General features: G+C 73.9%; 165 protein-coding genes and 4 pseudogenes (1 of these 169 only partly in view). 89 read left to right on the top strand and 80 right to left on the bottom strand.

The window, feature by feature from the left end:
- Both CHR28_RS15360 and CHR28_RS15355 read right to left on the bottom strand, forming a co-directional pair.
- A partial coding sequence (locus tag CHR28_RS15360) for a maltotransferase domain-containing protein (RefSeq protein WP_143655841.1) occupies positions 1–956 on the bottom strand: 956 nt, incomplete at its 3' end.
- Positions 957–1026: 70 nt separating this feature from the next.
- Positions 1027–1347: a DUF5133 domain-containing protein gene (locus CHR28_RS15355; RefSeq protein WP_094054179.1), complete on the bottom strand. Its 321-nt coding sequence runs from the start codon at positions 1345–1347 to the stop codon at positions 1027–1029.
- A 363-nt stretch (positions 1348–1710) separates the two neighbouring features.
- Between CHR28_RS15355 and CHR28_RS15350 the strand changes: the two genes are divergently transcribed.
- Both CHR28_RS15350 and glgX read left to right on the top strand, forming a co-directional pair.
- A complete protein-coding gene (locus tag CHR28_RS15350; protein WP_094054178.1) occupies positions 1711–2223 on the top strand; it encodes a pep a2 in 513 nt (170 codons plus the stop codon).
- On the top strand, positions 2220–4379 hold the full coding sequence (gene glgX, locus CHR28_RS15345; protein ID WP_094054177.1) for a glycogen debranching protein GlgX: 2160 nt from the start codon (positions 2220–2222) through the stop codon (positions 4377–4379). Before CHR28_RS15350 ends, glgX begins: the two co-directional genes overlap by 4 nt.
- Positions 4380–4478: 99 nt before the next feature.
- Here glgX and CHR28_RS15340 read toward each other — a convergent pair whose 3' ends face one another.
- Positions 4479–5282: a VOC family protein gene (locus CHR28_RS15340; RefSeq protein ID WP_179272449.1), complete on the bottom strand. Its 804-nt coding sequence runs from the start codon at positions 5280–5282 to the stop codon at positions 4479–4481.
- A gap of 250 nt (positions 5283–5532) precedes the next feature.
- Here CHR28_RS15340 and CHR28_RS15335 point away from each other — a divergent pair, with 250 nt between their 5' ends.
- Positions 5533–5871, top strand: a complete 339-nt coding sequence (locus CHR28_RS15335) for an ANTAR domain-containing protein (protein ID WP_094054175.1) — start codon at positions 5533–5535, stop codon at positions 5869–5871.
- Positions 5872–5904: 33 nt separating this feature from the next.
- Here the strand turns inward: CHR28_RS15335 and CHR28_RS15330 are convergent, their stop codons facing one another.
- Entirely contained in the window at positions 5905–6696 is a 792-nt protein-coding gene (locus tag CHR28_RS15330) for an RNA polymerase sigma factor SigF (RefSeq protein ID WP_094054174.1), read from the bottom strand.
- Positions 6697–7153: 457 nt separating this feature from the next.
- Between CHR28_RS15330 and CHR28_RS15325 the strand changes: the two genes are divergently transcribed.
- Entirely contained in the window at positions 7154–7675 is a 522-nt protein-coding gene (locus CHR28_RS15325) for a hypothetical protein (RefSeq protein WP_094054173.1), read from the top strand.
- A gap of 30 nt (positions 7676–7705) precedes the next feature.
- On the opposite strand, the gene hemC is transcribed toward CHR28_RS15325, so the two are convergent.
- The 3 genes from hemC to ligD form a co-directional block, all read right to left on the bottom strand.
- On the bottom strand, positions 7706–8641 hold the full coding sequence (gene hemC / locus CHR28_RS15320; protein ID WP_094054172.1) for a hydroxymethylbilane synthase: 936 nt from the start codon (positions 8639–8641) through the stop codon (positions 7706–7708).
- Positions 8642–8847: 206 nt separating this feature from the next.
- Entirely contained in the window at positions 8848–9621 is a 774-nt protein-coding gene (locus CHR28_RS15315) for an NPP1 family protein (protein ID WP_256984259.1), read from the bottom strand.
- Between the two features lie 140 nt (positions 9622–9761).
- Positions 9762–10742: a non-homologous end-joining DNA ligase gene (gene ligD / locus CHR28_RS15310; protein WP_094054170.1), complete on the bottom strand. Its 981-nt coding sequence runs from the start codon at positions 10740–10742 to the stop codon at positions 9762–9764.
- Positions 10743–10890: 148 nt separating this feature from the next.
- Between ligD and CHR28_RS15305 the strand changes: the two genes are divergently transcribed.
- On the top strand, positions 10891–11412 hold the full coding sequence (locus CHR28_RS15305; RefSeq protein WP_094054169.1) for a MarR family winged helix-turn-helix transcriptional regulator: 522 nt from the start codon (positions 10891–10893) through the stop codon (positions 11410–11412).
- A gap of 103 nt (positions 11413–11515) precedes the next feature.
- On the opposite strand, the gene CHR28_RS15300 is transcribed toward CHR28_RS15305, so the two are convergent.
- Positions 11516–12673, bottom strand: coding sequence for an MFS transporter (locus CHR28_RS15300; RefSeq protein ID WP_094054168.1), 1158 nt, complete (start codon positions 12671–12673; stop codon positions 11516–11518).
- Positions 12674–12799: 126 nt separating this feature from the next.
- Between CHR28_RS15300 and CHR28_RS15295 the strand changes: the two genes are divergently transcribed.
- From CHR28_RS15295 to CHR28_RS15280, 4 genes are all read left to right on the top strand, one after another.
- Entirely contained in the window at positions 12800–13561 is a 762-nt protein-coding gene (locus CHR28_RS15295; RefSeq protein ID WP_094054167.1) for an AraC family transcriptional regulator, read from the top strand.
- A 50-nt stretch (positions 13562–13611) separates the two neighbouring features.
- Entirely contained in the window at positions 13612–13992 is a 381-nt protein-coding gene (locus tag CHR28_RS15290; RefSeq protein WP_094054166.1) for a DoxX family protein, read from the top strand.
- Entirely contained in the window at positions 13989–14456 is a 468-nt protein-coding gene (locus CHR28_RS15285) for a peroxiredoxin (RefSeq protein ID WP_094054165.1), read from the top strand. Before CHR28_RS15290 ends, CHR28_RS15285 begins: the two co-directional genes overlap by 4 nt.
- A gap of 61 nt (positions 14457–14517) precedes the next feature.
- The gene (locus tag CHR28_RS15280; RefSeq protein ID WP_094054164.1) at positions 14518–16860 is read left to right on the top strand and encodes a SpoIIE family protein phosphatase; all 2343 of its coding nucleotides are present in this window, start codon (positions 14518–14520) and stop codon (positions 16858–16860) included.
- A gap of 155 nt (positions 16861–17015) precedes the next feature.
- Here CHR28_RS15280 and CHR28_RS15275 read toward each other — a convergent pair whose 3' ends face one another.
- A complete protein-coding gene (locus CHR28_RS15275; protein WP_094054163.1) occupies positions 17016–17846 on the bottom strand; it encodes an aldo/keto reductase in 831 nt (276 codons plus the stop codon).
- A 97-nt stretch (positions 17847–17943) separates the two neighbouring features.
- Between CHR28_RS15275 and CHR28_RS15270 the strand changes: the two genes are divergently transcribed.
- On the top strand, positions 17944–19008 hold the full coding sequence (locus CHR28_RS15270) for a LacI family DNA-binding transcriptional regulator (RefSeq protein ID WP_094054162.1): 1065 nt from the start codon (positions 17944–17946) through the stop codon (positions 19006–19008).
- Here the strand turns inward: CHR28_RS15270 and CHR28_RS15265 are convergent.
- From CHR28_RS15265 to CHR28_RS15250, 4 genes are read right to left on the bottom strand one after another with little or no spacing between them, the layout of a single operon-like run.
- Entirely contained in the window at positions 18971–20350 is a 1380-nt protein-coding gene (locus CHR28_RS15265; RefSeq protein ID WP_094054161.1) for a glycoside hydrolase family 32 protein, read from the bottom strand. The two genes, CHR28_RS15270 and CHR28_RS15265, sit on opposite strands and share 38 nt — an antisense overlap.
- Positions 20347–21201: a carbohydrate ABC transporter permease gene (locus CHR28_RS15260; RefSeq protein WP_094054160.1), complete on the bottom strand. Its 855-nt coding sequence runs from the start codon at positions 21199–21201 to the stop codon at positions 20347–20349. The genes CHR28_RS15265 and CHR28_RS15260 overlap by 4 nt, the downstream gene beginning before the upstream one ends.
- A gap of 17 nt (positions 21202–21218) precedes the next feature.
- Complete coding sequence (locus tag CHR28_RS15255) at positions 21219–22175, bottom strand: carbohydrate ABC transporter permease (protein ID WP_094054159.1); 957 nt, start codon at positions 22173–22175, stop codon at positions 21219–21221.
- Positions 22172–23581 (bottom strand): extracellular solute-binding protein, encoded by a 1410-nt coding sequence (locus CHR28_RS15250; RefSeq protein ID WP_094054158.1) that lies wholly within the window; start codon positions 23579–23581, stop codon positions 22172–22174. The genes CHR28_RS15255 and CHR28_RS15250 overlap by 4 nt, the downstream gene beginning before the upstream one ends.
- Positions 23582–23744: 163 nt before the next feature.
- Here CHR28_RS15250 and CHR28_RS15245 point away from each other — a divergent pair, with 163 nt between their 5' ends.
- Together CHR28_RS15245 and CHR28_RS15240 are read left to right on the top strand one after the other, a co-directional pair.
- Positions 23745–25286, top strand: coding sequence for a glycoside hydrolase family 32 protein (locus tag CHR28_RS15245; RefSeq protein WP_094054157.1), 1542 nt, complete (start codon positions 23745–23747; stop codon positions 25284–25286).
- A gap of 74 nt (positions 25287–25360) precedes the next feature.
- The gene (locus CHR28_RS15240) at positions 25361–26335 is read left to right on the top strand and encodes a TauD/TfdA dioxygenase family protein (protein WP_094054156.1); all 975 of its coding nucleotides are present in this window, start codon (positions 25361–25363) and stop codon (positions 26333–26335) included.
- Positions 26336–26356: 21 nt separating this feature from the next.
- Here CHR28_RS15240 and CHR28_RS15235 read toward each other — a convergent pair whose 3' ends face one another.
- From CHR28_RS15235 to CHR28_RS15215, 5 genes are all read right to left on the bottom strand, one after another.
- Positions 26357–27385, bottom strand: a complete 1029-nt coding sequence (locus tag CHR28_RS15235; protein ID WP_094054155.1) for an LLM class flavin-dependent oxidoreductase — start codon at positions 27383–27385, stop codon at positions 26357–26359.
- A 79-nt stretch (positions 27386–27464) separates the two neighbouring features.
- Positions 27465–28970, bottom strand: a complete 1506-nt coding sequence (locus tag CHR28_RS15230) for a metallophosphoesterase family protein (RefSeq protein WP_094054154.1) — start codon at positions 28968–28970, stop codon at positions 27465–27467.
- 45 nt (positions 28971–29015) lie between these two features.
- Entirely contained in the window at positions 29016–29849 is an 834-nt protein-coding gene (locus CHR28_RS15225) for an MHYT domain-containing protein (protein ID WP_094054153.1), read from the bottom strand.
- A gap of 121 nt (positions 29850–29970) precedes the next feature.
- Complete coding sequence (locus CHR28_RS15220; protein ID WP_094054152.1) at positions 29971–30726, bottom strand: dienelactone hydrolase family protein; 756 nt, start codon at positions 30724–30726, stop codon at positions 29971–29973.
- A 150-nt stretch (positions 30727–30876) separates the two neighbouring features.
- Positions 30877–31497 (bottom strand): L-threonylcarbamoyladenylate synthase, encoded by a 621-nt coding sequence (locus CHR28_RS15215; protein WP_179272448.1) that lies wholly within the window; start codon positions 31495–31497, stop codon positions 30877–30879.
- 139 nt (positions 31498–31636) lie between these two features.
- Between CHR28_RS15215 and CHR28_RS15210 the strand changes: the two genes are divergently transcribed.
- A complete protein-coding gene (locus CHR28_RS15210; RefSeq protein WP_094054151.1) occupies positions 31637–33130 on the top strand; it encodes a helix-turn-helix domain-containing protein in 1494 nt (497 codons plus the stop codon).
- 219 nt (positions 33131–33349) lie between these two features.
- Here the strand turns inward: CHR28_RS15210 and CHR28_RS15205 are convergent, their stop codons facing one another.
- Genes CHR28_RS15205 through CHR28_RS15180 form a run of 6 tightly spaced genes read right to left on the bottom strand, consistent with a single transcriptional unit; the run spans position 33350 to position 38941 of the window.
- A complete protein-coding gene (locus tag CHR28_RS15205; protein WP_179272447.1) occupies positions 33350–34564 on the bottom strand; it encodes a cytochrome P450 family protein in 1215 nt (404 codons plus the stop codon).
- On the bottom strand, positions 34561–35799 hold the full coding sequence (locus tag CHR28_RS15200; protein WP_094054149.1) for a cytochrome P450: 1239 nt from the start codon (positions 35797–35799) through the stop codon (positions 34561–34563). Before CHR28_RS15200 ends, CHR28_RS15205 begins: the two co-directional genes overlap by 4 nt.
- Positions 35796–36422 carry a GTP-binding protein gene (locus CHR28_RS15195; RefSeq protein WP_094054148.1) on the bottom strand — a complete coding sequence of 209 codons (627 nt, stop codon included), beginning with the start codon at positions 36420–36422 and terminating at the stop codon, positions 35796–35798. Before CHR28_RS15195 ends, CHR28_RS15200 begins: the two co-directional genes overlap by 4 nt.
- Positions 36394–36756, bottom strand: coding sequence for a DUF742 domain-containing protein (locus CHR28_RS15190; protein WP_094054147.1), 363 nt, complete (start codon positions 36754–36756; stop codon positions 36394–36396). Before CHR28_RS15190 ends, CHR28_RS15195 begins: the two co-directional genes overlap by 29 nt.
- Positions 36753–37175: a roadblock/LC7 domain-containing protein gene (locus tag CHR28_RS15185; protein WP_094054146.1), complete on the bottom strand. Its 423-nt coding sequence runs from the start codon at positions 37173–37175 to the stop codon at positions 36753–36755. The genes CHR28_RS15190 and CHR28_RS15185 overlap by 4 nt, the downstream gene beginning before the upstream one ends.
- Positions 37172–38941: an ATP-binding protein gene (locus tag CHR28_RS15180; protein WP_256984258.1), complete on the bottom strand. Its 1770-nt coding sequence runs from the start codon at positions 38939–38941 to the stop codon at positions 37172–37174. Before CHR28_RS15180 ends, CHR28_RS15185 begins: the two co-directional genes overlap by 4 nt.
- 323 nt (positions 38942–39264) lie before the next feature.
- Here CHR28_RS15180 and CHR28_RS15175 point away from each other — a divergent pair, with 323 nt between their 5' ends.
- Positions 39265–39501, top strand: a complete 237-nt coding sequence (locus CHR28_RS15175; RefSeq protein WP_094054145.1) for a hypothetical protein — start codon at positions 39265–39267, stop codon at positions 39499–39501.
- Between the two features lie 64 nt (positions 39502–39565).
- Here the strand turns inward: CHR28_RS15175 and CHR28_RS15170 are convergent, their stop codons facing one another.
- Together CHR28_RS15170 and CHR28_RS15165 are read right to left on the bottom strand one after the other, a co-directional pair.
- Positions 39566–40015: a hypothetical protein gene (locus CHR28_RS15170; RefSeq protein WP_094054144.1), complete on the bottom strand. Its 450-nt coding sequence runs from the start codon at positions 40013–40015 to the stop codon at positions 39566–39568.
- A gap of 82 nt (positions 40016–40097) precedes the next feature.
- Positions 40098–40712 (bottom strand): hypothetical protein, encoded by a 615-nt coding sequence (locus CHR28_RS15165; RefSeq protein ID WP_094054143.1) that lies wholly within the window; start codon positions 40710–40712, stop codon positions 40098–40100.
- A 159-nt stretch (positions 40713–40871) separates the two neighbouring features.
- Here CHR28_RS15165 and CHR28_RS15160 point away from each other — a divergent pair, with 159 nt between their 5' ends.
- Entirely contained in the window at positions 40872–42530 is a 1659-nt protein-coding gene (locus CHR28_RS15160; RefSeq protein WP_094054142.1) for a catalase, read from the top strand.
- Positions 42531–42534: 4 nt separating this feature from the next.
- Here the strand turns inward: CHR28_RS15160 and CHR28_RS15155 are convergent.
- A pseudogene (locus tag CHR28_RS15155) lies at positions 42535–43390 on the bottom strand (fructosamine kinase family protein).
- A 142-nt stretch (positions 43391–43532) separates the two neighbouring features.
- Between CHR28_RS15155 and CHR28_RS15150 the strand changes: the two are divergent.
- Complete coding sequence (locus CHR28_RS15150; RefSeq protein WP_094054141.1) at positions 43533–43856, top strand: hypothetical protein; 324 nt, start codon at positions 43533–43535, stop codon at positions 43854–43856.
- A 30-nt stretch (positions 43857–43886) separates the two neighbouring features.
- On the opposite strand, the gene CHR28_RS15145 is transcribed toward CHR28_RS15150, so the two are convergent.
- Entirely contained in the window at positions 43887–44498 is a 612-nt protein-coding gene (locus CHR28_RS15145) for a hypothetical protein (RefSeq protein WP_094054195.1), read from the bottom strand.
- A gap of 442 nt (positions 44499–44940) precedes the next feature.
- Between CHR28_RS15145 and CHR28_RS15140 the strand changes: the two genes are divergently transcribed.
- From CHR28_RS15140 to rfaE2, 9 genes are all read left to right on the top strand, one after another.
- Positions 44941–45468: a hypothetical protein gene (locus tag CHR28_RS15140; RefSeq protein ID WP_094054140.1), complete on the top strand. Its 528-nt coding sequence runs from the start codon at positions 44941–44943 to the stop codon at positions 45466–45468.
- 203 nt (positions 45469–45671) lie between these two features.
- Positions 45672–46637, top strand: a complete 966-nt coding sequence (locus CHR28_RS15135) for an NAD-dependent epimerase/dehydratase family protein (protein WP_094054139.1) — start codon at positions 45672–45674, stop codon at positions 46635–46637.
- Positions 46638–46706: 69 nt separating this feature from the next.
- Positions 46707–48404 carry a carbamoyltransferase family protein gene (locus CHR28_RS15130; RefSeq protein ID WP_094054138.1) on the top strand — a complete coding sequence of 566 codons (1698 nt, stop codon included), beginning with the start codon at positions 46707–46709 and terminating at the stop codon, positions 48402–48404.
- On the top strand, positions 48401–49474 hold the full coding sequence (locus CHR28_RS15125; protein WP_094054137.1) for a glycosyltransferase family 2 protein: 1074 nt from the start codon (positions 48401–48403) through the stop codon (positions 49472–49474). The genes CHR28_RS15130 and CHR28_RS15125 overlap by 4 nt, the downstream gene beginning before the upstream one ends.
- Positions 49475–49595: 121 nt before the next feature.
- Positions 49596–50669, top strand: coding sequence for a glycosyltransferase family 9 protein (locus CHR28_RS15120; protein WP_094054194.1), 1074 nt, complete (start codon positions 49596–49598; stop codon positions 50667–50669).
- Positions 50666–51631 (top strand): glycosyltransferase, encoded by a 966-nt coding sequence (locus tag CHR28_RS15115; protein ID WP_094054136.1) that lies wholly within the window; start codon positions 50666–50668, stop codon positions 51629–51631. The genes CHR28_RS15120 and CHR28_RS15115 overlap by 4 nt, the downstream gene beginning before the upstream one ends.
- The gene (locus CHR28_RS15110) at positions 51628–52905 is read left to right on the top strand and encodes a glycosyltransferase (RefSeq protein ID WP_094054135.1); all 1278 of its coding nucleotides are present in this window, start codon (positions 51628–51630) and stop codon (positions 52903–52905) included. Before CHR28_RS15115 ends, CHR28_RS15110 begins: the two co-directional genes overlap by 4 nt.
- A 70-nt stretch (positions 52906–52975) precedes the next feature.
- Complete coding sequence (locus CHR28_RS15105) at positions 52976–53611, top strand: D-sedoheptulose-7-phosphate isomerase (protein WP_094054134.1); 636 nt, start codon at positions 52976–52978, stop codon at positions 53609–53611.
- Positions 53608–55014 carry a D-glycero-beta-D-manno-heptose 1-phosphate adenylyltransferase gene (gene rfaE2, locus CHR28_RS15100; protein ID WP_094054133.1) on the top strand — a complete coding sequence of 469 codons (1407 nt, stop codon included), beginning with the start codon at positions 53608–53610 and terminating at the stop codon, positions 55012–55014. The genes CHR28_RS15105 and rfaE2 overlap by 4 nt, the downstream gene beginning before the upstream one ends.
- A 73-nt stretch (positions 55015–55087) precedes the next feature.
- Here the strand turns inward: rfaE2 and CHR28_RS15095 are convergent, their stop codons facing one another.
- The 4 genes from CHR28_RS15095 to CHR28_RS15080 form a co-directional block, all read right to left on the bottom strand.
- Positions 55088–56335, bottom strand: a complete 1248-nt coding sequence (locus CHR28_RS15095; RefSeq protein ID WP_256984257.1) for an MFS transporter — start codon at positions 56333–56335, stop codon at positions 55088–55090.
- Positions 56336–56756: 421 nt separating this feature from the next.
- Complete coding sequence (locus CHR28_RS15090; RefSeq protein ID WP_094054131.1) at positions 56757–57320, bottom strand: hemerythrin domain-containing protein; 564 nt, start codon at positions 57318–57320, stop codon at positions 56757–56759.
- A gap of 74 nt (positions 57321–57394) precedes the next feature.
- A complete protein-coding gene (locus tag CHR28_RS15085) occupies positions 57395–57928 on the bottom strand; it encodes a DoxX family protein (protein WP_094054130.1) in 534 nt (177 codons plus the stop codon).
- A gap of 62 nt (positions 57929–57990) precedes the next feature.
- Positions 57991–59166 (bottom strand): amidohydrolase, encoded by a 1176-nt coding sequence (locus CHR28_RS15080; RefSeq protein WP_094054129.1) that lies wholly within the window; start codon positions 59164–59166, stop codon positions 57991–57993.
- A gap of 255 nt (positions 59167–59421) precedes the next feature.
- Here CHR28_RS15080 and CHR28_RS15075 point away from each other — a divergent pair, with 255 nt between their 5' ends.
- From CHR28_RS15075 to CHR28_RS15050, 6 genes are all read left to right on the top strand, one after another.
- Entirely contained in the window at positions 59422–60900 is a 1479-nt protein-coding gene (locus tag CHR28_RS15075; protein ID WP_094054128.1) for an aminotransferase class I/II-fold pyridoxal phosphate-dependent enzyme, read from the top strand.
- 108 nt (positions 60901–61008) lie between these two features.
- Complete coding sequence (locus CHR28_RS15070; RefSeq protein ID WP_094054127.1) at positions 61009–61197, top strand: hypothetical protein; 189 nt, start codon at positions 61009–61011, stop codon at positions 61195–61197.
- Positions 61198–61216: 19 nt separating this feature from the next.
- Complete coding sequence (locus CHR28_RS15065) at positions 61217–61909, top strand: hypothetical protein (RefSeq protein ID WP_094054126.1); 693 nt, start codon at positions 61217–61219, stop codon at positions 61907–61909.
- Entirely contained in the window at positions 61906–62814 is a 909-nt protein-coding gene (locus tag CHR28_RS15060; protein ID WP_256984256.1) for a DUF6895 family protein, read from the top strand. The genes CHR28_RS15065 and CHR28_RS15060 overlap by 4 nt, the downstream gene beginning before the upstream one ends.
- Positions 62811–63728 carry a DUF6895 family protein gene (locus tag CHR28_RS15055; protein ID WP_094054125.1) on the top strand — a complete coding sequence of 306 codons (918 nt, stop codon included), beginning with the start codon at positions 62811–62813 and terminating at the stop codon, positions 63726–63728. Before CHR28_RS15060 ends, CHR28_RS15055 begins: the two co-directional genes overlap by 4 nt.
- Positions 63725–64897: a serine hydrolase domain-containing protein gene (locus tag CHR28_RS15050; RefSeq protein ID WP_373453356.1), complete on the top strand. Its 1173-nt coding sequence runs from the start codon at positions 63725–63727 to the stop codon at positions 64895–64897. The genes CHR28_RS15055 and CHR28_RS15050 overlap by 4 nt, the downstream gene beginning before the upstream one ends.
- Before the next feature lie 7 nt (positions 64898–64904).
- Here CHR28_RS15050 and CHR28_RS15045 read toward each other — a convergent pair whose 3' ends face one another.
- The 5 genes from CHR28_RS15045 to CHR28_RS15025 all read right to left on the bottom strand — a co-directional run bounded on the left by CHR28_RS15045 (position 64905) and on the right by CHR28_RS15025 (position 70051).
- Positions 64905–66272, bottom strand: a complete 1368-nt coding sequence (locus tag CHR28_RS15045; RefSeq protein WP_094054124.1) for an alpha-lytic protease prodomain-containing protein — start codon at positions 66270–66272, stop codon at positions 64905–64907.
- A 159-nt stretch (positions 66273–66431) separates the two neighbouring features.
- On the bottom strand, positions 66432–68096 hold the full coding sequence (locus tag CHR28_RS15040; RefSeq protein ID WP_094054123.1) for an alkaline phosphatase D family protein: 1665 nt from the start codon (positions 68094–68096) through the stop codon (positions 66432–66434).
- Positions 68097–68317: 221 nt separating this feature from the next.
- Entirely contained in the window at positions 68318–69082 is a 765-nt protein-coding gene (locus CHR28_RS15035; protein ID WP_094054122.1) for a metallophosphoesterase family protein, read from the bottom strand.
- Complete coding sequence (locus CHR28_RS15030; protein WP_094054121.1) at positions 69079–69363, bottom strand: BON domain-containing protein; 285 nt, start codon at positions 69361–69363, stop codon at positions 69079–69081. Before CHR28_RS15030 ends, CHR28_RS15035 begins: the two co-directional genes overlap by 4 nt.
- A 10-nt stretch (positions 69364–69373) precedes the next feature.
- Positions 69374–70051: a nucleotidyltransferase family protein gene (locus CHR28_RS15025; protein WP_094054120.1), complete on the bottom strand. Its 678-nt coding sequence runs from the start codon at positions 70049–70051 to the stop codon at positions 69374–69376.
- 326 nt (positions 70052–70377) lie between these two features.
- Between CHR28_RS15025 and CHR28_RS15020 the strand changes: the two genes are divergently transcribed.
- The 3 genes from CHR28_RS15020 to CHR28_RS15010 all read left to right on the top strand — a co-directional run bounded on the left by CHR28_RS15020 (position 70378) and on the right by CHR28_RS15010 (position 75614).
- A complete protein-coding gene (locus CHR28_RS15020) occupies positions 70378–70584 on the top strand; it encodes a hypothetical protein (RefSeq protein WP_094054119.1) in 207 nt (68 codons plus the stop codon).
- Positions 70585–70700: 116 nt separating this feature from the next.
- Positions 70701–71279, top strand: coding sequence for a hypothetical protein (locus tag CHR28_RS37790; protein WP_179272446.1), 579 nt, complete (start codon positions 70701–70703; stop codon positions 71277–71279).
- Between the two features lie 15 nt (positions 71280–71294).
- Entirely contained in the window at positions 71295–75614 is a 4320-nt protein-coding gene (locus tag CHR28_RS15010; RefSeq protein ID WP_094054117.1) for a cation-translocating P-type ATPase, read from the top strand.
- An 87-nt stretch (positions 75615–75701) separates the two neighbouring features.
- Here CHR28_RS15010 and CHR28_RS15005 read toward each other — a convergent pair whose 3' ends face one another.
- Positions 75702–76151, bottom strand: coding sequence for an SRPBCC family protein (locus CHR28_RS15005; RefSeq protein WP_094054116.1), 450 nt, complete (start codon positions 76149–76151; stop codon positions 75702–75704).
- A gap of 152 nt (positions 76152–76303) precedes the next feature.
- On the opposite strand from CHR28_RS15005, the gene CHR28_RS15000 reads away from it, so the two are divergent.
- The 3 genes from CHR28_RS15000 (at position 76304) to CHR28_RS14990 (ending at position 77851) form a co-directional block, all read left to right on the top strand.
- On the top strand, positions 76304–76747 hold the full coding sequence (locus CHR28_RS15000) for a phage holin family protein (RefSeq protein WP_179272445.1): 444 nt from the start codon (positions 76304–76306) through the stop codon (positions 76745–76747).
- Positions 76744–77175: a DUF3618 domain-containing protein gene (locus tag CHR28_RS14995; RefSeq protein WP_094054115.1), complete on the top strand. Its 432-nt coding sequence runs from the start codon at positions 76744–76746 to the stop codon at positions 77173–77175. Before CHR28_RS15000 ends, CHR28_RS14995 begins: the two co-directional genes overlap by 4 nt.
- Before the next feature lie 223 nt (positions 77176–77398).
- Positions 77399–77851 (top strand): flavodoxin family protein, encoded by a 453-nt coding sequence (locus CHR28_RS14990; RefSeq protein WP_094054114.1) that lies wholly within the window; start codon positions 77399–77401, stop codon positions 77849–77851.
- A 10-nt stretch (positions 77852–77861) separates the two neighbouring features.
- Here the strand turns inward: CHR28_RS14990 and CHR28_RS14985 are convergent, their stop codons facing one another.
- On the bottom strand, positions 77862–79004 hold the full coding sequence (locus tag CHR28_RS14985) for a YhjD/YihY/BrkB family envelope integrity protein (protein ID WP_373453355.1): 1143 nt from the start codon (positions 79002–79004) through the stop codon (positions 77862–77864).
- 177 nt (positions 79005–79181) lie between these two features.
- Between CHR28_RS14985 and CHR28_RS14980 the strand changes: the two genes are divergently transcribed.
- The 3 genes from CHR28_RS14980 (at position 79182) to CHR28_RS14970 (ending at position 83152) form a co-directional block, all read left to right on the top strand.
- Positions 79182–79814 carry a GNAT family N-acetyltransferase gene (locus tag CHR28_RS14980; protein ID WP_094054112.1) on the top strand — a complete coding sequence of 211 codons (633 nt, stop codon included), beginning with the start codon at positions 79182–79184 and terminating at the stop codon, positions 79812–79814.
- 153 nt (positions 79815–79967) lie between these two features.
- Positions 79968–82058 (top strand): DUF1996 domain-containing protein, encoded by a 2091-nt coding sequence (locus CHR28_RS14975; RefSeq protein WP_373453354.1) that lies wholly within the window; start codon positions 79968–79970, stop codon positions 82056–82058.
- A 332-nt stretch (positions 82059–82390) separates the two neighbouring features.
- Positions 82391–83152 (top strand): sulfite exporter TauE/SafE family protein, encoded by a 762-nt coding sequence (locus tag CHR28_RS14970; RefSeq protein WP_094054110.1) that lies wholly within the window; start codon positions 82391–82393, stop codon positions 83150–83152.
- A gap of 9 nt (positions 83153–83161) precedes the next feature.
- Here the strand turns inward: CHR28_RS14970 and CHR28_RS14965 are convergent, their stop codons facing one another.
- The 3 genes from CHR28_RS14965 to CHR28_RS14955 all read right to left on the bottom strand — a co-directional run bounded on the left by CHR28_RS14965 (position 83162) and on the right by CHR28_RS14955 (position 87432).
- On the bottom strand, positions 83162–85423 hold the full coding sequence (locus CHR28_RS14965; RefSeq protein ID WP_094054109.1) for an MMPL family transporter: 2262 nt from the start codon (positions 85421–85423) through the stop codon (positions 83162–83164).
- A 58-nt stretch (positions 85424–85481) separates the two neighbouring features.
- Complete coding sequence (locus CHR28_RS14960; RefSeq protein WP_094054108.1) at positions 85482–86459, bottom strand: DMT family transporter; 978 nt, start codon at positions 86457–86459, stop codon at positions 85482–85484.
- A gap of 151 nt (positions 86460–86610) precedes the next feature.
- Positions 86611–87432 (bottom strand): chitosanase, encoded by an 822-nt coding sequence (locus CHR28_RS14955; RefSeq protein ID WP_094054107.1) that lies wholly within the window; start codon positions 87430–87432, stop codon positions 86611–86613.
- Positions 87433–87659: 227 nt separating this feature from the next.
- Between CHR28_RS14955 and CHR28_RS14950 the strand changes: the two genes are divergently transcribed.
- The gene (locus tag CHR28_RS14950; protein WP_094054106.1) at positions 87660–88625 is read left to right on the top strand and encodes an aldo/keto reductase; all 966 of its coding nucleotides are present in this window, start codon (positions 87660–87662) and stop codon (positions 88623–88625) included.
- Positions 88626–88741: 116 nt separating this feature from the next.
- On the top strand, positions 88742–88924 hold the full coding sequence (locus CHR28_RS14945; protein ID WP_094054105.1) for a hypothetical protein: 183 nt from the start codon (positions 88742–88744) through the stop codon (positions 88922–88924).
- Here the strand turns inward: CHR28_RS14945 and CHR28_RS14940 are convergent.
- On the bottom strand, positions 88912–89175 hold the full coding sequence (locus tag CHR28_RS14940; RefSeq protein WP_094054104.1) for an ankyrin repeat domain-containing protein: 264 nt from the start codon (positions 89173–89175) through the stop codon (positions 88912–88914). The genes CHR28_RS14945 and CHR28_RS14940 overlap by 13 nt on opposite strands.
- Positions 89176–89474: 299 nt before the next feature.
- On the opposite strand from CHR28_RS14940, the gene CHR28_RS14935 reads away from it, so the two are divergent.
- On the top strand, positions 89475–91613 hold the full coding sequence (locus CHR28_RS14935; RefSeq protein ID WP_094054103.1) for a SpoIIE family protein phosphatase: 2139 nt from the start codon (positions 89475–89477) through the stop codon (positions 91611–91613).
- On the opposite strand, the gene CHR28_RS14930 is transcribed toward CHR28_RS14935, so the two are convergent.
- Both CHR28_RS14930 and CHR28_RS14925 read right to left on the bottom strand, forming a co-directional pair.
- Complete coding sequence (locus CHR28_RS14930) at positions 91604–92299, bottom strand: GAF and ANTAR domain-containing protein (RefSeq protein ID WP_256984255.1); 696 nt, start codon at positions 92297–92299, stop codon at positions 91604–91606. The two genes, CHR28_RS14935 and CHR28_RS14930, sit on opposite strands and share 10 nt — an antisense overlap.
- A 103-nt stretch (positions 92300–92402) precedes the next feature.
- Positions 92403–94946 (bottom strand): SpoIIE family protein phosphatase, encoded by a 2544-nt coding sequence (locus tag CHR28_RS14925; RefSeq protein ID WP_094054102.1) that lies wholly within the window; start codon positions 94944–94946, stop codon positions 92403–92405.
- Positions 94947–95094: 148 nt separating this feature from the next.
- On the opposite strand from CHR28_RS14925, the gene CHR28_RS14920 reads away from it, so the two are divergent.
- On the top strand, positions 95095–95691 hold the full coding sequence (locus CHR28_RS14920) for an AMIN-like domain-containing (lipo)protein (protein ID WP_094054101.1): 597 nt from the start codon (positions 95095–95097) through the stop codon (positions 95689–95691).
- A gap of 70 nt (positions 95692–95761) precedes the next feature.
- Here the strand turns inward: CHR28_RS14920 and CHR28_RS14915 are convergent, their stop codons facing one another.
- The 3 genes from CHR28_RS14915 to CHR28_RS14900 all read right to left on the bottom strand — a co-directional run bounded on the left by CHR28_RS14915 (position 95762) and on the right by CHR28_RS14900 (position 99085).
- Entirely contained in the window at positions 95762–96865 is a 1104-nt protein-coding gene (locus CHR28_RS14915; protein ID WP_094054100.1) for a GNAT family N-acetyltransferase, read from the bottom strand.
- Between the two features lie 655 nt (positions 96866–97520).
- Positions 97521–98579, bottom strand: a complete 1059-nt coding sequence (locus CHR28_RS14905; RefSeq protein ID WP_094054099.1) for an LLM class flavin-dependent oxidoreductase — start codon at positions 98577–98579, stop codon at positions 97521–97523.
- The gene (locus CHR28_RS14900; protein ID WP_094054098.1) at positions 98579–99085 is read right to left on the bottom strand and encodes an SRPBCC family protein; all 507 of its coding nucleotides are present in this window, start codon (positions 99083–99085) and stop codon (positions 98579–98581) included. The genes CHR28_RS14905 and CHR28_RS14900 overlap by 1 nt, the downstream gene beginning before the upstream one ends.
- A 309-nt stretch (positions 99086–99394) precedes the next feature.
- Between CHR28_RS14900 and CHR28_RS14895 the strand changes: the two genes are divergently transcribed.
- Positions 99395–100747, top strand: a complete 1353-nt coding sequence (locus tag CHR28_RS14895; RefSeq protein WP_094054097.1) for a diacylglycerol/lipid kinase family protein — start codon at positions 99395–99397, stop codon at positions 100745–100747.
- A gap of 77 nt (positions 100748–100824) precedes the next feature.
- Here CHR28_RS14895 and CHR28_RS14890 read toward each other — a convergent pair whose 3' ends face one another.
- Positions 100825–101151, bottom strand: a complete 327-nt coding sequence (locus CHR28_RS14890; protein WP_094054096.1) for an antibiotic biosynthesis monooxygenase family protein — start codon at positions 101149–101151, stop codon at positions 100825–100827.
- A gap of 117 nt (positions 101152–101268) precedes the next feature.
- Between CHR28_RS14890 and CHR28_RS14885 the strand changes: the two genes are divergently transcribed.
- Positions 101269–102219 (top strand): epimerase, encoded by a 951-nt coding sequence (locus tag CHR28_RS14885; protein ID WP_094054188.1) that lies wholly within the window; start codon positions 101269–101271, stop codon positions 102217–102219.
- A 7-nt stretch (positions 102220–102226) separates the two neighbouring features.
- Here CHR28_RS14885 and CHR28_RS14880 read toward each other — a convergent pair whose 3' ends face one another.
- Together CHR28_RS14880 and CHR28_RS37785 are read right to left on the bottom strand one after the other, a co-directional pair.
- Positions 102227–103105, bottom strand: a complete 879-nt coding sequence (locus tag CHR28_RS14880) for a hypothetical protein (RefSeq protein ID WP_094054095.1) — start codon at positions 103103–103105, stop codon at positions 102227–102229.
- Positions 103106–103210: 105 nt separating this feature from the next.
- Positions 103211–103360, bottom strand: a complete 150-nt coding sequence (locus CHR28_RS37785; RefSeq protein WP_179272443.1) for a hypothetical protein — start codon at positions 103358–103360, stop codon at positions 103211–103213.
- Positions 103361–103498: 138 nt separating this feature from the next.
- On the opposite strand from CHR28_RS37785, the gene CHR28_RS14875 reads away from it, so the two are divergent.
- A complete protein-coding gene (locus tag CHR28_RS14875) occupies positions 103499–103927 on the top strand; it encodes a hypothetical protein (protein ID WP_094054094.1) in 429 nt (142 codons plus the stop codon).
- A gap of 229 nt (positions 103928–104156) precedes the next feature.
- Complete coding sequence (gene pgm, locus CHR28_RS14870) at positions 104157–105797, top strand: phosphoglucomutase (alpha-D-glucose-1,6-bisphosphate-dependent) (protein WP_094054093.1); 1641 nt, start codon at positions 104157–104159, stop codon at positions 105795–105797.
- Between the two features lie 56 nt (positions 105798–105853).
- Here the strand turns inward: pgm and CHR28_RS14865 are convergent, their stop codons facing one another.
- The gene (locus CHR28_RS14865; protein ID WP_094054092.1) at positions 105854–106348 is read right to left on the bottom strand and encodes a DUF5949 family protein; all 495 of its coding nucleotides are present in this window, start codon (positions 106346–106348) and stop codon (positions 105854–105856) included.
- Positions 106349–106504: 156 nt separating this feature from the next.
- On the opposite strand from CHR28_RS14865, the gene CHR28_RS14860 reads away from it, so the two are divergent.
- The 4 genes from CHR28_RS14860 (at position 106505) to CHR28_RS14845 (ending at position 109941) form a co-directional block, all read left to right on the top strand.
- The gene (locus tag CHR28_RS14860; protein WP_094054091.1) at positions 106505–106789 is read left to right on the top strand and encodes a zinc-ribbon domain-containing protein; all 285 of its coding nucleotides are present in this window, start codon (positions 106505–106507) and stop codon (positions 106787–106789) included.
- A gap of 152 nt (positions 106790–106941) precedes the next feature.
- Complete coding sequence (locus tag CHR28_RS14855) at positions 106942–107421, top strand: SRPBCC family protein (RefSeq protein WP_094054090.1); 480 nt, start codon at positions 106942–106944, stop codon at positions 107419–107421.
- Between the two features lie 271 nt (positions 107422–107692).
- On the top strand, positions 107693–108697 hold the full coding sequence (locus tag CHR28_RS14850; protein ID WP_094054089.1) for a trypsin-like serine peptidase: 1005 nt from the start codon (positions 107693–107695) through the stop codon (positions 108695–108697).
- A 125-nt stretch (positions 108698–108822) separates the two neighbouring features.
- Entirely contained in the window at positions 108823–109941 is a 1119-nt protein-coding gene (locus CHR28_RS14845) for an NADAR family protein (protein WP_094054088.1), read from the top strand.
- A 13-nt stretch (positions 109942–109954) separates the two neighbouring features.
- Here CHR28_RS14845 and CHR28_RS14840 read toward each other — a convergent pair whose 3' ends face one another.
- Positions 109955–110818, bottom strand: coding sequence for an LLM class flavin-dependent oxidoreductase (locus tag CHR28_RS14840; RefSeq protein ID WP_094054087.1), 864 nt, complete (start codon positions 110816–110818; stop codon positions 109955–109957).
- Here CHR28_RS14840 and CHR28_RS38975 point away from each other — a divergent pair.
- The 3 genes and pseudogenes from CHR28_RS38975 to CHR28_RS14830 form a co-directional block, all read left to right on the top strand.
- Positions 110805–111134: pseudogene (locus CHR28_RS38975) on the top strand (HEAT repeat domain-containing protein); the annotation flags it as partial. The gene CHR28_RS14840 and the pseudogene CHR28_RS38975 sit on opposite strands and share 14 nt — an antisense overlap.
- A gap of 36 nt (positions 111135–111170) precedes the next feature.
- Positions 111171–112442: a HEAT repeat domain-containing protein gene (locus tag CHR28_RS14835; protein ID WP_256984254.1), complete on the top strand. Its 1272-nt coding sequence runs from the start codon at positions 111171–111173 to the stop codon at positions 112440–112442.
- Positions 112443–112612: 170 nt separating this feature from the next.
- Complete coding sequence (locus CHR28_RS14830) at positions 112613–113854, top strand: glycosyltransferase (protein WP_094054085.1); 1242 nt, start codon at positions 112613–112615, stop codon at positions 113852–113854.
- 46 nt (positions 113855–113900) lie between these two features.
- Here the strand turns inward: CHR28_RS14830 and CHR28_RS14825 are convergent, their stop codons facing one another.
- From CHR28_RS14825 to CHR28_RS14805, 5 genes are read right to left on the bottom strand one after another with little or no spacing between them, the layout of a single operon-like run.
- Positions 113901–114569, bottom strand: coding sequence for an acetoacetate decarboxylase family protein (locus tag CHR28_RS14825; RefSeq protein ID WP_094054084.1), 669 nt, complete (start codon positions 114567–114569; stop codon positions 113901–113903).
- A gap of 32 nt (positions 114570–114601) precedes the next feature.
- A complete protein-coding gene (gene secD, locus CHR28_RS14820) occupies positions 114602–116833 on the bottom strand; it encodes a protein translocase subunit SecD (RefSeq protein WP_094054083.1) in 2232 nt (743 codons plus the stop codon).
- A 51-nt stretch (positions 116834–116884) separates the two neighbouring features.
- A complete protein-coding gene (locus CHR28_RS14815) occupies positions 116885–117388 on the bottom strand; it encodes a hypothetical protein (RefSeq protein WP_094054082.1) in 504 nt (167 codons plus the stop codon).
- Between the two features lie 2 nt (positions 117389–117390).
- Entirely contained in the window at positions 117391–118074 is a 684-nt protein-coding gene (locus CHR28_RS14810) for a response regulator (protein WP_094054081.1), read from the bottom strand.
- 2 nt (positions 118075–118076) lie between these two features.
- Positions 118077–119030: a HAMP domain-containing sensor histidine kinase gene (locus CHR28_RS14805; RefSeq protein ID WP_179272441.1), complete on the bottom strand. Its 954-nt coding sequence runs from the start codon at positions 119028–119030 to the stop codon at positions 118077–118079.
- Positions 119031–119323: 293 nt separating this feature from the next.
- Between CHR28_RS14805 and CHR28_RS14800 the strand changes: the two genes are divergently transcribed.
- The 3 genes from CHR28_RS14800 to CHR28_RS14790 all read left to right on the top strand — a co-directional run bounded on the left by CHR28_RS14800 (position 119324) and on the right by CHR28_RS14790 (position 120602).
- A complete protein-coding gene (locus tag CHR28_RS14800) occupies positions 119324–119635 on the top strand; it encodes a TraR/DksA family transcriptional regulator (protein WP_094054080.1) in 312 nt (103 codons plus the stop codon).
- Between the two features lie 50 nt (positions 119636–119685).
- Positions 119686–120078: a TraR/DksA family transcriptional regulator gene (locus CHR28_RS14795; RefSeq protein WP_373453353.1), complete on the top strand. Its 393-nt coding sequence runs from the start codon at positions 119686–119688 to the stop codon at positions 120076–120078.
- Between the two features lie 143 nt (positions 120079–120221).
- Complete coding sequence (locus CHR28_RS14790; protein WP_094054079.1) at positions 120222–120602, top strand: hypothetical protein; 381 nt, start codon at positions 120222–120224, stop codon at positions 120600–120602.
- A 40-nt stretch (positions 120603–120642) separates the two neighbouring features.
- Here the strand turns inward: CHR28_RS14790 and CHR28_RS14785 are convergent, their stop codons facing one another.
- Complete coding sequence (locus tag CHR28_RS14785; RefSeq protein WP_256984253.1) at positions 120643–121533, bottom strand: restriction endonuclease; 891 nt, start codon at positions 121531–121533, stop codon at positions 120643–120645.
- A 234-nt stretch (positions 121534–121767) separates the two neighbouring features.
- Between CHR28_RS14785 and CHR28_RS14780 the strand changes: the two genes are divergently transcribed.
- From CHR28_RS14780 to CHR28_RS14745, 6 genes are all read left to right on the top strand, one after another.
- Positions 121768–123042, top strand: coding sequence for an MFS transporter (locus CHR28_RS14780; RefSeq protein WP_094054077.1), 1275 nt, complete (start codon positions 121768–121770; stop codon positions 123040–123042).
- Complete coding sequence (locus tag CHR28_RS14775) at positions 123039–126686, top strand: type I polyketide synthase (RefSeq protein ID WP_094054076.1); 3648 nt, start codon at positions 123039–123041, stop codon at positions 126684–126686. Before CHR28_RS14780 ends, CHR28_RS14775 begins: the two co-directional genes overlap by 4 nt.
- A 50-nt stretch (positions 126687–126736) precedes the next feature.
- On the top strand, positions 126737–134413 hold the full coding sequence (locus tag CHR28_RS14770) for a MupA/Atu3671 family FMN-dependent luciferase-like monooxygenase (protein ID WP_306437566.1): 7677 nt from the start codon (positions 126737–126739) through the stop codon (positions 134411–134413).
- A gap of 193 nt (positions 134414–134606) precedes the next feature.
- Positions 134607–135779, top strand: coding sequence for a glycoside hydrolase family 64 protein (locus tag CHR28_RS14755; protein ID WP_094054075.1), 1173 nt, complete (start codon positions 134607–134609; stop codon positions 135777–135779).
- Between the two features lie 184 nt (positions 135780–135963).
- On the top strand, positions 135964–136635 hold the full coding sequence (locus tag CHR28_RS14750) for a hypothetical protein (protein ID WP_094054074.1): 672 nt from the start codon (positions 135964–135966) through the stop codon (positions 136633–136635).
- A gap of 183 nt (positions 136636–136818) precedes the next feature.
- Positions 136819–137784 carry a YihY/virulence factor BrkB family protein gene (locus tag CHR28_RS14745; protein ID WP_094054073.1) on the top strand — a complete coding sequence of 322 codons (966 nt, stop codon included), beginning with the start codon at positions 136819–136821 and terminating at the stop codon, positions 137782–137784.
- A 40-nt stretch (positions 137785–137824) separates the two neighbouring features.
- Here CHR28_RS14745 and CHR28_RS14740 read toward each other — a convergent pair whose 3' ends face one another.
- Positions 137825–138250, bottom strand: coding sequence for a DUF6003 family protein (locus CHR28_RS14740; RefSeq protein WP_094054072.1), 426 nt, complete (start codon positions 138248–138250; stop codon positions 137825–137827).
- 68 nt (positions 138251–138318) lie between these two features.
- Positions 138319–138969 (bottom strand): LysE family translocator, encoded by a 651-nt coding sequence (locus CHR28_RS14735; protein ID WP_094054071.1) that lies wholly within the window; start codon positions 138967–138969, stop codon positions 138319–138321.
- Positions 138970–139058: 89 nt separating this feature from the next.
- Between CHR28_RS14735 and CHR28_RS14730 the strand changes: the two genes are divergently transcribed.
- Together CHR28_RS14730 and CHR28_RS14725 are read left to right on the top strand one after the other, a co-directional pair.
- Positions 139059–139850, top strand: coding sequence for an SDR family NAD(P)-dependent oxidoreductase (locus tag CHR28_RS14730; RefSeq protein ID WP_094054070.1), 792 nt, complete (start codon positions 139059–139061; stop codon positions 139848–139850).
- 30 nt (positions 139851–139880) lie between these two features.
- Positions 139881–140495: a dihydrofolate reductase family protein gene (locus CHR28_RS14725; RefSeq protein ID WP_094054069.1), complete on the top strand. Its 615-nt coding sequence runs from the start codon at positions 139881–139883 to the stop codon at positions 140493–140495.
- 53 nt (positions 140496–140548) lie between these two features.
- Here CHR28_RS14725 and CHR28_RS14720 read toward each other — a convergent pair whose 3' ends face one another.
- Together CHR28_RS14720 and CHR28_RS14715 are read right to left on the bottom strand one after the other, a co-directional pair.
- Positions 140549–141259, bottom strand: a complete 711-nt coding sequence (locus tag CHR28_RS14720) for a GAF and ANTAR domain-containing protein (protein WP_094054068.1) — start codon at positions 141257–141259, stop codon at positions 140549–140551.
- 165 nt (positions 141260–141424) lie between these two features.
- Positions 141425–142825: a hypothetical protein gene (locus CHR28_RS14715; RefSeq protein WP_094054067.1), complete on the bottom strand. Its 1401-nt coding sequence runs from the start codon at positions 142823–142825 to the stop codon at positions 141425–141427.
- Between the two features lie 183 nt (positions 142826–143008).
- Here CHR28_RS14715 and CHR28_RS14710 point away from each other — a divergent pair, with 183 nt between their 5' ends.
- The 4 genes from CHR28_RS14710 to CHR28_RS14700 all read left to right on the top strand — a co-directional run bounded on the left by CHR28_RS14710 (position 143009) and on the right by CHR28_RS14700 (position 147209).
- Positions 143009–144094 carry an ABC transporter substrate-binding protein gene (locus CHR28_RS14710; RefSeq protein ID WP_094054066.1) on the top strand — a complete coding sequence of 362 codons (1086 nt, stop codon included), beginning with the start codon at positions 143009–143011 and terminating at the stop codon, positions 144092–144094.
- A gap of 16 nt (positions 144095–144110) precedes the next feature.
- Positions 144111–144278: a nucleoporin Nup84/Nup107 family protein gene (locus tag CHR28_RS37190; RefSeq protein ID WP_256984251.1), complete on the top strand. Its 168-nt coding sequence runs from the start codon at positions 144111–144113 to the stop codon at positions 144276–144278.
- A gap of 180 nt (positions 144279–144458) precedes the next feature.
- Complete coding sequence (locus CHR28_RS14705; RefSeq protein WP_094054065.1) at positions 144459–146516, top strand: glycosyltransferase family 2 protein; 2058 nt, start codon at positions 144459–144461, stop codon at positions 146514–146516.
- 129 nt (positions 146517–146645) lie between these two features.
- Positions 146646–147209 (top strand): snapalysin family zinc-dependent metalloprotease, encoded by a 564-nt coding sequence (locus CHR28_RS14700; protein WP_094054064.1) that lies wholly within the window; start codon positions 146646–146648, stop codon positions 147207–147209.
- Between the two features lie 39 nt (positions 147210–147248).
- Here the strand turns inward: CHR28_RS14700 and CHR28_RS14695 are convergent, their stop codons facing one another.
- Positions 147249–148775, bottom strand: a complete 1527-nt coding sequence (locus tag CHR28_RS14695) for an extracellular catalytic domain type 1 short-chain-length polyhydroxyalkanoate depolymerase (RefSeq protein WP_094054063.1) — start codon at positions 148773–148775, stop codon at positions 147249–147251.
- 350 nt (positions 148776–149125) lie between these two features.
- On the opposite strand from CHR28_RS14695, the gene CHR28_RS14690 reads away from it, so the two are divergent.
- On the top strand, positions 149126–150532 hold the full coding sequence (locus CHR28_RS14690; RefSeq protein ID WP_094054062.1) for a tannase/feruloyl esterase family alpha/beta hydrolase: 1407 nt from the start codon (positions 149126–149128) through the stop codon (positions 150530–150532).
- An 18-nt stretch (positions 150533–150550) separates the two neighbouring features.
- On the opposite strand, the gene CHR28_RS14685 is transcribed toward CHR28_RS14690, so the two are convergent.
- The gene (locus CHR28_RS14685) at positions 150551–150880 is read right to left on the bottom strand and encodes a helix-turn-helix transcriptional regulator (RefSeq protein WP_179272439.1); all 330 of its coding nucleotides are present in this window, start codon (positions 150878–150880) and stop codon (positions 150551–150553) included.
- A gap of 107 nt (positions 150881–150987) precedes the next feature.
- On the opposite strand from CHR28_RS14685, the gene CHR28_RS14680 reads away from it, so the two are divergent.
- Positions 150988–151392 (top strand): STAS domain-containing protein, encoded by a 405-nt coding sequence (locus tag CHR28_RS14680; protein ID WP_094054060.1) that lies wholly within the window; start codon positions 150988–150990, stop codon positions 151390–151392.
- A gap of 68 nt (positions 151393–151460) precedes the next feature.
- Here CHR28_RS14680 and CHR28_RS14675 read toward each other — a convergent pair whose 3' ends face one another.
- The 4 genes from CHR28_RS14675 to CHR28_RS14660 all read right to left on the bottom strand — a co-directional run bounded on the left by CHR28_RS14675 (position 151461) and on the right by CHR28_RS14660 (position 156518).
- The gene (locus CHR28_RS14675) at positions 151461–152615 is read right to left on the bottom strand and encodes a serine hydrolase domain-containing protein (RefSeq protein WP_094054059.1); all 1155 of its coding nucleotides are present in this window, start codon (positions 152613–152615) and stop codon (positions 151461–151463) included.
- A gap of 174 nt (positions 152616–152789) precedes the next feature.
- Positions 152790–154772, bottom strand: coding sequence for a protein-arginine deiminase domain-containing protein (locus tag CHR28_RS14670; protein ID WP_256984250.1), 1983 nt, complete (start codon positions 154770–154772; stop codon positions 152790–152792).
- Between the two features lie 160 nt (positions 154773–154932).
- Positions 154933–155838, bottom strand: coding sequence for an NAD-dependent protein deacetylase (locus CHR28_RS14665; protein WP_094054057.1), 906 nt, complete (start codon positions 155836–155838; stop codon positions 154933–154935).
- Between the two features lie 251 nt (positions 155839–156089).
- Positions 156090–156518 carry a hypothetical protein gene (locus CHR28_RS14660; RefSeq protein WP_094054056.1) on the bottom strand — a complete coding sequence of 143 codons (429 nt, stop codon included), beginning with the start codon at positions 156516–156518 and terminating at the stop codon, positions 156090–156092.
- 84 nt (positions 156519–156602) lie between these two features.
- Here CHR28_RS14660 and CHR28_RS14655 point away from each other — a divergent pair, with 84 nt between their 5' ends.
- The 4 genes from CHR28_RS14655 to CHR28_RS14640 all read left to right on the top strand — a co-directional run bounded on the left by CHR28_RS14655 (position 156603) and on the right by CHR28_RS14640 (position 159892).
- Positions 156603–157313, top strand: a complete 711-nt coding sequence (locus CHR28_RS14655; RefSeq protein ID WP_256984261.1) for a helix-turn-helix transcriptional regulator — start codon at positions 156603–156605, stop codon at positions 157311–157313.
- A gap of 142 nt (positions 157314–157455) precedes the next feature.
- The gene (locus CHR28_RS14650) at positions 157456–158502 is read left to right on the top strand and encodes a glucose 1-dehydrogenase (RefSeq protein ID WP_094054054.1); all 1047 of its coding nucleotides are present in this window, start codon (positions 157456–157458) and stop codon (positions 158500–158502) included.
- 60 nt (positions 158503–158562) lie between these two features.
- Complete coding sequence (locus tag CHR28_RS14645; protein ID WP_094054053.1) at positions 158563–159102, top strand: gluconokinase; 540 nt, start codon at positions 158563–158565, stop codon at positions 159100–159102.
- 28 nt (positions 159103–159130) lie between these two features.
- Positions 159131–159892, top strand: a complete 762-nt coding sequence (locus tag CHR28_RS14640) for an alpha/beta fold hydrolase (RefSeq protein WP_094054052.1) — start codon at positions 159131–159133, stop codon at positions 159890–159892.
- A gap of 163 nt (positions 159893–160055) precedes the next feature.
- On the opposite strand, the gene CHR28_RS14635 is transcribed toward CHR28_RS14640, so the two are convergent.
- The gene (locus CHR28_RS14635) at positions 160056–160997 is read right to left on the bottom strand and encodes an AraC family transcriptional regulator (protein ID WP_094054051.1); all 942 of its coding nucleotides are present in this window, start codon (positions 160995–160997) and stop codon (positions 160056–160058) included.
- 80 nt (positions 160998–161077) lie between these two features.
- Between CHR28_RS14635 and CHR28_RS14630 the strand changes: the two genes are divergently transcribed.
- Positions 161078–161911, top strand: coding sequence for an NAD(P)H-binding protein (locus tag CHR28_RS14630; RefSeq protein ID WP_094054050.1), 834 nt, complete (start codon positions 161078–161080; stop codon positions 161909–161911).
- A gap of 24 nt (positions 161912–161935) precedes the next feature.
- Here the strand turns inward: CHR28_RS14630 and CHR28_RS14625 are convergent, their stop codons facing one another.
- A complete protein-coding gene (locus tag CHR28_RS14625) occupies positions 161936–162697 on the bottom strand; it encodes a DeoR/GlpR family DNA-binding transcription regulator (protein ID WP_094054049.1) in 762 nt (253 codons plus the stop codon).
- A gap of 89 nt (positions 162698–162786) precedes the next feature.
- On the opposite strand from CHR28_RS14625, the gene CHR28_RS14620 reads away from it, so the two are divergent.
- Positions 162787–163986, top strand: coding sequence for an MFS transporter (locus CHR28_RS14620; RefSeq protein WP_094054184.1), 1200 nt, complete (start codon positions 162787–162789; stop codon positions 163984–163986).
- Between the two features lie 230 nt (positions 163987–164216).
- Complete coding sequence (gene rph, locus CHR28_RS14615) at positions 164217–166814, top strand: rifamycin-inactivating phosphotransferase (protein ID WP_094054048.1); 2598 nt, start codon at positions 164217–164219, stop codon at positions 166812–166814.
- A gap of 98 nt (positions 166815–166912) precedes the next feature.
- Here the strand turns inward: rph and CHR28_RS14610 are convergent, their stop codons facing one another.
- Complete coding sequence (locus CHR28_RS14610; RefSeq protein ID WP_094054047.1) at positions 166913–167743, bottom strand: hypothetical protein; 831 nt, start codon at positions 167741–167743, stop codon at positions 166913–166915.
- Positions 167744–168097: 354 nt separating this feature from the next.
- On the opposite strand from CHR28_RS14610, the gene CHR28_RS14605 reads away from it, so the two are divergent.
- Complete coding sequence (locus CHR28_RS14605; protein ID WP_094054046.1) at positions 168098–169177, top strand: enoyl-CoA hydratase/isomerase family protein; 1080 nt, start codon at positions 168098–168100, stop codon at positions 169175–169177.
- 65 nt (positions 169178–169242) lie between these two features.
- Here CHR28_RS14605 and CHR28_RS14600 read toward each other — a convergent pair whose 3' ends face one another.
- On the bottom strand, positions 169243–170223 hold the full coding sequence (locus CHR28_RS14600) for a VWA domain-containing protein (RefSeq protein ID WP_094054183.1): 981 nt from the start codon (positions 170221–170223) through the stop codon (positions 169243–169245).
- 228 nt (positions 170224–170451) lie between these two features.
- Between CHR28_RS14600 and CHR28_RS14595 the strand changes: the two genes are divergently transcribed.
- On the top strand, positions 170452–170730 hold the full coding sequence (locus CHR28_RS14595; protein ID WP_094054045.1) for a GlsB/YeaQ/YmgE family stress response membrane protein: 279 nt from the start codon (positions 170452–170454) through the stop codon (positions 170728–170730).
- Between the two features lie 115 nt (positions 170731–170845).
- A pseudogene (locus CHR28_RS14590) lies at positions 170846–171805 on the top strand (threonine ammonia-lyase); the annotation flags it as partial.
- A 644-nt stretch (positions 171806–172449) separates the two neighbouring features.
- On the opposite strand, the gene CHR28_RS14585 reads toward CHR28_RS14590, so the two are convergent.
- Positions 172450–173115: a CBS domain-containing protein gene (locus CHR28_RS14585; RefSeq protein WP_094054182.1), complete on the bottom strand. Its 666-nt coding sequence runs from the start codon at positions 173113–173115 to the stop codon at positions 172450–172452.
- Between the two features lie 380 nt (positions 173116–173495).
- On the opposite strand from CHR28_RS14585, the gene CHR28_RS14580 reads away from it, so the two are divergent.
- Positions 173496–174521, top strand: coding sequence for a 6-phosphofructokinase (locus tag CHR28_RS14580; RefSeq protein WP_094054044.1), 1026 nt, complete (start codon positions 173496–173498; stop codon positions 174519–174521).
- Positions 174522–174525: 4 nt separating this feature from the next.
- Here CHR28_RS14580 and CHR28_RS14575 read toward each other — a convergent pair whose 3' ends face one another.
- Positions 174526–175428 carry a universal stress protein gene (locus tag CHR28_RS14575; RefSeq protein WP_094054043.1) on the bottom strand — a complete coding sequence of 301 codons (903 nt, stop codon included), beginning with the start codon at positions 175426–175428 and terminating at the stop codon, positions 174526–174528.
- Positions 175429–175648: 220 nt separating this feature from the next.
- Between CHR28_RS14575 and CHR28_RS14570 the strand changes: the two genes are divergently transcribed.
- Positions 175649–175936: a DUF1876 domain-containing protein gene (locus CHR28_RS14570; RefSeq protein ID WP_094054042.1), complete on the top strand. Its 288-nt coding sequence runs from the start codon at positions 175649–175651 to the stop codon at positions 175934–175936.
- A gap of 99 nt (positions 175937–176035) precedes the next feature.
- On the opposite strand, the gene CHR28_RS14565 is transcribed toward CHR28_RS14570, so the two are convergent.
- Positions 176036–176917 carry a universal stress protein gene (locus CHR28_RS14565; protein WP_256984249.1) on the bottom strand — a complete coding sequence of 294 codons (882 nt, stop codon included), beginning with the start codon at positions 176915–176917 and terminating at the stop codon, positions 176036–176038.
- A gap of 325 nt (positions 176918–177242) precedes the next feature.
- On the opposite strand from CHR28_RS14565, the gene CHR28_RS14560 reads away from it, so the two are divergent.
- From CHR28_RS14560 to CHR28_RS14545, 4 genes are all read left to right on the top strand, one after another.
- Positions 177243–179627 (top strand): phosphoketolase family protein, encoded by a 2385-nt coding sequence (locus CHR28_RS14560; RefSeq protein WP_094054181.1) that lies wholly within the window; start codon positions 177243–177245, stop codon positions 179625–179627.
- Positions 179628–179774: 147 nt separating this feature from the next.
- The gene (locus CHR28_RS14555) at positions 179775–181508 is read left to right on the top strand and encodes a sensor histidine kinase (RefSeq protein ID WP_094054040.1); all 1734 of its coding nucleotides are present in this window, start codon (positions 179775–179777) and stop codon (positions 181506–181508) included.
- A gap of 249 nt (positions 181509–181757) precedes the next feature.
- Entirely contained in the window at positions 181758–182669 is a 912-nt protein-coding gene (locus CHR28_RS14550) for a universal stress protein (RefSeq protein ID WP_094054039.1), read from the top strand.
- Positions 182670–182763: 94 nt separating this feature from the next.
- On the top strand, positions 182764–183447 hold the full coding sequence (locus tag CHR28_RS14545; protein ID WP_179272438.1) for an adenosylcobinamide amidohydrolase: 684 nt from the start codon (positions 182764–182766) through the stop codon (positions 183445–183447).
- A 57-nt stretch (positions 183448–183504) separates the two neighbouring features.
- Here the strand turns inward: CHR28_RS14545 and CHR28_RS14540 are convergent, their stop codons facing one another.
- The gene (locus CHR28_RS14540; RefSeq protein ID WP_094054038.1) at positions 183505–185442 is read right to left on the bottom strand and encodes a BTAD domain-containing putative transcriptional regulator; all 1938 of its coding nucleotides are present in this window, start codon (positions 185440–185442) and stop codon (positions 183505–183507) included.
- Between the two features lie 110 nt (positions 185443–185552).
- Here CHR28_RS14540 and CHR28_RS14535 point away from each other — a divergent pair, with 110 nt between their 5' ends.
- The gene (locus CHR28_RS14535) at positions 185553–186431 is read left to right on the top strand and encodes an alpha/beta fold hydrolase (protein WP_094054037.1); all 879 of its coding nucleotides are present in this window, start codon (positions 185553–185555) and stop codon (positions 186429–186431) included.
- On the opposite strand, the gene CHR28_RS38330 is transcribed toward CHR28_RS14535, so the two are convergent.
- The 3 genes and pseudogenes from CHR28_RS38330 to CHR28_RS14525 form a co-directional block, all read right to left on the bottom strand.
- A complete protein-coding gene (locus tag CHR28_RS38330; RefSeq protein ID WP_256984248.1) occupies positions 186397–186753 on the bottom strand; it encodes a response regulator transcription factor in 357 nt (118 codons plus the stop codon). The two genes, CHR28_RS14535 and CHR28_RS38330, sit on opposite strands and share 35 nt — an antisense overlap.
- Positions 186754–186820: 67 nt before the next feature.
- A pseudogene (locus CHR28_RS38325) lies at positions 186821–187054 on the bottom strand (response regulator); the annotation flags it as partial.
- A gap of 141 nt (positions 187055–187195) precedes the next feature.
- Positions 187196–188504: the 3' portion of a sensor histidine kinase gene (locus CHR28_RS14525; protein WP_094054036.1), read on the bottom strand. It continues 617 nt past the right edge of the window; the window shows 1309 of its 1926 coding nt (coding positions 618–1926); the start codon falls outside the window, past its right edge; the stop codon is at positions 187196–187198.

Below are 188504 nucleotides of genomic sequence, written 5' to 3'. Positions count from 1 at the left end.
GGGTGGTCCGGGGAGCACTGCAGGGCGAAGTCCAGGGCGATCTCCATGCCCAGCCCGCGGGCCTGCCGCACGAACCAGGTGAAGTCCTCCAGGGTCCCCAGCTCGGGGTGGACGGCGTCGTGGCCGCCCTCGGGCGAACCGATCGCCCAGGGCACCCCCACATCGTCAGGGCCGGGGCTCAGGGTGTTGTTCCTGCCCTTGCGGAACGTCGTGCCGATCGGATGGATCGGCGGCAGGTACACCACGTCGAAGCCCATCGCCGCGATCGCCGGCAACCGCCGCGCGGCGGTCCGGAACGTCCCGTGCGGCTGCTCCGGGGTGCCCTCCGAACGCGGGAAGAACTCGTACCAGGACCCGTACAACGCCCGCTCCCGCTCGACGAGAAGCGGCAGCGGTTCGGAGGTGGTGACCAGGTCCCGCAGCGGGTAGCGGTCCAGCACCGCGTCGACCTCGGGCGTCAGCGCCGCCGCCAGTCGCGCGGCCGGGGGAAGCGTGTCGTCGCGCAGGGTGCGCGCCGCGCCGAGCAGCACCTTGCGGCCGGCGTCCTTCGGCACGCCGGCCGCCGCCCGCTCGTGGAGGTCGGCACCCTCCTCCAGGACCAGGCCCGGGTCGATGCCCGCCGGAACCTTTATCCCCGCCGTGTGGCGCCAGGTGGCCACCGGGTCGCTCCAGGCCTCCACGCGGTACGTCCAGCGGCCCTCGGTGCCCGCGGTGACCTCGGCACCCCAGCGGTCGCTGCCGGGGGCGAGCTCGCGCATGGGCGTCCACGGTCCCGGGCGGCCCTCGGGGTCCTTCAGGACGACATTGGCGGCGACCGCGTCGTGCCCCTCCCGGAACACGGTGGCGGTGACCTGGAACGTCTCGCCCACGACCGCCTTGGCAGGCCGGTTGCCGTTCTCCACCGCAGGCCGGACGTCCCGTACCGGGATACGGCCGATGGGCCGGGTCTTGCTCATGGTCCTCACCTCCACCGTGCTCGACAGCCGGGCCGGGGCCCGGTCGGGGGACAGCTGTGCGGGAAGGCTGTCACCTTCCCGCCGGGGAACGCCGCTCGACCGCCGGCGTGCGGCACTCGACGGCCTGCGGTCTTCGTCCCACCGCGGCGGCCGGACGGGACCGTTCGGTCAGCTCCTGGACGGGGGCGGCCTGGTGCGCGCGCAGGTACCGCTCGGCCGCGTCCGCCGCCTCCCGCGCACAGCGCTTGCCCATCAGCACGCACAGGGTGTAGCCCGAGTCCTCGAACGTGGCCCGTACCGTGCGGTCGTCGGGCGCCGCGAGCATCACGCGTTCCCAGGCCCGGTAACGCCGCAACTGCCGGGCGACTTCGGCTTTGGCGGGTAGCAGCATGGCGCCGATCACCTTTCGGGCTCGAGGGGCACGGTCTCCCGACGGTCGGACGGCGTGCCGTGCGCACAGCGGCACGGACCCGTAACGGCGATCGAGTTCTTCACACATGGTGCACGCGCGACGACGCAGCGTCTTGTTGGAGCTTCAACCAGTGGCGGTTCCGCTGCGCTGTTCAGGGCATCCCCGCCCGCTCACTTGTGGGCTCAGCCGACTCAAAGGTGCGCTCGTGTTGCACGAACGGGCTAGCACCCTCAGGCTGAGGGTGACTCAGAAGCGATACGCGCTCACGTTCCGTGTTCGGGGCTCGTCCCGCAGGACCGCGGGAACGAGGAGGAGCTGAGCTTCGCGGTGAGGAGCCGACCGATGAAGACCGCAGTGCCCTGCTACTACCACCTCGACGTGGAAGTCAGCCCGGACCGGGTGGGACAGGTCAGCCGTATTCTGGCCGCTCACCTGAAGTTCTGGGATCTGGACAACCTGGTCCAGCCCGTCTGCGGCGGTGCCGAGATGCTGCTCAAGGCCATCGACGAACACGCCACGGACAAGAAGACGTCGATCGAGATGTGGTGGAACGGGCAGCACCTGATCACCGCCATCGGGGACAACGACCGGGCGCTGCGCCCGGACCAGGAGCTGCGCGGCTGCCTGGAGCACCTCGCCGCCATGAGCGACGGCTGGGGCTGCTGCGCCACCGAGACCGGCAGCAAGGTCATCTGGTTCTCGCAGCGCGCCCGGGCCGGCGAGCGCGTCCCGCTGGTGCCGACCGCGCCCGCCCCGCAGGAGAGCGAAGGCCTCGACGTGCCCCGGGAAGTGCGCATCACCCAGCTGGCCGCCCCCGCGGTCCTTCCGGACGAGGTCCTGGAGGACGCCCGGTGACCCGGCGGCAGACACGGAAAGGGGTGTCCGCGTGGAGCGGGCGCCCCTACCCGCTGGGTGCGGCCTACGACGGAGAGGGCACCAACTTCGCGCTCTTCAGCGAGGTCGCCGAACGGGTCGAGCTGGTCCTCGTCGACGACGACGGCACCCACACCCGAGTGCCGCTGAACGAGGTCGACGGCTTCGTCTGGCACGGGTACCTGCCCGGCGTGGGCCCCGGCCAGCGCTACGGCTACCGCGTGCACGGGCCGTGGGCCCCGGCCGCGGGCCACCGCTGCAACCCGGCCAAGCTGCTGCTGGACCCGTACGCCCAGGCGGTGGACGGGCAGATCGACAACCACCCCTCGCTCTACGAGCGCAACCCGGACGGCCCCGACCCGGCCGACAGCGCCGGGCACACCATGCTGGGCGTGGTGACCGACCCCGCCTTCGACTGGGGCGACGACAGCCGGCCGTGCCGGGCCTACGCCGACACGGTGATCTACGAGGCGCACGTCAAGGGCCTGACCCGCACCCACCCCGAGGTGCCCGGGGAACTGCGCGGCACCTACGCCGGGCTGGCCCATCCCGCCGTGATCGAGCACCTCACCTCGCTGGGCGTCACGGCGGTGGAACTGATGCCGGTCCACCAGTTCGTCCACGACGGCATCCTGCACGACCGGGGCCTGGCGAACTACTGGGGCTACAACACCATCGGCTTCTTCGCGCCGCACAACGGCTACGCCGCCCACGGCACCAGGGGCCAGCAGGTCACCGAGTTCAAGCAGATGGTGAAGACCCTGCACGCGGCCGGGCTCGAAGTGATCCTCGACGTGGTCTACAACCACACCGCCGAGGGCAACGAACTGGGCCCCACGCTGTCCTTCCGCGGCATCGACAACTCCTCGTACTACCGCCTGGTCGACGGTGACTGGGAGCACTACTACGACACCACCGGCACCGGCAACAGCCTGCTGATGCGCCACCCCTACGTGCTGCAGCTGATCATGGACTCGCTGCGGTACTGGGTCACCGAGATGCACGTCGACGGCTTCCGCTTCGACCTGGCGGCCACCCTGGCCCGGCAGTTCCACGAGGTGGACCGGCTGTCGGCGTTCTTCGACCTCATCCAGCAGGACCCGGTGATCAGCCGCGTCAAGCTGATCGCCGAGCCGTGGGACGTCGGCGAGGGCGGCTACCAGGTGGGCAACTTCCCGCCGCTGTGGTCGGAGTGGAACGGCATGTACCGCGACGCGGTCCGGGACTTCTGGCGCGGCGAGGACCACACGCTCGGCGAGTTCGCCTCCCGGCTGACCGGATCCTCCGACCTGTACCAGCACAGCCGGCGCCGCCCGCGCGCCAGCGTCAACTTCGTCACCGCGCACGACGGCTTCACGCTGCGCGACCTGGTCTCCTACAACGACAAGCACAACGAGGACAACGGCGAGGACAACCAGGACGGCGAGAGCACCAACCGGTCCTGGAACTGCGGCGCCGAGGGCCCGACCCGCGACCCGGCCGTCCTCGAACTGCGCGGCCGCCAGCAGCGCAACTTCCTCGCCACGCTCCTGCTGTCCCAGGGCATCCCGATGCTCTGCCACGGCGACGAACTCGGGCGCACCCAGGGCGGCAACAACAACGCCTACTGCCAGGACAACGAGATCTCCTGGGTCGACTGGCGGCTCACCGAGGAACAGCGCGACCTGCTGGAGTTCACCCGGTACGTCATCCGGCTGCGCACCGGCCACCCCGTGCTGCGCCGGCGCCGCTTCTTCCTCGGGGAGACCCTCACCCGCGCCGACCAGCCGCTGCCCGACCTGGTGTGGCTGGCGCCGGACGCCTCCGAGATGACCGACGACGACTGGCAGCGCGGCGACGCGCACTCCGTCGGCGTCTTCCTCAACGGCGACGCCATCGCCGAACCCGACCCGCGCGGGCGCCCGGTGGTCGACGACTCCTTCCTGCTGCTGCTCAACAGCCACTGGGAGCCGGTCGACTTCCGCCTCCCGGACGCCGCCTACGGCGAACGCTGGACGGCCCTGATCGACACCGCCGACCCCGGGGGCACGCCCGACGAGTCGGAGCACAAGGCGGGCACCGGCCTGACCGTCGGGGCCCGCAGCCTGGTCCTGCTGTCCCGTCCGTCCCGGGCCACGGGCGGAGGCCCGACCGGCTGACGACCGGCCCGGCAGCCCAGGAACATGAGAGGGCCCCGCGCACCGCCCGGTGCGCGGGGCCCCCTCCTCGGCTGCCGGGCCTTCCCGGCTCGCGCGGGATCAGCCGTCGCGGCGTGCCGTCACGGTGAACTGGGCGCCGTCGTGGTCGCGCAGCACCGCCTCGTCACCGCCCTTGGACAGCACGCTGCCGCCGTGCAGTTCCGCGGCCCGGGCGCAGGCCTCCACGTCGTCGACGGTGAAGTGGACCTGCCAGTGCGGTCTGATCGTCGGATCGGGGGCCGTCTCCAGCGCGCCCGACTCGATCCGCGCCACCACGTCACCGCGGCTGCGCAGCACGACCTCGCCGCCCTCGTAGTGGACCTCGCAGCAGCCGGGACGCCCCGAGGCCCAGTCGAGGACCTCGCCGTAGAAGATGGCCGCGTCGAAGGCGTCCCGGGTGTGCAGCGTGATGAAGGCCGGCTGTGCGTTGCGCCAGGTCTCCCAGTCGGTGAACAGGTCGCCCTCCCAGATCCCGAAGGTGGCCCCGTCCCGGTCGGCGAGCAGGGCCGCCCGGCCCGGCGGCAGCGAGATCGGGCCGACGGCGGTCGTGCCCATGCGCTCCTGCACCCGGGCCACCGCCTCGTCCGCGCTGCGCACGGCGAAGTAGGGCGTCCACGCCACCGCCATCTGCCACATGGTCGCCACCCCGGCGATGCCGGCCACCGGAGAGCCGTCCACCAGTGCGATCCGGAACCGGTCCCCGAGCTTGGCGGGCCGCCACTGCCAGCCCAGCACGGCCCCGTAGAACTCCTCGGTCGCCTGGACGTCGCGGCTGGTCAGACTCACCCAGCAGGGTGCCCCGAACACGGAGTGCGAGGAGAGCACGTCCTTGGTGCCGGAGGAGGTGGGCATGTCGTGGTTCATGGCAGTCGCGTCCTGATCTCGTCGCCTGGCAGCCACCGGAGGAATGACACCAGTGTCCAACCGGAACCGCGGTGGGCGCCTGCCGAGTACCCCGGCGACAGTGCCGAAACGGTGTCCGGAACCGGCTGCTCCGCCCCGGTGGCACCGGGCGGGCCGAGTGACGACCATGGAGGGGTCGGACACTGCGTCATGGCACTCAAGCACTCTGTGAGGCCGACGGGACAGCGGCACACCGGACCGGGAGGTGACCATGCCCACGGACGGGGGCTCGGAGCGGATCCTCGCACTGCAGGAGGAGGTCCAGCAGCTGAAGGAGGCGGTCGTCTCGCACGCTGTCGTCGACCAGGCGATCGGGATGATCGTGGCGCTCGGCCGGGTCTCGCCCGACCGGGGGTGGGACGTGCTGAAGGAGGTCTCCCAGCACACCAACATCAAGCTGCGCAACGTCGCGGAGCTGATCCTCGTCTGGGGCCGCACCGGCCTGATGCCCGAGGAGATACGGGCCGCGCTGGAGGACGCCCTGGACCGCGCCGGACCGACCCAGATCCCGGGGGCGCCCCAGGCGCCGGGAACGCCGCCGGAGGCATGACCCCCGGCGGCACCGGCCCACCCGGTCACCCCCTCAGCGGTTCTCGGCGAGCAGCTCCTCGCGCAGATGGGCGAAGCAGCTGCTGAGCAGCCGGGAGACGTGCATCTGCGAGATCCCGAGCTGCTCGGCGATGCGGCTCTGGGTCATGCCCTTGAAGAACCGCAGGTAGAGGATGACCCGCTCACGCTCCGGCAGCGCCTGCAGGCAGGGCTTGACGGCCACGCGGTTGACGACGGTGTCGAAGGCCGGGTCGGGCCCGCCGATCGCGTCCCCGAGGGCGTAGCCGTCGGTGCCGGGCATCTCCGCCTCCAGCGACAGTGCGGAGAAGCACTCCAGCGCCTCCATGCCGGTGCGCACCTCGCCCTCGGTGAGCTGGGCGTACTCGGCGATCTCGGCGACCGTGGGGGAGCGGCCGGAGGTGGTCTGGGACAGTTCCTTGACGGCGTGCCGCACCCGGTTGCGCAGGTCCTGGACCCGGCGCGGGACGTGCAGGGTCCACATGTGGTCGCGGAAGTGGCGTTTGATCTCGCCGGTGACCGTCGGCACGGCGTAGGCCTCGAAGGCGTTGCCGCGCGCCGGGTCGTAGTGGTCGACGGCCTTGACCAGACCGAGGGCCGCGACCTGGTAGAGGTCCTCCAGGGCCTCGCCGCGGCCGCGGAAGCGGACGGCGATCCGTTCGGCCATCGGGAGCCAGGCCTCGACCAGCTCGTCGCGCAGTGCCTTGCGCTCGGGCCCGTCGGGCAGCCGCACGAGGCGGGCGAAGGCCTCGGCGGTGTCGGGTGCGTCGTCGTGGGGGTGCGTTCGGGTGCTGCCGGCGATACGCATGGTGCGCACCTCCCTGAGCAGGTGCGGAAGGGACGGTCACCATGGGAGGCGCGGACGCGGACCTCACGGGGCACCCGGGGCCCGGCAGGCCGGCTCCCACGGACGTGCCTCCTGTCCGAAGCACTTCACTCCCCATCCCTGGGCAGTGACATAAGAATCAATTCCGACAATACGGCATTCGAGACTCCTTGGCGCCGTCGAGGCGACCGGAAACCTCCGCGCCCCCCTCGGCCGGACCCGGAGATCCGGGCCGGCCGGCCCGGTGATCTTCACTCCTGGAAGTGATGTGCGGCACGCCCGGGCAAGCGCTTTCTCCGTTTGTTTCCGGATAACCGCTGGGCACGGCTTGATCACCGATCAAATGGGATGAACTGCCTGGCCACAGCGCATTCTGCTCATTTGACAGTGCGCTGAGACCACAGATAGGAAGCAGCTTCCAGAGGTCGAGAGGTGCAGTGTGTACGAGCCGAACGTGGTCGGGGACTGGCAGGAGTACGACGAACATGCCGGCCTGCGCGTCCGCGTCCACCGTCTGGAACTGTCCGAGCCGCCCCGCGGCCGGGACGACGCCGCCGACGGGCTGACGTATTTCAGTCTGCGCGTCACGGTCGAGAACCGGGGCAGCCGGCATCTCGGCATCCATCTGGAGGACGGTCAGATCGACGTCCGGGTCGGTCCCGACGGCGAGAGTGCCTTCCTCGACTGGCGCAACTCCCAGTTCATCGAGGGCTTCGACGTCTATCCGCTGCGCCGGGTCACCGCCGTGCTGTACGCCGCCGGTCCCGAGGCCTCCCTGGGGCTGGTGGACGTCCAGGTCCAGCTGCGGGTCGAGGACGAGTGGACCGGCCGGCGGCTGTGGTCGGGCTCCATCGGCGGTCCCGCGGGGACCGCGGAGGCCCAGCAGGGCGCGGTGCGGGACAGCCTGGCGCACCAGGTGAGCGTGTTCCTGCGGGACCAGGCGGAGGAAGGCACCGCCTGATCCGGCGTCAGCGGCCGGGCGCCGCGGAGATCAGTGCGGGATGCCGTCGATGATCTCGCGGGCGCCCTGACGCAGCAGGGCCACGGCGACCGAGGTGCCGAGCGTGGCCGGATCGAGCCGGCCCGCCCACTCGTGGGCGTTCAGCCGGGTCTTGCCGTCCGGGGTGAACACGCAGGCCCGCAGGGAGAGTTCACCGCCGCGGTCCACCCGCGCGAACCCGGCGATCGGGCTGTTGCAGTGCCCCTGCAGCACATGCAGGAACATGCGCTCGGCGGTGGTCTCCCGGTAGGTGTCCGGGTCGCCCAGACCGCTGACCGCGTCGATCAGGTCGGCGTCGTCCTCGCGGCACTGCAGCGCCAGCACGCCCGCGCCGATGGGCGGCATCATCGTCTCGGTCGAGAGGATCTCGCTGATGACGTCCGTCCGTCCGATGCGCTCCAGCCCGGAGACGGCGAGCAGCAGGGCGTCGGCCTCTCCCGCCGCCAGCTTCGCCAGCCGCCGGTTGGCGTTGCCCCGGAACGGCACGCACTCCAGATGCGGGTGCGTGGCGGCCAGTTGCGCGACCCGGCGCACCGACGAGGTGCCGATCCGGGTCCCGGCCGGCAGCTCGTCCAGGGTCAGCCCGCCGGGGTGGATCAGGGCGTCGCGGATGTCGTCCCGCTTGAGGAACGCGGCGAACACCGTGCCCGCCGGGAGCGGCCGGTCGGCGGGGACGTCCTTCACGCAGTGCACGGCGAGGTCGGCCTCGCCGGCCAGCAGCGCCGCGTCGACCTCCTTGGTGAACGCGCCCTTGCCCTCGACCTGGGACAGATCACCCAGCCACTTGTCGCCGGTGGTCTTCACCGGGACGACCTCGGTGCGCACTCCGGGATGGGCGGCGGCCAGCTCGGTCCGGACGCGCTCCACCTGAGCCAGGGCCATGGGGGAGTCGCGGGAGACGATGCGGATCAGTTCGGGGACGGACATGCCGACACGATAGACCCTCATGCGGGTGAGTCCGTGCCGTACCTCCCCCACCCGCCCGCCGGCGAGCGTCAGTTCGGGGCGAGCGGCTCGCTCGGCTCCCCTACGGACACGGGGACGCCACGGCGCCGTCCGGGGCGGCCAATCGGACGCGGGGCGGGTACCGGACCCGGCCGGGGGAGCTTGGCCCCCGGCCGGGCGGGGCGGGATCAGGCGTTCGGGTCGAAGGCGATGCCCGACGGCTTGGCCGAGGCCAGATGGCTCGCGAAACTCGCGTCCTTCAGGCCGAAGTTGGCGCTGCCGAAGTTGTACGACGTGAGCTTGTCGCGCACACCGGCCGGATAGCCGTTCCAGCCGACCAGCGGCGGGTACTGCCAGGTGCCCTTGTGGTTCTCCGGCGGCTCGTCGTTGGAGTTGGCCGCCCGGAAGCAGTGCGTGCTGATGCCGTCCTTGTGGTACACGATCTTCGGGTGCGTGCCCTCGAAGCGGACCGAGGACGCGGCGTGCACGGTGAACGAGCCGTGGTTGGACGTCGAGACGTACTTGACCTGGTTGTCCTGCACCCACACGGCGACGTGCTCGAAGTCGTGCCGGTGGCCGCCGATGCTGCTGCCCGGCAGGGCCTGGTCCTTCTCGAAGTACAGGGCGTACAGGATCGCGCACCAGCCGTTGTTGCACTTGTAGCGCGAGTAGCCGTTGGTGTTGTCCAGGTCGGAGGCGTCCCGGCAGTTGCCGTTCAGGGCGCCGGTCGGGTTGAGCCCGCCGTTGACGGCCCCGTCGGGGCCGATCGCGGCCGAGGAGTAGCAGCCGTCGGTGTCGTAGTCGTAGGCGGGCTGGTAGGTCCGCTCCAGCGCCTCCGCGTTGGCGGGCAGGGCCGGCGGCGGGGCGGCGAAGGCCGTGGCGGGGAAGGCGAGGACCAGGACGGCGGCACCGGCTGCCCCGGTGAGCCATCTCCTGCGCGATGCGAACGGGCGTGACGACACTGCGTCCTCCTCTTGGGCGCAGCCCAACGGCTGTGGGGGAAAGGGAGGTTCAGCTTCCAGGCTGAACGCGTCCATGCCAAGAGGGGCGGGAGGTCCCAACGGTGAATCGCAGCCCAATAGTTGGCGCCCGGAGCGCCGGTTCAGACCAGGTCGTCCGGGATGTCTGCCGCGGCCTCCTCGGGTGCGAGGTCCGGCCGCAGCCGCAGCCAGGACGGCTGGCGCAGCAGCCCCTCCCGGGTGCGGGTGCTGTAGCGGACCTCGCCGACCAGCCGGGGGACGACCCAGTGCGCGCCCGGGGCGCGCGGGGCCGGGTCGAAGGGGCAGGCGTCCGTCGCGGCGGCCGCCAGCAGCCCGGCCAGCTCGGTGCGCTCGGCCTCGCTCCAGCCGGTGCCCACGCTGCCGACGTAGCGCAGCCGTCCCGCGGCGCGCTGCCCGACCAGCACCGCGCCCGGCAGCCCGGTGAGCCGGCCCTTGCCCGGCTGCCAGCCGCCGACCAGGACGTCCTCGGTGAGCATGTTGCGGATCTTGATCCAGGCCCGGGAGCGCACGCCCGGCTCGTACACCGAGTCCAGCCGCTTGCAGACCAGGCCCTCCATGCCGTGCTCCCGGGTGGCGCGCAGGGCCTCCGCGCCGTGGCCGACGATCGCTGCCGGGGTCGACCAGGAGGGCCCGGCCAGGCCGAGGTCCTCCAGTGCCGCGCGGCGCCGCGCGTAGGGGAGCCGGAGCAGTGACCGGCCGGCCAGGTGCATCACGTCGAACAGCACGAGATGGACCGGCACCTCCGCCGCCCGTCGCGCGGCCCTCGCCGGGGCGTGGGCCAGGCCCATCCGGGACTGCAGCAACTGGAAGTTCGCACGGCCCTGGGCGTCCAGGGCCAGGATCTCGCCGTCCAGCACGGCGGGCGTGGCCCCGAGGGCGGTGCCCAGCGGGCCCAGCTCCGGGTAGGCGGCGGTGATCTCGTCCCCCGAGCGGGCCCGCAGCAGCACAGTGCCGTCACCGGGGAGGTACGCCACCACGCGCTGGCCGTCCTGCTTGGTCTCGTAGGCCCAGCGGGTGTCCTGCGCGGCGGGCGGCAGGGAGCCGGACGTGGCGAGCATGGGCGGGATCAGCGGCAGGTCCACGCGTTGAGTTCTCGACGGACCGGGGCGGGGTCACGCCCGGATGGCGCGTCTTTCCCCTGAACGGCGCTGACCGAAGCGGCGCGTCCCGGCGGCGAGGACCGGCGCCCCATTTACTTGAGTTAGGCAACGAGATGGTAAAGTCGGGCGTATGCCCACACCACCGCTGCCCGACCGTCCGTCGGCCGAAGTCGTCGAGATCGAGCGCGCGCTGACCAGGATCACCTACCTCAGCACGCGTGCCCGTCAGCACGACCGGCTGATGGCCCTGGCGGGCGTCCCGCTGGACCGGGCCGCGGTGGCGCTGCTGCGGCAGGTCGCCGACTCCGAGCCGCTGCGGCCGGGGGAGCTCGCGGCACGGCTGGGCGTGGAGGCCTCGCACGTCACGCGCACGGTGCAGCAGTTGCAGAAGTCCGGATACGTCACCCGCGTCCCCGACCCGGACGACCGCCGCGCCCAGCGCATCGAACTCACCGACGCCGGCCGGCAGGCCATCACCAAGGTCCGTGAGGCCGGCGTGCGCGGCATGCAGGTGGCCCTGTCGGACTGGTCGCCCGAGGAGCTGCGGCACCTCGCCACGCTGTTCCACCGCATGGTGGACGACTTCCTGGCACACGCGGTGGAGGAGGAGCCGGAGCCGCGGCCGGCCGGGACGAGCCCCCGACCGGAGTGAGGCGGCTTCGGTGTGAGCCGACTGTGGTGTGAGCCGACTGTGGTGTGAGGCGCGTTCGGTGTGAGCCGACTACGGTGTGAGCCGAGGTCGGCTCCGGCCTCCGTCACCGTGGCGCCGGGTCACGGGGGTCCGTCCGCTGCGCGGCCACGGCTCCCGGGGCGGCGGGTTCGCGCAGCCCGCACAGCAGCAGCCCTCCCACCGCGGGCAGGGCGATCAACGGCAGCAGCGCCGTCCGCAGGGAGGTCGCGTCGGCCAGCGCCCCGATCGCGGGCGCCGCGAGACCGCCCACGCTCACCGTCAGGCCCAGCGTCACCCCGCTCGCGGTGCCCGTCCGCCGGGGCAGGAAGTCCTGGCCCAGGGTGAGGTGCAGCGAGAACGGCACGTACAGGCCCGCGGACGTCAGCGCGGCGAACAGGTACACCGCCGGCCCGGGCACCAGGACCAGCCCGGCCACGGCCGGGACCGTCAGGGCGTACGACCTTCGGACCACGGCCAGCCGCCCGTACCGCTCGGCCAGCCTGCCCCCGGCGAGCGTCCCCACCGCGCCTCCGGCGTAGAGGACGAACAGCGCCGCCGTACCGGCCGCCTCCCCGCCGCCGGTGCGCTGCCGCACGTACAGCGAGACGAACGCCCCGAGGCCCACGAACACCACCGACCGGCAGACCACGGCCCCCGACAGCCGCAGGAAGGACGCCCAGTCGTCCCGGCCCGCGGCCACCGGCAGACCCGCACCCCTGATGCCGGAGCCGGCCGAGCGCACCGCCGTCGCGCACAGCACGGCGCCGAGCACGGCCGGGATCGCCAGCAGGGGAGAGGCGGGCAGGCCGCCCGCCGCCATGACGGCGAAGACCAGCAGGGGCGCCAGGGCGAAACCGGCGTTGCCGCCGAAGGAGAACCAGCTCATCCCCGTGTGCCGGCCGCCCGCCACCACCCGTGCCAACCGGGCGGCCTCCGGATGGTAGGCCGCCACGCCCAGGCCCGACAGCGCGACCACCGCCAGCGTCAGCGGGTAGGAGCCGGTCACCCCGCTCAGCGCGACGCCCGCGCCGGCCGTCAGCGCGCTCAGCGGCAGCAGCCACGGCATCGCCCACCGGTCGGTGAGCACCCCGAACAGCGGCTGCACGAGGGACGACAGCAGGGACGCCGCCAGGACGACACCCGACGCGGCGGCGTAGGAGTAGGCGCGCTCGGCGACGAAGTACGGCACCAGGGCCGCCACGGCCCCCTGGTAGACGTCCACGCAGGCGTGCCCGACGGACATCCGGGCGACGGGTCGGGTCGGTCGGCGGGGGTGGCGCCGGCCGCGGCCGGGGCTCAGGGGTGAGGTGGTCACCCGGGAATCGTCGTCCGCGCGCCGCCTGGCCCGCTTCCGATAATCTGCCGGACTGTGCCGAACATCCGCCACACCCCGACGGCGCCGACCCGGGCCCAGCGGCTCATGGCCGGCGACCGCATGGACGCCCACCGGCACGACGACCACCAGATCGTCTACGCGGGCTCCGGAGTCGTGGAGGTCAGCACCGAGGCCGGCACCTGGTTCGCCCCCGGCACCCGCGCCCTGTGGGTGCCGGCCGGTACCGTGCACGCCCACCGCGCCCACGGCCGTCTCGACCTGCACCTGGTGGGCCTGCCCGCACGCGACAACCCCCTCGGGCTGGACCACCCGGCCGTCCTCGCCGTCAGCCCCCTGCTGCGCGAGCTGATCCTCGCCTACACCCGGGACCCCGGCGACGACAGCCCAGAGCGGCGGCGGCTGCGGGCCGTGCTGTGCGACCAGTTGCGCCTCTCGCCCCAGCTGCCGCTGCGGCTGCCCACCCCCACCGACCCCCGGCTCGCCGCCGTCTGCGCGCTCGTGCACGCCGACCCGGCCGACGCGCGCACTCTCGCCGCGCTCGGTGCCGCCACCGGGGCCGGGGAGCGCACCCTCAGCCGCCTCTTCCGCGCCGAGTTCGGCATGACCTTCCCGCAGTGGCGCACCCAGTCGCGGCTCTACCACGCCCTGCGGATGCTGGCCGACGGCCTGCCCGTCACCACCGTCGCCCACCGTTGCGGCTGGTCCTCCGCCAGCGCGTTCATCGATGTCTTCCGCCGCTCGTTCGGCTACACGCCCGGCACCCATCACCGGCGTTCGCGGGGGCGGGGCGACTGACCTGACTACCGTCCAGTAATATCGCGCGGCAGGCCCCCCAAGGAGGAACCGTGCCCCGGTCCGACCGCTCGCCCCTGCTGCTCGCCGGCCTGCTGGCCACCGCGGGCGTCGCCCACTTCGCCGCCCCGCGCCCCTTCGACGCGATCGTCCCGGACGCTCTGCCGGGCAAGCCCCGGACCTGGACCTACGCCAGCGGCGCCGTGGAACTCGCCCTGGCCGCCGGTCTCGCGCTGCCCCGGACCCGCAGGACGGCCGCGCTGGCCACGGCCGCGTTCTTCGTCGGCGTGTTCCCCGCCAACGCGAAGATGGCCGCCGACTGGCGCCACCGCCCCACCCCGCAGAAGGCCGCCGCCTTCGGCCGGCTGCCCCTGCAGGTGCCCCTGGTGCTCTGGGCGCGCGGTGTCGCCCGGAACGCGCAGGGCCGGTCGTGAGCGCGCGCGTGGAGGCCGGGGACAAGGTCGACGACTTCACCCTGCCCGACGAGACCGGCACCGAACGCAGCCTGTCCGCACTGCTCGCCGAAGGGCCGGTCGTGCTCTTCTTCTACCCGGCCGCCCTCACCGCCGGCTGCACCGCCCAGGCCTGCCACTTCCGCGACCTCGCCGCCGAGTTCGCCGCCGCCGGCGCGCGGCCCGTCGGCATCAGCGGCGACGCCGTCGAACGGCAGCGCGAGTTCGCCGGACGGCACGCCCTCGGCATGCCGCTGCTCTCCGACGCCGACGGCACGGTCCGGGAACGGTTCGGTGTGAAGCGCGGCTTCTCCCTGGCCCCCACCAAGCGCACCACGTTCGTCATAGCGCAGGACTTCACCGTCCTGGACGTCATCCGCAGCGAGCTGCGGATGAACGCGCACGCCGACCGGGCGCTCGCCGCTCTCCAGCCCAACCGGAGCTGACCCCCTTCGCGCAGGCGGCGGCGCGGTTGATAGCGGACGGCAAAGGGACAATCCTGGACGGATGGAGGACGCCTCCGCCGCTGCGATCATCGACGCCCGCGGCATTGTGACGGGGTGGAGCGAGGGTGCCCGGCAGCTGACGGGCTATCCGCCCGCGGAAGCCGTGGGCCGGCCCGTACGGGAACTGCTCGCCGGGGACGTGCCGCCCGAGGCGGTGGCGGCCCGCTCGGGCACCGTCATGGTGCGCCACCGCGACGGCCACCCGGTCGCAGTCCGGGTCAGCGCGTGCGTCGTGACGGGGCGGGACGGCGAACCCGACGGCTACGTCGTCACCGCCGCGCGGCCCGGCCGGGCGGAGACCTCGCTGGCGGGTCGCGCGTTCCAGCAGGCGTCCCTGTCGATGTCCGTCTTCGACACCGGCCAGCGCTACCTGCGGCTGAACGAGGCCGCCTGCCAGGTCATGGGCGTATCGGAGGAGACCCTGCTCGGCCGGCACTTCCCCGAGACGGTGGAGGACGCGGAGCACAACCGGGGCTTCGACCGGCATCTGCGCCACGTCGTCGAGACGGGCCGGCCGCTGCGCTACGAGAGCTACGCCGGCGCACCCGCCCTGAACCGCGAGCACGCCTGGGTCACCGAGATGTGGCCGGTCCGGGACGCCGCCGGGGAACTCGTCGGCACCGCGCTGGCCGCGTTCGACAGCACCGAGCAGTACTGGGCCCGGCGGCGGCTGGCCCTGCTGAACGAGGCCGCGGCCGCCATCGGCACCACCCTGGACGTGGTGCGCACCGCCGAGGAAGTGGTCGGGGTCGTCGTGCCCCGGTTCGCCGACTTCGCGAGCGTGGACCTGTCCGACTGGGTCCTCGGCGCGGACGAGCCGCCGGCCGTGCCCGCCGAGGAGGTCTCCCTGCGCCGTGTCGCCCACGGCTCGGTCGTCGAGGGCACCCCGGAGGCCGCCGTCCACCTGGGTGACGCCGACGTCTACCCCTCCTTCTCACCCATCGCCCGGGCCATGCGGGAGGGCCGGGCCGTCGTCAGCCAGGCGGGGGAGCCGTCCTTCATGCGCTGGGTCGCCGAGCGCAACACGCGCGCCCCCGGCGGACGCCCCTACCGGGTGGGCGCGCACTCGATGATGGCGGTGCCGCTGCGGGCCCGCGGCACCACCCTCGGCGTCGCCGTCGCCGTGCGCATCCACCAGCCGGACGCCTACGGCGAGGACGACGCCGTCTTCGCCGAGGAACTCGCCAGCCGGGCCGCCGTCTGCGTCGACAACGCCCGCCGCTTCGCCCGCGAACGCACCACCGCCCTGACCCTCCAGCACAGCCTGCTCCCGAAGGGCCTGCCGGGCCAGGCCGCCGTCGAGGTCGCCCACCGCTATCTGCCCTCCGGCTCCGCGGCGGGCATCGGCGGCGACTGGTTCGACGTGATCCCGCTGTCCGGCAGCCGGGTGGCACTGGTCGTCGGTGACGTCGTCGGCCACGGCATCCCCTCCACGGCGACCATGGGCCGGCTGGTCACCGCCGTGCGCACCCTCGCCGACGTGGACCTGCCGCCGGACGAACTCCTCACCCACCTCGACGACCTGGTCACCCACCTCGCCTCCGGCGACCAGAGCGACGAGGTCCCCGAGCTCGGCGCCACCTGCCTCTACGCCGTCTACGACCCCGTCACACGCCGGCTGAGCCTGGCTGCCGCCGGGCACCCCGCCCCCGCCCTGGTGCTGCCCGACGGCTCCGCCCGGCTGATCCCCATGAGCGCGGGGCCCCCGCTGGGCGTCGGAGGGCTGCCGTTCGAGGCGACGGAGCTCCAGCTGCCCGAGGGCTCCGTCGTCGCCCTCTACACCGACGGGCTCGTCGAGGACCGCGACCGCGATGTCGACCACGCCACCGCCGAGCTGTGCCGCGCCCTGACCGTCCCCGCCGACTCGCTCGACGCGCTGTGCGACAGCGTGCTGAAGTCCGTCCTGCCGGAGGAGCCCGGCGACGACGTGGCGCTGCTGCTGGCCCGCACCCGGGCGCTCGGCACCGGGGAGGTCGCCACCTGGGACGTGGCACCGGATCCCGCGCAGGTGGCCGCCGCCCGGCAGGCCGCGACCGAACAGCTCACCGCGTGGGGCCTGGACGAGACGGCCTTCGTCACCGAGCTCGTCGTCAGCGAACTGGTCACCAACGCCATCCGGTACGGCGCACCGCCCATCCAGCTCCGGCTGATCCGCGACCGGACCCTCATCTGCGAGGTCTCCGACGGCAGTTCGACCTCTCCGCACCTGCGGCGGGCCCACCAGGACGACGAGGGCGGGCGCGGACTGCTGCTGGTCGCCCAGCTCACGCAGCGCTGGGGCAGCCGGCAGACCACGCGCGGCAAGACCATCTGGTGCGAACAGCCGCTCACCCCGCACTTCTGACCGCTCACCCCGCCGTGCCCGCCTCCGAGGCGACCTGGGCGAGGGTGCGGCCGGACGTCGCGGACCGGCCCCGGCGCGGATCGGGTGCACCGCGCCCGCCGCCGTCCCCGGCGCGCTCCTTCCTGCCTCGCGTGCCCAGGTGCCCGTCGGAATTCTCAGAACTCCTCGTGCACCTCGGGGTCACCGCCCACCCGCCGCCGCTCCCGGTCCGCGATCGCGGTCATCTCCTCGTCGCTCAGCTCGAAACCGAACACGTCGAGGTTGGCGCGCTGCCGCTCGGGGCTCGCCGACTTCGGGATGGGCACCGCGCCGAGCTGGGTGTGCCAGCGCAGCACGACCTGCCCGGCACTCACCCCGTGTGCCTCGGCGACGCGCGTCACGGCCGGGTCCTCCAGCAGGGGCGTGCCCCGGCCCAGCGGGCTCCAGCTCTCCGTGACGATGCCCTTGCCCGCGTGGAAGGCGCGCAGCTCCTCCTGCGGCAGGAACGGGTGCAGCTCGATCTGGTTGACGGAGGGCAGCACCCCGGTCTCCTTCTCCAGCCGCTCGATGTGCGCGGCCGTGAAGTTCGAGACGCCGATCGACCGCACGAGCCCGTCCTCGCGCAGCTTGATCATGGCCTTCCAGGAGTCGACGTACCGGTCCACGCGGGGCAGCGGCCAGTGGATCAGGTACAGGTCGACGTACTCCAGGCCGAGGCGGGCCCGGGACTCCTCGAAGGACGCCAGGGTCTCCGCGTAGCCGTGGTGGCGGCCCGGGAGCTTCGTCGTCACGACGATCTCCTCGCGCGGCACCACACCGGCGGCCACGGCCCGGCCGACCCCCGTCTCGTTGCGGTAGTTCGTCGCCGTGTCGATCAGGCGGTAGCCCGCCTCCAGAGCCGAGAGGACGGCCTGCTGTGCCTCGTCGTCGCCGAGCGGCCAGGTGCCCAGGCCCAGGGCGGGGAGCGTCGTACCGTCGTTCAGGGTGTGTGTCGGGATGCTGATCACCGTCGGACCTTCCCGTTGACTGTGTCGTCCCTCCAGCGTCACGGATAGGGTGAGCAATGATCAACCGGACGGCTGGGGGACGAGGGCGGCGGACGGCATGGGCGGTGCCGAGGAGAAGACGGCGGCGGGACCGGGACGACCCACCTCACGGGACGTCGCCCGGCTCGCCGGTGTGTCGCACACCGCGGTGTCGTTCGTGTTCAACGGCCGGGCCGACGGCAACCTCTCGCCCGCCACGCAGGAGCGCATCCGCCAGGCCGCCGCCCGGCTCGGCTACCGGCCCGACCCCGTCGCGCGCGGCCTGCGCAGCCGCCGTACGGCCGTGATCGGACTGGTCACCGACGAGATCGCCTCCTCGCCCTTCGCCGGGCGGCTGCTGCGCGGCGCCATGGACACCGCCTGGGCCGGCGAGCACCTGGTCCTCACCGTCGACTCCGGCGGCGACCCGGCCAAGGAGGACGCGGCGGTCGCCGAACTCCTCGACCGGCGGGTCGACGGCATCATCTACGCGGCCATGTCCCTGCGCCGCGTCCGCGTCCCCGAGGGCCTGCACCGCACCCACTCCGTGCTGGCCAACTGCCTGCCCGAGGACGACTCGCTGCCCGCCGTGGTCCCCGCCGAACGGGCCGGCGGCCGGACGGCGGCCCGGCTGCTGCTGGAACAGGGGCACCGGCGGGTCGCGCTCGTCGGCGGGCAGGACGACATCGCCTCCGTGGAACGGCTGCGCGGCTTCCGTGACGCGCTGCGCGCCGAGGGCATCACCGTGCCGAGGGACTGGGTCGTGCGCACGGGCGGGGAGATCTCCGGCGGGTACGAGGGCGCCACGCGGCTGCTCGACGGGACACCGGCCGAGCGCCGCCCCACCGGGATCTTCGCGTACAACGACCGGGTCGCGGCGGGCGTCCTGCACGCCGCGACCCGGCTCGGGATCTCCGTCCCCGGTGACCTGTCGGTCGTGGGCTACGACGACCAGGAGCACATGGCCGCGCATCTCGCGCCGCCCCTGACCACCGTCGCCCTGCCCCACCGGGCGATGGGGGAGACCGCGGCGCGGCTGCTGCTGGACGCGATCGCCACCGGCCGGACGCCGCCCGCCACCGTGCGGCGCCTGGCCTGCCCGGTGATCAGCCGCGCGTCGGTGGGACCAGCTCCCATCCGGTGACGGCCGCGCCTGATCCGGTCACGTCCAACTGCCTGACGTCGTCGGCTCGTTCGTAGACGCGCTCGGTGACCATGGCCCGGTCGCCGAGAAACAGCTCGTACAGGGAGCCGTCGACCAGGACGCGTACCGCCAGCTCCGCCCCCCGCGGCACGGGCACGACGACCGGCGCTGCGGCCGCCTGGCGCGGCCAGGCGTCCCGGTCCAGCGTCACCGTGCCCTCCTGCGGATCCAGCACGACCGTCAGCTCGGCGCCCGAGGCCGAGCGCAGCAGGCTCACGGTGGTCCGTGCGCGTGCGGAGACGGTCAGGTCGTAGGCCGCGGGCAGCGGGGTTGGGCCGGGCACGGTGACGAACGGCTCGTCGGCGCGCAGCCGGTCCAGCTCCGGGGCCGGGCTCACCCGCAGCGCCCCGTCCGGGTGGACGCCGACGACGCGGGGAGCGGTGAGGACACCGGCCCAGTCGGCGTCGCGCTGCTCCCGGGCCTCCCAGGACCAGCCCCACATCAGGGCGCGGTCCGGTTCCTGGAGCACGGCCGGGGCGTAGAAGTCGCGGCCGTGGTCGAGCCGGCCGCCCGCGCGCGCCGAGAAGCGCGGACCCGCCTCCAGACGGCCCGTCAGATACCCGGTGGTCCACGGACGCCCGTCCCACAGCGACACGACCAGCACCCACTCGCCCCCGCCGGCCGCGTACAGCTGCGGGCACTCCCAGCCGGTGGCCCGGTCCCCGAACGCCGCCCGGGCGGCCGGGTCGTGGCCGTCCAGGAGCACCCCGGCGAACCGCCAGTCGGTCAGGTCGTCGCAGTCGTACAGCAGCACCGACGGGGTGCCGTCGGCGTGCCCCGCGCCCACCAGCGCCCGGCGCCGCCCCTCGTGCCGGAAGACGAACGGGTCGCGGAACATCACCACGTCCAGGCCCTCCGGCGGACCGGCGACCACCGGCGCGGGCAGCGGGACCCACTCGGTCAGCAGCGGGTCGTCCGGGTCGGCCGCCCGGGCCAGGCAGATCGTGCCGAGCCCGGCGTGGTGCCGGTCGACGCCGGTGTAGACGGCCGTCGGCACGCCCCTGTCGTCGACCGTGCAGCCGGACCAGCAGCCCGCCTCGTCCGGCCCGCCCGGGGTCGGGGTGAGCGCGACCGGGTGGTGTTCCCAGTGGGCGAGGTCGGGGCTGGAGGCGTGGCCCCAGTGGACGTTGGCGTGCACCGGGGCGTCGGGGTTGTGCTGGTAGAAGAGGTGGTAGCGGCCGCGCCAGCGGAACGGCCCGTTGGGGTCGTTCATCCAGTGGGCGGGCGGGCGGACCCGGAAGCGCGGGGCGTGCGGGTCCTGCGGGGGAGCGGCGAGGCTCAACGGTTGACTCCAGCGGAGGTGATGCCCTCACGCAGAGGGCGCTGGCCGACGACGAACACGGCGACGGCGGGGATCATGGACAGCACGACACCGGCGAGCACCACCGAGATGGAGCCGGTGCCGAGGTTGCCCTGGAGGGAGACCAGCCCCAGCGGCAACGTGTAGTTCTGGCCCGACGTCTCCAGGATCAGCGGCCGGAAGAACTCGTTCCAGTGGTAGTTGAAGGCCAGGACGCCGACGATCGCGAGGCCGGGCGCGGCCAGCGGGGCGTACACGGACCGGAAGGTCCGCCACGGCCCGGCCCCGTCCAGCATCGCCGCCTCGCCCAGGTCCTTGGGCATGCCCAGGAAGTACTGCCGCATCAGGAACGTGCCGAAGGCGGTGGGGAACGCCGGGATGATCAGACCGAGCAGGGTGTCGGTCAGGCTCATCGACTTCAGCACCAGGAACACCGGCACGATGGTGACCTGCAACGGCACCATCATCGTCGCCAGGACCAGGCCGAACAGCGGCTTCTTGAAGCGGAACTCCAGCCGGGCGAAGGCGTATCCGGCCAGGCCCGCCGTGATCATCTGGCCGGCCGCGATCAGGCCCGTGACCAGCGTGGAGTTCAGCGCCAGCAGCCAGACGTCGATCTGGTCGAACACCCCGCGGTACGCCTCCGTGGAGGGGTTCGCCGGGATCAGGCTCGGCGGCAGGTCGAACGCCTCGGCGGGCGTGCGCAGCGAGGTGGAGACCGTCCACACCACCGGGCCGAGGGTGAGCAGCGCGCACACGGCCAGCCCGGCGATGCGCGCCCAGGGCGCCAGCCCGTGCCGCAGGCGGCCGGAGGACAGGGTTGCTTGACTCATGACAGGACTCACCCGGCTCACTGGTAGTGGACGAAACGCCGGCTGAGCCGGAACTGCAGGGCGGTGACCGCCATGATCAGGACGAACAGCAGCACGCCCACCGCGGACGCCTCACCGAAGCGCAGCTGCTCGAAGGCGGTCTCGTAGATCACCATCACGACCGTGCGTGTGGAGTCGCCCGGGCCGCCGTTGGTGAGGACGTAGGGCTGCTCGAAGACCTGGAGCGCGTTGATGATGCCGACGACGGAGGCGACCAGCAGGGTCGGCGACAGCAGCGGCAGGGTGACGGTCAGGTGCTTGCGCAGACCCGTCGCGCCGTCCAGGGCGGCGGCCTCGTGGATCTCCTTCGGGATGTTGTTCAGGCCGCCGACGAACAGCAGGAACGAGAAGCCGAACTGCTGCCAGACGTAGACCAGGACGACCGTCGCCATGGCCGCGTTCTCCGACGTCAGCCAGGGCACGGGGGCGACGCCGACGAGGCCGAGCAGCCAGTTGATCACCCCGAAGTCCTGGTTGAACAGGTACTTCATCACCACCGAGATCGACGCGGCGGACAGCACCAGCGGGAAGAAGAACGCCGAGCGGAACACCGACCGCAGCCACACCGGCATGCGCCCGTTCACGGCCAGCGCGAGGGTGAGCGCGACGAGCAGTTGCAGCGCCACCGCGAACACCATGAACACCAGCGTGTTGCGGAAGGACACCAGCACGGTCTCGTCGCCCAGCACCTCGCCGTAGGCGGAGAGTCCCGCGTACGACGGGGAGTCGATCACGTTCCAGTGGAAGAGGCTCAAGCCCACCGAGCCGGCGATCGGGACGACCGTGAAGACGACGATGCCGACGATCGTCGGGGCCAGGAACAGCGTGGCGAGCAGCCGGGTGCCGCGGTCACGGGCCGGGGGACGCCTCGGCGCGGGGGGCGGGGACGGCTCGGGGCGCGCGGCCCGGGCGGGCGGGATCCGGGTGTTCGTCATACCTCACGCTCCATGGCCTTCTCCAGATCGCCCTGCATCCGGCGCAGCGCGGGACGCACCGAGCGCGGCGAGGCCAGCGCCGTGCCCGTGTGCTTCAGCAGCACCTGCTCGACCTCGGCGACCTGCGGCGGTGCCGGGATCGGCCCGGTGTCGGGGAAGCGGTCGAGGGTGTCGTAGAAGACCGGCCAGTGCGCCGGTCCGGTCTTCGCGTAGCGGTCGGCGGTGAGCAGTGAGCGGCGGGCCGGGGTCGTCTGGTTCGTGGCGAACAGCCGCTCCAGGGTGTCCCTGCGGGCGGCGTACTTGATGAACTCCCACGCCTCGTCCTGCATCGCCGAGGTGCGCAGCAGCGCGTAGCCCGCCGCGCCGTACTGCATGCGCTGGGTGCGCCAGCGCGGGAAGTACTGGACGTCGAAGCCGTCGCGCTCCATGCCGGCCAGATGCAGGCCGCCCGCCCAGAAGCCGCCGGCCGGGGTGACCCCGACCCGGCCCGTGGAGAACACGCCGATGAGGTTCTGGCCGTTGCCGCCCTCGGGGCGGGTGCACAGGCCGTCCTGGATGAGGGAGGCCAGATAGTCGTAGACCTCCTCCACCCGGTCGTGCGTGGCCTGGGGCGTCGTCCAGCGGAAGCCGCCGCCGCGGCCCGCGCGCTGCCCGGCCGGGTAGAAGCCGTCCCACAGCCACTGTCCGCCGGGCGCCTTGGACTCGGCGAGCAGATTGGTGTCGTTGGCGAACAGCCAGGGCACGACGCCGCCCCAGAGCCGGTTGGTCCAGAAGTACGGCGTGAAGCGCGCGCCGCCCGTCCTCTTCATGTCCCGCAGCAGCGCCGTGAAGTCGTCGCGGGTCCAGTCGGCCGGCGGGAACGCGGCGCCCGCCCGCGTCAGCACCTGCCGGTTGAAGTACATGTCGGCCGCGTTGAACTCCACCGGGAGCTGGTACAGGCTGCCCTCGTACATCATCGACTCCACCAGCGAGGGGTGGACGTCCGCGAAGTACTCCTTCAGCTCGGCGGCGTCCCGCTTCACCCACCTGTCCAGGGCCACACCGAGGCGTTGGGCGAACAGCTGCACGCCCTCGGTGGCGACGTAGACGAGGTCGGGGGCGGTACCGGCGGCGACCTGGGTGAGGATCTTCGCGAAGAAGTCCGACCAGTCGACGGCCTGGACCGCGTTGATCCGCAGCTTGATGTCGGGGTGCAGCTCGGCGAAGCCCTCCTGGAGCGTGCGGATGGCCTCCGGCCCGTAGGCGGGGCCCAGCGTGGCGACGACGAGGGAGCCGTCGTCCCGGCCGGGGATGTCGGCTCCGGTGAGCCGGTCCCAGCTCGCGGCGGTGCCGGCCAGGGCGGCGGCCCCCGCGCCGTAGGCTCCGTACCGCAGCAGGGCCCGGCGGGTGAGGTGCGAGTCGGTCATCGTGTCAGGGGCCTAACTCGTGTTAGCCGTGGGTTGATGCCCCAGATGATGTGAGCGCGGCGGAGACCTGTCAAGGCGTGCGACCGCTTGACCTTTAACGAGTTAGGTCCGAAAGTCCTGATCCCATGAGCCACCGTTTCCGACGAGAGGGACGAGGTCTGTGATGGGCGGGATCACCAGGAGAGCGCTGTTCGCCGGGCCGGCCGCGGGAGCCGCCGGAGCCCTGCTGCCCGCGGCGGGCCCGGCCGCGGCCAAGCCCCGCACGGTGGGCGCGAGCTACCGCGCCGCGTACCACTTCACCGTGCCCGGGCAGTGGAAGAACGATCCGCAGCGCCCGGTCTGGATCGACGGGCGGTATCACTACTACTACCTGCACAACGCCGACTACCTCGCCGGTGAGATCGGCACCGCCTGGCGGCTGGCCACGAGCCGTGACCTGGTCTCCTTCACCGACCGGGGGATCGCCGTGCCCAAGGACACGACCCCCAACGGCGACGTCTGGTCGGGCTCGGCGGTGGTCGACAGCGGGAACACGGCGGGCTTCGGGGCGGGCGCCGTGGTGGTCCTGGCGACGATGTCCCCGCAGGACGGCCCGGCCGACCAGGCGCAGTACCTGTACTACTCCACCGACGGCGGCCGCACGTTCGCCCCGTACGGCACCGACCCGGTGCTGCCCAACCCCGGCGTGCGCGACTTCCGCGATCCGAAGGTGATCCGCGACGAGGAACGCGGCCGGTGGGTGATGACCCTCGCCGAGCACGACAAGGTCGGCTTCTACACCTCCGCCGACCTCAAGTCCTGGACCTACACGAGCGGTTTCGTGCGCGGCGGCATCGGGGTGCTGGAGTGCCCCGACCTGTTCCGGATCCGGGCCGCGGACGGCACGGTGAAGTGGGTGCTGGGCGTGAGCGCCAACGGCAAGGGCGCCGGGCTGCCGAACACCTACGCGTACTGGACGGGCACCTTCGACGGCACCGCCTTCACCGCCGACGCGGCCGCTCCGCAGTGGCTCGACCACGGCTGGGACTGGTACGGGGCCGTCACCTTCGACCGGCACGCCGCCGACGGCACGGTCGACGACAGCACCCGGTACGCGATCGGCTGGCTCAACAACTGGGACTACGCCCACATCACGCCCACCATCGACAGCGACGGCTTCAACGGCACGGACTCGATCGTCCGGGAGGTGACCCTGAAGCGTGGGGGCGACGGCGCGTACCACCTGTCGTCCCGGCCGGTCGCCGCGCTCGAGAGGTACGTCTCGCGCACGGTGCGGCTCGGCGACCTGGCGGTGGAGGGCACCCGGATCCTCGGCCACCGCGGCACCGCCTACGAAGTGAGCTGCGAGATCACCTGGGAGCAGCTCGCGGGCGCCGGACTGCAGCTCAGGCGCTCCCCGGACGGGGTGCGGCACATCGACGCGGGGTTCCACCGGGACTACGCGTTCCTCAACCGCGGACCCTCGGTGTCGCCCGACATGACCGGCCGCTTCCAGGAGAGCCGCAGCCCCTTCGACCCGGCCCGGCGCACGGTACGGCTGCGGATCCTGGTGGACCGCACGTCCGTGGAGATGTTCGTGGACGACGGCCGGTACACGCACTCGTCCGCGGCCTTCCCCTACCTGGTGGACACCGGGCTCGCGCTGTTCACCATGGAGGGCAGGGCGGTGTTCCGGGACGTGGTGATCCGGGAGTTCACCGTGTGAGGCGGTGTCGCCACCGGCGGGGATCGCTGTCACGATCTTCGGGACGGACCTGGCCCACGACCAGCGGAGTGCGCATGACGACGGACAGCCGGACGACGGACGAGGCGGTGCCGGACGCGGGGCTGGAGGTGAAGCCGGTCGCCGGGTACATCGGCGCCGAAATCCACGGCGTCGACCTGGCCGGCGACCTCGACGACACCGTCGTCGCCGCGATCAGGGCGGCGGTGCTGCGGTGGAAGGTCGTGTTCTTCCGCGGCCAGCGGCTGGACCACGCCGGGCACGTGGCGTTCGCGCGGCGGTTCGGGGAGCCGGTGGTGCTGCCGCGCCGCGGCAGGGCCTCACCGCCGGACTTCCCGGAGATCGAGACGACCGCCGACCGGCTGGAGCTGGGCGGACGGTTCGGCATGGAGCACGACGAGTGGCTGCGGCGGCGCCGCCACACCCTGCTGCGCGGCTGGCACTGCGACCACGGCGCCCGCGTCGACCCGCCCGCCGCGACGATCCTGCGCGCCGAGACCGTCCCGCCCTACGGGGGCGACACCACCTGGGCGAACCTGGCGGCCGCCTACGCCGGGCTCTCGGCGCCGCTGCGGGCGTTCGCCGACGGGATGCGTGCCGAGCACCGGCTCGGCGTCGGCTACCAGCCCCGGCCCGGCGACGACGCCTACGTCCGACACCTGCTGGACCGCCAGGTCGCCTCGCTGCACCCGCTGGTGCGTGTCCACCCCGAGACGGGCGAGCGGATCCTGTACGTCAACGGCTACTACGTCGAGCAGATCGCCGGCCTCTCCCGGCCCGAGAGCGGCGCGATCCTGGAGCTGCTGCTGGAGCAGGCGGTCCGGCCCGAGTACACCGTCCGGTTCCGCTGGGAGCCGGGCAGCGTGGCGTTCTGGGACAACCGCGCCACCATGCACCTGGCCCCGGGCGACACCGGCCACCTCGACCATCCGCGGATCATGCACCGCGTGATGCTCGCCGGGGACGTGCCGGCCGGGGTGGACGGCACGCCGTCGGAGGCGATCACCGGGAGCGAGCCCGGGCGCTGGTGACGCCTCGGACGGCAGGGCGCGTCAGCCGGCAGGGCGCCAGCCCAGCGCCGGGGCGAGCTTCGTCGCCATGTCGGTGAGGATCTGCACATAGTCCTCGTGCTCGAAGGTGAACGGCAGCGCGAACGCCACCTCCTCCACCTCCCGGAACCCGGCGTGCGCCTGCAGCCGCTCGGCGAGCTCCGCCGAGGTGCCCACCAGGTCCGGCGCGAACAGCAGCCGCGCCGGGCCCTGTGGCTCCGCGGTGCGCGGGGTGCGCCGCTCGGCGTACTCCGCGTACGGGGCCCGCTGTCCGGGCGAGGCGGAGTCCGTCGGGATCACCACCAGGCCCTGCGAGACCCGGGCGGCCTCGCCGTCGGGGTGGGCGGCCCGGAAGGCGCGGATCTGGGCCGCCTGAATCTCCGCGAAGTCCCAGGGCCCCTCGGGCTTCTCCGCCTTCACGACGCTGCTGGTGAGGAGGTTCATGCCGTGCTCGCCCGCCCACCGGGCCGAGCGCAGGCTGCCGCCGCCGTACCACAGGCGCCGGCCGAGACCGGCGGAGTGCGGCTGCACCCGGTCCGAAAAGGTCTCGAAACCCTCCACACCGCTGAAGTCCGTCGCCGGCTCGCCCCGCACGAAGCGCAGCAGCCGCTCCACCCGCCCGTACCCGAAGTCCTCGGCGTCGGCCGTGTCCGGGTAGAGGGCGCCCCTGACCTCGTCGAAATGCATCGGCGGGCCCACGCTCACACCGGGGTTGAGACGCCCGCCGGACAGCAGGTCGACGGTGGCCAGGTCCTCCGCCAGCCGCAGCGGGTTCTCCCAGCCGAGCGGGGTGACGGCCGTGCCGAGCTCGATGCGGCGGGTGCGCTGCGTGGCCGCGGCCAGGACGGCGACGGGGGAGGAGATGCCGTACTGGAGGTGGCGGTGGCGCACCCACGCGCTGTCGAAGCCGAGCCGCTCGCCCAGCTCGATGATCTCCAGCGTCGACTCGTGCCCCCGGCGCGGATCCCGCTCGTCGAACAGGCCGATGGTCAGGAAACCCAGCTTGCGCAGCGGTCGCGGAGTCGGTGGCACGGGCCCTCCCTCATCGAACCTTCCATGTGTCCGGCTGTGCCAACCCGGCGGTGGCTCTCCCTGTTCCCGTCCGGCGAGGTCAGCGCAGCGGGATCGTCACCTCGTCCTCGACCGGCGGGTCGAGTTCCTGGGCGCGGTTGCCGGTGGCCGCGTAGCAGCGCAGCCGGACCGACTCCGGCGAGACGTCCAGCCGCAGGAAGCACTTGAAGAACGGCGGGCTGTACGTGGCCGAGCTCGGCGAGAACAACGACGTGTAGATCTTCCGCACCGGCAGCCGGAACCGTCTGGCCTTGTCGGGGCGGCTGCCGGTGCCGAGCAGCCCCGCGACCAGCCGGGCCCGCCGGGTGACGCGGGCCGGTGTTCCCGGGGTGCGCGCGGGCCGGATGCCGAGCCGCTCGGCGATCAAGGCCGTCGCCTCCGCCTCGGTGAGCGTGAAGAAGCGGCGCAGCCGCAGCCGGCGGCCGTAGAGCCGGCTGTAGAACGCCAGGGAGTCGCCGCGCAGCGGATAGCAGCGGAAGTCGTCCTCGGTGACGCCGGCGACGTCGACGCGCGGGATGGTGTGGGTGGCGTGCATGAACGCCCCGCCGCCGCCCGCCACGACGTACTGGAGCGTGCGCCCGTCGTCCAGCCGGACGGGATAGCGCTGGTAGTTGTGGATGTCGCCGCCGATCGCCGCCACGTAGTGGTGCGCCGGATCGCGGACGATGTCGTCGACGGTGCCGCCGCCCTCGATCGCGCACGGCTCGTGCCGGCCGTCCACGTACAGCGGCGAACCGGTGACCAGGATCTTCGGGCGGGGCCCCGCGGAGACCTCGCGCAGCCAGGCGCCCTGCGCGGCGTCGACGGTGCCGAGCAGACCGGTGTCGATGCCGACGATCCGGACCGGCCCGGCGTCGATCGCCCAGTACGGCCCCGGCTGGACGGCCTGCTGGGCGGGGGCCGGACGCAGCGCGCGGGCCTCGGCCAGGTGCTCGCCGTCGCCCGGACGCGGCCGGTGCCACAGCAGCGACCGCAGCCAGGCCCGGGTCAGCGGGCGCGGCCGGTCCTCGGGCGGCAGGGGCGGGGCGTCGCCGCAGAAGACCCGCATGAACCCGCCGAGGTCCTCGTACCAGTCGTGGTTGCCCGGAATCGCGTAGATCGGCGCCGGGTAGTCGCGGTACGGGCGGAAGAACTTGGGGCCGTAGTCGTCCGCGCTGCCCACCGGGTAGATCACGTCACTGGCGAGGACCGCGAAGCGGGTGTCCCCGCCGGCTTTCAGCAGGCCCGGCACGACGGCGTACTGGGGATCGTCGCCCTCGCCGGTGTCGCCGATGACCAGGAAGGAGAACCGGTCCGGGTCGTCGCGGCGGACGACCTTGTCGGCCGGTGCCCCGGCGGCCTCGCGCTGCGCCACCCAGCGGGCCCGCATCCGGCCGGTGGGGTCCCCGAACCAGGAGGCCAGCACGCCGTTGCGGGCCGCCCACAGCATGCGCGGGTCCAGCCAGGAGATCTTCTCGGTGCGCTGCGGCAACAGCCGCTGATACGCGCCGCGTTGGGCGGAGCCCCAGCCGGCGCCTTCGGGGGTGTCACGTGAGGAGTCGGGCACCGGTGCACCGTAACAACCGGGCGGGACAAGGCAGTCGGGGGGTTCTCACCGCCCGCGCGGCGGCGGGGCCGGCCGGTGCCACGAAGGGCGCGAGGGCGCGGCGGAGGCGGCGGCCGGAGTGCCGGGGCCGGGTGCGGCCGGGCGCTCGCCCAGCACCAGCAGCGGATCGAACATCACCACGGCGGCGGCCAGCAGCAGGAAGACGACCGGCCCCAGCAGCATCGGCAGCAGCAACGACATCGGCGACTCGCCGGCCCACGTCCCGCCCGTGGTGTCGTGCACATGGACCCGGACGGCGGCCATGCCCGTGTAGTGCATCCCGGACACCGCGATGCCCATCACCAGGCTCGCGCCGAGACTCGTGCCCATGCCCCGGACCGTGACGGCCGACCAGAGGGCGGCGGTCGCGGCGGCGATCGCGATCAGCACCGACAGCGTGACGCCCCACGGGTCGTAGCGGACGTCGCCGTTCAGCCGCATCGCCGCCATGCCCAGGTAGTGCATCCCGGCGATCCCGAGGCCGGTGACGCTCCCCGCCACCGCCAGGGTGCGCGCGCCCGGGCCGCGGTGGCCGACGGTGAACACCCCGGCGCCGACCACGACGACGGCCACGACGAGACTGAGCACCGTCGTGGCCGTGTCGTACCGGACCCGGGTCTCCTCCACGTGGAAGCCGATCATGGCGATGAAGTGCATCGTCCAGATGCCGCACCCGATGGCGGCGGATCCCAGGGCCAGCCAGCCCGCCTTCCACGACCGCGCGCCGAGCAGCGAGCGCACGATGCACCGCAGGCCCAGCGCCCCTCCCAGACAGGCCATCAGATAGGCCGCGACCGGGGTCACCGCACCGTAGCGGAACCCCTCGACCGTGCCGTCCATGCGCCAACTCCCCCCAGAGTCACGGCTGCTGTCCCGCAAGGTCTACGCGCAGGGACCCCGCGGAGCAAGCCCTTGCCGCCGGCCGGGCGCTCGATCCCGGGCTCTCACACGGCGAAAGGGGTCAGAAGGTGCGCTTCAGCAGGTCCAGCAGCGCCGCCCAGTGCCGCCGGTCGCCCTCCTCGTGGTAGGCCGCCGTGTCGGCCTGGGTGAAACCGTGCGGCGCGCCGGTGTACACCTCGCAGCGGTGCCGCACGCCCGCCGCGGTCAGGGCCTCCTCCAGACGCTCGATCTGCTCCGGCGGCAGCGACGGGTCCTGGTCGGCATGGCCGAAGTACAGCTCGGCGGTGACCTTGCCGGCCACCAGGTGCGGGCTGTCGGGCGTGTCCGTCGCCAGCCGCCCGCCGTGGAAACCGGCCGCCGCCGCGACCCGCTCCGGGTAGGTGCCCGCGGTCAGCAGCGACAGCCGGGCGCCCATGCAGTAGCCGGTCAGCGCCACCGGACCGCCGGCCGCCACGGGCGACTCGGCCAGCCAGCGCAGATACGCACCGGTGTCCCGCATCGCCAGCTCGTCCGTCAGGGTCCGCATGACCGGCGTGATCCGCTCGAACACCCCCGGACGTGCTCCGGGATCGATGAACTCGGGCAGGTCGAACAGCGGGGCGCGTCCGGCGCGGTGGAACAGGTTGGGCACCAGCACCGTGTACCCCTCGCCGGCCAGCCGGTCCGCCATGGACCGCAGGTTCGGACGCAGGCCGAAGGCGTCCATGAAGACCAGGACGGCCGGGTGGGCGGCCCCGTCGTCCGGGTGGGCCAGGTAGGCGTCGGCGGTGCCGTCCCCGGTGGGGATGTCGACGTCGGTTCCCTGTACGGCGGTCATGACTGCGCTGCCTCTCTGCGGGGTGGGGTGGGGGCCGGGAACCCGTCCGCGTGACCGGGCGGATCCCCGCCATCGTGGCACGGCGTTCCCGGGGCCTTCCCCCCGCCCCCGGCCCGACTGCCCGCGCCTGAACGGCCCTTGGGGCGCCCTTTACTCGAACCGTGAGGTGTCGCCCGCGCCCCGCCGCACGATCTCGGCCTCCCCGCCGGAGAAGTCGACGACCGTCGTCGGCTCGGTGCCGCACTCACCGGAGTCGACCACCGCGTCCAGGACGTGGTCGAGCTCGTCCTTGATCTCCCAGCCCTGCGTCATCGGCTCGTCCTGGCCGGGCAGCAGCAGGGTGCTGGACAGCAGCGGCTCGCCGAGCTCGGCCAGCAGGGCCTGGGTGACGACGTGGTCGGGGATCCGCACCCCGACGGTCTTCTTCTTGGGGTGCTGCAGCATGCGCGGCACCTCCCGGGTCGCGGGCAGGATGAACGTGTAGCTGCCGGGCGTCGACGCCTTGATCGCGCGGAACACGTCGTTGTCGATGCGCACGAACTGGCCGAGCTGCGCGAAGTCCTGGCACACGAGAGTGAAGTGGTGCCGGTCGTCGAGCTTGCGGATCGCGCGGATGCGGTCGATGCCGTCCCGGCTGCCCAGGCGGCAGCCCAGTGCGTAACAGGAGTCCGTGGGGTAGGCGACAAGGGCGTCCGCGCGGATGCTGTCGGCGATCTGGCCGATGGTGCGCGGCTGGGGGTTGTCGGGGTGCACGTCGTAGTACTTCGCCATCCGCCGAGCTTATGCCGCCCGGGCGGGCCGGTGACGCAGCGCGGGGTGCCGGGCCCGCGGACGAGGACCGGGGGACGGCTGAGGTAACGTCCCCGACCGGTGCGCCGGAGGCGGTGCGAGGAGGGAGGGGAAGGCCGAAATGGCTGGCCGAGAGGACACAGACCGGCAGCGGGGGACGCGGCCCGGGGCGAATCCGGCGTGGGCGCGGGAACTGCTGGAGCACCTGCGGCCGGCCGGACGCGACGTGCACCGGGTCGTCGCGTGGCTCGCCGGCGCCGTGGAGGGGTCGGTGGCCCTGCGGGACGCCGCCGGGAACCTCGTCGCCGGAACCCGGCTCCCCCTCGACGAGGACCTGGTCACGGAGATTGCCGCCGGCCGGATCGCCTCCGCCGCCTGGCAGACCGGGGAGGAGCACCTGCGCCTGGTGCGGGTGGAACACCCCACGGACGCCTGCGTGCTGGCCGTCTCCCGGCCCGCCCCGTTCGACCGGCGGGCCTCCGACGTCGTCACGCACACCGCCCAGGTGATCGAGCTGCTGCTGACGGCCCACGACTCGGCCGCCGCCGGGCACCGGCTCCGGCGCGCCACCTCCGACCTGCGCCTGGCCATCCTGCAGCTGCTGATGGTCGAGGACACCGTCGCCGCCCGCCGCGTCGCGGCCGGACTGTGGCCCGGACTCCTCGACGCCGACACCGCGTGCGTGTACGTCGTCGAGTCCGACCCCGCCGCCCGCGACCGCATCGTCGAGGACTGCCTCGACCACACCAGGGAGAACGCCCTGGTGGTGCGGTGCCCGGCGATGGACGGGCACGTGATCGTCGTCGGCCCCCGCGAGACCACCGGCGACGCGCTGAAGGCGCTGGTCGGACGGCACCGGGACACCTATCTCGGCGGCAGCGTCCGGCAGAGCCTGGCCCGGACCGCCACCGCCTACGGGCAGGCCGTCAGCGCCCTCGCCGTCGCGCACGTCCGGCCCGACAAGACGGCCGTGTACACCGAGCGCACCCATCCCGAACGCCTGATGGACCCGGCGGCGCTGCGCACCTGGACGGCCCGCCTGCTCCGCCCGCTCGACACCCTGCCGCACCACACGCGGGCCGAGCTTCTCGCCACCAGCCGCCTCGGCCTGGAGTTCACCGCGGTCGCCGCCGCCAAGGTCCTCGGCGTCAGCCGCAACACCGTCCGCGCCCGCATGGAACGCGTCGAGAGCCTGCTCGGCACCGACTTCACCGACCTCACCGTCCGGGCCGTGGTCCTGCTGGCCCTCAACACGCAGATCGGGCTGGCCGACGTGCCGCCCGCGAGCGACACCCGCGCCGCCGGCCCGCACCTCGCCGACCTGCTGTCCGGGCCCGCCCTGCGCACCTGGGCCCAGGACCTGCTGGGCCGCCTGGACGCGGACGCCAGGAATCCGCGCCGGACGCTGCGCGCCTGGATCGCCGCCGGCGGCAACGCCGAACGGGCGGCGCAGACGCTGGGCGTGCACGCCCAGACCGTGCGCGAACACGTCCGCAGCGCCGAACCGCTCCTGGAGCGCCAGTTGCTGGCCGCCGGGAGCGACCTGTACGAGGTGGTGCTGGCGCACCTCGCCGTGGGCGACCTCGAACTGCCGCACCTGCAGCCTCGTACCTGAGCGGTTTGCCTCCCTGGCAACCGGTCGGCCTGGTTCCGTCGGGACGAAACGGGGCCATCCGGACTCAGCTGTGCACGGGTGAGCCCTGCTGAGCGCACAACGGGCATCAACGCGGTTCCCAAGGCATCGGACGTGCACGTAGGTTCGAGGCATCGCGGGGGCACGACCGGAACGGGGGACCGGTCGCGCTCCCGCGCGTCGCCCGTGCGTCCGGCTGCCTCAGCCGCGCAGCCGGACCGGGATCTCCTGCCAGCCGAAGGCGATGAACGACGGCACCTGCCGCAGCCCCGCGTCGCCGGTCTCCAGTCGCAGGTCCGGGAAGCGGTCGAAGAGCGCGGGCAGCGCGGTGAGGGCCTCCAGACGGGCCAGCGGCGCCCCGATGCAGCGATGGACGCCGATCCCGAAGGAGAGGTGGTCGTCGGCGGCGCGCGTGGCGTCGAAGGTGTCGGCGTCCGGCCCGTAGTGGTCGGGATCGAGCCCGGCGGCGGCGTACGTGGTGATGATGGCGTCGCCGGCCGGAATCCGCACGTCGCCCACGGTGAGGTCGTCGACCGCGAACCGCAGTGGCAGCGAGGCGATCGACGGGTGGGCGCGCAGCGTCTCGTCGACGACCGCGTCCCAGCCGATCTTCCCGGACCGCACGGCCGCCAGCTGCTCCGGGCGCCGCAGCAGGGCGACGACGGCGTTGCCGATCAGATTCACGGTGGTCTCGAAACCGGCCCCGATCACCAGCAGCAGCGTGTACAGCAGTTCCTCCTCGCTGAGCCGGTCGCCGTCCTCGTCCCGGACCCGGATCAGCTCGGTCGTCATGTCGTCGCCGGGATGCGCGCTCTTGTGCGCGATCAGCGCGGGCAGCACCGTGCCGATCTGCCGCTGCACGGACGCCGCGTGCTCCGGCGTCGGGTCGGAGGTGTCCATGATGGCCGCGACCAGCCGGACCGTGTCCTCCCGCAACGCGTCCGGCACACCGAACAGTTCGCAGATGATCCGCATCGGCAGCGGATGGGCGAACCTCTCCTTCAAGTCCACGGCCTCGTCACCGCCGAGCGCGTCCAGCAGCTCCGCCGTGACGGCCTCGACCCGGGGCCGCATCGCCTCGGTGCGCCGGTGGGTGAAGCTCGGTGCCACGAGCCGGCGCAGCCGGGCGTGGTCGGCGCCGTAGGTGGAGAGCATGTTGACCACCCCGACCCAGCCCAGGATCCACGCCCAGGACGGATGGGCGCCGAGCTCGGGCCACAGCCGCCAGTGCAGCCGCGGGTCCCTGCTGACCCGCGGGTCGAGGATGAGCTCCTTGAGGGTGTCGTAGCGCGTGGGCGCCCAGGCGGGGATGCCGCCCGGCAGCTCCACGGGCACGATCGGGCCGAGGGTGCGCAGCCGGGCGCTCTCGGCGGCGATGTCGGCGCCCAAGGGGTCGAGAGCGATGCGGTCGGTCACGGTCGTCCTCCAGGCTGGTCGGGGGAGCGGGGGCTGAAACGGACGGGGAGCGCCGTCAGCGAACGGTGGAACGGCCCGGGCCGCCAGCTCAGGCGCTCACGGGGCAGCACCGGTTCGAGGTCGGGCAGCCACTGCGTGAGCCGCTCGATCGCCTCGGTGGCGATGAGCAGGGTGTGCTGCTTGACCGGGCAGGCGTGCGGTCCGGCCGACCAGGACAGGTGGGACGCGTCGGACGGATGCCGGTCCGTGCCGCGGTCCTGCTCGGCCGCGTGCGCGAGCGCCCCGTAGGAGATCACCACCGGCACCGCCGCCCGGATCCACACGCCGTGGAAGGTGACCGGCGTACGGGCGTAGTGGATGCCGTAGTTGGCGAGGGGCGTCTCGTGGCGCAGGACCTCCAGCACCGCGTCCGTCACGGGGCGGGCGCCGCTGGTGAGCGTCGAGTAGTACTCCGGGTTGCCGAGGATCCGCGACAGCGCGTTGGACACCAGGTTCGCCGTCGGCTCGTGGCCCGCGCCGAGGGTGAGGAACACCTGCCAGGTGACCTCCTCGGGGGTGAGGCCCGCCGGGTGGTCCAGCAGCCAGCTCGTCAGGTCGTCGCCGCGCCGTTCGGTCTTGGCCGCGATCAGCTCCAGCACGTACCCGCCGTACTCGGCCTCGCCCTCGGCCGCCTGGGCGCCGCCCTCGATGAGTTTGCCGAGGGCGGCGTCGAGCCGGTCGCCGGCGCTGTCCGGCAGCCCGAACAGGCTGTTGAACACCAGCGCCATCAGCGGCCGCGTGAAGTCGGCCACCAGGTCGGCCTCGCCGCGCGGCCCGAACCGGCTCACCAGCAGGTGCACCGCGCGGTGCACCCGGGCCCGCAGGTCGTGCGGCTCCACCAGGTCGAAGGCGTCGATCAGCGAGGTGCGGTAGCGCAGGTGGGCGGCGCCGTCGGCGAACAGGGTGTTGGGCCGCCAGCGCATCATGCCGAGCACCGGCGAGTCGTCCGGGACGGTCGCCTCCCAGGGCCGCGGATCGTGCGAGAACGTCTCCGTGTCGTGCAGCAGGTCCAGCGCCGCCCGCCGGTCCGTGACGACGTACGCCGGTACGCCGGGCGCGAGTTCGGCCCAGCCGACCGGGCCCTGGGCGCGCAGGGCGGCGTAGGAGGAGTAGGGGTCGCGGGCGAAGCCCTCCTCCCAGAGACGGACGGGTGCCGCGAGGGAGAAGGCCTGCTCGGCGGGGGACGGGTGGGTCACCGGGGCTCCGGGGGGTGGTGGTCGATCAGGTGCTGCACCAGCGCGAGCAGGGCGTCGATCGAGGAGTCCGCCTCCCGCGCGTCGCAGGTCACCATGGGGGTCGTGGGCTCCAGGTCCAGGGCGGCGCGCAGCTGCTCGGGCGTGTGGTGCCGGGGCGCGTCCGGGAACGTGTTGAAGGCGACCGCGTACGGCAGTCCCGACTCCTCCACCAGTCCCAGCACGTCGAAGGAGGCGTCGATGCGGCGGGCGTCGACCAGGACGAGCGCGCCGAGCGCGCCGTAGGCGATGTCGTCCCACAGCTCCCGGAACCGCTCCTGGCCGGGTGTGCCGAACAGGTACAGCACGATGCCGCCGGGGAGGCTGATCCGGCCGAAGTCGATGGCGACCGTGGTGGTCGACTTCTCGCGCACCCCGGCGAGATCGTCCACCTGCGCCGACGCCTCGGTGAGCAGCTCCTCCGTGTGCAGCGGGCGGATCTCGGACACGGAGCGGATCAGGGTGGTCTTGCCCACCCCGAAGGGCCCGGTGACCAGGATCTTCACCAAGTCCCGGGCGGTGTCGGGGAGATGGACGTCCGCCCCGGCGGGCCGGTCGTCAACGGTGCTTGAGGTCGCGGAGGCCATCGGCCACTCTCTTCAGCAGGTCGGGGTCGAAGCGCCGGGCGGGCGGGATCGGCGCGCGGGCCAGTACCAGGTCGCGGTCGAGGAGATCGGCGGCCAGCACCAGCACCGCGGAGACGGGCAGCCGCAGCAGGGCCGCGGCCTCCACCACCGTCAGCGAGCCGTGCCCCAGCTCCTCCAGGAGGGCCGCCTGGGCGGCGGGCAGATCGGTGGGGGCCCGCCCGCCGCTGCAGGTGAGGACCGACAGCCGTTCCAGATGGGTACGGCTGGGCCGCGCCACCCCGCCGGTGGACAGGTACGCGGGAACCAGGGGACGGCCGCCTCGGCGGCCGGTCATGCCGGCGCGTCGCCGTCGGCACCTCGGGGCCCGGCGGCCATCGCCTTCTCGCCGAGGCGCGCCACCTGCGAGTGGACCCGGTGGGCGAGCAGGTCCAGGCGCACCTCGGGATCGCCGTACGCGGCCACGCAGGTGCCGTGGTCCGTCGGCACGATGAGGACATAGCCGTGGTCCGACTCGACGACGACCTGCCGGATGTCGGCCCGGTCGGTGTCGGCGAAGGCCGCCGCCGCGGTGCGGCAGGCGCCCTGCACCGTGCTGGTGATGGCCGCGACCCGCTCGGCCGACGGCTGCGACAGGGCGTCGGTCCAGCCCGTCACGAGCCCGTCCCGGGTGAGCAGGACGGCGGCCACGACGTGCGGCACCTCCAGAACCGGTTCGAGCACCCATGCCGTGTCCCCCGTTGCGCGGCTGCTCATCGAGCCGTTCCCCCTTTGTGGTCGGTTTTGTCGGTTTTCTCGGCTTGGTCGGCCTGGCCGGTCTGGTCGGTCCGGCCGGTCTGGCCGGTCCGGGCGGCCTGGCCGGTCTGGTCGTGCCGGTCGGTCGGGCCGGTGCCTTCGTGGCCGGTGCCTTCGTGATCCGTGTCGTCGTGGCCGGTGTTGTCGGCCGGTGCGTCGGCCGGTGCGTCGGCCGTGGCCGTTGCCGGGTCGCGCTCGGGTACGGGCGGGACGGCTCCGGTGTTCGGCCGGGCGGCGGACCGTCGCGCGGCCGCCGTGCCGGACTGGAGGGCGCCGAGGGCCGCCGCGGCCTCCTCGGGGCGCTGCGGCCTGCGCTGCGGCGCGCCGGTGGAGGCCTCCGCGGCGGGCCCGGCCGCTACCGCCGCCGCCCGTCTGCGGCGACGCCGCTGGGGCAGGCTTCCGCCGTCCTCGCGCGGGGCGGCGTGGTGACCGCCGGGGCGGCCGTCGTCGGGGCCGTCGTGATGGCCCGGGACGGGCTCGTCGGGTGCGGTGCCGTGGGCGTGGTCGGGGGTGGCCCCCCGGGGCTCCGGCGCTGTGGCCCGGGCCGGTGCGGCGGCGGCCGTTGCGGCGCCGGCGGGTGTGGCCGGGGCCGGTGTGGCAGGGGTCGGTGCCGCCGGGGCCGCGGGGCGCGCACTGCCCCCGGTGCCTCGCGCGGCGCGGGTCGAGCGGGGGGCGCCGGCCGCGGGCGGCCGTTCCTCGGGGTCGATCCGGGTCAGCAGGTGGCTGTCGATCCGCAGCACCGCCCGCACCCCGCCGTACGGCGACGGTGACGACAGGTCCACGCTCAGGTCGAACTGCCGGGTGAGCTGGCCGACGGCGGCGAGCCCCATGCGCGGCGGGTCGCCCAGGTCGGTCAGCAGGATCGGCTCGTCACCGGCCACCATCCGCTGCGCGCGGGCCCGTTCGTCCTGCGACATGCCGAGGCCGGCGTCGTCGACGGTGACGCAGACCCCGTGGTGGACGGCCTCCAGGTTGACCACGACCTCGGTGTCGGGCGCGGAGTGCCGCAGCGCGTTGTCGAGGAGTTCGGCGACGATGATGGCGACGGGCTCGACGGCGTGGGACACCAGGGCCGTCCCCGTCTCCAAGTGGTTGTGGACCCGGACGCGCCGGTAGCCCGCGAGCCGGGCCTGACCACCCGTCACCGCGTCCACGAGGTGGGACTCCTCGCGGGCGAGCCCGACCCAGGCGCCGCACACCACCGCGGCGACCTGCGCCCGGCGCAGCGACTGCTCGTTCTCGTGGTCCAGTTCGAACAGCGTCTGCGCCAACTCGGGGTCGTCGTAGCGCTGTTGGAGTCCGCGCAGGGCGTCCTGCAGCCGGTACAGCGCCGCCTGGATCTCCCGGGTCGCGCCCCGCATCCCGGCCTGGGCGGCCGCGTCGATCCGGGTGCGCTGCGCGGCGAGTTCGGTGTGCACCCCCTTGAGCACCTGCTCCAGCGCGAGCCCCAGGGGCGTATCGGTCAGCTGCGGGTTCAGCGGGCCGGGCACGGTGACGTGCGGATGGGCCGCCTGCCGGGCCGCCGCCGGCACGCGGCGTGCCGCCAGGTGTTCCACTTCCGCCGTGAACGCGCGTGAGGTGCCGTCGAGCCGGGCACGCAGCGCGGCCGTCTGCGTCCGCTGCAGGGCCAGTTGCCGCCGTGCGCGCAGCAGTCCGCCGCCGAGGGCGAACGCGGACAGTGTGCCGAAGGCGAGACCGCCGACGGCCAGGTCCGGTATGTCGATCATCGAGTCGATTCCAGTAGGGAGCCGGGCAGGGCGGCGCCCATGGCGCTCTGGCGAACCACCCGCAGCACAGTACACACCGTCATCGACCGGTCTCGCATCGTGGGAGGCCACTTCTCCACGAAAGTGATCGGTGACTGTTCGCATCTGTGGCAACTGTCGGAATTGCCGTACGGAGGAGGGGAGTTGGTGGTGCGTGCCGGTCTGCCCGGCCGGTCTTGGCCGGAAAATCACCGAACGTGGTGACTACGGGCTGTGTGTCCCGTCGGAGGCCGGGTACCCGTCCGGCGCCTGAAGAGGTCCGCTCCACGGAGAAGGAGGTCCGCATGACCAGCGAGACGGAGACCGGTGGCGCAACCGGCACGCCGGACAAGGACTACAACCTGATCTGGTACGTCGAGGCATGCCTGAGCAACGCCCTGCGCCTGGAGACGTACATCCAGGACGCGGAGCGCGCGAAGGACACCGAGGTCGCGGATCTGTTCCGCAAGGCCCAGGCGGACAGCCGCAAGGGTGCCGAGCTGGGCAAGAACCTCCTGCGCGCACGCCTCAGCGAGGGCTGAGGCACCGTCGCGCGAGCGGCCCGGACCCCGCCGGGGTCCGGGCCGCTCGGTGCGCCTGGGGCGGTCAGCCGGCGTACACCCTGCCTTCCCTCACCGTGTAGTGCGCCGGCTCGGAGCAGCCCAGGGACGGGGTGAGCAGCAGGCTCACCGTCAGCGGGGCCGGCTCGGTGTTCGCGGTGGAGAACGCGCAGACGGCGCCCTTGCCGGTGAGCGGGTACCAGAACCAGCCGTCCACGTCGCCCACGGTCACGCGGTCCGTCTCCTTCCAGGCGCCGCCGGACTGCGTGAACACCTGCAGACGCACGGAGGCGGCGTACTCGTCCTCCGGGGAGCGCAGCGCGGTCAGCGTGATCCTGTAGTCGGATCCGAGGGTGGACGAGGCGATCTGGCGGGTCTGCGGCGCGGCGGTGCCGGCGCTCGACGCGCCGGCGCCGGCGGCGCCCAGGGCGGCCGCCACGGCGACGGTGAGGGCCGCGGTCACACCGCGGCGGGTCGGCTTGCGGGTCAGGCTCATGTGTTCCCCCGTCGGAACGAGTTGAAGGGGTTTGTCCCCACGGGGGAGAAGACACACCACGGCGGACGGGGGTTGTACGGGCTCACAGCCCGAACACGTCACCGACCCGTCCGGTGAGATCGTCCTCCGTCAGCGAGCCGTCGACAGTGAGGGAGGGCAGCCCCAGCCGCGCGGTCTCCTCGCGCAGCCGCCGCGTGAACAAATCGTCCCGCGCCGCGAGGTTGCGGACCGCCCGTTCCGGATCGCCGGTCCGCTCCGTGAAGCTCACCCCGGCCGCCGCCCGGCTCCGGAACACCGCCCGGCGGAATTCCGGTGTCGGAAGCAGCCAGACCGCGCGCCCCGGCGCCGGGAGCAGGGGTTTCACGAGGTGCGGCAGCAGCCGGAACCCCTCGACGACCACACACGGCTCGCTCGGCATGCGCCGCAGGTCCTCGACGATCAGGCCGAACCCCTCGCCCCGGAACCAGTGGAACGTCTCCAGCATGTCCTCGGGGGAGCGGTGCACCCACCGCTCGTCCATGCCCATGGCGAGGAACGCGTGCAGCAGCGGCGCCTCCCCGGCGGTGGTGCGGCGCGCGTGGTCCGCCATGGCGTCGTCGGTCGAGTACAGCCGCCAGCCGTGCCGCTCGGCCAGGCGACGGGCGACCGTGGACTTGCCCGCGCCGCTGCCGCCCCCGATCCAGTGGACGTGCCGCACGCTCTCCCCTTTCCGCTCCCGCGAGCCGCTTGCCGGTGCCGGATGCGTGAGTGATCCCCGGTCGGCGGGTACCCGGGCGTTCCGCCATCACCGGCGGGGCGGCCGCTCGCGATGCCGCCCCGGCCGGACGCCGGCCCAGAGCCGAAGGAGCCCCTGCTTATGACGGACGTATCCGGCACCGGACCCGCTCCGGGCGACGACCGCAAGGTCCTCACCAATCGCCAGGGCCATCCGGTCTACGACAACCAGAACCAGCGCACGGTCGGCGCCCGCGGTCCGGCCACCCTGGAGAACTACCAGTTCCTGGAGAAGATCAGCCACTTCGACCGGGAGCGCATCCCCGAGCGCGTCGTGCACGCCCGCGGCGTCACCGCCTACGGCCACTTCGAGGCCTACGGCGCCTGGGGCGACGAGCCGATCAGCCGCTACACCCGGGCCAAACTGTTCCAGGAGCGCGGCAAGCGCACCGACGTGGCCGTCCGCTTCTCCACCGTCATCGGCGGCCGGGACTCGTCCGAGGCCGCCCGCGACCCGCGTGGTTTCGCCGTCAAGTTCTACACCGAGGACGGCAACTGGGACCTGGTCGGCAACAACCTCGGCGTCTTCTTCATCCGCGACGCCATCAAGTTCCCGGACGTCATCCACTCCCTCAAGCCCGACCCGGTGACCTTCGAGCAGCAGCCGAACCGCATCTTCGACTTCATGTCGCAGACGCCCGAGGCCATGCACATGCTGGTCAACCTGTTCAGCCCGCGCGGCATCCCCGCCGACTACCGCCACATGCAGGGCTTCGGCGTCAACACCTACAAGTGGGTCAACGCCGAGGGCGAGACCAAGCTGGTCAAGTACCACTGGATGCCCAGGCAGGGCGTGCGCAGCATGACCGAGGAGGACGCGGCCAACATCCAGGCCGACACCCTCGGCCACGCCACGAAGGACCTGTACGAGGCGGTCGCCCGCGGTGACCACCCGGAGTGGGAGCTGCTCGTCCAGATGATGGACGACCACGACCACCCGGAGCTCGACTTCGACCCGCTGGACGACACCAAGACCTGGCCCGAGCAGGACTTCCCGCCCAAGCCGGTGGGCCGTATGGTCCTCGACCGGATGCCGGAGAACTTCTTCGCCGAGAACGAGCAGATCTCCTTCGGCACCGGCGTCCTCGTCGACGGCCTGGACTTCTCCGACGACAAGATGCTCGTCGGCCGGACCTTCTCCTACAGCGACACCCAGCGCTACCGGGTCGGCCCGAACTACCTCCAGCTCCCCGTCAACCAGGCCAAGAACGCCGAGGTGCGCACCAACCAGCGCGACGGCCAGATGGCGTACCACCAGGACGGCGGCGGCGAGAACCCGCACGTCAACTACGAGCCGTCGATCACCGGCGGCCTGCGCGAGGCCCAGTACCCGACCCACGACGAGCAGGGCCCCGAGATCACCGGCCGCCTCACCCGCAAGCGCATCCCCCGCACCAACGACTATCTGCAGGCCGGCCAGCGGTATCTGCTGATGGAGGACTGGGAGCGCGACGACCTGGTGAAGAACTTCATCGGGCAGCTGTCCCAGTGCGACCGGGCCATCCAGGAGCGCATGGTCTGGCACTTCCTGCTGGTCGAGAACGACCTGGGCCTCAGGGTCGGCGAAGGGCTCGGCATCGGCCCGGAGGACGTGAACGGCCTGGAGCCGCTGGCGAGCCAGGACCTGACGGACGAGGACCGGGAACGCCTGTCCCGGCTGGGCAAGAACCAGCCGCGCGACGTCGAGGGCCTCACCATGACCCACTGCGTCCCCGACGAGCGGCATGTGGTGACGCGCTGACCGGTCAGCCCGTCAAGGCCGAGCGGGCCACGGACAGGGCCTGCTCGGCGTAGCCCCGTCCGAACAGCACGGCGTGCACCAGCAGCGGGAACAGCTGGTGCACGCCGACGCGTTCCGTCCACCCTTCGGCGAGCGGCGCCACCCGCTGGTAGCCGTCCAGCACCGCCTCCAGGTGGGGGCAGCCGAACAGCCGGAGCATCGCCAGGTCGGTCTCCCGGTGCCCGCCGTGCGCGGCCGGGTCGATGAGCCGGACGTCCCCGTCCGCCGCCCACAGCACGTTGCCGCTCCACAGGTCGCCGTGCAGCCGGGCGGGCGGCTCGGCCGGCCCGGCCAGTTCGGGCAGCCGCTCGCACAGGCGTTCCACGACGGCCGCCTCGCCCCGGGCGCAGCGTGCCCTGGTCGACCGCCCGCCGCAGATACGGCAGCACGCGCTGCCCGGCGTACCACTCCGGCCAGTCGGTGCCGGGCTCGTTGCGCATCGGGGCGAGCCCGATGTACGCGTCGGCGGGACCGCCCGGCGGGGGCGCCCCGAACGCGGGCGCCCCTGCGGCGTGCAGCCCGGCCAGGTCCCGCCCGAACCGCAGTGCCGCCTCCCGCCCCGGCCGCCCCTGCGGAACCCGGTCGATGACCAGCCAGGCTCCCTCGTCGCCGTGCACGGCCGGTACCCGTACGGTCCCGGCCGCGGCAAGCCACCGCAGCCCGGCGGCCTCGGCCCGAGCCGCTCCCGGCGCGTCGGACCGTTTGACGACCACGACCCGCCCGTCGTCGAGCGTGACCTCGGCGAGCGCCCCGGAGATGTCCCGCTCGCCGCTGACCGCACGCCCGGTGAGCCGGGCCACGACATCCGAACGGGCGGTCATACATCTTCCTTTCGCGGGCCTCACGCGATGGCCCTTCAGGCTACGACCACGCGGCTGCCCGCCCGGCCCCGGCGTCACGCGGGACGGTGAAATCCCCTTCCGCGTCGACAGAACCGGCCGCCGCCGGGGGAGCAGTCGGGGCATGACGACTTCACCGTTCCAGCGCACCATCGCCCTGCCCGCCCCGGTGTGCGAACAGGCCGCACAGCATCTGGAGCAGGCCGCGCACCGGGCCATCGACGGGGCCGCCGTCCCCCTGAAGGCGTTCCGTTCGGCCGCCGACAGCGACTTCACCCTGCCGCTGTCCGTGGTCGAGCAGGCCGCGGCCTGCCTGCTGGTGCTCGCCACCGAGACGGCCCAGACCGTCCGTCCCTCCGCGCTGCGCGCCACCATCAGCGTCGCCCTGCGGCTGCGCGACGCCGTGGAGCTGGCACACCAGCCCGCCCTCAGCAGCCGCTTCTGGTGAGGAGCCGCCGGGCCATGACCCGGCGGAAGGTCAGCTGCCGTGCCGGTCCGGGACGACGGCCACACGGGTGGTGATGCGCACGAGGCTCGGCCGGCGGGGGGTCGAACCGGAACCGAACCGCACGGGGGGCTCGACGGGGCCGAGAGCGCCGAGGTCGCGGCCCGCGCGGGCGACGGTGGCCGAGACGACCGGGTGCAGGTCCCGCGCGCCGTACCACTGGTGCCGGCCCGGCCGGACACTGCCGTGCGTGCCGGCCCCCAGCAGCAGCCGGGCGGGCCGGTCCCACAGCGCGAGCCACCCCGGGCTGGTGGCGACCGGGCCGGGCACGGCCCGCAGCGCGAGACCGGGCAGAGCCCTCGGGCCGGTGCTGAACCGCAGGTCGAGGGGTGGGGCGCACACGGTCCAGTGGCGGCGGCCGGTGATCCGCACCCGGATGGGTACGACCCGTACCTCGTCGAAGAGGTAGGTACGTGCGACGAAGTCCGCCGTCTCCCGCGAGGGCGCCAGCAGCAGGCGATGCCCGTCGGCCTCCTCGACCATCAGGTCACTGAACGGGCCGAACGGCGACCGGGGCCAGTGCCCGAGCACGACACGAGTACCGGATGCCGTGCCAAGCCCCGCGATCCACCCGTCGAAACGCAGGGCGCACCCCGGCGAACGAAACCCCGCAGGCCGGCCGGGCCCGACGCGTCCGGCTCCATACCCCAGCACGCCGGCCGGGTGCCCGCCCGGCCGGGCCGGAAACGGCCGGGGCGGTGGGCCGCCCGGCCGGAAACGGTTGGGGCAGCCGGCGCGAGCAAGGCCCGCGGCGTGCCGCCCTCCACCGGCCGGGTCGCCCACGACCGCACGGGCGCGCCCCCCTGACGGCTCGGCTCGCTGCTCCCTGCCCGTCCAGTCGCCCGCGATCGCACGCGCAGGCGGCTCTCGGAGCGGCCGTCGGTCCGGAGTGGTGCGGGATGTGCCGGAGCGGTGCGGGATGTGGGCGAGGCCACGTCCGGGACGAGGTCCCGGTCACGTCCGGGCTCGGGGGGCGGCCGTTACCGTCTACGACCAGACCCGCCCCCTCCCCTCGGACGGTCCGGCAGTGCAAGCAGATCTCTCTCCTGTCATAGCGGCGACCGCCCAGTGGCTGACGCGCGCCTTCCCCGCCACCGGCGGTGCCCTCGCGTCCGCCCTGTGCGAGGTGCAGGCCCGGCAGGCCGCGACGGTCGCCGCGTGGCTGCGCTATCCGACGGCGATGGACGCCGCCCTGCTCGGTCTGGCGGGTCCCGGCGGATCCGCGCGGCTCGACTGGATCACCGGCGCCGACGCGGCCCCGGACGAGGACGAGGACGCGTACGCCTGGCGCACCTGGGTGGACGAGGTCGTGGCCAGCTGGGCGGCCGGCCTGCTCAGCGATCCGGACCTGGCCGCCCGGGCCGTGGCGGCGCTCGCCGAGGGCGGGCACGGCACCGGCTCGCCGGCCGAGTTCCGCCGGCTCGTCGCACCCGACGCCGGTGACCGCGGCGCCGCGGCCCTCCTGCGCCACCCGGACCTGCTCGCCCCCGTCGCGGAACTGCACCGGCCCCAGCTCCTCGACCGCCTCGGCCCGGGCCACACCCTCACCGCCTGACCTGCGGGCCTCTCTCGCGCGGACCCCCGCCGCGCGTTGTCTCACTCTCCGTGACTCACCGGTTTGCCGTAAGCGACCGTGCCCCGTCTCCCCCCTCGGCGGACGCTGAGCGTGGGCTCGACGGCCTCCGGCCACCTTCGGCGGCCCGGGTGTGCCACTCCGTCGTCCCCTGCCGTGCCGCCGCTGACGGAGGAGAGACCGACATGACCACCGACTTCTCACGGAGCTGGGAACACGCCGTCGTCACCGGTGGCGCCGGGTTCGTCGGCTCCCATCTGTGCACCGCCCTGCTGGACGCGGGCGCCGCCGTCACCTGCGTGGACGACTTCAGCACCGGCCGGCCGGAGAACATCGCGCCCCTGCTGGAACGGCCCGGGTTCACGCTCGTGCAGGCCAACGTCGCCGAAGGACTGCGGATCAAGCGCCCGCCGGACCTCGTCCTGCACTTCGCCTCCCCGGCCTCCCCGGCGGACTACCTGCGCCTGCCGCTGCACACCATGGAGGCCGGCAGCCTCGGCACCCGCAACGCCCTGGAACTCGCGCACTCCGCCCGGGCCCGCTTCGTCCTGGCCTCGACGTCCGAGGTCTACGGCGACCCGCAGCAGAACCCCCAGGACGAGCGCTACTGGGGCAACGTCAACCCCGTCGGACCGCGCAGCGTCTACGACGAGGCCAAACGCTTCGGTGAGGCCCTGACCACCGCCCACGCCGAGACCCACGGCACCGACACCTGCATCGTGCGGCTGTTCAACACCTACGGTCCCCGGATGCGCGGCCACGACGGGCGCGCCGTGCCGACCTTCGTCCGGCAGGCCCTGGACGGCGAACCCCTCACCGTCACCGGCGACGGCCGCCAGACCCGGTCGCTGTGCTACGTCGACGACACCGTGCGCGGCGTCCTCGCCGCCGCCGCCCACGGCATGCGCGGCCCGGTCAACATCGGCAACCCGGCCGAGATCACCATGCTCGACCTGGCCCGTCTCGTCGTCGAACTCGCCGGATCCCCCTCGGACATCCGCTTCATCGAACGCCCGGTGGACGACCCGGCCGTGCGCTGCCCGGACATCACCCTGGCCCGCGACAAGCTCGGCTGGGAGCCGCAGGTGCGCGCCGAGGAAGGGCTGCGGCGCACGATCGCCTGGTTCCGCGAGGACGGCACCGACGACTGACCCGCCACCGCCCTCCCGCGCAGCGCCTCGCCCGGTCCCGTCCCCACCGCCGAAAGGCCCGCCACGCCCATGCGCATCCTCGGAATCAACGCCCTCTTCCACGACCCCGCCGCCGCCCTCGTCGTCGACGGACGGACCGTCGCCGCCGCCGAGGAGGAACGGTTCTCACGGCGCAAGCACGGCAAGCGGCCGCTGCCCTTCTCCGCCTGGGAGCTGCCCGAGAAGGCCGCCGCCTGGTGCCTGAAGCGGGCCGGGCTGCGACCGCAGGACCTCGACGCGGTCACCTACTCCTTCGACCCGGCGCTCGCCCGGCCCGCCGACGCCATGGGCCTGGACGACCCGTGGGACCACCTGCGGCTCACCTACGCCCGCGAGGCCCCCGGCTTCCTGGCCGCGGCCCTGCCCGGCCTCGACCCCGGCCTCGTCCGGTTCGTGCCGCACCACATGGCGCACGCCGCCTCCGGCGCCTTCGCCGCACCGGACGCCGGCGACTCCTCCGTGCTGGTGCTGGACGGCCGTGGCGAACGCGCCTCCCATCTGGCCGCCCGCCGCGTCGGCGACCGGCTGGAGGCCCTGCACTCCCAGGAACTGCCGCACTCGCTGGGCCTGGTCTACGAGGAACTCACCGCCCACCTCGGCTTCCTGCGCTCCTCCGACGAGTTCAAGGTGATGGCCCTCGCCTCCCACGGCACCCCGCGCATGCTCGCGGAACTGCACCGCCACGTGTACCCCACCGGCGACGGCGGCTTCCACGCCGACGCGGTGCCCTGGCACGAGCTGTGCGCGCCGCGCGGGGCCGACGAGCCGTGGACGCAGGACCACGCCGACGTCGCCGCCAGCGCCCAGGCCGTCCTGGAGGAGACCCTGCTGGACCTGGTGCGCTGGCTGCACGGCCGCACCCACGACAGCGTGCTCACCCTGGCCGGCGGCGTCGCCCTCAACTGCGTCGCCAACTCCCGCATCGCCCGCGAGGGCCCCTTCTCCCGAGTGTGGGTGCAGCCCGCCGCCGGAGACGCCGGAACCGCCCTCGGCGGCGCCCTGCTGCTGTCCGCGGCGCAGGGCGACCGGCCCGAACCCATGACCGGCGCCGACCTCGGCCGGGACTGGTCCGACGCGGAGCTCGGCGCCTGGCTCAAGACGGCGGCCGTCCCCTTCGAGAGGCCCCCGGACATCGCCGAGACCGTCGCCCGGGCCCTCGCCGACAACGGGATCGTCGCCTGGTTCCAGGGCCGCTCCGAGTACGGTCCGCGCGCCCTCGGCCACCGCTCCCTGCTCGCCCACCCCGGGCACGCGGGCAACCTGGAACGGCTCAACGACGTCAAGGGACGCGAGCAGTTCCGGCCCGTCGCGCCCATGGTGCTGGCCGACCGCGCCGCCGAGATCTTCGACGGGCCGATGCCCAGCCCGTACATGCTGTTCGTGCACGACGTGGCCCCGGCCTGGCGGGAGCGGATCCCCGCCGTCGTGCACGTCGACGGCACCGCCCGCATCCAGACCGTCGACCCCGGCCGCGAACCCCTGGTCGCCCGCATGCTCGGCGCGTTCGAGCAGTTCACGGGGCTGCCCGTGGTGGTCAACACCAGCCTCAACACGGCCGGGCGGCCCATGGTCGACGACCCGCGCGACGCCCTGGAATGCTTCGGCTCCTCGCCCGTCGACCTGCTGGCCATCGGCCCGTACGCCATCCGCCGCGGCGACCTCTTCCGCACCGGCGGCCACGACGGCCTGCGCTCCGACGCCGCCGACGCCGCGGGAGGCCCCCGATGACCGCCCCGGGCGGCACGGCGCGGGACGCCGAGTACGCCGTCGTGATCCCGACCCTCGGCCGGCCCAGTCTGCGCGCCTGCCTGCACGCCCTGGCCGAGGCGGCCGGACCCGGGCCGGCCCGGGTGGTGCTCGTCGACGACCGGCCCGAGACGGCCCGGGTCGCCCTCACCGCCGACGTCCCGCCCTCCCTGCGCGCCCGCACCGTCGTCGTACCGGGCGGGGCCCGCGGACCCGCCGCCGCACGCAACCTCGGCTGGCGCGCCGCCGGTGACGTCCCCTGGATCGTCTTCCTGGACGACGACGTCGTACCCGGGTCCACCTGGGGCGACGACCTCACCCTCGACCTGACCGCGGCGTCGGACCGGACGGCCGGCATCACCGCCCGCATCGAGGTGCCCCTGCCGCCCGACCGCCGCCCGACCGACTGGGAGCGCAACACGGCCGGACTCGCCGGTGCCCACTGGATCACCGCCGACATGGCCTATCGCCGGGCCGCGCTCCTGGCCGTCGGCGGCTTCGACGAACGCTTCCGGCGGGCCTTCCGGGAGGACGCCGACCTCGCCCTGCGGATGCTCGACGCCGGCTGGACGCTCACCGGGGGCCGGCGCACCACCACCCACCCCGTCCGGCCCGCCGGGCGCTGGATCTCCGTCCGGCTCCAGGCCGGCAACGCCGACGACGTCCTGATGACCCGGCTGCACGGCCGCCACTGGTGGCGCCGGGCCGGCACGCCGCGCGGACGCCTGCCCGCGCACCTCGCCGTCACGGGCGCCGCGGTGACGGCCGTCGGCTGCGCCCTGCTCGGCCGGCACCGCCTCGCCGGGGCCTGCGCCGCCGCGTGGCTGGCCGGCACCGCCGAGTTCGCCCTGGCCCGCATCCTGCCGGGGCCCCGCACCCGCGAGGAGGTGCTCACCATGGCCGCCACCAGCGCCCTCGTCCCGCCCGCCGCGACCTGGCACTGGCTGCGCGGCCGTGTGGCACACCGCACGGCCCGCCCGCTCACGACGCCCGAGACCGCGGAGCGGGCCACCACGCCCCGCGCGCCGGTCAGGGAACGGCTGCGGTCATGAACGAAGCCACCGGCCCCCGTCGGCTCCCCGGGACGACGCGGTGCCCGCCGGCGGCATGCGCGTCCGGGACGGCGGGCTCGGCGACCGCCGCTCGACGGCACCGGCCCGCGGGAGGCGCGCGATGAATCCGTTCCGGTCCCGGCGCCGCCCGCCCCGCACCCTCGTCGTGCGTCTCGACAGTGCCGGAGACGTGCTGCTCGCGGGCCCCGCCGTACGGGCCGTCGCGGCCGGGTCGTCCTACACCGCGCTGCTGTGCGGGCCGCAGGGCGCGGCGGCCGGACGGATGCTGCCCGGCGTGGACGACGTGCTGACGTACGACGCCCCCTGGGTCGGTCTGGAGCCCGCGCCGGTGACCCGGGCGGCCACCCGGCGGCTGATGGCGACCCTCGCCGCGGGCCGCTTCGACCGGGCGCTGGTGCTCGTGTCGTACCACCAGAGCCCGCTGCCGGTCGCCCTGCTGCTGAAGCTGGCCGGTGTCTCCCGCGTCGCCGCCGACAGCGAGGACTACCCGGGCGCGCTGCTGGACCTGCGCCACCGCAGGCTCCCGCACCGCCACGAGGCACGGGCGGCCCTCGACCTGGCCCGTGCCGCGGGCTTCGCCCTGGCGCCCGGCGACGACGGCCGGCTGCGCGTCACGCCGCCGCCCCGCACGGCCCACCTCACCGGCCCCGGCCCCTACGTCGTCGTCCACCCGGGCGCCGCCGTGCCCGCCCGGGCCTGGAGCCCCGCCCGGGCGGCCCGGGCCGTGGCCGCGCTGTCCGCCGAGGGCTACCGGGTGGTCGTCACCGGCGGGCGCGCCGAACGCGAGCTGACCGCCCAGGTCGCCGGCCGTCACGCCCTCGACCTCGGCGGCGCGACCGACCTGCCGCAGCTGGCGGGAGTCCTCGCCGGGGCGCAGGCGGTGGTGGCCGGGAACACCGGCCCGGCGCATCTCGCCGCCGCGGTCGGCACCCCCGTCGTCAGCCTCTTCGCACCGGTCGTACCGGCCGAGCGGTGGGCCCCCTACGGCGTCCCGCACCTCCTGCTCGGCGACCCGCACGCCGCGTGCGCGGACACCAGGGCACGGCACTGCCCGGTGCCGGGACACCCCTGCCTGGACGGCATCGGCGACGCCGAGGTCCTCGCCGCCGTGGCGGCCCTCACCGGCGACCCGGCGGACCAGGGAGAACAGACGGAGCGAGGAGCGACCGTATGAACATCCTGCTGTGGCACGTGCACGGCTCCTGGACGACCGCGTTCGTCCAGGGCCCGCACACCTACCTCGTGCCGGTCACCCCGGGCCGCGACTTGGACGGCCTCGGCCGGGCCCGCACCTTCTCCTGGCCCGCCTCGGTCCGTGAGGTCACGCCCGAGGAACTCCGCGACACGCCCGTCGACCTGGTGCTCCTGCAGCGCCCGCACGAGCTGGAGCTGGCCGGGCGCTGGCTCGGCGGGCGCCGCCCGGGCCGTGACGTGCCGGCCGTGTACCTGGAGCACAACGCACCCGACGGCGACGTGCCGGACACCCGGCACCCGTGCGCCGACCGCGCCGATCTGACCCTGGTGCACGTCACGCACTTCAACCGGCTGTTCTGGGACTGCGGAACCACCCGGACCACGGTGATCGAACACGGCATCGTCGACCCGGGCCACCGCTACACCGGCCGCCTCGCCCGGGCCGCCGTCGTCGTCAACGAACCCGTGCGCCGCGCCCGGTACACCGGCACCGACCTGCTGCCGGCCCTGGCCGAGGCCGTGCCGCTCGACGTGTTCGGCATGGGCACCGAGGGCCTGGCCGGACACCTCGGCCTGCCGCCCGACCGGTGCCACACGGCCGACCTGCCGCAGAGCGAGCTGCACCCGGCCCTGGCCGAACGCCGCGTGTACCTGCACCCGGTGCGCTGGACCTCCCTCGGCCTGTCCCTGCTGGAGGCCATGCACCTGGGCATGCCCGTGCTGGCGCTCGCCACCACCGAGGCGGTCGAGGCCGTCCCGCCGGGCGCGGGCACCCTCTCCACCCGCCCCGACGTCCTGGCCCGCGCTGCCCGCCGCTACCTCCACGAACCCGAGGCGGCGGCAGCGGACGGCGCCCGGGCCCGGCAGGCGGCCCTCGACCGCTACGGGCTCAAGCGCTTCCTGGCCGACTGGGAGCGCCTGATCACGGAGGTGCGCTCATGACCCCGTCCCTCAGCCCCTTCCCGGCCGGGCCGCTCGGCGGCGGCCCACGGGATCCCGGCGTCCTCGACATCGCGCTCGTCTCCGAGCACGCCAGCCCCCTCGCCACCCTCGGCGGCGTCGACGCCGGCGGGCAGAACGTGCACGTCGCCTGCCTCGCCGGCGCCCTCGCCGACCGCGGCCACCGCGTCACCGTCTACACCCGGCGCGACGCGCCCGACCTGCCCGCCCGCGTGGCGCTGCGCGACGGCGTCGAGGTGCACCACGTGCCCGCCGGGCCGGCCGAGCCGCTCCCCAAGGACGCCCTCCTGCCGTACATGGGCGATTTCGGCCGCCACCTCACCCGCGCCTGGCGCACCCGCGCCCCCGACCTGGTCCACTCGCACTACTGGATGTCGGGCCTGGCCGCGCTGCGCGCGACCCGTGCGCGGGGGCTGCCCCTGCTGCACACGTACCACGCCCTCGGCACGGTGAAGAAACGGCATCAGCGGCTCGCCGACACCAGCCCGCGCGAGCGGATACCCGGCGAGATCGAGGTCGGCCTGGGGTGCGACCGTGTCGTCGCCACCTGCCGGGACGAGGCCGTCGAACTGGCCCGCATGGGCATACCCGCGCACAAGGTCGCCATCGTGCCGTGCGGCGTCGACCCCGGCCGGTTCACCCCGCAGGGCCCGGCCGCGCCCCGCGGCCCCCACCCGCACCGGCTGCTCCAGCTGGGCCGGCTCGTGCCCCGCAAGGGCGCCGCCGTCACCGTCGCTGCCCTGGCCGCACTGCCCGGCACCGAGCTCCTCGTCGTCGGCGGGCCGCCCGCGGACCGGCTCGACGAGGACCCGGAGGTCCGCCGCCTGCGCGGCATCGCCCGGGACGCGGGCGTCGCCGACCGGGTCCGCTTCACCGGCGCCGTGGCCGGTGACGAGGTCCCGGCGCTGCTGCGCTCCGCCGACGTGGTGGTGTGCCCCGCCGACTACGAGCCCTTCGGCATCGTGCCGCTGGAGGCCATGGCCTGCGGCGTACCGGTCGTGGCCAGCGCCGTCGGCGGGCAGCTCGACACCGTCGCCGACCCCGGCACCGGACGGCTGGTCCCGCCCCGCGACCCGCGGGCGCTGGCCCGAGCCGTGGCCGGGCTGCTCGCCGACCCGGCGGCCCGCGCGGCGTGCGGCGCGGCCGGCCGCCGCCGGGTGCTGAGCCGGTACGGCTGGGACCGGGTCGCCGCCGCCACCGAGGCGGCCTACTGCGAGGTCCTCGACGCCGAGCCCGCCGCGACCGGCGCCGGCTGAACCGGACCGCCCGACCGAAGCCCGAAGGAGGTGTGGGCCCGCCGTCCCCACGACGGCACGCCCGAACCGCATGAGCGAACTCCCCGCGCACCCCGCCCTCGACGCCGCGCGTCTGCACTGCGAGTCACTGCAGGAGGCTCTCGGCCGGTTCCGCCGGGACGGTCTCGACCGGATCGCGGACTGGGGCGCCCGGCTCGCCGGCGTCCTCACCGACGGCGGCCGGCTGCTCGCCGCGGGCAACGGCGGCAGCGCCGCCCAGGCCCAGCACCTCACCGCCGAGCTCGTCGGCCGCTACCGCCGCGAACGCCGCGCCTACTCGGCGATCGCCCTGCACGCCGAGACCTCCAGCGTGACCGCCATCGGCAACGACTACGGCTTCGACCACGTCTACGCCCGCCAGGTCACCGCCCACGGCCGCCCGGGCGACGTCCTCGTGCTGCTGTCCACCTCCGGCCGCAGCGCCAACCTCGTCGCGGCGGCCGTCACCGCCCGGCAGGCGGGCCTGCACGTCTGGGCCCTCACCGGGCGCGGCCCGAACCCCCTGGCGGAGGCCGCCCACGAGGCCCTGTGCGTGGACGCGGACAGCACCGCCAACGTCCAGGAGACCCACCTCGTCGCCGTCCACCTGCTGTGCGAGTGCTTCGACACGGCCGTGGCCACGCCCCTCGCACGGCGCACCGTCCTGACCCGGGGGAGCACCTCGTGAACGGCCCACAGCCGATCGCCGTCGTCGGGGACGTCCTCCTCGACGAGGACATCGAAGGCGTGTCCACCCGGCTCGCGCCGGACGCCCCCGCCCCCGTCGTCGACGTGACCGCCGGCCGGCGGCACCCGGGCGGAGCCGGACTGGCCGCCGCCCTCGCGGCCCGGGGCGGCCGGGACGTGGTCCTGGTGACCGCGCTCGGCGACGACGACGCCAGCGAGGCCGTACGGCGCGACCTGCGCGGCCGGGTCCGGCTGCTGGAGATCCCGCTGAACGGCACGCTGCCCGTGAAGACCCGCGTCCTCGCCGGCGGCCGGCCCGTCGTCCGCATCGACCGGGGCGGCGGCACCCCCGGCGAACCCGACGACGAGGTCCGCAGGGCCCTCGCCGGAGCCGCCGCGATCCTCGTGGCCGACTACGGCCGCCACACCGCGGGCGCCCTGCGGCCGTACCTGGAGGACGCCGCCCGGCGCACCCCGCTGGTGTGGGACCCGCACCCCGAGGGCGACCCGCCCGTACCCGGAGCCCGCCTGGTCACGCCCAACGCGGCGGAGGCCCGGGCGCTGCACCCCGGAGCGGGGGAGACGTCCCTGGGCGCGTACGCCGAGCGGGCCGCGCGGCTGGCGGAGCGCTGGCGCGCGGCGGGCGTCGCCGTCACGCTCGGCGAGCGCGGGGTGCTGCTGGCCCGGCCCGGAACGGGCACACCGATGCTGGTGCCGGTGCCCTACCGGGCCGCCGGTGACCCGTGCGGCGCGGGGGACTGCTTCGCCGCGACGGCGACGGCCGCCCTCGCCGACGGACTGCTGCCCGAGGAGGCGCTGCAGCGGGCCGTGGCCGAGGCGGCCGCGTTCGTCGCCGCGGGCGGCGCCGGCAATCCGGACCTGTGGCGCACCGAGCCGCCGCCCGGGCCCGCGGACGACCCGGCGACCGACGCGTTCGCCCTCGCGGAGAGCGTCCGGGCCCGGGGCGGCACGGTGGTCGCCACCGGCGGCTGCTTCGACCTGGTGCACGCGGGCCACGTCGGGCTGCTGGAGAGCGCCCGGCGGATCGGCGACTGCCTGATCGTGTGCCTGAACTCCGACGCGTCCGTGACCCGCCGCAAGGGCCCGGGCCGCCCCCTCAACCCGGCGGCGGACCGCGCCCGCGTCCTCGCCGCGCTCGGCAGCGTCGACGCGGTCGTGGTCTTCGACGAGGACACCCCCGAGGCGGTCCTGGACCGGCTGCGGCCCGACGTCTGGGTCAAGGGCGGCGACTACTCCGTCCAGGACCTGCCGGAGGCCGAGGCCCTGCGCACCTGGGGCGGCCAGGCCGTGGTCCTCCCGTACCTGGACGGCCGCTCCACGACGCTGCTGACGCGCAGGGCGGCGAAGGCGGCGGTGGGAGCCCTGCGCCGCCCGGGCTCCTGACGGAGGACAGCGAGGCGGGCCCGGGGTGGAGGCAGGTTCCTGACCCCCTCGGCCGGCTTCACGGGGAACCCGCTCAGGCCGCTGTGCTCAGGGCCGGGCGGCCCGGGGTCTCCGTGTCGCCCGTGCGGAGCAGGACCGGGGCCGGGACGCGGCGGCTGTGCAGCAGGTGGCCCGTGCCGATCGCGGCCGCGATCAGCAGGCCGCCCGTGACCAGGGCGCCGCGCGCCCCGGCCAGTTCCATCAGGAGGCCGAGCGCGGGCGGGCCGCCCAGGCTCCACACCGTGCCGACGCTGCCCCACACCCCGAGCACGCGCCCCCGCAGGTGCGCGGGCGGGTCGGTCTGCAGGACGGCCGTGCCGGCGGTGTCCGAGACGGACTCCACCACGGCCATGGGCAGCACCAGCGCGATCAGCACGACCAGCGACGGCGACAGGCCCGCCAGCACCTGGAGCAGTCCGCCGGCCGCCGCCAGCGCGCCCACGAGCCGCACCGACGGGCGGCGCAGCCGGGCACCGAGCACCGCGCCGAGGATGCCGCCGATCGCCAGCACGGTCGACACCGTGCCGAAGGAACCGGCGCCGCCCGCCAGCGGCCCCGTGACGAGCACCGCCAGCGTCAGGCCGTAGTTGCGGCCGAAGACCGCGCTGATGCCGGTCACCCCGGCGAGCGCCATCAGCCGCGGCCGGCGCGCGAAGAAGGCCAGCCCCTCCCGCACGGTCAGCTCCCCGCCGGAGGCGCGCGGCCCGGGCTTCGCCACCTCGTGCCGCACCGCCCCGGCCGCGGGCCGCAGGAACGGGATGACCGACGCCACGAACAGGAACGACAGCCCGTTCGCGAAGTACGCGGCGGAAGTGCCGAGGAATCCGACGGCCACTCCCGCGAGTGCCGCTCCCACGAGCCGGCCCGCCTGGTGCACCAGCGCCCCGACCCCGATGGCCGAGGGGACGTCCTCCGCCGGGACGAGATCGTTGCCCAGCAGCGCGCACGCCGGGTTGTCCACGGTCGCGACGACACCCGTGACGGCGGCCAGCACCAGCAAGGAGGTCATGTCCAGCCGGTCCAGCGCGACCAGCACGGCCGTGGTGAAGGCGATCATGCCGAGCAGCGCCTGGCTCACGGCTGCCGTCAGCTTGCGGGGCCACCGGTCCACGGCGGCCCCGCCCAGCACACTGATCAGCAGGGCGGGCGCCGCCTGCACGGACATGGACAGCCCCGTCGCCGCGGCGGACCCGGTGATCTGCAGCACCAGCAGGTTCTGCACGGTGAGCTGCATCCACGTGCCGGCGTTCGACACGAAGTTGGCGACGGACCACCAGCGCATGCTGCGGTACCTCAGCGCACGCCAGGGCGAGCGCGAGGCGGGCTGGGCAGGGGAGGACGCGGAAGACACAGTGCGGTACTCGCAAGACGAGAGTCGGAGGACTCGACAGGGGGGCGAGGAGAGCGAGAGGCACCGGCTGCGCTGCGCGGTGGCTCCCCTCGCCGGGTCACGGCGCCGCCCATCGTGACAGAGGGGCTCCCGGTGTCGGCTCCGTCCGCCTCTCCCGCACGGCCCCGGCCCGTGCCAAAGCTCGTCACGGGCCGGGCATTTGGGCCTGGGAGTGTGGTTGATCACAGCTGCCGATCATGGCCCGGGGCAGGCCCGGGGCAGGTGACGGCGGCCACAGCAGCCGTCCCGGACGACGCGGAAGGGCCCGTCGCCGGGGCGACGGGCCCTTCTCTCTCGCGCGGTGGCGGCCGCGTCACTCGAACTTGCCGCGTCCGGACAGCGCGTCACGCAGCCGGTCGACCATGCCGGTGCCCGGAGCCAGCAGCTTGTTCGCCGGAGGCTTGTCGGGGGCCGCCGGGTGCGGCCGGGTCGGGGCGGTCTTCTTCGCCTTGCGGACCTTGTCGCCGAGCTCGTTCAGCGTGTCCATCGGGCAGGCCTGGCGCAGCCGCGGGAAGAGGTTGCCCTCCTCGTCGGCGATGTGCGAGCGGATCTCGCTCATCAGCATGCCCACGAGCCGGTCGAACTCGGCGTCGCCCGCGTCGCAGCCCTCCAGATCCTTCATGATCTGCTCGGCCGTGGCGTGGTCCCGCAGTTCCTGGTCGGCGAGGGCGTCCCCGCCCGCGACGTGCTCGCGCACGGCCGGGTAGAGGTAGGCCTCCTCGGCCACCGAGTGCCTCACGAGCTCCATGGTGACCTGGTCGGCGTACACCTTGCGGTCCTGGTGACCGGACGGCAGCGCCTCGATCCTGCCGAACATCTCCTCGACCTCGCGGTGATCGGTCACCGGCTCGTCGATGACGTTTCCTCCGTGTCCCATGTCCTTCACCTCCAGGCCCCGGGTCCCCCCGGCCCTCTTGCGCTAACGCGTGGTCGTGGCGGCCCGCCCGCGGCTCAGGCGGGCAGCTTGGCGCGGACCCGCCCGGCCGCTGCGGCCGGCCGCGCGGTGGCGCGCACCGAGCGCCGCACCAGGCCCGCGTCCCGGCGCACGGAGCGGGCGGCGTGGGAGCCGCGCCACAGCAGGGAGGGGCGGGAGCCGGTGTCGTCGGCGGCGATCAGCAGCCCGCCGAGCATGGACATGTTCTTGAGGAAGTGGATGCGCTGCTGGGCCCGCTCCTCGGGGTCCTCCGCCTCCCAGAAGCGGTGCCCGGCGAGCGTCGTGGGCACCAGGGTGGCGGCGATGGCCAGCGCGGCCGGGCGGGGCATGCGTCCCGTGGCCAGCATCAGTCCGGCCACGACCTGTACGGCGCCGTTGAGCCGTACGATCTGCTCGGTGCGGTCGGGCAGGGCCGGGACGCGATCGGTGACGGGTTGGACGACAGGCTCGGCGGCGTCGGCGACCTGTTTCGGATCGCGGACGGAGTTCATGCCGCCCGTGAGGAACATCGAGGCGAGCATGGGGCGGCCGAGCACACGCAACAGACTCATGGCCCTCTCCAGGTGTCGGTGGGTCCGGTGTCCGCCGGGTTCCCCCGCAGCGGCCGAACCAGTCACGCCGCCCGGTGCCCTGCCCACGCCTCCTCGCGCAGCTCCTCCGACAGCAGGACGTCGGCGGCGGTGCAGGCGAGGGCCTGGGCGGCGGCGACCAGCACCGCGCGGGCCCGGGGCGAGGCGGCCGCCGCGGCGAACTCCGGGGTGTGGTCCGAGCCGTCCTCGCCGGTGATCGCCACGAAGGGGTGGATGGCGGGCACGCGCGTGCTGACGTTGCCGATGTCGGACGAGCCCAGGTAGACGCCCGGCGCGGGCGGGGACAGCGGGATCCCGGCCCGGGCCAGGTGCGCGGCGAACCGCCCGGAGAGCACCTCGCTGTCCCGGAAGTGCTCGTAGCGCACGGTCGCCCGCTCCACCTCGGTGGTGGTGCCGGTGGCCCGGGCCACGCCGTCCGCGCAGACCCGCAGCCGCTCGGTGAGGTCCTCCAGCGCCTCGGTCGTCGCCGCACGCAGCCCGAACCGGCCCTCCGCGAACTCGGGCACGATGTTCGTCGCCGTCCCGCCGTGGGTGACGATGCCCTGCACGTGCGAGCCCTCCGGCAGCCGCCGCCCCAGCGCGGACAGCACGTTGAACAGCTCCACCAGGGCCGCGAGCGCGTCGATGCCCTCGGTCGGGTTGCCCGTGGGGTGCGCGGCCCGGCCGTGGAAGGCCACCCGGTACTGCACCTGCGCCGTCAGCGGCGCCCGGGCCCAGCTGTGCACGCCCGGGTGGAACATCAGCGCCGCGTCGACGTCGTCGAAGACACCGGCCTCCACCTCCAGGGCCTTGCCGCCGCCGCCCTCCTCGGCGGGCGTGCCCACGGCCAGCACCGAACCGGCGGACAGCCCGGGCACGGCGCCCAGGGCCAGGGCGGCCCCGAGCCCCGCCGCCGCGATCAGGTTGTGCCCGCACGCGTGGCCGAGGCCGGGCAGGGCGTCGTACTCCATCAGCAGCGCCACGGTGGGCCGGCCCCGGCCCGAGCGGCCGGTGAACGCGGTCGGCATCCCGGCCACGCCGCGCTCCACGGCGAACCCGGCGCGCTCCAGTTCGCCCGAGAGCAGGGCCGCGGCCCGGTGCTCGGCGAAGGCATACTCGGGGTCGGCGTGCAGCCGCAGGGCCACGTCCCACAGCGCGTCGGCCCGCGCGGCCACCTCCTCACGGAGGGCGAGGTGTACGTCGTCGCGGATCAGGGCCACGGGGCCTCCTCGGTGTCAGGGGCGGCGTGCGGCACACGCTTCCCGGGCCGGCCGACCGGGCTCCCGGCCGGTCCGGGAACGCGGGACCGGCAGGCGCCGCCGCCGCGGTCCGTCCCCGACGGGTTTCACCGACCGCAGCGGTGACACCACCCGGCGCGTTTCGAGCGGTGCCCCGGTGCAACACGGTCGGTGTACCCGCCGGTCACGACAGCGTGGACGCCGCGGCGGCGGGGCGGGCCGGATCCGGGAGGAACCATGGACCACTCGCGCGTGCCCGTCCTGGAGGCGCTGGAGGACTTCCGGCGCCGCGGTGACATCGCCTACGGCCCGCCGGGCCACAAGCAGGGCAGGGGAGTGGACCCCCGGGTCGCCGCGATCGTCGGGCTGGACGTGTTCCGCTCCGACGTGCTCTCGCTCAACGGCCTGGACGACCGCCGCCAGTCGCAGGGCGTCCTCAGCCGGGCCCAGGAACTCATGGCGGACGCGGTCGGCGCCGAGCACGCGTTCTTCTCCACCTGCGGCAGCTCGCTGTCCGTGAAGACCGCCATGCTCGCCGCGGCCGGCCCGGGGGAGAAGCTGCTGCTGTCGCGCAACGCGCACAAGGCCGTCGTCGCGGCCGTCGTCGTCAACGGCGTCGAACCGATCTGGGTCCACCCCACGTTCGACACCGAACGGCACCTGGCCCACCCGCCCGAGCCGGACGACGTGCGCCGGCGCCTTGAGGAGCACCCCGACGCCAAGGGCATGCCGCTCATCACGCCCACCGACTGGGGCTCCTGCGCGGACGTCCGGGGAGTGGCCCGGGTGTGCCACGAGTTCGACGTGCCCGTCATCCTCGACGAGGCCTGGGGCGCCCATCTGCCCTTCCACCCGGCCCTGCCCGCCTGGGGCATGGACGCCGAGGCCGACCTGGTGGTCACCAGCGTGCACAAGATGGGCGGGGCGGTGGAGCAGAGCTCCGTCTTCCACCTCCAGTACGACCGCATCTCACCCGAGGCCCTCAAACAGCGGGAGGACCTGCTGGGCACCACCAGCGCCTCCTCGCTCGTGTACGCCACGCTCGACGGCTGGCGGCGCCAGATGGTCGAGCAGGGGCACGAGCTCCTGGAGGCGGCCCTCCGCCGCGCCGAACGCGTCCGGACGGCGGTCGCGGAGCTGCCCGGTCTGCGGCCCATGGGCCGGGAGGTCGTGCACGAGGGGCTCGCCGCCGACCTGGACCCGCTCAAGCTCGTGATCGACGTACGCGAGCTCGGCATGAGCGGCATGCAGGCCGCGGAGTGGCTGCGCGCCCACCGCCACGTGGACGTCGGCGGTTCGGACAGCTGCCGCATCAGCGCCTCGATCACGTACGCGGACGACGACGAGACCGAGCAGGTGCTGGTGGACGCCCTGCGGGCGCTCGTGGAGCACGCCGGCGAGGTCGAGCGGCGGCCGCCGGTGCGGCTGCCCGAGCCCTCGGTGCTGGAGCTGGAGCAGGCCATGCTGCCCCGGGCGGCGTTCTTCGCCCCTGCCGAGCACGTGCCCGCCGAGCGGGCCGCGGGACGGATCGCCGCGGAGATGATCAGCCCCTACCCGCCGGGCGTGCCGGTGGTGGCACCCGGCGAGGTGATCACCGACGCGGTCCTGGACTACCTGCGCAGCGGCGCCGACCACGGCGTCCTCATCCCGGACGCGGCCGACCCCTCGGTCCGCACCGTACGGGTGGTGGCGCGCGACGCGGTGCCTCATGGGTGAGAAGTTGAAAATGTTATTGAAGTGAATTCTGAGAAATTTGGCATGCTTTGTCCGATTCCGGAGATCCGGAAGGTGAAGGTACTCGCTTCAGCTCAAGGAGATGGTGCTATGCCTTCCAACGAAAAGGTCATCGAGGAACTCACGGGTGTTCCGAGCGTCGACATCGAGGCGGCACTCGACCCGGCCGAACTGGACGGCGTCTACCGCGACAGCCGCGAGTGCGCAGCGCTGGCGCTGTCCTCCGGCAACACCAAGCTGCTGCTGTCGCCGCCGACCCCGCGTCCGAAGAAGGGCTAGTGATCGACGGGAGTAGTCAATGGAGCAGTCAGGCACTTCGACCCTCTTGCAGGGCGCGGTGCAGGACCTCGCCTCCAGTGTGGTCTCCGCCCTCCGGGGCGGAGACCACGCGCGAGCGGCCACCCCCGGGGTGGTCGACTCGGACGCCGGAGGCATCGCACTCGCGGCCGTACGCGTGCTCGGATCCGACGCGCTGCTGCCGTCCGTCCTGCTGGGCACCCCACCCGACCCCGACGAACTCGCCGTGTTCCGCAAGGCCGTGGAGTCCTTCCCGCCCCGCGCCGACGCGGCCCCGGCCGTGCTGTGGAGCCACTGGGCCATGGCACGCACCCTGCGACGGCTCGACCCGTCCTCCGCCGCCGGCGAGGCCGAACCCGGCGCCGACTGGCTGGACGGCGCGAGCTGGCAGGTCCTGACCCACCAACTGGCCGTGCTGGCCCCCCTCGCCCTGCCCGGCGAGGAGTGCGCCGTGACCCGCGCCGCCGGACGCCGTCCCGTGGACGTCGCCCGCGGTTTCGTCCGCGCCGTGCGCCGCCGCGACTGGCGGCAGGCGGCCGGAGCGGGCCGCTGGCTCACCCTGCTGGACGGCGTCCCCACCACCCTCGGCCTCGAAGCGGGCCTGGACTTCGTGGAACTGATGGGCGGCCAGGACCCGCAGGTGGAACTCCAGGTGCGGGCGGCACGCCTGCTGCGCGCCGGAGCACCGGTGTGAGCGCACCGGCCCGGGAGGTCCGCGACGTGGCACGCGCCGCGCTGGCCTGGGCGTCCGGCCGCCGCGCGGACTTCGCGCTCGGCGAGGACGCGCTGGCCGCCGACGGCCAGGTCGACCGCAGCTGGAAGCCGCTCGGCGAACTGGCCCAGGTCTGCGCGACCGTCACCCGGCACACACCCCCCGGCGACCCCCTGCACGCCCGAGCCGCCGACCTGCTCGCCTTCGCCTGGCGGCAGACCGGCGAGGGTGAGCTGTTCCTCCGGCTGCAACGGCTCGAGCCGTTCGCCACCTACCCGCTGGAGGTCTACGCCGCCCTGGCCGCGGCCGGCTTCCGCCACCCCGCCTACGAGGCCGCCACCGCCACGGTCGCCCGCACCCGCGGCTGGCGGCTGACCGAGCAGGAACCGACCCGCCGGCTCGGTGTCCTCCACGCCGAGGAACGCGGCGGGATCCACCGGGACGAGCCCCGCGAACCGGCGCTGCGCCGCACCTGGCTGGGCGGACTGCCGGAACCCTGGACCTTCGAACGCTCCGCCGGATACGCGCTCACCCATGTGGTCTTCCACCTCACCGACTGGGGACGCGCCGCCGGAGGAGTCCCCGGCGACCTCACGGACTACCTGGCCCACTGGCTGCCGCCCTGGATCGACACCTGCCTGGACGCGCGGATGTGGGACCTCGCCTGCGAACTGCTGGCCGTGGCCGCGAGCGTGCCCGGACTGCCGGGCGACACCGTCCCGGACGACGCCTGGGCGCGCGTCGCCGCGGCGCAGGACGCCTCCGGCGCGCTGCCCGAGGAGGGCGACGCCGGCGATCCCGCCGCGTACTTCGCGCACCACTACCACTCCACTCTCATGGCGGCCTTCGCGGCGGCGCTGACCGCCGGACAAGGAGTACCGGTATGACCGACACGCGCCTGATCCACACCGTCGGGGTGGGCGCCATCGAATGGCTGTGGGCCCACCGGGACGGCTTCCGCCTGCAGCCAGACGTGGACCCCGAGATCGGCTTCCTGGAGCGCTTCAAGCCCGTCGGCGAACTGGCCCTGATCTGCAAGGTGCTCTTCCGCGAGGGCGTGGCCGGCTCACGCCAGGCCGAGCTGGCCCGCCGACTGCTCGACCACGCCTGGCGCGAGACCCTCGACGGCGGCGCCATGCTGGTGCGCGGACAGCGCACGGAGCCGATCTCGCCCATCCCCTTCGAGGTGTACCTGCCCTTCAAGGAACTGGGCTACAGCCACCCCGAGGTGGAGCGGGCCGCCGTCCTGAACCACCGGCTGGACAGCTGGGTCGCCTTCGAGGTCACCCCGACCCGGCGCCTGGGCCTGTCCGCCTTCCAGCGCCGCTACGGCCTCACTCCCCGCCCGCCCGAGGCCGACCTGGTGGGCGGGACCTGGCTGGCCCGCACCCCCGAACCCTGGACCGTCGAGGGCCACATCGCCTACGACGTCACCCACACGGTGTTCCACCTCACCGACTGGGGCGAGAACCCGGGCGGCCTGCCGCCGGACATCGCCGACTACCTCGCCACCTGGCTGCCGGTGTGGATCGACGACTGGCTGGACCTGGAGCGCTGGGACCTGCTCGGCGAACTGCTGGTCGTCGACGCCTGCCTGCCCCGCCCCACCCTGGACGAGCGCGCCTGGCGCGCCTTCGCGGCCGCGCAGCAGCCGGACGGAGCCATGCCGGCGATCCGCACCATGCCCGAGGGCGAGCCCGACGAGGTCTTCGACATCGTCTACCACCCCACCCTGGTCGCAGCGTTCGCCTCGGTCCTGGCCACGTCCCGGGCCCTGTCCGAACTGGCGGAGGCCTCGTGACGGCACTGTGGCCCGCCCCGTGGCCGGGAGCCCGGCCCGACGCCGAGGAACGGCCCGCGCCCGGCCCGCCGCCGCGACCGGACGCCCGGCCCGCCGGCGAACCCGGCCTGCCGCCGGACGGCGACCTGCTCGCGGACGCGGTCGCCGCCGCCGACGCGCCCGACGCCGTCTTCGCCCTCTCGCGCCACGGCCGCCGCACCCTGCGCGCCGGCGGCACCGCCCCGGCACCGCGGCTGCCCCGCGAGGACCTGCGCTACGAGATCGGCTCCGCCACCAAGACATTCACCGGGCTGCTGCTGGCCGAACTCATCCACACCGGCCGGCTGACCGGCGGCGAACCGGCCGCCGCCCTCCTGGACGGGACACGGCCCCGCGGAGCGGACCCGGTCACGCTCGCCCACCTGATCACGCACACCTCCGGACTGCCCGCCCTGCCGGCCGGCTTCCACCTCCGGGGCCTGCCCGCCTGGCACACCAACCCCTACGCCCGCTTCCCGGCCGACCGGGTCGTCGACGCCTTCCTGCGCCACCGGCCCCGCCACCGCCCCGGCACCCGCTGGTGCTACTCCAACTACGGCGTCGCCGTGCTCGGCCACGCTCTCGCCGCCGCGGCCGGCACCCCCTGGGAGGACCTGCTCACCGAGCGGGTCCTGCGCCCGCTCGGCCTGACCGGCACGAGCCTGCACCCGCACGAGCCGGGCCACGACGCCACCGGGCACGCCAAGGACGGAGCGTCCCCCGTTCCCGCCTTCGACGCCGGCGGCTTCCAGGCCGCGGGCGCCGTACGCGCCACACCGCACGACCTGCTCACCTTCCTGGAAGCCCACCTGGACCCGGCCGCGGCGCCCCCGGCGCTGGCCCCGGCCCTGCGCGCGGTGCGCGTCCCCGTGCTGCGCCGGGGCCTCACGCACCGGCACGTGCACACCATCGCCTGGTTCCGTCACCCCACCGACGGCGGGCCGATGTACTTCCACAGCGGCGCGACCCTCGGCCAGCAGGCGTTCCTCGGCTTCCGCCCCGACACCGGCACGGCCCTGGCCGCCGTGTGCACCCGCCGCTTCCGCGCCCACGACCCGTTCGTCGCCACCGCGTACGGGCTGCTCGCCGAGGAGCCGCCGGGCCCGCCCGGCACCGACGGCACGGGCCGCGCCGGCGCCGGACAGCCCTGACCCCTCGTCACACCCGGTGCCAGAGGGCCGGTGTGCGGGTGGGCGCCCAGGGGCCCTGCGCCTGGTGCGTCTGCAGGCACTGGTAGCGCGCACCCGCGTGGACCACCGTGGCGCCGGCCTCGTACACCCGGCCCGCGGCCCAGGCCTGCGCCACGTTGCCCTGCGGCTGCGGGTCCTCGGCCTCCGCCGTCTTCAGTGTCAGGCCGAAGTCGCCGAGCAGCGGATTGATCGGCTGGTAGAACGTCGTGCCGCCGTTCTTGCAGTCACCGGTGCCGCCGGACGTCACGCCCTGCGCCTGCACACCCGAGACGTACGGGCCGCCCGAGTCGCCCGGCTCGGCGCACACCGTCGTCTGGGTCAGCCCGTCCACCTTGCCCTCGGCGTAACTGACGCTGGTGTCGTGCTGCTCGACCTTCCCGCAGTGCCAGCCCGTGGTGGAACCGGAGCGGCACACGGCGGCCCCCACGAGCGCCTGGACCGAGCCGGTGATCTGCACCTTCTGCTCGCCCTCGCCCTTCACGTTCGCCGTGGCCGTCCACTTGTCGTTGACGGCCACCCAGGACATGTCCTTGCCGGGGAACGTGGACGCCTGGAACGTGCCCTGCTCGGCCTTGTCGAACCCGGTCGTCTTCGCGCCCTGCTTGCCGCAGTGACCCGCCGAGGCGAAGCCCTGCTGGTCGCCCTTGGTGACGGAGAAACCGACGGAGCAGCGGGCGGTGCCCTCGATGTAGTAGGCGTCGCCGCCCGTGACCTCCGCAAAGAGGCGCGGCCGGTTCGCCGTCACCTTCACGGCCACGCTCTTGGCGTCCAGACCCGCCGCCTTGACGAACGCGGCCGCGGCGGCCTTGTTCCCGGCCTCCACCACGACCCGGTTCGCCGGGATGTCGACGTACCACAGCGGCGTCTCACGCGTGTCGGCCTTCGCCGCCGCCGCGTCCAGCTTCTCCTTCGCGGCCCGCAGGTCGCGCAGCGGCTTCTTCACCACGGCCGCCTTCGCGCCCTGTGCCTTGATCGCGGGCACGTCCGCGGCCTTCGTGGTCGCCACCACGAGCTCCTGCGACGTCGTGCCGCGCAGCCAGGCACCGGCGAAGCGGTCGCCCAGGGCGTTGCGCAGCAGCCCCGCCCGGGTGCCCGCCTCCGCCTCGTTGACCAGCCGCCGGGACGCCTGCGCCGGGGTCAGTCCGAGATCGCGCTGCAGGGCGCGCAGCACGGGAGCCGACGGCCGGTCGGCGCCCAGGGTCTGCGCGGCCGTGGGCAGGGGACCGGCCGCGGGCGTCGGCTCGGCCGCCGCCGAGGCGGGGAGCCCGGTGGCGACGAGGGCGCCGAGCGCGGTGAGGGCCGCCCGGCGGCCGGTCAGGGCGTGTCTGTGGACCATTCGCTGTGTCTCCTTCGGTCACGGTGTCCGATGGGGTTCTCGATCACGTGCAGCTCCCGCACAGGCCTTGCCGCAACGGCCCGGCGTGATGTCCCCGGCCGTCCCGGTTCGCGCTCTGGTGCCGCGAAGGGCGCCATGTGCAGTACCGGGCGCCGGGCGTCACGCGGACTTCAGCCCGGGCGAGCCCACCTCCGTGACGAAGGACGCGGTCGTCGAGATGGTGCCGCCGGGCTTCGTGATGCCCGAGACGGTGCGGAAGTCCACCTGGGCGTTCTCCTCGCCGAGCTCGACCCGGACGTAGCCGCGCCGGCCGTCGAAGTACTTCATGTGCGGGTTGGCCTTCATGTAGGTCTCCCAGTCGGACGGCTTCTCGGTCCCGTCGCCGCCGCTGGCGATGGAGGTGCAGGTGAACTCCGTGCCGACCGTCTTCGACGCCGGGTCGTCGAAGTTCTCCTTGATGTCGAAGGCGTACCCGACGTGGACGTCGCCGGTGAGGACCATCCAGTTGGCGACGCCCGCGGCCTTCGCGCCGGCCATCACGCGAGCGCGGGAGGCGCGGTAACCGTCCCAGGCGTCCATGGAGACCCGGGCCGGCTCGGTCAGGTCGAACTTGCGCTGCGAGAAACACACCTGCTGGGGCATCACCTTCCACAGCGCGCCGGAGGACCGCCAGCCGTCCAGCAGCCAGCGCTCCTGGGCGTCGCCCGTGAGGGTGCGCGCCGGATCGTCCGACTCGGCGCCCGGGGCGTGCGGCCGGTCGTTGTAGGCCTGGTCCGAGCGGTACTGGCGGGTGTCGAGGATGTCGAACTGGGCGAGCGAGCCCCAGGCCAGCCGGCGGTACAGCCGGGCGTCCGGGCCCTGCGGCAACTGCTCGGCGCGCAGCGGCTGGTTCTCCCAGTAGGCCCGGTAGGCGGCGGCCCGGCGCACCAGGAACTGGTCCTGCGGGCCGCCCTTCTCGTCGACGGCGCCGGCGTAGTTGTTCTCCGTCTCGTGGTCGTCCCAGGTGACCACGAAGGGATGCCGGGCGTGCGCCGCCTGCAGGTCCGGGTCCGTCTTGTAGAGCGCGTAGCGCAGCCGGTAGTCGGCCAGGGTGGTCGTCTCGCGGTTGAACACGTCGGGCAGCTTGCGGTCGGTGTAGCGGCGGGCCCCGCCGGCGGAGTCCACGGCGTACTCGTAGAGGTAGTCGCCGAGATGGAAGACGACGTCGACGTCCTCCTGCGCCAGGTGGCGGTAGGCGGTGTAATAGCCGTCCTGGTAGGCCTGGCAGGCGACCGCGGCCAGGCGCATGCCGTCGGCGTCGCTGCCCGCGGCCGGTGCCGTCCGGGTCCGGCCGGTGGGACTGATCCAGGCGCCCACCCGGAACCGGTAGTAGTACTCGCTGTCCGGCATCAGGCCCTTGACGTCGACGTGCACGCTGTGCGCGTACTCCGGGTGGGCCGTGGCCACGCCCCGGTGCTCGACGAAGCCGAACCACTCGTCCAGGGCCACCTCCCAGTACACGACGACCCGTTGCTGCCCCAGGCCGCCGTCCTCCGCGAACGGCTGGGGGGCCAGCCGCGTCCACAGGAGCACCGAGTCGGGCAGCGGGTCCCCGGAGGCCACCCCGAGCGTGAACGGGTCGTCGGTGATCCGGGCGGCGTCCAGTTCGCGGGCGGCGGTGGCGCCGCGGGCCGGCCGGTTGGTGGAGAAGGCGAGCAGCGCGGCCGCCGCGGTGACGGTCAGGAAGCGACGGCGGGCGACGTGCGGGGCAGCGGAGCGCAGTACGGCGTCGTGCGGGGAGAAGGCATGCTCGGACGGTGGTCTTTGACGGCCCGTCAGCGCCATCTGAGGTCCTCTCGTACGGGGCAGTTGCGCCCCGGGCGGACGCGTGGGGACATCGCCGACGTGCGGAGCGCGGAGCTCGCATGCTAAGCAGACAAAATGCCTGAAACGGGCACGACGTGCGGGGGGTTCACACCACAGGCGGTACGAGAGGGATCACGGCCGCGGGCACACGAAAGCGCCGCCGGCCCGGGGCCGGCGGCGCGAGGGGAGGGGAGTCGGTTCTAGTGGGCCGCGTGCGCGGCGGCCGTGGAGGCCGCACGGTCGCGGACCGGCAGGTGGTAGACGTGGAAGGCCCGCCCGATGACCGGCTGGGCGACGTTGCGCACCTTCACGCCGCCGCTCGTCATGCCGTGCTCGGTACCGGCGTGCGCGTGCCCGTGCACCGCGAGATCGGCGCCGGCCGTGTCGATGGCCTCCGCCAGCAGATAGCTGCCCAGGAACGGGTAGATCTCCAGCGGCTCGCCCGCCAGCGTCTCCGCGACGGGGGAGTAGTGGGTCAGCGCGATCCGCGCGTCGCAGTCCGCCTCGCCGAGCTGTTCCAGCGCCGTGCGCAGGCCGTCGGCGGACCGGCGCGAGTAGCGGACGAACTCCTTCATCACCGGCTCGCCGAACTCCCCGGCGCAGCGGCCGACGAACCCGCCGCCGAACCCCTTGGTGCCGGCCACGCCGATCCGGGCCCCGCCGCTCTCCACGACCGTGTGCTCACCCTCCAGGACGTGGGTGCCGGCGTCCCGGAGGATGGCCGTGACCTCGTCGGGGCGGTCGTCGTGATGGTCGTGATTGCCCAGGACGGCGACCACCGGAACACCGAGGCCCTGCACCTCCCGGGCGACCACCCGCATCTCCTCGGGCGTGCCGTGCCGGGTCAGGTCGCCGGCCAGCAGCAGGAGGTCCGCGCACTCGGGCAGGGTCTCGAAGGCCGGGCGCAGCACGCCCTGGCTGTCGGGCCCCATGTGGATGTCTCCGACGGCTGCGATGCGGATCATGCCAGTTCCTCCGCGTGGTCGGGGGAGGACGCCTCGGTCACCACGAGGTCGCTGTGCACCGGGATCCCGGCCAGTTCCTCGTGGACGGTGCGCAGGATCTCCTCGCGGCAGGGGGACGAGGGCACGGTGCCGGTGAGCAGCACCGCCTGGCCGCGGGCCTCGACCCGCACGCCGAGTTCGCCGAGCTCACCCGAGGCGAGGCGGTCCTGCAGATGGGCGATGCGGTAGTCCAGGTTCTCCGCCGGCCCACCGCCGGCGTCCTGGGAACCGTGGGTGCTCATGGGTGCTCCTTCAGATGACGTTCAGGCGCTCCAGCAGGAAGAAGAAGGCTGCGGGCATGGGCTCGTCGCCGCACTCGCGCCGCACCCGGTCCCAGTCGACCTTCTCGCGCAGGGCCCGGGCGATCGGCAGGGCGGCGCCGAAGTCGCAGTGGTGCTCGGAGAACGCGGCGGTCAGGCTCCACAGCAGGTCGGTCGGGGCCAGCACGGGCATGCGCACCGAGTCGACCGACAGCTCCTCCGCCCGCTCCAGCATGTCGGCGCCGACCGGCCGGTGCGCCAGCTCGAAGATGATGTCCACCGGCTGGCCGAAACACGTGGCCTTGATCAGCCAGTCCTCCGGCGGCGTGTAGACCGTCAGCCCGGCGTCGCGCAGCGTGGCCGCCACCGCGTCGGCGTCCTCGGGGCGGATGGCGAAGTCGACGTCGTGCTGGAGGTTCTTCTCGCCGCCGTGGGCGTAGGCGGCCACGCTGCCGGCCAGCGCGAAGAGATGCCCCTTGCGCTTCAGCAGCGCCCCCACCTGCTTGGCCGCCTCCAGGATCGCCTGGTTGCGGTCCAGGGGGAGTTCGTGCGGCGGCTCGTCCGCCGACGGGTCCTGCCGCGGCGCGGGCTCGCCCCCCTGCACTGCCGTCCCGAGGTCGGAAACCCCCGGTCGCCGGACGAGCGTCGCGTCATCCCCGTTCTGCGTCATGACCACTCCCCTTCACCGAACCGGACCAGCCGCTCCCGCGCGGCGTCCGGACCCAAAACGGCCTGCGTGTCTGCCAGCAGCGAGTACCCGGCGCGCCCGCGCCGACACGGAAGGCTCCGGCCGTCCTCGCCGGGCCCGGCCCGCGTCCCGCCCGGCCCGGCTGCCGTCCCCCCCCCGGATTCCCGGCCACCCGGTTGCCGTGCCGCGAATGCCCGGTCCCACCCGGCTGCCGGACCCCTGACCCCCGTCCGGCTGGCGGCCCCGGCACCTCCTGGCGACGCTGGGACGGCGTCGCCGTCCGGCCCGCCCGCTACGAAGGAGCCCCCATGCGCACCCTGCCGTACGCCCTGCTCACCGCCCTGGCCCTGGTCGCTCTCGCCGCCCCCGCCCGCGCCGCGGCGCTCCCGGCGGACGTCACCGCGGGCCAGTGCATCGCCGGTGGAGGCATGATCATCATTTCCGCCGTGGGGGACGGATCGCCCTGGAGCAAGCGCTGCATGGGCGGCATCCACGACGGCCAGAGCGTCGTCTGACGCCCGGGTCGCAGCCTCGGGCGAACAAGACAAGCGCATACCCTACCGAAGACGGAATATGGGGCGAAAGGATGGGAAACCGGAAGCAGCCCATCCATGCGCTCGCGGAGGTCGCCATGAACCAGGACACCCCCCGTTCGTCCGATCTTCCGCAGCCGCTGCGGGCCGTCGCCTCGGGTCTGCGCCACCTGCCCGGCGCGGAACAGGTCGGCAAGGTCGCCACCGGCGCCCTCGACAGGATCGGCGCGGTCTCGCCGCGCGGACGCCGGATGGCCGTCTACGCCGGTGCCGGCGTGCTCGGTGTGGCCGGAGTGGTCGAGTGGCCCGTGGCCCTGACCGGCGCCGCCGTCGCCTGGCTCACCCGGCCGCGGCCCGGACACGCCGACACCTCACCCGACGGCGCCACCGGCACCACCCGGCCGGGCAGGACGTCCACGGCCGGGGCAGAGGACGAGCCGGACACCTCCGCGTACGGACCCGGCGCCCGGCTCGCCTCGTCGCACTACCGGCACGACCGGCCGGAACCGCACGTGCACGAGCAGCCCGCCAAGGTGGGCGACACCGCCACCGCCTCCGCCCTGAAGCAGGTCGCCGAAGCCACCGCCCACCACGGCGAGGACCCGCATCACGGCGAGGACCCGCATCACGGCGACCGCGCCCACCGGCGCGGGCACGACGGTCACCCCACCGGCTGAATCGGGAAGCAGAAGATGCTCACACGCTTCGACGTCGCCCCGCTCGTCGGGGCCGTGGCCGGGGCGGCCGCCGGGGCCGCCCGCGGCACCGCCCAGGGAGTGACGTCCGTCTACGACACCACGCGCCGAGTCCGCAACGTCGCGCGCAACGCCCTCACGGGCGGCCGGCACTGGACGGCGGGGCAGCACCTGCACCTCGCCCTGCGCCGCCCGGGCGGCGACGCCGGCGCCCTCGCCCGTCAGGTGGCCGAGGAACTCGTCGACCACCCGGACGTGCTCGCCGCCTTCTGGGACGAGGGCCTGGGCCGGCTGGTGATCACGCTCGCTGAGGACGCCGTCACCGACCGCGTCACCGAACGGGCCACCGAGCTCGCCGCGCGTTTCGGCCTCAGCGAGGACGCCGATCCGGAGGCGCCCGAGACCGCGCACCCCGGCGACCCCGGCGAGGTGCGCGTCAGCGCCGCGGCGATCCTGCTGGACGCCGCCGGAGCGGCCGGTGCCCTGGCCGGCCGCTCCCTGCGGCTGCCGCCCACCTCACGCATCGTCACCGCCACCGTCACCCTGCTGCGCGAGAATCCCCGCTTCCGGGCCGTGCTCCGCCGCCGCTTCGGCCCCTCCGGCATGGAGCTCGTCCTCGCCGCCGCCAACGCCGCCGCGCACAGCGTCGGACAGACCCCGCTGGCGCTCCTGCTCGACGGGCTCCTGCGCGGCACCCAGCTCACCGAAGCCGTGGCCAGGGCCGCGGCCTTCGAAGCCCTGCACGACGACCTCAGCCACCCGGGACGCACCAGCCTGCCCGGCCCCGCGGACGCCCGGCCGCCCCTGAAGGTGACTCCCGCCCAGGAGTACGCCTCGCACGCCAGCACCGGAAGCCTCGCCGGCGCCGCCGCCACCCTCCTCGTCACCCACAACGCGACCGACGCGGCCGAAGCGGTCCTCGCCGGCTCCCCGAAGGCGGCCCGGTACGGACCGGCCGCCTTCAGCGCGACCCTCGGCACCTTCCTCGCGCACGCCGGGATCCTCGTGCGCAGCGGCGAACGGCTGCGCCAGCTGGAGATCGCCGACGCCCTCGTCCTGCACGCCGACGCCCTGCGCACCGGCCCCGAGGACGACAGCGATCCCGACGACCCCGTGCACCCCTTCGCCGAGGCCGTCCTCGACGCCGCCCGCCGCGCGCGACTGCACGTCGTCATCGCCGGCGGCTCCGACCTCAAGGACATCACCCGGCTCGCCGACGAGGTCGCCCCGGGCAGCCGGCCGTTCGGGGACGTCGTACGGGCCCTGCAGGACGACGGCCACGTCGTGGTCACCGTCGCCCGCCTGCACGAGTCCGGTGACGGGCCCGTGGTGGCCGGGCTGCCCGCGGGCGACGTGGCCATCGCCCTCACCGACGGCCGCGCCGCCGTCTCCTGGGGCGCCGACGCGCTCGTCCCGGGCGGCCTCGCCGACGTCTGGCGGCTGCTGACGGCCATCCCCGCCGCCCGGCGCGTCGGACGCCGCTCCCAGACGCTCGCCCGCGCGGGCGCCGCCCTGTCCGGGCTCCTGGTCGCCCGCGGCGGACAGCCTCCGGGCCGGCACCTGCTGTGGCCCCTCACCCGGCACGCCCCCGTCAACATCGCCGCCGCCAACGCCCTGCTCACCGGCTGGCTCGAAGCCACCCGGGTGGCCCGGGCCACCCCGCCGCCACCCCGGCTGCACATCCCCTGGCACGCCCTGGAACCCCACGAGGCCCGCGAGCGGCTGGGCCGTGCCCACCGCGACGAGGAGCCCCGCGGACTCGCCCTGCTGGCCGACCGCTCCCGCCGGCGGGCGGCCCGGGTGGTCCGCCACCCCGCCGTCACCCCGGCCCGCTGGACGTGGCAGGCGGCCGGCGCGGTCCGCCGCGAACTCGACGACCCGCTCACCCCCGTCCTGGCCACCGGCGCCGTCGCCTCGGCGCTGCTCGGCTCGCTCGTCGACGCGATGCTGGTCGTCGGCGCGATGGACCTCAACGCCGTCACGGGCGGGCTCCAGCGGATGCGCGCCGAACAGGCCCTCGCGCGGCTCGCGGCCCGCCAGCAGCCCAAGGCCCGCAAGCAGGACAGCCGCAAGCGCACCGTCACCGTCGACGCCGCCCGGCTGCGCCCCGGGGACGAGATCAGCCTCGGCGCCGGCGACGTCGTACCCGCCGACGCACGGCTGCTGGACGTCGACGGCCTGGAGGTGGACGAGTCGGCGCTCACCGGCGAGTCCCTGCCCGTGACCAAGTCCGTCGAGGCCACCCCCGGCTTGCCGGTGGCACAGCGCACCTGCATGGTGTTCGAGGGCACCACCGTCGTCGCCGGTCGGGCCACCGGGCTCGTCGTCGACACCGGCGAGCAGACCGAGGCCGGCCGTGCCGTCACGCTCGCCGCCCGCACCCCGCCGCCCGCCGGCGTCCAGGCCCGTCTCCAGGAACTCACCCGCAAGGCACTGCCGGTGACCTTCACCGGCGGCGCCGCCGTGACCGGCCTGTCCCTGCTGCGCGGCAGCCCCGTCCGGCGCGCCGTCAGCGGCGGTGTCGCCGTCGCCGTCGCCGCCGTGCCCGAGGGATTGCCGCTGGTCGCGACCGTCGCACAGATGGCGGCCGCCCGCCGGCTGTCCCGGCGCGGCGTCCTGGTCCGCACCCCGCGCACCCTGGAGGCGCTCGGCCGCGTCGACACCGTCTGCTTCGACAAGACCGGCACCCTCACCGAGAACAAGCTGCGGCTGGTCCGCGTGGCCACCGCCGACGGCACCGTCCTCGCCACCGACGCCGAACAGGCCGTCCCGGTCGTACGGCTGGCCGCGCGCGCCTGCCCGCAGGAGGAGACCGGGCAGGGCCGCCGGGTCGCGCACGCCACCGACGAGGCCGTCCTCGACGTCGCCCCGCCCGACGAGGGCTGGACCCCCACCGGCGAGCTGCCCTTCGAGACCCGGCGCGGCTACGCCGCCGCGATCGGCCGCGACGGCGACCCCGGCGTCGGTGAACTCCTCGTCGTCAAGGGCGCCCCCGAGACGATCCTGCCCGCCTGCCGGGACCTGCCCGCCCACGCCACCGACACCGCCCACGAACTGGCCGGCAAGGGCCTGCGGGTCCTCGCCGTCGCCCGCCGCCCCTGCCGTGCCGACGATCCGGACGCCGAACTCGAAGCGCCCCTCGCCGACCTGGAGTTCAGCGGCCTGGTCGCTCTCGCCGACGTCCCCCGCGACACCTCGCACGGCCTGCTCGTGGAGCTGCGCCGCTCCGGCATCCTGCCCGTCATGCTCACCGGCGACCACCCGGAGACCGCCCGCGCCATCGCCCTGCAACTGGGCTGGCCGGAGGAGACCGAGGTCGTCACCGGTGACGAGCTGGTCGCCATGGAACGCCGCGAGCGCGTCCGCGTCCTGCACGGCGCGGGCGTCGTCGCCCGGGTCGCACCCGAGCAGAAGCTGCACGTCGTCGAGGCCCTGCAACAGGCGGGCCGGGTCGTGGCGATGGCGGGCGACGGCGCCAACGACGCCGCCGCCATCCGCGCCGCCGACGTCGGGGTCGGCGTGGAGTCCCGCGGCTCCGCCGCCGCCCGCAACGCCGCCGACCTGGTCCTGACCACCGGCGACCTCTCCGTGCTGGTCGACGCCGTCGCCGAGGGACGCGCCCTGTGGCGCAGCGTCGCCGACGCCGTCAGCATCCTCATCGGCGGCAACGCCGGCGAGGTCGGCTTCAGCGTCCTCGGCACCCTCCTCGCCGGCGCCTCACCTCTGTCGACCCGTCAACTGCTGCTGGTCAACCTGCTCACCGACATGTTCCCGGCCATGGCCGTCGCGGTCACCCCCAGCGACGACCCCTCCACCGCGGAACACGCCGACGACGGGCCGATGGGCCTCAAGGTCCTCGGCGCGCCCCTGCTGCGCTCCATCCGCCGCCGCGGCATCACCACCTGCCTCGGGGCGGTCACGGCGTACCTCATCGGCCGCCTCACGCCCGGCACCGAACGCCGGGCCACCACCATGGCCCTGTGCGGTGTGGTCGGTGCCCAGCTGGTGCAGACCCTCTCCGGACGGCGCCGCAGCCCGCTGGTGTGGGTCACCGCCCTCGGCTCGGCCGCCGTGCTCGCCGCGCTCGTCCAGACGCCCGGCGTGAGCCACTTCTTCGGCTGCACCCCGCTCGGCCCCGTCGCCTGGGCCGGCGTGGCCCTCGCCATCGCCCTGTCGGCGCTGGCCCCGCGCCTGGAACGCCTCCCGGCCGTCCACGCCCTGTACGACGGCGCCGCCCGGCTGGCCCTGCACCTGAACGACCTCGTCCGCCGGGGCCGGCACCTGCTGCAGAGCGGCATCGCCAGCCCGGTGGCCTGACGGACCGGCACGCGAGGCGGCGGCCGACCCCTGCCGGGGTGGCCGCCGCCTCGTACGCTCGCCGGGCTCGAATGCTCGCCGGGCCGGTCAGACCTCGCCGCGCCAGGCGCCCGTCTCCGTCCCGCGCGCCTCCATGAACTCCTTGAAGCGCCGCAGGTCTCCGGAGACCTGCCGCTTGACGAACCCGAGCTTGTCGCCCACCGTCTCGGCCACGCCACTGGGGTCGAAGTCCATCTGCAGCATGACCTTGGTCGTGTCGTCCTGGATGCGGTGGAACGTCACCACACCGGCCTGCTTGGCTTCACCGTTGACGGTGGTCCACGCGACGCGCTCGTCCGGGATCTGCTCGGTGATCTCCGCGTCGAACTCCCGCTCCTGGCCGCCGACCTTCGTCACCCAGTGCGTCAGGGTGTCGGTGCGCTGCTCGATGCGCTCCACGCCGTCCATGAACTGCGGGAACGTCTCGAACTGCGTCCACTGGTTGTAGGCCGTGTGGACCGGGACGCGGACCTCGATGGATTCCTCTACCTGCGACAAGGCGGTACCTCCCTTTCTCGTTCGGTGAGCGAGGCGTCGGGTACCGGATTCCGCGCCGCTCACTCATGATCGGCACGACTTCTGTGACCAGGTGTCCTTTCCGCCTCGTCCGGGGTACCCGGCCCGGGACAACAGACCGGGAGGTGATCGCCATGACGGACACGGACCGCACGGCATCCGCCGCCACGCGCCCGAGCTCCGCGCCGACGGCCGGGGACGAGCCCGTGAGCGAGCTGGTGCAGCGCGCGACGGCACAGCTCACCGAGCTGGTGCGGGGCGAGATGCGCCTCGCCCAGGCGGAGATGACCGAGAAGGGCAAACGCTTCGGGAAGGGCGGCGGCCTGTTCGGCGGGGCCGGCGTACTGGGTTTCGTCACCCTGCAGGCCCTGGTGGCCACGGTGATCGCCGCCCTGGCGGTACCGCTCCCGGTGTGGGCGGCGGCCCTGATCGTCACGGCCGTCCTCGCCGTCGCCACCGGTGTGACGGCCCTGGCCGGCCGCAAGCAGGTGCGCCAGGCCTCCCCGCCCGCCCCGCAGCGGACCATCGACAGCGTCAAGGCCGACGTGGCCGAGATCAAGGAGAGTGCACAGCGATGACCCAGCCCCCGCACGACGAGCCGACCGCCGGCAGCCCCGAGGAGCTGCGCGAGCAGGTCGAGCGCACCCGCCACGAACTGGGCGACACCGTCCAGGAGCTCGCCGACCGCGCCGATGTGAAGGCCCGCGCCCGCGAGAAGGCCGTGGCCGTCAAGGAGCAGGCCGGGCAGAAGGCGCAGGCCTGGCGCGGGCAGGCCATGGCCAAGGCGTCGGACGTGGCCCACGCGGTGGAGGAGAAGCTGCCCGAGCCGGTGAAGCAGAAGGGTGCCGCCGCCGCTCAGGGCGCGAAGGAGAAGGCCGCGCAGGCGGAGCAGGTCTGGCAGGACAAGGCTCCGGAGCAGGTGCGCGACCACCGGGCCGCCCTGCTGGCGGGCGCCGGCGCCCTGATCGTCGCCGTCCTGCTGATACGCCGCCGCAGGAACGGCTGACCTCCGGCCCGAAGGCACGGCTGCCCTCGGGCCCGACGGCCTCGGCCCCCGTCACTGCGCATGGTGACGGGGGCCGAGGCCTGTCTGAGGGGGGGGCAGCCTGCGGTGACGCGGGCCGCAGCCCACGATGACGGGCCGCGGCTTGCGGTGGCGGGGCCTGCGAATTTCGGCGACGCGGGCCGCGGCTTGCGGTGGCGGAGCCCGCACGGCAAGGTCGGGAGGCGTGGCCACCTTGCTGATCGTCCAACACACGCCCTCGCCCCACTGCCAGGCGATGTTCGAAGCCGTCCTCTCCGGGGCGACGGACCCCGAGATCGAGGACGTCCGGGTCGTGCGCGTGCCCGCGCTGTCGGCCACGGCCTCCGACGTCCTCGCCGCCGACGGCTATCTGCTGGGCACCCCCGCCAACCTCGGCTACATGTCCGGCGCCCTCAAGCACTTCTTCGACCAGGTCTACTACCCCTGCCTGGATGCCACGCGGGGGCGTCCGTTCGGCTACTGGGTGCACGGCGGCAACGACGTCACCGGAGCGGTCCGCGGAATCGAGTCGATCACCACGGGCCTCGGCTGGCGCCGCGCCGCCGAGGCCGTCACCGTGACCGGCGAGCCGGACAAGGGCGACACCGAACGCTGCTGGGAACTCGGCGCGACGGTCGCCGCCGGGCTCATGGGCTGAGCGGGCCGGGTCAGGTCCCCTCCAGCCGTCGCCGGTCCTGCTCGTCCCACTTCCGGGTGTCGCGCGGCTGCGTGTACGGCTCGGCCTCCGGCGGATGCCCACCGGCGATCGCCCGCTGCCGCACCGTCTCCGCGTCGAACTCCAGGCCGAGCAGGATCGCCAGATTGGTGATCCAGAGCCAGATGAGGAAGACGATGACACCGGCCATCGTCCCGTAGGTCTTGTTGTACGAGGCGAAGTTGGCCACGTAGAGGGCGAAACCGGCGGACGCGATCAGCCAGATGCCCAGGGCCAGCAGACTGCCCGGGGTGATCCAGCGGAAGCCCTTCACCTTGGCGTTCGGGGTCGCCCAGTAGAGAATCGCGATCATGGTCGTCACCAGGATGACCAGCACGGGCCACTTCGCGATCGACCACACCGTCAGCGCGGTGTCGCCGATGCCCAGGGCCGTCCCCACCTGCCGGGCCAGTCCGCCGGTGAAGACGACGATCAGCGCGCTGATCACGGCCAGCACCATCAGCACGACGGTCACGCCCACCCGCACCGGCAGCAGCTTCCACGCCGGCCGGCCCTCGGGCATGTCGTAGACGGCGTTGGCGGAGCGGGTGAAGGCCGCCACGTAGCCGGAGGCCGACCAGATCGCGAGGACGATACCGACGATCGCCATGAGCGAGCCGATGCCGGCGTTGCCCTGCAGCTGCTCCACGGCCCGGGTGATGATGTCGCGCGCCGAGCCGGGGGCGAGCTGCTGGATGTTGTCGATCACCTTGTCGGTGGTCGACCTGCCGGTCAGGCCCAGTATCGACACGAGCACCAGCAGCGCCGGGAACAGCGCCAGCACGCCGTAGTAGGTCAGCGCCGCCGCGCGGTCGGTCAGCTCGTCGTCCTTGAACTCGCGCAGGCTGCCCTTGAGCACCGCACCCCAGGAAGCCTTGGGCAGCTCGGTCGGCGAGTCCGGTGCCGCGCGTTCCACCTCGGGCCCGGGCCCGGGCTCGTCGGTGCGGGCGGCCGCCTCCCGGCGTTCCGCCCCGGATGCCGGGCGTGAGTCCCCGGGCCCTGGGCGTGAGTCCCCGGGCCCTGGGCGCGCGTCCTCCGGCTGCGGGGCCTCGGCCGCCTCGTGGTCTTTTCGTCCTGGTATGTGCAGTTTCACCATAGGGGCCGGGTAACCCCGGACCGTGGCCTTAAGCCGAGCGCGCCGAGGCCGTCACCGGGCGGCTTCGTCCCGCAGGCCCAGCCCCGGTCCACGGTGGTCACGGCGGGAGTCCGGCGCAAGCACCGCACCCGCGCACAGGGCTTGAGGGAGCGCTCCCACGGCGGGCACGATGCCGCCATGACCACCTCTTGGATCATCCGTCCGTACCGCCCCGAGGACCGCCCGGCCCTCAACGACATCTGCGTCCGCACCGCCCACAACGGCGGGGACAGCCGCCCCCACTACACGGACCCGGACATCTTCCCGGCCACCTTCGCTGCTCCCTACGTCCATCTGGAGCCGGAGCTGGCCTTCGTGCTGGACGACGGCCGGGGGCAGGCCGTCGGGTACATCGTCGGCACCGCCGACACCGCGCGCTTCGCCGAGGCCTTCCGCGTCACCTGGCTGCCCCTGGTCGCCGGGCGCCACCCGGAGCCGGCGGGGCGGCCGCGCACCCCGGACGAGGAGATCGCCCACCTGCTGCACCACCCGGAGCGGATGGTCGTGCCGGAACTGGCGGCCTACCCTGCGCACCTCCACATCGACCTGCTGCCCGCCTGGCAGGGCCGCGGTCACGGGCGGCGGCTGATGCGGACCTTCCTCGCGACGCTGCAGGACAAGGGCGTACCGGCCGTGCACCTGGCCATGGCCGCGGCCAACACACGGGCCAGGGCCTTCTACGACCGCATGGGGTTCCACGAGCTGCGCGTCGCCGAGCCGGGTGCGGCCACCTTCCTGGGGCGCGGCACCAAGGAACTCGACCGGCTCTGACGGGCCTTGTTGGGCCTTGTTGGGCCCGGGTGTTTGCCGGGTTCATGAGAGTTCCCCGAAAATTCTCGGGACGCCTGAACACACCGGTGCTCCCGTACGTATGGGGCGAGGGGATTTTCATGCCCGGCACGCCACAAGCGCAGGAGAGCACCCTTGGCACGCAATTCGCGAAGACGCCCTACAGGCAAACGACGCGCGACCTTCGCCGCGTTCGCGCTGATCCTGGGCGGAGGCGGCCTGATGGCCGCGAACGTCTACGCCTCGGCCACGGACGGCGGTTGGGACGGTGAGGCCGCCGAGACGCGGTCCGGCACGGGGGCCCCGGCCGGGGGCGCGACGATCGACTGCCCGGACGTCGGCACCAAGCTGACCTCGGTCCCCGAGCAGGCCAGAGCGGAGGTCGACAAGGAACTCGCCCTGCTGGACGAGCAGATCGCCCAGGCCTACCAGCGGCTGAGCGCTTCCGCCCAGCAGATCCAGCAGGACTCCGGCTTCGCCGACAGCGCGATCGTGAACCCGCTGAAGGACAAGCGGGCCGCGACCCTGGAGCGCATCGCCATCGCCATCGACCGCGTCGGGGACCGGCCCGAGGGGCTCGACGACCTCGCCGCGTGCACCCTGCGCGACTCCGGCAACCAGCCGTCCGCCGGGGCCGAGGGCCAGGACGGCGGCGAACAGCCCGGACAGGACCAGGGCGAGGGCCAGGACAACGAGCAGGACCAGGGCCAGGGCCAGGGCGCGAACGGGGGACAGGCGGGCAACGGCCCCGTCGCCGCCGACTTCGTGGACATCAAGAACGTCCAGCCGAACGTCAACACCCCCCGCGCGGAAGGGAACGCCTCCCGCGGCTCGTTCGCGACGAGCTGCGGTGTGAACGAGAACGGCCTGTTCAACTCGGACAACGTCATCGTCGCCCCGGGTGTGAGCAACGGCGCCCACCACTTCCACGACTACGTGGGCAACCAGTCCAACGACGCCTTCGCCAGCGACCAGGACCTCGCGAACGCCGAGACCAGCTGTGTCGACCAGGGCGACAAGTCCTCCTACTACTGGCCGGTGCTGCGCCTGCAGAACGGCACGCAGGAGCAGGACGCCCAGAAGCCGGGCGGTGGCATCGAGGGCAACGCCGGCGAGATCGTCACGCCCAAGCAGGTCACGCTGAACTTCGTGGGCAGCCCGCGCGACAAGGTCACCGCCATGCCGCGGCTGCTGCGCATCATCACCGGCGACGCCAAGTCGTTCGTGAACGGCCCGGCCAACGCCAACGCCTCCTGGAGCTGCACCGGCTTCGAGGACCGGCAGCTGAAGGACAAGTACCCGCTGTGCCCGCAGGGCAGTGACGTGGTGCGCACCTTCAAGTTCCAGAGCTGCTGGGACGGCCGCAACATCGACAGCGCCAACCACCGCACGCACGTGGCGTTCGCGGACGCCGCCGGGGCGTGCCCGTCCGGCTTCCGCGCCATCCCGCAGCTGGTGCAGCGCATCGTCTACGACGTCGACGCGCCGAGCCTTCAGGACGGGGGCCGTACGACACCCCTGTTCGCGGTCGACTCCTTCCCCGAGCAGCTGCACAAGCCGGTGACGGACCACGGCGACTTCATCAACGTCTTCGACGAGAACCTGATGAAGAAGATGGTCGACTGCATCAACGAGGGCCGCACGTGCGGCGCCGGTGCGGGCGAGGAACCGGGCCAGGGCGAGGAGCCGGGCCAGGGTGAAGACCCGGGTCAGGGTGAGGAGCCGGGCCAGGGTGAGGAGCCCTCGCAGACTCCGGAAGCCCCGCAGGAGGAGCCCACGCGCACCCCGGAAGCGCCGCAGGACGGGAACGCCGGCGGCAAGCCCGGTGACGCCGGCGGCGACGACGGCAAGGGCGAGGACGGCAAGGGCGACGGCGGCAAGGGCGAGTCCGAGCCCCCGGCCGCCGAGAAGCCGACCGCCGCGCCGAAGCCCGGCGACGGCTCCAAGGCCCCCGGCACCACCGCACCGGAGGTGCTCGCGACGCCCTCGTCCGGCGGCGGCACCGGGGACAAGGGCGGTGAGGACGCCGACGGTCTCGGCGAGTCGCAGGCCGTCGGCACGGCCACCAGCGCCGCGCCGACGCCGTCCGCCCCGTCCCAGGCCGAGCCGCAGGCGGTCGGCCAGGGCGGTCTCGCCGACACCGGCGCCCAGCTCTGGCCCGCCGCGGCGGGCGCGGTCCTGGTCCTCGCCGGTTTCGTGGTCCTGCGCCGCGTGAGGCGGAGCTGACCGACCGCGACGCTCGAGCCTGACAGGTGAAACGGCGGCGGGACCCCACCAGGGCCCCGCCGCCGTTCCGCGTCCGGGCCGGCCGCCGTTCCGCGTCCGGGCCGGCCGCCGTTCCGCGTCCGGGCCGGCCGCCGTTCCGCGTCCGGGCCGGCCGCCGTTCCGCGTCCGGGCCGGCCGCCGTTCCGCGTCCGGGTCCGCCGTGTTCGCACCAGCCGGTCGCGGCCCGACGTCCGCGTCCGGCACCCTTCGGCGACCGCCGAAGGACACACGCTCTAGCGTGATCCCATGAACCTCATCGTCACCAGGGGCGGTACACCCGGCGGAGCGGCGGCGTGACGCCGTGGGAGATGGCGGCCGTGCTGGCCGCCGGCACAGGCGCGGGCGCCGTCAACGCCGTCGTCGGCTCCGGCACGCTGATCACCTTCCCCGTCCTGCTCGCCACCGGACTGCCCCCGGTCACCGCCACCGTCTCCAACGGGCTCGGCCTGGTCCCCGGTTCGATCAGCGCGATCATCGGCTACCGCGAGGAGCTCCGCGGCCAGGGCCGGCGCGCCCTCCTGCTCGGCATCGGCGCCGTTCTCGGCGGCCTCGCGGGCGCCGTCCTGCTGCTCACCCTGCCCGCCTCGGCGTTCGAGCGGATCGTGCCGGTCCTGGTGGGCCTCGCCCTGGTCCTGGTCGCCTGCCAGCCGCTGATCGCCCGGCGGTTGCGCCGCCGTCCGGCCGGGAGCCGCACCCGCCGCGACGGCGGCCCGCTGCTGTTCACCGGCATGACCCTGGCCAGCGTCTACGGCGGCTACTTCTCCGCGGCCCAGGGCATCATCTACGTCTCGCTGATGGGCATGCTCCTCGACGACACGCTCCAGCGGCTCAACGCCGTCAAGAACGTACTGGCAGCCGTCGTCAGCACCGTCGCCGCCGTGGTGTTCCTGTTCTTCGCGGAGTTCGACTGGACGGCCGTCGTGCTCATCGCCGCGGGCTCCGCCCTGGGCGGCCTGATCGGAGCCCGGGTCGGACGCCGTTTCAGCCCGGCCGTCCTGCGCACCCTCATCGTCTCGGTCGGCACCCTCGCCCTCGTCCACCTGGTGACGCACTGAGCCGGGCGCCTACGACGCCGCCCGGCCCGCCGCCGACGCCTCCTCGCCCTCGGCGTCGATGTGCGGCAGCACCCGGTCCAGCCACCGCGGCGTCCACCAGGCGTGCCGCCCGAGCAGGGTCATCACCGCCGGCACCATGAGCAGGCGCACCACCGTCGCGTCGATGAGGACGCTGACGGCCAGGCCGAGCCCGAGCATCTTGACCACGATGTTGTCGCTGACGATGAACGCCGCGAAGACGCTCACCATGATCAGGGCGGCGCAGGTGATGACCCGGGCCGTGATCTCCAGCGCGTGCGCGACCGAGGCCTTGGCGTCCCCCGTGCGCCGCCACGCCTCGTGGACGCGGGACAGCAGGAAGATCTCGTAGTCCATGCTGAGGCCGAAGATGATCGCGAACATCATCATGGGCACGTAACTCTCGATCGGGACCGTGCCGTTGACGCCGAGCGCGGGCCCGCCCCAGCCCCACTGGAACACGGCGACGACCACCCCGTACGAGGCGGTGATCGACAGGACGTTCAGCACCGCCGCCTTCACCGCGACGAGCAGGCCGCGGAAGACGGCCAGGATGATCAGGAACGCCAGGGCCACCACCACGGCGATGATCAGGGGCAGCCGGGAGGCGACGATGTCGCGGAAGTCGACCTGAGCCGCCGTCGTGCCCGTGACGTAGCCCTTGGCGTCCGTGCCCTGGACGGCGTCCGGGAGGGTGTCGTCGACCAGCCGGTTGACCAGGTCCGTGGTGATGCCGTTCTGGGGCGACACGGACGAGTAGACCGTGCCGACGAGGACGTCCCCGTCCTGGGTGGGCGTCAGGGGGGTGACGACGGCGGCCCCCTGGACCTTGTCGAGCGTCTGCTGTGCGTTCGAGGCCAGGGCGGAACGCTGCGAGTCGGGTACGCCGCTCTGGTCGATGACGACGGTGAGCGGGCCGTTGGATCCGGGCCCGAACGCGTCCGCCATCAGGTCGTAGGCCCGCCGGTCGGTGAAGGACGTCGGATCTGCGCCGTCGCCGATGTGGCCGAGCTGGATCGACAGCACCGGGATCGCGAGCACCACGACCACTCCCACCCCCGCCGACAGGAACCACAGCGGCCTGCGCTCCACGCGCTGCGCGTAGCGGTGCCAGGTGCCCTGCGGCGTCTCGCCCGCCGCGGCGTCCGTCTCGGCCACGGGACGGCGCACGTGGTAGCGGTCGATGCGGCGGCCGATGAGCCCGAGCAGGGCGGGGACCAGCGTGAGCGCGCCGACGACGGCCGAGACGACGGTGACGGCGGCGGCCAGCCCGAGCAGGCCGATGAAGGAGACCCCGGACGTCGACAGGCCCGCCAGCGCGATGATCACCGTGCAGCCGGAGACGAGGACCGCGTGGCCGCTGGTGGCGGCGGCCTGCCCGGCGGCCCGCACCGGGTCGGCACCGTCCATGAGGTTCTGCCGGTGGCGGGTGATCATGAACAGGGCGTAGTCGATCCCGACGCCGAGCCCGATCATCGTGGCCAGGGTCGGGGAGACGGTCGCGAAGGTGAACGCCGCGGCCAGCAGCCCGAGGATGGCCAGACCGCCGACGACGCTGATGAGCGCGGTGAGCAGCGGGATGCAGGCGGCGATCACGCTGCCGAAGCCGACCAGCAGCACGACGATGGCCACCGCGAAACCGATCAGCTCGCTCACCCGGTCGTCGGCGGAGGGCCGGGCGAGCTCGCCGAGCGGTCCGCCGTACTCCACCTCCGCTCCGGCCGACCGCAGCGGCTGCACGGCGTCGTCCACCCCGTTGAGGTACGAGTCGCCGAGCGTCGAGGGCTGCACGTCGAAACGGACGGTGATGTAGGCCGTCTTCTGGTCGTCGGACAGAGGTCCGACGTTCTGCTGCGACTGTCCCGAGGAGGAGCCCTGCGCGGACAGCGGGTTCTGGGCCGACAGGACGTGCGGCAGTTTCTCCAGGTCGGCGACCGCGGTGGAGACCTGCGAGCTCAGCGCGGTCAGCGGCTGCCCGTCGTCGTGCAGCACGATCTGGCTGCTGTAGCCGCCCGCCTGGGGATCGTGCTGCTTGAGGACGTTCAGGCCCTTCTGGGACTGCGCCTGGGGCAGCGAGAAGTTGTCGGAGTACTCGCCGCCGAAGGCCCGGCTGAGGACCTGCAGCGCCACCAGGGCGATCAGCCAGGCGATGATGACGAGCACGAAGTGGCGCGCGCACCACTCGCCCAGCCGCCGCAGCAGACCCGGACGCGCGGCCTTGTTGTCCCGTTCACCACTGCGAAGGTGCGGCATGGAGCGGTCTCCCGTGTCGGCTGAGACGTCGGATCCCGCCCATTAGATGCGCCCGGCTTCACTCCGCCGCGGACTCCACGCCCCCGCGTGCGGCCGTTCCCCCGAAAGGTGGCTGCCGGGGCTGCTCCGCGTGCCGGTCCCCGAGCGGTGCCGACGGCCTGACCGGCGGCTTCGGCGCCCCGGATCCCAGCGCCACCCCGAGCCCGACCAGCGCACTGCCCACGCCCTGGGCGATGCCGTAGGAACCCGTGCCCACGAGCGGCGCGGTGCAGGCCGCGGCGACCGGGATGAGGCCGGAGAACAGCGTGGCGCGCTCCGCGCCGATCCGCTGCATGCCCATGTACCAGCACACGAACCCGACCACGGTGACCACCACCGCCTGCCACAGCAGCGCGCCCGCCTCGACGGCGTCCGGACGCCGCAGCCATCCGGTCCCGTCGGCCAGGAGGCCGGCCGCCGCGGACTCCAGCGCGGCGATCGCGCACAGGACCGCGGACAGCAGCCGGGGTCCGAGGGGCCGCAGCACGGGCACGGCGAGGACGGCGAATCCGACCTCGCCGGCCAGGGCGCACACCGAGAAGGCGAGGCCCGCGCCGTCCGTGCGTCCCCAGCCCTGCACGACGCAGGCGCCGACCGCCACGAGCAACGCCCCCTGGATCACGGTGCGTTGGGGCCTGCGCCCGTCCAGGAGCGGCACGAGCACGGCGACGACCACGGGGGCGCAGCCCACGAACACGCCTGGAACGGCCGGTTCCGCGGTGCGCTCGGCGGCGAGCACGGCCAGGTTGAACCCCACCATGCCGACCGCCGCGAGCAGGGCGAGACGGACCCACTGACGGGACGTCAACGCCCTCAGGCGGGGGAGCGCGCCCCGCCCGGCGAGCGGGAACAGCAGCACACAGGCCAGCCCGTAGCGCAGGAACTGGCCGCCCGCGTACGGGTAGGCGCCCAGGACGCTGTTGGCGGTGAAGGACCCTCCGACGAGGACACAGGCGAGCGCGGCGAGCAGGGCTCCGCGCGAGGTGGTGGCGTTCATGCGGCCGACGCTAGGCAGCCGGGCGGCCCGGGAGGAGGTCCACTTCCCCGCCCTTTTGACGGACCAATCCGAGGAGCCGTCGGTGAGGGACCGGTGCGCGGGCCCGCCGCCTCCCGGGCCGCCCGGAGCGATGCGGCGGGCCCCCGGCGGATCAGCCGATGTGGTAGCTGTCGCCGTAGACCTGCCAGTCCAGCGGCGGGTCGAGGTCCAGGTTCCGGCGGCGCAGGAAGACCCGCTGGGCCGTGTCGACCCGGCTCGTGTCGCTGTGGGCCTCCTCCTGCTTCATGGCCCACACGCGCGCGTCCAGGAAGGCGTCGAGGTACGTCACCTCGTCGCCGCCCTGCGCCGGCGGCTTCGCCGAACGCAGCGCTCGCTTGCGGATGTTGCGGAAGCTGAGCGGGTCGGTGCCGTCGCCGTGCATGACGATGGCGTCGTAGTACGCGAACTGGCCCAGCACGCGCAGCCCGTCCGCCTTGCCCTGGCGGACCGCCGGGTCGAAGTAGACCCGGTCGCGCTCGTCGTCCTGCGCCGTGCGGAAGGCGCTGTCGCGGGCGGCCCTGCGCCAGTCGCCGGGGAAGCCGGGGTCGAGCCCGTCGTGGGAGTCGGAGCCGTCCACCCGGCGCAGCGCCGGCAGGTACTTGGCGAGGACGTTGCCGGGGGAGCGGTCGGTGTAGAGCTCGACGAGGTCGAGCATGTCGCCGGTGCCGGAGCAGAACCCGATGATGCCGGCGGTGTAGCCGCGGCCGTCGCCGATGTCCTCGATGTACGGGTACTGCGCCTTCCAGTCGAGGGAGGAGTTCTCCGCGCTCGAAACGAGCTGCATGGCGATCTCCTTCTTCGCCGGATCGTCGAGCCCGGTCGCGCGGACGTCCGCCGCGGCCTGCGCGGAGTACGGCAGAGCGGGGGCGGCGAGAGCCGCGCCGAACAGCGCCAGCACGGTGCGGCGCGCCGGGGGCGTGGACGGGTTTCTCACGGGGCCTCCAAGCAAGGGTGGGGGGTGGGGAGAGCTGGCCGTGCGGAAGTGATAGGAAGGTTTCCTATCACTCAAAGAGGCGCAGAAGAAGCACACAGGCGAAAGTTCGTACGCTCGAACAAGGGAGGCGGTCCGTTGATCCGCGGCCTCTCGGGCGGATGATCGCCTAGGGTCGGCGCAGCCGGCGGCAGGGGCCGCCGCGGGACCACGTGCCGTGGAGGTGCATCGTGCGCTATCGGGAACTGGGACGCAGCGGACTGTCCGTGTCGGAGATCGGCTACGGAGCCTGGGGCATCGGCGAGTCCGCCTGGGTCGGCGCCACCGAGGACGAGTCCGTACGCGCCCTGCACCGGGCCCTCGACCTCGGCGTGAACCTCGTCGACACCGCACGCGGCTACGGCGAGAGCGAGCGCATCGTCGGCCGGGTGGTCCGGGAACGGGCCGGCGACGAGATCCTCGTCGCCACCAAGGTGCCGCCGCTGAACCGGCTGTGGCCCGCGCCCGACGGGATCGACCCGGCCGAGGCGTTTCCCGGCGAGCACATCCGCCACAGCCTGGAGACCAGCCTGCGCGCGAGCGGACTCGACCACTTCGACATCGTGCAGTTCCACGTGTGGAACGACGAGTGGGTCGGCCGCGGCGACTGGCTGGAGACGGTCGAGGCCCTGAAGCGGGAGGGCAGGATCCGGCTCTTCGGGGTCTCGATCAACGACCACCAGCCCGACAACGCCCTGCGGCTGGTGCGCAGCGGCACGGTCGACACCGTCCAGGTCATCTACAACATCTTCGACCAGGCCCCGGCCGAGCGGCTGTTCCCCGCCTGCGTGGAGCACGGCGTGGGCGTCATCGTGCGGGTCGCCCTGGACGAGGGCGGCCTGACCGGGCGGATCACGGCCGGTTCGACGTTCCCCGAGGGCGACTTCCGCAACCGTTACTTCCGGGACGACCGGCCCGCCGAGGTCGAGCGGCGGGTCGCGGCGATCCGTGCCGACCTCGGCATCGAGGCCGACGACATGGCCGGGACGGCGCTGCGGTTCGTCCTGAGCGCCCCCGCCGTCTCGACCGTCATCCCCGGCATGCGCAGCGTCCGCAACGTCGAGCGCAACACAGCCGTGAGCGACGGACGCCTCCTGGACGACGACCGGCTGGCGGTCCTCGCCGGGCACCGCTGGCAGCGCAACTTCTACGGCTGAGCGGCGGCGACGTCCCGGGCCGGAGCGGCGGCGGGAACCAAGAACGCGTCTCACACGTCCACTCTGTGCCCAGGCAGGGCCGATCGGCCGGCAGACCAGCGGAGAGGGGAATCGCCATGGACGAGGCGACGTCGCAGCAGGGGAGCGAGCCGGAGGCCGCAGCGCGCCGGGCCCGCTTCGGGGCGCTCCCGGAACCGGTGCGCGTGGAGGACATGGTCGAGGAGCGCGCGGCCGGCCTCCCGGACCCGGCGCGCACGGCGTACAACCAGGACGAGTGGCTGGTCCGCTACTGCCTGTGAGACGCCGGCGGGCGTCCGGAGGTGGTCTCCTCCGCCGCGCCCGCCGCCCCCGGCCCGCGCAGCCACCGCACCACGTCCCCGGCGCCCTGGCCGCGGGCGACGTCCAGCGGCGTCAGGCCGTCGTAGCCGCGCCAGTGCGGGTCGGCGCCGTGGGCGTGGAGGTACTGCGCGGTGGCCAGGTGCCCGCCGTGGCAGGCGCCCCGGAACGCGCCGGTGACGTCCGCGGGCGACGGCGACTCGCCGGACTCCACGTACGCCCTGACCCGGTCACCCGCCGCACGGCCACGACCTCGGGGCCACGGTCGGCCGGCAGCCGCCGCAGTCCGGGCAGGTCCCCGGTCCGGATCGCCTCCGTGACGGTGACGGCCAGGGGGTCCTCGGAAGTCAGTGTCAGCAAGGCCGGCCTCCCAGTCGCCGCCAGGGCCCCGATTCTGTCAGGACGAACCCGCGGCCGGGCCCCGTTCGGCCCGCTTCCGCCCGCCGCAGCGGCGGACGACATGCCTCAGGGCGCCGTGAGGCGTAGCGTCCGGGTAAGAGCGGGAGGCAAACGATGTCCGGGAGCAACGAGCCACCTGCGGACACCGGTCCGGTGGAGGACGCTCTGGGGGCGGCCCTGGCCGACACCGTGCGCGGCACCGGCGCCTCGGCCGGGATGCTGTACCTGATCGAGGACGCGGAACCGGTGCTGCGCATGGTGGCCCTGTGCGGCCTGCCCGTGGCGTTCACCGCTCCCTGGCAGCGGCTGCCCCTCACCGCGCCGGTGCCCGTCGCCGACGCCATCCGCGACGACCGACTGGTCCGGATCGCGAGCCAGGACGAGATGGCCCGCCGCTACCCCCGGGCCGCCGCCGTCCTGCCCTACCCGTTCGCCCTCACCGCCGCCCCCCTGACCGGCGTCCGGCGCCCCTGGGGCGGTCTGGTGCTGATGTGGCCCGCGCTGCGCCCACGCCCGCTGACGCCTCGCGAACGCGACCACATCACCGCCATCGCCCGCCGCATGGCCCGCCTGCTCGACGACGCCACCCGGCTGCCCGCTCTGCCCGACCAGCCGCGCACCTTCCCCGTGGAGGTGGTGCGCCACCCGGTGCAGACCGGCCTGGCCGCCGCCGACTACCTCGAACGCCTCCCCGAGGGCGCCCTCGCCCTCGATCTGGAGGGCCGGATCGTCTTCGCCACCGCCACCGCGGCGCGCCTGCTCGGCCGCAGCGCCGACCGGCTGCTCGGCACCCGCCCCTGGCAGTCGCTGCCCTGGCTGGACGACCCCGCCTACGAGGACCAGTACCGCACCGCCGTCGTCAGCCGAGCCCCCCTGTCCTTCACCGCGCTCCGCCCGCCGGACCAGCCGCTCACCTTCCACCTCTACCCGGACACCAGCGGCATCAGCGTCCGCGTCGTGCCGGGCGGGGAGCGGGCCGACGCCCCGCCGCCGGCGTCCGCCGCCGCACGCCCCGAGCGGGCGGCGCCGACGGGACGGCTCTACCAGCTGGTGCACCTGGCCGCCGCGCTCACCGAGACGGTCACCGTGCGCGACCTCGTCTCCCTGATCACCCATCAGATCCTGCCCGCCTTCGGCGCCCAGGGACTCGTGCTGTCCTCGGCGGAGGCCGGCCGGCTGAAGATCACCGGCTACCACGGCTATCCGGACGACGTCATCGAACGGCTCGACGCGCTGTCCGTGGACACCGACCTCACCCCCGCCGGGCAGGTCATCGCCAGCGGCACCCCCGCCTTCTTCGCCCATCCGGCCGAGATGACCGCCAACTACCCCGGGGCACCCCGGATCAGCGGCAAACAGGCCTGGGCGTTCCTCCCGCTGATCATCTCCGGCCGCCCGGTGGGCTGCTGCATCCTCTCCTACGACCACCCGCACCCCTTCACCGCCGACGAACGCGCCGTCCTCACCTCGCTGTCCGGCCTGATCGCCCAGGCCCTCGACCGCGCCCGCCTCTACGACGCCCAGCACCGCCTCGTCGGCGAACTGCAGCGCGCCCTGCTGCCCCGGGCTCTGCCCCACCTGCCCGGCCTGGACGTCGCCGCCCGCTACATGCCCGCCGGCCACGGCATCGAGGTCGGCGGGGACTTCTTCGACCTGCTGCGGCTGGACGACACGACCGCGGCCGCCGTCATCGGCGACGTGGAGGGCCACAGCGTCGCCGCGGCCGCCCTGATGGGCCAGGTGCGCATCGCCGTCCACGCCCACGCCACCGCCGGCGCCACCCCCGACGAGGTCCTCGCCCGCACCGACCGGCTGCTGGCCGACCTCGACTCCGAACTGCTCGTCTCCTGCCTCTACGCCCATCTCGACCTCGCCCGCCACGAGGTGTCCTTCGCCAGCGCAGGGCACGTGCCCCCGCTGCTGCGCCACGCCGGTCTCCCGGGCGGCATCCTGGACGTCGAGCCGGGCCCCCTGCTGGGCATCGCCACCGGCACCCGCTACCCGGTCACCACCGCGCCCCTGCTGCCCGGCACCACCCTCGCCCTCTACACCGACGGCCTGGTCGAACTCCCGGGCACGGACGCCGGCCGGACGACGGCCGACCTCGCCCGGCACCTGGACGGCGCCGACGGCGGTGACCTGGACCGGCTCATCGACCGGCTGGTCCGCCACACGGCAGCCACCGGCCGGAACGCCGACGACATCACCGTGCTGCTGCTGCGCGCCCAACACGGCGCGGACGGTCAGCCCTGACCGGAGGGGTCCGCCTCCTGCACGCGCCGCGCCACGTCCCGCAGCTTGAGATTGTGCTCCTGGGACAGGCGCCGCAGCACGCCGAACGCCTCGTCCTCGCTGAGCCGGTGGCGCTCCATGAGGATGCCCATGGCCTCGCCGATGGCGTGCCGGGTCTCCAGGGCGTGTTCGAGCTGGTCGACCGTGCGGGCCGTGGCCAGCGCCACCGCCGCGTGCGAGGCGAGCAGCCAGCCCGCCGTCTCGATGTCCCGGCCGAAGGCCCCGGGGCGGCGGGAGTAGAGGTTCAGCGCGCCGAAGTCCTGCCCGTCGGCGTAGAGCAGCACGCCGGTCATGCTGCCGATGCCCAGGTCGCGGGCCGCCCGGCTGAACTTCGGCCAGGCGGGCTGCGGCCCGGTCATGTCGGCGATGCGGAACAGCCGCTCGCCGTCCACCCGGCGGGCGGCGTCGAAGCACGGGCCCTCGCCCAGCTCGCCCTGCAGCCGGTCGGACTCCTCGACCATGTCACCGCAGACGGCCAGCGTCACGGCCTTGCCCTTGGACACCGTCAGGATCCCGGCCGCGTCACATCCCTCGACCAGCTTCACCGCCGAGGCGGCGATCTCGTCCAGGGTCGCCTGCACGGAGTCCTGCGCCACCAGATCACGGGCGAGCGTCGCCATCTGCTCGGCGTACCGCTGCCATTCCACCGCCCACCACCGCCTCGCTCGCCGTCCCGCCCCACCGTACTCCCCGCCGCCGACCCCGTCCGTTCCCCGGCACCGGCGGCGAAATCGCCGGCGGACGCGGCGGTCAGCGGTACGCCGTCAGCAGCAGCGCCACGTCGTCCGGCCGCTCCCGGGCCCGCCGGGCCGTGCCGACGAGCCGGTCGGCCAGCAGCTCCACCGAGTCCACCGGGGTGTCGGCCAGGCAGGCGCGCACCCGGTCGATCCCCGTCTCGATGTCGCTCCCCGGCCGCTCCACGAGCCCGTCGGTGTAGAGCACCAGGACACTGCCCGGATCCAGCGTCAGCTCGGTGACGGGGTAGACCGAGTCGGGCTGCACGCCCAGCATCACGCCGCCCGCGAGGTCCAGCGTCTCGGCCCGCCCGTCGGGATGGCGCAGCAGCGGCGGCGGATGGCCCGCCCGTACCGCCAGGGCCCGTCCGGTGCGCGGGTCCAGTTCGATGTAGCAGCAGGTGGCGAAGGCGTCCGCCTCCAGCTCGGTGAGCAGCCGGTTGGTGTGCGTGATGACCTCCTGCGGCGGGCGCTCGCTCGCCGCGAAGGCGTGCACGGCACTGCGCAGCTGGCCCATCACCGCGGCGGCCCCGACGCTGTGGCCCTCGACGTCCCCGATGACCAGGGCCACACCGCGCCCCGTCGTGATCACGTCGTACCAGTCGCCGCCGATGGCCATGCCCTGCGTACCGGGCAGATACCGGCCGGTGGTGCGCAGCCCCTCCACCGCGGGCAGCCGGTGGGGCAGCAGACCCTCCTGGAGGCCGCGGGCGACGGCGGACTCCGAGTCGTACAGCCGGGCCCGCTCCAGAGCCTGTGCGGCCAGTCCGCTGAGGGCGGTGAGGGCCGAGCGCTCGTCGGCCGTGAAGCGGTGCGGGGTGTCCCAGCCGAGGATGCAGGAGCCGACGGGATGGCCGGAGGCGATCAGCGGCAGGAACGACCAGGCGCTCATCCGGTCCAGGGTGATGCCCGGATAGGCCGCCGAGAGGTCCTCGGGGGACTCGAAGAACAGGGGCAGCCGCGTGGTCAGCGCATGGACGCCGGGAAGCTGCGTGTCGAGGGTGATGCCCTCGAACGGGGCGAGGAACCCCTCGGGGTAGCCCGACTCCCACAGCAGGTACATCCGGCCTTCGCGGACGGTGTACAGGGCGAGTTCCCGCACGCCGAACGCGGGCAGCAGCTGCTCCGACACGGCCCGGCACACGTCCCGCACGGTGACCGCCTCGGTGAGCACGCTCGCCATCTGCACGACGTGGTAGAGCGCCCCGGCCCGGGCCTCCGCCACCGGCGTGGGCGGCGGCGCCGCCCCGGAGCCGTCCGGTACGGCCGCGAGGACGGGTCCGTCCCCGCGCGCCGGCTCGTCCCCGGGCGGCGGCCCGGCCGGGGACACGCGGCCGGTCAGCCCGTGCACGTCCGGGTACAGCACGAAGCTCAGCCGGGCCCCGGCCGGGTGCCGGACGAGGAAGGACACCTGCTCCTGCGACAGCATCGCCGCCCGGTAGCGGTCCTCGTACGCGGGATCCCGCAGCCAGGTGATCACCTCCCACGGATAGCGGCCCAGCAGCTCCTCCCGGCCGCAGCCCAGCAGCTCCTCGCTGCGCCGGTTGAGGTAGGTCAGCCGGCCGTCCTGGTCCAGGGAGAACAGCGCGTCGGGCAGCCGCTCGGCGGCCTCGGCCGCGGTGAGCCCGACGACCGCGTCGACCAGGGCGCACACCAGCATCCGGCCGGAGCCGTCGGGACCCCGCACGAGATGGCCCCACAGCTCGACGGGCCGGTAGCCGGTCTCGCCGCCCGCCGACTCGTGCAGCACCCGGAAGTGCCGGGACCTGACCCGGCCGTGGACGAGCGCGTCGCTCCGGCTCGCCCGCAGCTCGTGCAGGTCGTCGGGGCTGACCCGGACCTCGATGTCCGCGAGGGTGCCGCCGAAGCCGGTCCGGTCGATGCCGAGCAGCGCGAGAGCGTCGTCGTCCGCCGTGCACCGGTCGGTGTCCAGGTCCCAGTCGAGCAGCCCGACCCGGATCGGGTGGACGGCGGGCGTGGGCAGCCGCACGCTGACCGGTTCGTCGTCGTACTCGACCGCGACGTCGAGGCGGCCGAGACGCTCCGCCAGCCGCTCCTGCGCCGGGCGCAGGGCACGTCCCACCGCCTCCGCGTCCATCGGGGCCCGGGCGGCCGAGCGCAGCACCACCAGGACGCCGACGGCCTCGCCCCGGGCCCGCACGGGCTGGTAGGCGGAGCCGAACGAGTAGGGCAGCCCGGCGGTGAAGTGGGGGAAGCGCACCACGGTCGCGCGCTCGTCCGGCAGCCACACGGTCTCGTCGCGCCGGTAGGTCTCCGCCATCGGCAGGGCACCGCCCACCGGCACCCGCCACCAGCTCTTCAGCAGCGACCGGGGCACGCCGGTGACCATCGCGAGCACCAGGGAGCGCCGGTCGGGGGAGCGCAGGTACACCAGTCCGCCGTAGCCGTCGAGGTCCCGGACCGCCTCGACCAGCGGGGTCGTCAGGGCGTCCTCGATCCAGCCCGTGTCCCCGGTCCGGCCCCGGCCGGCACCCCCGCCGCCCTGTTTCCGGCCACCGGGGGACCCGGGCCCGTCCGGTACAGCGGTCGCCTCATCCATGTCGCGTCCTCCCGGTACGGACGCACCGGCCACGCATCGCTCCCCACCAGGATGTGCCATGGTCGGCCCTCCGGCGCGGCAAGTGCAACCTTTCGGCCAAGCCGGCCGTCTCACCCGTCATCACCCGCACGCAGCCTCGGGGGCGGCAATGGCAGGAATACGCATCAGAAGAGCATGGGCGACGCTCGCGGTCGTGGGCGCCGTGGTGGGCGTGGCGGCGGTCCCGGCCGGTGCCGCACCGGCTGGGGGACAGCGCGCCGCGACCCAGGTCACGGCGTGTCCGACCGGCTGGGGAAGCCTCGCCAAGACCGGCAGCGGCGCCACGCAGGCACCGCTGACGAACATCCGCACCGGCCGGCACGCCTGCTTCGACCGGATGGTCGTCGACGTGCCCGGCGCGGGCAGCGGCGTCGGCTACACCGTCGGGTACGTCGACCGCCTGTACCAGGACGGCTCCGGCCGTCACATCCCGGTGGCCGGCGGCGCGGTCCTGGAGGTCCGCGTGGCCGCGCCCTCCTACGACCCGGAGACGGGCGCCCCCACGTACCCCGGCCGGGTGGCGCGTCCGCTGCCGGGCGTCGACCTGACCGGCTACCGCACGTTCCGGGACACCCGGTTCGCCGGCAGCTTCGAGGGCGACACCCAGATCGGCCTCGGCGTGCGCGCCCGGCTGCCCTTCCGCGTCCTGCGCCTGGACGACCGCGTCATCGTGGACGTCGCCCACAGCTGGACGGCGACCCGCTGACACCACCACGCGCCCGGCTCCCCGGAGCCGGGCGCACCCATGCCTCCTCCCCCCCGCCGCCCCGCGCGGCTCAGCGCTCGCGCAGCCGGCCCAGTTCCTCCAGGGTCCGGGACGCCGCGCCGGCCAGCCGGGGGCGGTGGCGCACGAAGCGGCGGGCGGCGCGGGCGGGCTCGCGGGCCAGCCAGTGGGCGGCCCCGCCCGGCACCGCCCGGACCACCACCCCCTCGTAGACCCGCAGATCGCGGGTCTTCAGCGACTCCTTGTAGCGGGCCGGGCCGCTGCCCAGGTCGACCGTCTCGATCCCGTCGGCCGCCGCGGCCTGCAGCATCCGCAACTGCAGCACCAGCCCGGGGGAGTACTTGGCGCAGGCGCGGTCGTACGCCGGGAACCACCAGGACAGCACCGTGCGCGAGCGCGGACCGAAGTGCGCGGCGACGGGCCGGCCCCCGGCGTACAGCACGGACAGCACGCCCCGGCACTCCGGGTCCTCGCTCTCGCCGAGCAGACCCACCAGCCGGGTGATCCACTCCTGCGCGAACCGGTCCCGCCGGCCGGTGCGCCGGTACTGCGCCGACTTCCACTCCATGAGCGCCCGCAGCGCCGCGGGATCCCGGGCGTCGTACACGAACCGCACCTCGCCGACCTGCCGGGCCAGCCTGCGCTCCTTGGCCAGGGTCTGTCTGAGGAAACCCGCCGACTTCGCCCGCAGCCGCTCCGTGTACCGCGCGAAGCCCTCGCCGATGTCGACGACGGGCGAGGCGAGTTCCTCGGCGGCGTGTGCCGCGAACGCCTCCTGACCGGCTTCGAGATTGTCGAACTCCCAGGACGACAGCCCGCAGACCCGCAACAACCGCCGGGCGTCCAGGCGGATCCCGGGCCGCAGCACGGCCCCCTGACTGTCCGACACCCCGAGCCCGACGGCCCGGCCCTGCCCCAGACGGCCCCTCTCGAACGGGAAGTACCCGACCGGTGAGCCGTCCTCCTGCAAAACCGCCACTCTCGTGCCCGGCCGCACCCGCCCCACAGCCGCGGTGAACTCCGGGTCGAGAAAGGGATTCGCCGGTGCTCCGGACTCCGTCCGGATCTCCCGCCACATCTTCCGGTCGTCCGGGCTCAGTTCGTCCGGCCGCAGAACGAGAACGCGCTTTCCTGGCACCTCTGCCTCCTGTGTCATGGCATGGGGACACACGAAGACCCGCACCACACCGCGTCAGGGCACCAGGCAGTACGCAGGCCGCACGGCGCAGGCCTTGCTCGGTACTGCCGTACTCAGCAGCGGAACGCCCGCAGCTCCACGGCGTTGGGGACCGCTCCACCAGGCGCCGGGCACCGCCCGGCAGCAGCCGCCGGCCCGCCCGCACCCCGTTCCGTCCGGGGTGCTCCGGCCACCACCGCACTCACTCCGGCCGCTCCCGCGGCCCGCGGCGTGCGCGCCGCGAGCCGCCGGGCCGACGGCTCGTCCTCACACGGGCACGGCTCCTGGGCCCCTTCGGCCCTTTCGGCCGCGGCACCGGAAGGCGCCCCCGGCTCCACGAGGTGCCCCGCCGCGACGGTGACGGACGCGGACCCGTCGCCCGCCGGGCCCGGCACGAGCAGGGGCAGCATCAGCAGGCAGGCCAGAAGCCCCACCACCGCCGCCGCTCGTCGCCGCACCATCAGACCCCCCGTCAGGGCCGGCTCCGCCTTCCAGTAGGCCGAGCGCATCCCGCGCCAGTCAACCCCCGGTGAGCCTTTTCGCCCCACTCGGTCGGTTGCAGCGGGAATGCAACGGAAAGCGCTGCCGTCACGGCACACCGACGGCGGCCGAGGAGATGCCCGCTCTCCTCGCCCTACGTGCCGTCACCGGCCTCCCGCACCAGTTCGATCGCCCTGCCGAGGGTGGCGAGCCGCTCGTCGAGGGTGTGCCCGGCCGGGTACAGGCGCACGGTGGTCACCCCGGCGTCCCGCCAGACGCGCAGCCGCCCGCGCACCATCTCCTCCGTGCCGATGAGGGTCGTCGCCAGCACCATCTCGTCGGTGACCCGGGCGGCCGCGCCGTCCCGGTCACCCGCCTGCCAGCGCTCCCGTACCTCCGCCGCGGCCTCGGCCCAGCCCTGGCGGCTGTAGGCGCGGTTGTAGAAGTTGGTCGACGCCGATCCCATCCCGCCCAGGCTGAAGGCCAGTTCCTTCTTCCGGTCCGCGACCATGGCGGCCAGCGCCTCCTCGTCGGGGGCGAACGCGACCTCGGCGCCCTGGCAGACGTCGAAGCCGTCGCGTCCGCGGCCCGCGGCGGCCAGCCCCTCGTCCAGTGGCGCGAAGTAGGCCTCCGCCGCGCCCTCCGGGACGAAGCTGGTGCCGAGCCAGCCGTCGGCGACCCGGCCGGTCAGCCGCAGCATGGCGGGCGACAGCGCGGCCAGGTACACGGGGACGGGATGCTCGGCGCGCAGGGACAGCCGCATCGGCACCGCGTCCCCGCCCGGCAGCGGAATCGTGAACTCCGTGCCCGCGTAGGAGATTTTGCCGCCCGCGACGGCCTGCCGCACGATCTCCACCGTCTCGCGCACCCGCGCCAGGGGACGGGCGAACGGCACGCCGTGCAGGCCCTCCATCACCTGCGGCCCGGACGGACCCAGCCCCAGCAGGAAGCGGCCGCCGGACAGATTGGACAGCGTGATCGCCGTCTGGGCGAGCGCCACCGGTGTGCGCGTGCCGACCTGCATCACCGCGGAGCCGAGCAGCATCCGCTCGGTGCGGGCCGCGTAGAACCCCAGCGCGGACGGGGCGTCGGACCCCCAGGCCTCGGCCACCCAGCACACGTCGAGCCCGAGTTTCTCGGCCTCGACGACGAAGTCGGCCTGCCGGGACCAGTTGCCCAGAGCCGCCGCCTCGACGGTCGTCGCCGTCCGCATCACGCCTCCGCCCCCTGCCTGATGCGCTCCAGCGTGGCGGTCATGCCGCGCTCGAACTCCCGCAACCTCACGAACACGATCTTCTGCTCCTTCTCCGGCATGGCGTCGATCGCGAAGGAGAGACCCGAGCGTCCCGGCCCCATCCGCATCCACTGCGACAGCGTGGTCCCGCCGTCCCCGGGCTCCAGCGCGAAGCGCCAGACGGCACTGGGCTCCGCCGGGTCACCGACGGCCCAGGAGAACACCCGCCCGGGGTCGCACGCGACGACCGTGCAGGTCGTCTCCCACTCGCCCAGGGCGTCGTGCCGGCTCCGGCCGACGAACCGGGCACCGACGGCGGGCCCGCGGGCTCCGTCGACCCAGCACGCCGACTGCAACTCCTCGCTGAACTCCGGCATCCGTGTCACGTCCGACACCAGTGGCCACACCTTCTCCGGCGTCGCGGCGACCCAGGTCGTCACCTCGACCGTCGGCTGGTCCGCATAGCGCGCGCCCGTCCACTCCATCGCGTGTCGGCCTCCTCGTCGACAAGGGCTGTGCCAGCAGAGTTGCGTAATGAGACTCACCGGGTCAAGGGGGTGGGACATCCGGGGAGGCGGGGCCGGCGACCGGCGTGCCCCGGTGCGCCCCGCGGGGCCGCGCGAGCCGCGTACGCTACCGATGGCTCCGCCCCGGAGGATCTTGGCGTCTGACGTGCCCGTCGGCGGGGGAGCCATCAGGACGGCAGTGGCCGGGCCGAGCCGTCGGCGGGCACCATGTTCACGGCCGGGCGTGGTCCCGAAGGCCCGCCCGGGCGGTTCGAGCGGAGGAGCGAGATGGGATCGGCGATGAGCGAACGGCACCACGGCCGCCAGCGATGGGCCGCCAGGGGGGCCCTGGCCGCGGCCGCGTCGGCGCTGCTGCTGCCCCTCGTCACCGGCGGCCTGCGGGGACTGCTGCTGCTCGTCGCCACGCTGGCGGGCCTGGCGCTGACCGCGGCCGCCCTGTGGTGGGTGCTCTCCCGGCGCGGAGCCGTCCGCATGGCCGCCGCCGCACTGGCCCTGTTCGCCCCCGTCGCCCTCATCAGCCTCTTCGCCACCGCCAACCTGCTCTGGGTGGTCTTCCTGTCGCTGCTGCTGTGGTGCGCGGCGGTGTGGAGCGGCCGGTACGCGCTGCGCAGCACGGGACTGCGGCCGGTACGGGCCAAGGAGTACCGCACCCCGCCGCCGCAGCGCCCCTTCCTGCTGCTCAACCCGCGTTCCGGCGGCGGCAAGGTCGGGAAGTTCCAGCTGAAGGAGAAGGCCGAGGCGCTGGGGGCCCGGGTCGTGCTGCTCGACCCCGACCGGCACCAGGACGTCTCCGCGCTCGCCCGGGCCGCCGTGGCCGACGGGGCCGATCTCCTCGGAGTGGCGGGCGGGGACGGCACCCAGGCACTGGTCGCCGCTGTCGCGGCCGAGCACGGCCTGCCGTTCCTCGTCATCGCGGCCGGCACCCGCAACCACTTCGCCATGGACCTGGGTCTGGACCGGGACGACCCGGCCGCCTCCCTCGACGCCCTCACGGACGGCGTCGAACTCCGCGTCGACCTCGGCTTCGCCGCCGACCGGCCGTTCGTCAACAACGCCTCGTTCGGGGTGTACGGCGCCGTCGTCCAGAGCCCCGGCTACCGCGAGGACAAGGTCGGCGCGGCGCTGGAGCGGCTGCCCGAGCTGCTCACCCGGCAGAGCGGCCCGCGGCTGACGGCCGTCGCCGACGGCACCGCCATCGCCGATCCGCAGGCCGTCCTGGTCAGCAACAACGCGTACCGCATGGACGACCCGTTCGGCTTCGGCCGTCGCGAGCGGCTGAACTCCGGGCGGCTGGGCGTCCTCGCCGTCCGCGTCGACAGCGCCGTCGAAGCCGCCGAACTGCTGCTCTCGCCGCGGCCCGAGGGGCTCACGGTGCTCACCGCCCAGCGCGTCGTCGTGCAGGCCGACGCACCGCAGCTGGAGGTCGGCCTCGACGGTGAGGCGCTCACCCTGCCCGCCCCCGTCCACTGCCGTATCGCCCGGCGCGCCCTGCGGGTCCGGGTGCCCCGCGACCGGCCCGGGGTCCCCGAGGCGCCACCCCGGCTGGACTGGCGCCGGCTGCGCAAGCTGGCGGCCGCGGTCGGCCGCACGGCGGCTCCCAGCCGCTCGCGCCACGGCTGAACACCGCCACGGCCCCGCACGCAGCAGGTCCCCCGCACCGCCGGTGCGGGGGACCTCCTGTCGTACGTCGCCGCCGGCTAGGCGTTCTTCGGCCCGGCCTGCTGCACGACCTCGAAGGACCACAGGGTCGAGCCGCTCGCCGCGGGCCTGGACCGCTCGCCGCCCTCGCCGCCGCCCTGGTGCGCGGTCTTCATCGGCCCCTCCATCCAGGCCTGGAAGGACTCCTCGTCACGCCAGCGCGTGTAGACGAGGTAGGTGTCGGTGCCCTCCACCGGGCGGAGCAGCTCGAACCACTCGAAGCCGTCGGAGCTCTCCACGGCGTGCGCGCGGGAGGCGAAGCGCTTCTCCAGCGTCTCCCGCTGCTCGGCGGGCACGGTCAGCACGTTGATCTTGACTACGCTCATGGGCCCCATCTTGCCCGACGGCACTTCCACGCGGACCGAGCCCCGCACCCCACCGTGTTTTGAACGCGTTCAAATGTCGGCTAGAGTCGCTTCCACACGTCGATGGGGGAGGCCCGCGTGAAGTTCGTGATGCCCGGTGGGACCGGACAGGTGGGAACAGTCCTCAGGCGCGCGCTGAGCGCGGCCGGACACGAGGTCGTGGTGCTGAGCCGGCGCCCGGCGGGCGAGGGCGAGGTGTACTGGGACGGCGCGAGCCCGGGTCCCTGGGCCGAGGAGATCGACGGCAGCGACGTCGTGGTCAACCTGGCCGGGCGCAGCGTGAACTGCCGGTACACGCCCGGCAACCTCCGTCTGATGATGGACTCGCGCGTGGACTCCACCCGGGCCGTGGGCGAGGCGATCGCGTCCGCCGCCCGGCCGCCCCGGCTCTGGCTGCAGATGAGCACCGCGACCGTCTACGCCCACCGCTTCGACGCCCCGAACGACGAGACCACCGGCCTGATCGGCGGCGGCGAACCCGGCGCCCCGGGCTACTGGTCCTACAGCGTCGACATCGCCAAGGCCTGGGAACGGGCCCAGGAGGAGGCGGCCACCCCGCACACCCGCAAGGTGGCCCTGCGCGCCGCCATGGTGATGAGCCCCGACCGCGGCGGCGTCCTCGACATGCTGCTGCGGATGGCCCGCCTCGGCCTCGGCGGCCCGGTCGCCGGGGGAGCGCAGTACGTGTCCTGGATCCACGACCGGGACTTCGTCCGGGCGGTCGAGTTCCTCGTGGCCCGCGACGACCTCACCGGGCCGGTCAACCTCGCCGCCCCCGGGCCCCTGCCGCAGCGCGCCTTCATGCGGGCCCTGCGCGCCGCGTGGGGCGTCCCGGTGGGCCTGCCCGCGACGCGCCGGATGGCCGAGGCCGGGGCGTTCGTCCTGCGCTCGGACACCGAACTGCTGCTCAAGAGCCGCCGTGTCGTCCCGGGCCGCCTCCTCGAAGCGGGCTTCCACTTCGACCGGCCGGAGTGGCCGGCGGCCGCGGACGACCTCGTACGGCGCATCCGCGGCCGCGACGTGCGCTGAGCCGCGGTCAGCTCTGCCGCTTGCCCTGTTCGAGAGCCTTGCCGGTCATGTCGGTGACCTGCCCGGCCGGCGGCTTCTCCGCCTCGATCTCCGTGCCGAAGCCGGTGAAGTCCATGACCGTGCGCACGGTGACCTTCCCCGGCGCGGACGAGGCGGCCCCGGAGGATCGTTCCGCCGACTGCGACGGCGCCTTGACGGTCATGTCCAGCTGCTGCCGGCGCAGCCGGCCCTCGTCGTCCAGCCACACGTCCATCGGCAGGGTGGGCCCGACCTGCTTGCGCAGGGTGTCGCCGTTCGGCAGCTCGGCGACGTCGACGTTGACGCGGTACTGCGTGGTCCGCACGCCGCCGATCGTCGCCGTGCCCTTCCTCGTCACGTCCTTGTCGGTGATCGCCCTGGCGTACGCCGCGGACTGGGCCGGGTCGTTCACCCCCTGTCCGCCCGCGCCCTGCTGCCCGGCGACCTTGCCCAGGTCGATCCGGATCCAGGGCTTGCCGCCCGGTGCCTGCCCCTTCGGCAGCTTCTGGTAGAGCACCTGGTCGATCACGCGTTGCTCGATGCGCTGCCCCTGCGCCGTGAGCGTCATGACACTGTCGCCGTCCTCCAGGTCGACGACGCCCTGCCCGTGCGCGGTCTCCGAGCGCCCCTCGGTCGAGGTCCGCACCCGCAGGGCGACCTTCGCGGTGTCCTCCTCGGCCGTCCTGTCGTAGGCCGAGCGCACCGCGCGCGTGCCCTGCTCCTCGGCCTCCGGGCTCGCCTTCGCCGAGGAGGCGTCCGCCGCCTCCTTCGGGCCGCCCCCGTCGCCGCAGCCGACCAGCACGGTCCCCGCCAGGACTCCGGCGACTCCTAAGGCACCCAGCCTCCTGCCGTTGCCTGCGCTGCCCATCGAACCATCTCCTCTCCGGTGTCTCATGCGGCCCAGGTGCCCAAGAAGGACACGAACACACCTACCAGTACGAGGAGTTGGGTAACGGGACGCATCGCCCGCCGGTCAGTGGCGGCGGCCGCGGAGCTTGCCGAGCAGACGCTGCGCCTGAGCCCGCTTGCGGGGGTCGGCCGCCGCCCGCCGGGCCTGTTCCACGGCCCGCCGTCCCTGCGGGCTCCGGGCGAACTCCTTGATGCGGTTGAGCACTCCGGCCATGACGCACTTCCTTCCTGATCGACGTGAGGAATGTCTGTAGCTCGCCTACCCCCTCGACCCCGTGCTCAGGCACGAGCCGCCCGGCCGGCGCGCGACCGAACGTGTTTGGCGCCGCACTCCGAGGCAAAGCGGTGTCACATGACTGAAGAGAACAAGCGCACGAACCAGAAGCAGGCCACCGTCCGCGCGACGCAGTCCAAGGCACGCGCCACGGCGGACAAGGCGACCGCCCCGGCGTCCGAGGCCGCCAAGGGCGCCGCCGACAAGGCCGGTGACGCGGCGTCGGCCGCCAAGTCGGGCGCGGAGCGGTCCGCCCAGACGGCCAAGGCGGCCGCGCAGACCGCGGCCAAGGGCGTCGAGGCGGGCCGCCAGGCGGTCGTCACGGCGTCGGGCCACGTCGCCACCACCGCGAAGACGGCCTGGACGGTCATCGCCCACCGCAAGCTCGTCGCCGCGGGCGTCGGTGCCGGTCTGACCGCCCTGAGCGCCGCCTCGTACGCCGTGGGCCGCCGCGCGGAACGCGGCGCGCACGGTCCGCTCACCCGGCTCACCGGCGGGCGGATCTGACCCCGGCCGGCACGCACGGCGTGCCGGCCACGAGGGAGCAGGCGGCGCGGCGCATCACCGGACCTCCCGGTGATCCGTAGCGCCGCCCTCTCACGTGCGGGCACCGCCGCCTGGCACGTGGCATGGCGCACATCCGGCCGCCACGGGGCGCCCCTGGTGCGCGCCACCGCCCTGACGGGGAAGGATGGGTGCGCACACGAAGGATCGACCCATGTGGAGGAGCGGACCCATGCAGCACGAGCGAGCGGGCAGTCCGGCCGGACCCGAGGATCTCGTCGACGTCGCTCGGCTGGTGACCGCGTACTACGCGCTCCACCCCGACCTCGACGACCCGGGGCAGCGCGTCGCGTTCGGAACCTCCGGACACCGCGGATCGTCACTGGCGAGCGCGTTCAACGACGACCACATCGCCGCCACCAGCCAGGCCATCTGCGAGTACCGCGCCGAACAGGGCATCGACGGCCCCCTGTTCCTGGGCGCCGACACCCACGCCCTGTCCGAGCCGGCGCGGGTCACGGCCCTGGAGGTGTTCGCCGCCAACGAGGTCACGGTGCTGATCGACGCCGCGGACGGCTACACGCCGACCCCGGCCGTCTCGCACGCCATCCTCACCCACAACCGCGGCCGCACCACCGGCCTCGCGGACGGCGTCGTGGTCACGCCCTCGCACAACCCGCCCGCCGACGGCGGCTTCAAGTACAACCCGCCCAGTGGCGGCCCCGCCGCCTCCGACGCGACCTCCTGGATCCAGGACCGGGCGAACGAGATCATCCGCGCCGGTCTGAAGGACGTACGCCGCGTCCCGTACGCCCGCGCCCTCGCCGCCGCCACCACGAGCCGCTACGACTTCCTGGGCACCTACGTCGCCGACCTGCCCGCCGTCCTCGACCTGGACGCGATCCGCTCGGCCGGCGTGCGCATCGGCGCCGACCCGCTCGGCGGAGCCTCGGTCGCCTACTGGGGCCGCATCGCCGAACAGCACGGCCTCGACCTCACCGTGGTCAACCCGCACACCGACCCCACCTGGCGTTTCATGACGCTGGACTGGGACGGCAAGATCCGCATGGACTGCTCGTCGCCGTACGCCATGGCGTCCCTGATCGAGCAGCGCGACCGGTTCCGGATCGCCACGGGCAACGACGCCGACGCCGACCGGCACGGCATCGTCACCCCGGACGCGGGCCTGATGAACCCGAACCACTACCTCGCGGTCGCCATCTCCTACCTGTACGCCCACCGCGAGAGCTGGCCGGCCGCCACCGGCGTCGGCAAGACGCTGGTGTCCTCCGCCATGATCGACCGGGTGGCCGCCGACCTCGGCCGTGAACTGGTCGAGGTGCCGGTCGGGTTCAAGTGGTTCGTCGACGGGCTCGCCGGCGGCACCATCGGCTTCGGCGGCGAGGAGTCGGCCGGGGCGTCCTTCCTGCGCCGCGACGGCTCGGTGTGGACCACCGACAAGGACGGCATCCTGCTCGCGCTGCTCGCCTCCGAGATCACCGCCGTCACCGGCAAGACCCCCTCCCAGCACTACGCGGACCTGACCGCCCGCTTCGGCGAGCCGGCGTACGCGCGCATCGACGCCCCGGCGACCCGCGAGGAGAAGGCCCTGCTCGCCAAGCTCTCCCCGGCCCAGGTCAGCGCGGACACCCTGGCCGGTGACGCGGTCACCGCGGTGCTCACCGAGGCCCCCGGCAACGGCGCCCCCATCGGCGGGATCAAGGTCACGACGGACAACGCCTGGTTCGCCGCCCGCCCGTCCGGCACCGAGGACGTCTACAAGATCTACGCCGAGTCCTTCCTCGGCCCCGACCACCTGCGCCGGGTCCAGGAAGAGGCCAAGAGCGTGGTGCTCGCCGCCCTGTCGGCCTGACCCCCGGCACGCCGCTGCCCGGGTCATCCGCGGGTGACCCGGGCAGCGGTGAGGGCTCAGCCGCGCAGGCTGCGGGCGGGCAGCAAAACGTGCACCGCCGAGGTGAGGACGTCCTCGTCGGAGGTGAAGGCGGCCAGCGTCTCGACGTCGCCGGGCTCGGCACCCTCCGGCCACGGGCGCGTGGCGAAGATCAGGTAGGCGGAACCGAGCCCGGCCACCGCCTCCAGCCAGGTCTCCGGCGGGACGAACTGCGACTTGAGGTGCTGCACGGTCAGGACGGCCGACCCGGGCACGACGAGCAGGCTCACCGGCATGCTGGGCCGCTGCGTCGCGTCGACGAGCCCCTCGCCCAGGGGCAGCCCGGCGCTCTCAAGCAGCTGCTCGATGGCCTTCGCCGTCGCCTCGGGACCGTTCGCGCCGTCTCCGAGGGGGCAGGCCAGGAGGTAGGGGACGTCGACACCCTCGGGGGTGGTGCCCCGCCAGGACTGGACGACGAGGGAGCCCAGGTCGTCGGTCGGCACGGACTGCGGTTCTGCTGAGATCGAGGTCACCGCGGCACCGTACCGGCGTCCCCCGGCGCGCCCGGCCCGCCGTCACCCGCTTGGACCACACCCCGCCGGGCCCTCCACACGAACGAGGGGCCCGGACGCCGCACAGGCCCGCGATGCAGGACACTGGATGAAGATCCGACCCGGGAGGACCGACACGTGATCATCTTTGGCACCAAGGGATACCTGTACCAGCTGGCGATACTGACGCTGGTGTGCGGCCAGTGCGGCAACCCCGCCGCGCACACGCTCCGCAAGCGCGTCACGAAGTTCACCCTGTTCTTCGTGCCGCTGTTCCCCGTCTCGACGAAGTACCTGACGCAGTGCACGTTCTGCGGCGCGGAACAGAAGGTGACCAAGGAGCAGGCGGAGCAGCTGCAGGCCCAGGAGGCGGGCGGCCCCGGTCAGCCGTACGGGCAGCCGCAGCAGCAGAACCGGTTCTGAACCACGGCCCGGCCTCCGAACCCGCTCACGGCCGCCGATCATCCGCGAGGTGGCAAGTGCGGCATCCCGGGTACCCGACCGCCACGAGCCCGGACCCTTGTGTGGGCCGATGGGCCTCCCGCAGTCGATCAGTGGAAAACGGAGGCGTACAGATGAGCACCGTCAAGGAAACCGTGGAAGTCGACGTCCCCCTGCACACCGCCTACAACCAGTGGACGCAGTTCGAGGAGTTCCCGAACTTCATGGAGGGCGTCGAGGAGGTCAGGCAGGTCGACGACCGGCACAACCACTGGACCACGAAGGTCGCCGGCGTGCGGCGCGAGTTCGACACCGAGATCGTCGACCAGCTGCCCGACGAGCGCGTGACCTGGCGCACCACCAGCGGAGACATCAACCAGCGCGGATCCGTGCGCTTCGAGCGCGTGGACGACACCCACACGCGGGTGGAGCTGGTGATGGAGGTCGAGCCCAGCGGGATGGCCGAGAAGGCCGCGGACATGATGGGCACCATCGACCGCCGGGTCAAGGGCGACATGAAGCGCTTCAAGCAGTACATCGAGGAGCGCGGCGCCGAGTCCGGCAGCTGGCGCGGCCGCATCCAGCCGGGCGGGGGCACCGGCCCCGCTCTCTGACCCCACGGCCGCAGCACGGACCCGGTCTCCACGAGGAGGCCGGGTCCTTCCGTGTCCGCCCGCCGTCCGCCCCGCCGGTGTCCGCCCGCCGTCCGCCCCGCCCGTGTGCGCTTCGCGCGGAGCCCGCGTGACGTTTCGGCCATCGTTATGACATGCACCTGTCCATTTCGGTCTCCCGGTGGCACGCTGCCCTCTGACTGTCCGCAGTGACACCCCTGCCTGACCGGGCGACGGTTGCCGCCGCCCGGCCCCCACAGCAGAAGGAGACCGCGTGATAGGCAGACCCCGTAGCCCTCGCCCGTCCGGCGCCGCCTCGGTGCGCCGCGGCGTCCTCGGCGCACTCGCCGGCGTCGCCGCGCTGCTCGCGACCGGCGTCACCGCCGCACCGGCCGGCGCCGCACCGGAACCGGGCGTGGCGGCCCCCGCCGCGCAGCAACGCGCCCTGGCCTTCTGGACCCCGGAACGGATGCGCGCGGCCACCCCGCTCGACGTCCTGACCGTCGACCGCTCCGAGGTGCGGACCGCGGCGCCGCGCAAGGGCAAGCCGGCCGTCGTGGCACCCAGCGCACCCGCGTCCGCCGTCGGGCCCCTCGCCTTCCCGCACGGAGGCGGCCCCTGGTCCGGCGGGGGAGCGGTGACCAGGACGGCGGGACGGGTGTTCTTCACCTACCAGGGACGCACCGCCTCCTGCTCCGGCAACGCCGTCACCAGCGCCAACAAGAGCACGGTGCTGACCGCCGGCCACTGCGTGAAGATGCAGGGCGCCTGGCACACCAACTGGGTGTTCGTGCCCGGCTACCACGACGGGCAGCGGCCGTACGGCACCTGGGCGGCGGCCAAGACCCTCTCCACGCCGCAGTGGACGGCGAGCGAGGACATCAACCACGACATCGGCGCGGCCGTCGTCGCCCCGCTCGACGGCAAGCGCCTGACCGACGTGGTCGGCGGCCAGGGCCTGGCCTTCAACACCGGCTACAACAAGGCCATGTACTCCTTCGGCTTCCCGGCCGCCGCTCCCTACGACGGCGAGAAGTTCATCTACTGCAGCGGCACCACCTTCCGCGACTTCCTGCTGTCCAGCGACCACGGCCTGACCTGCAACATGACCGGCGGCTCCAGCGGCGGCCCGTGGTTCACCCAGTTCGACGAGGCCACCGGCACCGGCCTGCAGTCGTCGGTGAACAGCTTCAAGTACAACTTCCTGCCCAACGCGATGTACGGCCCGTACTTCGGGGCCGACGCCCAGAACCTGTACCAGAGCGCCCAGTCCTCCTGAGCCACCGCGCACCGGGAGCCGGGTCCTCCGCCGAGCCGTGACGGAGGACCCGGCTCTCCAGGTGTGCGCAGTCCCGGGGCGACAATTCCCTTGCGGTGATCGCCGGTACGGACACAATGGCCTGAATGATCGGCAACCGCATCACCTCCCGCATGGCGGACGGCGTCCGCGTCCCCGGAACCTGGCGTCACGCCTTCATCCGCAACGGCGACTACTTCCTCACCGACCTGTTCATCTACGCGGACGGGCTGATCGACTGCTGGGGCCTGGTCACCCTGGAGGAGTTCGAGCGGAAGCTGCGCAGCGGCTGGGTCGCCACCGAACTCCCGGACGGCGCCCGGGTCTCCGCCCACGACCTCGCCGTGTGGAAGTTCAGCGAGCCCCACTCCTGGCACACCCCCGAGCTGCTGCTGGCCGAGGTCCGCGACACCATCGACCAGCTCAACGGCCGGCCGGACTCCACGGACCGCTGCCTCGCCGCCGTCGACGTGTTCCTCGCCGAGCGGACCGAGGAGAACCGGGCCGCCGCCCGCGCCGCCTACTACGCCATCCCCGAGACCCAACGGCACTACGCGCTCGGCGACATGGACCGCAAGGACGAGCCGCTCCTCGTCCTGGTGACCGGCCCCGGCGGCGAACTGGAAGCGCTGCCCGGGGAAACCGTCGACCAAGAGGAGTACGACGAGGCGGTCGCCTACTTCGAGGAGCGGGCCAGGTGGCTGGCCGAACGCCCCGCACGCGTCCCGGCGGACGGGCCGGCGACCCCGATGGCGCCCGCGATCCACCTCCCCCAGAGCTATCCGCTCAAGCCTTCGGACGACCCCGGCAAGCAGGCTTTGCGCAACGACTACCCCGCGCCCGTCCGGGTCGACGGCGACACCTACCCCTCGGTCGCCCACGCGTACTGGGCCCTGTCCACCGCCGACCCCGTGGCCCGGGCCGCCGCCCGGGACGCGGACACGGCGTTCGCCGCACGCAACACGGCGGTCGGCGCACCCCGGCGCGAGGGGTGGGAACAGGCCCGGACCGCGGTCATGACCGCTCTGCTGAGGGCCAAGTTCACCCAGCACCCGGCCCTCGCGCGCGTCCTGCTGGACACGGCCGACGCGACCCTCGTCTACGACGACGACTCCGGCCACTGGGGCGACAACGGCGGCCGGGGCCGCAACTGGACCGGCCGCCTCCTTGAGGTCGTCCGCTCCGAACTCCACGCCGAGCAGGCGGGGATCACACCGTCCGTCTAGAACGGCCGGCGGCTCAGCGCGTCGCCTCGGCGAGCCACTCGACCTGCCGCGGATCCGACGCAGCCGGGACGAAGATCAGCTCGTCGCAGCCGGCTTCGGCGAACGCCTCGGCGTAGGACGCGGCCATCTCCGCGGTCACCGCCGCACCGGCCGCGACCTGCGCCGCGGCATCACCGAGGAACCCGTAGTAGTCCCCGAGGTAGCCGTCCGCGTGGGCCCGGGCGTCCGGGCCCAGCGCGAAGTAGGCCAGCGCCAGCTTGCGGGGCGTACCCGTACGTCCCGCTTCCTGCCACGCGGTGTCGACGCCGGCCGCGGCCCGGGCGAACGTGTCCGGCGTGCCGCCGCCCATGATCCAGCCGTCGCCCAGCCGGGCCACCCGCCGGAAACTCGCCTCGGTCGCGCCGCCCAGAATGAGCTCGGGCCCTCCCTCACGCACGGGCTCGGGCCCGATCGCACCGGCGAACCCTCGCTCCTCGCCCGCCCAGACCCGCTTCAGCTCCACCAGCTGCTCCTCCAGCCGGCGCCCCCGGGCCCCGGTCGGCAGGCCGCTCGCCGCGAAGTCGTCGTCGCGTCCGCCCAGTCCCACGCCGAGCACGAAACGTCCCCCGGACAGCCGGTCGACGGAGGCCGCCTGCTTCGCCAGCAGCGCGGCGTTCGTGTACAGCGGCCCCAGCAGCACACTCGTCGTCAGCCGGATCCTGCTGGTCACGGCCGCGGCCGCACTCAGCGCGACCAGCTCCTCGTAGCCCGGGTAGACCAGCCGTCCGATCGTCCCGAGCGTGCTGAACCCGGCCTCCTCGGCCCGCCGCGCCCACTCCACGAGCACCCGGCCTTCGGTGCCGGGAACCGTGTTGGGAAGACCAATGCCGATGTCCATCCGTACCTCCGGTCACACGAGGGAACCTGTATCCACTCCCTGCCCAACAGGCGCGGTCCGACGCGTGGTTGACCCGTCGGGGGGGCAACCTTCCCCGGGCTCGGCGGTCTTCCTAGCCGGGAGGTGTCCATGGGGGTGGACCATCAGATCGCTTTCTTCGTGCGGGAGTCGGCGGCGCCGGAGCCGGAGCGGCGCCGCGCTGAAGGGTCTGGGGAGAAGGGGCGGGGCGGTACACGCTCCCGTCCTCACCGGGGCGGCCGCCGACCCCGAGCCCTCCGTACGCGCGGCCGCCGCCCGTGCCCTGGGCCGGCTCGGCGTCCCGGAGGCCGGCCGCGAGGTCCTGCCGTCCCTCATGGGCGACGCCGATCCCGGCGTGCGGAGCAGGGCCTGTGTGGCCGCGACCCGGCTCGGGCTCGACGACCCGCCGGTCGTCGAGGCCTTCGCCCGGCTGCTGTCCGACCCGGACCGCCACGTGCGGATCGTCGCCCTGGAGGCACTGGCCGCCCTGGGCGTCCCGGGGGACGCCACGGCCCTCACGGCTCTGCTCGGCGACCCGGACCCTTCCGTGTGGGGACGGGCCCGGACTCTGCTGTACGTCTGCAAGGACGACGAGGCGGTGCGCACGGAGGTGATCCGTACGGCCCGCGAGGGCGCCGGTGCCGCCCGCGCCCGCGCGCTGGAGGAACTGCCGCGGCAGTGCACCGAGCGGCTTGTCGACGCGCTGCTCGACGGCCTGCGCGATCCGCACCCGCGGGTGCGCCTCCAGGCCGCCCGGCGCTTGCTCCGCGTGGAACAGCCCCAGGTGCAGGACCGACTGGCGGAAGCGCTGCGGACCGAGCGGGACCCCGAGGCCGCCGCCGTCCTGCTGCGCGGCCTCGGCGATCGGGCCGACGGGCGCCTGTGCGACGCGGCGGTGCCGTGGCTGCGCGACCCGATCGCCGGGCCTCCGGCCGCGCGGCTGCTGGGCGTTCTGGGCACGAACGCCGCCGCCACGCACCTGCGCACCGCCCTGGCCGACCGGACGGTCCCCGGCCGCGCCCGGGCCGCCTGCGCCACGGCGATCGGGGCCGGCGGCCGGTGGGACGCGGTGTGGCTGCTGCTGCCCCTCCTGGACGACCCCGACGACGACCTGCGTGCCGGCGTCCTCGACGGACTGGAGCATCTCGTCGAGAACGGCCTGCGCCTGTGGGAGCGCCACCCGGTGGCCCGGGCCCTCGCGGCCCACCTGGCGGTCGACCCCCGGCACGTCTGGCGCACCCGCAACGCGCTCTGGGGCCTCACCCAGGCCCTCCCCGCCGTACGGCACCTGGCGGACACGACCGACTCCGGTGAGGTCCGGGCCGCCGCGCTGTCGCTCCTCGACGGCGACGACGCCACCGACGAACACGCCCGGCAGGACGTACGGCGATTCCTGCGGTTCCTGGACGACCCGCACGAGCCGGTCCGGTACGAAGCCGTGCTCGGACTGAGGCGCTGGGTGGACGCCAACGGATCCTGGCCACCGGGCCCCGAGCACCACAGGGACCGGCTGACGGCCCTCACCGGCGACCCCTCACCCCGCCTGCGCGCAGCGGCCACGGACCTGCTCGCCGCCTCCGGCACGGGCCGGTCCGGCCCGGGGTGAGCGCCGCCTGCGGCACGCACCGGTCCGGCCCGGGGTGAGCGCCGCCTGCGGCACCGGCCGGTCCGGCCCGGGGTGAACGGCGCGTCCGGGCCGTCACCTGCACCGGCGATTTTCGTCCACGTACCGGCAGGGACCGCGTGTCGTCCGGTCCGCCGGTCCAGACTGGGACCATGCGAGTGGTGATCATGACGGCGGGATCGCGCGGCGACGTGGCCCCGTACACCGGGCTGGGCGCGGGGCTGGTGCGGGGCGGTCACGAGGTCACGCTCGCCACCCACGCCCGTTTCGCTCCCCTGACCGAGGGATCGGGGGTGCGGTTCCACCCGACGCCGGTCGACCCGCACGCCCTGTCCCACTCCGGTCGCGGCCGCGGTCTGCACGCCAGCACCACCGGGCTCGGCAAGCTGCTGCGCGCGGCGGCGATGGCCCGGTCGGCGGCGGAGGAGATGACCGACGCCCTCGTCGAGGCGGCCCGGGGCGCCGACGTCGTCCTGGCCGCGGGCGCCGTGGCCCCCCTGGGCAGCGCCATCGCCGACGGGCTCCGGCTGCCCAGCCTCGGCCTGTTCCTGCAACCCCAGCACCCGACACGGGAGTTCGGCGCCCCCATGCTGGGCGGGCGCTCGCTCGGCACCGTGGCCAACCACCTGGGCGGACGGGCCGTCACCGCCGCCGTCGACCGCGTCTACACCCGGGCCGTGGGCCGGCTGCGCACCCGGCACGGCATGCGCCTGCGCGGCCCGGCCGCGCTCCGCCGGACCCATGAGCGGGCCCACTGGCCCGTGCTGCACGGGTTCAGCGAACTGGTCGTGCCCCGCCCCCGGGACTGGCGGCCCGGACTGGACATGGCCGGGTACTGGTGGCCGCACGACACCCGCCGACTGCCCGCGGAACTGGAGGAGTTCCTCGCCGCCGGGCCCCCGCCGGTGTTCATCGGGCTGGGCAGCGCCACGGTGCCGGACCCCGAGAAGGTCAGCGCCGAACTCGTGCGTGCCCTGCGCACGGCGGGGCTGCGCGGGGTGATCCAGCGGGGCTGGGCCGGTCTCGCCGCCCGGACCGACGACGTGCTCACCGTCGGGGACGTGCCGCACAACCTGCTGTTTCCCCGCACGGCCGCTGTGGTGCACCACGCGGGCGCCGGCACCACGGCCGCCGTCCTGCGCGCGGGCGTCCCGACCGTGCCGGTGCCGGTGCAGTTCGACGGCGGCTTCTGGGCGGCGCGTCTGGTGGCCCTGGGCACCGCGCCGTGCGCGGTCCCGCTGCGGCGCCTCGGCGCCGGCGCCCTCCCCTCCGCCCTGCGCCGCGCCACGGACGACCCGCACCACCGCGCCCGCGCCCGCGAGCTGTCCCGGCGGCTGGCCGAGGAGGACGGCGTGGCACCGGTCCTGGCAGCGCTGGACCGGCCGGTGCCGTGAACCCGCCCCCGGGACACCGCACACCAGCCGTCCACGGCCGCCGCCCTCACGCGCTCCCCACGGTCATGCGGAAGTCGCGGATCGAGGCCGCCAGCAGCGCGCTCCGGCCGTCGAGACACGAGAGCGGTCCACCGGGCCCGGCCGTCATACGCGCCCGCCCCAGCCGGGTACGCCCCGACAGCCTCAGCGGCACTTCGCACCGCCCGTGCACGGGGTGCGGCTGCAGCAGCCGGCCGCGCACGGGCAGGCGCCCCGGCAGGGGCAGCAGATCCCGGTGCAGCCCCGTCACCACCGGATCGAGCCCCTCCCCGCCGCGCTCCACCACCACGCGGGTGCGCACGGGCGCCCGCCCGGGGCGCGCCGACGGCAGGGGCGCGGGGCCGAAGGCGAAGGAGCCGAGCTCCTTCGGGATGCCCCACAGCGTCCGGCCGCCGGCCCGGGAGCGTGCGTCGTCCACCCAGGCCTCGACCGCACACGCCGCGGGGCCGCGCCGGTCCCGCACCGCCAGGGCCACCAGCAGCTCCCGGTAGGCCAGCGTCCCGCCCGGCCGGTAGTCCACCCAGAACGTGACCACCAGGCCGGACCCGCCCAGCCGGAGCGGACGGATCCCGGCGGGCAGCCGCCAGCCGGGCATCTCACGCCGGGGCACCCGCCAGAGCGCCGCGAACATGTCGCCCCGCAGATGCCACGGCTCCGGGGGAAAGGGCTCGACCACCGGGGGTGCCTCCTGTCGCTCACCGGCCCTGCTCACCCCTTCCGGGTACCCGCCACCGCTCCGCCCGAGCGGGGACGACGCGGCCCGAGCAGGATCGCGAGCGGGGCGGCCGTGAAGACCGACGAGTACGTGCCGACGGCGATGCCGATGAGCAGCGCCAGGGCGAAGTCGGTCAGGGAGGACCCGCCGAGCACGGCCAGGGCGGTCAGGACCAGCGCGGCGCCCATGCCGGTGTTCACCGTGCGGGGCAGGGTCTGCAGGACGGCCGGGTTCACCAGGTCGGGCCAGGGCTTCTCCGGGTGGCGTCCCGTCAGCTCCCTGACGCGGTCGAAGAGGATCACCGAGTCGTTGACCGAGTAGCCGACGACGGTGAGCAGGGCCGCCAGGAACACCCCGTCCAGCGGCTTGCCCAGCCAGGCGAAGACACCGACGAGGATCACCACGTCGTGCGCCAGGGCCGCGACCGCGGCGGTGCCGAACACCCAGCGGAACCGGGCCGCCAGATACAGCAGTTGCGCGCCCAGGGCGACGGCGAGGGCGACCAGGGCGTTGCGGCGCAGCTCCTCGCCGAGGCTGGGACCGACGAGTTCGTCGCGGACCTTCTCCGCCCCGCCGGCCAGCTCCCGTACGGCCGAGGTGACCTCCGCCGCCTGCGCGTCGGTCAGCGGCTCGGTCCGCACCGTCAGCCCCGTGCCGTCGGAGGACTGTACGACGGCCCGGGGGAACCCGGCGTCGTCGAGAGCGGTCCTGACCCGGTCGGGGTCGACGGGGGAGGACGTCGCGTACTCGACGAGGCGCCCTCCGGTGAACTCCACGCCGAGGTCGACGCCGCGCACGACGGTGCCCGCCCCGGCCAGGACCAGCACGGCGGCGCCGACGGCCAGCCACCGGCGCGGGCGGCGCAGCAGCTGCGGGTCGCGCCGGGTCAGGCGCTCGCGGACGGCACCCGTGGTCGCGATGCCGGTGAGACCCGGCGACCGGCGTACCCGGGGCCGGCTCGCGGCGAACTCGGCGAGCACCCGGGTGATCACCAGCGCGCTGAACATGGAGGCGAGCACCCCGATGCCGAGGGTCACGCCGAAGCCCCGCACGGGCCCGGAGGCGAGGAAGAACAGCAGCCCGGCCGCGATCAGCGTGGTGATGTTGGAGTCGGCGATCGCGCTGAGGGCGTTGCGGAACCCGGCGGCCAGCGCCGAGCGCGCACTGGGGCGCCGACGGGCCGTGTACTCCTCGCGGGCCCGTTCGAAGACCAGCACGTTGGCGTCCACGGCCATCCCGATCGCCAGCACGAAACCGGCCAGGCCCGGCAGGGTGAGGGCGGCGCCGAGCGCGGCCAGGGCGGCGTAGGAGACGAGGCCGTAGCAGGCCAGGGCGAGTACGGCGAGCAGGCCCATCAGCCGGTAGACGACGATGACGTAGAGCGCGGTCAGGGCCGTGCCGATGGCGGCGGCCCAGGCGCTCGCGGTGATGGCCTGGGCGCCGAGGGTGGGGCCGACGGTGCGCTGCTCGACCGTCTCGACGGGCACGGGCAGGGCCCCGCCGTTGATGAGCAGGGACAGTTCCCGGGCCTCCGCCGGGCTGAAGGAGCCCGTGATCTGTGTGGCGCCGTCGCGGATGCCGCTGCCGCAGGCGACGGACGGGTCGACCTGCGGCGAGGAGACGATCTTGTCGTCGAGGACGATCGCGATCCGCCGCCCAGGGTCTCCCGCCGGCCGGCAGGCGGCCTCGCCGGTCAGGCCGGCCCAGCGGTCGCGGCCCGCGCCCTCGAAACCGACGGTGACGTGCCATCCCGCGCCGCCCCGGTCGTCGAAGCGGGCGGCGGCCTCCTTGACGTGCTCGCCGGTCAGGGCCGCGGGCCCCAGGCGCAGCGGCGCGCCGGACTCGTCGGGCAGCGTACGGACCGTGCGGTCCCCGGCCGCGGACACCGGGTGGAACGTGAGCTGCGCGGTGCGGCCCAGCACCTCGGCGGCCTCGCGCGGGTCCTGCACGCCGGGCAGTTCGGCGATGATCCGGTTCTCGCCGGAGCGGACGAGGGTCGGTTCGGCGATGCCGAGCGCGTCGATGCGGCCGCGCAGCACCTCCAGGGTGCGGTCGGTGGCCTCCCGGCCGGCCTCGGCGGCCGGGGTGGAGCGGGTCTCCAGCACGATCTGCGTACCACCGCGCAGGTCCAGCCCCAGGCGGACCGGCACGGTGACGGCGATGTACAGCGATACGGCGAGCAGGGCGAGGGCGAACAGGGCCCTCACCCGGGCGGAACGGGTCACGACAAGCCTCCGGCGGGCGCACCCGGGCACGGAGGGTGCGGCCGGGTGCTGTCAGGGAGAAGGGAAGGGAGCGTCGGGTGCCGGACGACGCGGGGGTGCCCGTTCCAGGCCGGGGGAGAGCGGTGGTGGTGCGACGGCGAGGGAAGGCGCCGGTGCGCGCAGCCGCGCCCCGGCGCCCGGGGGTGGGGCGGCCGTCCGCTGCGCGCCGGCGACCGGGTGGGAGCGCGGGGCGGGGTGCTCGCCCTGCGACTCCTGACGGACCGCAGCCCGGACCGCGCAGTCGGTGTCACAACCGCCGTCGACGCGCGTCCCGGTGTCCCGGTGCCCCACCCCTGCCGCCGCGTCCTCGACGGCTGCCGCCGCTTGGCCGTACGTCGGTCCGGTCGCCGGGCCGGGCGTCGGGTCGTACGCCACGCCGGACGTCGGGCCGTGCGCCAGGACCGGCGCCGGGCTCAGGCCTGCGCCATTGGTCAGCGTGGACAGCAGCGTCAGGACGAGGGCCGCCAGCACCGCGGCGAGGGTGGCCCTGTGGCGCCGCCGGGAGGTGAGGTCCACCCTCAGGGTTCGATCAGGCCGGCGCGGATGGCGTAGCGGGTGAGCTCCAGGCGGTCGCGCAGGCCCAGCTTCTGCAGCAGGTTGGCGCGGTGCCGCTGGACGGTCTTGACGCTGATGAACAGCAGGTCGGCGATCTCCTTGGACGAGTGCCCCTCGGCCACCAGCTTCAGGACCTCCTCCTCACGCGGGGTGAGCACCTGGTCGGGGGTCTCCTCGCCGTGGCGGGCCCGGTCGAGGTAGTTGCGGATCAGCGCGGTGACCGCGCCCGGGTAGAGGAAGGGCTCGTCCCGCACGGCCGCCCGGCACGCCGCGACCAGGTCCCGGTCGGCGACGGACTTCAGCACATAACCGCAGGCCCCGGCCTTGAGCGCCTGGAAGAAGTACTGCTCGTTGTCGTGCATGGTCAGCATCAGGATCCGCAGGCCCGGCTTGCGGGCGGCCAGCTCGCGGGCGGCCTGCAGGCCGGTCAGACGGGGCATGGCGATGTCGAGCACGGCCAGGTCGACCTCGTGCGTCCGGGCCAGTTCGACGGCCTCGGCGCCGTCACCGGCCTCCGCGACCACCTTCAGGTCCGGTTCCTGCTGGAGGATGAGCCGGACACCGCGCCGGACCAGGGCGTGGTCGTCGGCGAGCAGGATGCGGATCGTGCCGGTCCGCGTCTCGGCGGGCGTGATCGTGTCGGGCATGGTCAGAGCTGCTTCCTGGGAACGGGCGCGGTGAGCTGGACGCTGGTGCCGGCGCGCGGCGCCGGGGTGATCTCGAGGCTGCCGCCGATGAGCAGGGCCCGCTCGCGCATCCCGCGCATGCCGGCGCCTTCGCGCGGTGCCTCGATGCCGCGGCCGTCGTCGGTGACGGTCAGCACCACGCGGTCGGCGACGTGCCGCAGGGCGACGGTGACGCGTTCGGCGTCGGCGTGCCGGGCGGCGTTGGTCAGGGACTCCTGGGCGACGCGGTAGAGGACCAGTTCGGTCTCCGGCGCCAGCTCGGGGAGGTCGGTGTCGAAGCGGCGGGTGACGTGCATGCGGGTGTGCGTGGCGAAGTCCTCGGTGAGCGAGGTGATCGCGCTGACCAGGCCCAGGTCGTCCAGCACCCCGGGCCGCAGCCGGCGCACCACACGGCGGACCTCGTCCAGGGACTGCCGGGTGATCTCCTGGACCTCGTGCAGTTCCTCACGCAGCCGCGGGGGAGCCTCGTCCGCGCTGCGTTTGAGGCCCAGCAGGATCGCGGTCATGCTCTGCCCGACCTCGTCGTGCAGCTCCTGCGCGATCCGGCGGCGTTCGGCCTCCTGCGCCAGCAGGGCCCGGGCGCTGCTGGTGGCCCGCTCCTGTTCCAGCCGCTCCAGCATCGCGTTGAACGTGCGGATCACCTCCGGGACCTCGCCGCCCCCGGCCACGGGCAGGCGCTGGCCCGGGCGGAGCAGATCGACGGTGGTCATCAGCCTCCGCAGCCGCGCCAGGGGCGCCAGACCGAGCCGCAGCAGGGCCGCGTTGGCGACCAGCATCACGGCGAGACCGCCGACCAGGATGACCGCCTCGGTGAGCAGGATCGGCACGGACACCGTCACCGGGGCCCACAGCAGCAGCGCGGTGGCCGCGCCGAGCACCAGGGCGTTGAGGGCGAAGATCCGCCAGAACAGCGACACCGGACCGACGACTCCTCTGCTGACGTGCTCGGCGGTGCCGGTGCCTCGGTGCGAGGCCCCCGGCCGCCCGGGTGGTTCTCCGCCAGCCTGCCCCGGTCACCGACCCGGCGTCGATGGGGTCCGACCCCCATTTCCCCGGGGCGCGCCCCACCCACGACGGACCGTGTGGGTGACCCGCCCCGGCGGGAATGGGGCCCGCGCCCGATGGGACTTCGCGGCGGAAGGGACCAGGGTGGGAAGCGACGAGACCACCCAGCCGGACTGCCGCCGAGCAGCCGAGAAGAGGACCGATCATGACCCTGGAGGTTCCCCGGGCCGAGCCCGACCCGCACGAAACCCGACAGCGCCTGCAGCACGCCCGCACCTCCCGGCTGGCGCAGCTGCAGGCCCTCGACGAGAGCGGACCGGCCCCGGACGACTACCTGCTGTCCGAGCAGAAGACCGCGATGCAGCGGGTCCTCAAGGAGATCGACGAGGCCTTCCGGCGCGTCGAGCAGGGGACCTACGGCACCTGCCTGGGCTGTGGCAAGCCCATCCCCGCGGAACGGCTGGAGATCCTCCCGTACACCCGCCACTGCGTCGCCTGCCAGCGCCGCGTGGTGTGACCGCCCTCCCGTTGCGATCTCCTACGCCCTGCTCTGGAAGAAGGGGTGACGTGGTGAACCAGCAGACCGTCGGCCGCGGTGCCGGAACGCCGCCGGGTGCGCCGCACCTGTCGGCCGAGGACCTCGCCGTCCTGCGCGAGAACCTGCGCGAGCAGCGGCTGTTCCGCCGGGAGCAGTTGCGCCGGCTCACCGGGCCGGTCGCGTCCCGCGCCGAGGACCGGCGCGGGCAGCGGGCCTCCGCGCAGCTGGAGGTCAGCGTCAAGCTCGCCGCCTCGGCCCGGATGGTCCTCGCCGACGTCGAAGCGGCCCTCGCCCGCATGGACGCGGGTGTCTACGGCGCCTGCGGCCGGTGCCGGCGCGCCCTGGAGCGGGAGCGGCTGATGATCGTGCCGCAGGCCCGCTACTGCGCCCGCTGCCAGCGGGCCGGAGGCACCGCACGCTGAGCGGCACGGCTCCGCCGCGAGGTCGAGGCCCTGGTCCCTGACATCTGTCAGGGACCAGGGCCTTGCCCGCTTGCCTAGAGTGCGGGGCGCCAGGGGCGGGATCCCTCCCGCGCGCCACCCGGCACGGCATCGAAAGGACGGCCATGCGCAAGACGACCGCGGCACTCGCCGCCGCTGGAGCACTCGCCCTCGTGGTCACCACCGCACAGAGCGCCGCCGCCGACGGGCACGGCCGCGGCTGGTACGGCGTGTGGGCGAACGGGGTCAACGTCCGCAGCATCGACGGCGACTGCATCCACGCACCGAGCACCACGAACTGCCCGTCGATCATCGGCCAGCTCAACTCCTGGGACGAAGTCATGGTCTACTGCCAGGTCCCGGGCCAGTCGGTCGGCGGCAACCCCTACTGGCTGATGGTCCAGCCGCGTGGCTGGAGCCAGTACGGGATCATGTCCAGCTACTACGTCGAGAACACCACCAACTGGATCGACGGTGTGCCCGGCATCGAGGGCTGCGTGATCTGAAGCCCGTCACACCAGGGGCCGGTCGCCGGCCGGCAGCGGCTCACGATCCCGCGCCGGCCAGGTCCCACCCCGCCGTCCGGCCGCCCGGGGCGGTGTCCCAGGGGCGGGGGCCGGTGCCGTCGGTCCAGGCGCGCAGGGCCTCCCCGTCCACGCACACGATGCCGCACTGCTGGGCGTACTCCAGCGCGGGAGCGGTGAAGTCGCTCGTGGTGACCAGTGCGGCGACGTCGGCCTCGTGGACGGTGAAGCAGGTGCCGCCGAAGCGCTGCAGGTCCTGGGAGCCGACGCGGTGGGAGACGTCGTAGTACTTGCACTGGATGACCATGCGCCGGCCGTCTGGGGTGAGGGCCATGACGTCGGCGCCCAGGTCCCCGGCGCCGCCCACGACCTCGACGGCGGAGCAGCCGTCGCGTGCGCAGAGGGCGGCGACGGCCTCCTCGAACTCCTCGGGTGTCAGACCGTCGTACTCGGTGCCGCTCTCGAACTCCAGGGGGACCGTGGCGTCTTGGTCGGCGACGGTCTCGAACTCGACCGGGACCGTGACGCCCTGGTCGGCGACTGGCCCGAACTCGGCGGCCGCAAGCGTCCCGTGGTCGGCGACGGCTTCAACCGCCGGGCGGCCGGGGCGCGGTTGCGGGGCGTCGAGCGCGTCGGCGGCCTCCCGCGCGGCCTCGTCCAGCGCCGCCGCCGCCCGGCGTGCCGCTCTCGCCACGTGGATCCGCCGCCGTAGCCCCACGCATCCCGCGGCACCCAGCACGGCCAGGACGAACATCCAGGCCGGCCGCCGCTCGACGGCGTCCGCGACCATGCGTGCCGCGAGGCCGAGGACGCACAGGACGACGGCGAGGAACACGAAGAACAGCGCGGTCGAGCGGAGGTCGAAGCGGCGCCGGCGGTTCACCGGCGGTATCGGACGCGTGGGTGCGGTCACGGTGTGCCCCCCTGAGGGATCGATGGAAGATCGTTTTCACCGTCTTCCCAAGATCGGCATTCCATCTCCCTTGCGAGCGCTTCGAAATCGCCAAAACGCGACCGGAAGTCATATGGACCACTGTCGTGCCTTGAACAGGTCTGACCGGTTCTGCTTGGGTGACGGATCAATGGGGGGCGGTCCGGTCCCGGACCCGCGATGGTCACACCCTTCATGCAGACCAGGGGAAGGTGCATGAAGTACTTCCGTCTGCTCGTCCTGGGCAACGGCATCTCGGCGTACGGCAGTTACCTGAACATGGTGGCGCTGAACGTCTTCGTCTACGACGCCACCGGCAGCGCGCTCGCCGCGGGCCTCTTCATGGCCGTACGCCTGGCGACCAGCGTCGTCTCGGGCTGGGTCAGCGGGCGGCTCGTCTCGGTCCACGACCGCAAACGCCTGATGGTCGGCGCCGATCTGTGCCAGGCCGTGGCCCTGCTGAGCCTGCTGCTCGCCCCCGACGGCGTGCGCACCGGACTGCTGTACGCCCTCGCCGTGGTGACGGGCGGCTGCTCGACGCTCTCCCAGGTCGCCCTGCGCAGCAGCATCCCCGAGATTGTCGGATCCGAGCACCGGGTCCGCGCCAACGGACTGCTGGTGACGGGCCGTTCGCTCGCCATGATCGCGGGCTTCGCCTCCTCGGGCGTGGTGGTGGCGCAGCTCGGCTACTCCGCCGCCTTCGCCCTGGACGCGGCGACGTTCCTGGTCTCCGCCACCGTGCTGTTCCTGCTCCCCGTCCGCACCCGGGCAGCCGAGGACGCCGCGGACGGCGGCAGCCGGGCCGCCTCAGCCCCGGCGCGCTGGACGGTCCGGGTGCTGCTGGGGACGGCCCCGCTGCTGATGGCGATGATCGCCGTCCGGGCCGTCGACGGACTGGGCTCGTCCTCCCACAACGTGGCCCTGCCGCTCTACTCCAGCAGCCTCGACCCCGACCATCCGGCGACGTTCATCAGCCAGTTCTGGGCCACGTGGGCCATCGGGAACATCGTCGCCCAGCAGGTGATCGGTCGGGTCACCCGCAAGGCCGGACGGACCCCGGGGGAGCGGGCGTTCGCGCTCGGCGCCATCGTGATGTCGGCCGGGTTCATCATGGTCTTCAGCGGACTGCCGACGGTGCCCGCCGTCATCGCCGCGCTCGTCGCCGGGGCCGCCGACGGGTTCACCGAGACCGTGTACGTGTCGCGGCTGCAGAGCGCCCCCGACGAACAGCGGGGCCGTCTCTTCGGGCTGTCCGCCTCGGCCGAGAACACCGGCTTCGGCCTGGGCATGCTCGTCAGCGGCGCCCTGCTGGAACGTTTCTCGCCGCTGGAAGTGGTGGCCGCCTTCCACGGGCTCGCGATCGTCCTGTGCGCGGCCCTGCTCCTGCTGCTGACCCTCCGGCGCGGACGCACCCCCGCTCCGCCCGCGGACGGACCGGACGGACCGGCCGGACCCGACCGGTCCGCGGTGACGGAAGGGCACGGCCGATGACCACGACCCCTCCCGACCCGCGCATGGCCGTCATCGGCATGGCCTTCCGGCTGCCCGGCGCCGACACGCCCGAGGACCTGTGGCGGATCGTCCGGGACGGCACCGACTGCATCACCCGCTTCACCGACGAGGAACTGGCCGCCGCCGGAGTGCCGGCCGAGGAGTACGGGGCCGAGGACTTTGTCGGGGCCTCCGGGATCCTGGACGACCTCGCCGGCTTCGACGCCCGGCACTTCGCGATGAGCCCGCACGAGGCGTCGATCACCGACCCCCAGCACCGCCTGTTCCTGGAATGCGCCCAGCACGCCCTGGAGGACGCCGGCTACCCGCAGGAACGCGACGGCACCCGGATCGGCGTCTACGCCAGCACCGGCTACTACCTGTACACCCTGCAGAACTACCTGCTGAACAACGTCCTGCCCAGCCGGCCCCCGTCCGACTGGGTCACCGGCATGCAGACGATCGTCGGCAACTACGCCGACTTCACCGCTACGCGCGTCGCCTACCGCCTCGGCCTGACCGGACCCGCCGTCAACATCCAGACGGGCTGCTCCAGTTCCCTGGTCGGCGTGCAGTCGGCCGCACAGGCGCTGCTCATGGACGACTGCGACATCGCCCTGGTCGGCGCCGCCGCCGTCCACGTCCCGCAAGTCCTGGGCTACCGCCACGTCAAGGGCTCGATCCTGTCCAGGTCCGGACGCCTCAGGGCGTTCGACGCGGGCGCCGACGGCACCGTGGGCGGCACGGGCGTGCTGGCGGTCGTGCTGAAACGGCTGACCCGGGCCGTCGCCGACGGCGACACGATCCACGGCGTCGTCCTCGGCTGGGGCATCGCCAACGACGGCGCGAGCAAGTCCGCGTACGCCGCCCCCAGCGCCGACGGGCAGCGCGCCGCCGTCCGGCAGGCCCTGCGACGCGCCGGCGTCGGCGCGGACACCATCGGCTACCTGGAGACGCACGGCACCGGCACCCTCAAGGGCGACCCGATCGAGTTCGACGGCGCGGCCGGCGCCTACCGCGAGGACACCGACCGCACCGGCTACTGCGCCCTCGGCTCGGTCAAGGCCAACATCGGCCACCTGGACGCCGCGTCCGGACTCGCCGGCCTCGTCAAGGCCCTGCTGGTGCTGCGGCACGGCGTGATCCCGCCCATGGCGAACTTCACCCGGCCCAACCCGCTGCTCGGCCTGGACGGCAGCCCGTTCTACATCCCCGGCACCGCCCGGCCCTGGCCCGCCGGTGACGTGCCGCGCCGCGCGGGCCTCACCTCCCTGGGCGTCGGCGGCACCAACGTCCACCTGATCCTCGAACAGGCCCCGGAACCGGTACCCAGGACCGCCGCCCTCCCGCCGCCGGACGTGCTGCTCGTCTCCGGAAGCAGCCCGCAGGCCCTCGCCGACAACGCCCGGGCCTTCCGCGACCGGTTACGCCGTCCGCCCGCGCCGCACCCGGCGGACCTCGTCACCACCGCCGCCGTCGGACGCGCCCACGGCCGCCACCGGCTCGCTGCCCGCGGCACCACCCCGCACGCCCTCGCCGACGCCCTCGACGCCTGGCTCGCCGGCACCGCCCCGGCGAACGTCACCTCGGGCACGGCACCGTCCGACGAACCCCTGCGCGTGGCGTTCCAGTTCACCGGCCAGGGCAGCCAGTACCCCGGCATGGCCGCCGCGCTCTACGCGCGTTTCCCCGCCGTACGCGAGGTGCTCGACGCCTGCGAACTCCACCACCGCGACCTCACGGGCGACTCGCTGCTCGCCGCGCTCACGGTCGAGTCCCCGCCCGACGGGCCGGGGGAGGACCTTGCCCGGGAAACGGACGCCGCCGGTGAGACCGGCCCCACCGGGGAGACGGACTCCGTCGGGGAGACGGGCCCCGCCGGGGGGACGGACGCCGCCGGGGAGACGGACCTCGCTCAGCCCGCGCTGTTCGCCCTGCAGTGCGCCCTCGTCCGGCTGTGGCACGACACCGGCGTCGCCCCGTACGCCGTGACCGGGCACAGCGTCGGGGAGTACGCCGCGCTGTACGCGGCCGGGGCCCTGTCCCTGTGGGACGGGCTGCGCCTGACCACCGCACGCGGCCGGCTGATGCGGCAGCGCTGCGCGCCGGGCGCGATGGTGGCCGCGCCGCTCGACCGGGCCGCCGCCCTCGCGCTGGCCGCCGAGGTCCCCGGACTGGAACTCGCCGTCAGCAACGGAGACCGCGCCCAGGTGCTCGCCGGGCCCGTCACGGCCGTCGACCGGGCCTGCGCCCTGCTGGACGCGCGCGGCACCCCGGGGCGGCGGCTGCCGGTGACCCGTGCCTTCCACACCGCCCTGATGGAACCCATGCTGGAGGAGTTCCGGAAGGTCCTCGACGACGTGGAGTTCCGTCCGGTGCGGATCCCGCTCGTCAGCGCCCTGGACGGTGCGACGCGTCCGCCCGGCTGGATCCCGGACACGGACCATCTGCTGCGGCACACCCGCGAACCGGTCCGCTTCGACGAGGCGTTGCACGCCCTCGGGGCCGGCCGGCCCGGTCTTCTGCTGGAAATCGGGCCGCACACCACCCTCAGCGGCCTGGCCCGCCGTGCGCTGCCCGACGTCCCGGTGGTGCCGTCGCTGCGGAGGGGCGGTGCCCTCGGCGCCCTCTGGGGCGCGGCCGCGGAACTGCACTGCGCCGGAGCGGACTTGGGCTGGGAGACGCTCCTGGCCGGCAGCGGGGGCAGGCGCGTCCCGCTGCCCGGATACCGATTCCAGCACCAGGACCACTGGACCGGGCCGCAGCCGGCGGCCCTCGGCACGGCAGCGGCGCGAACAGCTAGAACAGCGAGAGCAGCGAGAAGGGGGACCGACGTGGTTCAGCAAGAGGCAGCGGTCGCGGGGGTATTGGACAGCATCGTCGAAGCGACGGCCCGGCACCTGGGCGGGGACCCGTCGGCGATCGACAGCGACGCGAACTTCTTCGACCTGGGCGCGGATTCGCTGCAGATGATCAGCGTGCTGCGGGAGCTGGAGCAGCAGCACCGGGTCAAGGTGACGATGCGGCAGCTGTTCGAGGAGACGGGGACCCCGCGGCGGCTCGCGCGGTTCATCGCCGCGCGCACGCCGGACACCGGGCAGCCGCCTGAGCCGACCACGGGGGAGCGGCCCGCACCGGAACGGACCGCTGCCGCTTCCGGGGCCGTACCGCCTCCCGGGCCCGCTGGCGAGGCGCCGTCGCCCGCCGCTTCTGCGGCGTACCCGCCGCCCGTGGCCCAGTCGGTTTCTGCGGCATATCCGCCGCCCGCAGCTCCGCCGGCTCCCGCGGCATATCCGCCGCCCACGGCCCCGCCGGCTCCCGCGGCATATCCGCCGCCCACGGCCCCGCCGGCTTCCGCGTACCCGCCGCCCGCGGCCCCGCCGGCTTCCGCGTACTCCTCGTACTCCTCACCCACGCCTCCGCCGGTTCCCGGGCCGGTGGCGCCGGTGGAGCCGGTGGCTCCCGCGTACGCCACCCGGCAGGAGCTGGAGGACCTGGCGCAGAAGATCCAGCAGATGTCCCACATACAGCTGCAGATGATGTCCCAGCTCTCCCAGCTCCTCGCGCTCCAGACCGCGGCGGCGACGGACCGGCTCAACGGCGTCCAGGGCGTCAACGGCCACCACGGCACGGTGGCGAAGTGAGCGGCGGACTGAACGGTGTGTCCGCCGCGCTGGACCGGGACCTGGCGGCCATGGCGGAACTCTCCCGGCGCATCAGCGAGCAGATGGGCACGGCCGCACCCGCCCCGGAGACACCCCGCGTCCACGGCCCCCGCGTGTCGGTCACGAGGACCTCCGGCATGGTGCGGGAGGCCTCCCCCCAGGCGCAGCAGGAACACCTCGCCGACCTCGTGCGCCGCTACACCGCGAAGACGCCGACCTCCAAGCGGATCGCCCAGCGCTACCGCCGTGTCCTGGCGGACAGCCGTGCCGTCGTCGGCTTCCGCAGCGCCACGAAGGAGATGCTCTACCCGATCGCCGGCCGCCGGGCGAGCGGGGCACGTCTGGAGGACGTCGACGGCAACGAGTACGTCGACATCACGATGGGCTTCGGAGTCCTCCTCTTCGGCCACGAGCCGGACTTCGTCACCGAGGCCGTCCGTGAACACCTCTCGCGCGGCGTCCAGCTCGGCCCGCGCAACGTCGAGACCGGTGAGGCCGCGGAACTGCTCGCCGAACTCACCGGACTGGAGCGCGTGGCCTTCGCCAACTCCGGCACGGAGGCGAACTCGGCCGCCATCCGCCTGGCCCGCGCCGCCACCGGCCGCGACAAGATCGTCACGTTCCTCGGCGCGTACCACGGCCACGCCGACAACGTCCTGGGCCGTGCCTCGGGCAGCGGCGCCGAGCAGCTCACCGTCCCCGTCTCCCGGGGCATCCCGCAGAGTGCCGTCGCCGACCTGCTGGTCCTCGACTACGGCAGCGACACCGCGCTGGAGACCATCAGCCGGCACGCCGGCGACATCGCCGCGGTCGTCGTGGAGCCGGTGCAGAGCAGGCACCCGTCGCTGCAGCCGGTGGAGTTCGTGCGCAAGCTGCGCGAACTCACCCGCCGCCACGGCATCGTCCTGCTGTTCGACGAGATGCTGACCGGCTTCCGCCCCGCCCCGCGCGGCGCCCAGGAACTGTACGGCGTCACACCCGACCTGGCGACGTACGGCAAGCTCCTCGGCGGCGGCTTCCCCATCGGCGCCATCGCGGGCCGTGCCGACATCATGGACGGTGTCGACGGCGGCCACTGGTCGTACGGCGACGCCAGTTACCCGCCGGCCGACACGACCTTCTTCGGCGGTACGTACATCCAGCACCCGGTGTCGATGGTCGCGGCCCGTGCCGTCCTGGCCCATCTCAAGGAGCACAGCCCTCTTCTCCAGGAGCGGCTGAACGCGCGCACCGCCGAACTGGCCGCGACCCTCAATGGCTTCTTCGAGGCCGAGGAGTATCCGCTGCGGATGAGCCACTTCGGCTCACAGTTCCGCTTCGAGCACCGCGCCGACATGGAACTCCTCTACCACCACCTGATGCTGCGCGGCGTGCACGTCTGGGAGTGGCGCAACTTCTTCCTGTCCACCGCCCATACGGACGGCGACATCGAGTTCGTGGCGGACGCCGTACGGGAGTCGCTGCGCGAGCTGCGGTCGGCGGGGTTCTTCCCGGGCGGGAAGGCCGTCGCCCCAAGACCGGCCCCGGCAGCACCGGCACCCATCCGCGAACCGGCGCCTCCGGAGGCACTCCAAGTGGCGCCTCCGGTGACACCTCAAGCGGCGCCTGCGGCGACATCGCCGGCGATACCCTCGGCGCCGCCTTCGGCGGAACCCGCCCCCGTGGCCTCCATGGCCTGGAACGCCGCCGCCGTGAAGACCGCCCCGGCCCCGGCTCCCGCCCAGGCCCCGGCCCCCGCCCCGATTCCGGCTCCGGCGAACGAAACCCCCGCCCGCACGCCCGACTTCAGCGTCTACTTCTTCGGCGACTACCCGCAGGACGTCCCGGCGCCCCGCGACGGCCGGTACGAACTCCTCATGGAGATCGCCCGGTTCGCCGACCGGCAGGGCTTCCACGCGCTGTGGATGCCCGAGCGCCACTTCCACTCCTTCGGCGGTCTCTTCCCCAACCCGGCCGTGCTCGCCGCCGCGCTGTCCCGTGAGACCGAACGGATCCGCCTCAACGCCGGTTCCGTCGTCCTGCCGCTCCACGACCCGATCCGGGTCGCCGAGGAGTGGTCGATGGTCGACAACCTCTCCGGCGGACGCGTCGGCATCGGCGTCGCGAGCGGCTGGAGCGCCAACGACTTCGTCTTCTTCCCCGACCGGTTCGGCCGGCACAAGGAGCTGATGTACGAACAGCTCGCGCAGGTACGGGAGTTCTGGCGCGGAGAGCCCCTGCGCCGGACCGGCGGGGACGGCGAGACCGAGGTGAGCCTCTTCCCGCGCCCGGTGCAGGACGCCCCGCCCCTGTACACCGCGGTCGTCGGCAACCCCGCCTCCTTCGAACTCGCCGCCCGCCACGACCTGGGCATCGTCACGAACCTGATGACCCAGACGGTGGAGCAGCTCGCCGACAACATCGCCCGCTACCGGAGCACCCGGGCCCGGCACGGCCTGGACCCGGACGCCGGGCGGGTGGCCGTCCTGCTGCACACCTACCTCGCCGGGGACCACGACACCGCGCGCACCGAGGCGTACGAGCCGCTGTCCCGCTACATGCGGGCGTCCTTGTCCGTGTTCAGCGGCGTCACCAACAGCCTCGGCCACAGCATCGACCTGGCCGCCCTGAGCGAGGACGACCTGGAGGCGGTCTTCCGCCGGGCCTACGGCCGCTACTGCGACCAGCGCGCCCTGATCGGCACGGCGGACAGCGTCCGGCCGGTGGTGGACGCCGTCACGGCCGCCGGTGCCGACGAGATCGTCTCCCTGGTCGACTTCGGGGTCGAAGCGGACCGGCTGCGCGCGGGACTGCCCCACCTGGACGCGCTCCGCCGGCACTACGGCCGTGAAGACACGGCCGGTTCACCGCCCCCGGCCCCCAAGGTGGTCCGGACCGCCGCCCCCGCCGACGCCCCCCTGTCACCCGGGCAGGAACGCATCTGGTTCCTGGAGCGCCTGCTGCCCGGGCGCACCGCCTACAACGAGATCAAGGCGATCCGCCTCGCCGGCCCCCTCGACGTGCCCGCCCTGCGGGCGGCCCTGCGCGGCCTCGTGGCCCGCCACGAGGGCCTGCGCACGGTCTTCGAGGAGAGGGGAGGTGAGCCCCGGCAGGTCGTACGGGCCGCGGCGGAGCCCGACTTCGAGGTCGTGGACGCCACCGGCGCGCCCGACGCCACCCTGCGGGACGTCCTGTCGGCCGAGAGCGGCCGCCGTTTCGACCTGGCGACCGGCCCGCTGTTCGTGACCCGGCTGGTCAGGACGGCGGAGGCGGAGCACGTCCTCGTCCTGTCCCTGCACCACATCGTGATCGACGCCGCATCGGCCACCGTCCTCGCCCGCGACCTGTCCGCCCTCTACCGGTCCGAACGCGACGGAACGACCCCCGACCTCCCCGCCCTCACATGGAGTTACGCCGATTACGCCCGGGAACTCGCGGCGTCGGCGCACGGCCCGGAGAGCGAGGACGACCTGGCGTACTGGCGCCGGACCCTCGGTGGCGAGCTGCCCGTCCTGGCGCTGCCCACCGACCGGCCGCGCCCCGCCACCATGACCTCCCACGGCCGGGCCGTCTTCCACACCCTCGACCCGGAACTCTCCCACCGGCTGCGTGAGCTGAGCCGGACCCGGCGCGGCACTCTCTTCATGACCCTGCTCGCCGGGTACACGGCGATGCTGCACCGGGTCACCGGCCAGACGGACATCGTCGTGGGCACCCCGTTCTCCGACCGGCCCGAGCGGGCCGAGCACCTGCTCGGCTTCTTCGTCAACACGCTCGCCCTGCGCCTGGACGTGTCCGGCGACCCCGCGTTCGCGACCCTGCTCGACCAGGTCCGCTCGGTCGCGCTCGACGCGTACGACCATGCGCGGGTGCCCTTCGAGCGGGTGGTGCGCGAGCTCGCCCCGGCGCGGGCGGTCGACCGGACACCGGTGTTCCAGGCGTTCGCCGAGTTCCAGCGCGCCGAGCCGTTCCGCTTCGACCTGCCCGGCATCGAGGCCACCCCGCTGGACGCCGGCCCGGACAAGGCCCTGACGGACCTCACGGTCTACTTCACCGACCAGCCGGACGGCATCCGCTGCCATCTGGAGTACAACACCGACCTGTTCGACCGGCCCACGGTCGACCGGTTCTTCTCGACGTTCCGGGACCTCCTCGCGGCGGCGGCCGACACGCCGGAGGCGCCGCTGTCGCGGCTCGCGGTGGACACCGTGGAGACCGCGGCGGAGGGCGACCCCGTGCCGCCGTCCTGGAGGCGTGGACCGGTCCGTCCGCCCGTGGACACCACCGTCCACGAGCTGGTGGCCCGCCAGGCCGCCGCCCGGCCGGACGCCATCGCGGTCGTCAGCGGCGACCGCCGACTGACCTACCGCGAACTGGACGACCACTCCGACCGCCTGGCCACCGTCCTGCGCGAGCAGCAAGCCCCGAGCGAGCAGCAAGCCTTGGGCGAGCAGCAACCCCCGGGCGCGGAGCCGGCCCCGGCTACGGAGCGACCCCCGGGCCCCGAGCAGACGGTGGCGTTGTGGCTGCCGCGTTCCGTCGACCTCGTCGTCGCCATGCTCGCCGTACTCAAGGCCGGCCGCGCCTACGTGCCCCTCGACCCCTCGATGGGCCGGGCCCGGGCCGAGCAGGTCATCGCCGAGTGCCGGGCCCCGATCGTGGTGTCCACGCCGGAGGCGGCCGCCACCCTGACGCTGCCCGGGGGAGTGACCGTCCTGTCGCCCGACACGGCTCCACGCCGGACGCCGGGCACCCCCGTGCCCGCCACCGGCCCGGCCTCCGCGTGCTGCGTCCTCTACACCTCCGGCAGCACCGGCACCCCCAAGGGGGTCGTGGTGTCGCACCGCGGCGTCGTCGACCTGTGCGCCTGGCAGCACGGGCGTTTCGCGCTCACCCCGGACGACCGCAGCGCCGCCGTGTGCAGCCAGAGCTTCGACGCCTGTCTGCTGGAGATCTGGCCGGCGCTCACGGCAGGCGCCTCGGTCACGATCGCCGGCGACGACCTGCGCCGCGATCCCCTCGCCCTGGCCCGCTGGTACGCCGAGCAGGGCGTCACCTTCTCCATCCTGCCCACCGCCCTCGGTGAGCAACTCCTGGGCCTGCCCGCGGGCGACCAGCCTCCGCTGCGTCATCTGCTGCTCGGCGGCGACGTCCTGCGCACCCGGCCGCGGCCCGAGGCGCCGTACGAGACGGTCAACGTGTACGGGCCCACCGAGACCACCGTGCTGTGCACCACGGCCGCGGTCGCCCCGCGGGGACCGGAGTCCGACCGGCCGATCCCCATCGGACGCCCCGTCGACAACGTGACGGTGAGCGTGCTCGACTCCGCCGGCCGTCCGGTGCCGGTCGGCACCGTGGGGGAGCTGCACATCGGCGGCCCCGGTGTCGCCCTCGGCTATCTGCACCGCCCCGAGCTCACGGCCGAGCGCTTCACCCCGGACCCGGACGGTGGCCCCGACGCCCGCCGGTACCGCACCGGCGATCTGGTCCGCTGGACCGCCGAGGGGACCCTGGAGTTCCGCGGCCGGGCCGACGACCAGGTGAAGATCCGGGGCTTCCGGGTCGAGCCGGAGGAGGTCGCCCGCACCCTCAACTCCCTGGACGCCGTACGGGAGGCGGCAGTCCTGGCCCGCCGCAACGCCCACGGCGAGGCCTACCTCGCCGCCTACGCCGTCCCCGCCGGCCCGGTCGGCGCGGCGGCCGACGACCGGCAGGCGTGCGCCGACGCGCTGGCCGGGCAACTGGCGGCCCGCCTGCCGGAGTACCTGGTGCCGCGCGCCTGGCGGATCCTGCCCGCCCTGCCGGTGTCCGGCAACGGCAAGCTGGACCGCTCCGCGCTCCCGGCACCCGACCTCGTCTCGACGGCCCAGGCCCGCGAACCGGCCCCAGCTCCCGAACCGGCCGTGGCTCCCGAACCGGCCGTGGCTCCCGAACCGGCCGTGGCTCCCGAACCGGCCCCGGCCCGCGAACCGGCCCTGGCTCCCGAACCGGCCGTGGCTCCCGAACCGGCCGTGGCTCCCGAACCGGCCCCGACCCGCGAACCGGCCCCGGCTCCCGAACCGGCCCAGGCCCCTCGACCGGCCCCGGCCCCCGAACCGGCCCCCGCACCCGCCCCCGCCACCGGCAACGAGCCACCCCCCGGCCGCCCCACGGACGTCGAGCGGCGCGTACGGGCGCTCTGGGCGGCCGAGTTCGGCCTCGACCCCGACGGCCTCGCGGCGGACGCGTCCTTCTTCGACCTCGGCGGACACTCGATCACCGCGATGCGCCTGGTCAACCAGGTCCGTGAGGAATTCGGCACCGAGTACCCGATGCTCAGCTTCTACCAGGAGCCCACCCTGCGGGCCATGACGGCCCACCTCACCGAGGCGGTCGGGGCCACGACGCCGGACGCGGCACCCGCACCCGGCGACGACCTCCCCGGCACGGTCGAGCGCCGGGCACCCGCCACGCTGCAGCAGGCGCGCTTCGCCACGGTGCACGCGGGCCACCGTCTGCCCCAGGTCTTCAACGTCGCCCTGCGGCTCACCCTCACCGGCACCCTGGACGTGCCCGCCCTGCGCACCGCCCTGACCCGGCTGGTCGAGCGGCACGAGGGGCTGCGCACCCGCCTGGCCCCGGCCGGGGACGGCTGGGAGCAGCAGGTGCTGCGGCCGGGCCCCGTGGACCTGCCGCTGGAGGACCTCACCGCACGGCCCGCCGGGGAACGCCGGGCCGCGCTCGACCGGGTGAGCGCGGAGGTCACCGAGACCCCTGTCGATCCGACCCGCGGCACGCCGATGGCGCTGCGCCTGCTGCGCACCGCCGACGACACCTGGGTCCTGCTGCTCGTCCTGCACCACTCCGCGTGCGACGGCTGGTCCGTCAGCCTGCTGCTGAGGGAACTCGCCGCGCTCTACGGCTCCGCCCGGCAGGGCGTGCCCGACACCCTCCCGGACGTGGAGTGCCAGCCGGCGGCCTACGCGCACTGGCAGCAGGAACAGGCCGACGAGGCGGATGAGGACCGCAAGGTGCGGTTCTGGCTGCGCGCACTCGACGGGGTGCCGTTCACCGTCGGCCTGCCCCTGGACCGGCCCAGGCCCGACTCCCCGAGCGGGCGGGGAGGAGCCGTGCCCTTCACCGTCCCGGCCGAGGTGCGGGCCGCCGTCGAACGGCTGGCGAGGCAGCGGGGCACGACACCGTTCGTGGTCACGGCGGCGGCCCTGGGCCGGCTGCTCGCGCGCACGTCCGGCCAGGACCACGTGGTGTTCAACATCTCCTACGCCAACCGCGAGCGCCGCGCGTTCGAGTCCCTGCTGGCCTGCACGATCACCGGGTTCGCCCTGCCCGTGCGGGACGGGGCCGCCGGCTCGTTCACCGCGCTGACGGACCGGGTCGCCCGCACGGCCGTGGAGTGCATGGACCACGCCCTGCCGGTGCGCCGGATCGCTCCCGCCCTGCGGGAGCACACGGGCATCGAGGTGCCGGACCGGCTGGACGTCGGCTTCGCCTACCAGAGCTCCCTGGACGCGGAGGTCGAACTGCCCGGTCTGACCACGGCGGTGGAGGATCTCGCCCCCGCCGCCGCCCGCACGGAACTCACCTTCGGCCTCGTCCCGGCCGGGGACGAACTCCGGGGCTTCGTGGAGTACTCCTCCGACCTGTGGGACCGCGCCACGATCGAGGGCTGGACCCGCGCCTACGTGGACCTCCTGCGCGAGGAGACCGGCCGGGCGCTCGACGACTGATCCGCCCGCCCCGCCGCCCCGCGGGGGCGCGCCGACGACGGCGCGCCCCCGCGGGGCGGCGTCAGCATGTCCAACTCATTGACAGGTCCGGACCAAAAGGTAACTCTGAGAGCGCTCTCAAACTCCCCGGAACGCCCCACTCGTCGAACGGAGGCAGAGCGTGCTACGGACACTCGGACACCGGGTCAGAGTCATGGGTCTCGCCCTGGCCGCGGCCCTCACCGGCTCCCTGCTCGCGGCCGGAACCGCCGCACCGGCCCACGCGGCGGTCCCCGCGACCATCCCCTTCAAGATCACCAACAACTCGGCCCGCGGCGACCAGGTGTACATCTACAACCTCGGCACGGACCTGGCGACCGGACGTCAGGGCTGGGCCGACGCCAACGGCACCTTCCACCCCTGGCCCGCGGGCGGCAACCCCCCGACGCCCGCCCCCGACGCCTCCATCCCCGGCCCCGCGGCAGGGCAGTCGACCACCATCCGCCTCCCCAAGTTCTCCGGCCGGGTGTACTTCTCCTACGGGCAGAAGCTGGTCTTCAAGCTCACCACCGGGGGCCTGGTCCAGCCCGCCGTGCAGAACCCGACCGACCCCAACCGCAACATCCTGTTCAACTGGTCGGAGTACACGCTCAACGACTCCGGGCTGTGGATCAACAGCACGCAGGTCGACATGTTCTCCGTCCCGTACGCGGTCGGGGTGCAGCGGTCCGACGGCACCACCGCGACCACCGGCCGGCTCAAGCCCGGTGGCTACAACGGCTTCTTCAACGCCCTGCGAGGACAGCCCGGAGGCTGGGCCAACCTGATCCAGACCCGCTCCGACGGCACCGTCCTGCGCGCCCTGTCGCCGCTGTACGGCCTGGAGACGGGCGCGCTGCCCGCCAACGTCATGGACGACTACATCAACCGCGTCTGGCAGAAGTACGCCACGTCGACCCTGACCGTCACGCCGTTCGCCGACCAGCCGGGCACCAAGTACTACGGCCGGGTCTCCGGCGGCGTCATGCACTTCACCAACAGCGCCGGTGCCGTCGTCACCAGCTTCCAGAAGCCGGACGCGTCCTCCGTCTTCGGCTGCCACCGGCTGCTCGACGCGCCCAACGACCAGGTGCGCGGCCCGATCTCCCGCACCCTGTGCGCCGGCTTCAACCGCTCCACGCTCCTGACCAACCCCAACCAGCCGGACACCGGCGCCGGCGCCTTCTACCAGGACAACGTCACCAACCACTACGCCCGCAAGATCCACGCCCAGATGGCCGACGGGAAGGCCTACGCCTTCGCCTTCGACGACGTGGGCCACCACGAGTCCCTCGTCCACGACGGCAACCCGCGCCAGGCCTACCTCACCCTCGACCCCCTCAACTGACCACTCCCACGGCAAGTTGATGATTCATCAGTTCTGAACATCAAATTCAACTTTGCCGTTCCTTGGTACAGGTGGGTCGGTCTTTACGTGAGTCTCTTCGGCAACAGGCGGTGACCGCCGCCCCTGAAGCACCACCGGGCCCTGCGGTCACCGTCCCCCCACGCACCGAGGATGAGAGAGACCCATGAAGACCCACCGCACCCCGCGGTACGGCCGCCGTACCACGGCACTGACGGCGGCCGCACTCGGCACGATCCTGGCCGCGGCCGTGCCCGCCACGGCCGGGGAACAGCCCACCGCACAGCAGATCCTGGCCGACTGCGCCTCCGGCGAAGGCAAGTGCACCTTCAACTCCCCGCAGCTCGGCGAGGCCTACCTGGGCGAGCCCCGGCAGGTCTCCGACCTGCTCTACAACTGCACGGACTCGCCCGCCTCCCAGTCGATGTCGTGGGCCGACACCGTGGGGTCCTCCCACTCGGTGGGCGGCTCGGTCACGGTCGGCGGAGGCATCGAGGGCATCGTCACCGCCAGCGTGACCGCCACCTACAACTACACGTGGCAGAGCTCGCGCACGGAGACCAGTTCGTTCACGGTGACGGTGAAGCCGGGAGAGGTGGGCTGGATCTCCCGGTCCCAGGTGATGCAGCAGATCACCGGCACCTGGCAGACCCACTACGACGACCGGAAGTGGGACCACTACTACTGGTTCGTCCCCGACGTGATCACCGGCCCCGCCCCGAACGGCACCGACGGCAAGCACAACGCGGTCGTCGTCAAGTCCCGCCCCATGACGGCCGACGAGAAGAAGCTGTGCTCCACCGGCTCCACCCGCGACGAGGTGTTCACCCGCGGCTGATCCGCCACCCGCGACCGGCCCCGCACGGCGCTTCCCCGCCGCGCGGGGCCGGCCGCGGTAGGGGGACCGGCCGGCGCGTACGGGGGAGCGGCCCGCGAAGTCGTGCACACTCCGAGGTCGCACGGGAAGGCTCACGGGGCAACCGGTCTGGGAGCAGCCGTTCGACAAGGGAGCGTCCACGCCATGGGTACAGCCGTCCACGTCCCCCAGACCCGGGACATGATCGGGGAGGAGCTCTCCGGCGACGAGGCGTTCACCGCGCTGCGCCACTACGGGGGACTGCGGCTGCTGACCGACTCCTTCGCCCGGTTCCGCTACGCCGACGGGTTCACCAACGCGCGGGCCCTCGCCTTCCAGGTGGTGCTCGGGCTGGTCCCCTGCACCGTGGCGCTCGTCGGACTCGCCACCTCCGTGCACACCGAGGGCGTGGGCCGGGTCGTCGAGCTCACCCTGGGCCGGATCGTGCCGGGCGCCAGCGCCGAGATCGTCCAGGACGCCTTCGACGGCACGCGGCGCACCGCGCACGGCGACGTCTGGAGCACCCTGGCGCTCTGGCTGGGCCTGGGCTTCGCCCTGCTGAACCTCGCCTCGGCCATGGGCCAGATCGAACGCGGCGCCAACCGCATCTACGGCATCGAGCGCGACCGGCCCTTCCCACGCAAATACGGCCGGGCCATCCTGCTCGCCCTCGCCGCCGGACTGCCCCTCGTGCTCGGCTTCGTCGTGCTCGTCGCCGGCGAGGCCGTGGGCGACGCGGTGGCGGACACCGCCGGCTGGGAGGAGGACGGCCTGCCCTGGTGGGGCGTGCTCGACATCCCGGTGGGACTCGCCCTCGCCTGGATCGCCTCCGCCGTGATCTTCCGCTGGTCACCCCGCCGCGTCCAGCCCGGCTACACCTGGCTGGCCTTCGGCTCGGCCGTACATCTGCTGCTGTGGGTGTCGGCCACCTGGCTGCTCGCGCTGTACGTCGAGGAGAGCGGGGCCTTCGGCGCCGTCTACGGGCCGCTCACCGCGTTCATCGCCCTGCTGCTGTGGGCGAACCTCACCGCCGTCGCCCTCTTCCTCGGCATCGCCTTCGCCGCCCAGCTGGAAGCGGCCCGCGCCGGCATCACCTCAGCCGTCCAGCCGGATCCCGGGCCGGGCAGGTGAGGGGACGACGGACGCGGGCCGCTCGCCGGGGCCACGGCCTTCAGCGGCCCGCGGCCGCGGTCACCGTCGCCGGATCCACACCGGTCAGCTCGACGACGCGGTGCGGCGGCACACCGGCGGCCAGCGCCCGTCCGATCAGGCCGTCCCGGCCGTCCGCGCAGTCGCGGTAGGCCAGCAGTTCCTCCTCGATCCCGGCGAGCGACTGCGGCGCCATCCCGTGCCGCACGCGGCTCAACTCCTCGTCGCTGAGCGGCACGGGCAGCCGCTCCGCGTCCTCGGGCAGGGCCGCCGTCTCCTCCGGCGGCAGCAGCCGCAGTCGCGGAGAGGTCGGTGTGCTGCCCTGGGCGTCCAGCCAGGCCCGGACCGCGGGCGTCTCCATGCACGCGAGATCACCGACGGCGGCGGGGGCCACCCCGAGCGGCACGGACGGATCGTCCAGCAGGAACAGGTAGGCGTCATCGGTCATCCTCGGCTCCTTCCAACGGGATCTGATGGACCTCCCATTACCCCGCGGCGCCCGGATTACCGCCCGGGTCAGGCGGCGGCGACCGTCACGCCGATGGCAATGAACAGCCAGCCGGTGCCCAGCTCCCAGCGGTGCCGGACCGCCGGCCTGGACAGCAGCGCACGCAGGCGCGCGGCGACGGCCACGAGGGCGAACCAGTACCCGACGCCGATGAGGACGTCCAGCACGCCCAGCAGGAAGATCTGGCGTGCCACGGAACCGTCGCCGTCGACGAACTGGGGGAGCACGCTCAGGAAGAACAGCGCCGCCTTGGGGTTGAGCACATTGGTGAAGAACCCCTGCGAGAACGCCTCCCGCAGGCGTCCCGGTCCGGCCCCGCCCGCCGCAGCGGCCCCCGCTGTCACCGGCCCGGGGGTGCGGGTGCGCTCCCGGGCGGCCCGGCGGGCCGCCAGCACGGCCCGTACGCCGAGGAAGACGAGATAGGCCGCGCCCAGCAGCCGGATCGCGTCGAACACCAGGGGCGAACGGGCGGCGACCACCGACAGCCCGGCGGCGGCGGCCAGCATGTGCACACACAGCCCGGTCTGGGCGCCCAGGGCCGCGGCCCTGCCCTTCGCCGGGTCCTCGGCCGCCGATCTGACGACCACGAGGAAGTCGGGGCCGGGCACCACGTAGGCCGCCAGCACCACGCCGAGGAAACCGAACAGATCGACCGTCATCCGAAGCCTCCGCTCGCCGCCCGTGAGGTGACGGCCCGGTCGAGTACCCCTGGGCCCGGACACCGCACCCGGGCTTGTACGGTCGGCGCATGACGGACACCAGGCGTTTCGAGGGGTACGGGGTACTGGTCACCGGTGGGGCCCGCGGCATCGGCGCCGCCACCGCGCGGCGGCTGGCACGGGAAGGGGCACGGGTCCTGGTGGCCGACCGCGACCCCGAGGCGGCGACGCGGACCGCGCGGGCCCTGCGCGAGGAAGGACTGCCCGCCGAGGGGACCGCGTGCGACGTGGCCGACCGGGAGGCGGTCGAGGCCGCCGTCACGCACGCCGTGGACACCTTCGGCTCCCTCGACGTACTGGTCAACTGCGCCGCCCACTGCTCGCCCGACGCGCCCCTCTTCGAGGACGAACCGGACGAGTCCTGGGCCCGCGACCTGGACGTCACGCTGACCGGCGCCTACCGCTGCTGCCGCGCGGCCCTGCCGCACCTGGCCGCCTCCGGCCGCGGCGCGATCGTCTCCGTCGGCTCGGTCAACGGCCTGCAGGACTTCGGCAACCACGCCTACAGCGCCGCCAAGGCCGGCCTGGGCTCCCTCACGCGCACCCTCGCCGGTCACGCCGCCGCCCGGGGCGTCCGCGTCAACCTGGTCGCGCCCGGCACCGTGCGCACCAGCGCCTGGGAGGGCCGCGACGAGGACCTGGAGGCGGTGCGCGGGCTGTACCCGCTCGGCCGGGTCGGCGAGCCGGAGGACATCGCGGCGGCCGTCGCCTTCCTCGCCTCGCCGGACGCCGCCTGGATCACCGGCACCACCCTGGTCGTCGACGGCGGCCTCACCGCCGTCAGCACCGGCTTCCACCAGGCGCTGCGGCCCGAGCGATGAATCCGGGCGGCGGATCGGGTCTGCCCTGGTATGACACGCATCATCGCCGACATCTCGGTCTCGCTCGACGGTTTCGTCACCGGTCCCGGCCCGGGCCCCGACAACGGCCTGGGCACCGGCGGCGAGGCCCTGCACACCTGGGCGTTCTCCGACGACCCCGACGACCGGCGGGTCCTGCGTGAGGCCACGGCCCGCTCGGGCGCCGTCGTCCTCGGACGCCGGCTGTTCGACGTGGTCGACGGGCCGCACGGCTGGGACGACACCACCGGCTACGGCGCGGGCGAGGCCGGCAAGCCCGCCTTCGTCGTCGTGACCGGCTCGCCGCCCGCCTCCGTGCGGCTCACCGGCCTCGACTGGACGTTCGTCACCACCGGAGTGGCCGACGCCGTCACCGTCGCCCGCGGGCGTGCCGAGCAGGCTTCGTCGCGCAGCGGCAAGGACCTCGACGTCGTCCTGATGGGCGGCGGCGCGACGATCGCCTCGGCCCTGGAGGACGGCCTGGTCGACACACTGACCCTGCACCTGGCCCCCGTGGTGCTGGGCGCCGGGACACCCCTGTTCACCGGCGGGGCGCCCCGCGCCCTGGTGCGACGGAGCGTGGTCCCGACGACGACGGCGACGCACCTGACCTACGACGTCCTGTGACGTGACGGGGGAGGGCGCCGTCGCTCAGGGCCCGGCCCGGCGGCGGACGCCGCCTACGGCTGCCCGGGCGGGTCGCGCAGGATGTCCGTGGTGATGTCCGCCAGCGGCTTGCCGGTGCGGAAGGCCTCGGCGCGCATCAGGGCCAGCGCGTCCTCCTGTCCGATCCCCCGCCGCGCCGCCAGGGCGCCGACGGCCCGCGCGGTGTCGAACCAGTGGGCGCGGACGAGGTCGCGCGGTTCCCAGGCCGGTGCCCGCGACCCGGTGAGGAGCATCTCGCGGGTCGTCATGAGCGCGGCCGTCACCGCGTCGGCCACACGGGCCGCCTCGGCGAGCGCCTCCGCGCCGAGCGCGTGGGGCCGCAGGCCCAGCAGGTCGACCGTGCCGAGGACGTAGTCGCCGAAGAAGAGGGGCAAGGCGTACACGGACACGACCCGCGGCAGTCTCTCGCGCAGGGTCGCCCCGAACAGGGGCCACGGCGTGAGCTCGTGGCGCAGATCGTGCACCGCTACGGGCTCTCCGGTGCGGGCGGCACTGATACAGGGCCCTTCCAGCAGCGTGAACTGGATGTCCTCCAGGGTGAGGGCGTCGTCGTCCGTCGCGGCGAGCAGTTGCCGCGAGGGGGTGTCGGTGAGCAGGGCGAGGGTGGCGCCGTCCATGCCGAGCCCTTCGGACACGGCCTCGCACACCCGTCGCGGCACCTGCTCGGCGGGCGCGTTCGCCGCGGCCTCAGCGACCCTTCGCGCCGCCTTCTCCGAGGCCGTCATCCGGCCTCCCGGTGCGCCGGAAACCGCTCCTGTGCATGAAGGACCATGCGAGCGAGGTACCCGCCCCGGCCCGCGCGATGCCGCCGGGTCCTCGGGCACAACCCGCGGGTCGCACCCGAGCGCTGCTCCCGGACCAGCCGGTACCCCTCGCGGCCCTCGGACCGCTCAGGGTGCGATGCCCACCGACGGCAGCCGGCTCCACTCCTTCTCCTGCCGGGCCGTCAGCGCCGGCCAGTGCAGCCCGCCGGGACGGGGGTTGACCCGCGTGGCATACGGCGCGGGCGTGAAGGACGGCTCGTAGAAGCAGCCCGTGCCGTAGGTGGCGTCGAACGCGGGGCAGGACGCGGCGATCGAGGACGGGGTCGGCTTCCTGCCGGTGCGGACCCAGGTGTCGAGCGCCGCGACGGAGGTGGCGTACTCGGCGGCGCTCAGCCCGCTGTGCTCGTGCTCGTCGGTGAAGGTCTGCACGAGGTACCGGTCGCGGTGGGCGCCGCGCAGGGTGGCCCGGTAGGCGGCCTCGTGCTCGACGAACGCCGTCGGGTCGTCGATCGCGTGGAGGGTGAGGACGGGGATCGTGACCCGGCCGGTGAGGTCGCTGTCCCAGGAGAGGTCGCGTACCGCGGTGGGGTCGGCGGAGAAGCGCTCGACACCGGCGTTGAGCGCGGCGTCGTCGTGGGAGCCGGAGTAGACGACTCCCTTGTTCGAGAAGGGGTTTCGTCCGCCCAGCCGGTCGTGCACGATGTCGCGGAAGGTCAACGTGGCGAACCGCAGATGCGACTCCAGGGTCCGCTCGGGGATCCCGGTGACGCCGAGGATGTCGTCGAGGTTGCGCTGCTGCAGCGCGGTCCGTTCCCCGGGCGGTGAGGCGAACCCGGTGCATTCCTGGAGCCGGGCGCGCAGCCCGGCCGTCGTCATGGTCGAGCCCGCGCGCAGCCCCTGCCACACCGGGTACTGCTCCTCGGACGGCCGTGGATGGTTGCGGCAGTAGTACTGGTAGACCGCGCGCAGGTCCACCCGGTAGTCGTAGCCGCGCGAACCCCCGCCCAGGACGCCGTTGGTGAGCAGCAGGCCGTCGTAGGGGCCGTGCTTCTTCGCGCCGTACACCTCGACGGTCTTCGCGGCGACGTTCCCGCCCCACGACTGGCCGTGCAGGTAGGTCCGCTCGGGCTCGCGGAACTCCTCGGTGAAGAGCCGGCGCAGGTTCTCGGTGTCGGCCGCGGCCATCCTGGTGCCGTAGCCGCCGCGGCGGTAGGAGGAACCGGCCCAGGCGTACCCCTGCTCGACCATGACCGACCAGCGTTCGAGGTCGCCGACGCTGCGCTCGGGATCGGATTCCGCGCCCAGGTCCGGCCCGCCGTGCGCGTGCATCACCAGGGAGCCGTTCCACTTCTCGGGAACGGCGATCGCGTAGTAGGCGCCGTCCGCGCTGCGCCCGGTGTAACACTCCGCGATGTCCGCCACGGTGGCCGGACACGGCGCGGGGGCCGGTTCTCCGGCCGCGGTGGCGGGGGTGGACAGTGCCGGCACGGCAAGGGCGGCGGCGAGGATCACACCGAGTCGTCTCATGGGGCGCTCCTGTTCCTCCGGGCGCGTCCCTCGCGCCGGAGCGCTCGCATGCTAGGGCGGGCCCCACGGTCAACTGAACGCCACGGCAATTGAGATCATATTGTTCGAGGCGCCGCACCCGGCGGGTGAACGATTCCGCGGGTCAGGCCTCGTCCGTTGCCGACGCGAGGGAGACGCCGACGCATGAACACACCCCACGGGCCGGCCGTCCGGCTCGGCGCCCTCGCTCCACTGAGCCGCCCCGGCTGGGCCGAGGCGGGCCGGCATCTGCTCGCCGGACTCGAACTGGCCGTCGCCGACGTCAACGCCGCCGGCGGCATCGGCGGACGGCCCCTGGAACTGCTGGTCCGGGACACCGCGGCCGATCCGCGGCGCGCCACCGAGGCCGTGGCGGAACTGGCCCGCGCGGGCGTGGTCGCCCTGGCGGGGGAGTACCACAGCGTCGTCGCCCGCGCCGCGGCCACCGAGGCCGACGCGCTCGGCCTGCCGTTCCTGTGCTCGTCGGCGGTGCTCGACGCCCTCACCGAGGAGCCGACGCCCTGGGTGGCGCGCCTTCCCCCGGCGCAGTCGTACGGCTGGCGGACCTACGCCGACTTCCTCCTCGGCGCCGGCCACGGCGACATCGCCGTGGCGAGCGAACCGAGCGCCTACTGGGCGGCGGGCACCCGCATCCTGCGCGACCACCTCGCGGCGCACGGCGGAACCGTGCGCGAGCTCGACGCCCGCGCGCTCACCCCCACGGCCCTGTGCGACGCCCTCGCCGGCGAGCGAGCGACGGCCCTCCTGCTGCTGACCGGCTTCCCGGAGCCGGCGGTGCCCCTCGTCAGGGCCGTGCGGGAGGGCCCGCGCCTGGCCGGGGTCCTGCTCGGTGCCCCGGCCGGACAACCGGAGCTCCCCTCCTGGCCTGCGCTGCTGGGCCGCGACGGCGCCGCGATCCCGTTCCTGCGCTACCTGCCCGAGCGCCTCACCCCCCTCGGCACGCGCGTCGGGACGGCCCTGCGCCGCCGGCTGCCCGACCCGCCCTCCTTCGTCGCCTACGAGGGCTATGACACGATCACCGTCCTCGCCGAGGTGCTGCGCTCCCACGGCCCGGACCGGGCGCGCGTCGCCGAGGCCTGGCGGCACGTCGCCGTCGACGGCACCCGCGGGCGGATCACCTTCTCCCGGGCCCCCGGCATCGGCGTGTGGCAGTGGGCGTGGCCGCCCGTACAGGTCGTGGACCGCGATCCGGCACGCCCGGACCGTTTCCGGGTCCTCCACAGCACCTGAGGGGGCGCGACCCGGGGTGGCCCGGCTCGTCGCCACCGACATCGACTGGACACGCGGGGCCGGGCCGGAGATCCGCGGCCGCGTCGGAGCCCTGCTCCTGCTGCTCACCGGCCGCCCGGAAGCGGCCCGCGAGTGGGCCGAGCGCACCGGGGAGCCGTGGACGGGGGTCGCGACTCCCCGGTGAGGGGGCGCGGCGCCCGGCCGCGCGTACCCGGCACGCCCGAACCGGTGGTTCGTACCTCCGACGGCGTAACCCGCACCCCTCACGCCGGGCAGCCCCACCGAGCCCCGCCGGAGACTCGTGGAGCAAGCGGCGGACAGCCGACGGCCTGCGCCACCGGACACCACCGGCCCGGGAGTGATCATGCCCCGTACCACCCCGCCGCGCGTCAGTGTGATCATCCCCGCGTACAACTCCATGCCGGAGCTGACCAAGTGCGTCACCTCCGCCATGGAGCAGACGCTCGGCGCGGAGCAGGTCGAGATCATCGCGATCGACGACGGCTCCACCGACGGCACCGCCGAGGAGCTGGACCGGCTCGCCCGCACCTGTTCCCGCCTGCGCGTGGTCCACCAGCCCAACAGCGGGGGCGCCGGAGGCCCCCGCAACACCGGCCTCGACCTGGCCACCGGCGACTACGTCTTCTTCCTCGACTCCGACGACTACCTGGGCCCCGACGCCCTGCGCCGGATGGTGACGACGGCGGACGAGAACGGCACCGACGTCGTCCTCGGCAAGATGGTGTCCGTGGGCGGACGAGCCGTGCCGACGGCCGTCTTCTCGCACAACCAGCCCCGTACCGACGTCTTCTCCTCCCTCGCCTACCGCACCCTGGGCTGCTGGAAGCTGTTCCGCCGCTCCCTGATCGAACGGCTGGGGCTGCGCTTCCCGCCGTACCGCAACTGCGAGGACAAGCCGTTCACCGCCGCGGCCTACCTCAACGCCGACGGCATCTCCGTGGTCGCCGACTACGACTGCTACTACTCACGCAACCGTCAGAACGGCAACAACCTCACCCGTACCGCCTCCGCCCTGGTCCACCGCATGGACGGCACCCGGCTGTGTTTCGAGACGGTCGCCCGCTACGTGGAACCCGGCCCGCGCCGGGACCGGATCATGCGCCGGCACGTCGAGTGGGAGCTGTGCGGGCCACTGCGCGCCCTGCTGCCCCGGGAGGACGAGCGGGAGGCGCGGGAGCGCTTCTACCCGCAGTTCCGGGAATGGGCCCTGCGCTATGTGACCGACGGCGTGTTCCAGCAGATCGCCCCGCCGGACCGGCTCATCGTCCACCTCCTGCGCGCCGACCGGTACGAGGACCTCATGACCGTGGCGCGGCACGCCAAGGAGGACGAGACGCGCGGCCACATCGTCGACAAGGGACGCGTCTACTGGCTGCATCCCTTCTTCCGGGACCCCCTGAAGGCCGTACCGGACGCCTGCTTCGACGTCACCGACCGGCTGCCGGTCCACCACGACCTGACCGACGCGGCATGGACGGGCGACGGCGGCCGGCTCCGCCTGTCCGGCCACGCGCGCATCGACTCCCTCGGCCCGCTGGAGCCCAGCACACGCCTGATCCTGCGCCCACGCGGCTTCGCGCACCCCGACCTGCGCCTGCCCGTGGTCGTCGGCGCCACCCCGTACCTGCCCGGCGCGCACACCGGCGACAGCCCCGAACCGGCCGTCCGCTTCAGCGCCGTCCTGGACCTCGACGCCGTGGACTCGGGCGCCCCGCTCGGCGACGGGGTGTGGGACCTGCACCTGGAGGTGCGCTGCGACGGAGTCGGCAGAACCGTCAGACTCCGCCGGGCCCGCACGGACGGCGACGGCGGCCGGACGGACCCGGCCCCACGGGAGCTGCGGACCACCTCCCGGACCGGGCGGGGCCCGACCACCGCGCGGCCCTTCTACACCCCCCACGGCAACTTCTCCGTGGAGATCCGGCCCACGCCCGCCGAACCGCCCTGCCACGTCACCGAGGTCGCCTGGGACCCGTCCGCCCCCGGCACACTCGTCGTCAGGGGACGCCTGACCGCCGAAGCCGCCCGCCACCGCGAGACCATGACGCTGCGCGCCGAGGACGACACCGGTCTGGCCCGGGAGACACCCCTGCACTGCGCATCGGCCGGCGGCCACACCGGCTTCACCGCCCGGCTCCCGGTCCGCGAACTTCCCCCGGGACGCTGGACGTTGACCCTCACGGCCGGTGCGACGCCCGGCGCGGACGAGCCGCACGCGCCCGTTCCCGTCCCGGTCACGACGACCCTGACCGGCACCCGCTGGTTCAGCGCCTCCCGACTCGGCCGGCCCTACTACGCCAAGCCCCTTCCGCGCGGTGCGCACGGCGCTCTGGTGCTGCGCGTGGCACCGGTCAGGCTCACGGTCGCCCTGCGCCGACGCCTCCGCGCCCTCCTGAACTGACCTTCCTCCTCCCGCTCTTGTGCCGAAGGGGCGTCGCGCGAATTGACGGATTCAGCGCGCCCGCCGCTGGGCAGTGAGCCCGGTGGATGTCATGAGCACGACTGCCCTTTCCCCACAAGGAGGTCGATCATGCACGTGCGCACGCTGACAGGCGGCCTGGCCGCCGCCTGTCTGGTCACCCTTTCCCTGACGGGCGGCCCGGCCGCGGCCGCCTCCCCCGGCCCGGCCGCCGCGCCCCTCGCCGCCCGGGTCCTCACCTACGACGCCGCCGGCGCCGCGGAGTTCAAGGCCGCCGTCGACCGGGGCGCGGCGATCTGGAACGCGAGTGTCGACTCGGTCGAACTGCGGCCCGTCGCCGCCGGACAGCGCGCGAACATACGGGTCCTGGCGGACAACGGCTGGCCGCGCGCCCTGCCCACCACCCTGGGCAACGGCACCGTCTACATCGGGCGCCAGGCCGTCGACCAGGGGTACGACACGATCCGGATCTCGTCCCACGAACTCGGCCACATCCTGGGGCTGCCCGACCGCAAGCCCGGGCCGTGTTCCAGCCTGATGTCCGGCTCCACCGCGGGCACCGCGTGCACGAACCCGTACCCCAACGCGGCGGAGAAGGCAGAGGTCGAAGGCAACTTCAGCGGCGCCCTCGCCGAACACGCCCCGAAGGTCCGCGGCGAACTGATCCTGGACTGACGCACACCGCTCCCCACCGGGTGGACGACACCGCGCGCCTCAGGCAGGGCAGCCGGTGTCGTCCACCACGTAATAGCCGGGCGCGGTCTGCTTGAGGGTGTGGCGGGTGAACGTGTTCCACAACCCCATGGCCTGGCCGGAACCCATGGCATAGGTGTTACCGCCGCTCTGGTAGGCCCGCCCGGCCACCGTGTGGTCGTAGTTGCTGGCCGTGTGGCACGTGGGCGTGAACCCGGTGGTGGTCGCGGCCACCACCGACGAGACCCTGCCCGCCGCACCCGCCGCGTCCACGGCCGCCACGCTGTAGCGGTACGTCGTACCGGTGGCCAGGCCGGTGTCGGTGAAGGAGGCCGACGCCGTGGTGCCCACCCTCGTGCCGTCCCGGTGGACGACGTACGAGGCTGCGCCGCCGACCGCCTGCCAGCTCAGTGAGACGGCGGAGTCGGTGGTCCGGGTGACCGTCAGGCCCGTCGGGGCGGGCAGGGCGCCGGTGCCCTCGTCGCCGTCGAGCCCCCAGAACCGGGCGGTGTGGTAGCTGGAGCAGACGGTGTCGAGGTAGTACGTGCCCGTGCTGCCGCACTGCCCGGGGCCGCTGCCCGGGTCGACCGCGAGTCCGTGCCCCATGCCGGAGACCGAGTAGACCTCGACGGCGGGACGGCCCGAGGGATCCTCGTAGACGCTCCGCGAGGTGCCCGCGCCGAGGCTCTCGGTACGTGAGGGGGTCTGGCCGATGCCCCACACGTTCGTCCACTGGTCGCGCAGCTCGGCGGCGTTGGCGGGCACGACGGTGGTGTCGGCGGTCCCCTGCCAGATCGCGACCCGCGGCCAGGTGCCCGTACCGGCGGGAGCGGCGGACCGCACCAGGTCCCCCCACTGCGCGGGGCTCTTGTCGGGCGGGCTGTACATGCACGTGTACGCCGCCGGCACACTGCTCGCGCAGCGCGCGGGCAGCCCGGAGGCGATGGACCCGCCCGCGAACACGTCGGGATAGGCGGCGAGCATGTTCGCGGTCATGGCGCCGCCCGCGGACAGGCCGGTGATGTGGACCCGCCGCGAGTCGCCGCCGTACAGCGCCAGGGCCTTGTCGACCATCTGCCGGAGCGAGAGGGCCTCGCCCTGTCCGCGCGCGCTGTCGCCCGGCTCGAACCAGTTGAAGCAGGAGTTGGCGTTGTTGGCGCCGCTCGTCTGCGGGAAGACCAGCGCGAAGCCGTACTGGTCGGCGAGCTGCGGCCAGCCGGAGTGCGCGTAGTAGTCCTGGGCGCTCTGCGTGCAGCCGTGCAGGGCGAGCACGAGCGGGGCGCCGGCCGGCAGTCCGTCGGGCACATAGGTGTACATCGACAGGTTGCCCGGGTTGGTGCCGAAGCCGGTGACTTGAGTGAGGCTCGCGGCGGCTGCTCGGGGGCTTGCGGCTGCTGCCTTCGGGGCAGCGGCGGCTGCTTGGGGGTGCGCGGTGATCAGGCCGCCGGTCAGGGCGAGGAGCCCGGCGGCGGCGGTGATCCAGCGGGCCGTGCCCGTGATGACGCGGCGGCCGCTGGTGCGGCGGAACGCGGTGTGCGACTGTCCCATGTCGACTGCCTGCCTCCTGGTGGGGGGAACTTCGCGCCGCCGGTCCGCGGGAGAGGCCCGGGGGCCGGCGTGCCGTGCATCATCGGGGCGCGCTCGTCCACGTCGACATGGGTGGGACCGCCATGTGTGGCGTGGACCTATGTGACGGCGCTCCATGGCCCGGTCGCTGACCGGTCGTGTAGGGCGGGGCCATGGAGGCGGACACCACCCAGGTGTCCGGCGACCGCCCTGGCGTGAGCACCCATGGTGAAGAGGTCGAAGGTGGTCGCCGCCCCCATAGGCTGCCGAAGATCGCCGTCATAGCCTCCCGCGGGTCCCCATCCCCGGACCGCGACCGCGGAGGCACCCGTATGCGTCTTTCGATCCGCCCCCTACCCCGCTCCCGGCGACGGCGGTGGCCGGCGGCAGCCCTGGCGCTGACCGCCCTCACCCTCACTCCCACGCCCGCCATGGCGGCGCCGGAGGGCTGCGCCCGCCCCACGAGCGTGCGCGTACCGGGAGCCGAGCACCAACAGAGCGCCTGCCTGGCGGAGTTGACCACGGCCGGCACGGTCGCCTCGGGCCACACCGATCCGGCCGACTGGGCCGGTCTGACACCGAAGGACCTGGCCGTGCCCAGCGGCGTCCCCGGCGTCCAGATCGACGGCTACTTCCCCGACACCTCCACCACCAACACCAACCACGGCTGGCGGCACGACGCCCAGTTCGTCATCCGCCTGCCCGACCGGTGGAACGGCGGCCTGGTGGTCGCGGGCACCCCCGGCAACCGCGAGCAGTACGCGAACGACCGGGCCATCGCCGACTGGGTGCTGTCCCGCGGCTACGCCTACGCGGCGACCGACAAGGGCAACACCGGCCTCGCCTTCCACCGGGACGGACGCCGGCCCGGGGACGCCATCGCGGAGTGGAACGACCGGCTCACCCAGCTCACCCGGGCGGCCCGGGCCACGGTCGCCCGGCACTACCACCGTCCGCCGGCCCGCACCCTGGTGACCGGCGTGTCCAACGGCGGGTACCTGGTGCGCTGGCAACTGGAGAACCACCCCGAGCTGTACGACGGGGGAGTGGACTGGGAGGGCACCCTCTGGCGCTCTGACGGCCCCACCCTCCTGGACTTCCTGCCCCCGGCGCTGCGCCACTACCCGGCGTACGCCGCCGGGGGAGCCCAGGCCGACGGGGCGCGCGCCGCCCTGCACGCCGCCGGGTTCCCGGCCGGTTCGGAGTTCCTGTGGCCGTACCACCATCAGGTCTACTGGGACCTGACCCAGCGCATCTACCGCGAGGAACTGGACCCCTCCTTCGACGGGCCGGCCGAGGCGGGCACACCCTTCTGCACGCCGGGCACACCGGCCTGTGACGCCGACTACGACTACGCCTCCAGGCCCGGCGAGGTCGCGGAGGCCGTGGCGAGGATCGGGCTGACCGGACGGATCGGCAAGCCGCTGATCACCCTGCACGGCACCCTGGACGTCCTGTTGCCGATCAGCCGGGACTCCGACGTCTACGCCCGCATGGTGCGCGAGACGGGCCGCGGCCCGCTGCACCGCTACTACCGCATCGAGGACGGCACCCACACCGACGCTCTGGCCGACACCCACCCGGACCGCCTGCGCCCGCTCACCCCGTGCCACCGGTCGGCCTTCACGGCACTGGAGAACTGGCTCGCGTCAGGACACCGCCCGCCGGCCTCCCGCACGGTCCCCCGGCCCCCCGGCACCGACCCGGCGACCCTGGCGAACACCTGCTCCCTGACCTGACCGCTCACCCGCCGGCCGTCAGGGAGCGACCGGCTTCCTGGTGCGCTCGGTCTCGTCCTGCACCAGCAGGGAGAGCAGGGACGCCACCGGGAGGCCGGCCTCGGCCGGGTGCCGCAGCACCTTGTCGGGCTCGACGCGGTAGATGTTCGTACGCCCTTCGCGGGTGTGGGACAGGTATCCGGCCTGCTCCAGATCCGAGATGATCCGCGATACGGCGCGCTCGGTGAGCCGGCAGCGGGCGGCGATGTCGCGGATGCGGATGTGCGGGTTGTCGGCGATGGCCGCCAGGACACGCGCGTGGCTGGTGATGAACGTCCATCCGCTGTGAGATTCGGGCACTCCGACCATGCTCGGCATTTTAAGGGAGGGTGTTGCAGGAACACAGATACATGACATACTTTTCCGGCAATCGATGACGTCCTCCCGTGAGGGAGAGCTGCAGGGAGGAGCCCGACATGCCCTGGGATGAAGCCGCAGCGCCGGCACTCATGAGCGGCGGCAGCGGGGTTTCCCTTCCGCAGCCGATCGCCCGGCCCGCCTCGCCCGGGGCCGGGGTGTCGCAGTACGAATGGCGAGGGGCCGCGGTCGTCGTCGCGCGCGGCGCCTACGACATGGACTCGGTCGAGCCCCTGGCCGACGCGCTGGAGACCGCGGCCCGTACGCACCCGAAGGTGGTCCTGGACGCCTCGGGCGTCACCTTCGCGGACTCGACGTTCCTGAACCTGCTGATCCTCACCCACCAGGCGGCCACCCTCCGCGTGGTCGACCCGTCCCCCCCGGTGCGGCGCCTCTGCGAGATCACCGGGGTCGACGGCCTGCTGGAACTGCGCGCCACGGTCGACGACGCCGCCGCCTCGTAGCAGCCACCGCGGCCGGACCGCAGCGGGCAGCGGCCCGCATCCGTCCGCCGCCGGCAGCGCCGGTGAGATCAGCGGCAGAACGCGGTGTCCACGGACTTCATCACCGCCAGCGCCCCCTTCGTGGCGTCCCCGAAGGTGCCGGGCAGTGCGGTCACCGCGAGTCCGACGGAACGGCCGTCGTCCGTGGCGCCCCCACGGGTCTCGTACCCGTCGATGTCGCCGCCGTGCCCCCAGTAGACGCCCCCACAGCTCAGCGGGACGCTGAACACGCCGAGCCCGTACCGCCAGCCCGGGAGCAGCGGGGCGTCGACCGTCTTGCGCATCTCGGCGAGTTCCCGGGCCGGCAGCAGCCTGCCCTCGATGAGGACGCGCGCGAACTTCGCCAGATCGCCGGGCGTGGAGATCAGCTGGCCGGCGGCCCCGCCCCACGACGGGTCCATCTCGGTCACGTCGATGACCCTGCGGCTTCGCGGGTCGCTCAGGGCGTAGCCGTGCGCGTGGGGCCGGCGCAGGGTCTGGTCGCCCGGCTGCGGCCAGTAGGTGCGGCGCAACCCGGCCTTCCTGATGACGCGTTCGGTTATCTGCTCCTGCACCGGGCGGCCGGTGACGCGCTCGATGAGGAGCCCGGCCAGCAGGTAGTTGGTGTTGCTGTACTTCCACCGGGTGCCGGGCGCGAACTCCGCCGGATGGGCCAGGGCCGTGGCGAGCAGGTCGTGGGGATGGAAGAACCTGTGCTGGATCTTCTCGAAGTCCTCCAGCCCCAAGTGGTCGGTGTAGCTGGGCAGTCCGCTGGTGTGCTGCAGGAGCTGCCGCACGGTGATGCGCGCGCCGTCGATGCCCTTGCCGCGCACCAGGCCGGGCAGGTACGTCTCCACGGGCTCGTCCAGGCGGACCCTGCCCTCGGCGACCAGCTGCAGGACCACGACAGCGGTGAAGGTCTTCGTGTTGCTGCCCGCCCGGACATAGCCGTCACGCGGGACCGGCACCCGCTCGCCCAGCCGGGCGGACCCGGCCACCAGGGACGTCGTCCGGCCGTTCTTGTTCACCCAGGCCATCACGGCCGGGTACTTCTCCTCGCTCACCAGCGAGTCGATGCTCTTCTGCAGAGGCGACGGCGACGGCGGGCGCGCCACCGCCGCGTCGGTCACGGTGGCGCCCACCAGGCCCGCCGCCGTCGCGGCCAGCAGGGCCTTGCGCAGCTTCGAGGTGATCTTCCTGTTCATCGGCGTTCCTCCGTCGTCGGGTTCGGCACCCGAGACGTTTCCAGGAACGGCCGCGAAGATCAGTGGGGCTGAGCGGCGAAGACGTGGTGTACCTGGCACCACCGGGGCCGGACCAGCCGCGCGTTCCCGGCGACGGATCCGGCCCCCGAGCCGACCGGCCCGACTGCTCGTCGGCTACGCCCCGTTGCGACGCGCTCCCGGGCGCTGCCACCAGGCGGCACTCGCGTCGCGCAGGGTGTTGGTGCCGCAGTGCACCTCACCCATCCCGAGGTGGTACGTGTACCAGTCGTCGATGTACGACACCTTCATGCCGACCCGCTGGTAGGCGGCCGTGACGGCCTCCGTGAAGATGTCCTTGCCGCCGATGACCGGCCCCCACTGGCGCGGGGCGAGGTAGCGGTCGCGGGCCAGGAGCACCCCGTTGACCGCCCCGGGAACGTACGCGCTGGTGGTCACCGTCTCCGCGGCCGCGCGCGGGGCGGCCGGGTTCTCGGCGAGCCACTTCTGCTGGCCGAAGTCCCCGAGGCTGTCCACCACGTCGGAGCCGGCGCCCATGCGCGTCAGCCGCGGCACGGGAACCTCCCGGCCCTCGGCGGTCAGGGCCTCCGAGTCCCGGGTGTACAGCGCCGGCACGCGCACGATCTCCGCGTCGGTCACGCCCGTCTCGCGCTGGAGGACCTCCAGGTTGGCCGCGATGCGCCGCGCCGCCATCTGGTTGTCGGCCACCAGGTGGCGGGAGGCGAGCGCCTGGTCGATGGTCTCCTTGGGCGCGGGACTGTCGCTGCGGCCCGGGACGGAGAACATCCTGGTCTTGCCGTGGCCGTCGCGCTGGGCGTCGCGCAGCAGCCGCAGCCCCGCCTCCGGGTCGGCGATGCCGAGGCGCCAGCCGCGCGGGGTGTCGGCGGGCAGGAACTGCACGAACTCGTCGACGTGCCCCACGCCCAGCCAGGAGGTGTCCAGCAGCAGCGGGTCCTGCATGCCCTGCGAGGCGAGCATCGTCCGCATCACCTTCGACGGCCGTGCCCCGCTGTCCTTGCGCTCGCCCATGATGATCCGCCCGGCCGGGAAGGAACGGCCGTTGTGCGTGTAGGGCGGGATGGTCTCCAGGTTCCCCATGGAGTTGAGCGACCAGTCGTCGGGCTCGGCCCGGTCGGTCACCTGCACGACACCGATGTCCCGGCCCCGCACCTTCTCGAACAGCTCGCGGCCCGCGTCCCGGTCCGGCTGGGCGGAACGCAGCATCACGCGCATCACGTGCCGCCGGCCACCCGGTCCGGTCATGCTGACGTAGGCCGGTTCGACGAAGTCCTGCGCCCAGGGGTCCGCGTACTTGGTGAACTTGACCAGCGGCGTGGTGACCCCGGCCTTCTCGACCTCCTTGGCGAGTTCGGCGACGAACTTCTGCTGAAGCCGGCTGTACGGGCCCTGCCCCTGGACCTCGGTCACCATCACCTGCTGTGTGTTCTGCAGGTGATGGTGCGTCAGCAGCGGGGCGACGCGCAGGGTCACCGCGTCGGAGGTGGACTTCCCGCCGGACGTCACCGTCAGCCGGATGACCGCGCGGCCGTCCCACTTGGCTCTGTCCCGGACGACGTCGGTGGCCTCGACTCCGAACTCCGCCCCGGCGCGCAACTCCGCCGCGGTCAGCCGGGTCTGGGCCGTCACCAGCACCCACTTCCCGGCCCGCTTGAGGAACAGATGCGCGTGGTCGCCTCCCGTCGTGATCTTCAACGTGCCCTTGGCGTCCGCGGGAAGGCCCGGCAGGGGCACCGAACGGACCCGGGCGAGGTCGGCGGCGTCCTCGGCGCCGTTGACCTTCGTGTCCGAACCGTCGTGACACGCGGCCAGTTTGGCGTCGGACAGCGGGCTGCCACCGGGCCCGGTGACCGGGCACCGCTTGGTGTCGTCGTCGATGTTGGGCAGATAGACGGCCCCGCGCTCCACGGTCCAGCCGTCCTCGCCGGTCTTGTCGCTGCCACCGGTGACGTCGACGCGCCCGTCGCGGTTCACATCCGCCCGTAGGTCGGCGCGCCCCGCCGTGTCGGCGGCGAACGCCGGGCCGGCCGGACCGGCCAGCACGGATCCGGCGGCGGCGAGGGCCAGCACCACCGACCCGGCCGGGTACAGGCGCGGACGTATACGTGTACGTGAACGCACAGCACGTTCCTCTCAGTTGCGGGCTTTCGCCCTGCAAGAGGAGGGAGAGTGGCTGTGCGTTCACTGTGGCACGCGAGTTGCTTGCCTTCTCCGCGACCGCCGTCGGTCGCGGGGATGTGCGGACATCCCGGCCGGGCCGGGCCGGGCTGGGCTGGGTCGGTCACGGACCGGGCGTGGCCTGCTGCTCGATGGCGATGCCCAGCCGGTCCGCGACGGTCGTCAGGGCCGCGCCCAGGGGGAGCGACACGCGGGTGAGGGCGTGCTGGTCGCCCCGGGTGGGGTCCCGGTTGACGATCAGTACCGGCTTTCCGGCCTGCGCGGCCTGACGGACGAAGCGCAGCCCGGACATCACCGTGAGCGAGGACCCCAGGACCAGCAGCGAGGTCGCCGCCCGGACCAGTTCCCGGCAGTGCTCGACGCGCTGCGGGGGAACGGTCTCGCCGAAGAACACCACGTCCGGTTTGAGGACGCCGCCGCAGACCGCGCAGGGCACCACCCGGAAACCGGCGACCTGTTCGTCCGTGAGGTCGGCGTCGCCGTCCGGGTTGAGGCCGGCGGCCACGGGGTCGAACCCGGGGTTGGCCTCCTCCAGCCGCCGGGCGAGATCGCGGCGTGGGCTGCGGACGCCGCAGGAGAGGCAGACGACCCGGTCCAGGGCACCGTGGAGTTCCACGACGTCCTCGCTGCCGGCGGCCTGGTGCAGGCCGTCCACGTTCTGGGTGATGACACCCGAGAGCAGCCCGCGGCGCCCGAACGCGGCGACGGCCCGGTGCCCGGCGTTGGGGCGGGCCCGGCCGAAGGTGCGCCAGCCGAGGTGGCTGCGCGCCCAGTAGCGGCGCCTGGCCTGCGCGCCGGCGACGAAGTCCTGGTAGGTCATCGGCGTATGCCGGCTCAGGCTCCCGCCCTCGCCCCGGTAGTCGGGGATGCCCGACTCGGTGGAGATGCCCGCTCCGGTGAGCACCAGTACCCCGCCGGCGCCCAGCGCGTCGGCGACCGGCTCCAGGTCGGTGGTGCCCGGCGGCAGGTCCTCGCCAGGGGTCCAGCTCAGGGTGGGACGCATGCGCATGCCGTCAGGGTACGGAACGGCGGCCGTCGGCGGGGCGGCAGCACGGGAGGCACGGACGGTGACCGGGGAGGCACGGCGCCCGGGGAGGCGTCGGACCGCGGGACGCACGGCGACCGGGGGCTGCGGTGCCCAGGGGTACGGCGCCTGGAGGCGTGGGACCGGAGGCGTGGGACCGGAGGGCGTGGCACCCGGCGTGGGCGGGTGGTCCCGGCCGTCCGGCCACCCGCCCTGGTGTGGCGGCACGAACGGCGTCAGCTCGACCGTCCCGCGCCGTGGAAGCGCGCCGCGAGCCGGGCCAGTGCGACGGCACCGAGCAGCAGTCCGAAGTCGCGCAGGGCGATGTCGTAGTACCCCGGGATGCTCAGCAGGTTGACGATGATGCCGGCCAGCCAGCCGGCCACCAGCCAGCCGCCGAACCGAGGGGCCACGGCGACGACGACGCCCGCGAGGATCTCGACGACCCCCACCGCGTACATGGCCGTTCGGGCGCTGCCCGGGACCAGGTCGTCGAGCCACGGGGCAAGGTAGACCGGCCAGTCCACGAGCAGGTTGAGGAACTTGTCCAGCCCGAACAGGACGGGGGCCACGGTGAACCCGGCGCGCAGGATCCAGAAGGCCTGGTAGGCGGGGTCGGCCGTCAGGCCGCGCCGGGGTGCGACGGACGTGGTGGTGGACGACATGACGCCCCTCCTTCTATCGACAACTTTCACTATCGATAGAAGCGCGCTCGCTCTCTTTAGTCAATGGCCGTGGGTTTTACACTGGTGTTCGTGGAGCACTCGAAGGAAGCACCCGGCACCGGCACGACACCCGAAGGCGATGTCTCCGCCGTCGCGGCCCTGGACGAGCCGACGCGCCGGCGGTTGTACGAGCACGTGGTGCGCCGGCCCGGTCCGGTCGGCCGGGACGAGGCCGCCCAGGCCCTCGGCCTGGCCCGGCAGACGGCGGCCTTCCACCTGGACCGGCTGGCGGCCGAAGGGCTGCTGGAGGTGGTGTACGAGCGGCGCAGCGGACGCACCGGACCGGGAGCCGGGCGGCCCGCGAAGCTGTACCGGCGCTCGGACCGCGAGGTCAGCGTCAGCCTGCCCGAGCGGCACTACGAGCTGGCCGGACGGCTGCTCGCGCGCGCCGTGGAGGAGGCCGACGCCACGGGCGAGCCGGTCCGCGGCGTACTGCACCGCAAGGCGACGGAACTGGGCGGGCGACTGGGCGCCGAGGAATCGGCCGGGGTGACGGACCTGCTGGAGCGCCACGGCTTCGAGCCGCGCCGCGAGGGCGACACGATCGTGCTCGGCAACTGCCCCTTCCACGCCCTGGCCCGCGAGCACACCGAGACGGTGTGCGGGATGAACCTGCACCTGCTGCGGGGGATGCTCGCCGCACTCGGCGACGGCGGACTCGGCGACAGGGGACTCGAAGCCCACCTCGCCCCGGCCCCGGACCGGTGCTGTGTGCTTCTGCGGCCCGCCGCCTGAATCCCGCCGCCCCCGATGCGCCCACCCGGCCGTGTCCACCGGAGCGGGCCGGCCGGTGCTGAAACCCTCGTCACGGGACAGACGGTCGGGAAGCGGCGCGAAAACCTGTTCCGCGCCGGCCGAGCGAGGGACGAGGTGAGCGATGCGTGCGGTGACGGTGCGGCCCGGCACCAAGGACTCCATGGCGGTGCGGGAGGTGCCCGACCCCGCCCCGGCCGCCGGCGAGCTGCTGGTGGACGGCCTGGCGATGGGCGTGTGCGGAACGGACAAGGAGATCGTCCGGGGCGAGTACGGCACCGCCCCGCCCGGCCGCGACCGGCTGGTCCTCGGGCACGAGTCCCTCGGACGGGTGCGGCACGCCCCGCCCGCGAGCGGCTTCTCGGCCGGCGACCTGGTCGCCGGGGTGGTGCGCCGCCCCGACCCCGAACCGTGCGGGGCGTGCGCCCGCGGGGAGTTCGACATGTGCCGCAACGGCCGCTACACCGAGCGCGGCATCAAGGAACTCGACGGCTACGGCGCCGAGGCGTGGAGCGTGGAGGCCGACTACGCGGTGCGGCTGGAGCCGCACCTGGAGCGCGCCGGGGTACTCCTGGAGCCCACCACCGTGGTGGCCAAGGCATGGGAGCAGATCGAACGGGTCGGCGGCCGCTCGTGGTTCGAGCCGCAGCGCGTCCTGGTGACCGGGGCGGGACCCATCGGCCTGCTGGCCGCCCTCCTCGGCGCGATGCGGGGACTGGACGTGCACGTCGTCGACCGGGTGACCGACGGCCCGAAGCCCGGCCTGGTACGGGACCTGGGCGCCACCTACCACGCCGAGGACGCCGAGCAGGTCGTCAGCGCCGTCCGCCCGGACGTCGTCATCGAGGCGACCGGCGCGAACGAGCCCGTGCTCGCCGCGCTGACCGGCACCGCGCCCTACGGGGTGGTGTGCCTGACCGGGGTGTCACCCGCCGGGCGCAGGACGACCGTGGACGCGGGCGCCCTCAACCGGGAGATCGTGCTGCAGAACGACGCGGTCGTCGGCTCGGTCAACGCCAACCTGCGGCACTACCGGCAGGCCGCCGATGCGCTGGCCCGGGCCGACCTGTCATGGCTGGAGCGCCTGATCACCCGGCGGGTGCCGCTGGAACGCGCGACGGAGGCGTTCACACCGCGACCGGACGACGTCAAGGTGGTCATCGAGCTCTAGCCGACAGCTGGCAGCCGACGAGGAAGAGATCCCGAAGAGGACCCGAAGGGAAGGTTCTGGATGTCTCACAGCTCCGCTCCGCTGGTCGTGGTCATGGGTGTGTCCGGCTCGGGTAAGACCACGGTGGGCCGCCTGCTGGCCCGCAGCCTGGGCGTTCCCTACGCCGAGGGCGACGACTTCCACCCCGAGGCCAACGTGGCGAAGATGCGGGCCCGCCAGCCCCTGGACGACGAGGACCGCCGCCCCTGGCTGGAGGAGATCGCCCGCTGGCTCACCGCCCACGCGGACAGCGGAGGCGTGGTGACCTGCTCGGCGCTGAAGCGGCGCTACCGTGACCGGCTGTCCGCCGCCGCGCCGCGCGTGTTCTTCGTGCACCTCGACGGCACGCCCGAGCTGATCGCCGCGCGCATCTCCGCCAGGCGGGGCCACTTCATGCCGCCCGATCTGCTGCGCAGCCAGTTCGCCGACCTCGAACCGCTGGGCAAGGACGAAGCGGGGGCGGCGGTCTCGATCGACGGCACACCCGAGCAGACCGCGGCGCTGGCCCGGGCCGCCGTCGTCCCCTCCGCCCCGCACGCCGGGGCCGACGGGAGTCCATGACAGGCGTGAGGCCGGGTACCCGCCGGTCATGCCACAGCGGATCCCGCACCTGTACCTCGGCCACGACCGGGTCGGCGCCGCCGTGGTGCGCAGCGCGGGAACGCCGCGACAGGACGAGCGGGGCACCCCGATCGTGCTGGTGCCGGGCCTGGGCGCGCCGGGGTACCTGCTGCGGACGCTGCGGCACTGCGCCCGGTCGGGCCCGGCACGGCTGCTGGACGTGCCGGGCTTCCGCGATCCCGGCGGGCCGGTCTGCCCCGAGACGCTCGGGCCGCTGGCGGACACCGTGGCGCGGTGGCTGGCCGTGGTACCGCGGGCGCCCGTGGTCCTCGCCGGGCACTCCACCGGCGCCCAGGTGGCGCTGCACGCGGCAGTCCGAGCCCCCGAGCGGGTCCGGTCCCTCGTCCTGCTCTCCCCGACCTTCCCGCCCCACCTGCGGCGGATGCCCGCGCTCCTCTGCGCGCTCGCCCGCACGGCGGTCCACGAGGCCCCGGACGTCGTCCCCGCCGTGCTGCCCTCGTATCTCGAGGCCGGTCCGCGGCGTCTGCTGAACTGCGTCCGGTCGGCCCAGGCCGACGCGCCGGAGGACGTGCTGCCCTCGGTGGGCTGCCCGGTCACGGTCGTGGCGGGGGAGAGGGACGCGCTGTGCCCGGAGGACTGGGCCGACCACCTGGCCCGCCGGGCAACCACCGGCCGCGCGCTGCGGGCACCGGGCGCACACGCGTTCCCCCACCCCCATCCCGCCGTCACCGCGGACGCCCTGGCACAGTCGCGCGACGGCTGGCCATGACACGGTCCCGTCACCGAGCGGCCTCCGGACGTCCCGGATTGTCAGGCCCCAGCCTGCGGACGCAGCGTCCTCTCCCGGCCCGCGGCGCCTGCGCAGCGTCCTCAACCGGCCCGCGGCCCCTGCGCAGCGTCCTCAACCGGCCCGTGGCGTCGGGGCTTCGCCCTCATCCGGTTCGCGGCGGGGGCGCGGTGGCGCGGTAGTCACTCGGCCGCGTGCCCCGCACTCTTTTGAACGCCACGCTCAGCGCGAAGGCGTTGGCGTAGCCCACCTTCCGCGCGATCGTGCCCACCGTCTGATCGGTCCGCCGCAGCAGGTCCGCGGCCAGGGCGATGCGCCAGCCGGTGAGGTAGGCCATGGGCGGTTCGCCTACTTGCGCGGTGAACCGCCGGGCCAGTGCGGCCCTCGACACCCCGACCTCGGCGGCCAGTTCCGCGACCGTCCACGGACGGGCGGGAGCGGCGTGCAGCAGCCGCAGCGCCGCGCCGACCACCGGTTCGTCCAACGCCCGGCACCAGGCGGGCACATCGGCAGCGGGATCGTCGAACCAGCCGCGCAGGGCGGAGACGAGCATCAGATCCAGCAGCCGGTCCAGGACGAGCTGCTGTCCTGGCCGCTCCCGTGTGACCTCCTGGGCCACCGACTCCACCGACGCGTAAGGGCTGTTCCCGTCCGGCACCACCAGCACGGGCGGCAGCGACCGCACCAGCCGATCGCTGAGTTCCCCGCTCCGTTCGAAGGCCCCGCTGAGCAGCACCGGGGATCCGTCCTCCGGTGTTCCGCACGTCCGGGCGGGCCCGGAGGCATGCTCGACACCCTCGGCCCCGGGGCAGTAGTCGGCGCCGGTCACCACCGCCGAGGGAGTGCTCGCGGGGTCGTCCGCCACCGTGTAGGGAGCGTCGCCACGGACGACCGCGATGTCACCGACCCCGATGGGCACCGGCTCGTGCCCGTCGGGCACGATCCAGGCCCTCCCGCGCAGCATCACGGCCAGCGTCAGGGGAGCGCCGCCGGCCATGCGCAGAGCCCACGGCGGCCGCATGGTCGTCTGCCGGAACACGGCGCCGCGCGCCCGGACTTCACCCAGCAACTGCGACACGGCGTCCATGCCCACAATCTAGACGCACAGACATCGACGAGAGCTCGTCAGGCATGGATCGTCTCGAAGTGGGCCGCTTGACTGAGGTCATGTCTGAACATCCGATCCTCGTCACGGGGGCGACCGGCAAGTCCGGCCGCCGTGTGGTCCGCCAACTGCGCGACAAAGGGCTGCCGGTGCGCGCGGCCTCCCGCACCGGCGCGTGCGTCTTCGACTGGAGGGACCGCCGTACCTGGGACACCGCCCTGGAAGGGGTGCGGTCCGTCTATCTCGTCCAGCTGGACGGCACCAAACTCGTGCGCCCGTTCCTCGAACGAGCGGTGCGGCACGGCGTACGGCGGGTCGTGCTGGCCTCGGGGCGCGGCATCGACGATCCGCATTACGTCAAGGACAGCGGCGGCGTCCTGGACGGCATCCGCGACAGCGAGGCCGCCGTGCGCGAGAGCGGTCTGGAGTGGACGATCAGCAGGCCCGGCTGGTTCGCGCAGAACTTCAGCGAGGGCTTCTTCGCCGACGCCGTCCGCTCCGGTGAGCTGCGGCTGCCCGCGGGCGACGGGGCCGCGAGCTTCGTCGACGCCGAGGACATCGCCGCCGTGCTCACCGACGGCCGGCACGCAGGCGAGACCTATGAGGTGTCAGGTCCCCGGGCGGTGACGCTGGCGGAGGCCGTCGCGACGATCTCCGAGGCCACCGGCCGTGCCATCCGCTACGTACCGCTCTCGGCGGAGGCCTACGTGGCGGAACTCGTCCGGCAGGGATGGCCGCCCGCGGACGCCCGGGCCTTCGCGGACGTCATCGAGCCCCTGCGCGAAGGCAGGGACGCCCACGTCTCCGACGGCGTGCTGCGGGCCCTCGGGCGCCCAGCGCGGACCTTCGCCGAGTTCGCCGCGTCGACCGCCGCGCAGGGAGGCTGGCCGGCCTGACCGCTCCGGACCGCCTCCGCCGCCTCACACGGGCTTGACCGTGATGCCGCGGCCCTCCAGCGCCGCGGTCTCGTCGGTGGGTGCGGTGGCGTCGGTGACGAGGATGTGCACCAGGGTCGACGGTCCGACGTAAGCCTGGGTCGTGCGGCCGAGTTTGCTGCCGTCGGCCGCGGCGACGATGCGGCGCGCGGAGGTGATGGCCGCCTTCTTCACCGCCGCCTCGTCGAGGTCGTAGGCGGTCATGCCGTCCTCGGCGGTCAGGCCGCAGCAGCCCAGGACGGCCGTGTCGAAACGCAGTGCCGACAGGGAGGCGAGGGTCAGGGGACCGGTCAGGGCGCCCTCACCCGGGCGGGGCCGGCCCCCGGGCACCAGGAGCCGGGTCGGCTCGGGGGCGTCACCGAGAATCCCGATGGCCTGAAGGGACAGGGGCATCACGGTCACCTGCCGTCCGTGCAGCAGACGTGCGACCTCCAGGCAGGTCGTACCGCTGTCGAGCAGGACGGTCTCGCCGTCGCCGATGAGGGAGACCACCTCCGCGGCGATCCGCCGCTTGGCGTCCATGGCTTCGTGGGCGCGCAGCGCGAAGGGCGGCTCCTCGCCGCGCAGGAGCAGAGTGCGCGCCCCGCCGCGGAACCGCTCCAGGACGCCTTGGGCCGCCAGGTGGTCCAGGTCGCGGCGGACGGTCATGTCCGAGGCGCCGGTCAGAGCGGCCAGCTCGGCGACGGTGGCCGTCCCCGCCTCCTGCACGGCCTGGGCGATCAGTCGGTGACGTTCCGCGGTGCTCATACGGTGATTCAACACCACCCGGACCGAACAGTGCATGTGTTCGCAGACCCATGTTCCAAACATTGAATCTGTTCGTTATGGTGTCCGGCATGGAAAGAGCGCTGCGGGTTGCCCGCGTTGCGACATTCGTCTACTTCGTCCTCAACGGCACCCTGCTGGGCATGTGGGTGGTGCAGATCCCGGCCATCGAGGAGCGCGTGGGCATCAGCCACGCGGCCCTCGGCGGCTTCCTCGTGCTGCTCGGGGCCGGCGCCTTCGCCGGCATGCAGGTGGGCGGCCGGCTGTCCGACCGGCTCGGCACACGCACCGTCGTCCCCCTGGCCGGGGTGCTGTGCGCGGCGACCCTGGTACTTCCCGGCCTCGCCGGGGAACCCTGGGCCCTCGGAGCCGCCCTGCTGCTCTTCGGCTTCGGCAACGGCACCCTTGACGTCAGCATGAACGCGCACGCCGTGCAGGTGGAGAAGGCGTACGAGCGGCCTGTCATGTCGGCCTTCCACGCCACGTTCTCCGTCGGCGGTGTCCTGGCCGCCCTCGCGGGCGCCGCGGCCGTCGACATCGGCTGGGACCCGGCCACCACGCTGGGCACCGCCGCGGGCATCGGCGTCGTCGTCGCCCTGACGGCGGCCCGCGGTCTCCTGCCCGCCGCGCCGACGGCCCCCGCCGCCGAGGGCGACGGCCCGGCCGGCAAACGCCCCGTTCCCGGCCGGATCTGGCTCCTCGCCGTGCTGGCCCTGCTGGTCATGCTGTGCGAAGGCGCCGCCAACGACTGGAGCGTCCTGCACCTGGAGGACGTCCTGGGCGCCCCGGAGAGCACCGCCGCCCTCGCCTACGGAACCTACGCGGCCACCATGACCGCGGGCCGGCTCCTCGCGGACCGGATATCCGCCCGCTTCGGGCCGGTCGCCGTCCTGCGCCACGGCGCCGCTCTGGCCGCCGTCGGCATCACGGCCGTGGCCCTCGCGCCCTGGATCTGGGTCGCGCTGACCGGCTGGGCCCTGTTCGGACTGGGCCTGTCCGGCTGCATCCCCCAACTGTTCAGCGCCGCCGGCCACGCCGACCCCTCAGCGGCGGGCACCAACGTCTCCCGCGTCGCCGGGCTCGGCTACATCGGCATGCTCGCAGGCCCCGCCGTCATCGGCTGGCTGACCCATCTCATGGCCCTCAACCACACGTTCCTGCTGCTCACCTTGTTCTGCGCAACCACCGCCACGGCGGCGGGCGTTCTGCGTCCGGCCTCCCCGAGGGAACCCCTGGAGAGCGGGGCCCGCTCGACGACGCTGAGCGGTTGATCCCGGCCGGGCGATCCCGGCCCTGAGACGGCGCCCTCCGGGGGCGGAAAACAGCGAAGGCAAGGAGAGAGATCTCCTTGCCTGTCTCAAGTTATAGCGCACAGGGGGGCTTGCGGCAAGGCCCGGGGGACGGCGCAGAATCGTCGGCCGAGACCAGGACCTGCGGAAACGGGGCACTACATGCGTGAGTTGATGTCGCATCCGAGCACGGCTGCCACGGAGGTGCGGCCGTGAACGAGCGATACCTGCTGGACCTTCGGGAGATCGACCGGGAGCAGGTCGCGGTCGCGGGCGGCAAGGGCGCGCACCTCGGGGCGCTGTCACGGATCGAGGGCGTCCGCGTGCCGGAGGGCTTCTGCCTGACGACGGACGCCTTCCGGCGGACCATGGCCGAGGTGCCCTCGATCGACGACGCACTCGACCGGCTGTCGCATGTGGACCCGGACGACCGGGAGTCGATCCGCACGCTCAGCGCGCGGATCCGCCGCACCATCGAGGAGACCGTCCTCCCGGACGACATCGCGGCGTCGGTCACCGGCGCTCTCGCGCGCTCCGGCGAGGACGCCGCCTGGGCCGTCCGCTCCAGCGCGACGGCGGAGGACCTGCCGACGGCCTCGTTCGCCGGCCAGCAGGACACCTACCTCAGTGTCAGGGGAACCGCGTCGGTCCTGCGGCACATCAGCCGGTGCTGGGCCTCGCTGTTCACCGAGCGGGCCGTGACCTACCGGCGGCGCAACGGCATCGACCACCGCACGGTCCACATGGCCGTCGTCGTGCAGCGGATGGTCTTCCCGCAGGCGTCCGGCATCCTGTTCACGGCCGATCCCGTCACGGGCAACCGGAAGACCGCCACCGTGGACGCCGGGTTCGGCCTCGGCGAGGCCCTGGTCTCCGGTCTGGTGAACCCGGACGTGTTCACGGTGCGCGACGGCCAAGTCGTCGCCAGGACCATCGCCGCCAAACAGCGCGCCGTGCAGGCCCTGCCGGACGGCGGCACGCACCAGGTGCCGATCGACGCGCGGCGCCAGGAGCAGCCGGCCCTGACCGATGCGCAGGCCGTGCGGCTCGTACGGCTCGGGCGGCGGATCGAGGAGCACTTCGGCCGCCCCCAGGACATCGAGTGGTGCCTGGTCGACGACGACTTCCGGATCGTGCAGAGCCGGCCCATCACGACCCTGTTCCCCGTCCCCGAGGCGGGCGACGAGGAGAACCACGTCTACGTCTCCGTCGGGCACCAGCAGATGATGACCGACGCCATGAAGTCCCTGGGGCTGTCCATGTGGCGGCTGACGGCCATGGCACCGATGCACGAGGCGGGCGGCCGGCTGTTCGTCGACGTCACCCGCCGCCTGGCCGCGCCCGCGAGCCGCGCCGCCCTCCTGGATCTCGTGGGCCGGGGCGATCCGCTGGTCAGGGACGCGCTGGAAACCGTCCTCGAACGGGGCGACTTCGTCCCGTCGCTCCCGGACACCGGACCCGGCGGACCGCCCCCCGGCGGTGCCGCCACCCCGATCGAGACCGATCCGGCCATCGTCACCGAGCTGATCGAGCGCAGCCAGGCGTCCGTCGCCGCGCTGCGACGCGAGATCCGGACGAAGAGCGGACCGGCGCTGTTCGACTTCCTGTACGAAGCCTTCGAGGAGCACAAGCGGGTCCTCGCCGATCCCCTCAGCATGCAGGTGATCATGGCCGGCATGGAGGCCACCTGGTGGCTCAACGACAAGCTGCAGGAGTGGCTGGGGGAGAAGAACGCGGCCGACACGCTCACCCTGTCCGCCCCCGGCAACATCACATCGGAGATGGGACTCGAACTCCTCGACGTCGCCGACGTCATCCGTCCGCACCCGCAGGTCGTCGCCTTCCTCCAGGGCGCCCAGGACGACAACTTCCTGGACGACCTGGCGAAACTCCCCGGCGGCGGTGAAGCACGCGACGCGATCGAGGCCTACCTCGACCGGTACGGCATGCGCTGCGCCGGCGAGATCGACATCACCCGGCCCCGCTGGAGCGAAAGCCCCACCACGCTCGTGCCGGCGATCCTCGACAACGTCAGGAACTTCCAACCCGGCGCCGCCCGGCGGCGCTTCGAGCAGGGGCGGCAGGAGGCGCTGAGGAAGGAACAGGACGTGCTGGCCCGCCTGCGGGCCCTGCCGGACGGCGACCGGAAGGCCGACGAGACCAAGCGGATGATCGACCGGGTCCGCACCTTCATCGGGTACCGGGAGTACCCCAAGTACGGCATCGTCAGCCGTTACTTCGTCTACAAGCAAGCCCTGTTGGAGGAGGCCGACCGGCTCGTGCGGGCCGGCGTGCTCGCCGAGCGTGAGGACGTCTTCCACCTCACGTTCCAGGAGTTCCACGACGCGGTGCGCTCGGGGCAGGTCGACGCCGGGCTCATCGTGCGGCGCAAGGAGGCGTTCCGGTCGTACCAGGCGCTCACCCCGCCCCGGGTGCTCACCTCCGACGGCGAGGCCCTCAACGGGGCGTACCGCCGCGAGGACGTGCCGGCCGGTGCCCTGGTCGGCCTGGCGGTCTCCGCCGGGACGGTCGAGGGCAGGGCCCGGGTCGTCCTGGACATGGCGCGGGCCGACCTGGAAGCAGGCGACATCCTGGTCACGGCCTACACGGACCCCAGCTGGTCGCCCCTGTTCGTCGGCATCGCGGGTCTGGTCACGGAGGTGGGCGGCCTCATGACCCACGGCGCGGTGATCGCCCGGGAGTACGGTCTGCCCGCTGTCGTCGGCGTGGACCGGGCCACCCGGCTGATCCGGGACGGTCAGCGCATCCGCGTCCACGGAAGCGACGGATACGTCGAGATCCTCCCGTGACCGACCCTGCCCTCCCGTGACCGAGCCGGCCCTCCCGTGACCGACCCGGCCCTCCCGGGCCCCTCCGTGGGGGCCCGGGAGGGCGGACGCGAAGCCCCCTACCATCCTCCGTCGAGGAAGGCGGCGAGTGCCTCGGGCGGGTGCGCGGCACTGCTCACGTTCGCGACGGCGATGACGAGGGCGACGCCCGCCACGGTTGCCGCGGCGGCGAGGCCGAGCTTCAGCCCACGCCTGGAACGGACCTCGTGTATGGCCCGGTGCCGTCGCCACAGGACGACACAGACACCGGCCAGGGCGAGCGCGACCACGAGGGCCATCGCCGCCAGGACCGCGTGATACAGGGCGAAGTCCCTGACCATCACGGTGAGGGCGGGGGAGTGCCGGCCGGTGGGGAAGCCGGCGACCTGCTCGCGGATCCCGGGCAGGCCGGCGAAGGCCTCGCCCTCACCACCGCCGCTGGTGAGCATGGGCAGCAGCGACGCGAACGGTGCTGCCGCGCCCTGCACATTGGCCACCAGCCCGACCAGGGCGAAGGGCCCGAGCAGCGCGACGAGCACCCCCGGCAGCGCGATGCCCATTCGGCCGCGCCGGCCGGCCCGCTGCCCCGACGACCGCCACAGCACGACGCCGAGCAGCACGACAGCCGCGAGCAGCAGCGCGGAGACACCGGCTTTGACGAGGTGGAAGCGGAACCAGAAGCCGACCGCAGTGTCCAGCTGCCGGGGGAAGTCCTGGCTGCCGGACTCCCAGTAGACGACCATGCCCTGCCGGAAGGACCGTCCGACGTTGCCGACATGGACGCCCTCGTGCGTCAGCGCGTTCGGCACCAGGAAGAAGGCGGCCAGGAGCAACACGGCCATGGAGCTCAGAAGGGTGATCCGCCGCCCGGGTGCTGCGGTGACGCGGGGCGGATGGAAGAGGCTGCTCATTGCGGGACCCTCGGTCGGGAAGACGGCGCCGTCGGGTACGCACGCCGAGAGGGCCGGCGCCCCTGACCAGGACGCTAACGGGACGGGGAGCGGCCGGTCTGTGGGGCGTGCCACCGGTTCGGGGGTGGGGTCAGCCCCAGCCGGAGCGGCGGCCGCGCCGCCCTCGTCCACCCCGCCGACCCGTCCGGACCCGGCATCAGGCACCGTGGGTACGGTGGCGGGGAGCCGATGCGTCGTCGGCCACGGGGTGCGAGGGACGTCCTCCACCCCCGCCCTTCCCCCCGTCCGTCAGCACGCGAAGAGGAGCCGCACCATGCGCGTCGTCCCGGCCCACGACCCGGCGGAGGGGTCCCGATGACCGGAGCCGAGGAGCCCGTCCTCTTCCACACCACCGGACGCGCCGCCCACATCACGCTCAACCGGCCTCGCGCCCTCAACGCCCTCACCCACACGATGGTCCGCCGCATCGACGAGGCGCTCACCGCGTGGGAGGCCGACCCGGCCGTGGAGACCGTCGTCCTCACCGGCGCGGGAGAGCGGGGCCTGTGTGCCGGCGGTGACATCCGGGCCATCCACGACGACGCCCGCCACGGTGACGGGTCCGCCACCCGGGCGTTCTGGCGCGACGAGTACCGCCTCAACGCCCGGATCGCCCGCTACCCCAAGCCCTACCTCGCCGTCATGGACGGCATCGTGATGGGCGGCGGGGTCGGCGTCTCCGCCCACGGCGGCGTCCGCGTCGTCACCGAGCGGTCCCAGGTCGCCATGCCCGAGACCGGTATCGGGTTCGTGCCGGACGTCGGCGGCACGTATCTGCTCGCCCGGGCCCCCGGCGAGCTGGGCACCCACCTTGCCCTGACCGGGGCCCGGGCCGGCGCCGCCGACGCGCTGCTGTGCGGGCTCGCCGACCACTGTGTGCCGTCGGCCTCGCTGCGCCCGCTCCTCGACTCCCTGGCCGAGCTGCCCGTGAGCGAGGCGCTGGCCCGCGTCGTGCGGCCCGCGCCGCGGGGAGTGCTGGAGGACCAGCGCGCGTGGATCGACTCCTGCTACGCCGCCGACACCGTGGAAGAGATCGTGCGCCGGCTGCTCGCGCACGGCGACCCCGCGGCCAAGGAGGCCGCGGAGACCCTGCTCGCCAAGTCCCCGACCGCCCTCAAGGTCACCCTCGCGTCCCTGCGCCGGGCCCGGGCACTCGGCCCGCTGGAACACGTCCTGGACCAGGAGTACCGCGTGTCCTGCGCCGCCCTCGGCACGCCCGACCTGGTCGAGGGGATCCGCGCCCAGGTCGTCGACAAGGACCGCAGGCCGCGCTGGTCGCCGAACGAGCTCGCCGGGGTGTCGGACGCCGACGTCGCCCGCTTCTTCGCTCCTCTCGGCGCGTGCGAACTCGGTCTCGCGGCGGCGGACGAGGCCGCCGCGGACCCTCTCACCTGAGTGGCACCGGCTCACCTGAGGGGCACGGACTCTGACCAACCATCAGACGATTGCCTGACCAGCCGTCAGAGCATCAGCAGCAGGCGCGTGTTGGAGACGAGCTTGCGGTTGACGCTGGTGCTCTGCACGAAGATGGTGAAGTCGTCGTTGTGGTCCGGCTTGACGCGCACTTCCGTGCTGGGCAGGCCCAGCAGCGTCCGGGCCGAGGGGCCCGTGTACACGCGGTCCGTCTTCTTCTCCAGCACCGCTATCTGCTTCTGCGCCTGGATCTTCTCGGACTTGCTCAGCTGGTAGAACGCCGCGCCCGTACGGTACGTGTGCCCGCACTCGGTGACCCACTCCCGGATCGCCGCGTCGCGGGCCACCGGGATCAGCTGGTACTTCGACGGATCGATCGGCGTGAGCCCGGCCGCCTTGATGGTGTCCTGGTTCACGGCGTCCGCGCCCGTGGAGAACACCGCCCGGGATCCCCTGATGCCCTGCGTGCGGCCCACCATGAAGTTCTCGGTGGCCTGCCGGATGACCTGGCCGGCTTCTTCGAGGCCCTGGGTGCTGGTGGCGTCCCATATCGCGATGTTGTCCTTGGGGAAGCCGCACTGCATGGCCTCCCGCTTGCCCATCTGGTCCGGGACCAGGACGGCCAGCGTCCAGTTGTCCTGCTGCGTCTCCATCATCCGGGCCACGGCCTGCACCAGTTCACGCGGATCCCGGGCCGGGGCGTCCGCGCAGCGATGGCTCGCGTTCTCCTGGCCGTCGGTCAGCACGAACGTCAGGAAGCTGTGGTCACCGTACAGCTGGGCCGTCTGGGCCAGTTCGCTCTGTGACTTCAGCGCGGCCGCCAGCAGGGCCGTCATCCCCCCGGGCCGGTACAGCTGCTTCAGGGACGGCATGCGCAGCACGTCCTTGTCGTAGATGACGCACTCCACCTTGTCGGCGAAGACGTACACCGTGACGCGCGTTTCCTGGTCGAGCTCCCTCGAACGGCGGGCGAGATAGGCGATCTGCTGATCGGCGACCTCGACCACCTTGCCGCTCAGGTGCGACATGGACGAGCTGGCGTCCAGCACAAGAGCAACGTGGTTGATGTAGTTCTGGGCTGCGGTCGTCACGACTCCCCCTCGTTCCGGCGATGGTCCTACCTTCTCACCCACCACTGACAATCGATCTTGTCGCCGGTGCGGACGGAGCTTTCTGCGAAGGACACGTTTGTTCGGGCCGAAACTGTGCACCCGATGACCTAACACAGTCTTTATACGGCGAAGTGGAGAGGCATCATGGGCATCATTGCTTGGATCATCATCGGGCTGCTCGCGGGCGTCATCGCCAAGGCTCTGATGCCGGGCAAGGACCCCGGCGGCATCATCATCACCATGCTCATCGGCATCGCCGGCGGTCTGCTCGGCGGCTGGCTGGGCAAGGTCATCTTCGGCGTGGACTCCATCGACGGGTTCTTCGAGATCTCCACCTGGATCGCCGCGATCGTCGGCTCCATGATCCTGCTGGCCCTCTACCGTCTCGTCACCGGCAACCGGCGTACGCACCGTCACGCCTGACCCAGCGCAGGCACAGACCTGACGGAAACACGTGGGCGGCTCCCCTCCTGTACGCAGGAGCGGGAGCCGCCCACGTATGTCCGTCGGGTGTAAGGGCGGCGCTAGGCTCTCCGCCATGCGGCGCACACGCCTCGACACGGCCCGGATCCGGGCGGCCGCCCGGATGATCGACCCCGTCTTCCTCGGCACTCCGCTGTACCGCTGCGATGCGCTGGAGCCCCGCCTCGGGTGCGCGGTGAGCATCAAACTCGAAACCGCCAACCCCGTCCGCAGCTTCAAGGGCCGCGGCACCGAACTCGTCACGCGTCTGCTCGCCGAGGACGGCCGACGGGCCGTGGTGTGCGCCAGCGCGGGCAACCTGGGTCAGGCGCTCGCCTGGTCCGCCCGCGGCAGGGGAGTCGACGTCACCGTCGTGGCGTCCCGCTTCGCGACCGCGGTCAAGCTCGACCGCATCCGCGCACTGGGCGCCACGCTGGAACTGGTGGACGGCGACCACGAGTCGGCCCGTGAGCGGGCGGCGGCCCTCGCCCGCGCAGACGGCATCCGGCTGCTGGAAGACAGCCTCGACATCGAGACCTGCGAGGGCGCGGCGACCATCGGCCTGGAACTGGCCGAATCCGCCCCGTCGTTCGACGCCGTCCTGATCGCGCTCGGCGGCGGCGCGCTGGCCACCGGCGTCGGGCATGTGCTCAAGGAGCTGGCGCCCCATGTCGAGGTGATCTGCGTCCAGCCCTCGGGCGCACCGGCGATGACCCGATCGTGGCGCGGGCGACGCGTCGTCACCACCGACTCGGCCGTCACCATCGCCGACGGCGTCGCCGGCCGGTGTCCCATCCCGGCCGTCCTGGACGACCTGCTGGTGGTCGCCGACGACGCCGTCCTGGTCGAGGAGGCGTCGATCATCGCCGGCATGCGCATGCTTCTCGACCACGCCGGTCTCGTCGTCGAACCGTCGGCCGCACTGGGCATCGCGGCGATCCTCGAAGACCGTGACCGCTTCGCCGGCCGGCACGTGGTCACGATCGTGTGCGGGAGCAACGTCGACCTGGAGGCGTACCACTCCTGGGTCGGTGCGGTCGGTGCGGTCGGTGCGGCTCCCGACCGCAAGCTCTGCGGGCTCCCGGCGCCGCCGGGCGCCTGGGGGAGGGGCGACGAGCGCGGTCATGTCCGGGGGGCCCGAGCCGGGCGCACTCGCCCGCCCGTGCCGACCGGTGAGGTGACGTCACGACAGCAGCATGCGCGTCCAGATCACGGCCAGGAAGGTGCACGCGAGCGTGAACAGGCTCTGCACGACGGCGGTGACCGGCATCCTGAGGCGGGCGTGCACGACGGCGCCGGCCGCCGCCACGGCCGGCAGGCCCCAGACGACGAGCCAGATCAGGACGGGGACATCGCGGGAGTGCGCGCGGGCCGCGGACTGCGGCGACTGCGCGGTGCCCAGGCCCACCATGAGGAACAGCAGTGTCGCGACGACGACGATGACCGCGTCCGCGACCAGGAGCAGGACGGCGACCACGATGTCGACCAGGCGGGACGGGCGTTCGCGGATCGTGGCATCGGTGGGGGAGTCCTGGCTGTCCGCGGTCGGTGTGGCCATGCACCGACTGCAGCACGGAGTGAGCCCTTCCGGCCCCTGCGGGACCGCACCGGGGCCCGACTGTGACCATCGGGTCCGCCGGGCCCGGGCTCGTGTCGGGGCGCGGTCTTCGCCGAGGTGCCTCACCCGGAATTCCGCGCGCGGGTCCCTCCGGACAGGGCCATGTCGACGTCGACGACGCCCTCGACGGAGCGCACCAGGCGGGCGACGATGGGCACCAGTGAGGTGTCGCCGACCCGCCCGGTGAGGGTGACGACGCCGTCGCTGACCTCGGCCCGGACCGGTTCCGGCGCGGCCGGGAAGAGAGGCGCCAGGATCTCCTTGCGGACCTCCTCGGCGATCTCCTCGTCGTCCCGCAGGAAGATCTTGAGCAGATCGGCCCGGCTGACCACGCCTTCCAGGAGCCCCTCGTCGCTGACGACGGGCAGCCGCTTGACGTGGCGTTGGGTCATGACGCGGGCCGCGTGCGCGAGCGTGGCGTCGGGACGGATGGTGACGGCCGGGGCGCTCATCAGATCGGCCGCGGTCATACCGCCGGCCTTGGCGAGGTCGGACAGGCGGCGCAGCTGGGTGAACCGGTCGGGGTCGCTGTCCCGGAACTCCTCCTTGAGCAGCAGATCCGCCTCGGACACGACACCGATCACACGGCCCTCGCCCTCCAGCACGGGAAGGGCGCTGACCTTCCACTGCTGCAGGAGCTTGACGATGTCCCGGAACGAGGCGTCACGGCCCACCGCCACGACGGTGTGGGTCATGACGTCGCTGACGATGTGCGGGCTGATGTGCATGGGGTCCTCCTGGTCGAGCGCGCCGGGTGCCGGGCCGTTCGTCATGCTCGCCTTCCGCGTACCGACGCGATCCCCTGATGTCAGCCTGTGCCGCGCCCCACGGGAACACCAAGGGCCACCCGGGCATCGGCATGGGGCCGTCCGGCCCCGGTCCGGGACCTGCGCCCCCTGCCCCGGCCCCGCAGCGGCAAGCACCTGGAGACGCCGGCGCGCGAGGCTGTCCGGGCGTCGTGCCCGCCGGTCGGCGTCCGTCGAGTGGCCACCGCCGGCGGAAGCGAGGGACGCTGGAGGAAGGCCCGGCGGTTCATGGGCCCCGCAGCGGTCCCCGCTCGTGACGGGGGCCGCGACCGGACGGGTGCGCAGCGGATGGGAGAGGACCCATGAAGGTCGGAGTGCTGACCGGCGGCGGTGACTGTCCGGGCCTCAACGCCGTGATCCGCAGCGCCGTCCGCAAGGGCGTGCAGGAGTACTCCTTCGAGTTCGTCGGGGTGCGGGACGGCTGGCTCGGCCTCCTCAAGAACGACGTCGTCCCCCTGGACATCTCCAGCGTGCGGGGCATCCTCCCCCGGGGCGGGACCATCCTCGGGTCCTCCCGCACGAACCCGTTCAAGCACGAGAACGGGCTGGAGCGGGTGCGGGAGACCCTCGCCTCGAACGGCGTGGACGCGCTCGTCGTGATCGGCGGGGAGGACACGCTCGGCGCGGCCACGGAGCTCAGCCGGCAGGGGATCAACCTGGTCGGGGTGCCGAAGACCATCGACAACGACGTCTCGGGCACCGACTACACCTTCGGTTTCGACACCGCCGTCGGGATCGCCACGGAGGCCATCGACCGCCTCCACACCACCGCCGAATCACACATGCGCGCCCTCGTCGTGGAGGTGATGGGTCGGCACTCGGGCTGGATCGCGCTGCACGCGGGCGTCGCCGGGGGCGCCAACGTCATCCTCATCCCGGAGCGGCCGTTCGACATCGACGAGGTCTGCGAACAGGTGAGGCGCCGCTTCGAGATCAACTACGCGCCGATCGTCGTCGTGGCCGAAGGGGCCGTCCCGAAGGAGGGACAGCTGGTGGTCAAGGACCGGTCGCTGGACGAGTTCGGCCATGTGCGGCTCTCCGGCATCGGCGAATGGCTGGCCCAGGAGATCTCGGCCCGCACCGAGAAGGACGCCCGCACCACCGTCCTCGGCCACATCCAGCGCGGCGGCACCCCGAGCGCCTTCGACCGGTGGCTGGCCACCCGCTTCGGACTGCACGCCATCGACGCGGTCGCGCAAGGGGACTTCGGCTGCATGGTGGCCCTGCGCGGCACGGACATCGTCCGGGTGCCCCTCGCGGAGGCCACGGCCCAGAACAAGGTGGTGGCGACGCCGCTCTACGACGAGTTCGGGGTGTTCTACGGCTGAACCCTCACGCGGAGTGGGGTACGACGGCGACCGGGCAGCGGGCGTGGTGCAGCACGGCGTGGGTGACCGGGCCGAGGCGTCCTTCGGCCGTCCGCGCCCCGGTACGGCGCCCCACGACGAGCAGGTCCGCGGCCCGGGACGCGTTCACCAGCGCCTCCGCGGGATGGAGCAGCATCAGATCCGTGGCGACCGTCACGCCCGGGTACTTCTCCCGCCACGGGCGCAGGGCGTCGGACAGACCGAGGACCTCCTGGTCCTCCCAGGTGGCGCGGTCCTCCTCGGTCACCACGAGGGTGCGGGACGAGACGGACTCGGCGGGAAGGGCCCAGGCCTGCACCACGCGCAGCCGCGCGGCGCGCACCTCGGCCGCCGGGAACGCGAAGCCGGCCGCCTCACCGGCCGGGCGGTGGGCGTCGAAGCCCAGCACGACCTGTCCCGTGCCGCGTACCGCGGGCGTCCGCTCGGCGAAGGTGCCGGGGCGGTCCGGGACGAGCACGACCGGGCACGGGGCGGCCGCCGCCGCCCGCAGGGCGACGGAGCCGACCGCCAGCCCCTCGAAACCGCCCGCGCCGCGGGCGCCCACGACGAGGAGGCCGGCGTCGCGGGCCGCGTCGAGCAGGGCGTCGGCCGGGGCCTCGCCCGCCACCCGGCCGTCCACTGCGAGGCCCGGGTGCCGTTCGGTGAGGTCGTCGACCGCCCGCTGCAGCACCTGGATCCCCAGCGCGCGCAGCCGCTCCTGGGCCGGGCCGGGAACCTCGGCTCCGGGAACCTCGGCTCCGGGAAACTGCGGCAGCGCGTGGCACAGCCGCAGTGCGACGCCGCGCAGCAGGGCCTCCCGCGCCGCCCAGTCCGCCGCGGCCGCCGCGCCCGCCGACCCGTCGATGCCCGCCAGTACTGGGAGACGCATCCTGGCCCCTTCGTCCGGCCCGCACACGCGGGGCGCGTGTTCCGCTCCTCCCACTGTTCCACGGCGGGACCGCTCCGGCGCGCCTCGCCGAGTGCCGTGGGCGTCCCGCCGTGTGCGCGTTCCCTGGCGGGCGCCTGCGTCCGGTACGAAGCTGGAGTCACGACCCACGGGTCGACGCGTCGAAGGGCGAACGGTCCGGACCGGAGCAAGGAGCGCCGCGATGTCACACACCCAGGAATGGAACGTCCGACTCCGGGTTTCCGAGGACGACGAGGGAACGACCGAGGCACAGGCCGTGCTGGACACCGGCACCACCGCACTCACCGGGCGCGGGACGGCGCACTGCCACCCGGCCGACACGAACGTGCCGGAGATCGGTGAGGAACTGGCCGCCGGCAGGGCCATGCGGGACCTCGCCCAGCGGCTTCTGGACGCCGCCGAGCACGACATCGAGGGCATGGGCGCGACACGGCCACGCAGCCGCGAGGCCGCCGCATGGCTCAGGTGACAGGCGACGGTGCTCAGGCGCGATGCCGGCCGTGGCCGGCGGTGACGCCGGTGCTGGGCAGGGCGGCGGCCGTGCGGGACGAGGCCGGCCGTGAGGCAGTCAGCCCTTGCCGCGGACGACGGCGACAGGGCATGCGGCGTGGTGGAGCAGCGCCTGGCCGACCGAGCCGAGCAGCAGACCGGTGAAACCCCCACGGCCCCTGGTCCCGGCGACCACCAGCTGGGCCTCGCGGGAGGCGTCGAGCAGCGCGGGGCGGATCCGGGAGCGCACCAGGCGCCGCTCGACCGCGATCTGCGGATGGGCGGCCTCCCGATGGGCCACCGTCCGGTCAAGAAGCTGCTGCTCGGCCTCGCGGAGCCGCTCGGCGTCCGCCACGACCGCGTTCAGCGGGTCGCCGGGCCCCTCGTAGGCGCGCTCGCTCCAGGTGTTCCACACGTGCAGCGCCACGAGCGGCGCCCGCCGCAACGCGGCCTCGGCGAAGGCGAAGTCCACCGCCGCCTCCCCGGCCGGGGATCCGTCCACGGCCAGCAGCACCGGCCCGGCCGGGTCCGGACGGCCGCGCACCACCATCAGCGGACCGTGACCGTGAGCGGCCAGATGGACCGCCGTGGAGCCGAGCAGCAACTCCGGCAGGCCGCTCAGACCACGGTGGCCCACCACCGTCAGCGCCGCGGAACGCGACTCGATCTCCAGCACGCGGACCGCGTCGCCGGCCACCACGGAGCGCGTGACGTCGATGCCCGGCGCGACCGTGCGGGCCCGCTCCTCCGCTCGGGCCAGTTCTCCGTGCAGCATCGGCTCCAGGCTGTGACCGGCCGGATCCCACGGTGCCGTGTGGGGCACATGCCCCGACGGGTGGCCGAAGGCGTGCACGATCCGCAGGGGAAGCCCGCGCAGCAGCGCCTCCCGCGCCGCCACGCCGACCGCGTCGAGACTCGACGCGGATCCGTCCACCCCCACGACGACCACCGGATCACTCACTGCGCGCTCCCTTGCTGCGGGCCGCCGACGCGGACCCTCTTGTCCCGACGAGTTCCTGTGCTGACGAGCCTCGGCCGGAACGGCCTCGGTGGAGAGGGGCCTCCCAGGCCATCGCCCGGGCCGATGGTCCCTCCACGGCAGCCGCGCGGTGCCGGGCACCGGGTTCCCCCGGACGGACCAGCGCTCGCCTCCTGGAGAGCGTGGGCGGGACGCTCGGGCCGCGGAAGGGCCCGACCGGCCCTGTCGGGCAACCGGTGCGCGCGTGAGGCTGGGGCTCGTGCGGCCGGTCCGCGCTCCGACCGACACCCCGACCCGGAGGGAACCCATGTCCGTCGACACCCAGCAAACGTCCACCGAGCCGACCGACGAGGAGCTCAGGCGGCTGGACGCCCACTGGCGCGCCGCGAACTACCTGGCCGTCGGTCAGATCTACCTGATGGACAACCCGTTGCTGACCGAACCGCTGAAGCCCGAACACGTCAAACCACGGCTGCTCGGACACTGGGGCACCTCCCCGGGCCTGAACCTGGTCCACACCCACCTCAACCGGGTCGTCAAGGCCCGCGCACTGGACGCGCTGTGCGTCTGGGGGCCCGGGCACGGGGGACCGGCGGTGCTGGCCAACTCCTGGCTGGAGGGCTCGTACACGCAGACCTATCCGGACGTCACGCGCGACGCGGCGGGCATGGCACGCCTGTTCCGGCAGTTCTCGTTCCCCGGCGGCGTGCCCAGCCACGTCGCCCCCGAGACCCCCGGCTCCATCCACGAGGGCGGCGAACTCGGCTACGCCCTCGCGCACGCCTACGGCGCCGCCCTGGACAACCCCGGCCTGGTGGTCGCCTGTGTCGTCGGCGACGGGGAGGCCGAGACCGGCCCGCTGGCCGCGTCCTGGCACTCCAACAAGTTCCTGGACCCCGCCTGCGACGGAGCCGTCCTGCCGATCCTGCACCTCAACGGGTACAAGATCGCCAACCCGACGGTGCTGTCGCGGCTGCCCGAGGCCGAACTCGACGAACTCCTGCGGGGATACGGCCACGAGCCGATCCATGTCACCGGGGACGAGCCCCTGGCCGTCCACCGCGCGATGGCACAGGCCATGGACACCGCGCTGGACCGCATCGCCGACGCCCAGCGCGCCGCCCGCGAGGACGGCGCCACCGAGCGTCCCCGCTGGCCGGTGATCGTGCTGCGCACCCCGAAGGGCTGGACCGGCCCCGCCGAGGTCGACGGCCTGCCGGTCGAGGGCACCTGGCGGGCCCACCAGGTGCCACTGTCCGCCGTCCGCGACAACCCGGACCACCTGCGGCAGTTGGAGGCCTGGCTGCGCTCCTACCGCCCCGAGGAACTCTTCGACGAGCACGGCAGCCCCCGGCCCGACGTACTGGCCTGCGTGCCGGACGGCGCGCGACGGCTCGGCGCCACCCCGCACGCCAACGGCGGTCTGATGCTGCGCGAACTGCCCCTGCCGTCCCTCGACGACTTCGCCGTCCCCGTCGACAAGCCGGGCGCGACGGTGCACGAACCCACCCGGGTCCTCGGCGACCTGCTCGCCCGGATCATGCGGGACACCTCCGGCCACCGGAACTTCCGCCTGGTCGGTCCGGACGAGACGGCCTCCAACCGGCTGCAGGCCGTGTTCGACGCGAGCGGCAAGGCCTGGCAGGCCGGGACCCTCGACGTCGACGAGCATCTGGACCCGCACGGCCGGGTGATGGAGATCCTCTCCGAACACCTCTGTCAGGGCTGGCTGGAGGGCTATCTGCTCACCGGGCGGCACGGGCTGTTCTCCTGCTACGAGGCGTTCGTGCACATCGTCGACTCGATGGTCAACCAGCACATCAAGTGGCTGCGCACCTCCCGCCGCCTGCCCTGGCGCGCCCCGATCGCCTCGCTCAACTACCTGCTCACCTCGCACGTGTGGCGGCAGGACCACAACGGCTTCTCGCACCAGGACCCCGGTTTCGTCGACCACGTGCTGAACAAGAGCCCGGAGGTGGTGCGGGTGTATCTGCCGCCGGACGCCAACACGCTGCTGTCCGTCGCCGACCACGCCCTGCGCAGCCGCGACTACGTCAACGTGATCGTGGCGGGCAAGCAGCCCTGCTTCGACTGGCTCACCATGGACGAGGCCAAGGTCCACTGCGCCCGCGGCGCCGGCATCTGGGACTGGGCCGGCACCGAGGACGGCACCCGCGAGCCGGACGTCGTACTCGCCTGCGCCGGTGACGTGCCCACGCAGGAGATCCTCGCCGCCGCCCAGTTGCTGCGCCACCACCTGCCCGAGCTGGCGGTGCGCGTGGTCAACGTCGTCGACCTCGCCCGGCTGCTGCCCCAGGAGGAGCACCCGCACGGCATGCCGGACGCGCAGTACGACGCCCTCTTCACCACCGACAAGCCGGTGATCTTCGCCTACCACGGCTATCCCTGGCTGATCCACCGGCTCGCCTACCGCCGCGCCGGTCACCGGAACCTCCACGTGCGCGGCTACAAGGAGGCCGGCACCACGACCACGCCGTTCGACATGGTCGTGCGCAACGACCTGGACCGGTACCGCCTGGTCATGGACGTCGTCGACCGCGTCCCGGGCCTCGCGGTGCGCGCGGCGGCCCTACGGCAGCGGATGGAGGACACGCGCCTGCGCCACCACGCCTGGATCCGCGAGCACGGCACCGACCTGCCCGAGGTCGCCGACTGGGCCTGGGACGGCTGAACCCCCGGGACCTCCACCGCCGGCGACGGAACGGATCTCCACCGTCACCTGCCTTGATCCCATGCCCTCGCCTCGCCCGCCCCGATACGGTGGGAGAAGCGGGACGCTCGGCCCGTGGGACGGCGAGACGGAGCAGGAGGACAGGGCGTGGAAAGCTCCGCGGAGGCGCGGGAAGCCCGGGAGGCTCGGGTGCGGCTTCCGCAACTGCGCCTGGACGAGTTGCTGGAGGAGTTGCAGGCGCGCCTCGACGCGGCCCGGGGCACGCGCGACCGGGTGCACAGCCTGCTGGAGGCGGTGCTGTCCGTCGGCCGTGAGCTGGACCTCGAACAGGCGCTGTACAGCATCGTGCAGGCCGCGGCAGTCCTCGTCGACGCCCAGTACGCCGCGCTCGGAGTGATCGGGCCCGACGGTAAACGGCTGTCGGACTTCCTCACCGTCGGCCTCACCGAGGAGCAGATCACCCGGATCGGCAACTACCCGGAGGGCCACGGCATCCTGGGCGAGCTGATCCGGCACCCGGAGCCCCTGCGGCTGGTGAAGATCTCCGAGCACAGCGCCTCGTACGGTTTCCCGCCCAACCACCCGCCGATGAACACCTTCCTCGGTGTCCCGATCCGGGTGCGCGACCAGATCTTCGGCAATCTCTACCTGACCGAGAAGCGGGGCGGCGCGCACTTCGACGAGGACGACGAGTCGGTGCTCTCCACCCTCGCCGTCGCCGCCGGTGTCGCGATCGACAACGCCCGCCTGTACGAGGAGTCCCGGCGGCGCGAGCGCTGGCTGCAGGCGAGCGCGGAGATCACCCACGCCATCATGTCCGGCAGCGAACGCGACGGCGTCCTCCGGCTGATCGCGGAACGGGCCATGGAGATCACCGGGGCCGCCCTCGCGGTGGTGGCGGTGCCCATGGAAGGCACGTCCTCGCTCACCGTCGAACTGGCCCTCGGGGAGGACGCCGATCCCCACCGCGGCCTCGTGCTGCCGGTCGAGAAGAGTCTGATCGGCCAGGCGTTCTCCGAAGCCGCCACCGTCACCAGCCCCGACGTCTCCCAGGACGAGCGGATCTCCGCGGACCCGCCGCGCTTCACCGGCCTCGGGCCCGCCGTGGCAGCGCCGATCGGCAGCGGCGACGGTGTGCGCGGCGTCGTGCTGCTGGTGCGCCAGGCCGGCCAGACCGTGTTCTTCGAGCGGGAGACGGAACCGCTCAAGGCCTTCGCCGCCCAGGCCGCGGTCGCCATGGAGCTCGCCGAGCGCCGCCAGGCGGCCGAGCAGATGGCGCTTCTGGAGGACCGCGACCGTATCGCCCGTGACCTGCACGATCTGGCGATCCAGCGGCTCTTCGCGACCGGCATGACGCTGCAGAGCGCGGGCCGTTTCATCGAGCATCCCGAAGCCTCGGAGCGGGTGGCGCGGGCGGTGGACGACCTGGACGAAACCATCAAGATCATCAGGTCGACGATCTTCGGTCTGCGATCGCGCGAGAGCGCCGCGGGCACCGGCCTGCGGGCCCGTGCCGTGCGCGCTGTCGGAGAGGCGGCCCCCGTCCTGGGCTTCGCGCCCGGTCTGCGGATGGAGGGACTGCTCGACACGCAGGTGCCGAAGGAGACCGCTGACCATCTCATGGCGGTCCTCTCCGAAGCCCTGACCAACGTCGCCCGGCACGCGCGGGCCGGCCGCGCCGAGGTCGTGCTCGCGACCGACGGCCGCCAGGTGCGGCTGGAGGTCTCCGACAACGGCGTGGGCATCCCGGCCGAGGGCCGCCGCAGCGGTCTGGCCAACATGGCGGAACGGGCCCGGCAGTTGGGCGGCGAGCTGGAGTGGACCTGCCCGGAGACCGGAGGCACGACGCTGGTGTGGCGGGTCCCGGTGAGCGAGCGCTGACGGCGGTGGGGCGGCTCCTGGCGCAGTGAGCGCCGACGCTGAAGTGGCGGGACTCGCGGCAGTGAGCGCTGATGCTGGTGTGCCGGTGTGCCGGTGTGCCGGGTCCCGGGTGCGTGAGCGGCGGGGCCCTTCGGTGGCCGACGGCGTGCGTAGGCCGGGACCGTCGTCCTGAGGGCAGGGACCAGTGGCACCTCCTGCCGCGGGGCGGGGTGACGAAGACTCGACGCGTCCCCCCGAAGGAGGTTCCCCATGTCCCGCACCGTCACCGCCGGAGTGGACGGCTCGTCGGAGAGTCTGGCCGCTGCCGACTGGGCCGCCCGTGAAGCACTGCTGCGTGATCTGCCCCTGCGTCTCGTGCACGCCTGGGAGTGGCCGCCCCTGGCCTACGCGTCCATGGCGGGGCTCGCCGTGGGCGTGCCGGAGACGGAACAGCAGCGTGCGGGGGGACGACGCGTGCTGGAGGAGACGCGGGAGCGCGTCGCCCAGCGGCATCCCGGTCTGCGGATCGACACCGGCGAGATCCCCGGGCAGCCCGTCCCGGCCCTGCTGAAAGCGGCCGGGGAAGCCGACCTGCTGGTGCTCGGCTCCCCTGGACTGAGCAGGGTCGCCGGGTACCTGGTCGGCTCGGTCGCCCTGTCCGTCCTGGCCTGGAGCGCACGTCCCGTGGTCCTCGTACGGGCCGGCGACGACGAACGGGACGAGCTCGCGGCCGGTGAGCCGGCTGCCGACGCGGCCCCTCCCGGCGACGTCGTGCTCGGCCTCGACCTGCACAAGCCCAGCGGCCCCGTCATCGAGTTCGCCTTCGACGCCGCGTCCCGTCGGGCGGCGGACCTGCGTGTCGTCCACGGCTGGACGCTGCCGCCCTACCACTACGGCGGCGCCCTCATGCCCGAGGTGAGCGCGGAGGAGGCGTCCCGGGTCCGGCACGAGCTGTGCGACGTACTGCGGCCGTGGCGGGAGAAGTTCCCCGCGGTCCAGGTGCGGGCGCAGACCACGGTCGGGGGTGCGGGCGCTCACCTGGTCGAGGCCTCGCGGGAGGCGGCGCTGGTGGTCGTGGGCCGGCAGGCCCGTCGCGGGCCGGTCGGCACCCACATCGGTCCGGTGACCCAGGCGGTACTGCATCACGCCGCGGCGCCCGTGGCGGTCGTCTCGCACGACTGACCGGGGTTGGGTGCACCTCGACGGGCCCGGGGACGGGGCTGTGACCGTGGGACATAGGATCATCCGGCCCCGCCCCGCAAGGAGTACCCGCCCGGTGACCACCGTCCTGCCCCCGTCCCACCCCGCCGCCCCCGGGCTGCTGCGCGTACAGCATCTCTCCCGGGTCGAGGACGGCGAGCGGCTGCACGGTCTGCTGTGGCGGGCGGGGGACGACTGGCGGATGATCGGCAGCGCGGTGCTCGGCGGTGGGATCGGGTCACGCGCCTGGGTCCTCAACGCGCAGGTGGCGCACGGCTACCGGCGCACCGATCCGGAGCGGCACCTCGCCGGCCTGGCCCGGGACGCCGGCGCCCGGGGGACGGGCGTGGGGCTGATGACGGCCGCCGATGTCCGGGCGTACGGCCTCTGGTGCGACGGTGGCGTGGAGGCGGTCGTCACCGCGGGGCTCGGGGTGCGGGGCTGGGCCGCCTCTCCCGCCGAGGGCACGCCCGCATCCGCGGAGCCCGGCACCGTCAACATCATCGTCGCGCTGCCCGTGGCGCTGACCGACGCGGCCCTGGTCAACGCGGTCGCCACCGCCACGGAAGCCAAGGTCCAGGCGCTGCTGGAGGCAGGCTACGACTGCTCCGGCACCCCCACCGACGCCGTGTGCGTCGCCGCGCGCACGGGCCCCGGCCGGGAGGTCCACGCCTTCACGGGCCCGCGCTCCGTGTGGGGTTCCCGCCTGGCCCGGGCCGTCCACGGAGCCGTGCTGAGCGCCGCGTCCCAGGCGCGGTGACGGTGTCCCTCCGGCCGGGACCGATGCCGGGCAGGCGGATGAGCCGGACAGCGACGCTCACCCCGCCTCGGCGCATGCCTCCGCTTCGGCCAGGTACCGCGCCACCGGGCCCAGGGTGAGCATGCCGCTGGCGGCGCCCGCGTGTTCGGCGCGGGCGTCGCGCAGGGCGGCAGCGGCGCGTGCGGCGACGCCGCGCTCGCCGAGATGGACGGCGGCCCGGGCGATCAGGCACCACAGTGCCTCCTGCATGTGGTCGCGCGGGGGCTCGGGCACGGTGTCGAGGGCGGCCCGGGCCTGCTCGTCCCGGCCCTGGGCGAGCAGCACCAGCGGGCGCGCCCAGGGCCGGTACGGGCCCCAGTCGAGGCGCGGATCGGTGGGCGCGGGCCGGTCGTGCAGCAGCCGCAGCCCCAGGAGGGCGAGCGGGAACAGCCCGCGGTGCAGCCCCGGCATGCCGGCTGACCTGAGGGCGTCCTCGGCGGCGCGATAATGGGCAGCCGCCGTGGCGGCGCTGGGCCCGCCCGGTTCGGTGCTGCCCGTGGCCGCGACCCGGGCCCGGAACCATCGGGTGAGGACCGAGACGAGCGGCGCCTCCGTGCGGGCGGCGAGCCGTTCCGCTGCCTCGGCGTGCACGGACGCGGCGTCGAGATCGCCCAGCGCCGAGGCGGACTGCAGACGCACGAGCCGGCCCAGGACGGCGAAGTTCGGCAGTTCGTGCCGGGTGGCCAGGTCGAGGATCTCGGCGCCGATTCCGTCCCGTTGCGCCGCGCCGCCGGGGCGGGCGAAGGACTGCAGGAACACCCCGTTGAGGGCGAACGCCAGCAGCGCGGGATCGGCCAGGTCCCGGGCCAGGGCCTCCGCCTGACGGGCCGCCTGCCGGGCGTGCTCGAGCTCGGTGTCCGACAGGTCGGCGCTGCGGCTCTCGACGGCGACCGTGGCCAGGAGCCGGGCGGCCAGGTCGGCGGGGCAGCCGGGGCCGAGCGCGGTGAGCGTGCGCTGGGCGGCCGCGACGACCGCGCGGGACTGCTCGGGGTCGTCGGCCCGGCTCCAGACGGCCGGCACGTCGTAGGCGCCGATGACCCGGGCGGTCAGGAAGAGGTCGCCCGTGCGCTCCGCCGCCTCGATGGCGGCGAGCCGGTCGCGCCGCGAGTGGACGAGCGCGTCGCCACCGGCCAGCGCGAGGGTGCGCGCCAGATCCACGGTGGTGCGCGGGCCGAGCCGGACCCCGGAGCCGCTCCACGACGCCGTGGGAACGGAGCCCGGTACGGCGTCGTTGAGGAGGTCGGTCTCCAGGCGCCGGAGGTCGGCACCGGGGTCGAGTCCGAGCTGGTCGACGAGCATCGCGCGGGCGCGGCGGAGGGTGGCCAGCGCGTCGGCCTGACGGCCCGCCCGGTGCAGGGCACGGGCGAGCAGCCCCCAGGCCGGCTCCCGCCAGGGGTGCTCGGCGACGTGGGCCCCCAGTTCGGAGACGAGCCCGGCCCCCTCCCCGGAGTCGAGGAGGATGCGGGCGCGCAGTTCCACCCCCTCCAGCCTCAGCTCCTCCAGGCGGGCCCGCTCGCGCTCGGCCCACGCGGAGCCGGTCACATCGGCGTAGGCGGGTCCCCGCCAGGCCCCGAGGACCGTGCCGAGATCCGTGACGGCGCCGGGGTCGCGCCGCGCGCGGGCCAGGGTGTCCTGGAAGCGGTGCACGTCCACGTCCTCACGCGGCAGCCGCAGTGCGTACCCCGGGCCCTCGGTGACCAGGACGCCCGGCGGGACCCGGGGCGGCCGGCCGGGTTCGAGGGCACGGCGCAGCGCGGCGACGAACGTACGCACCGCGCCCACGGCGCGCGGCGGCGGATCGGTCCACAGGTCGTCGACGAGGGTGCCGGTCGGGACCATCCGGCCCTCGGCGGCGACCAGCCGGGCGAGCACCTCGCGGTGCCGGGGCCCGCCCAGGCCGACCGGGCTGCCGTCGTCGTGGACCGCCCGCACGGCACCGAGCACGTCGATTCGCATGCCCCCATCCTCCGTGCCCGGGACGGGCCCCGCCCAGCCGTACTGATCGGCTGCTGATCGGCGTCGCCCAGGCTGATCCGGTCACTCCCTTCCCAGAAGGACGGCTCCCCATGACGCCCACTCTTCCCGGCTTCGACCACGTCCGCCTGCCCGGCGCGGACGGGGTGGAACTGGCCGCCGCCGTCGGCGGCAGCGGCAGCCCGGTCGTGCTGCTGCACGGCTTCCCGCAGACCCACCTGATGTGGCGGCACGTCGCCGAACGCCTCGCCGGCGAGCACACCGTCATCTGTCCCGACCTGCGCGGCTACGGCGCCAGCGACAAACCGGCGGCCACCGGTCCCGAGGTCTACGCCAAGCGCACCATGGCCGCCGACGTCGTGCAGCTGGCTGCCGCCCTGGGCCACGAGCACATCGCCCTCGTCGGGCACGACCGGGGCGCCCTGGTCGCCTTCCGGGCCGGGCTGGACCACCCGGAGACCATCACGCACCTGGGCATCCTCGACATCGTGCCGACCCTCGACATGTGGAACGTGCTGCACGGCGTCCCGGCGACGGTCGGCTACCACCTCTTCCTCATGGCGCAGCCGCCCGGCCTGCCGGAGACGATGATCGCCAACAGCGCGGACGCGTTCTTCGGCTCGTTCCTCGACGCCTGGGCCGGCGACCCGGCCGCCCTGCCGCCGGAGATCCGGTCCGCGTACCTGCGGGCGAGCGCCGCCGCCGTGCCGTCGATCGTCGCCGACTACCGGGCCTCGGCGGGCATCGACGTCACGCACGACCAGGCGGACCTGGACGCCGGGTCGCAACTGGCCATGCCCGTGACGGTCGTCCAGCAGGACTGGGGCGCGCGCCTGGGATACGACGCCGCCGGCGTGTGGCGGGCCTGGGCACCGGACCTGGACCACCGGCTGACCCGGGCCGGACACTTCATGGCCGAGGAGGCCCCGCACGAGATCACGGCGACGATCCGGGACCTGCTGGCCCGCTGAGCCGCGTCGACTTCTCCCCGGAGGGGCGCGGATGCCCCAGACCCGCGTCCCGGGCGAGTGCCGCCGCCTCGGTACGGGAGCGGGCGTGGAGTTTCGCCAGGACGTCGCTGACGCGGTTGCGGACGGTCTTCTCGGAGAGGTTCAGGCGACGGGCGATGGACGCGTTGTCCAGGCCGCGGGAGATCAGGTCGAGCGTCTCGCGTTCGCGGTCGGTCAGGTGCGGAAAGGGCAGGGCGGATCGCGCGGGGGGGCGGCGCGGCGAAGTGGGACAGGACGCGCTGGGCGATCCGGGGTCCGAAGACCGCCTCGCCGCGGGCGACACCGAGCAGGGCCCGGTGGACGTCGGTGCCGTCCGCCTCCTTGAGCAGGTAACCCCGTGCGCCGACGCGCAGGGCGGCGAAGACCGAGTCGTCGTCCTCGTCCATCGTCAGGATGAGGACGGCGACGTCCGGATGGGCCGTGGTGATCCGGGCGGTCGCCTCCAGGCCGTTGACGTTCGGCATCCGCAGGTCCATGAGGACGACCGCGGGCCGCAGCCGCGCCGCGGCGCTGACGGCTTCCGCGCCGTCGCACGCCTCGCCCACGACCGAGACATCGGGGAGATCGGCCAGGACGGTGGCCATGCCCGCCCGGAAGACGGGGTGGTCGTCGACGACGAGGACGGTGACGGGGAGGCTCACCCTTGCTCACCCGCCGGCAGTCCGGCCGGGACGAGGGCGCTCACCGTTGCTCACCCACCGGCAGTCCGGCCGGGACGAGGACGCTCACCGTTGCTCACCCGCCGGCAGGCCGGCCCGCACGACGGTGCCGCCGCCGGGTCCGGTCGTCACCTCCAGGCGGCCTCCGACCTCGGCCGCGCGTTCCTTCATGCTGCGCAGTCCCACCCCCGCCCGGTGCCGGGGCGGAATACCGCATCCGTTGTCGCGGATCGTCAGGATCAAGACGGTGTCCTCCATACGGGCGGTGAGTTCCAGGCGGCTGGCGGCACTGTGGCGAACGGCGTTGGCGACCGCCTCGCCGGCGATGGCGTACGCGGCGACCTCGACGGCGGCCGGCAGGCTGTGGCAGGCGCCGTCGACGCTGCAGTGGCAGGCCGGCGTGTCGTAACCGGCGAGCAGTTCCCGCAGGGCCCCGGGAAGTCCGAGCTGGTCGAGGACGGCGGGCCGGAGTCCCTGGACCACCGTGCGCAGATCGGTGACGGTGGTGCGGAGCCTGTCCCGGAGCGTCCTGACGCAGCGGGCGAGTTCGGGATCGTCGACGCGCCGGGCGAGGGTGTCGAGCTGGTGGGCCGTACCGGCCAGTGAGGGGCCGATGCCGTCATGGAGGTCGGCGCGCAGCCGTCGGCGCTCCTCCTCGCGCACGGACAGGATGCGGGCCCGGCTGCGGGCGATGTCCTCGACCAGAGCGGCGGCGTAGGCGAGGGTTCCGGCGCGGTCCGCGACCTCTTCGACGGCGGCCTGCTCCTTCGCCGTCCATGGGTCGTTGACACCGCGCCGCCCCACGTGCAGCACACCGAGCTCGCGACCCAGGGCCCGGCAGGGGAAGGCCCGCCGGGCCGCGCCTGCCGCGGGGCTCCCGGAGACCGCCGCCACGGCGGTGCCCTCGAAGGCGACGTAGGGCAGACGCAGGGCGTGCCGCAGCGCGTCGACGAGGTGCTGCAGCGCCTCGGCCGGTTCTCCGGCCGGGGCGACCCGGCGTCCGACCTGCGCGACCACGGCGTACGGGTCGTGGCGATGCCCGAACAGTGTGCGGTCCACGGCTGCCTGGACCGCCCCGCGGCCGTTGGCGGCGAGCAGCGCGGTGCAGGCGATCAGGCACGTCCCCGCCAGTGACCCGGGCGCGATCAGGTCCGCGCCGGCGACGACCGCCGCGTACACGCCCAGGACGACAGCGCTGAGGACGGTGAGGACGATGGCGCGGCCGAGGACCAGCTCCACGTCGAACAGCCTGTGCCGCAGCATGGCGACCGCGACGCTCGCCGGCGGGCCGAGCAGCCCCACCAGCATGACGAGATCGCCGATCGGGGCCGGCTGCTCGGCGTCGTCCAACAGGAAGGAGAGGAAGGAGACCGCC

It is taken from the genome of Streptomyces sp. XY006, assembly GCF_002237655.1.
In the GTDB taxonomy this organism is placed as follows: Bacteria; Actinomycetota; Actinomycetes; order Streptomycetales; family Streptomycetaceae; genus Streptomyces; species Streptomyces levis.
The sequence above is the reverse complement of the archived record's forward strand: the minus strand, read 5'-3'. Positions and strand labels throughout refer to the sequence as shown.

Coding starts and splice junctions, on each gene's coding strand:
- CHR28_RS15330 (WP_094054174.1), bottom strand. CDS start 6,696: ATGCGTATCGCCGGCAGCACCCGAACGCACCCCCACGACGACGCACCC.
- CHR28_RS14690 (WP_094054062.1), top strand. CDS start 149,126: ATGCGTCTTTCGATCCGCCCCCTACCCCGCTCCCGGCGACGGCGGTGG.
- CHR28_RS14895 (WP_094054097.1), top strand. CDS start 99,395: ATGGGATCGGCGATGAGCGAACGGCACCACGGCCGCCAGCGATGGGCC.
- pgm (WP_094054093.1), top strand. CDS start 104,157: ATGCAGCACGAGCGAGCGGGCAGTCCGGCCGGACCCGAGGATCTCGTC.
- CHR28_RS14855 (WP_094054090.1), top strand. CDS start 106,942: ATGAGCACCGTCAAGGAAACCGTGGAAGTCGACGTCCCCCTGCACACC.
- CHR28_RS14845 (WP_094054088.1), top strand. CDS start 108,823: ATGATCGGCAACCGCATCACCTCCCGCATGGCGGACGGCGTCCGCGTC.
- CHR28_RS37790 (WP_179272446.1), top strand. CDS start 70,701: ATGAACCAGGACACCCCCCGTTCGTCCGATCTTCCGCAGCCGCTGCGG.
- CHR28_RS15090 (WP_094054131.1), bottom strand. CDS start 57,320: ATGGGACACGGAGGAAACGTCATCGACGAGCCGGTGACCGATCACCGC.
- CHR28_RS14705 (WP_094054065.1), top strand. CDS start 144,459: ATGCCCCGTACCACCCCGCCGCGCGTCAGTGTGATCATCCCCGCGTAC.
- CHR28_RS15195 (WP_094054148.1), bottom strand. CDS start 36,422: ATGGCCTCCGCGACCTCAAGCACCGTTGACGACCGGCCCGCCGGGGCG.
- CHR28_RS14920 (WP_094054101.1), top strand. CDS start 95,095: ATGGCAGGAATACGCATCAGAAGAGCATGGGCGACGCTCGCGGTCGTG.
- CHR28_RS14640 (WP_094054052.1), top strand. CDS start 159,131: ATGCCACAGCGGATCCCGCACCTGTACCTCGGCCACGACCGGGTCGGC.
- CHR28_RS14840 (WP_094054087.1), bottom strand. CDS start 110,818: ATGGACATCGGCATTGGTCTTCCCAACACGGTTCCCGGCACCGAAGGC.
- CHR28_RS15215 (WP_179272448.1), bottom strand. CDS start 31,497: ATGGCGAAGTACTACGACGTGCACCCCGACAACCCCCAGCCGCGCACC.
- CHR28_RS14835 (WP_256984254.1), top strand. CDS start 111,171: ATGGGCGACGCCGATCCCGGCGTGCGGAGCAGGGCCTGTGTGGCCGCG.
- CHR28_RS14675 (WP_094054059.1), bottom strand. CDS start 152,615: ATGAACAGGAAGATCACCTCGAAGCTGCGCAAGGCCCTGCTGGCCGCG.
- CHR28_RS15220 (WP_094054152.1), bottom strand. CDS start 30,726: ATGACCGCCGTACAGGGAACCGACGTCGACATCCCCACCGGGGACGGC.
- CHR28_RS15095 (WP_256984257.1), bottom strand. CDS start 56,335: ATGCGCTGGTGGTCCGTCGCCAACTTCGTGTCGAACGCCGGCACGTGG.
- CHR28_RS14790 (WP_094054079.1), top strand. CDS start 120,222: ATGCGCAAGACGACCGCGGCACTCGCCGCCGCTGGAGCACTCGCCCTC.
- CHR28_RS14935 (WP_094054103.1), top strand. CDS start 89,475: ATGTCCGGGAGCAACGAGCCACCTGCGGACACCGGTCCGGTGGAGGAC.
- CHR28_RS15270 (WP_094054162.1), top strand. CDS start 17,944: ATGGGCGGTGCCGAGGAGAAGACGGCGGCGGGACCGGGACGACCCACC.
- CHR28_RS15225 (WP_094054153.1), bottom strand. CDS start 29,849: ATGGACGGCACGGTCGAGGGGTTCCGCTACGGTGCGGTGACCCCGGTC.
- CHR28_RS15025 (WP_094054120.1), bottom strand. CDS start 70,051: ATGACGCAGAACGGGGATGACGCGACGCTCGTCCGGCGACCGGGGGTT.
- CHR28_RS14610 (WP_094054047.1), bottom strand. CDS start 167,743: ATGAGCAGCCTCTTCCATCCGCCCCGCGTCACCGCAGCACCCGGGCGG.
- CHR28_RS14985 (WP_373453355.1), bottom strand. CDS start 79,004: ATGGTGAAACTGCACATACCAGGACGAAAAGACCACGAGGCGGCCGAG.
- CHR28_RS14540 (WP_094054038.1), bottom strand. CDS start 185,442: ATGCGAATCGACGTGCTCGGTGCCGTGCGGGCGGTCCACGACGACGGC.
- CHR28_RS15180 (WP_256984258.1), bottom strand. CDS start 38,941: ATGATCGACATACCGGACCTGGCCGTCGGCGGTCTCGCCTTCGGCACA.
- CHR28_RS15115 (WP_094054136.1), top strand. CDS start 50,666: ATGAACATCCTGCTGTGGCACGTGCACGGCTCCTGGACGACCGCGTTC.
- CHR28_RS15075 (WP_094054128.1), top strand. CDS start 59,422: ATGGACCACTCGCGCGTGCCCGTCCTGGAGGCGCTGGAGGACTTCCGG.
- CHR28_RS15190 (WP_094054147.1), bottom strand. CDS start 36,756: ATGACCGGCCGCCGAGGCGGCCGTCCCCTGGTTCCCGCGTACCTGTCC.
- CHR28_RS14575 (WP_094054043.1), bottom strand. CDS start 175,428: ATGCGTCTCCCAGTACTGGCGGGCATCGACGGGTCGGCGGGCGCGGCG.
- CHR28_RS37785 (WP_179272443.1), bottom strand. CDS start 103,360: ATGGCCGGAGTGCTCAACCGCATCAAGGAGTTCGCCCGGAGCCCGCAG.
- CHR28_RS15135 (WP_094054139.1), top strand. CDS start 45,672: ATGACCACCGACTTCTCACGGAGCTGGGAACACGCCGTCGTCACCGGT.
- CHR28_RS14770 (WP_306437566.1), top strand. CDS start 126,737: ATGGCGGAACTCTCCCGGCGCATCAGCGAGCAGATGGGCACGGCCGCA.
- CHR28_RS14730 (WP_094054070.1), top strand. CDS start 139,059: ATGACGGACACCAGGCGTTTCGAGGGGTACGGGGTACTGGTCACCGGT.
- CHR28_RS15175 (WP_094054145.1), top strand. CDS start 39,265: ATGACCAGCGAGACGGAGACCGGTGGCGCAACCGGCACGCCGGACAAG.
- CHR28_RS15245 (WP_094054157.1), top strand. CDS start 23,745: ATGGGCGGGATCACCAGGAGAGCGCTGTTCGCCGGGCCGGCCGCGGGA.
- CHR28_RS14750 (WP_094054074.1), top strand. CDS start 135,964: ATGAAGACCCACCGCACCCCGCGGTACGGCCGCCGTACCACGGCACTG.
- CHR28_RS14875 (WP_094054094.1), top strand. CDS start 103,499: ATGACTGAAGAGAACAAGCGCACGAACCAGAAGCAGGCCACCGTCCGC.
- CHR28_RS14595 (WP_094054045.1), top strand. CDS start 170,452: ATGGGCATCATTGCTTGGATCATCATCGGGCTGCTCGCGGGCGTCATC.
- CHR28_RS15035 (WP_094054122.1), bottom strand. CDS start 69,082: ATGATCCGCATCGCAGCCGTCGGAGACATCCACATGGGGCCCGACAGC.
- CHR28_RS14600 (WP_094054183.1), bottom strand. CDS start 170,223: ATGTCGCACCTGAGCGGCAAGGTGGTCGAGGTCGCCGATCAGCAGATC.
- CHR28_RS15105 (WP_094054134.1), top strand. CDS start 52,976: ATGAGCGAACTCCCCGCGCACCCCGCCCTCGACGCCGCGCGTCTGCAC.
- CHR28_RS15240 (WP_094054156.1), top strand. CDS start 25,361: ATGACGACGGACAGCCGGACGACGGACGAGGCGGTGCCGGACGCGGGG.
- CHR28_RS14710 (WP_094054066.1), top strand. CDS start 143,009: ATGAACACACCCCACGGGCCGGCCGTCCGGCTCGGCGCCCTCGCTCCA.
- CHR28_RS14535 (WP_094054037.1), top strand. CDS start 185,553: ATGACGCCCACTCTTCCCGGCTTCGACCACGTCCGCCTGCCCGGCGCG.
- CHR28_RS14685 (WP_179272439.1), bottom strand. CDS start 150,880: ATGGTCGGAGTGCCCGAATCTCACAGCGGATGGACGTTCATCACCAGC.
- CHR28_RS15210 (WP_094054151.1), top strand. CDS start 31,637: ATGGCTGGCCGAGAGGACACAGACCGGCAGCGGGGGACGCGGCCCGGG.
- CHR28_RS14810 (WP_094054081.1), bottom strand. CDS start 118,074: ATGCCCGACACGATCACGCCCGCCGAGACGCGGACCGGCACGATCCGC.
- CHR28_RS15030 (WP_094054121.1), bottom strand. CDS start 69,363: ATGAGCACCCACGGTTCCCAGGACGCCGGCGGTGGGCCGGCGGAGAAC.
- CHR28_RS14980 (WP_094054112.1), top strand. CDS start 79,182: ATGACCACCTCTTGGATCATCCGTCCGTACCGCCCCGAGGACCGCCCG.
- CHR28_RS15250 (WP_094054158.1), bottom strand. CDS start 23,581: ATGACCGACTCGCACCTCACCCGCCGGGCCCTGCTGCGGTACGGAGCC.
- CHR28_RS15120 (WP_094054194.1), top strand. CDS start 49,596: ATGAATCCGTTCCGGTCCCGGCGCCGCCCGCCCCGCACCCTCGTCGTG.
- CHR28_RS14830 (WP_094054085.1), top strand. CDS start 112,613: ATGCGAGTGGTGATCATGACGGCGGGATCGCGCGGCGACGTGGCCCCG.
- hemC (WP_094054172.1), bottom strand. CDS start 8,641: ATGTCCGTCCCCGAACTGATCCGCATCGTCTCCCGCGACTCCCCCATG.
- CHR28_RS14625 (WP_094054049.1), bottom strand. CDS start 162,697: ATGAGCACCGCGGAACGTCACCGACTGATCGCCCAGGCCGTGCAGGAG.
- CHR28_RS15350 (WP_094054178.1), top strand. CDS start 1,711: ATGAAGACCGCAGTGCCCTGCTACTACCACCTCGACGTGGAAGTCAGC.
- CHR28_RS14915 (WP_094054100.1), bottom strand. CDS start 96,865: ATGACACAGGAGGCAGAGGTGCCAGGAAAGCGCGTTCTCGTTCTGCGG.
- CHR28_RS15335 (WP_094054175.1), top strand. CDS start 5,533: ATGCCCACGGACGGGGGCTCGGAGCGGATCCTCGCACTGCAGGAGGAG.
- CHR28_RS14585 (WP_094054182.1), bottom strand. CDS start 173,115: ATGCACATCAGCCCGCACATCGTCAGCGACGTCATGACCCACACCGTC.
- CHR28_RS15110 (WP_094054135.1), top strand. CDS start 51,628: ATGACCCCGTCCCTCAGCCCCTTCCCGGCCGGGCCGCTCGGCGGCGGC.
- CHR28_RS14660 (WP_094054056.1), bottom strand. CDS start 156,518: ATGTCGTCCACCACCACGTCCGTCGCACCCCGGCGCGGCCTGACGGCC.
- CHR28_RS14775 (WP_094054076.1), top strand. CDS start 123,039: ATGACCACGACCCCTCCCGACCCGCGCATGGCCGTCATCGGCATGGCC.
- CHR28_RS15280 (WP_094054164.1), top strand. CDS start 14,518: ATGGAGGACGCCTCCGCCGCTGCGATCATCGACGCCCGCGGCATTGTG.
- CHR28_RS14735 (WP_094054071.1), bottom strand. CDS start 138,969: ATGACGGTCGATCTGTTCGGTTTCCTCGGCGTGGTGCTGGCGGCCTAC.
- CHR28_RS15255 (WP_094054159.1), bottom strand. CDS start 22,175: ATGACGAACACCCGGATCCCGCCCGCCCGGGCCGCGCGCCCCGAGCCG.
- CHR28_RS14745 (WP_094054073.1), top strand. CDS start 136,819: ATGGGTACAGCCGTCCACGTCCCCCAGACCCGGGACATGATCGGGGAG.
- CHR28_RS14605 (WP_094054046.1), top strand. CDS start 168,098: ATGACCGGAGCCGAGGAGCCCGTCCTCTTCCACACCACCGGACGCGCC.
- CHR28_RS15040 (WP_094054123.1), bottom strand. CDS start 68,096: ATGGCGCTGACGGGCCGTCAAAGACCACCGTCCGAGCATGCCTTCTCC.
- CHR28_RS14560 (WP_094054181.1), top strand. CDS start 177,243: ATGTCCGTCGACACCCAGCAAACGTCCACCGAGCCGACCGACGAGGAG.
- CHR28_RS14965 (WP_094054109.1), bottom strand. CDS start 85,423: ATGCCGCACCTTCGCAGTGGTGAACGGGACAACAAGGCCGCGCGTCCG.
- CHR28_RS15045 (WP_094054124.1), bottom strand. CDS start 66,272: ATGGTCCACAGACACGCCCTGACCGGCCGCCGGGCGGCCCTCACCGCG.
- CHR28_RS15070 (WP_094054127.1), top strand. CDS start 61,009: ATGCCTTCCAACGAAAAGGTCATCGAGGAACTCACGGGTGTTCCGAGC.
- CHR28_RS15055 (WP_094054125.1), top strand. CDS start 62,811: ATGACCGACACGCGCCTGATCCACACCGTCGGGGTGGGCGCCATCGAA.
- CHR28_RS14800 (WP_094054080.1), top strand. CDS start 119,324: ATGACCCTGGAGGTTCCCCGGGCCGAGCCCGACCCGCACGAAACCCGA.
- CHR28_RS15085 (WP_094054130.1), bottom strand. CDS start 57,928: ATGAGTCTGTTGCGTGTGCTCGGCCGCCCCATGCTCGCCTCGATGTTC.
- CHR28_RS14880 (WP_094054095.1), bottom strand. CDS start 103,105: ATGGGCAGCGCAGGCAACGGCAGGAGGCTGGGTGCCTTAGGAGTCGCC.
- CHR28_RS14890 (WP_094054096.1), bottom strand. CDS start 101,151: ATGAGCGTAGTCAAGATCAACGTGCTGACCGTGCCCGCCGAGCAGCGG.
- CHR28_RS14550 (WP_094054039.1), top strand. CDS start 181,758: ATGTCCCGCACCGTCACCGCCGGAGTGGACGGCTCGTCGGAGAGTCTG.
- CHR28_RS15260 (WP_094054160.1), bottom strand. CDS start 21,201: ATGAGTCAAGCAACCCTGTCCTCCGGCCGCCTGCGGCACGGGCTGGCG.
- CHR28_RS14720 (WP_094054068.1), bottom strand. CDS start 141,259: ATGACGGCCTCGGAGAAGGCGGCGCGAAGGGTCGCTGAGGCCGCGGCG.
- CHR28_RS15185 (WP_094054146.1), bottom strand. CDS start 37,175: ATGAGCAGCCGCGCAACGGGGGACACGGCATGGGTGCTCGAACCGGTT.
- CHR28_RS14960 (WP_094054108.1), bottom strand. CDS start 86,459: ATGAACGCCACCACCTCGCGCGGAGCCCTGCTCGCCGCGCTCGCCTGT.
- CHR28_RS14695 (WP_094054063.1), bottom strand. CDS start 148,775: ATGGGACAGTCGCACACCGCGTTCCGCCGCACCAGCGGCCGCCGCGTC.
- CHR28_RS14680 (WP_094054060.1), top strand. CDS start 150,988: ATGCCCTGGGATGAAGCCGCAGCGCCGGCACTCATGAGCGGCGGCAGC.
- CHR28_RS14780 (WP_094054077.1), top strand. CDS start 121,768: ATGAAGTACTTCCGTCTGCTCGTCCTGGGCAACGGCATCTCGGCGTAC.
- CHR28_RS14645 (WP_094054053.1), top strand. CDS start 158,563: ATGTCTCACAGCTCCGCTCCGCTGGTCGTGGTCATGGGTGTGTCCGGC.
- CHR28_RS14700 (WP_094054064.1), top strand. CDS start 146,646: ATGCACGTGCGCACGCTGACAGGCGGCCTGGCCGCCGCCTGTCTGGTC.
- CHR28_RS15065 (WP_094054126.1), top strand. CDS start 61,217: ATGGAGCAGTCAGGCACTTCGACCCTCTTGCAGGGCGCGGTGCAGGAC.
- CHR28_RS15160 (WP_094054142.1), top strand. CDS start 40,872: ATGACGGACGTATCCGGCACCGGACCCGCTCCGGGCGACGACCGCAAG.
- CHR28_RS15340 (WP_179272449.1), bottom strand. CDS start 5,282: ATGAACCACGACATGCCCACCTCCTCCGGCACCAAGGACGTGCTCTCC.
- CHR28_RS14995 (WP_094054115.1), top strand. CDS start 76,744: ATGACCCAGCCCCCGCACGACGAGCCGACCGCCGGCAGCCCCGAGGAG.
- CHR28_RS14905 (WP_094054099.1), bottom strand. CDS start 98,579: ATGCGGACGGCGACGACCGTCGAGGCGGCGGCTCTGGGCAACTGGTCC.
- CHR28_RS14580 (WP_094054044.1), top strand. CDS start 173,496: ATGAAGGTCGGAGTGCTGACCGGCGGCGGTGACTGTCCGGGCCTCAAC.
- CHR28_RS14925 (WP_094054102.1), bottom strand. CDS start 94,946: ATGGATGAGGCGACCGCTGTACCGGACGGGCCCGGGTCCCCCGGTGGC.
- CHR28_RS15150 (WP_094054141.1), top strand. CDS start 43,533: ATGACGACTTCACCGTTCCAGCGCACCATCGCCCTGCCCGCCCCGGTG.
- CHR28_RS15300 (WP_094054168.1), bottom strand. CDS start 12,673: ATGTCCGTCGGGCACGCCTGCGTGGACGTCTACCAGGGGGCCGTGGCG.
- CHR28_RS14755 (WP_094054075.1), top strand. CDS start 134,607: ATGGGTCTCGCCCTGGCCGCGGCCCTCACCGGCTCCCTGCTCGCGGCC.
- CHR28_RS15355 (WP_094054179.1), bottom strand. CDS start 1,347: ATGCTGCTACCCGCCAAAGCCGAAGTCGCCCGGCAGTTGCGGCGTTAC.
- CHR28_RS14900 (WP_094054098.1), bottom strand. CDS start 99,085: ATGGAGTGGACGGGCGCGCGCTATGCGGACCAGCCGACGGTCGAGGTG.
- CHR28_RS14725 (WP_094054069.1), top strand. CDS start 139,881: ATGACACGCATCATCGCCGACATCTCGGTCTCGCTCGACGGTTTCGTC.
- CHR28_RS15125 (WP_094054137.1), top strand. CDS start 48,401: ATGACCGCCCCGGGCGGCACGGCGCGGGACGCCGAGTACGCCGTCGTG.
- CHR28_RS14665 (WP_094054057.1), bottom strand. CDS start 155,838: ATGCGCATGCGTCCCACCCTGAGCTGGACCCCTGGCGAGGACCTGCCG.
- CHR28_RS14620 (WP_094054184.1), top strand. CDS start 162,787: ATGGAAAGAGCGCTGCGGGTTGCCCGCGTTGCGACATTCGTCTACTTC.
- CHR28_RS14570 (WP_094054042.1), top strand. CDS start 175,649: ATGTCACACACCCAGGAATGGAACGTCCGACTCCGGGTTTCCGAGGAC.
- CHR28_RS14945 (WP_094054105.1), top strand. CDS start 88,742: ATGGACGAGGCGACGTCGCAGCAGGGGAGCGAGCCGGAGGCCGCAGCG.
- CHR28_RS14715 (WP_094054067.1), bottom strand. CDS start 142,825: ATGAGACGACTCGGTGTGATCCTCGCCGCCGCCCTTGCCGTGCCGGCA.
- CHR28_RS15020 (WP_094054119.1), top strand. CDS start 70,378: ATGCGCACCCTGCCGTACGCCCTGCTCACCGCCCTGGCCCTGGTCGCT.
- CHR28_RS15170 (WP_094054144.1), bottom strand. CDS start 40,015: ATGAGCCTGACCCGCAAGCCGACCCGCCGCGGTGTGACCGCGGCCCTC.
- CHR28_RS14630 (WP_094054050.1), top strand. CDS start 161,078: ATGTCTGAACATCCGATCCTCGTCACGGGGGCGACCGGCAAGTCCGGC.
- CHR28_RS14650 (WP_094054054.1), top strand. CDS start 157,456: ATGCGTGCGGTGACGGTGCGGCCCGGCACCAAGGACTCCATGGCGGTG.
- CHR28_RS15130 (WP_094054138.1), top strand. CDS start 46,707: ATGCGCATCCTCGGAATCAACGCCCTCTTCCACGACCCCGCCGCCGCC.
- CHR28_RS15305 (WP_094054169.1), top strand. CDS start 10,891: ATGCCCACACCACCGCTGCCCGACCGTCCGTCGGCCGAAGTCGTCGAG.
- CHR28_RS15010 (WP_094054117.1), top strand. CDS start 71,295: ATGCTCACACGCTTCGACGTCGCCCCGCTCGTCGGGGCCGTGGCCGGG.
- CHR28_RS14635 (WP_094054051.1), bottom strand. CDS start 160,997: ATGGACGCCGTGTCGCAGTTGCTGGGTGAAGTCCGGGCGCGCGGCGCC.
- CHR28_RS14740 (WP_094054072.1), bottom strand. CDS start 138,250: ATGACCGATGACGCCTACCTGTTCCTGCTGGACGATCCGTCCGTGCCG.
- CHR28_RS15000 (WP_179272445.1), top strand. CDS start 76,304: ATGACGGACACGGACCGCACGGCATCCGCCGCCACGCGCCCGAGCTCC.